The 230,686-nt window shown below is 47.6% G+C and carries 201 protein-coding genes and 1 pseudogene (1 of these 202 cut by a window edge); 113 read left to right on the top strand and 89 right to left on the bottom strand.

Annotation, left to right across the window (positions count from 1 at the left end):
* On the bottom strand, positions 1-1,512 hold the 5' portion of the coding sequence (locus ACQY6I_RS10835) for a GGDEF domain-containing protein (RefSeq protein ID WP_428241504.1). 3 nt of this gene lie to the left of the window's left edge; 1,512 of the gene's 1,515 nt are visible here — the first part of the coding sequence; the start codon lies at positions 1,510-1,512; its stop codon lies off the left edge, out of view.
* Positions 1,513-1,611: 99 nt separating this feature from the next.
* The gene (locus ACQY6I_RS10830; RefSeq protein ID WP_428241503.1) at positions 1,612-1,998 is read right to left on the bottom strand and encodes a RidA family protein; all 387 of its coding nucleotides are present in this window, start codon (positions 1,996-1,998) and stop codon (positions 1,612-1,614) included.
* 209 nt (positions 1,999-2,207) lie between these two features.
* Here ACQY6I_RS10830 and speA point away from each other — a divergent pair, with 209 nt between their 5' ends.
* A complete protein-coding gene (gene speA, locus ACQY6I_RS10825; protein WP_428241502.1) occupies positions 2,208-4,094 on the top strand; it encodes a biosynthetic arginine decarboxylase in 1,887 nt (628 codons plus the stop codon).
* A gap of 41 nt (positions 4,095-4,135) precedes the next feature.
* On the opposite strand, the gene ACQY6I_RS10820 is transcribed toward speA, so the two are convergent.
* The 4 genes from ACQY6I_RS10820 to rd form a co-directional block, all read right to left on the bottom strand.
* A complete protein-coding gene (locus tag ACQY6I_RS10820; protein ID WP_428241501.1) occupies positions 4,136-7,879 on the bottom strand; it encodes a glycosyl hydrolase in 3,744 nt (1,247 codons plus the stop codon).
* Positions 7,880-8,544: 665 nt separating this feature from the next.
* Positions 8,545-8,817, bottom strand: coding sequence for an HU family DNA-binding protein (locus ACQY6I_RS10815; protein ID WP_044615889.1), 273 nt, complete (start codon positions 8,815-8,817; stop codon positions 8,545-8,547).
* Positions 8,818-8,886: 69 nt separating this feature from the next.
* A complete protein-coding gene (locus ACQY6I_RS10810; protein ID WP_428241500.1) occupies positions 8,887-10,035 on the bottom strand; it encodes an FAD-dependent oxidoreductase in 1,149 nt (382 codons plus the stop codon).
* A gap of 9 nt (positions 10,036-10,044) precedes the next feature.
* Positions 10,045-10,209 (bottom strand): rubredoxin, encoded by a 165-nt coding sequence (rd, locus tag ACQY6I_RS10805; RefSeq protein WP_044615891.1) that lies wholly within the window; start codon positions 10,207-10,209, stop codon positions 10,045-10,047.
* 199 nt (positions 10,210-10,408) lie between these two features.
* On the opposite strand from rd, the gene ubiA reads away from it, so the two are divergent.
* From ubiA to phoR, 3 genes are all read left to right on the top strand, one after another.
* The gene (gene ubiA, locus ACQY6I_RS10800; RefSeq protein WP_428241499.1) at positions 10,409-11,272 is read left to right on the top strand and encodes a 4-hydroxybenzoate octaprenyltransferase; all 864 of its coding nucleotides are present in this window, start codon (positions 10,409-10,411) and stop codon (positions 11,270-11,272) included.
* Between the two features lie 102 nt (positions 11,273-11,374).
* A complete protein-coding gene (phoB, locus tag ACQY6I_RS10795; RefSeq protein WP_428241498.1) occupies positions 11,375-12,067 on the top strand; it encodes a phosphate regulon transcriptional regulator PhoB in 693 nt (230 codons plus the stop codon).
* A gap of 30 nt (positions 12,068-12,097) precedes the next feature.
* Positions 12,098-13,423, top strand: coding sequence for a phosphate regulon sensor histidine kinase PhoR (gene phoR, locus ACQY6I_RS10790; protein WP_428241497.1), 1,326 nt, complete (start codon positions 12,098-12,100; stop codon positions 13,421-13,423).
* A 16-nt stretch (positions 13,424-13,439) separates the two neighbouring features.
* Here phoR and ACQY6I_RS10785 read toward each other — a convergent pair whose 3' ends face one another.
* The 11 genes from ACQY6I_RS10785 to ACQY6I_RS10735 all read right to left on the bottom strand — a co-directional run bounded on the left by ACQY6I_RS10785 (position 13,440) and on the right by ACQY6I_RS10735 (position 24,752).
* Positions 13,440-14,378 carry a response regulator gene (locus ACQY6I_RS10785; RefSeq protein ID WP_428241496.1) on the bottom strand — a complete coding sequence of 313 codons (939 nt, stop codon included), beginning with the start codon at positions 14,376-14,378 and terminating at the stop codon, positions 13,440-13,442.
* Between the two features lie 24 nt (positions 14,379-14,402).
* Positions 14,403-15,191, bottom strand: a complete 789-nt coding sequence (cysZ, locus tag ACQY6I_RS10780; protein ID WP_428241495.1) for a sulfate transporter CysZ — start codon at positions 15,189-15,191, stop codon at positions 14,403-14,405.
* Between the two features lie 90 nt (positions 15,192-15,281).
* The gene (locus ACQY6I_RS10775) at positions 15,282-15,863 is read right to left on the bottom strand and encodes a hypothetical protein (RefSeq protein ID WP_428241494.1); all 582 of its coding nucleotides are present in this window, start codon (positions 15,861-15,863) and stop codon (positions 15,282-15,284) included.
* A 935-nt stretch (positions 15,864-16,798) separates the two neighbouring features.
* A complete protein-coding gene (locus ACQY6I_RS10770) occupies positions 16,799-17,737 on the bottom strand; it encodes a TIGR01212 family radical SAM protein (protein ID WP_428241493.1) in 939 nt (312 codons plus the stop codon).
* A 71-nt stretch (positions 17,738-17,808) separates the two neighbouring features.
* Positions 17,809-18,612, bottom strand: coding sequence for a sulfite exporter TauE/SafE family protein (locus ACQY6I_RS10765; RefSeq protein ID WP_428241492.1), 804 nt, complete (start codon positions 18,610-18,612; stop codon positions 17,809-17,811).
* Between the two features lie 59 nt (positions 18,613-18,671).
* Positions 18,672-20,894: a hypothetical protein gene (locus tag ACQY6I_RS10760; protein ID WP_428241491.1), complete on the bottom strand. Its 2,223-nt coding sequence runs from the start codon at positions 20,892-20,894 to the stop codon at positions 18,672-18,674.
* Positions 20,878-21,498, bottom strand: a complete 621-nt coding sequence (locus tag ACQY6I_RS10755; protein ID WP_428241490.1) for a hypothetical protein — start codon at positions 21,496-21,498, stop codon at positions 20,878-20,880. The genes ACQY6I_RS10760 and ACQY6I_RS10755 overlap by 17 nt, the downstream gene beginning before the upstream one ends.
* Before the next feature lie 108 nt (positions 21,499-21,606).
* Entirely contained in the window at positions 21,607-21,981 is a 375-nt protein-coding gene (locus ACQY6I_RS10750; RefSeq protein WP_428241489.1) for a hypothetical protein, read from the bottom strand.
* 29 nt (positions 21,982-22,010) lie between these two features.
* Positions 22,011-22,943 (bottom strand): glycoside hydrolase family 16 protein, encoded by a 933-nt coding sequence (locus ACQY6I_RS10745; RefSeq protein ID WP_428241488.1) that lies wholly within the window; start codon positions 22,941-22,943, stop codon positions 22,011-22,013.
* Between the two features lie 162 nt (positions 22,944-23,105).
* A complete protein-coding gene (locus tag ACQY6I_RS10740; protein ID WP_428241487.1) occupies positions 23,106-23,807 on the bottom strand; it encodes a glycine-rich domain-containing protein in 702 nt (233 codons plus the stop codon).
* Between the two features lie 60 nt (positions 23,808-23,867).
* A complete protein-coding gene (locus ACQY6I_RS10735) occupies positions 23,868-24,752 on the bottom strand; it encodes an aspartoacylase (RefSeq protein WP_428241486.1) in 885 nt (294 codons plus the stop codon).
* A gap of 280 nt (positions 24,753-25,032) precedes the next feature.
* Between ACQY6I_RS10735 and ACQY6I_RS10730 the strand changes: the two genes are divergently transcribed.
* The 4 genes from ACQY6I_RS10730 to ACQY6I_RS10715 all read left to right on the top strand — a co-directional run bounded on the left by ACQY6I_RS10730 (position 25,033) and on the right by ACQY6I_RS10715 (position 29,394).
* Entirely contained in the window at positions 25,033-26,028 is a 996-nt protein-coding gene (locus ACQY6I_RS10730) for a TRAP transporter substrate-binding protein (RefSeq protein WP_428241485.1), read from the top strand.
* 114 nt (positions 26,029-26,142) lie between these two features.
* Positions 26,143-26,820, top strand: a complete 678-nt coding sequence (locus ACQY6I_RS10725; protein WP_428241554.1) for a TRAP transporter small permease — start codon at positions 26,143-26,145, stop codon at positions 26,818-26,820.
* Positions 26,821-26,824: 4 nt separating this feature from the next.
* A complete protein-coding gene (locus ACQY6I_RS10720; RefSeq protein WP_428241484.1) occupies positions 26,825-28,441 on the top strand; it encodes a TRAP transporter large permease in 1,617 nt (538 codons plus the stop codon).
* A 167-nt stretch (positions 28,442-28,608) separates the two neighbouring features.
* A complete protein-coding gene (locus ACQY6I_RS10715; protein WP_428241483.1) occupies positions 28,609-29,394 on the top strand; it encodes an aminoglycoside phosphotransferase family protein in 786 nt (261 codons plus the stop codon).
* Here ACQY6I_RS10715 and ACQY6I_RS10710 read toward each other — a convergent pair whose 3' ends face one another.
* Positions 29,395-29,778, bottom strand: a complete 384-nt coding sequence (locus tag ACQY6I_RS10710; RefSeq protein ID WP_428241482.1) for a DUF3224 domain-containing protein — start codon at positions 29,776-29,778, stop codon at positions 29,395-29,397.
* A 103-nt stretch (positions 29,779-29,881) separates the two neighbouring features.
* Between ACQY6I_RS10710 and ACQY6I_RS10705 the strand changes: the two genes are divergently transcribed.
* Positions 29,882-30,646, top strand: coding sequence for a DUF6597 domain-containing transcriptional factor (locus ACQY6I_RS10705; RefSeq protein WP_428241481.1), 765 nt, complete (start codon positions 29,882-29,884; stop codon positions 30,644-30,646).
* Positions 30,647-30,792: 146 nt separating this feature from the next.
* Here the strand turns inward: ACQY6I_RS10705 and yjeH are convergent, their stop codons facing one another.
* Positions 30,793-32,034 carry an L-methionine/branched-chain amino acid transporter gene (yjeH, locus tag ACQY6I_RS10700; RefSeq protein ID WP_428241480.1) on the bottom strand — a complete coding sequence of 414 codons (1,242 nt, stop codon included), beginning with the start codon at positions 32,032-32,034 and terminating at the stop codon, positions 30,793-30,795.
* 111 nt (positions 32,035-32,145) lie between these two features.
* Here yjeH and ACQY6I_RS10695 point away from each other — a divergent pair, with 111 nt between their 5' ends.
* On the top strand, positions 32,146-32,577 hold the full coding sequence (locus ACQY6I_RS10695; RefSeq protein ID WP_428241479.1) for an Lrp/AsnC family transcriptional regulator: 432 nt from the start codon (positions 32,146-32,148) through the stop codon (positions 32,575-32,577).
* Between the two features lie 160 nt (positions 32,578-32,737).
* Positions 32,738-33,187 (top strand): hypothetical protein, encoded by a 450-nt coding sequence (locus tag ACQY6I_RS10690; protein WP_428241478.1) that lies wholly within the window; start codon positions 32,738-32,740, stop codon positions 33,185-33,187.
* A gap of 90 nt (positions 33,188-33,277) precedes the next feature.
* Here ACQY6I_RS10690 and ACQY6I_RS10685 read toward each other — a convergent pair whose 3' ends face one another.
* A complete protein-coding gene (locus tag ACQY6I_RS10685; protein ID WP_428241477.1) occupies positions 33,278-33,838 on the bottom strand; it encodes a DUF4879 domain-containing protein in 561 nt (186 codons plus the stop codon).
* A gap of 666 nt (positions 33,839-34,504) precedes the next feature.
* Between ACQY6I_RS10685 and ACQY6I_RS10680 the strand changes: the two genes are divergently transcribed.
* The 4 genes from ACQY6I_RS10680 to ACQY6I_RS10665 are packed head-to-tail and all read left to right on the top strand — an operon-like array spanning position 34,505 to position 39,706.
* A complete protein-coding gene (locus tag ACQY6I_RS10680; protein WP_428241476.1) occupies positions 34,505-35,968 on the top strand; it encodes a tetrathionate reductase family octaheme c-type cytochrome in 1,464 nt (487 codons plus the stop codon).
* The gene (locus ACQY6I_RS10675; RefSeq protein ID WP_428241475.1) at positions 35,965-37,923 is read left to right on the top strand and encodes a cytochrome b/b6 domain-containing protein; all 1,959 of its coding nucleotides are present in this window, start codon (positions 35,965-35,967) and stop codon (positions 37,921-37,923) included. The genes ACQY6I_RS10680 and ACQY6I_RS10675 overlap by 4 nt, the downstream gene beginning before the upstream one ends.
* Positions 37,920-38,480 carry a YeeE/YedE thiosulfate transporter family protein gene (locus ACQY6I_RS10670; protein ID WP_428241474.1) on the top strand — a complete coding sequence of 187 codons (561 nt, stop codon included), beginning with the start codon at positions 37,920-37,922 and terminating at the stop codon, positions 38,478-38,480. The genes ACQY6I_RS10675 and ACQY6I_RS10670 overlap by 4 nt, the downstream gene beginning before the upstream one ends.
* A complete protein-coding gene (locus ACQY6I_RS10665) occupies positions 38,477-39,706 on the top strand; it encodes a rhodanese-like domain-containing protein (RefSeq protein ID WP_428241473.1) in 1,230 nt (409 codons plus the stop codon). Before ACQY6I_RS10670 ends, ACQY6I_RS10665 begins: the two co-directional genes overlap by 4 nt.
* A gap of 157 nt (positions 39,707-39,863) precedes the next feature.
* Here the strand turns inward: ACQY6I_RS10665 and ACQY6I_RS10660 are convergent, their stop codons facing one another.
* The gene (locus tag ACQY6I_RS10660) at positions 39,864-40,292 is read right to left on the bottom strand and encodes a hypothetical protein (RefSeq protein ID WP_428241472.1); all 429 of its coding nucleotides are present in this window, start codon (positions 40,290-40,292) and stop codon (positions 39,864-39,866) included.
* 448 nt (positions 40,293-40,740) lie between these two features.
* On the bottom strand, positions 40,741-41,112 hold the full coding sequence (locus tag ACQY6I_RS10655; RefSeq protein WP_428241471.1) for a DUF4404 family protein: 372 nt from the start codon (positions 41,110-41,112) through the stop codon (positions 40,741-40,743).
* Between the two features lie 206 nt (positions 41,113-41,318).
* Here ACQY6I_RS10655 and ACQY6I_RS10650 point away from each other — a divergent pair, with 206 nt between their 5' ends.
* From ACQY6I_RS10650 to rapA, 7 genes are all read left to right on the top strand, one after another.
* On the top strand, positions 41,319-43,475 hold the full coding sequence (locus ACQY6I_RS10650) for a YgiQ family radical SAM protein (RefSeq protein WP_428241470.1): 2,157 nt from the start codon (positions 41,319-41,321) through the stop codon (positions 43,473-43,475).
* Between the two features lie 305 nt (positions 43,476-43,780).
* Positions 43,781-44,944: a GGDEF domain-containing protein gene (locus ACQY6I_RS10645; protein ID WP_428241469.1), complete on the top strand. Its 1,164-nt coding sequence runs from the start codon at positions 43,781-43,783 to the stop codon at positions 44,942-44,944.
* Positions 44,919-45,467 carry a YaeQ family protein gene (locus ACQY6I_RS10640; RefSeq protein WP_428241468.1) on the top strand — a complete coding sequence of 183 codons (549 nt, stop codon included), beginning with the start codon at positions 44,919-44,921 and terminating at the stop codon, positions 45,465-45,467. Before ACQY6I_RS10645 ends, ACQY6I_RS10640 begins: the two co-directional genes overlap by 26 nt.
* Positions 45,468-45,538: 71 nt before the next feature.
* Positions 45,539-45,853: a YbjQ family protein gene (locus ACQY6I_RS10635; RefSeq protein WP_428241467.1), complete on the top strand. Its 315-nt coding sequence runs from the start codon at positions 45,539-45,541 to the stop codon at positions 45,851-45,853.
* A 12-nt stretch (positions 45,854-45,865) separates the two neighbouring features.
* Entirely contained in the window at positions 45,866-46,324 is a 459-nt protein-coding gene (locus tag ACQY6I_RS10630; protein ID WP_428241553.1) for a YbjQ family protein, read from the top strand.
* Entirely contained in the window at positions 46,325-47,152 is an 828-nt protein-coding gene (locus ACQY6I_RS10625) for a M48 family metallopeptidase (RefSeq protein ID WP_428241466.1), read from the top strand.
* 79 nt (positions 47,153-47,231) lie between these two features.
* On the top strand, positions 47,232-50,042 hold the full coding sequence (gene rapA / locus ACQY6I_RS10620; protein ID WP_428241465.1) for an RNA polymerase-associated protein RapA: 2,811 nt from the start codon (positions 47,232-47,234) through the stop codon (positions 50,040-50,042).
* 53 nt (positions 50,043-50,095) lie between these two features.
* On the opposite strand, the gene ACQY6I_RS10615 is transcribed toward rapA, so the two are convergent.
* Together ACQY6I_RS10615 and ACQY6I_RS10610 are read right to left on the bottom strand one after the other, a co-directional pair.
* Entirely contained in the window at positions 50,096-50,326 is a 231-nt protein-coding gene (locus ACQY6I_RS10615; RefSeq protein ID WP_428241464.1) for a hypothetical protein, read from the bottom strand.
* Between the two features lie 268 nt (positions 50,327-50,594).
* On the bottom strand, positions 50,595-51,494 hold the full coding sequence (locus ACQY6I_RS10610; protein ID WP_428241463.1) for a pirin family protein: 900 nt from the start codon (positions 51,492-51,494) through the stop codon (positions 50,595-50,597).
* 270 nt (positions 51,495-51,764) lie between these two features.
* Between ACQY6I_RS10610 and ACQY6I_RS10605 the strand changes: the two genes are divergently transcribed.
* Positions 51,765-52,133 carry a VOC family protein gene (locus ACQY6I_RS10605; protein ID WP_428241462.1) on the top strand — a complete coding sequence of 123 codons (369 nt, stop codon included), beginning with the start codon at positions 51,765-51,767 and terminating at the stop codon, positions 52,131-52,133.
* 172 nt (positions 52,134-52,305) lie between these two features.
* Here the strand turns inward: ACQY6I_RS10605 and ACQY6I_RS10600 are convergent, their stop codons facing one another.
* The 3 genes from ACQY6I_RS10600 to ACQY6I_RS10590 are packed head-to-tail and all read right to left on the bottom strand — an operon-like array spanning position 52,306 to position 54,654.
* On the bottom strand, positions 52,306-52,548 hold the full coding sequence (locus ACQY6I_RS10600; RefSeq protein WP_428241461.1) for a hypothetical protein: 243 nt from the start codon (positions 52,546-52,548) through the stop codon (positions 52,306-52,308).
* Positions 52,545-53,957, bottom strand: coding sequence for a radical SAM protein (locus tag ACQY6I_RS10595; RefSeq protein WP_428241460.1), 1,413 nt, complete (start codon positions 53,955-53,957; stop codon positions 52,545-52,547). Before ACQY6I_RS10595 ends, ACQY6I_RS10600 begins: the two co-directional genes overlap by 4 nt.
* A complete protein-coding gene (locus ACQY6I_RS10590; RefSeq protein ID WP_428241459.1) occupies positions 53,938-54,654 on the bottom strand; it encodes a prolipoprotein diacylglyceryl transferase family protein in 717 nt (238 codons plus the stop codon). The genes ACQY6I_RS10595 and ACQY6I_RS10590 overlap by 20 nt, the downstream gene beginning before the upstream one ends.
* A gap of 283 nt (positions 54,655-54,937) precedes the next feature.
* Between ACQY6I_RS10590 and ACQY6I_RS10585 the strand changes: the two genes are divergently transcribed.
* From ACQY6I_RS10585 to ACQY6I_RS10515, 15 genes are all read left to right on the top strand, one after another.
* Complete coding sequence (locus ACQY6I_RS10585; RefSeq protein WP_428241458.1) at positions 54,938-55,825, top strand: Dyp-type peroxidase; 888 nt, start codon at positions 54,938-54,940, stop codon at positions 55,823-55,825.
* A gap of 52 nt (positions 55,826-55,877) precedes the next feature.
* Complete coding sequence (locus ACQY6I_RS10580; RefSeq protein ID WP_428241457.1) at positions 55,878-56,639, top strand: ABC transporter permease; 762 nt, start codon at positions 55,878-55,880, stop codon at positions 56,637-56,639.
* Positions 56,640-56,655: 16 nt separating this feature from the next.
* Entirely contained in the window at positions 56,656-57,204 is a 549-nt protein-coding gene (locus ACQY6I_RS10575; RefSeq protein ID WP_428241456.1) for a GNAT family N-acetyltransferase, read from the top strand.
* An 803-nt stretch (positions 57,205-58,007) separates the two neighbouring features.
* Positions 58,008-59,318 (top strand): nucleotide sugar dehydrogenase, encoded by a 1,311-nt coding sequence (locus ACQY6I_RS10570; RefSeq protein ID WP_428241455.1) that lies wholly within the window; start codon positions 58,008-58,010, stop codon positions 59,316-59,318.
* A 24-nt stretch (positions 59,319-59,342) separates the two neighbouring features.
* Positions 59,343-60,842, top strand: a complete 1,500-nt coding sequence (locus ACQY6I_RS10565; RefSeq protein ID WP_428241454.1) for a glycosyltransferase family 2 protein — start codon at positions 59,343-59,345, stop codon at positions 60,840-60,842.
* Positions 60,843-60,873: 31 nt separating this feature from the next.
* Positions 60,874-62,046: an alginate biosynthesis protein Alg44 gene (locus ACQY6I_RS10560; protein ID WP_428241453.1), complete on the top strand. Its 1,173-nt coding sequence runs from the start codon at positions 60,874-60,876 to the stop codon at positions 62,044-62,046.
* 17 nt (positions 62,047-62,063) lie between these two features.
* Positions 62,064-63,431, top strand: coding sequence for a hypothetical protein (locus tag ACQY6I_RS10555; protein ID WP_428241452.1), 1,368 nt, complete (start codon positions 62,064-62,066; stop codon positions 63,429-63,431).
* Between the two features lie 5 nt (positions 63,432-63,436).
* Positions 63,437-64,729, top strand: a complete 1,293-nt coding sequence (locus ACQY6I_RS10550; protein WP_428241451.1) for an alginate export family protein — start codon at positions 63,437-63,439, stop codon at positions 64,727-64,729.
* Positions 64,723-66,255 carry a right-handed parallel beta-helix repeat-containing protein gene (locus ACQY6I_RS10545; RefSeq protein ID WP_428241450.1) on the top strand — a complete coding sequence of 511 codons (1,533 nt, stop codon included), beginning with the start codon at positions 64,723-64,725 and terminating at the stop codon, positions 66,253-66,255. Before ACQY6I_RS10550 ends, ACQY6I_RS10545 begins: the two co-directional genes overlap by 7 nt.
* A gap of 1 nt (position 66,256) precedes the next feature.
* Positions 66,257-67,675, top strand: coding sequence for an MBOAT family O-acyltransferase (locus ACQY6I_RS10540; protein ID WP_428241449.1), 1,419 nt, complete (start codon positions 66,257-66,259; stop codon positions 67,673-67,675).
* Between the two features lie 9 nt (positions 67,676-67,684).
* Complete coding sequence (locus tag ACQY6I_RS10535; protein ID WP_428241448.1) at positions 67,685-68,782, top strand: alginate O-acetyltransferase; 1,098 nt, start codon at positions 67,685-67,687, stop codon at positions 68,780-68,782.
* Between the two features lie 4 nt (positions 68,783-68,786).
* The gene (locus tag ACQY6I_RS10530) at positions 68,787-69,440 is read left to right on the top strand and encodes an alginate O-acetyltransferase AlgF (protein WP_428241447.1); all 654 of its coding nucleotides are present in this window, start codon (positions 68,787-68,789) and stop codon (positions 69,438-69,440) included.
* Positions 69,441-69,478: 38 nt separating this feature from the next.
* Entirely contained in the window at positions 69,479-70,891 is a 1,413-nt protein-coding gene (locus ACQY6I_RS10525; protein ID WP_428241446.1) for an alginate O-acetyltransferase AlgX-related protein, read from the top strand.
* Positions 70,888-72,009 (top strand): alginate lyase family protein, encoded by a 1,122-nt coding sequence (locus ACQY6I_RS10520; protein ID WP_428241445.1) that lies wholly within the window; start codon positions 70,888-70,890, stop codon positions 72,007-72,009. Before ACQY6I_RS10525 ends, ACQY6I_RS10520 begins: the two co-directional genes overlap by 4 nt.
* A 185-nt stretch (positions 72,010-72,194) precedes the next feature.
* Positions 72,195-73,634 carry a mannose-1-phosphate guanylyltransferase/mannose-6-phosphate isomerase gene (locus ACQY6I_RS10515; RefSeq protein ID WP_428241444.1) on the top strand — a complete coding sequence of 480 codons (1,440 nt, stop codon included), beginning with the start codon at positions 72,195-72,197 and terminating at the stop codon, positions 73,632-73,634.
* A 92-nt stretch (positions 73,635-73,726) separates the two neighbouring features.
* Here ACQY6I_RS10515 and cyaB read toward each other — a convergent pair whose 3' ends face one another.
* Both cyaB and ACQY6I_RS10505 read right to left on the bottom strand, forming a co-directional pair.
* A complete protein-coding gene (gene cyaB, locus ACQY6I_RS10510; protein WP_428241443.1) occupies positions 73,727-74,272 on the bottom strand; it encodes a class IV adenylate cyclase in 546 nt (181 codons plus the stop codon).
* 631 nt (positions 74,273-74,903) lie between these two features.
* On the bottom strand, positions 74,904-76,364 hold the full coding sequence (locus tag ACQY6I_RS10505) for a TrkH family potassium uptake protein (RefSeq protein WP_428241442.1): 1,461 nt from the start codon (positions 76,362-76,364) through the stop codon (positions 74,904-74,906).
* 341 nt (positions 76,365-76,705) lie between these two features.
* Here ACQY6I_RS10505 and ACQY6I_RS10500 point away from each other — a divergent pair, with 341 nt between their 5' ends.
* The 3 genes from ACQY6I_RS10500 (at position 76,706) to gloA (ending at position 80,939) form a co-directional block, all read left to right on the top strand.
* On the top strand, positions 76,706-77,704 hold the full coding sequence (locus ACQY6I_RS10500) for a CobW family GTP-binding protein (protein WP_428241441.1): 999 nt from the start codon (positions 76,706-76,708) through the stop codon (positions 77,702-77,704).
* Positions 77,705-77,898: 194 nt separating this feature from the next.
* Positions 77,899-80,247 carry a putative bifunctional diguanylate cyclase/phosphodiesterase gene (locus ACQY6I_RS10495; RefSeq protein WP_428241440.1) on the top strand — a complete coding sequence of 783 codons (2,349 nt, stop codon included), beginning with the start codon at positions 77,899-77,901 and terminating at the stop codon, positions 80,245-80,247.
* Between the two features lie 284 nt (positions 80,248-80,531).
* Positions 80,532-80,939, top strand: coding sequence for a lactoylglutathione lyase (gene gloA / locus ACQY6I_RS10490; protein WP_428241439.1), 408 nt, complete (start codon positions 80,532-80,534; stop codon positions 80,937-80,939).
* A gap of 59 nt (positions 80,940-80,998) precedes the next feature.
* Here the strand turns inward: gloA and ACQY6I_RS10485 are convergent, their stop codons facing one another.
* Positions 80,999-81,253: a DUF2164 domain-containing protein gene (locus ACQY6I_RS10485; protein WP_428241438.1), complete on the bottom strand. Its 255-nt coding sequence runs from the start codon at positions 81,251-81,253 to the stop codon at positions 80,999-81,001.
* 93 nt (positions 81,254-81,346) lie between these two features.
* Between ACQY6I_RS10485 and ACQY6I_RS10480 the strand changes: the two genes are divergently transcribed.
* Together ACQY6I_RS10480 and ACQY6I_RS10475 are read left to right on the top strand one after the other, a co-directional pair.
* The gene (locus tag ACQY6I_RS10480) at positions 81,347-81,652 is read left to right on the top strand and encodes a 4a-hydroxytetrahydrobiopterin dehydratase (protein ID WP_428241437.1); all 306 of its coding nucleotides are present in this window, start codon (positions 81,347-81,349) and stop codon (positions 81,650-81,652) included.
* A 2-nt stretch (positions 81,653-81,654) separates the two neighbouring features.
* A complete protein-coding gene (locus ACQY6I_RS10475) occupies positions 81,655-82,086 on the top strand; it encodes a GNAT family N-acetyltransferase (RefSeq protein ID WP_428241436.1) in 432 nt (143 codons plus the stop codon).
* On the opposite strand, the gene ACQY6I_RS10470 is transcribed toward ACQY6I_RS10475, so the two are convergent.
* Positions 82,083-83,168: an acyltransferase family protein gene (locus tag ACQY6I_RS10470; protein ID WP_428241435.1), complete on the bottom strand. Its 1,086-nt coding sequence runs from the start codon at positions 83,166-83,168 to the stop codon at positions 82,083-82,085. The two genes, ACQY6I_RS10475 and ACQY6I_RS10470, sit on opposite strands and share 4 nt — an antisense overlap.
* A 190-nt stretch (positions 83,169-83,358) precedes the next feature.
* On the opposite strand from ACQY6I_RS10470, the gene ACQY6I_RS10465 reads away from it, so the two are divergent.
* From ACQY6I_RS10465 to ACQY6I_RS10435, 7 genes and pseudogenes are all read left to right on the top strand, one after another.
* Positions 83,359-84,288: a VanZ family protein gene (locus ACQY6I_RS10465; protein ID WP_428241434.1), complete on the top strand. Its 930-nt coding sequence runs from the start codon at positions 83,359-83,361 to the stop codon at positions 84,286-84,288.
* Between the two features lie 41 nt (positions 84,289-84,329).
* A pseudogene (locus tag ACQY6I_RS10460) lies at positions 84,330-84,728 on the top strand (ATP-dependent zinc protease family protein); the annotation flags it as partial.
* Between the two features lie 87 nt (positions 84,729-84,815).
* Entirely contained in the window at positions 84,816-85,742 is a 927-nt protein-coding gene (rimK, locus tag ACQY6I_RS10455) for a 30S ribosomal protein S6--L-glutamate ligase (RefSeq protein ID WP_428241552.1), read from the top strand.
* Complete coding sequence (locus tag ACQY6I_RS10450; RefSeq protein WP_428241433.1) at positions 85,735-85,920, top strand: hypothetical protein; 186 nt, start codon at positions 85,735-85,737, stop codon at positions 85,918-85,920. The genes rimK and ACQY6I_RS10450 overlap by 8 nt, the downstream gene beginning before the upstream one ends.
* 255 nt (positions 85,921-86,175) lie before the next feature.
* Entirely contained in the window at positions 86,176-86,991 is an 816-nt protein-coding gene (locus ACQY6I_RS10445) for a WYL domain-containing protein (protein WP_428241432.1), read from the top strand.
* A gap of 99 nt (positions 86,992-87,090) precedes the next feature.
* Positions 87,091-88,002: a recombination-associated protein RdgC gene (locus tag ACQY6I_RS10440; RefSeq protein ID WP_428241431.1), complete on the top strand. Its 912-nt coding sequence runs from the start codon at positions 87,091-87,093 to the stop codon at positions 88,000-88,002.
* A 43-nt stretch (positions 88,003-88,045) separates the two neighbouring features.
* Complete coding sequence (locus ACQY6I_RS10435; protein WP_428241430.1) at positions 88,046-89,068, top strand: helix-turn-helix domain-containing protein; 1,023 nt, start codon at positions 88,046-88,048, stop codon at positions 89,066-89,068.
* A 69-nt stretch (positions 89,069-89,137) separates the two neighbouring features.
* On the opposite strand, the gene ACQY6I_RS10430 is transcribed toward ACQY6I_RS10435, so the two are convergent.
* Complete coding sequence (locus ACQY6I_RS10430; RefSeq protein WP_428241429.1) at positions 89,138-89,680, bottom strand: hypothetical protein; 543 nt, start codon at positions 89,678-89,680, stop codon at positions 89,138-89,140.
* Between the two features lie 215 nt (positions 89,681-89,895).
* On the opposite strand from ACQY6I_RS10430, the gene ACQY6I_RS10425 reads away from it, so the two are divergent.
* A complete protein-coding gene (locus ACQY6I_RS10425; protein ID WP_428241428.1) occupies positions 89,896-91,509 on the top strand; it encodes a vWA domain-containing protein in 1,614 nt (537 codons plus the stop codon).
* A 14-nt stretch (positions 91,510-91,523) separates the two neighbouring features.
* On the opposite strand, the gene ACQY6I_RS10420 is transcribed toward ACQY6I_RS10425, so the two are convergent.
* Positions 91,524-92,981: an ATP-binding protein gene (locus tag ACQY6I_RS10420; RefSeq protein ID WP_428241427.1), complete on the bottom strand. Its 1,458-nt coding sequence runs from the start codon at positions 92,979-92,981 to the stop codon at positions 91,524-91,526.
* 75 nt (positions 92,982-93,056) lie between these two features.
* A complete protein-coding gene (locus ACQY6I_RS10415; protein WP_428241426.1) occupies positions 93,057-93,785 on the bottom strand; it encodes a response regulator in 729 nt (242 codons plus the stop codon).
* Between the two features lie 208 nt (positions 93,786-93,993).
* Between ACQY6I_RS10415 and ACQY6I_RS10410 the strand changes: the two genes are divergently transcribed.
* The 11 genes from ACQY6I_RS10410 (at position 93,994) to mtgA (ending at position 108,777) form a co-directional block, all read left to right on the top strand.
* Positions 93,994-96,867 (top strand): class I adenylate cyclase, encoded by a 2,874-nt coding sequence (locus ACQY6I_RS10410; protein WP_428241425.1) that lies wholly within the window; start codon positions 93,994-93,996, stop codon positions 96,865-96,867.
* Between the two features lie 201 nt (positions 96,868-97,068).
* Positions 97,069-99,231: a DUF1631 family protein gene (locus tag ACQY6I_RS10405; protein ID WP_428241424.1), complete on the top strand. Its 2,163-nt coding sequence runs from the start codon at positions 97,069-97,071 to the stop codon at positions 99,229-99,231.
* Between the two features lie 511 nt (positions 99,232-99,742).
* The gene (gene deoC / locus ACQY6I_RS10400; protein WP_428241423.1) at positions 99,743-100,504 is read left to right on the top strand and encodes a deoxyribose-phosphate aldolase; all 762 of its coding nucleotides are present in this window, start codon (positions 99,743-99,745) and stop codon (positions 100,502-100,504) included.
* Between the two features lies 1 nt (position 100,505).
* On the top strand, positions 100,506-101,819 hold the full coding sequence (gene deoA / locus ACQY6I_RS10395) for a thymidine phosphorylase (RefSeq protein ID WP_428241422.1): 1,314 nt from the start codon (positions 100,506-100,508) through the stop codon (positions 101,817-101,819).
* An 11-nt stretch (positions 101,820-101,830) separates the two neighbouring features.
* Positions 101,831-103,057 carry a phosphopentomutase gene (locus ACQY6I_RS10390; protein WP_428241421.1) on the top strand — a complete coding sequence of 409 codons (1,227 nt, stop codon included), beginning with the start codon at positions 101,831-101,833 and terminating at the stop codon, positions 103,055-103,057.
* A gap of 11 nt (positions 103,058-103,068) precedes the next feature.
* Positions 103,069-103,794: a purine-nucleoside phosphorylase gene (gene deoD / locus ACQY6I_RS10385; protein ID WP_428241420.1), complete on the top strand. Its 726-nt coding sequence runs from the start codon at positions 103,069-103,071 to the stop codon at positions 103,792-103,794.
* Positions 103,791-104,189 carry a cytidine deaminase gene (gene cdd / locus ACQY6I_RS10380; protein WP_428241419.1) on the top strand — a complete coding sequence of 133 codons (399 nt, stop codon included), beginning with the start codon at positions 103,791-103,793 and terminating at the stop codon, positions 104,187-104,189. Before deoD ends, cdd begins: the two co-directional genes overlap by 4 nt.
* Positions 104,190-104,370: 181 nt before the next feature.
* Positions 104,371-106,455, top strand: a complete 2,085-nt coding sequence (locus tag ACQY6I_RS10375; RefSeq protein ID WP_428241418.1) for a hypothetical protein — start codon at positions 104,371-104,373, stop codon at positions 106,453-106,455.
* Between the two features lie 234 nt (positions 106,456-106,689).
* Positions 106,690-107,229 carry a hypothetical protein gene (locus tag ACQY6I_RS10370; RefSeq protein ID WP_428241417.1) on the top strand — a complete coding sequence of 180 codons (540 nt, stop codon included), beginning with the start codon at positions 106,690-106,692 and terminating at the stop codon, positions 107,227-107,229.
* Between the two features lie 46 nt (positions 107,230-107,275).
* The gene (locus ACQY6I_RS10365; RefSeq protein ID WP_428241416.1) at positions 107,276-108,067 is read left to right on the top strand and encodes a sulfite exporter TauE/SafE family protein; all 792 of its coding nucleotides are present in this window, start codon (positions 107,276-107,278) and stop codon (positions 108,065-108,067) included.
* A 5-nt stretch (positions 108,068-108,072) separates the two neighbouring features.
* Entirely contained in the window at positions 108,073-108,777 is a 705-nt protein-coding gene (gene mtgA, locus ACQY6I_RS10360; RefSeq protein WP_428241415.1) for a monofunctional biosynthetic peptidoglycan transglycosylase, read from the top strand.
* Here mtgA and ACQY6I_RS10355 read toward each other — a convergent pair.
* Positions 108,758-109,168: a rhodanese-like domain-containing protein gene (locus ACQY6I_RS10355; protein WP_428241414.1), complete on the bottom strand. Its 411-nt coding sequence runs from the start codon at positions 109,166-109,168 to the stop codon at positions 108,758-108,760. The two genes, mtgA and ACQY6I_RS10355, sit on opposite strands and share 20 nt — an antisense overlap.
* A gap of 120 nt (positions 109,169-109,288) precedes the next feature.
* On the opposite strand from ACQY6I_RS10355, the gene ACQY6I_RS10350 reads away from it, so the two are divergent.
* Entirely contained in the window at positions 109,289-110,236 is a 948-nt protein-coding gene (locus ACQY6I_RS10350) for a GlxA family transcriptional regulator (RefSeq protein ID WP_428241413.1), read from the top strand.
* Between the two features lie 117 nt (positions 110,237-110,353).
* The gene (locus ACQY6I_RS10345) at positions 110,354-112,069 is read left to right on the top strand and encodes an MFS transporter (protein ID WP_428241412.1); all 1,716 of its coding nucleotides are present in this window, start codon (positions 110,354-110,356) and stop codon (positions 112,067-112,069) included.
* Between the two features lie 522 nt (positions 112,070-112,591).
* Here the strand turns inward: ACQY6I_RS10345 and ACQY6I_RS10340 are convergent.
* The 3 genes from ACQY6I_RS10340 to ACQY6I_RS10330 all read right to left on the bottom strand — a co-directional run bounded on the left by ACQY6I_RS10340 (position 112,592) and on the right by ACQY6I_RS10330 (position 115,107).
* Entirely contained in the window at positions 112,592-113,413 is an 822-nt protein-coding gene (locus ACQY6I_RS10340) for a S1/P1 nuclease (protein ID WP_428241411.1), read from the bottom strand.
* 53 nt (positions 113,414-113,466) lie between these two features.
* Positions 113,467-113,802: a DUF3392 family protein gene (locus ACQY6I_RS10335; protein WP_428241410.1), complete on the bottom strand. Its 336-nt coding sequence runs from the start codon at positions 113,800-113,802 to the stop codon at positions 113,467-113,469.
* Between the two features lie 405 nt (positions 113,803-114,207).
* A complete protein-coding gene (locus tag ACQY6I_RS10330; protein WP_428241409.1) occupies positions 114,208-115,107 on the bottom strand; it encodes a LysR substrate-binding domain-containing protein in 900 nt (299 codons plus the stop codon).
* Positions 115,108-115,211: 104 nt separating this feature from the next.
* On the opposite strand from ACQY6I_RS10330, the gene ACQY6I_RS10325 reads away from it, so the two are divergent.
* The 6 genes from ACQY6I_RS10325 to ACQY6I_RS10300 all read left to right on the top strand — a co-directional run bounded on the left by ACQY6I_RS10325 (position 115,212) and on the right by ACQY6I_RS10300 (position 121,195).
* Positions 115,212-116,693, top strand: coding sequence for a carboxylesterase/lipase family protein (locus ACQY6I_RS10325; protein WP_428241408.1), 1,482 nt, complete (start codon positions 115,212-115,214; stop codon positions 116,691-116,693).
* A gap of 499 nt (positions 116,694-117,192) precedes the next feature.
* On the top strand, positions 117,193-118,002 hold the full coding sequence (locus tag ACQY6I_RS10320; protein WP_428241407.1) for a TOBE domain-containing protein: 810 nt from the start codon (positions 117,193-117,195) through the stop codon (positions 118,000-118,002).
* A 34-nt stretch (positions 118,003-118,036) separates the two neighbouring features.
* Positions 118,037-118,786, top strand: coding sequence for a molybdate ABC transporter substrate-binding protein (gene modA, locus ACQY6I_RS10315; protein ID WP_428241406.1), 750 nt, complete (start codon positions 118,037-118,039; stop codon positions 118,784-118,786).
* 6 nt (positions 118,787-118,792) lie between these two features.
* A complete protein-coding gene (gene modB, locus ACQY6I_RS10310) occupies positions 118,793-119,458 on the top strand; it encodes a molybdate ABC transporter permease subunit (protein WP_428241405.1) in 666 nt (221 codons plus the stop codon).
* On the top strand, positions 119,455-120,528 hold the full coding sequence (gene modC / locus ACQY6I_RS10305) for a molybdenum ABC transporter ATP-binding protein (protein ID WP_428241404.1): 1,074 nt from the start codon (positions 119,455-119,457) through the stop codon (positions 120,526-120,528). Before modB ends, modC begins: the two co-directional genes overlap by 4 nt.
* Positions 120,529-120,694: 166 nt before the next feature.
* Entirely contained in the window at positions 120,695-121,195 is a 501-nt protein-coding gene (locus ACQY6I_RS10300) for a hypothetical protein (RefSeq protein WP_428241403.1), read from the top strand.
* Between the two features lie 463 nt (positions 121,196-121,658).
* Here ACQY6I_RS10300 and ACQY6I_RS10295 read toward each other — a convergent pair whose 3' ends face one another.
* From ACQY6I_RS10295 to ACQY6I_RS10230, 14 genes are all read right to left on the bottom strand, one after another.
* Positions 121,659-122,645, bottom strand: a complete 987-nt coding sequence (locus ACQY6I_RS10295; RefSeq protein ID WP_428241402.1) for a carbon-nitrogen hydrolase family protein — start codon at positions 122,643-122,645, stop codon at positions 121,659-121,661.
* Between the two features lie 80 nt (positions 122,646-122,725).
* Entirely contained in the window at positions 122,726-123,325 is a 600-nt protein-coding gene (locus tag ACQY6I_RS10290) for a 6-carboxytetrahydropterin synthase (RefSeq protein WP_428241401.1), read from the bottom strand.
* Between the two features lie 19 nt (positions 123,326-123,344).
* Positions 123,345-124,217: a hypothetical protein gene (locus ACQY6I_RS10285; protein ID WP_428241400.1), complete on the bottom strand. Its 873-nt coding sequence runs from the start codon at positions 124,215-124,217 to the stop codon at positions 123,345-123,347.
* A 26-nt stretch (positions 124,218-124,243) separates the two neighbouring features.
* Positions 124,244-124,861 carry a GTP cyclohydrolase I FolE gene (gene folE, locus ACQY6I_RS10280; RefSeq protein ID WP_428241399.1) on the bottom strand — a complete coding sequence of 206 codons (618 nt, stop codon included), beginning with the start codon at positions 124,859-124,861 and terminating at the stop codon, positions 124,244-124,246.
* A gap of 45 nt (positions 124,862-124,906) precedes the next feature.
* Positions 124,907-126,061, bottom strand: a complete 1,155-nt coding sequence (gene guaB / locus ACQY6I_RS10275; protein WP_428241398.1) for an IMP dehydrogenase — start codon at positions 126,059-126,061, stop codon at positions 124,907-124,909.
* A gap of 105 nt (positions 126,062-126,166) precedes the next feature.
* Positions 126,167-126,847: an HAD family hydrolase gene (locus ACQY6I_RS10270; protein WP_428241397.1), complete on the bottom strand. Its 681-nt coding sequence runs from the start codon at positions 126,845-126,847 to the stop codon at positions 126,167-126,169.
* 27 nt (positions 126,848-126,874) lie between these two features.
* Positions 126,875-127,396, bottom strand: a complete 522-nt coding sequence (locus ACQY6I_RS10265; RefSeq protein ID WP_428241396.1) for a phosphoribosyltransferase — start codon at positions 127,394-127,396, stop codon at positions 126,875-126,877.
* 9 nt (positions 127,397-127,405) lie between these two features.
* Positions 127,406-128,398 (bottom strand): adenylosuccinate synthetase, encoded by a 993-nt coding sequence (locus ACQY6I_RS10260; RefSeq protein ID WP_428241395.1) that lies wholly within the window; start codon positions 128,396-128,398, stop codon positions 127,406-127,408.
* A gap of 128 nt (positions 128,399-128,526) precedes the next feature.
* The gene (purB, locus tag ACQY6I_RS10255; RefSeq protein ID WP_428241394.1) at positions 128,527-129,879 is read right to left on the bottom strand and encodes an adenylosuccinate lyase; all 1,353 of its coding nucleotides are present in this window, start codon (positions 129,877-129,879) and stop codon (positions 128,527-128,529) included.
* Between the two features lie 50 nt (positions 129,880-129,929).
* The gene (queC, locus tag ACQY6I_RS10250; RefSeq protein ID WP_428241393.1) at positions 129,930-130,613 is read right to left on the bottom strand and encodes a 7-cyano-7-deazaguanine synthase QueC; all 684 of its coding nucleotides are present in this window, start codon (positions 130,611-130,613) and stop codon (positions 129,930-129,932) included.
* Positions 130,614-131,710: 1,097 nt separating this feature from the next.
* Positions 131,711-133,039, bottom strand: coding sequence for an ATP-dependent protease ATPase subunit HslU (gene hslU / locus ACQY6I_RS10245; RefSeq protein ID WP_428241392.1), 1,329 nt, complete (start codon positions 133,037-133,039; stop codon positions 131,711-131,713).
* Positions 133,040-133,070: 31 nt separating this feature from the next.
* The gene (hslV, locus tag ACQY6I_RS10240) at positions 133,071-133,589 is read right to left on the bottom strand and encodes an ATP-dependent protease subunit HslV (RefSeq protein WP_428241391.1); all 519 of its coding nucleotides are present in this window, start codon (positions 133,587-133,589) and stop codon (positions 133,071-133,073) included.
* A gap of 66 nt (positions 133,590-133,655) precedes the next feature.
* Positions 133,656-134,213: an SPOR domain-containing protein gene (locus tag ACQY6I_RS10235; protein ID WP_428241390.1), complete on the bottom strand. Its 558-nt coding sequence runs from the start codon at positions 134,211-134,213 to the stop codon at positions 133,656-133,658.
* Positions 134,214-134,390: 177 nt separating this feature from the next.
* Positions 134,391-136,745: a primosomal protein N' gene (locus tag ACQY6I_RS10230; protein ID WP_428241389.1), complete on the bottom strand. Its 2,355-nt coding sequence runs from the start codon at positions 136,743-136,745 to the stop codon at positions 134,391-134,393.
* A 69-nt stretch (positions 136,746-136,814) separates the two neighbouring features.
* Here ACQY6I_RS10230 and rpmE point away from each other — a divergent pair, with 69 nt between their 5' ends.
* Both rpmE and mdh read left to right on the top strand, forming a co-directional pair.
* Positions 136,815-137,033: a 50S ribosomal protein L31 gene (rpmE, locus tag ACQY6I_RS10225; protein ID WP_044615990.1), complete on the top strand. Its 219-nt coding sequence runs from the start codon at positions 136,815-136,817 to the stop codon at positions 137,031-137,033.
* 195 nt (positions 137,034-137,228) lie between these two features.
* The gene (gene mdh / locus ACQY6I_RS10220; RefSeq protein WP_428241388.1) at positions 137,229-138,170 is read left to right on the top strand and encodes a malate dehydrogenase; all 942 of its coding nucleotides are present in this window, start codon (positions 137,229-137,231) and stop codon (positions 138,168-138,170) included.
* 44 nt (positions 138,171-138,214) lie between these two features.
* Here the strand turns inward: mdh and ACQY6I_RS10215 are convergent, their stop codons facing one another.
* Positions 138,215-138,829 (bottom strand): TetR/AcrR family transcriptional regulator, encoded by a 615-nt coding sequence (locus ACQY6I_RS10215; protein WP_428241387.1) that lies wholly within the window; start codon positions 138,827-138,829, stop codon positions 138,215-138,217.
* 103 nt (positions 138,830-138,932) lie between these two features.
* Between ACQY6I_RS10215 and ACQY6I_RS10210 the strand changes: the two genes are divergently transcribed.
* Both ACQY6I_RS10210 and ACQY6I_RS10205 read left to right on the top strand, forming a co-directional pair.
* Entirely contained in the window at positions 138,933-140,024 is a 1,092-nt protein-coding gene (locus ACQY6I_RS10210; protein WP_428241386.1) for an efflux RND transporter periplasmic adaptor subunit, read from the top strand.
* Positions 140,024-143,086 (top strand): efflux RND transporter permease subunit, encoded by a 3,063-nt coding sequence (locus tag ACQY6I_RS10205; protein WP_428241385.1) that lies wholly within the window; start codon positions 140,024-140,026, stop codon positions 143,084-143,086. Before ACQY6I_RS10210 ends, ACQY6I_RS10205 begins: the two co-directional genes overlap by 1 nt.
* A gap of 25 nt (positions 143,087-143,111) precedes the next feature.
* On the opposite strand, the gene ACQY6I_RS10200 is transcribed toward ACQY6I_RS10205, so the two are convergent.
* The gene (locus ACQY6I_RS10200; protein WP_428241384.1) at positions 143,112-143,996 is read right to left on the bottom strand and encodes a LysR family transcriptional regulator; all 885 of its coding nucleotides are present in this window, start codon (positions 143,994-143,996) and stop codon (positions 143,112-143,114) included.
* A 101-nt stretch (positions 143,997-144,097) separates the two neighbouring features.
* On the opposite strand from ACQY6I_RS10200, the gene trxA reads away from it, so the two are divergent.
* The gene (gene trxA / locus ACQY6I_RS10195; RefSeq protein WP_428241383.1) at positions 144,098-144,439 is read left to right on the top strand and encodes a thioredoxin; all 342 of its coding nucleotides are present in this window, start codon (positions 144,098-144,100) and stop codon (positions 144,437-144,439) included.
* Here the strand turns inward: trxA and ACQY6I_RS10190 are convergent.
* Positions 144,436-146,967, bottom strand: coding sequence for a penicillin-binding protein 1A (locus tag ACQY6I_RS10190; RefSeq protein ID WP_428241382.1), 2,532 nt, complete (start codon positions 146,965-146,967; stop codon positions 144,436-144,438). The genes trxA and ACQY6I_RS10190 overlap by 4 nt on opposite strands.
* Positions 146,968-147,141: 174 nt before the next feature.
* Between ACQY6I_RS10190 and ACQY6I_RS10185 the strand changes: the two genes are divergently transcribed.
* The 14 genes from ACQY6I_RS10185 (at position 147,142) to ACQY6I_RS10120 (ending at position 167,273) form a co-directional block, all read left to right on the top strand.
* Positions 147,142-148,200, top strand: coding sequence for a pilus assembly protein PilM (locus tag ACQY6I_RS10185; RefSeq protein WP_428241381.1), 1,059 nt, complete (start codon positions 147,142-147,144; stop codon positions 148,198-148,200).
* 2 nt (positions 148,201-148,202) lie between these two features.
* Positions 148,203-148,778 carry a PilN domain-containing protein gene (locus ACQY6I_RS10180; protein WP_428241380.1) on the top strand — a complete coding sequence of 192 codons (576 nt, stop codon included), beginning with the start codon at positions 148,203-148,205 and terminating at the stop codon, positions 148,776-148,778.
* Positions 148,778-149,422: a type 4a pilus biogenesis protein PilO gene (locus ACQY6I_RS10175; protein ID WP_428241379.1), complete on the top strand. Its 645-nt coding sequence runs from the start codon at positions 148,778-148,780 to the stop codon at positions 149,420-149,422. Before ACQY6I_RS10180 ends, ACQY6I_RS10175 begins: the two co-directional genes overlap by 1 nt.
* Positions 149,419-149,946 (top strand): pilus assembly protein PilP, encoded by a 528-nt coding sequence (locus ACQY6I_RS10170; RefSeq protein ID WP_428241378.1) that lies wholly within the window; start codon positions 149,419-149,421, stop codon positions 149,944-149,946. Before ACQY6I_RS10175 ends, ACQY6I_RS10170 begins: the two co-directional genes overlap by 4 nt.
* Positions 149,947-149,983: 37 nt before the next feature.
* Positions 149,984-152,218 carry a type IV pilus secretin PilQ gene (gene pilQ, locus ACQY6I_RS10165; RefSeq protein WP_428241377.1) on the top strand — a complete coding sequence of 745 codons (2,235 nt, stop codon included), beginning with the start codon at positions 149,984-149,986 and terminating at the stop codon, positions 152,216-152,218.
* Complete coding sequence (aroK, locus tag ACQY6I_RS10160; protein WP_428241376.1) at positions 152,218-152,751, top strand: shikimate kinase AroK; 534 nt, start codon at positions 152,218-152,220, stop codon at positions 152,749-152,751. Before pilQ ends, aroK begins: the two co-directional genes overlap by 1 nt.
* The gene (aroB, locus tag ACQY6I_RS10155) at positions 152,736-153,848 is read left to right on the top strand and encodes a 3-dehydroquinate synthase (protein WP_428241375.1); all 1,113 of its coding nucleotides are present in this window, start codon (positions 152,736-152,738) and stop codon (positions 153,846-153,848) included. The genes aroK and aroB overlap by 16 nt, the downstream gene beginning before the upstream one ends.
* A gap of 57 nt (positions 153,849-153,905) precedes the next feature.
* On the top strand, positions 153,906-155,366 hold the full coding sequence (locus ACQY6I_RS10150; protein ID WP_428241374.1) for an SPOR domain-containing protein: 1,461 nt from the start codon (positions 153,906-153,908) through the stop codon (positions 155,364-155,366).
* A 380-nt stretch (positions 155,367-155,746) separates the two neighbouring features.
* Positions 155,747-160,201, top strand: a complete 4,455-nt coding sequence (gltB, locus tag ACQY6I_RS10145) for a glutamate synthase large subunit (RefSeq protein WP_428241373.1) — start codon at positions 155,747-155,749, stop codon at positions 160,199-160,201.
* A gap of 28 nt (positions 160,202-160,229) precedes the next feature.
* Positions 160,230-161,651 (top strand): FAD-dependent oxidoreductase, encoded by a 1,422-nt coding sequence (locus ACQY6I_RS10140; RefSeq protein WP_428241372.1) that lies wholly within the window; start codon positions 160,230-160,232, stop codon positions 161,649-161,651.
* 153 nt (positions 161,652-161,804) lie between these two features.
* A complete protein-coding gene (locus ACQY6I_RS10135; RefSeq protein ID WP_428241371.1) occupies positions 161,805-163,403 on the top strand; it encodes an RICIN domain-containing protein in 1,599 nt (532 codons plus the stop codon).
* A 356-nt stretch (positions 163,404-163,759) separates the two neighbouring features.
* Positions 163,760-165,403: a hypothetical protein gene (locus tag ACQY6I_RS10130; protein ID WP_428241370.1), complete on the top strand. Its 1,644-nt coding sequence runs from the start codon at positions 163,760-163,762 to the stop codon at positions 165,401-165,403.
* A gap of 214 nt (positions 165,404-165,617) precedes the next feature.
* Complete coding sequence (hemE, locus tag ACQY6I_RS10125; protein WP_428241369.1) at positions 165,618-166,682, top strand: uroporphyrinogen decarboxylase; 1,065 nt, start codon at positions 165,618-165,620, stop codon at positions 166,680-166,682.
* Positions 166,683-167,042: 360 nt separating this feature from the next.
* Complete coding sequence (locus tag ACQY6I_RS10120; RefSeq protein WP_428241368.1) at positions 167,043-167,273, top strand: hypothetical protein; 231 nt, start codon at positions 167,043-167,045, stop codon at positions 167,271-167,273.
* Between the two features lie 35 nt (positions 167,274-167,308).
* Here the strand turns inward: ACQY6I_RS10120 and tatC are convergent, their stop codons facing one another.
* The 8 genes from tatC to ubiE are packed head-to-tail and all read right to left on the bottom strand — an operon-like array spanning position 167,309 to position 172,341.
* The gene (tatC, locus tag ACQY6I_RS10115) at positions 167,309-168,076 is read right to left on the bottom strand and encodes a twin-arginine translocase subunit TatC (protein ID WP_428241367.1); all 768 of its coding nucleotides are present in this window, start codon (positions 168,074-168,076) and stop codon (positions 167,309-167,311) included.
* Positions 168,069-168,398 (bottom strand): Sec-independent protein translocase protein TatB, encoded by a 330-nt coding sequence (gene tatB / locus ACQY6I_RS10110; RefSeq protein WP_428241366.1) that lies wholly within the window; start codon positions 168,396-168,398, stop codon positions 168,069-168,071. The genes tatC and tatB overlap by 8 nt, the downstream gene beginning before the upstream one ends.
* A 3-nt stretch (positions 168,399-168,401) precedes the next feature.
* Positions 168,402-168,647 (bottom strand): Sec-independent protein translocase subunit TatA, encoded by a 246-nt coding sequence (gene tatA, locus ACQY6I_RS10105; protein ID WP_428241365.1) that lies wholly within the window; start codon positions 168,645-168,647, stop codon positions 168,402-168,404.
* A 20-nt stretch (positions 168,648-168,667) separates the two neighbouring features.
* Positions 168,668-169,012 (bottom strand): histidine triad nucleotide-binding protein, encoded by a 345-nt coding sequence (locus tag ACQY6I_RS10100; RefSeq protein WP_428241364.1) that lies wholly within the window; start codon positions 169,010-169,012, stop codon positions 168,668-168,670.
* Positions 169,009-169,347, bottom strand: coding sequence for a phosphoribosyl-ATP diphosphatase (locus ACQY6I_RS10095; RefSeq protein WP_428241363.1), 339 nt, complete (start codon positions 169,345-169,347; stop codon positions 169,009-169,011). Before ACQY6I_RS10095 ends, ACQY6I_RS10100 begins: the two co-directional genes overlap by 4 nt.
* Entirely contained in the window at positions 169,340-170,971 is a 1,632-nt protein-coding gene (gene ubiB / locus ACQY6I_RS10090; RefSeq protein WP_428241362.1) for a ubiquinone biosynthesis regulatory protein kinase UbiB, read from the bottom strand. The genes ACQY6I_RS10095 and ubiB overlap by 8 nt, the downstream gene beginning before the upstream one ends.
* Positions 170,968-171,591 (bottom strand): ubiquinone biosynthesis accessory factor UbiJ, encoded by a 624-nt coding sequence (locus ACQY6I_RS10085; RefSeq protein WP_428241361.1) that lies wholly within the window; start codon positions 171,589-171,591, stop codon positions 170,968-170,970. The genes ubiB and ACQY6I_RS10085 overlap by 4 nt, the downstream gene beginning before the upstream one ends.
* Complete coding sequence (gene ubiE / locus ACQY6I_RS10080; protein WP_428241360.1) at positions 171,592-172,341, bottom strand: bifunctional demethylmenaquinone methyltransferase/2-methoxy-6-polyprenyl-1,4-benzoquinol methylase UbiE; 750 nt, start codon at positions 172,339-172,341, stop codon at positions 171,592-171,594. It abuts the gene before it with no gap.
* Positions 172,342-172,648: 307 nt separating this feature from the next.
* Between ubiE and ACQY6I_RS10075 the strand changes: the two genes are divergently transcribed.
* From ACQY6I_RS10075 to ACQY6I_RS10060, 4 genes are all read left to right on the top strand, one after another.
* Complete coding sequence (locus tag ACQY6I_RS10075) at positions 172,649-173,902, top strand: ABC transporter substrate-binding protein (protein ID WP_428241359.1); 1,254 nt, start codon at positions 172,649-172,651, stop codon at positions 173,900-173,902.
* Positions 173,903-174,009: 107 nt separating this feature from the next.
* Positions 174,010-174,915 carry a carbohydrate ABC transporter permease gene (locus ACQY6I_RS10070; RefSeq protein WP_428241358.1) on the top strand — a complete coding sequence of 302 codons (906 nt, stop codon included), beginning with the start codon at positions 174,010-174,012 and terminating at the stop codon, positions 174,913-174,915.
* Positions 174,908-175,792: a carbohydrate ABC transporter permease gene (locus tag ACQY6I_RS10065; protein ID WP_428241357.1), complete on the top strand. Its 885-nt coding sequence runs from the start codon at positions 174,908-174,910 to the stop codon at positions 175,790-175,792. Before ACQY6I_RS10070 ends, ACQY6I_RS10065 begins: the two co-directional genes overlap by 8 nt.
* A 49-nt stretch (positions 175,793-175,841) precedes the next feature.
* Positions 175,842-176,951, top strand: coding sequence for an ABC transporter ATP-binding protein (locus ACQY6I_RS10060; protein ID WP_428241356.1), 1,110 nt, complete (start codon positions 175,842-175,844; stop codon positions 176,949-176,951).
* Between the two features lie 39 nt (positions 176,952-176,990).
* Here the strand turns inward: ACQY6I_RS10060 and ACQY6I_RS10055 are convergent, their stop codons facing one another.
* Positions 176,991-179,204, bottom strand: a complete 2,214-nt coding sequence (locus ACQY6I_RS10055) for a bifunctional diguanylate cyclase/phosphodiesterase (protein ID WP_428241355.1) — start codon at positions 179,202-179,204, stop codon at positions 176,991-176,993.
* A gap of 237 nt (positions 179,205-179,441) precedes the next feature.
* Here ACQY6I_RS10055 and ACQY6I_RS10050 point away from each other — a divergent pair, with 237 nt between their 5' ends.
* On the top strand, positions 179,442-179,669 hold the full coding sequence (locus ACQY6I_RS10050; protein ID WP_428241354.1) for a hypothetical protein: 228 nt from the start codon (positions 179,442-179,444) through the stop codon (positions 179,667-179,669).
* 183 nt (positions 179,670-179,852) lie between these two features.
* Here the strand turns inward: ACQY6I_RS10050 and ACQY6I_RS10045 are convergent, their stop codons facing one another.
* The 3 genes from ACQY6I_RS10045 to ACQY6I_RS10035 form a co-directional block, all read right to left on the bottom strand.
* Entirely contained in the window at positions 179,853-180,767 is a 915-nt protein-coding gene (locus ACQY6I_RS10045; protein ID WP_428241353.1) for a pseudouridine-5'-phosphate glycosidase, read from the bottom strand.
* Positions 180,752-181,843 carry a carbohydrate kinase gene (locus tag ACQY6I_RS10040; protein WP_428241352.1) on the bottom strand — a complete coding sequence of 364 codons (1,092 nt, stop codon included), beginning with the start codon at positions 181,841-181,843 and terminating at the stop codon, positions 180,752-180,754. Before ACQY6I_RS10040 ends, ACQY6I_RS10045 begins: the two co-directional genes overlap by 16 nt.
* A gap of 91 nt (positions 181,844-181,934) precedes the next feature.
* Complete coding sequence (locus tag ACQY6I_RS10035) at positions 181,935-182,696, bottom strand: exodeoxyribonuclease III (RefSeq protein ID WP_428241351.1); 762 nt, start codon at positions 182,694-182,696, stop codon at positions 181,935-181,937.
* A gap of 333 nt (positions 182,697-183,029) precedes the next feature.
* Here ACQY6I_RS10035 and pyrE point away from each other — a divergent pair, with 333 nt between their 5' ends.
* Together pyrE and ACQY6I_RS10025 are read left to right on the top strand one after the other, a co-directional pair.
* On the top strand, positions 183,030-183,680 hold the full coding sequence (gene pyrE, locus ACQY6I_RS10030; RefSeq protein WP_428241350.1) for an orotate phosphoribosyltransferase: 651 nt from the start codon (positions 183,030-183,032) through the stop codon (positions 183,678-183,680).
* A 258-nt stretch (positions 183,681-183,938) separates the two neighbouring features.
* The gene (locus tag ACQY6I_RS10025; protein WP_428241349.1) at positions 183,939-184,538 is read left to right on the top strand and encodes a hypothetical protein; all 600 of its coding nucleotides are present in this window, start codon (positions 183,939-183,941) and stop codon (positions 184,536-184,538) included.
* A gap of 91 nt (positions 184,539-184,629) precedes the next feature.
* Here ACQY6I_RS10025 and slmA read toward each other — a convergent pair whose 3' ends face one another.
* Genes slmA through coaBC form a run of 5 tightly spaced genes read right to left on the bottom strand, consistent with a single transcriptional unit; the run spans position 184,630 to position 190,470 of the window.
* Positions 184,630-185,229 (bottom strand): nucleoid occlusion factor SlmA, encoded by a 600-nt coding sequence (gene slmA, locus ACQY6I_RS10020; RefSeq protein ID WP_428241348.1) that lies wholly within the window; start codon positions 185,227-185,229, stop codon positions 184,630-184,632.
* The gene (gene argB / locus ACQY6I_RS10015; RefSeq protein ID WP_428241347.1) at positions 185,226-186,137 is read right to left on the bottom strand and encodes an acetylglutamate kinase; all 912 of its coding nucleotides are present in this window, start codon (positions 186,135-186,137) and stop codon (positions 185,226-185,228) included. The genes slmA and argB overlap by 4 nt, the downstream gene beginning before the upstream one ends.
* Before the next feature lie 40 nt (positions 186,138-186,177).
* Positions 186,178-188,733, bottom strand: a complete 2,556-nt coding sequence (locus ACQY6I_RS10010; protein WP_428241346.1) for a phosphomannomutase/phosphoglucomutase — start codon at positions 188,731-188,733, stop codon at positions 186,178-186,180.
* Positions 188,734-188,780: 47 nt separating this feature from the next.
* A complete protein-coding gene (gene dut / locus ACQY6I_RS10005) occupies positions 188,781-189,236 on the bottom strand; it encodes a dUTP diphosphatase (protein ID WP_428241345.1) in 456 nt (151 codons plus the stop codon).
* On the bottom strand, positions 189,217-190,470 hold the full coding sequence (gene coaBC / locus ACQY6I_RS10000) for a bifunctional phosphopantothenoylcysteine decarboxylase/phosphopantothenate--cysteine ligase CoaBC (protein ID WP_428241344.1): 1,254 nt from the start codon (positions 190,468-190,470) through the stop codon (positions 189,217-189,219). Before coaBC ends, dut begins: the two co-directional genes overlap by 20 nt.
* 172 nt (positions 190,471-190,642) lie before the next feature.
* Here coaBC and ACQY6I_RS09995 point away from each other — a divergent pair, with 172 nt between their 5' ends.
* From ACQY6I_RS09995 to ACQY6I_RS09970, 6 genes are all read left to right on the top strand, one after another.
* On the top strand, positions 190,643-191,839 hold the full coding sequence (locus ACQY6I_RS09995; protein ID WP_428241343.1) for an ROK family protein: 1,197 nt from the start codon (positions 190,643-190,645) through the stop codon (positions 191,837-191,839).
* A gap of 78 nt (positions 191,840-191,917) precedes the next feature.
* Complete coding sequence (gene radC, locus ACQY6I_RS09990; RefSeq protein WP_428241342.1) at positions 191,918-192,592, top strand: RadC family protein; 675 nt, start codon at positions 191,918-191,920, stop codon at positions 192,590-192,592.
* A gap of 155 nt (positions 192,593-192,747) precedes the next feature.
* Positions 192,748-192,984, top strand: coding sequence for a 50S ribosomal protein L28 (gene rpmB, locus ACQY6I_RS09985; protein WP_044616030.1), 237 nt, complete (start codon positions 192,748-192,750; stop codon positions 192,982-192,984).
* An 11-nt stretch (positions 192,985-192,995) separates the two neighbouring features.
* Entirely contained in the window at positions 192,996-193,154 is a 159-nt protein-coding gene (gene rpmG / locus ACQY6I_RS09980; protein ID WP_044616031.1) for a 50S ribosomal protein L33, read from the top strand.
* A 131-nt stretch (positions 193,155-193,285) separates the two neighbouring features.
* Positions 193,286-194,101: a bifunctional DNA-formamidopyrimidine glycosylase/DNA-(apurinic or apyrimidinic site) lyase gene (gene mutM, locus ACQY6I_RS09975; RefSeq protein ID WP_428241341.1), complete on the top strand. Its 816-nt coding sequence runs from the start codon at positions 193,286-193,288 to the stop codon at positions 194,099-194,101.
* Between the two features lie 101 nt (positions 194,102-194,202).
* Entirely contained in the window at positions 194,203-194,667 is a 465-nt protein-coding gene (locus tag ACQY6I_RS09970) for a protease complex subunit PrcB family protein (RefSeq protein ID WP_428241340.1), read from the top strand.
* Positions 194,668-194,717: 50 nt separating this feature from the next.
* Here the strand turns inward: ACQY6I_RS09970 and ACQY6I_RS09965 are convergent, their stop codons facing one another.
* From ACQY6I_RS09965 to lptM, 5 genes are all read right to left on the bottom strand, one after another.
* Positions 194,718-196,055, bottom strand: coding sequence for an anaerobic C4-dicarboxylate transporter (locus tag ACQY6I_RS09965; RefSeq protein ID WP_428241339.1), 1,338 nt, complete (start codon positions 196,053-196,055; stop codon positions 194,718-194,720).
* 173 nt (positions 196,056-196,228) lie between these two features.
* Positions 196,229-196,903: a DUF484 family protein gene (locus ACQY6I_RS09960; RefSeq protein WP_428241338.1), complete on the bottom strand. Its 675-nt coding sequence runs from the start codon at positions 196,901-196,903 to the stop codon at positions 196,229-196,231.
* Positions 196,879-197,766 (bottom strand): diaminopimelate epimerase, encoded by an 888-nt coding sequence (gene dapF, locus ACQY6I_RS09955; RefSeq protein ID WP_428241337.1) that lies wholly within the window; start codon positions 197,764-197,766, stop codon positions 196,879-196,881. Before dapF ends, ACQY6I_RS09960 begins: the two co-directional genes overlap by 25 nt.
* Positions 197,767-197,773: 7 nt before the next feature.
* A complete protein-coding gene (lysA, locus tag ACQY6I_RS09950) occupies positions 197,774-199,018 on the bottom strand; it encodes a diaminopimelate decarboxylase (protein ID WP_428241336.1) in 1,245 nt (414 codons plus the stop codon).
* A gap of 10 nt (positions 199,019-199,028) precedes the next feature.
* Positions 199,029-199,160 (bottom strand): LPS translocon maturation chaperone LptM, encoded by a 132-nt coding sequence (gene lptM / locus ACQY6I_RS09945; RefSeq protein ID WP_428241335.1) that lies wholly within the window; start codon positions 199,158-199,160, stop codon positions 199,029-199,031.
* A gap of 170 nt (positions 199,161-199,330) precedes the next feature.
* Here lptM and ACQY6I_RS09940 point away from each other — a divergent pair, with 170 nt between their 5' ends.
* Together ACQY6I_RS09940 and ACQY6I_RS09935 are read left to right on the top strand one after the other, a co-directional pair.
* Positions 199,331-201,961, top strand: a complete 2,631-nt coding sequence (locus ACQY6I_RS09940) for a DUF2339 domain-containing protein (protein ID WP_428241334.1) — start codon at positions 199,331-199,333, stop codon at positions 201,959-201,961.
* 88 nt (positions 201,962-202,049) lie between these two features.
* Positions 202,050-202,574, top strand: coding sequence for a hypothetical protein (locus ACQY6I_RS09935; protein WP_428241333.1), 525 nt, complete (start codon positions 202,050-202,052; stop codon positions 202,572-202,574).
* Between the two features lies 1 nt (position 202,575).
* Here the strand turns inward: ACQY6I_RS09935 and ACQY6I_RS09930 are convergent, their stop codons facing one another.
* Together ACQY6I_RS09930 and ACQY6I_RS09925 are read right to left on the bottom strand one after the other, a co-directional pair.
* The gene (locus ACQY6I_RS09930; RefSeq protein WP_428241332.1) at positions 202,576-203,358 is read right to left on the bottom strand and encodes an alpha/beta fold hydrolase; all 783 of its coding nucleotides are present in this window, start codon (positions 203,356-203,358) and stop codon (positions 202,576-202,578) included.
* Positions 203,359-203,404: 46 nt separating this feature from the next.
* Positions 203,405-204,319, bottom strand: coding sequence for a homoserine kinase (locus tag ACQY6I_RS09925; RefSeq protein ID WP_428241331.1), 915 nt, complete (start codon positions 204,317-204,319; stop codon positions 203,405-203,407).
* Positions 204,320-204,367: 48 nt separating this feature from the next.
* Between ACQY6I_RS09925 and polA the strand changes: the two genes are divergently transcribed.
* A complete protein-coding gene (gene polA / locus ACQY6I_RS09920) occupies positions 204,368-207,187 on the top strand; it encodes a DNA polymerase I (RefSeq protein ID WP_428241330.1) in 2,820 nt (939 codons plus the stop codon).
* A 76-nt stretch (positions 207,188-207,263) separates the two neighbouring features.
* Here polA and ACQY6I_RS09915 read toward each other — a convergent pair whose 3' ends face one another.
* The 9 genes from ACQY6I_RS09915 to bluB all read right to left on the bottom strand — a co-directional run bounded on the left by ACQY6I_RS09915 (position 207,264) and on the right by bluB (position 215,822).
* Positions 207,264-207,614 carry an H-type lectin domain-containing protein gene (locus ACQY6I_RS09915; RefSeq protein ID WP_428241329.1) on the bottom strand — a complete coding sequence of 117 codons (351 nt, stop codon included), beginning with the start codon at positions 207,612-207,614 and terminating at the stop codon, positions 207,264-207,266.
* A gap of 279 nt (positions 207,615-207,893) precedes the next feature.
* Positions 207,894-209,048: a Gfo/Idh/MocA family protein gene (locus ACQY6I_RS09910; RefSeq protein ID WP_428241328.1), complete on the bottom strand. Its 1,155-nt coding sequence runs from the start codon at positions 209,046-209,048 to the stop codon at positions 207,894-207,896.
* Positions 209,049-209,050: 2 nt separating this feature from the next.
* On the bottom strand, positions 209,051-210,112 hold the full coding sequence (locus ACQY6I_RS09905; protein ID WP_428241327.1) for a sugar phosphate isomerase/epimerase family protein: 1,062 nt from the start codon (positions 210,110-210,112) through the stop codon (positions 209,051-209,053).
* Between the two features lie 159 nt (positions 210,113-210,271).
* On the bottom strand, positions 210,272-211,408 hold the full coding sequence (locus ACQY6I_RS09900) for a Gfo/Idh/MocA family protein (protein ID WP_428241326.1): 1,137 nt from the start codon (positions 211,406-211,408) through the stop codon (positions 210,272-210,274).
* Positions 211,405-212,172, bottom strand: coding sequence for a sugar phosphate isomerase/epimerase family protein (locus ACQY6I_RS09895; RefSeq protein WP_428241325.1), 768 nt, complete (start codon positions 212,170-212,172; stop codon positions 211,405-211,407). The genes ACQY6I_RS09900 and ACQY6I_RS09895 overlap by 4 nt, the downstream gene beginning before the upstream one ends.
* Before the next feature lie 199 nt (positions 212,173-212,371).
* Positions 212,372-212,728 (bottom strand): hypothetical protein, encoded by a 357-nt coding sequence (locus ACQY6I_RS09890; RefSeq protein ID WP_428241324.1) that lies wholly within the window; start codon positions 212,726-212,728, stop codon positions 212,372-212,374.
* Positions 212,725-213,432, bottom strand: a complete 708-nt coding sequence (locus ACQY6I_RS09885) for an extracellular solute-binding protein (RefSeq protein WP_428241323.1) — start codon at positions 213,430-213,432, stop codon at positions 212,725-212,727. The genes ACQY6I_RS09890 and ACQY6I_RS09885 overlap by 4 nt, the downstream gene beginning before the upstream one ends.
* A 527-nt stretch (positions 213,433-213,959) precedes the next feature.
* A complete protein-coding gene (locus tag ACQY6I_RS09880) occupies positions 213,960-214,937 on the bottom strand; it encodes a LacI family DNA-binding transcriptional regulator (RefSeq protein WP_428241322.1) in 978 nt (325 codons plus the stop codon).
* Between the two features lie 219 nt (positions 214,938-215,156).
* Positions 215,157-215,822 carry a 5,6-dimethylbenzimidazole synthase gene (gene bluB / locus ACQY6I_RS09875; protein ID WP_428241321.1) on the bottom strand — a complete coding sequence of 222 codons (666 nt, stop codon included), beginning with the start codon at positions 215,820-215,822 and terminating at the stop codon, positions 215,157-215,159.
* Between the two features lie 382 nt (positions 215,823-216,204).
* Between bluB and ACQY6I_RS09870 the strand changes: the two genes are divergently transcribed.
* Positions 216,205-217,152 carry a 5'-nucleotidase gene (locus ACQY6I_RS09870; protein ID WP_428241320.1) on the top strand — a complete coding sequence of 316 codons (948 nt, stop codon included), beginning with the start codon at positions 216,205-216,207 and terminating at the stop codon, positions 217,150-217,152.
* A complete protein-coding gene (locus ACQY6I_RS09865; protein WP_428241319.1) occupies positions 217,149-217,820 on the top strand; it encodes a nucleotidyltransferase domain-containing protein in 672 nt (223 codons plus the stop codon). The genes ACQY6I_RS09870 and ACQY6I_RS09865 overlap by 4 nt, the downstream gene beginning before the upstream one ends.
* 502 nt (positions 217,821-218,322) lie before the next feature.
* Here the strand turns inward: ACQY6I_RS09865 and ACQY6I_RS09860 are convergent.
* Positions 218,323-219,318: a sulfotransferase gene (locus ACQY6I_RS09860; protein ID WP_428241318.1), complete on the bottom strand. Its 996-nt coding sequence runs from the start codon at positions 219,316-219,318 to the stop codon at positions 218,323-218,325.
* Between the two features lie 674 nt (positions 219,319-219,992).
* On the opposite strand from ACQY6I_RS09860, the gene ACQY6I_RS09855 reads away from it, so the two are divergent.
* The 6 genes from ACQY6I_RS09855 to ACQY6I_RS09830 all read left to right on the top strand — a co-directional run bounded on the left by ACQY6I_RS09855 (position 219,993) and on the right by ACQY6I_RS09830 (position 230,537).
* Positions 219,993-223,967 (top strand): amino acid adenylation domain-containing protein, encoded by a 3,975-nt coding sequence (locus ACQY6I_RS09855; protein WP_428241317.1) that lies wholly within the window; start codon positions 219,993-219,995, stop codon positions 223,965-223,967.
* A gap of 40 nt (positions 223,968-224,007) precedes the next feature.
* The gene (locus tag ACQY6I_RS09850) at positions 224,008-225,282 is read left to right on the top strand and encodes a glycosyltransferase (RefSeq protein WP_428241316.1); all 1,275 of its coding nucleotides are present in this window, start codon (positions 224,008-224,010) and stop codon (positions 225,280-225,282) included.
* A 307-nt stretch (positions 225,283-225,589) separates the two neighbouring features.
* Positions 225,590-226,000, top strand: coding sequence for a GNAT family N-acetyltransferase (locus ACQY6I_RS09845; RefSeq protein WP_428241315.1), 411 nt, complete (start codon positions 225,590-225,592; stop codon positions 225,998-226,000).
* A gap of 171 nt (positions 226,001-226,171) precedes the next feature.
* Positions 226,172-227,206 carry an MBL fold metallo-hydrolase gene (locus tag ACQY6I_RS09840; RefSeq protein ID WP_428241314.1) on the top strand — a complete coding sequence of 345 codons (1,035 nt, stop codon included), beginning with the start codon at positions 226,172-226,174 and terminating at the stop codon, positions 227,204-227,206.
* Between the two features lie 149 nt (positions 227,207-227,355).
* The gene (locus tag ACQY6I_RS09835) at positions 227,356-229,872 is read left to right on the top strand and encodes a T6SS phospholipase effector Tle1-like catalytic domain-containing protein (protein ID WP_428241313.1); all 2,517 of its coding nucleotides are present in this window, start codon (positions 227,356-227,358) and stop codon (positions 229,870-229,872) included.
* The gene (locus ACQY6I_RS09830; RefSeq protein ID WP_428241312.1) at positions 229,869-230,537 is read left to right on the top strand and encodes a DUF2931 family protein; all 669 of its coding nucleotides are present in this window, start codon (positions 229,869-229,871) and stop codon (positions 230,535-230,537) included. Before ACQY6I_RS09835 ends, ACQY6I_RS09830 begins: the two co-directional genes overlap by 4 nt.
* The last annotated feature ends 149 nt before the right edge of the window (positions 230,538-230,686 follow it).

Here is a 230,686-nt window from a genome sequence, read left to right as displayed (position 1 = left end):
GTTGGATGGCTCAACCCGGTTACGGCCCTTTTGTTTTGCCATGTAGAGTGCCTTATCGGCCTTTTCAAAAGCACTTTTTTTAGTATCTTTTTTGTTTACTTTGGCTATGCCGAAAGAAACAGTGATCTGAACGGGCTCGCCTTTGAAATGAAAATGTGAATGCGCGATTTTTTCGCGGACGTTATTGGCTGCAATATAAGCCTCTTCAAGTTTGGTTTCGGGCATTAGGATGACAAACTCCTCGCCGCCATAACGAGCTATAAAATCACTCTGACGAAAATGCCGGCGCATCTGTGATGCCAGTATTTTCAGAACCTTGTCGCCAGTCAGGTGACCATAGCTGTCGTTGATTCTTTTAAAGTGATCAACATCTGCCACCAGAATGCTTAACTCTGTGCCATATCGCTTCACTCGGTCACATTCCTCGGTGATGCGACTTTCCCAGGCACCGCGGTTAGGCAACCCTGTCAGAGTGTCTGTCATAGCCCGACTGCGCTGTTGTTCCAGTGCCTGCACAGCTGCCTCATGGTTGGCCTCGATGTGACGCATTTGTCTGGACAGCGCGTCCAGTTGTTCGCGCAGACTCTGTTCGATAATCAGGTGTTCGGTTTTGAACTCAGTAACGGCCTGTTCAATCGACTGCAGTTGTTGTTGCACTGAATGTTTGAGCGAGCCGATTTCCCGCTGTTCACGTAACTGTTGTTGAATATGGCTGAACCCCTGATCCAGTTTTTCATGCAACCGGGTTTCCAGATGGCTTTGCTGATTCTGGGAATCGCGGGCGGACAGTAGTTGCTGACCAAGTTCCTTGAGTTGTGAGGAAAGGCTGATCAGGTAATTTTCGAACGACTGTTGTTCCTCGCCAACAATGCTGAGAATCAACTCTGTCAGGTCGCGAAAAATATCCTCTATCTCTTGCCATTGAATGGGACGTTGTAGTTTCTGAGATAACTTATTGGCAGCTGCTTCAAACTTTTCTGCAACCGGCAGTTGATTCAGTAGATCTGTGAGATAAGCAAGAATCACCCCAGTCATTTGCTCGGTCGATGCCGGCTCATGGCTGAGGTCGGCGAGTTCATGATCATTTGAAGAGGAATGATTTGGATGAATTTGCAGCAGTAGTATCAGCAGTTCGGGTAACTGCAACAGTTTGAGATCATCCGTATGTGGGAAAGATGTAGTAACTTGCTCTGGTGGTAGCAGCTCAATCAGCCGTTGCGAATATTGTCTAAGCGCCTGCAAAGAGGAGTTTTTGAGCTGGTCGACCCGTTCAATTTCCTGATCGATACGAATCAGTGCCTCAGAAATGGATTCGGTCGGACAGTTTTTATCGCGAAGCAGGTCGCGCAATTGATCGGACTGATGGTCAAGCTGGTTGTCCAGACCATCCGCTGCCAGGCTGACCTGTACCAGTCCCCGTCGCAGAATTTCAAGCCGCTGCTGATAAACAGTTTGATCGTTATCATGCTGTTCAACCAGCTGAAAATATTTCTCTTTCCAGTCTTCTGCCATGAACTCATACAAATAAGGGTATTTATAGAAAGTGTAGCTGGTCTGGCGTATTTCGGCAGAGATGTCGCACCAGCGCCGCTACACTCTAAGAGCGATGGATTATTTGAGGACCAGCACGGCGTCCATTTCCACTTGTACGCCTTTTGGCAAGGCCGACACTTCCACGGCGGCTCTGGCTGGATAAGGCTGCTTGACGAACTCGGCCATAACTTCATTCAGAACTGCAAAGTTGCTCAGGTCGGTCATGAAAATATTGAGTTTGACCAGGTCAGTCAGAGAACCACCCGCAGCTTCAGCCACTGCCTGCAGGTTTTTAAAAACCTGGGTCGTTTGAGCCCTAAAATCTTCAGAAACCACTTCCATCGTGGTTGGATCCAGTGGAATTTGACCAGACATATAAACGGTTTCACCGGCTTTGACTGCCTGCGAATAGGTTCCAATGGCGGCAGGTGCGTTCTCAGTACTGATCACTTGTTTATTACTCACGGTCATTCCTCTTCTGACTGGGTGAAAGATCGGTGTTGATTAAAGCCGGAATTCTGCCACTTTAACCGGGATGTTTCATTAAACATTGCAACACAATGTACTAATGAGTGTCTTCAGCATTGGTAAGGCAAAGGCTGAAGACAAACTGGTTTGGCTATGTTTACGGGTAACGTTAAACTCACCGCCGTTTATCATTATCGGACAAGCGCATGAGCACTGAAGGTATTGCAGAAATCTATAATATTGCCCACTGGGGTGATGGTTATTTTGATATTTCGGCACAAGGACAAGTCAGAGTATTGGATCATGAGCGTCGGCATCAGGTCGTGTTGCAGGATATCGTCAATCATGCTCAGCAGCAGGGGCTGCAATTACCTCTGCTAGTACGCTTTCCGCATATTCTGCATGATCGCGTGAAGCGTTTGCACCAGGCATTTGCTGATGCTATTCACGAGTTGGACTATCAGGGTGAATACACCCCCGTTTATCCGGTAAAAGTCAATCAGCAGCGCCGGGTGATAGAGGAGATTATTCAGGGCCAATTAAAAAGCCTGCAACCGGCTCGTCTTGGACTGGAAGCCGGTACCAAGCCCGAGCTGCTGGCCGTTATGACGGAAGCGCACCTGGCGCCTGCTACCATCATCTGTAATGGCTATAAAGACGAAAGCTATATTGAACTTGCGCTGATTGCCGAGAAGCTGGGTCATCAGACTTTTATTGTGATTGAGAAGTCCGGTGAACTGGAACTGGTGTTAAAGGTGGCGGAACGGCTGCAAATCAGCCCACGTATCGGTTTTCGTTCCCGTCTTGCATCTGTTGGCAAGGGTTATTGGCAGAATACGGGGGGCGAAAAGTCTAAATTCGGTCTTACCGCCCAGGAAATTGTTAATCTGGTCAATAAGTTACAGGCCAGTGGGCAGTTGTCATGTCTGCAGTTGTTGCACTTTCATCTGGGCTCGCAGATTGCCAATATCGCTGATATTCAGCGAGGATTGCAGGAATGCAGTCATTTTTATACTGAACTGATGGCCATGGGAGCCAATATACAGTGGGTGGATGTTGGTGGTGGTTTGGGGGTGGATTATGAAGGCACCCGTTCACGCAGTTTGTGTTCGATCAACTACAGTCTTAAGGAATATGCCCGTGCTGTGGTACAGGCCTTCGCTGCCGCCAGTCGTGAGATGGAGTTGCCCTGTCCGAATATTGTCACCGAATCTGGTCGGGCAGTAACGGCTCATCATGCGGTACTGATCACCAATACTGTGGATCAGGAAAATAAGGTCCGTATGACCCCGGTGCCGGTCAACAGTGAGCATGCGTTAATCGATGAGTTGCTGAGCTGTCAGGCGGATCTTGATTCGCGTAAGCGTTCACTGACTGAAATCTATCATCAGATTATTCAGGTACAGGATCAGGCCAAGCAACTGTTCTGTATCGGGCAGTTGCGATTACAGGAACGGGCTGATGTTGAAAACCTGAGTGGTCAGTTATTGGCAGAGTTGAAGAAGCGATTGGATGTGGGAAAACGTAACCATGCAGAGATTTTCAACCACTTGAATGAGGTTTTGGCAGACAAGCTGTTTGTGAATTTCTCGGTGTTTCAATCTTTGCCGGATGTGTGGGGATTGGAGCAGATTTTCCCAATTATGCCCCTCAATTATCTCAATCGCCCGATTATCCAGCGGGCTGTGATTCAGGATATCACCTGCGACAGTGATGGCCGGATCGATTTATATGTCGATGGCGAAGGGGTGGAATCCACTCTGCCAATGCCGCAAACCTCTGCCGATGAGGAGATTCTGCTGGGATTCTTTATGGTGGGAGCCTATCAGGAAATTTTGGGTGACATGCATAATCTGTTCGGAGATACCGATTCTGTTGATGCTTACTTCGATGACCAGGGTGCATTGCAACTGAAACACGGACGTAAGGGCGATACCATGGCCGCGGTGCTGAAGTATGTGGATTTTGATCCCGAGGTCATGATGCGTAACTTTGCGGCTCAGGTTAAACGCAGTAGTCTGAGCGATGAACAGCAGCAGGATTTTCTGACACTGGTACAGGAGAGCTTTGAAGGCCGCACCTACCTCAGTTGAAAAGGTGCGGTATATACGCCCTTCCTTGGGCGGTAGAGGGGTTATGATCTGCGTCTTCTGCCCAACAACCAGAGCGGAATCATCAGCCATAGTAGTGAGCCAGCCCCTCCCGCGCTTGCAGAAATGTCGGTTGCTGGCTCAGACGTATTGTCAGCCTGGTCATCCTGCTTGGCGTCTGCATCGTCAGCGGTAATAGGGGGTGTTGCGACGGCGGACCGAAAGGTATAGCGACTCCAGTCTGTGTCGTAAGCAAGCCCATTAATAACTGTAAAGAAGTAATCGACCGTGTCGTTGGCGCGTAGATTTGGAATTTCGTAACTGAAGTCGCCGTTGCCTTTTATCATGGGCACATTCATCTGAACGCCATCGTTGACGATATAGTGCAGGTCGATTTTGGTGGCCTCCACGGCAGCGGTGACCATCAGGGAACTGCCCTTTTCATTCAGACAAAAATCCTGACAATTGTTCTGATCGCCGCCGCTGGAACCGGACCCAAACACATACTGGGACCAGTCTGTGTCATATGCCAGGCCATCAATCACTGTGAAGAAGTAGTCCACAACATCATTGCTGAGCAAGCCTGAGATCCGATATTGAAAGACGCCATCGTTTTTGCTCATGGCCACATTCAATTGGGTGCCGCCATTAACTTTGTAGTGGAAATCAATCAGTGATGCATCCACGGCTGCAGTGACGATCAGCGTATCGCCTTGCTCTTCAAAGCAGAAAGTCTGACAGGTTGTCTGACCATCGTTTTTGGTGGTTAAGCCTACGGTGGTTGCAGATGAACTCTGACCCACTGTATCGAAGGCCTGCACGGATATCAGGTACTCCGTGCCAGCAGACAGTCCGGTCAGTGTCATGCTGGTAGTCGCAAGCTCATGAGTTTGCAAAACCGAACCCTGCTGGCTTACCGTAACCTGATAATGATCGATACCATAGTCGTCAGTCGCTGCGACCCAGTTGATACTGGCACCGCTACTGGTGATATTGCTTGTCGTCAGTTGGCTTGGTGCCGTTGGTGCTGTATCTCCGCTGGAAGGATAGTCAGTTGTGAATGTGGCTGTCGTCGCGGTGGACTGATTGCCGCTGGCATCACGGGCAATAATGCTCACGGTATAGTTGGTGGAAGCCATCAGGCCGCTCAGGTTCAAATGAGTATCTTTCACGGTATAGCGATTGTCTCCAGGAGTAACCGTTACCAGATAGTCAGCCACTCCGACATTATCGGTGGCGGGCAGCCAGCTTAACCGGGCACTGGTCGCCATAATTTGCGCCACAGTAATGGTACCTGCCGGATAAGGAGCTTCTGTATCGCTTTGCTGAGAATCGGGCATATCACCGGTCACTTTGCGACCAAAACTGTTGGCGGCCACCAATACGGCCATTCCATCAGAGAAAGTAACCAGTTTGGGAGTGTCGCTGTAGTTGTAAGCCAAGTACGTCAACTGACCGTTTTTCTCAAATACCATGGCTGCCGGATAGTCAGATGTTATGGTGCCATCACCGGATTTAAGGTGTCCCAGCTGGCGCCAGGAGTTGATCCAGTGGTAGGTATGAGCCATCGATTCTCCTGCCTCCACGGTATAGTTGAAATTCCGACTGTTGAAGTCAGCAACCGAGGCATCGGCATCTGTCATGGCCAGGATATTCCACCAGATGTCTGACCACTCACCGCTGGCGAGTCCAGAGGGTTTGCCGTTGGATGATTCCTTCAAGCCGAGGGTGACATAGTCAGCGAGATAATCCGGATGCTGGCCGATATGCATGACCAGTGGATTCAATGGCAATCCCTGAATACCCAGAATGTGAGCATAGGCACCACTGAACCAGGTGGAAAAGACCATGCCATTGCCCCAGATGATGGAGGTAGTCATTTTGTCGTATGCAGCCGGGAAGTTATCGTAGTCACTGCCAAGCCCGCGATAACGATCGATATTGTTCCAGTATTCCCAATAAGATGCGGCCGAGGACGCATGCAGATACATGCCCCGGCGGGTTAGTTCATCGTTACCGGTAATCAGGCCGTAGAGTACAATTGCCCCATAAGCGTTGGCGGCTTCGGAGGTGGACTCATTGTTATTGCCCAGGACGAAATTGGCGTGCCCTGAAGCCCAGGAAAAGCCGTTGGCTGGATCGAAATTACGGGTATAAGGGAACATGGGATCATTACGACCGGCTGCATAATCACGAATCAGCAGTTCCACCATACCGCCCCAGGCATCTGGTGCGCACCAGCTTTTGTCGGTCCGACAGATTTCTGCGGCGGCCCGGACAAAATAGCCGTAATGGAAATGGTGGTCGTTCAGTTGTTGTTGTGACCCAAAACTTTCAGAAAAGCCCAACAGCGTGTTCCACTGGTCGTCGTAGGCGAAGTATTTAGTGGCATCAGGTTGACCATCGTGAGTGGCGGTAAACCAGTCTTCCAATTCAGCCTTCAGCCAGTTAATCAGCCGATCATGTTCGTTGGTCATGCCATGTTGCTGTGCAAGAGCAGCCAGTTCAGCGACCTTGCCGTAGTTTTTTCCGGCCCAATAGGTATCGGTGGCAGTGTTCCAGGATGATTCGCCGCGATTGACGAATTCAGTTATCAGACTTTTGAGCTTACCAACATCGTACCCGGCCGTATTACTGGCAGGCAGGGACGGTAACACGCCAATAAACGGTAGTTCATAGCTGAACTGTGAGAGGGGATGAAAGCGGACAATACCTCTGGAGCTACGGACTTTATAGCCGGAGGTGGATGCATTCTGATCGTTTTTCCACTGCAGCGGCATCTGACCGGCCATTGTGGTGACTTCCTGGTTCTGAAACAGATAATGTTGCTGAATGCGGACGCTGTTATCAGCCAAATCAACATTGTAATCGATACGGACTTCATCCACCCGGTTCAGGGCCAGGGCCGCAAAATCATCGATCATGGCCTGGGAGGGCAGCCCATCATTGACAGGCAGCCATACTGCCGTGAAATGGCCACTGTTGTTGCTGGCGGTGACGCTGGCGGCGTTGACGTTGCTATACTGAGTATCACCTTCACCAACTATCAAAAAGCTGTTGCGGTTGCTGGCAACATCGGTCCAGATGCCCAGTTTATTGCTGTTCTGGTAGAACAACCCCCGTTCCGGGCCATCGGCCCCACGAGTATTTATCTTTAACTGCCCGCTGAGGACATCAATGAACACATACGGGGAGCCATACACAAATGTCGCCCGCATAACAGCCGTGCCGCCATCACGCCATTCGACGGTGACACTTCCGTCGCTGTAATCATAAAGAGTGGCATCGAGGTTACTGTGTGCGGTGTTGGCAAAGGCAATGCCGTCAAATACTTCACTGAACGGATCTGGGATGGAGTACTGCCAGGCATTATTGCCATCGTATTTCAAGCCATTGGGTATGCCCATCATACGGAAACCCAGGTTGGTAACCCGGGCAGTAATGGGGTCGGGGGTAATATAGCTGGTTTTACTACTGTCGCCGACAGGCATTTCCCCATAAAAAGAAACTGAGCCCCACCAGCGGTGAGTGGCTGTTGGTTCGCTGGAGGCCGGTCCGCTTAGCTGTGGGATTAATGGTTTCGGTGCGCCAATAATGCCTGAAGGAGGGTTACAGCCCTCGATACCAGGTTCCACTATACCGGCATTTTGAATCCAGTAACCATGGTCGATGGAGCATGTATATCCTTCCGGGTTGGCTTGGCTGCTGATGCTGCCCGACCCTACAGAGGTAATGGCTGCATGTGCCGATGTGCAGAAAGTACCTATAACCACACTGCTGATCAGCATAGTTGTTTGACACCGGTGCCAGATGTTTTTCTTACTGCGTTGCATAAGTTATTGTCCGCATAGTCCCATGTTATTGGTTACAACGAATATATTTCCAGCCTGGAAAACTCAAATGATTTCGAAAGTGCTTTGAAATATTGCTAGAGTGGTCACGCATGTCATGAGACATTCACACAGTAAGTAAAGGTTTGTTACGGATAGTCGAATGTTGATATAGATGTTAGAGGCTGATGCAATGTGCTGATCTTCGATGGAGCTGAGCTAACTTAAGAGGCCTTTGAAAAATAGCAATAGTTTGATGCTGGCGAGGAAGCACCCACTCGCAACACCGCAGTTTACTGGCGTAAATGAGGATGTGAGACTGGGGCTGACAACGTCCTGCGCGAAATTAGGCCATTTTTCAGAGGTTCCTTAATTCCAGTGTAGACCCATGAATGCAACGTTACAGTGTCCGTTTTGCAGTCGTAAACAGGATAATCCAGTCATAAAGTTGGCGGGCAGTCACCGTTGGCACTGTATGCACTGTCGACGCATGTTTTTGATTGTGGTCAGGAAGTCGTGGTGGGGGTGGCGCTATCAGACGCACATTATCTGAGCAGTTTTCCGGGGCAGAATCTATTGGCACAAAAAAACGGGCATGTGCCCGTTTTCCGCTATGAAACGTCTCAGTTTACAGCGTCTTTCAGTGCTTTACCGGCTTTGAATGCAACGGTATTGCTGGCTGGAATCTGAATGCTCTCACCGGTCTGTGGGTTTTTACCCGTCCGGGCGGCACGACTTCTTTTTTCAAAGGTGCCAAAACCAATCAGAGTGACAGAATCCCCTTTGCCAACTGCACCGGTAATTTCATCAAGAATCACATTTAGTACGTCAGCAGCTTTTTCTTTTGAGATATCCGCTTTTTCAGCAATCGCAGCAGCCAATTCTGGTTTACGCATAGATTTTCCCTCGTGTCATTATCATTATAGGCCCCAACAAAATTGGGGTAGTTAATTGAACCGGTTTGCTCATAGGAGTCCTGGAACCTGCTTGGTCAAAGCCATACGTTCCTTGACATACTCCCGGGTTAAAGCAAAGCCGAGTAATTGGTCGCCCTTGGTGTAGAGAGCTTTAATCCCGGATTCATTCTCTTCCACTGACCATTGACCTTGTTGGCCAGGAATGGGAGCCTGTATCACTATCGGACATGCTGGTGTTTTGACGACAACAGGCATAGCAGGGTAATGGACTTCCATGGGCGTACCATTGAGAGTGGCGGCCAAAGCCCTGGCAGCGCTCATCAATGGCAAGACATACAATAAAACATGACCTTCAACCTCGGCACAATCCCCTAACGCGAAAATGTGCGAGAAATTTGTCTCAAGATAACGATTTACTTTGATGCCATGGCCGGTAACCAGACCTGCTTCCTGTGCCAGGGTAATATTGGGACGCAAACCAATGGCAGAGAGTACGATATCCGATTCCAGCTCCTGACCATTTGTCAGCCAAGTCCTGATACCGGTTTCAGTTTTCATCATTCGATTGACCAGTGGTCCGAGATAAAACTGGACACCCAATTCTTCAAGGGATTGTTGCAGCTGTTGGGAAACCGGTGTTGGTAACAACCGCTCCATCAGCTGATTGCCTGGAGAAACCAGTTGTACTTGAAAACCAGCCGCTGCCAAGTCATTGGCAAACTCGCAACCAATCAGTCCTCCACCGAGCACTAATACTCGCTTCTTGCCGCTGAGATGCTCTTGAAAATGGGCAAACTGCTGTAGGCTGTTAACCGTAAAAACATGATCCCCGGCATCACCGGGAATCTCCTGGTTGTTGGGGGTCGCGCCGGTTGCAAGTACCAACCGATCAAAGGCAATGGTTTCTGAACCTATAAAAATCAGTCTGTTGTGGGGGTCGATATCCGTGACTTCGGTATTTATTCGAATGGTGGCATCAAGAATTTCCGACATTTTTCCTGGATCCGCCATGGTCAGGGTATTGGCGGTTTTTTCCTGGCTGATGGCATTGGACAACATGGGTTTGGAATAATTTCGACCATCGTCAGATGAAATGATGATCAGTTCCTGCTGCTTGTTGAGCTTGCGAAACTCCCTCGCCAGGCTGTACCCCGCGAGACCAGAGCCGATAATAATGATGGGTTTTGAGTTCGACATATCAACTCCTTACAGCTCGATCATTTCGAAGTCCTCTTTGCCAACTCCACAATCAGGGCAAGCCCAATCTTCTGGAATATCGCTCCAGGCGGTTCCAGGTTCAATCCCTTCTTCCGGTAAACCTTCGGCTTCATCATAAATGAAACCACAGACTATACATTGCCATTTTCTCATCACTTAACCCCCTATCGATTCTGCGGCCAAAGCTACTGAGCCTGTTTTGCAAAAGCAATAGCAGGGCTGTATTTCTCTACTAATTTCCTGGTATCGGTCACGCAAATTATCAACAAGTATAAGCATCAGATGATTCTGTTTCTGATAAACTGCGCAGCCATCATCAGTGTCCCAAGTTTGCGGTTTTGATCCCAATATTATGAATCAGGCTCTTAAATTACGGATTAATGCGTATATTGCGCTGACCCGTCTCAATCGTCCCATAGGAACATTTCTCGTTTTGTGGCCCACTTTATGGGCTTTGTGGCTGGCTGGTGGAGGGTTGCCGAAGATCTCCAATCTGCTGATTTTCATCACCGGTGTGGTGCTGATGCGCAGTGCCGGGTGTGCCATTAATGATTTCGCGGATCGAAATATTGATGGTCATGTTCAACGCACCCAGGCAAGGCCTCTTGCTTTAGGCATTATCAGGCATCATGAAGCTGTGATTCTGTTTGTGGTGTTGTGTCTGATTTCATTCGCTCTGGTGTTGATGACTAACCGGCAGACCGTCTACCTGTCGTTTGCAGGAGCAGCATTGGCATTCGCTTATCCATTTATGAAGCGCTACACCTATTTACCCCAGGTGGTGCTGGGGGCGGCTTTCAGTTGGTCGATTCCAATGGCATTTATGGCTGAAGCCGGGGAGCTGACATCAATTACCTGGCTGCTGTATACCGCCAATCTGCTATGGACAGTGGCGTATGACACTCTATATGCAATGGTTGACCGTGAGGACGATTTAAAAATTGGCGTGAAATCGACTGCTATTCTATTTGCCGAAGCCGATATTTTCGCAGTGGCAACTTTGCAGGGGCTGGCCTGGTTGACCTGGATACTGGTCGGTGTTCAGGCGGGGCTGGGACTATTCTACTACTTGGGCCTGTTGGTTGCTGGTGCTATGTTCTTCTGGCAGATCTGGAGTGTTCGCAATCGTGACCGCGACGCCTGTTTTAAAGCGTTTTTGCACAACAATTGGGTTGGAGCGGTTATTTTTGTGGGTATATTTCTGAACTTTCTATGACAGTCTATGAGTACCCATATTTGACACTGAGATGACAATTGTCACTAATTTGTCATAAAGGGGCAGTTTAATTTTGCCTGAGTCAAATTGAGTGAGATAGCTATGTCTGGAAAAACCATACTGGTCGTTGATGATGAGACCCCCATCCGAGAAATGATTGCCGCAGCGCTGGAAATGGCGGGTTATCACTGTATTGAGGCAGGTGATGCACAGGAAGCGATGTCAGTGGTAGTGGATCAGAAACCGGACCTGTTATTACTGGATTGGATGTTGCCTGGTTCCAGTGGCGTGGAAATCTGCCGGCGGTTAAAACGGGACCACCTGACAGCCGAAATACCGGTGATCATGTTGACGGCCAAAGGGGAAGAGGACCATAAAATTCAGGGGTTGGAGGCCGGTGCCGATGATTATATCACCAAGCCGTTTTCTCCCCGTGAATTGGTGGCGCGACTGAAAGCGGTATTACGCCGGGCTACCCCGCCTGGTGTGGAGGAGGCGATTGAAGTGAATGGCCTGAGGCTTGATCCAGGCAGTCATCGGGTCAGCTCAAATGGACAGGAAATTGAAATGGGCCCTACAGAGTTCAGGCTGCTACAATTCTTCATGAGTCATCAGGAACGTGCCTACACACGGGCACAGTTATTGGATCAGGTCTGGGGAGGAAATGTTTATGTGGATGAACGTACGGTCGATGTACATATTCGCCGCCTGCGCAAAGCCCTTGGTGACCAGTTGATGACCATGATTCAAACCGTACGTGGAACTGGCTACCGTTTTTCTGCAAAAATCAGCTGACTCCCAATTAGAATTGGATAACACTTTTCAATGATTAAAGATTATCGACGGCAGCATCTGACTTCTGTTGTTGCCATGGCTTTGGCCGTGATGTTGATTGGCGCCATTCTGGGCTATCCACTCATTGCCCTGCTGTTGTATCTGATCGGTTATGTCGCTTGGTCCATGTGGCAGCAGAACAAGCTGATCGAGTGGCTAAAACAAAAAGACACCACCGCAGAAAGTTTGCCGGACACCGACGGGCCGATGGGGATGGTATTTGATTATCTCTACGGATTATTACGTCGGCATCGTCTCGAAGTACACCGTCTCAATACCGTTATCAACCGATTCCAGACCTCCACATCTGCTCTTGAGGATGGGATTGTGATTGTGAATCAGGATGGCACATTGGAGTGGTGGAACGAAGCGGCTGGTGACTTGTTGAGTTTTCAGCCGCAGGACCGTGGCCAGCTGATTAACAACCTGATTCGCAGCCCTAAATTTCAAAAGTTTTTCCGCAATGCCGTTCCCCGTACCAAAGTGAATATTCCTGCTCCGAGACGCGAACATCTGACATTGCAGATTGCCATTACCATATATGGTGAAAACGAACGATTGCTATGGGTGCGTGATATCTCCCGACTGCGGCAACTGGAACAGATGCGCAAGGATTTTGTTTCCAATGCCAGCCACGAACTGCGTACACCATTGACGGTGCTGCAGGGGTATCTGGAAACATTTATTGATATGGGTGACGTGTTGCCAGAACGTATGCATCGGCCATTGCAGCAAATGCAGGCGCAGACCCGGCGCATGACCAATCTGGTCAATGATTTGATGCTATTGACCCGCCTTGATGGTGATGATGATCGTCGCGGAGACATGCAGGTACATGTAAGGCAGTTACTGGAAAGTATTGTTGAGGATGCGCAAGCCCTCAGTGGAGATAAACACCATCAGATAGAGCTCGATATCGAAACTGAAGCTGACCTGATGGGAGATCCGAATTCATTACGCTCCGCGTTTTCCAACCTAGTGTTCAATGCTGTGCACTATACTCCGGAAACCGGCCATATTCTCGTTTCATGGCGTCAGGATGAACGGTTTGCTTATATGAGCGTCAAAGACAGCGGTATTGGTATCGAAGCTCGTCACATTCCGCGTCTGACGGAACGTTTTTACCGGGTTAATGTTAGCCATTCTACAGCGACAGGAGGAACTGGCCTGGGGTTGGCAATCGTCAAGCATGCGCTGCAAATCCACGACGGTACATTGGATATTAGCAGTGAGGTTGGTAAAGGCAGCACATTTACCTGTCGCTTTCCTGTGAAGAATCTCTATCAACAACAGGAAGAGCAGCTGGCTGAGGAATAGTGGCTGGCTGTACTACTTAACGTACGGCTGCAATATATTTGGATAAAAACCCGAGTTTGTCCGGATCATCATCGACATATTTCAGTGATACCAGTAACTGGTCACAGGACATGTCTTTTTCCATCGCCGATATAGACACAATAAAACAGTTCATGCGTGCCACTTCTTCCGATTGGTCCGGCAGCTGAATATCGACGACAGCCTGATCAAAGACAATGGGAACCAGCTCTGCTCTGGGGATCTGCAGTAAGATTTCGACCAGATTGATATCGCGAATCACCGCAGTCACTGAATTGTGAGCTACTCGCAATTGTGCGGCACCTTTATTCCCCGACCGGCTTCTTGCCTTCACCGCAGCCTGTTTGCGCACCAGTTTTTCGGTGGCTGAATGGACTGCCAGAACACTGGCAGAGCCAGTGTTAGTTGAAGGTTTAGGAGGAGTAATTGAGGCTGCACCGAGCAGGTTCTGAGCCGAATCCTTGAACAACCCTTTAGGGTCATTACTCTGAGGCGCTGCTGTTGCGCTTTTTCCGCCGCCATTGAGTAATTCCTGGATATAATCCTTATGATTACGACTCAGGGCTTTGAGGATTTTTTTGAGTAATTGATCGTTGCTGAAGGGCTTGCCAATGTAATCACTGACACCGGCTTCTACTGCCTGTACAACGTTTTCTTTGTCACCACGGCTGGTAACCATGATGAATGGGGTTTTCTGCAGGTTATCCCGGTCCTCATATTCACGCAGCCAGGTTAACAATTGCAGGCCGTTCATTTCCGGCATTTCCCAATCGCATAAGATCAGGTCATAGGCATTTTTGGCAATCAGGTTTTGAGCTTTTTTGCCGTTGATTGCTTCATCAAGGCCAAGATCCGGAAAGAATCCGCGTAAAGTACGTTTTATCAGATCTCGTATAAATGCGGCATCGTCGATGCTCAGAATATTGATTCGGGCCACTCGATATTCCTGTGATTGTTTGGACTACTCTTCATCAGCATAGCAGCGATTTTGCTCAATTGCTGAATATCGATCGATCCAAAGATGTGTTGCTGCGACCACTGTCACGGGAATCACGAGAAAATTCAGTACGGGTACCAGAGTGGCTATTAACACCACAGAACCAAATCCCAGTGAGCGCAGTTTTTGCTGCCACAGCAGTTGTCGTGTGTCTTCGAATGAATGGCCGAGAATGTCCGCTGGATAATCAAGATATTGCAGGGCGGCCATCCAGGCAGAAAATAGCAACCACAAGAACGGAGCAGCAAGATTAAAACCCGGAATGAATGTGAAGATCAGTAATACCAAGGCGCGCGGCAGATAGTAGGCCAGTTTGGAAAATTCTCTGGCCACAGTTTTTGCCATCAAGGGCAACCAGTTTTTCCAATGTGCGAGATTTGAGTTTGTATTGATATTCGCCTGATCGATAATTTTTTCTGCCAGCAGACCACTGAACGGCGATGCTAACAAGGTTCCAAATATTGCGAATCCGAGTAGCCATAAGGGCAACAGGAAAACAATCAGCGAACCAATGAGCAGATTTTCAAGCCATTTTCTTGCTCCACCCAGCCAATCTGGCAGCCAGGATATCAGTGGCAGCAACAGGTGATCATCAATCATCTGCGTGAAGTACCAGACCAGTACACAGATAGACAGTGTGTTGATCAGCAGAGGAATGATCCAGAAGCGCTTCAGTCCGGGTGTCATTAACCAGCGAAAGCCGGCAAGCCAGTAGTGGACAGAATCAATAAAAGGAGTGTGTTTCAGAGCCATGGTAAAGCAGAGTGAATCCATCAAAGAGGCAGGAGACTAATCAAGATTATCTTAATTAGCAAAACAAAACCGCGGCTCAGAAACTCTCTGTTAATTGTCCAACAGCTGTACTCGTAATTTGAGTTTGTCCGGGTGCAATACCATACGAGCATAACGCAGACTTTTATAGCGCATATCCAACACCAGGGATTTGCGTAACTCCGCAATATCACTCTCTGGACACCGGGCACCAAACACCACATTAGTGAGTGTGTTTCTGGTTAATGTGAGTCCTTTGGCCTGAAACTGTAGTGGTTTAAGCAGCCGCCATTCCTGTTCGGACTGCATTTCGGGAGGCAGAGACAGACATCCGGGAAATGGCGTATCAGTAGTGGCGGTAATGTGACGATCCTGCTCATAAACAACAGGCCTAAGCATGACTGGTTCAGATTGTTTCGACGCAAAGGCAGAACTCTGACTGTTTAACTGTAGTGCCAGGCCGAGATGGTGATTACCCCGATACTGCCACAGACCAAAATGCTCGAGTGGCTGAAAAAGTGATAGCGTAGCCAGCTTTTTCCATTGCTCCGGATATTTTTTGGGAGGGTTGTTTGCGACTGATTTACGTTTGAGAGCGGATTCGATATCTGTTCGTTTTGTCTCAGATTGCTGGCAAAAATAGTCAAAACTCACTGCGCTCTGCAAAAGCTCTGGCAACTGTGTGTATTGTCTGTATAGCTCCTGCCGATAGTGTTCTTCGGAAACTGTTTGCTGAGGATCGTCAAATGGGTGATTTTGTAAGAAAGGATTCTGGTTTAAGGTTTCTGTTTCTAATGGTATAGACCCTTTCCTGAGTATCGCCAGGCCGGCGTCAAAGCTACAAAAAAATGTCAAAACCTCAGGCATTTGTTTCATAAGTGTATTCGTCTCGTTCGTTTGTAGGATATATCTTACAAAACTGTCAGTGATTGCTGTTTGTGTACGTTGTTTTCAAGACAAATGATGACAGCTTGAGTACCGCCCCCCCATGAATACTGGCTTTACCAGAATAGTAGAGATTTCAGGTCACCTGTACCCGGTTTTTGTAACCCCCTGAACCCGAATGCTTTTGGTATAGTTTCTCTCGTTGACGGGACAGCAACAAAGGACAAGCACACCATTGACGGAGTGCTCTGCAACGGAAGGCACCACATTGGAAGTATAGCGGCAGGAGCTGCACACCAGGGAGGTGTGATTTCGGGATGAATGAAAAGGACTCGGGTTTGGCAGGAGCCACAACTTAAGGATGAGTGTTTAGGAAGGATTCGACAGGACAAGGATCAGGAACGGCAGGAGCCAGCATTCAGGATGAATGGTTAGGAAGGATTCGACAGGACAAGGATCAGGAACGGCAGGAGCCAGCATTCAGGATGAATGGTTAGGAAGGATTCGACAGGACAAGGATTAGGAACGGCAGGAGCCGACATTCAGGATGAATGGTTAGGAAGGATTCGATAGGACAAGGATCAGGAATGGCAGGAGCCAGATTAAGGGACCGTAGTACTAAAGGACATTGGATTGCAAAGGATCAGCGATAGGACGTCAATTGCTAATGACTCGCTCTGGGGCGGTATGCCGACCGCCCCTTCTCATTTCCCTTCGTGAACATCTTCGTAGTTTTGCATTGACTTAGAGCCCTGCCTTCCCGATAAGGCCAGTTTACGGGTGATCTCAACTATGGCAGACCACTTATCGTCACACCATTCCGGGGCTAGCAAGCTGTCGGACCTGGCTTTGGCGCTGACCCGATGATAAACGATATGTTCTGGTGTTCTCTGGATTAGGTCGACGGCAGCATTAACATATTCCGGTAAAGTTAATGTTTTTAATCGACCTGATCGCCAAGTCCGTGCCATGGCGCTTCCCTTTACCACATGCAGTGGATGTAGTTTCAATCCATCAACACCGGTTGCGATGACTTGAGATAGGGTTTGTCGATAATCGTTCTGATTTTCTCCGGGTAAACCCACAATCAAATGGCAACAAATTTTCAGGTTGTGCTCTCGGGCGCGCGCTGTTGTCTGCTGATAGCACTGAAAATCATGGCCTCGGTTGATTCGTTTAAGTGTCTGATCGTGAGCGCTTTGCAGCCCCAGTTCCAGCCAGACCTCCTTCCCCTGCCGCTGATAATCTGCCAGCATTTTGATGACCTCATCACTGACACAATCAGGACGTGTACCGACACAAATACCAACGACATCTTCACTGGCGAGGGCTTGTTGATACATGCGTTTCAGGTAGGCTGTTTCGGCATAAGTGTTACTGTATGCCTGAAAATAGGCTAGGTAGCGAATATTACGATGTTTGAGTTCCTGCTTTCGCAACGTCAGTTGTTCGGCAATCGACAAATGCTGTTGCTGTGCGGCAACAAATGAGTCGACATTGCAAAAGGTACATCCGCCACGGCCAATGGTGCCGTCACGGTTGGGACAGGTGACGTTGGCATCGATCGTCAGCTTTCTGATCTTACTGCCAAAACGCGTTTTAAGATCACGTCCCAGGGTATTTACGTATTGGTCGAGCTGCATGGCCTGGCTCACAACAAAAGTCATGCAGTATAAAGTGATGGCAAGGTTGATCGCGTGAGTAATATCAGGATTTATAGCACCGAGGCGACCATCTTTATACTCAGTGCAATGAGCAGCACTGAAAATATCTTCTTCAGGGTGCCAACGGGCAGACGGTGAGTAAGACTGACACCTATTGGTGCTGTAAAAAAGCTCATGATTGAGATAATCAAGACAGCAGGGATATAAATAAAACCAATGGTCAGATGCTCTGCCGATGTGTTTGACCAGCCATTGATCAGATAGCCAATCGTACCCGCAATAGAAATCGGTAGACCAATGGCCGCGGATGTTCCGATGGCGTTTTTCAACGGAATATTGCACCAGGTTAAATAGGGAACTGTCAGCGATCCGCCGCCAATAGAAACCAATGCGGAAACGCCACCGATAACGCCCCCAGCTGACAGCACTCCTGCCGTGCCAGGCAGTTCGCGATGTTCCTTGGGTTTGATATTCAAAAACATTTGCACCGAAATATAGGCCATGAACACGCTGAAGAAAATTGCCAGTGGCTTGGAGCTTAAATGGGAAGCCAGAAATGTAGCGGCAAATGTGCCAAGAATAATGCCCGGAGTAATGGTTTTAACAATATCCCACCGAACACTGCCTTTAGCATGGTGCGCCCTCAGGCTGGACAAGGATGTGATTATGATGGCTGCCATCGATGTTCCCAATGCCAGATGTACCACTTCATCCACCGCCACTCCTTGATATAAGAATAGCGTTGTGAGTGCCGGAACCATAATACCACCACCACCAATTCCGAGTAATCCGGCCATAATACCGACAATAGCACCCAGCAATAACAATGCAACAATGACATTTAGAGTGATCAAACATATTCTCCTGAAAACGGCGAATGGATAGGATTCTTTAGCTTTGAAGTATCAGAGTATCACTCTGCTTTGGAGGCTGCCATGGGTGAAAGTACGAGGGTGACAGCCAGACCAATGGCTATGGAGAGACCGAAACTGGCGACGGCTGGGGTATGGCTGCAGGCCAGTATTGTAAACACTGCAGCAGAGGATCCGGCCGACAACAGGACCGACTGTTGAACTTCGTGCGTGAGTCCTTTGTCTGCATAAAAAACCACACAATCAATTCCCAGTGCCAGAATCAGTAACTGTGAAATCAAATGAAAAGTGTTCAGCTCTCCATAAATTAAAGCAGTGCAGATGGAAGAAATCGCCATTGCCAGCAATATCGGGGTTAGAGTCCAGGCTACCCGGCGATAACCATAACGAAGCCACAAAATCACAGCGACCAATAACACGGATATCCCTGTCAGGGTTAGCAGGTGCTGCCGATATTGACCCAGCTTGGCTGAAATTTGAGCCGGAATATCGACGTAAACCAGCCCCAGTTGATTACTGATCTGTTTAATCTCCTGCAGATTGTCGTCGGTCTTGAAACGAACACTGAATCCTGTACCTGAATGGTTGGTGACGTAAAGGCTGCTGGATAATTCCGGCAGGGCCGCCAGCTGGTCCTGAATAGAGGCTGCTTTTTCTTCGAATGTCGGCAATTTAAGGCCGTAGTCGTCACGGATAAAGTTCAGGAAACCCGCTGTTTTAGCGGCCAGCATTAAAGCTGTTGCTTCCTGCTGCTGTTGGGTATTTCTCAGTAATGGCTGTAGCGACAGCGTCTGGATACCGTCATGTTCAAGAGTATTGACAAAATGATCCAGAGCTTCGCTGGCGCGTTCGGCTTCGGGAGAGTCGATAAAGACATACTGATGGCTGTAGTTCTCACGCCAGTGCTGAATGATTTTTGCTTCGTTGGCCAGCGTAGTGGATTTGGAATAAAGCAATTGCATGTCATCGTCAAATGCTGGACGCCCCATCCATACTGCAGCGGCTGTAAGCATCAGTATCAGGGAGACACTGACCAATAACCGGAACGAATAGACGGCATTGTTCAGAGAGCGTAACAGCGGGTGGCGTTCATGGGCAGGTGTTCGGCGATGGATATTTTGAATGATCTGCTTGGCACTGACTGTTACCGTTAGGAATGCACCCAGTAGGCCGGTAATCATAAATATTCCAACCTGATGCAGTAGTGCAATCGGCGTAAATTGAAATGTCAGATAACCGATAATGGTCGTCAACAGGCCAAGCATCAGAGGAGCCTTGATCCTATTCAGCCAAAGCCGGTGGTGACGGGCAGTACTCATGGCATGGAAACCATAATCTCCGGCGATTCCAAGCAGCGATACAGCAAATACCAGACTGAGCAGGTGTACTTGTTGAAAGAATATCAATAAGCCCAAAAGGCTAGCCAAAACAGCATTAGTCAGCACCAGTAGTGAGATAACTGCCGGCCAGGCAGAGCGATACACCACAACAATCAGGATGGTAATCGCCAGTAATGAAAGTCCAATGGAGAAAGAAATTTCTTTTTTGGCCTGGGCTGTGGTGAACAATGCATGAAAGATGGAACCGGATTTGTAGATCGATATGTCTGGAAATCGGGTTTTAAGCTGCCCCAGGGTATTCTCTAGCTCGTCAATCAGCGGCTGGGCTTGAGCTGTGTCCAGGCTGGTTTTCAGCTGCAATGTAAATAACGCTGCATAGTCATGTCGGTCGTGCCGGAGTCGCCATGCTCTGGACTGAAAATCAAATGCATTGGCGGCTGAGTTCAAAAATGCAGCACTGGCCAGCGTGCTGTCCTGATCGATGCTGCGGGCCAGCCACGGAGAAAAGTTACGGTTCAGCTCTGTTTCAAATAGCAGATGAATTTGTTCAGGGTCCTGAGCGGTCAGTGCCTGTAGGTATTCAGGCGTTAGAAATGCACCGGGATGACTGGTAATCATGTTAACCCAGGGTTCAAACGATCCCTCGGTGGGTTCGGCCAAATCCAGCTCCCGTAAAAACTGTTGAAGTACATTGGCAGCCTGACTGACGGTCTCCAGGTTATCGGCTAATAATAACAGGTTGATCGTGCGGGCCTGGGTCTGGGAAATGTTTTCCTGCATGGCCTGCTGCAATGTGGATGAATACTCCTGTGGCAGCAGAGAAAGCAGATCAGTCTGTAGAGTTAACGGCTTTACTCCCCAAAGAAGCGCCAGCAAAATAAGGCTGACAAGGGGTTGAAGCCACCAGTTATTGAGTCGCTGCATCAAGTTTTAACGTATCCTGTTCAGAGAGCTGGTCCGATATAAACGTCAAGTTGATGATGGTTGACGCTCCTCTGGCTTGAAATAACGTTACTTCCTTAGGATGAATATCACCGCAGATTTTCACTGCTTCCAGCACTGATTGTGCCTGAGAGGATTTGGTTTTCAGGCCTACGCACCAGGATTGTCGGTCACCTTTAAAGAACATTTCAAAATATCGACTCAACGGAGTCCAGTTGTTGAATATTGTGGCTTTCAATAACGCCCCTATTTGTTCACCTGCAGGAATTATCTGATAAACGCCATCGTTCTGAAGCTCATAGACACCGGTTTCAGTGACCAGTGTTGATGATGATCTCGGTTGTTCAGAAATCCATAACAGCCCTTGCGGTTGTCGGTAAATGAAATATCCGCTGGACAGTATTGGTTTATTCAACGCCGGAATTGTTCTGGCTTCTGTGAACCTTCCCTTGCCCGTTGTGGTGACCTGTAAGTCCGTTATTGCTGGGATCTCCTGAGGATCTATAGGAGTGAAATCACTGAAATCAGCTGCCGACCAAGCCGGTGACGCCAGGAACAAAATAATCAGTGACAGCCAGATGCGCATTTCTTACAGGTACCTCGTACTTCCTAAACCATGTTTGGTAAGGACAATCGTGTTTTGGCTGGTATTGATGACGCCAGCAGGGTGGCTATCTTGCCAGACCGTTCCCATTCATTCCAGGCTGAGCTTAACATTGCCGGAAAAGCGCAACTGTCCGGATGAAAAAATCGTGGCACCCTGGTGATATGTGAAGTGAATATGATTAGTGGGCCTGTGTTCCAGTGTCAGCCAGATGGTCTGACCGGCCGGTATGGCAGTCAGATAGTGCAGAGTTTCAACCACGTTGGCATTGCATTCATGTAATGGAAAATAAATGTTTGCATAGTGGATGACCCACTGTAATTGCAGTATTCCTGGCAATGTAGTAACCGTAGTTGCAGCTTTGGCGAGATACCTTAGGGTTGCCGGTATAAACATCTGCAGAGTCACCATGTCTGGCTGCTGCTGGACCTCCCTGATTTCAGGGTATTCATCATAGTGGGTCAATGCCCCGGCTCCGGTTAGGACAATCAGGCTCAGTCAAACGGCTGATAATTGAACCAGTCAACTTTCAGCGTGCTGTTATTGTCCGGGTAATTGCCAGCTTCGCCGGTGGACCAATGTGTTGCGGCGTGCCAGACGTTTAGCATGAAGTTTGCTGCATGTTGCGGAACCATAGTTTGGTCCGTCATATCCCAGAGTGTGATTTCCTGGTCATCCATAACCATAAACCAGCGTACATGATCTTCGTACCATTCGAACCCGAGATGATAGTAAGTTTGTGCTGCGGGAAAATCAGCCAAACGTATACTTGTCAGATTGCCGGCGTATTCAGTGTCGTAATTGTCTTCACCGCCATCGGGAGTCTGATACATTTCTCCGGTACTCATGTTAATGCTACGGGTCTTTTTACGAAAACCACTGTTGTCGTCGTCAGTCCAGGTGGTCAACCACAGTAGATTTGGCTCGCCGCACAAATATTCGATATCTATTTCAGAATTGTCCTCAAGTCCGTTTTGGTTCAGGTCTTCGCCATTGTGGTAATAGGTGAAGATGCCGCTGACAACCTCCTCGTCATTGGCACACTGGGCAAACTGGACGTTCATTTCATAGCGGCCATAATGCAAGGTCTGCTGAGTCCAGACTTCTGTGGCAAATGCAGGTGAGGTGCGATCTGTGCTTCCCAGGGACGGATTGCCGGGAAACACCAGTGACAGGATATGACCGTCCTCCGCATGGCTGTCGGTGTCACCAAAAATTATGCTGGCACCCTTCTGCATACGGGAATCCCAGAGCGATGAATCCGTACCAAAATTGTCAGTTCTTACAATGGTTTCATGTTTGTCTGTAGTGATGGGCCCGTCAACGACATCGTCTTTGTCTGTAGTGGTGGGCTCGTCAAAGCCACCGTCGGTCTTGCAGCCTGACAGACTGATAATGGCAAAAAGAATGATATGGAGTCGATACATAATGACCTGCGTGAAAATTTGTTGAAACGGAAACCGTTAATATTAAAAGCTTCGCATCAGAATAATGTTGATACATGACTATAAGTCATGGTCGATGCATTCGCACTTCTTCGATAAATAATTTTGCTGTTCATTCAATGATGCAGAAACAAATACTGGATCTCAGTCGCCACCGCCTCCACAGCCACCCCCGCAACTGCTACCGCAGCCACTGCCGCCGGAATCACCAAAACTGTCAAAGAAACCACCATGACCAGAGGAACTCCCCGAGTCACCTACACATCCTGACGAACAACCGATGTCGCCGGCACAGAAGCCGACGCCATAATTGGGAGACAATGGATTACTGCAGTTCAGAGAATATTTAAAGCCATCGTCAATCTGAAGCTGGCTATCTATTGCAAACAATAGTGGGAGTCGGCTTGGTTTATCCGGTCTGATTCTGGCTTTATGACAAGCCAGGCGCCAAGTGCGCTTAATGCCTTCCTGTGCGTGAACGGGGGTATTCATCGCTTCTGTGGGGGTGTGGTGTAGAAAATATCCGAAGGCCTTCTGACAGAACAGTTCATAGGCCCGGGTTGTAAGAATAAATTCATGCCAGAGTACATCCACTACTTGTGAAGGCATGGCCACCATTTTGCGTTTAGCCTGATGGCAAATGTAAAAATAATCACGCATAGCACGGAATACCAATTCTATCTGATCATTATTAAGGTGGGGGTAGACCTTACGTAGTTTTTTTTCCAGCCCGGGATGGAACTGGTAGTTTTCGATATATTGAAGACGGCTGCTTCTACGCTGACGTAAGAACCAGAAAACCAGCAGGGCGATAACCGTAGATAGAATGATGATGTTGATTTCCATATGGGTAAATCTCCTTCATTGAAGGATGCCTGAAACACCAGTCAGGCATCCGGATAACTTTTAGACTTCAAACTCTATACGCTTAAGAAGGCTCAGACCATGGTGTTGGTCGTAGTATGCGGCCTCGTTAACAAACGCCGGACATAAGCCGGGCTCATCCTGATAAAACACGGTATCCCCGTTTTGCAGTAAAAACAGTGGGTCACCGGGATTCAGAGGCTGAAAATCCTTATCCTGTACATTGGGGTGAATCATGCCGATGAGGTTGCCCTGTTCATCTTCAGGCATTTTGACCTTCTTCACAAACTGGAATCCACTGGCTGTTTCAGGCAACTCGGGCGCTTTGCCGATGTTGGTCAAATGCAGATAATCCAGAACTGCATGGGTGGCTAATCTGCTGGCTTCAAAGATATCCGCCCGCAGACAGCCTTGTGCGACCGGACCGACTTCAATGATCAGTCCACCGATGCGAGCGATGGAAATCATGAAGTTATCTTCCATACGATCCACTTCCTGATAAAACAGCGTTACGTTAGGCACGGTCTTCTGCACCTGTACGGCAGCGCGTCTGACAATCGGGTTCAGACTGTTGATCACAATGGTAATACCCATGTTAGCCGTAGTGGTATGCAGATCAATAATAAAATCACGAGCCGGATCCTGTTTAGGGCCAATCAACTGATTGATCGCTTTGGCCCGGTTCTGTTCATAGCCGGGTAACGTTGGATTGGCTAGATCCTGGATAGCGAATTGGCGGTTCAGGTCCTGGTCGATATAACGACAGTTCATGGCATGGGCGCGGGGATTGGCGAGTAGTGTTTCAGTAACAAAACTGCCGCGATTAATTTCCTGTGGTTTTTGTTCCCATCGTCTGAGCAGATGGATACCTGTTAATTCATTACCATGGGTACCGCCGACAATGACAACAGATTTGATTGAGTCCATAACCGTTTCCTGAAACATTTGGAATGATTGGGTAATCATACCGTAATCAGATTGAAAGTATTTGGGTGATTCTCGGTACATTTATTTTAATAAATGGGTGGATTTTCACCCAAATTAATGAAGAGTCTTTTTCGGTTTTCGTTGCTAAACGACAGGATAGCTGGGTTAAGTCATGGAAATGATGATTTGGCACCCATTCTGCATTGTGATTCACTCGCTCTATTAAATCAGTTGTTTCTGATTAAATAAAAATAACAACTACCAGGTTGGAGAAGATGTAATGAATAAATTCTGTATGGCAGTGTCTGCCTTGGCTGTGTCTGTATCTGCAACATTCGCGAGTGCTTCTGATGGCTGTGACAGTGGCGAAATCGTCGCTAAGTTGAGTCATGTAACCGGCGGCACGACTCACCCGAAAGTGGTTGCCTCGAACAAGTTTGCAGAACGGATCAACAAAGAACTTGATGGTAAAATGTGTGTCGAGGTTTATCCAAACTCCACGTTGTTTGGTGATAGTAAAGAGCTTGAAGCGCTGTTATTGGGAGATGTGCAGATACTGGCGCCATCTCTGGCCAAGTTTGGTTCTTATACCCCTAAATATGGCGTGTTTGATCTGCCATTTATTTTCAAGGATATGGATCAGGCAATTCGTTTCACCAAAACCAAAGATGGGCAACAACTGCTCCATGAAATGGAAGATGTTGGTTTTGTGGGATTGGGTTACTGGATGTCCGGTATGAAGTACTTTTCCGCCAACAAGCCGTTGCTCGTACCTAGCGATGCTAATGGTTTGAAATTCCGGGTTCAGACTTCCGATGTCGCCAAAGCTATGATCTCTGCAATGGGAGCATCACCGCAGCCAATGGCGTTTTCTGAAGTATATGGTGCGTTGCAGACTGGTGTTGTCGATGGGCAGGAAAATACCTGGTCTAACATTTACACCAAAAAATTCTTCGAAGTTCAGGACAGCATTACTGAAACCAACCATCAGTTATTAGCCTATCTGTTCATGACATCCACTGAATTCCTGGATAGTCTGGATGATGATACCCGTGCCAAATTCCTGCAGATTGCCGATGAAGTGACTCAGCAGGCGAACCAGGACGTGAAAGTAGCGGAAGCCACCAACCGTGCAAACATCCTGAAAGCGGGCGGTAAAATTAATGTTCTGACCGATGCTCAGAGACAGCAGTGGGTTGATGCTATGAAGCCTGTCTGGAAGAAATTTGAAAAAGACATCGGTAAAAATCTGATTAACGCAGCCGCTGGCGCGTGATCATTTAAACAATCCTGTAATGTCAATGTGACCTGTCCGATGGCTATTGCCATCGGACGTTAGTTCTATACCCAGGGTCAGGGTCTTCTCCTGCTGTTAGAGGTAAACGTGATGATGGCGTATTGGCCACATATCTATTTATTGATTTTCATTCTGTTGTTGTGGGGACTGGAAAAACTATTTCCCAACTTTATGGCCAGGCTGGAGGAGAACCTGCTGGTACTGGTGATTTCTTCGATTATGTGTGTTTCCTTTGGTCAGGTAATTGCCCGTTACGGATTTAATGCCGGTTGGTCGGCGGCGCTGGAATTTAACACGATCGCCTTTTCATGGTTGATTTTGCTGGGTATGAGTTATGGTATTAAGACCGGTATTCATTTGGGTGTCGATATTGTCCTTAACAGGGTGCCCCGGCCCGCTGCAAAGGCTTTGTCTTTATTGGGGGCACTGGCTGCCATGATGTACGGTCTCATTCTGCTAGACTCCGCCTGGGTTGCTGCCATGGGGGTTGATGTGAAGGGTGGAGCCATTGAGTACTGGGCTAAAATGTACAAGATTAATATTGGTGCCGAAGAATTGCGTTATCCGGAATACATTCAGCAGATGTTTGATGTCAAACCGCGGGTACAGCGCTGGTTATTGCTGGTGATTTTACCGATCGGACTGTCGCTGCTGGTTTATCGTTCCTGGCAGGCTTTTCTGGCCATTCTGTTTAACAAGCGCAGCATGCTGATCAGTGCTCACGAAGCACAGGACCTGGTGGAAGAAAACAAAGGCGTACTGAAGGACTGATATTATGGAAGCACTAATTCTTTTTGCTATGGTATTGACGCTATTGTTCATCGGCCTTCCTGTCGGTATTGCACTGGGCCTGTCATCCATTTTGTTCATTACATTCGTATCGCACGAATCATTATCTTCTGTTGCGATTTCACTGTTTGGTGCAGGTCAGCATTACACCTTATTGGCGATTCCGTTTTTTATTCTGGCTTCTTCGTTTATGTCCACCGGTGGAGTGGCAAAGCGACTGATTAATTTTGCGATAGCCAGTGTCGGCCATTTTCGTGGTGGGTTGGCAATGGCATCAGTACTGGCCTGTATGATGTTTGCGGCTTTGTCCGGATCCTCCCCTGCTACGGTAGTTGCCATCGGTACCATTGCCATTGCTGGTATGCGACAGGTCGGTTATTCGAAAGAATTTGCCTCGGGGATTATCGCCAATGCAGGTACTCTCGGAATTCTGATTCCGCCATCTATCGTGATGGTGGTGTATGCCGCATCTACTGAGGTTTCGGTGGGACGGATGTTCCTGGCGGGTGTCATTCCCGGACTGATGGCTGGTTTGATGCTGATGATTGCCATTTATGTTGTTGCCCGGAAAAAGAATCTGCCAGCCGAGCCGTGGCGTGGTTTTCAGGAGTTGGTTCGTGGTGGAAAGGAAGCTGGCTGGGGCTTGTTCCTGGTGGTTATTATCATGGGTGGAATTTATGGCGGTGTGTTTACTCCGACGGAAGCGGCAGTGGTTGCGGCAGTATATTCCATGTTGATCGCTTTGTTCGTATACCGCGACATGGGCCCATTGAAGGAAACCACCTGGACATTGGAAAGTGATACTCAAGCGGCCCGTGTCGGATTTAACGGTACGGTTTATGGCGTGTCCTTTTTTCTGGTCTGGATGATCATGTCCTTTTTTGCCACGGCAGATTCCGAAACCATCAGTTCCGGTGATCGTGCTCTGTGGGGTGGAATCATCGCCATTGCAATTAGTATTTTCTATGTCTTCAAACGTAGTCAGGGGATCAATGATTCCATCGGTCATTGCTTGGTGTCGGGCTTGCCTGTTTGGAGACGTAACCTGTTGCTGATTGTACGTAAGTTCTTTCCGGCGTTATTTGGCAAAGAAACCCGGCAGGTCATGTTGGAAGGCACCAAAACCACTATCATGTTGATGTTTATTATTGCCAATGCATTGCTGTTTGCACATACACTGGCGGCTGAGCGCATTCCGCAAATGGTGACCGAATGGATGCTTGGTGTTGGTTTCAACTGGTTTACCTTCCTGATTGCTGTCAATATCCTGCTGCTGATTGGCGGGCAGTTCATGGAACCTTCCGGTTTGCTGGTCATCGTTGCTCCGGTGGTATTCCCAATCGCGATGCAGCTTGGAGTGGATCCTATTCATTTGGGCATCATCATGGTGGTGAACATGGAAATCGGCATGATTACTCCACCGATTGGATTGAATCTGTTTGTGACCTCGGGAATTACCGGAATGAGTCTGGCGAAGGTGGTACGGGCGGCCATGCCGTTTGTATTGGTGCTCATGCTGTTCCTGATTCTGGTGACTTATATTCCTTGGTTGTCGACATTGCTGCCATACTCGATCATGGGGCCGGAAATCGTCACTCACTGATCTGATCCCGGTATCTCTTCTACCCGACCATCGATCTGGTCGGGTCTTTCAATATGCAGTTATTTCAGTCGTGTCCGAAGGGTGTCATGATTGGCCGGTTGCGCTTTTTTGCCCTTTCGGGCTCTTTATGATTGTATCAACGCCAAAACATATGGCGAATGAGAAATATGAAGAGCAGGAATGACAAAGTTAAGATACTCGGTACGGATCGAGTGCAGCGGCCATCCAATGATTGGTCGGCTACTGTTCATCTGTTATTGGCACATATTCGTCGGCAGGGCTTCCGGAACGGTCCCGAACCTCTGGTTCTTGACGATGAATATGAAATACTCAGTCTGGTCCATGGTGATACTTTCAATTATCCACTGATCGGTGCGGTTGCCACGGAAACTGCACTGATTTCGGCTGCCCGGTTGCTGCGTGCATTTCACGACTGTTCAAAGGATTTTCTCGCAGCGCACAGAGAGTACAAGTTGACCTGGATGTTGCCGGAGCAGCACCCGGAAGAAGTGATCTGCCACGGCGATTTTGCACCTTATAATGTAGCTTTGTCGGATAATAATGTGGTTGGAGTGTTTGACTTTGATGCGGCTCATCCCGGACCGGTTATCTGGGATATTGCGTATGCGGTATATTGCTGGGCTCCATTTAAAACGGATCCGGTGGATGCGCTTGGCTCACTGGACCAACAGATTGAACGGGCTGGATTGTTTTGTCGTGTATACGGACTGTCGCCGTCAGCTTATCCGCAACTGGTCAAGACGATCGTAAAACGGCTTGAAGCGCTGGTGGCATTTATGGTTTCGCAAGCCGAACAGGGAGACCCGCAGTTTCAGGATAATCTTGATTGCGGGCACCACCTCGGTTATCTCAATGATATTGATTATCTTAATAACCATGAGCATCAGATCATAACCATGCTGATGAATTTGTCGACGAGGTCAGAAGCCTGATCAAGTCAGGGTCAATTCCAGATCGACGGCCTGAGAACTGGCTTCATAACGTGCCGTTCCATGCAGTCCTGACAGTTCACCATTGGCAATGATCAATTCACAATAACCGCTGGCAACGTTGGCGTGGTGGATGCCATGGTGCCGAAAGACGAGGCCACCGTGTTTGCCGTTTATCTCCGCATCAATGTATTCAAGACCAGTAAAGTGTGCATCCCCATCAGAGACGTAAATTAACTCCATATAGAGCCGGCTGTTGCCCTTGATGCCCTTGTTGTAACAGTAGCTGGCGTCCACTCTAGCCAGACGACAGTCATCCTCGGTCTGAAATATTTTGTTTTCCTGCCAGTCGATGACATTGAAGTGGCAGTGCAGAACTTCGCTCATGTTGTACCTCCTCTGTTTTGGTTGACACAGATAGAGTAGGCTGGTGGGACTTCCACCGATTGTAAAAACACGACAAATGCAACAGTCTCCTCCCAGCGGTTTATTGAGTCGATCAGATCGGCCATTCACTCTTCAACGACTATCACCGGCAGATAGTCTGGCAGAGTCTGTGGATTATTTTTGGGTGGTTGAATGGCAGTTACCGGCAGGGGAATCTTTTGTATCAGAAAACTTCCCACACCCATGTGTGCACATGGTGTATGAGCAGGGTCACACAGCTTTGTTTGGTCCGATCAAAGGACATTTCAGAAAAATCTTGATGGGTCAGGGCAGGGCGATTGGTTGTCGTTTCAAGTCTGGATTGTTTTATCCGTGGATTAAACGTCCGCTGGCTGAAATTGCTGATAGTCAGTTGGATGTTGGCACCGTGTTGTCTGTCAATAGTCAGGAACTTGAAGCACGGTTGGATGGTCAGCCGGATATCGAACAGGTGGTTAGGAAGTTTACTGAGTTATTAAACTCCGTATGGGTGACACTGCATCGTGAAGATCAGCAAGGCGTACGGGCACATACGATCGTGGCTGCCATGGAGCAGGATACCGAACTGCTTAAGGTGGAACAGGTCTGTGCGCGTTTTCAGGTATCGAGACGACAATTGGAACGGTTGTTTTTTAAGTATGTTGGTCTGTCACCAAAATGGGTGTTACGGGTATTTCGCCTGCAACAACTCGCCAATGAAATGATTAATCATCCGGCTCCTGACTGGACAGAACTAGCCCATCGGTTGGGGTACTTTGACCAGGCCCACTGTATTCGTGATTTCAAACAGATTACTGGTAAAACACCGTCAAGTTATCATCAAAACTAATCTGGCCATAAGGTCTGGCGGATAGGGTAACGCCGAATGATTTTATCGGCTCGCATTGATATTGAGCTAATGGAAATGCATCCCAGCATCAGATGATTAACCCCGCCAAATCAATTGCCGGGTTGATAATATTCACAAAATAACGGTTAACTACCCTTCAGTCGTACAGCCTGTCGATCTATGCGAAGACCGAATAGTTGCAACGCCCCCCAGAATAACAAGGCATAAAGCATGTATATACCCAGTGACCACGCAAACAGCAGGCAGACCAGTCCACCGGTCAGCACCAGCAGGCGATGTCTGGATAATAACCGCCAGGCTGAGATCATAGACATCAGATAAATTACGACAATGACGCCATTGGTGCATCTGATTAAAACATCATAGTGAAACTGTAGGATGCCGGACATCATCAATACCACGGCAATCACTACTGACTGGGCAATCAAGGCATTACCTGGAATTTTGTGGCGGTTGAGGTGTGATAACTGCACGGGTAGAACTCCTTGCTGGCTCAGGTTCCACATTAACCGGGATATGCTGGCGACATATACATTCACCGTGGCCAGGCCACTGAGTGTTCCGATGATGCCGATGATCCAGCGTCCACCAGAGCCAAAAACCTCATCCATTACCACACTCATAGTCAGATCAGCAGTGCCCGGCACACTCAATAGCAGCCAGGTACAACCGAGGTATATCAGCCCTACCAGCAGTAAACCGGTCATCATGGAAACCTGAAAATCACGATCAGGGTTTTTAAATTCGTTGACCAGATGGGTCATGGTTTCGATGCCGATGAAACTCCACATGGCCAGTCCAAACGCGCTCACCATGGCACCTAAGTGATCTGTTGATCTGCTCATGGGAAGTTCCCGAGTGACTGGATGATGAAAAATCAACAGAGCTATCACGATCGTCAGAATGATTAATGTCAGTGCGGTTTGCCAGACTCCGGAAGCACGAATACCCCGCCAGTTCAGTACCAGAATTCCGCCAACCAATAGTAATTCAACCATAAGGCGGTTGGCTGCCGTGATCGGTACCAGCAGGTTGACGAATTCCATCGTCAGCTCAATCGCGGCCGGTGCACCCATTGGTACAATCAACAGAAACAACAGACCAATGATTCGTCCCTGACGGGGGGAGAATGCCCGCTCGACGAATTGAGCTGGCCCACCAGCATGAGGATAGTGCTGACCCAGTATTGCGAACACGCGAGTAATTGGCAGCATGGCAATTACCAGTAGGCCCCAAGACCACATTGCCAGTGAGCCGGCCTGTTGTAAGGTTAGCTGTGGCAGAACGAAGACGCCGGTCCCCAGCATAGTGGTGACCAGAAGACCGATCCCCTGCCAGCGGCCGATACCGGTGCTTGATGGCTGCATTTACATTCACTCCGAAATGATTAAGCTTTGTGCTCATCATAATCAAGCTACGCGTGACAGAATGTCGGTGTTGACCGTCAAAGTGCGGGCTTTTGCCGTGGAAATGTCGTCTTGGATAAATTTGATCAACTGATTCTGCAGGAATTGATTGAAAATGCCCGCCAACCGGTGGCAAGAATTGCTGAACGGGTGAACTTATCCCGTTCATCGGTTTCTGAACGAATCAAAAAAATGGAAGACAGCGGTGTGATCAGCGGTTATCAGGTGGTGTTGAAACCGCCGGCGAATCAGCAAGTATCTGCCTTTTTTGAAATCTTTCACTCTGCTCTCAAATGCACGGATGTTATTCCGCTCATTAAAGTGTTCCCGGAAATCGTGCAGTGTCATGGTATCAGCGGGGAGACGGACCTGCTGGTATTGTGTCGGGCGGCGAGTATGGAGCGAATTACCGAAATTCGGAGTGTCATTGAGCAACGTCCCCACATTACCAAAGTCAAAACGCATGTTGTGATGACTGAGTGGTACAAGCCGGATGATTCGTAATACTCATCACCCGATTAAGCGGCGGCACATTTCAAAGTGTTCTGCTGGTGACCAGGGGGCGGGCGTTGGTCGACTCCACATAAAGCACGATCCGAAAGTGTTTCCTATGGCACCTGCTTTGCTCCGTGATCGATACACTTGAACACAAGAGGACAGGAACATGGCAATCAGCGCCGTTCAGTCAGGTTATAACCCACAAAATGTTTCAACCGTGAAAACTATTGCCGATCGCCCCGGCAATGTTGTTCCGGTCAGTCGTCAGCAAGACAGCGTTTCGATCAGTACGGTGGGTAAGGCGACCGAAATTATGTCGAGATATGATCTCACTCAGATCTCTGCAAACGATGCGGTGAGTTTAAGTGATGAGTTATATCAAAGCGGGGTCATTAGTTTTCAGCAACATTCATTTTTATCGTTTCAGCCAGAGCTGGGAAAAGCAGATAATGTTCCGGACGGCTGGGTCACTGGAAATGCCGATGCTCCCGGCAATCTGATCGCAGACTGGGAAAATGAATTAAGTCTGAAACAACGTTTTGGAGCTGATGAAAATTCTCTTAAGTCCACCCGGCAAGTGGTGGATTTACTGCACTATCTGGATTCTCTCGGTTAACCGACCATATCGCATTGTATATAAGATGGAAAGATAACGAACCCGATGATTTATCGGATTCGTTGGGTTGGAAGAAGCCTGCTGCGGTATTTATTTGATATAAATACTGTCTGACATGGTATTCCATGGCGAATTAATTGAAGTACTCTGATAGGTAAACTGACCTCCGTTGTAACCACTTGCATCCCACCATCGATACCACCCGACGATCACGTTCGAACTGTTAACAATATACTGACTTTGAACCTGGCTGAGGATGCTGCCGTTTATTTTGGCAATCCTGGTTTGGCCATATCCGTATTCGATTGTCACGATATACATCTCGGCACCACCATGATTCTGGACACTGGATATCTGGCTCTGGGAGAAATATTCCCAAGTTGGATAATCGGTGGAAATCACCGCATAAGCCTGCAGATAGGTCAAGGGGGGAGCAGGGGCAAATGTTGACATCGTGCTGGAGTCTGGTTGTTCATAACTCAGTTCTCCGTTACTCAGCGATTGCCAGAAAGGGCTCATGCTCTCGGCAAGCTGTAAGGTTCTGGCGTCTTCGATCAGCGGTACATCCAATAGGCGAGTACTGCCGGCGGCCAGACTGTGGCTTGATATAAGTACGGATAAGGCGATGATATAAAAGATGATTTTATTCATGTTAGCATCCTACATTGATATTGTTGTTACTGCTGGAAAGTCTCTCAAAAGAGGAATAAATACTGCGATTGACTGAATGGAAATTCAATTTTCTTAATCGTTATTTTCGATAATTCACTCTAAAGCACGAGTGGGTCGAAAATGTCCGCTGTCATTTTATCGTTTATGTAAAAGACTGATTGAGTGGTGTTCGGTGAAATTGACGCTTTTTTAAATATTTGGATCGGAAATAAAACAGTGTCATTGACGGATATCAAATCAGGTACAGAGGTGGCATTGGCAATGGAAAACCGAATATGGGCTACTTAGCGAGGGGTGTCTTAAGAATGTTGTTTTTATGTTAACCAGTTAAGATGAGCGGTTGATATGTTTTGGCTATCGTGCAGATGTCTGTCTGAACCGGCGATTAAGTTTAACGTTATTGGGCTAAATAATTATGAAAGCCTGAACCAATAATGACCAGTGTATTTCGAGTAGAAAGTACTCGTCTGGCACAAACGGTTATTGCATCTCTGAATCCCAAATGTTGAACACCCCCAATCTGGCCTATTGAGTGCGATTGAACAGCCTGTCACGGAAAAAAAGTACCTGACCATGACAGAAATCAATATTAGATTGTCAAAATATTTTAAATTAGAAAAATCTAATTTAAAAAGGAGCTGATATATGGCTCGTTCTCCTTTTCAGTGGATTTGGCTGCCGGTATTCATTGTGGTGATTCTGGCGGTACCGATATTGATTTTCTTACCGGATGGCGGGCGTAAGGTCGCTGATGCCCGCGAGTTTCTGCCACAACACAAGGAGCATGTGGACCATTCTGCATTGATAACCGGCCCGTTTGCCACCGCGCAGCAGGTGACTGCCCGTTGTCTTGAGTGCCATGAAGACGCCAGAGATCAGGTGATGCATTCCTCGCACTGGACCTGGGAGAGTGAGCCCGTGATGGTGGAAGGGCGGGATGAGCCCGTAGTGGGTGGCAAAAAGAACCTGTTGAATAATTTTTGTATCGGTATCACCGGTAACTGGAAAGGCTGCTCGAGTTGCCATGCCGGTTATGGCTGGGAAGACCAGAACTTTGATTTCAGTAACGGTGATAACATTGATTGCCTGGCCTGCCATGAGCAGACCGGTACCTATGTCAAAGGTCCGGCCGGCATTCCGGTCGCCGCTGTGGATCTGGTCTCCGTGGCTCAGAGTGTTGGTTATTCCAGCCGTGCCAACTGTGGTAGTTGTCACTTTAAAGGTGGCGGTGGCGATGCTGTAAAACACGGTGATCTCGATTCCAGTCTGTATTTTCCGCCACCGGATGTGGATGTGCATATGGGCAAGTACGACATGGTTTGTGCTGACTGTCATCAGACCCAGAATCATCAGATCAGTGGTCGTTCCATCAGTGTCAGCCTGGATAACAAAAACCAGATAGCCTGCACCGATTGCCATGACAACCAGTTGCATTTGGATGACCGTATTAACCAACATACCGACACAGTTGCCTGCCAAACCTGTCATATTCCGGAAGTGGCCACCCGGGTGGCCACAAAAACCCATTGGGACTGGAGCAAGGCAGGAGATCCTAATCGTGAAGAAAACATCCATGAATACCTGAAGATCAAAGGCGAGTTTGAATACACGGCAAATCTGCGTCCAACCTATCTGTGGTACAGCGGTACGGCAGAGCGCTATCTGCTTGGGGATAAAATCAACGAGACCGCACCCACGGACATGAACCTGCCCAAAGGCAGTATTGATGATCCGGTGGCGAAGATTTTCCCATTTAAGGTACATGATGCTATTCAGGTATTCGACACCGACTATCGCTATTTGTTGCAGCCCAAAACTGTTGGTGAAACCGGCTATTGGACCACGTTCGATTGGGACAGTGCCTTACGCCAGGGATCAGAGCTCGTCGGCCTGCCGTACAGCGGTCATTATGGTTTTACTGAGACGCTAATGTACTGGCCGCAGACGCACATGGTGCAGCCGGCCGCCAATGCTCTGCAATGTCGGGATTGTCATAATGAAAATGCCAGCGATCAGGTCGGCCGCATGGACTGGCAGGCACTGGGCTACCCAGGCGATCCAATCCGCTGGGGGGGACGAGGTCACGAACAGCAGGAGGGGCAGCCATGAAAAGCATCGTTATGATGACTGTGATGTTGCTGGCAACCTTGTCACAGGCCAATACCTTTCACCCGGATATTCCATTACTCAGTGATAATGGTCAGCCCTGGCAGGCCGGTGAAACGGTATCCCAGGCGCAAAGTTGCGGTCAATGTCATGACCAGTCCTTTATTCATCACACCATGGATCGGCCACATGTCCTCAAAATGACCGAACAGCAGCGTTTTGCCTGGCGGTTGGGGGCTCATCCAGAAGTGCCTGAGCGTACAGAGACTCAATGTCTGTTGTGTCATGCTCCCGAACAGATGCAGCAGTTGGGGACTCTGGCCGATTCCGAGGGCATGGTTAAAGCGGCGGATCTGTCTCTCGGCAGTCCTACCAGTGAAGCCTGTGGGCGTTGTCACAGTGCAGTTCAGACGGATGTTTCCAGACCGTTTGTGCTACCGGAATTGAACCTGGACAACCATGCTGCGTTTACTGGGGAAATGTACGTTGCCCAACGTATCAACCGGTCAGCGCTTAATATCGCCGACAAACAGACTCTAAACTTCAGTTTTGATATCCATGCCGAGCGGGTATTAAGTTGTGCTGATTGTCATGCGGCGGCCAACAATCCCACAGCACCCCAGGGACTGTCGGCCGACAGCAAGACCGTCAAATATGATCCGCGTGGGTTGTCTGCTCATGACTTTTTGAAGCAGCCCGATCATAGTTTTACCGCAGCCCTGCCATGTCGAGAATGTCATGATGCCGGCCAAAGCCATCAGTGGTTGCCGTATCAGGACCAACATTTCAGTCGGCTCAGTTGCGAAAGCTGTCACAGCAGTTGGATTGCCGGGCCAGCACTGGCTGCGGTGAATCTGGACAGAGACCCTGCCGAACTTCAGTGGCGTGGTATAACGGCAGGGTTGGTGACCGGCTATCAAGCCTGGTTGTTGCCGGATGAACATGGACGGCTGGCGCCTTTCAATCTCATTGCGGTCACTGAAAACGGCGCTACGCATACCATTGCCAAAGCCATTCATCACAACGTCAATACACAAACGGCGGTGCGTGCCTGTCAGGACTGTCATTCTGACGCCGATCAATCCAAATTGCTGCAACCTATTGCCCAGGCCCCGGTCAACCTGACACTGCCTGTTGGGTTTGTGATTGCCGGCGCCGTTCCGGATCTGACCACTGCGGGTATTTATCTGCTTGGCAGTAATGCGGTACCGGTGGCCGACTGGCTTGGATTGGCATTGCTGGTGGCTACGGTTGCCGGTGTTTTTGCCCATGGTTTGGGGCGTTATTTGGCCTGGCGGCGTCTCGGTGCACATCATGAATCTCGTCGGCGGGTGTACATGTACAGTCGTTATGAACGACTCTGGCATTGGTTGCAGGCGGCGGCGATTTTGCTACTACTGATGACCGGTGCGGTGATCCATAAGCCCTATTTATTTGCCTGGATCAGCTTCCCCTACATGGTCCAGATTCACAATGTGCTTGGTTTCATTCTGCTTGTGAATGCCGTATTGGCGCTGTTCTATCACCTGGCCAGTGGTGAGATCCGACAGTTTATACCGATGCCGGCAGATCTGTTTGTGCGCATGTTTGAACAGATTCGTTTTTATACCAGTGGCATTTTCAAAGGCGCTCCACACCCGTTTGAGAAAACCCCGGACCAAAAGTTGAATCCGTTGCAAAAAATCGCTTATTTCGGCCTTTTGAATGCATTGTTGCCGGCGCAGATGCTGACCGGCCTATTGATCTGGGGTGCACAACGGTGGCCGGAACTGGCCATGACATTCGGTGGACTGGTCTGGCTCGGACCGGCGCATACCTTCCTGGCCTGGGCATTTGTCGCCTTTCTGGTCATGCATATTTATCTCACCACCACTTCCGGTCCAAAGCTTACATCCGGCATGAAAGCCATGGTCGAAGGCTGGGAAGAGGTGGAAGTGACAGAGGAGCATACATCATGAAGCGTTCTATCTATCCCGTTGCACCGAGCAGCGGCAAGCCATACTGGAATCCTTATGCCGCCGGTATTCTGCTGGGAGTGGTGCTGTTTCTGGCCTTTCTGATCAGCGGTAACGGCCTGGGTGCCTCTGGTGGCTTAAATCGACTGGTGGTCTGGGTGCAGGATGCCCTGTTTCCGGACCACGTGGATAACACCCCATTTCTGTTACATATGGCGGGTGGTGATCTGAACCCGTTGACTAACTGGGTGGTGTTTATGGTGATCGGTGCGCTTATCGGCGGCTTTGTGTCCGGCTGGTTGCGTGGAAGAGTCCGATTGGAAACCAATAAAGGGCCGCAGATTACTCCGAAAACCCGCTGGGCGCTGGCATTTGTGGGCGGGGCATTAATGGGCTACGGTGCCCGGCTGGCGCGCGGCTGTACCTCCGGGCAGGCACTGAGTGGTGGTGCGGTTTTGTCCGTTGGCAGCTGGGCCTTCATGTTTGCTGTGTTTGCCGGTGCGTATCTGTTTGCCTGGACATTCCGCAAAGCCTGGAATCCCGGAGGTGAACAATCATGACCGTTTTTCCTCTGAATCTCGTGGCCGAATACGGTGCTGGAGTTGCTTATCTGATCTACATACTGCTTGGTTTCGGTTTTGGGTTTGTGTTGGAAAGCGCTGGTTTCGGCAACTCCCGTAAGCTGGCGGCACAGTTCTATTTTAAAGAGCTCACGGTGTTTAAAGTGATGTTCACGGCCATTATTGTTGCCATGGTGCTTATTTTTCTGGCAACAGCTTTAGGGTGGCTGGACTATCGTCTTATCTGGGTGAATCCAACCTACTTATGGCCAGGAATTCTAGGTGGCCTGATCATGGGGGGCGGTTTTATTATAGGGGGCTTTTGTCCGGGTACCTCGTTGGTGGCATTGGCAACATTGAAACTGGATGGATTGTTTTTTGTTCTGGGGGTGTTATTTGGAATCTTCGTCTTTGGTGAGACAGTTGATTTCTATAATGTCTTCTTTAACTCCAGTTACATGGGGCGTTTTACTCTGCCAGAATTATTTCATATGAGTTATGGCAGTGTGGTGTTAATCGTCGTGGTTGCGGCGCTGTTGTTGCTGTGGGGGGCTGAATGGGTGGAAGGCCGGTCATCCGGAATAACCATGCCCAGACTCAACTGGCGTGCAGCTGCAGCCAGTGTGTTGGTTTTGCTGGCGGGTATAACCGCAGCGATTGGACAGCCGGATTTTCAGCGCCGTTGGAACAGCATGGCTGCAATAGAGCAGCCACGTATCGATCAGCGTCAGATTTATGCTTCGCCCGTGGAGGTATTGCACTTGCAGAATGATCGCCAGATTGTGGTGAAGCTGCTCGATATTCGTTCGCAATCTGACTTCAACTATTTTCATATCCGTGATGCCCAGAGGGTGAACCCCGGTGAACTGGAGAAGCTGGCGCAAACTTTAATCGCTGAGCCGGCCAATACGGTCTTCATTCTAATGGGTAACGATGAGCAATTGGCGACGGATGTATGGAAACAGCTTCGTGGTGCCAGTGTGCCGAGTCTTTATGTACTCGAAGGTGGTATTAATCTGTGGATAGAACAGTTTGCCGATAATGATTTTCTACGCGAAGCCAGAGTAACTGAAATTCGAAGTGATCAGTTGGGATTTCGTTTTGCCCAAGCTTTGGGAGATCAATATCCTATGGCCAGCCCTAATCCTGAAGCCTATGAAAAGACTTTTGATGCCAAGGTGAAACTGGAGCTGAAAAGAGCGCCGACCGGGGGTGGATGTGGCTGACAAAAAAAGGGGGGATTGATCCCCCTAACTCGCTCTTTGGTCGCTTAATTTGAAATGCCTGCCCGAGATTTTCAGGTAACGGGCAGTAAAAAATGTTTTTCCATCATGGCCTGCCCACAGGAATCGCATTGCGGAAGGCCATGGATATCAGTGACTGTTATATGAAAGACGCTTCGGTTACGAATTTGCCTTCATCGTAGTAACGGCCAATATTCAGTGTTTTAGAAAACACGGTGCTGCCAGTGTCAGAAATTTTCACGGTTCCTGACAGTGCCTGTGGGCCGTAATCCAAACGTTTTACCTTGTTACCCAGTCCTGGATATACCCTGTATGCCCAGCTGTTAACAGTGTATTCACCAGCAGGAATATCTTTGACAGTAACAGAGTCAGAACCTGCTGTAGGTGTTAATGTATAGGTATCAGTTATGCCGTTTTGATCCGTCATGCTGAGCACGTAATAGAAGTCCTGTGCACGCCCTTGGGCATGGTCCCAGGAAACTGGAACATTCAGGCTGCCTGCTGTTGCAAAACCGCTTAAGCCAAGTACAACTGCGCCGGATACCATTACTGATTTGAGTGCTTTCATTTTTAAATTCCTCGTGTTTCGTCAATGTGCCCATTAGACGATCCTGAACTGTTTTAATGTAGACGAAATAGTGTAAACGCAGGTAAAGGTTATCGTCATTACTGACACATTTATGACAAAGCTCGCTACATAATTTTTGTACGACATATTCAAACAAAATTAACTAACTGCGTTAGTGCTCTGTGAGCGATTCATTTTCCAAAGATATGTATCGAAACACGAGTGAGTGTGGGATGGTTTTGGTTTTTTCAATGTCTATGCACTGAATGAATTGCGAATTTACACTTGAATAAGTGTTTGACGTTTTACTGACAATAATATTCAGGATTGATAAATACGATTTGGAATAACGCGTGATGAAGTTGAAATAAAAAATATAACTGCGAGACATGATCACCGAACTTTTTTCAAAGTCACGGTGAAGATGTGTTCATGTCTGACAAACAGATCAGATACCCATGCCAGATAATGTGTCCAGTAGTTTTTTAACGACCAGTGTCGCTTTCGGATGATCGGCCTCAAGTTCTGTGATCAGCATTTCCAGAATATCGATGATTCCGGGTTCATCAGGATCCGGCTCTTCCTGGTTGTGAATATGATATTCCACCTTATCCATCAGATATTTTTGCTGCTCACTGATTTCGTCATTGCCAACGGTGTCTCTGAGCTTTTCGTACAGGCTGATCAGTTGATTCTCGCTCATGGCTTGCTCCTGATTATCGTTATGTTGTTGTGCTGTCCACAGAATAGCATCAAACGCTGCACTATAAGTGTCGCTGGTCACGATAAATTCTGCCAGTCGCCAGAGCCTGAACCACATGGCTTTTCCGCAGTTTTTCGAATTGTTTCAACATATTATGCAAAATGGGTCTGTGGTACCCGCGCCTGTTGTGCAGGTGGTTTCCAGTAGGCATTGTGATGAATCGTGAAAACCTGTGTTATTCCGAGTGCCATGCTTGGCTATAATTCAGTCAATGAGTACAATGCGCGGCCCCGAATTTCCCGCGACAGCTGAGTGGTCCTGTAATGACTGAACAACCCAAAGCCATATATTCCTACCGTAAATACTGGGCAGAGTGCTTCGGTGTTGCGCCATTCCTGCCGATGACCCGGGCCGAGATGGATCAATTGGGCTGGGACAGTTGCGATATCATCGTAGTGACGGGGGATGCATATGTAGATCATCCCAGTTTTGGCATGGCGGTGATTGGTCGGGTACTCGAAGCGCAGGGTTTTCGGGTGGGTATTCTGGCCCAACCGGACTGGACCGATAAAGCGTCGTTTCAGGCCTTGGGAAAGCCCAATCTGTTTTTCGGCGTCACGGCTGGAAACATGGATAGCATGATCAATCGCTATACGGCTGACAAACGCTATCGTCATGATGATGCTTATACTGCGGGCAACGTGTCTGGCAAACGGCCGGATCGTGCGGTGACTGTATACACGCAAAAGTGCAAAGAGGCCTATAGCGATGTTCCGGTGGTGATCGGCGGTATTGAGGCGAGTCTTCGGCGGCTGGCGCACTACGATTACTGGAGCGACAGTCTGCGTCGTTCGGTCCTGTCAGACAGCACTGCGGATATTCTGTTGTTCGGTAATGCTGAGCGTGCACTGATTGATATCGCTCACCGGGCGGCGGAAGGTGAATCCATCCGTGACATGACTGATATCCGGGGCACGGCCTTCCTGCGCAAACAAATGCCACAGGATTGGGAGGAAATCGATTCCACCCGTTTGGATGTGCCTGGACGGCTGATCAAAAAACCAAATCCGTATGCCATGGCTGATGAAACTGATAAGTCTGAGGTGGCTGAGAGCATTCAACGTAATCAAGGGGCAGAAGCAATTACTCTGATTCCCGACCTGAAAGCCCGTAAGAGTGATCCGCAGCGCAGTTATATTCGTCTGCCGGCATACGAGCAGGTTAAAAAAGACATGGCGTTGTATGCGCATCAGGATCGGATATTTCACAAGGAAACCAACCCAGGCAACGCCCGTGCACTGGTTCAGCGTCATGGTCGCAATGATATCTGGGTCAACCCGCCGCCAATTCCATTGACCACAGAAGAACTCGACTGGGTGTTTGAGATGCCTTATCAGCGGGTACCGCATCCCTGTTATGGTGATGCGAACATTCCTGCGTACGAGATGATTCGTTTCTCAGTCAACATCATGCGAGGTTGTTTTGGTGGTTGTACCTTCTGTTCGATCACCGAACATGAAGGGCGAATGATTCAGAGTCGTTCAGAGCAGTCCATTCTGACCGAGATTGAGAATATACGTGATAAAACCCCCGGCTTTACCGGCATGATTTCTGACTTGGGTGGACCGACAGCCAACATGTATCGGCTGAACTGCAAGAGTAAGGAGGTTGAAGAAAATTGCCGGCGTCTGAGCTGCGTGTATCCGACCATCTGCAGCAATCTGAACACGGACCACAGCCATACCACTCAGCTGTATCGAAAGGCGCGGGCGATTTCCGGCGTGAAAAAGATCGCCATCGCTTCTGGCCTGCGTTATGACTTGGCCGTGGAGGATCCAGAATATGTGCGTGAGCTGGTGACGCATCATGTCGGTGGATACCTGAAGATTGCTCCGGAGCATTCAGAAACCGGGCCTTTGAGTAAAATGATGAAGCCCGGCATGGGTACCTATGATCGTTTTAAGGCGATGTTTGAACGGTTCTCCAGAGAGGCTGGTAAAGAGCAGTATCTGATTCCGTATTTTATTTCTGCACATCCGGGCTCGACGGATGAAGACATGATGAATCTGGCTCTGTGGCTGAAACAAAACAAGTTTCGGGTGGATCAGGTACAGAACTTTTATCCATCACCAATGGCCACAGCCAGTACTATGTACATTACTGAAATGAATCCGCTTAAGCCGGTCAAGTCTGCTGGCAATGAGTTTGTATTCAGTGCCAAAACCAAGGAACAGCGACGTTTGCACAAAGCTTTTCTACGCTATCATGATCCGGATAACTGGCCGGTTTTACGTCAGGCGCTTAAGCGGATGGGCAAAGCTCATTTGATTGGTCGTGGCAAAATGCATCTGGTTCCTCCAGAATCCGGCCGGGAAAAAGATCGCCTGCGTCAGCAAACAAAAAGAACCGGTTATCAGCATGCTCGAACCCAACATACTGGGTTACCGCGTAACCCAAAATCCCGCCAAAGCCGACATTAATGACAACGAAGGTTGCCAAATTGGTATCAACCTGAAATTATTATCTTGATAATTAAATGGGCCGTATTGAGCCACGGAGCTGTCGCCTGTCAAATTTCGAGAATTTTGGGTTGATTGGTTTGTTTCGATCTTCTTAAAGCTCTGAAATGATTTGACCTTGTGACAGCGACTATATTGACTGGTCGTTGTTGTTGATTCGTTCAGGCAGGCATTATTTCTGCTAGCCCGATGCTAATCGTTCGGACCGCGGTCATTGGGATTGACTCGTTTTATTGATCCCGATATGGATGGGGATGCTATTGAGCATGGCATTTAGTCAGTTATTTAAGGAACGATCAGATCAGGATTTCGTGCAGCGGACCAGAGCAGGTGTGCTGATTTATGTTGTTGCGTATCCGTTACTGGTTTTCTCTACTGATGTTTATTATCAGAATATCTATTTTTGCGTCACATTATTTATTCTGATGGTCAGTATTTCGGTCGTCAGACTATCGTTGGCGCAGCTCCTGTCAAAACCTTTTTATCATCAACGCCAACAGTTTTGGAGATATCTGATACTGGGTTTTGCTCTTTCCCACGCGATCTGTTGGAGCGTTGTTTTTGTTAAGTTTGTGGCTGATCCACGTTTTGAGAGCGTCAGCTTTACCATGTTATTGGGGCTGGTTGCCATTGTCAGTGGATCAACCAATACGTTGATTCCCAAGGGAAACTTTTTTCATCTCTATGTTGCAATATTAATGGCACCGATGCTGTTGATGTTGTTGATCCGAGATTTCCATCTCAGTCTGATATTGATCATGTTGTGTTTCTGGATATACAGCTATTTTCTGGGCAATCAGATTTATCGTGAGTATGTAAATTCATTCAAATCAGAATATGAAGCCAGTAAAAACAAGGAAGCTTTGGAGGCGCTCAGCAAAACAGACTCGTTGACAGGTATTTTTAATCGACATCATTTCAACGAAAGTGTTGAGCAGCAATGGCGCGTGTGTATGCGCAACCGTTATCCGCTCTCATTGATCATGATGGATGTCGATCACTTCAAGCGAATTAATGACACTCATGGGCACATTCTGGGAGACGATTGTTTGGTACATGTGGCTGGTATCGTCAAACACGTGGTTAAGCGCAGTACTGATATTGTTACCCGTTATGGCGGAGAGGAATTTGCCATCATTCTGCCAGGCGCTTCGATTTTACATGCGTGTGAAATTGCCGAAAAAATCCGTCAGGAAGTGGAAAATACTCCGTTTGTGTCAAATCAGCATATTCTCCCGGTAACTGTCAGTTGTGGCGTCAGTTCCCATGTTCCAGACAAAACTTCCAGTGTCCTGGAGCTGCTGGCCAATGCCGATACAGCATTGTATCTGGCTAAAAATACTGGCCGTAACCGAGTAGAATCTCATAACAATCATTACCCCGGGATGGATGACGGAAATACACATGGCACTCAACGCGACGATTTATAAAGTTAATTTGAATATTGCAGATCTTGACCGGCAATATTTTGCCGATCATGCATTGACTCTGGCTCAGCACCCTTCTGAAACCGACCTGCGATTGATGGTCCGGATTCTGGCATATGGTTTTGAGGCAGAAGAACACTTGAGCTTTGGTCGTGGGATCAGCACTGCAGACGAACCGGATATGTGGCAGAAGAGTCTGACCGGAGACATAGAGCATTGGATCGATGTCGGACTGCCATCACTGGAACGACTCAAGAAAGCCTGTGGGCGAAGCCGGCGGGTGACGGTTTATGCATACGGTGACCGTCAGGCGCCAATATGGTTTGAGCAGATTAAAAACGAATTACCGCGATTTGATACGCTAACGGTTTATTCATTTTCAAATCAGTCGGTACAATCATTGCTGCCTTCACTGTCTCGGGTGACTCAGTTGCAAATGACCATTCAGGATCAGGAAGCATTAGTTAGCTCGGAAAAAGTATCGGTGACTGTGATCAGGGACATATTATTTGCATCAGACAGATAGTGTGGAATTGGCAGTCCTGAACATCCGCCGTATATTGGCGATGCCAATTTCATTCAATCAGGAAGATTCTTATGTTGCTCAGTAATATCGAAATCATTCCCGGACGCAGGGTGCTCAAACATCTTGGTCTGGTGCAAGGCAGTACCGTCAGAGCCAAGCATGTTGGTCGGGACATAATGGCCAGTGTCAAAAATGTCTTTGGTGGTGAACTTAAGGGATACACTGAACTACTCGAAGACAGTCGAAATGAAGCCATCGAGCGCATGACGCAACAGGCCCAGGCAATTGGTGCCAATGCAATACTCAATATTCGTTTCTCCACCTCATCGGTGGCACAGGGCGCAGCTGAACTGTTTGTCTATGGTACAGCCGTTGTGCTTGAGTAGCGTGCCATGGAAATGCTATTGAACATACTGGTCCTACTGACGCTACTCATACTCGGCTATGGTTTTGGACGTTACGCCGAACGCAAACATTATCGTCATATCATTGCGAAGGAACAGGAACTTGCCCATATCCTGGTGTTTCCCGAGCGCATTCCACCCCCTCAGCTTGCAGGTAACCATAGTGCACTGGTTACCGGAAGTGTGGTGATTTCAGTGGATTACTTTAAACGTTTTATCGCTGTACTGAGGATGCTGATTGGTGGTCGTTTGAGCAGCTATGAATCATTGCTGGACCGTGGACGGCGTGAAGCCATTATTCGGGTAAAACAGCAGGCGGCGGATATGAATGCCAAGGCGGTATTCAATCTGAAACTGGAAACAGCCTCGATCAGCAAAGGGCAGGGAAATACCATCGGTTCAGTTGAGATATTGGCGTATGGAACGGCAATGATTGATCAAATCTCGTCATAAATGAGCTACGAAAACCCGAAAATACCAGAAGGTATTAACGTCAGTAAGCAACAACCGTTGTTGGAATTTGTGCAACTGACCGTCATGGTGTTTGGAGGGATTGCGCTGGTGCTGGCATTGTTGATGGTCAGCGCCGGTTACCTGGCCAAGTTTCTGCCATTTTCCTGGGAAGTCCGGCTGGCTCATAATCTTCGTTTGGAGCAGTTGTCAGACAGCGATGAGCACTACCCGCTGCGACAGCAGGCATTGCAGCAGCTGAGCGATACATTGACGGCTGCTATGGATTTCAACGATACCCTGAGTGTTTCGCCCCACTGGCTTGAATCCGAACAGATGAATGCGTTTGCGACTCTGGGCGGACAGGTTTTTCTCTTCTCCGAACTGGTCAAAAAGCTGGATTCTGAACAGGCTCTGGCCATGGTGCTGGCGCATGAAATAGCCCATGTTCGGTTACGTCATCCGATTCGTAATCTGGCCGGCGGAGCTACTGTGCAACTGGCGCTGGCGCTATTGGGGAATCAGCAGGGGTTGAACTCAGTCGGGGCTCTGGGGGTCATGGGTTACAGTCGCCGTCAGGAACAGGAAGCAGACATTCTGGCTCTGACGACGGTGCAACGGGTATATGGTAATGTCAGTGGAGCGCTGGATTTTTACCAACAGATGACGGTATTGCACGCAGAACCGCCAGAATGGCTATCGACCCATCCGGCGACAGCCGATAGAATCAAAATTCTTACTGAGTTGATCAGAGAGCGTCATTGGCTGGTTGAGAATGAACTCAAGTTGCCGATGCCCGACGTTTATTTTTCTGAGTCAACGAGAAAATAATCATTAAACAAGGTAGAATCCGCGCCCGCTTTTAGTTGGCGAACAACAAGCCACCAAGAATACAGCTTGAGGAATACCTATGAATTTTTCAGTTGGTCAGCGCTGGGCCAGTAATACTGAACCCCAGTTAGGCCTGGGTCTCATCACTGATGTATCCGGACGTCGAATTACCGTTCGCTTTCCGGCCGCCGAAGAAGAACGCACCTACGCAGCTGACACAGCCCCGCTTAGTCGCATTCAATATTCCCCTGGAGATCAGATCAGCAATCAGGATGGCGAAACCTTTACCGTCATTGAGGTAAATGAGTTGCGCGGTATTCTGATTTATCTCGCAGTGGATGGTAGTGGCGAAGAGATACAGATCCCAGAACTCGATTTGAATGCCTTTGTACAGTTTACTCATCCACACCAGCGGTTTTTTGGTGGCCAGTTGGATCGTAATAAGGAATATGAACTGCGGGTGGATACGCTGAATCATCAGCACCGGCTGCAGCAGTCGCCGGTTCGTGGTTTGATGGGCAGCCGTACCAGTCTGTTACCCCACCAGGTTTACATTGCCAGTGAAGTGGCCAGCCGTTATGCCCCCAGAGTATTGCTGGCCGATGAAGTCGGGCTCGGAAAAACCATTGAAGCCGGTATGATCATTCATCAGCAGCTTCACACCGGGTTGGCCAGTCGGGTGTTGATCCTGCTGCCCACGAGTCTCGTGCATCAGTGGCTGGTAGAGATGCTGCGGCGTTTCAATATGAGTTTCGCGGTGTTCAATCAGGAACGCATGGAAGCAATGGAGGAAACTGCCAGCGGTAATCCATTTGAAACCGAGCAGCGAATTATTGTCGATATTGATTTCTTCCAGCAGAGCATGGTTGCCCGACAACTGGCGCTGGATGCCGAATGGGATCTGGTGGTCGTTGATGAAGCACACCATCTGGCTTGGAGTGAGACTGAAGTCAGCCCTGAATACCTGTTTGTGGAACAGCTGGCGCAGCAGAGTAAAGGCCTGTTGCTGTTAACGGCCACCCCAGAGCAGATTGGTATCGAAGGCCATTTTGCCCGTCTGCGGTTGCTCGATCCGGCACGTTTCCACAGCCTGGACGCCTTCCGGCAGGAAGCTGATCGTTATGGTCAGCTCAATGAACTGGTGAAACAGGTGGTGGCAGCAGAAACTCCGAATGAGGAGTTGCGTATCCAGCTGCGGGAGTATCTTGGAGATGAAATGGATGCTGATACCTTTGACAGTGATCAGGTCATCCGCCATCTGTTGGATCGCCATGGTACCGGCCGGGTGCTGTTCCGTAACACCAGGGCCGCAATCAAAGGTTTCCCTCAGCGTTGCCTGAATGCCTATCCTCTGCCACAGCCAGACATCTATAAGGGTATTGACGGGCAGTTGGCGTTGTATCCCGAAACGCTGGTAGAAGAAGAGCAATGGATTGATGATGATCCCAGAGTCGAATGGCTGGTTGAGCATTTGAAAGCCCTTAAAGGCCATAAAGTACTGGTGATCTGCCACAATGCTGCCACTGCACTGGCACTGGACAAATATCTCACGTTACGGGTCGGTATCCGGTCGGCATCTTTTTATGAAGGACTATCGATTATCGAGCGTGACCGTGCGGCAGCCTATTTTGCCGATCAGGACCAGGGTGCCCAAACGCTCATCTGTTCTGAAATCGGTAGTGAAGGTCGCAACTTCCAGTTTGCTCATCATCTGGTGTTGTTCGATTTGCCGTTGAATCCCGATCTGTTGGAACAGCGCATCGGGCGGTTGGATCGTATTGGTCAGCAGCATGATATTCAGATTCATGTACCGTATTTGCTTGAAACCGCTCAGGAGAGTCTGTATCGCTGGTTCCACGAAGGTATCAACCTGTTTCAGCAAAGCTGCTCAGCCGGCTACATGATTTTCCAGAAATTTCAGCAGCCGCTGGAGGCGTTGTTGTTGTCTGGTAATCAGGCCAATCTGGATCATTTGATTCAGGATACCCGCACTTTTACCGAAGCTACGCTTGAGGAATTACACAACGGACGCGACCAGCTGTTGGAACGTAACAGTTGCGATATGAGCGTGGCCAATGATTTGATCGAGCGAATTCAGCAGGAAGAACAAAGCGATACTTTGTTTGAGTATATGGAATCCCTGTTTGATAACTTTGGCCTGGATGTTGAGGACCACTCTGAACATGCGTTGGTGATTACTCCCAGCGACAACATGCGTACCCAACATTTTCCCGGACTGAAAGATGAAGGCAATACCGTGACCTTTGATCGGCAACGGGCTCTGAGTCGTGAGGATATGGACTATCTGACTTGGGAACATCCCATGGTCTATGAAAATATGGACGTTATCATTTCCTCCGAACTCGGTAATGCCAACCTGGCGCAGATGAGTCTGGCGGCATTACCCGCAGGTACGTTGTTGTTGGAAGCCTGGTATTGCATGCACTCTGCAGCACCGGGTTATTTGCAGTTGGAGCGTTATCTGCCGCTGAGTCCGACCCGGTACCTGATCGATCCTTCCGGTAAAAACCTCAGTGCAGCGGTGGGCTATGAGAAACTGGCGGAGTTGTGTGAACCGATCCGTAAACAGATGGCCTTGCAGGTGATTCCTCAGATTAGAGGACAGGTCGAACAAATGTTGCAACATGCCCAGCATTTTGCGGCTGAATACCAGCAGCTGCTACAGCAGCAGGCTCTGGAGCAGATGAGCAGTGGTCTGGAGGAAGAGCGTAACCGGTTGGTTGCGTTGCGGGAGGTCAATCCCAATATTCGCCAGGATGAAATTGATCATCTGATGCACAGAATGGCTGAAAGCAAAGTCTATATTGAGAAGTCAGTGCTTGAGCTACAGGCTCTCAGGGTGGTTATTAATAGCGGTGGTAAAAAATAACACGCAATAAAAAAGGGGCATCCTGCCCCTTTTTTAACCTGATGAATCAGGTCTTAAGCTTTTTTCTTCTCGCGAAGAACCAACAAGATGCCGCCCATCAGCGCAACCACGGCAGCAGCACCACCCAGGTTTATTTCGGGCACAGAAATGGTGTCGCCGGCACCTGGGCTCTGGTTGTCACCAGACTGTTGATCATCATTGTCATGAAAATGGAACCACAAAGACCCCATCGCCATCGAAGTTGATGACATTGTCATCATCCCTAATACAACTGCAAATGCCATACAAAGTTTTTTCATGATTTCATTCACTCTAAAAGTAGTGTCAGACTGTTAAAAATTCGTCGAACTACAATATCTGTAAGATAGTAGTCTCTACTCCTTTAGTATGAGCAGAAAATGTGCCATTTTGAGAAATATCAATAAAATCAATAAGTTACTAAAAACACAAATATTGACTGTATGATTTTTCGACACATTTTTTTTCGTTATTGAGATTTATGTCACATTTTTGTTCGAAAATCGCTCGAAATCAATCAAAAAAAACAAAGATCTATTTTTCTTCTATCTGGCCATTTGCATGTTTGGCAAACCGGCCCTGATGACCATGGGTGTGTTCATGGTCAGGCCAGGGCCAGCCGCCAAATTGAGTTTGCTGATATTCTTGAAAGGTTTGACGAATTTCAGCTTCAGTATTCATCACAAATGGGCCATATTGAACGACAGGTTCGGCAATGGGTTTGCCTTGTAACAATACCAGACGAGCCTCACCATCACCGTTTTTCAAAGTAACCGGCTGATCTGATGCCAAGTGTATGCCATGCTCTGCATCTATATTCTGACCTGCCAGACTCATATCTACCCCCTGATAGAAATAAAGTATCCGGTTAAGACCGGCTTCATCGGCCGGTAGCACCCACTCAGCGCCTGGAGCCAGCTTAATGGTCCAGACCGCTATACGGCTGGAGCTGTCATAAGCCCAGCTTTCCGGTGGCGGGGCAACGGCACTGACTCCGTCGTAACCACCTGCAATAATATCTATGCTAATGAGGCGACCCTGATCATCAGTCACTTCAACCTTGGGGATCTCTTCGCGCCATAACATTTTGAAATGAGGTTCACACATTTTGCTGCGCGCTGGCAGGTTTAGCCAGATCTGGAATAATTCCAAAGGGTTGGGTTTGTTGGCATAAACACACGGGAACATTTCTGAATGTTGAACGCCTTTACCTGCAGTCATCCATTGGGTGTCACCGCCGCCGTAACGGCCAGCTGCCCCCATAGAATCAGAGTGATCCACCAGTCCTTCCGTGACGACTGTAATGGTTTCGAAACCACGGTGGGGGTGGGCGGGAAAGCCGGCAACCTGCTGCCCGTGGTACATGCGCCAGCCATCTTTAAGGGTAAAATCCTGACCGATATTCCGGCCTTTCAAAGATGCATCCGGGCCCATCTGTGAGTTGCCTGCAGGGTATTGGTCTTTATGGTGTGCGCAAAATAAAAAAGGGTCTAACGTAGGCCACTGGAAGTCTAAAGGAAAAATCTGTTTGATTGCAGATGACATCACTGCTACCTCTTATTGAACAATTGTTGTGAATCATATCATTAATATACATCCGTAACTAAGCGTCGACTGAGTGGACTGCTGACAGTTTCTGACAATTTACTTTTCTAAACTGTAGTCTGTCTTCAGATGTTTATCAGTCAGAAATAGGAGAGGATCATGATTATCGACCATATAGGCGTATCCATTTCAAATTACCAGAAAAGCAAAACCTTTTATTGCCAGTGTCTGGCACCTCTGAATATTGAAAAAGTTATGGAAGTGCAGGGCTGGTGTGGTCTTGGTACGAATGGTAAGCCGGAATTCTGGTTTGGCGAAGGTGAGCAGCCCAATGCTCCCATGCACATTGCTTTCACTGCTGAAAACCGTAAGGCTGTCGACGAATTTTACAATGCGGCGCTGGCGGCCGGAGGTAAAGATAATGGCGCTCCAGGAATTCGGGAAATATATCATCCTAACTATTATGGTGCGTTTGTGATTGATCCGGATGGTCACAATATCGAAGCGGTATGTCATAAACCCGAATAAATGCTGTAACTGAGACCGCACATGTTTCCGGTTGTTTTTAGAAGCGTGCGGTGTTCAGACGAATATTCGTATCTATCAACATTATTTTGAATAACAGCGTAAACGATATGATTTTGATAATCATGAAAACTATTTGATTGTCGTTCTGATGTGGCCTGGCTGAATCAATGGTTTATGAGTTAGGCGGTTCATTGGAGTGACTGCGCTTGGAAATATATCTACTGATTATGATCAGCAGTACACACCCGATAAATGGCACACCGCCAACCAGCAAAAACAATGACACATAACGTTGAGATTCCGGGCCGCCGGATAAACCTTCAAATACAAAAAATAGTGTACAGCCTCCGGTAAAAACGGCCCCCAACCAACCCACTGTCAGCATGAGTCCCAACAAAAAAGTTCGTAATGTCATGATGGCCTCCTGAGCTGCCTGCGTAATCTGTCGACTTGACCGTTACGGTACAGCGTATTGTATGTATCAAACGGAATGATCTGACCATCACGAGTGACAAAATGAATACAGGATCGTTTTACATTGCCTACACAAAAATTGTAGCGGTCCAGAAACTGTACGATGGTGATGCGAAAAATATTTTCATAACTCAGATTCTCTAATGCCGGAATTTTGGGTAGACAGCATAACAGTGACTCCATTCGTTCACTGGTATTGAGTTCACCGCTGGAGAGAGAGAACAACTCGATGACTTTTGCTTTTAACAGGCTGTTTTTTTCGAAGGATACGGCATTGGGCACATCCTGGATCAGATCCTCTTTGGGAAACAATGACGTTACCGGAGTAATACGCTGTTGGTCACGTATGGCATACGCAATAGAAATGGATTCCGGATTGCAGGGCAGTGGAATGATATCCCCGGGCTCAAAATGATGTGATTGCTGGTATATCGCACGGCGGATATCCGAGAGTAGAAAACGGTCTTTGTTTTTATCAAAATTGTCATTGCGCCCGCTGTCCTGAATCGGCTGAAAGGTGATTCCGCGAATACATTTAAACTGCAGGGCATAATCGATGATGGCGCCGATTTCCTCATCATTGACGCCCTTCTTGACGGTGACGACCAGAGTGGTGGAAATATTGAATTTTTCGAGATTTTCCAGTGCCTGTTGCCGGCATGAGCGCAGATCGACACCGCGCAGGTTTTGCAGCGCGGTTTTTTGCAACGAATCAAATTGCAGATACACTTCAAAACCCGGTTTGAAATCCGCCAGTGCGGCAACGAATTCCAGGTCGTTGGCAATGCGAACGCCATTGGTATTGATCATCAAATGTCGAATGGGTTTGCGTTTGGCCAATGCCAGGATATCCAGAATCTGTGGATGGATGGTGGGCTCGCCACCACTAATCTGCAGCACATCCGGTTCACCTTCACTGGCGACCAGCGTATCCATCATGAATTCGATATCACTCAGCGGCAAATGACGTTTGCGTGCCGGGGATGAATCAGCAAAACAGACTGGGCAGTTCAGATTGCATTCCTCATTGATTTCGATCAGCGCCAGACAGCTGTGTTGTTCATGGTCCGGACACAGACCGCAATCCAGTGGGCAGCCATATTCCGTGCGGGATTGGAACTGCAATGGTCGGTCGCCGGGTTTGATGTAATCCTTGCATTGTTTGAAGTACGCAACATCTGTGGACACCTTGGTTTTCTGCACGCCATGTTCCGGACACCGTTTTTGATAGAAGACATTCTCGCCCTCTAGCAGAATTTTGGCAGGCACCAGGGTCAGGCATTGTTCGCACAGGGATAACGTCTGGCCATAAAAAAGATACGGTGTTTGTTTACGTTGTTCGATAGCCATTTCTAACCCTCAGACTCATGATGACACTATAGATGATCAATAACAGGCAGACGATGTGAAAGAGATTCAGATTGCCAAGAACAGCGGCATACGGCTTGAGAAATTCCCACAAAAACCGTTGGCCGCCATAAAATCCGACACACATATAATAGCCGTAATGGATGATCAACTGTGATCGGACCTTAAGCATCAATACAACAAACAGCAGCAACATCAGCATAGACAGGCTTTCATAGAGCTGGACCGGATGGCGCTGCATGCCATCACCAAAATCGACGCCCCATGGCAGAGTGGTTGGAGTGCCGTAGGTGTGATCTTCAAGGCCGGAAAAAAAACATCCCAGGCGACCCACGATGACCAGGATACAAAAAGGAATGACATACATGTATCCGGTCGATCCCCGAGTTCCACGTTGGATCTTGTAAAGCTCGACCGTCAGAGTGGCCCCTAGCAATGCGCCTACAATGCTGCGGCCAACACTTGATACTCCGGAGAGATACAGATTAGCGCTGCCCAGCACAAATGAGCCAGTCATACTTCCCAGACTCAGAGCTACGAAGTAACCCGCACCGACAGTTGCTGCCGTCTTGGTCATCGGGGATTTTAACTTCCAGCGCATGCTGGCAAAACCGGCGCCAATGGCCAGTACCAGAGCCAGGCAGTCAAACACAAAGTGGGGTGAGAGTAGTTGAAGCATAGATGTGTCGCGGTTCCTTATTATTCACTCGGCTGCAATAGATCGTCCGGATCTCTTTGGTGGACACCCCCCGAAATTGGGATGGGTTGCCAATAGTACCCCTTATTGAAGCATGATTGAGGTGACTGACAAAGATGCTGATCAAAAGCAGAGGATCGTCGTGGTACGGAACAACCCGCCAGTTGATTTGGCGCAGCTGACTATCGGTAAGGTGTTTGCCGGGCTGACGTCGGTAAAGTGGCTGTGTTTTAATAGGCACTATTGTTGAGACACAGGAATATAGATGATGACCACTCCTTTTCAGCCTGGCATCCTGGAGGAAATTCCCGCAGCGGGCTGTTTCCTGTTTGCTGATCTGCTTGATGTCCAGCAGTGGGACAAACTCCGATCGGCACTTGAGCAGCTGATTGACGGGCACGGTATAGTTCTGGGAGTAGGCTCCAAACTGCTGAAAGCCCTGGGAAAAGCACCGGAAGGCATGCAGGAGTTCCCTGATTTTCAGCATCCGGCTGCCAAGCGCAGGGACTATGATCTTTGGTTCTGGTTGCGGGCAGAAGATCCGGGAGCGCTCCATCATTTGCTCAGAATGTTGCTCAATGCAACCGAGGAATTTATCACCGTCAAAGTACAGTATCAGGCTTTCCGGTATCAGGACGGGCGCGATCTCAGTGGATATCTGGATGGTACCGAAAATCCAACCGGTGCTGACGCTGAGGCGGCTGCATTTGTGACCTCATCGGATCAGACTCAGAATGGTGCCAGTCTGGTGACTGTGCAGCCCTGGGTCCATGAGCTGGACTACTTCAAGTCGCTGCCGCAGAACGAACAGGATGATACCTTTGGCCGCCGTCTCGCGGACAATGAAGAGTTCGAGGACAGCCCGGCTTCCGCTCATGTCAAACGCACTGCCCAGGAAAGCTTTGACCCGGAATCCTTTATGCTGCGACGCTCAATGCCGTGGACAGATCACTGTAATGAGGCTGGCCTGGTGTTCGTCTCGTTTGTCGATGACTTCGCCAAGTTCAATCGCATGTTTGAGCGTATGTTGGGACTGGACGATGGTATCGAAGACGGCCTGTTTAGTTTTTCCATGCCACTATTCGGGATTAACTTCTGGTGTCCGCCCGTCACTGAAAATGGTCGCATCAACCTGCAGTTTTTGCGAGACTGATCCCTCAATAAAGTCCGGCTGTTGATCGGACATTGGATTTGAGGGGAAGCACATGAATTTCTATTCCATCCGCGCCATTTATAAATTCGAAATGGCGCGTACCTGGCGTACTGTATTACAGAGTATCGCCACTCCGGTGATTTCCACATCGTTGTATTTTGTAGTGTTTGGTTCGGCTATTGGGTCCAGAATGGTGGAGATTGAAGGTGTCAGCTATGGTGCCTTTATTATTCCGGGGCTGGTGATGCTGACGTTGTTGATGCAAAGTATTTCCAATGCCTCCTTCGGTATCTACATGCCGAAATTTTCGGGCACCATCTACGAGGTGTTGTCTGCCCCAATTTCCTATATAGAGATTATCATTGGCTACGTCGGTGCCGCTGCCTCCAAGTCCGTCATTCTTGGGTCCATCATCTTGCTGACCGCCCGGTTGTTTGTGGATTACCACATTGAGCATCCCATTTGGATGCTTACCTTTCTGGTACTGACTGCTATCACTTTCAGTTTTCTCGGATTCATTATTGGCATATGGGCTGATGGCTTCGAAAAACTGCAAATTGTGCCGATGATGATTGTGACACCACTGACTTTTTTGGGTGGAACCTTTTATTCGATTGATATGCTGCCTCCGTTTTGGCAAAAAGTGACTCTGTTAAATCCGGTGGTGTATCTGGTCAGCGGTTTTCGCTGGAGTTTTTACGGCCTCGCTGATGTCAACGTTGGCATCAGTCTGATGATGGTATCCGTCTTCCTGCTACTGTTCCTTACTATCATCTGGTGGATATTCAAAACCGGTTACAAGCTGAAAAACTGATACAGAGGTAGACAATATGTTATTTGCTATGAACAAGGATGTATCGATACAACCCGCCAGTCTGGAGTTCGCCCGAGCTCTTTATGAGTTGATCGATGCTGACCGGGCGTATCTGGGACAATGGATGAGCTGGGTGGAGATGACCCAGCGGATCGAAGATACCATCAGCTATATTCAACTGGGGATGGAACAGCATCGCAAAGGCATTGGTGCCCTGTATATGGTGTTTTGTCGTCAGCATCTGTGTGGGATGATTTCGTTTAATCGTATTGAAAAAAACAATTGTTTTGGGCTGGCTGGTTATTGGCTGGCTGAAGAATTTTGTGGTAAAGGCATCATGACCACTGCGCTCAGGCAGTTGATTGGAATCGGTTTTGATGAGTTTAAATTGAATAAAATCGAAGTGCGTTGTGCGGTCGGGAATGACCGCAGTCAGGCGATTCCGGAACGATTGGGGTTTCATTTCGATGGTATTTTGCGGGAAAACGAATATTTGAACGGTGTTTTCGTTGATCACAAGGTGTATTCAATATTGCGTCGGGAATACCCTTCTTCTCATTCTTAAAGCTGATCTCCTTTCCCTCACACATCTTCGCGCGGAAAAATCACGTTAATTATCTGCTCGAATGTGTGATGCGATTCACCCGGTTTCCTAGGCACACTTACCAATTATCGCAATTTTCTGTCTATAAAAAGACATCAAAGTGAAAAGGGTGGCAGATGTGTCTGGTATTGGCGACAGTATTTTTCAGAAAGCCAGGAAAAATCACCTATATATTGCACGGAAATGATCGTAGCTCGTTGTTTTAACTAGGATGATCCTCATTTTTCAATTCTGTCGTTAAATGGCGACAGCTGATTTTTACCAGAGAAGCGGCTCGACTTCATTCATGTGACGCAGTTGTGAAAGTGGCCGGTATTGTGTCTGCTATGAACAGTGCTTATGTTTTTCCGCTATTCATGAATTTTTGTTAATTGAATTGGTATATATGGTAACCGTTTACCGGTAGATGTTTTCTAGGTTGCTTGCAGAGTGAAAAAACCTGCTTTTTAAGTAAATAAAGTATCTTAAATGTCCTTTTTTTTAATAATAGTATGATGATAATTATTTTGATTTGTCGATATTCTTAACATGTTGTTAAATGCACCGTTATGTGTACTTGTAAATAAATAATTGTATCTTTTATGTCCTGTTTTGGTTGTTGTTTTGATACGTGTCTCATTGAAACAAATTAACCTGTCACAAATTTTCTATCCAAACTGAAAAACTTCATGGCATGGTTGATGCCTTGTCCTACTGCTGGAACATGCTGGCATCAATTGGCAGTCATGTACTGACGCCCGTATTTGGAAGTGTAGGAGAATCACATGCATATCAGTATTTTTGGTTTGGGCTATGTAGGAGCTGTGTGTACTGCTGCACTCGCTTCACGCGGTCACAAAGTAGTTGGTGTAGATGTATCAAAGGACAAAATCGCACTGATCAATCAGGGCAAGTCGCCAATTGTCGAACCTGGGCTTGAAGCGCTGCTGGCGGCAGGTGTCAACAATGGTCTGATTCAGGGGACCACCGATGTGGCGGCGGCCATCGCTGATACTTCTGTTAGCATGATTTGCGTGGGTACACCGAGCAAGCGCAATGGCGATCTGGAATTGAATTACATCGAATCCGTGTGCCGTGATATTGGTATCGCATTACGTGATAAACAAGAACGCCATGTGGTAGTGGTTCGTAGCACAGTATTACCGGGAACGGTCATGAATGTCGTCAAACCAATTCTGGAAGACTGTTCAGGCAAGCAGGCAGGCGTAGATTTCGGTCTGGCCACCAATCCGGAATTTCTCCGTGAAAGTACGGCTATTCACGATTATGACTATCCTCCGATGACAGTAATTGGGGAGCTCGACAGCGCTTCTGGCGATGTCCTTGATGAAATTTACCGGGATCTGCCGGCACCAGTTATTCGCAAACCGATTGAAGTGGCTGAAATGATCAAATACAGCTGCAATGTCTGGCATGCGACCAAAGTCAGTTTTGCCAACGAAATCGGCAATATCGCCAAGGCACTTGGTGTTGATGGCCGTGATGTTATGGATGTTGTGTGTCAGGACAGCAAACTGAATATTTCCAAATACTACATGCGTCCCGGTTTTGCCTTTGGTGGTTCCTGTTTGCCCAAAGATGTCCGTGCTCTGACGTATCGGGCTGCCCAGATGGATGTTAAAAATCCGTTATTGTCCTCCATCATGGAAAGTAATGCTTATCAGGTTAACCATGCCTACAATCTGATCAATTCCTATGATAAACGCAAAGTACTGATGCTGGGATTGAGTTTCAAGGCTGGTACAGATGACCTGCGCGAAAGCCCTCTGGTAGAACTTGCGGAAGTATTGATCGGCAAAGGCTATCAGCTCAAGATCTTTGACCGCAATGTCGAATATGCCCGTATGCACGGTGCCAACAAAGAGTATATCAATCACCACATCCCCCATGTGTCTTCACTGCTGACTGCAGATCTTGACGAAGCGATCGCTGAAGCAGAAGTGATCGTGATCGGTAACTCCGATGATGTCTTTCAACAAGTACTGGCACGCGTCCCGGAACAAAAAAATGTGTTGGATCTGGTGGGCTTTATGTCCAGCAAATCCAGCGCCAACCTGGAAGGAATCTGTTGGTAAATAATCCAATGACGGAGACATACCATGCAGCATGATGCTGTAGAACAGAAATCAATGGGCCAGGCGATCAGAGAGCTTTCTTATTGGCTGCTGTATCTCAGTGGCCTGGGATTGCTTGCCACTCTGGTGCCCGCAGATATCTTTAATCCCGGTTCAGCGCATTTTATTTTTCTGATCGGTGCGGTTGGTGTCTGGCGTTATGGGGTTGGGTTTACCCATTTTATCCGTGGAATGATTTTCCTGTATTGGCTCTATCCGCGCTGTCGTAAACGCGCCGCCGCGCTGGGAAAAGAAGCGGCACCCTCCCATGTGTATCTGATGGTCACCAGCTTCAGAATAGACGCCAAAACCACGGCGATGGTATACGACTCCGTCATCCGTGAAGCCATTGCCACCGGATGGCCGACGACGGTGGTGTGCTCGATTGTTGAAGTATCCGATGAAATGCTGGTTAGAGCATTGTGGAAAAAACACATGCCGCCAGCAAGAGTGCATCTTAAGTTTGTTCGTATTCCTGGTACTGGCAAGCGTGACGGACTGGCCTACGGTTTCCGTGCTATTTCCCGTTCGCTGCCGGATGCCGATGCCATTGTTGCTGTGGTGGACGGTGATACGGTTCTTGCGCCAGGCGTGGTGGCGACGGTTGCACCGTATTTCCGGCTGTTTCCGAATATGGGGGCGCTGACCACCAATGAATTTTGTGAGGTTCAGGGCAGCTATGTCATGTCTGAGTGGCATAAGCTGCGTTTTGCCCAGCGCCACATCAATATGTGTTCAATGGCTCTTTCCAATAGGGTGTTAACTTTGACTGGCCGTATGTCGGTGTTCAGAGCCGGAGTAGTGACGTCAAAGGAGTTTATTGAAGATGTTGAGCAGGACCACCTGAAACACTGGCGACTGGGAACCTTTAAGTTTCTGACCGGTGATGACAAGTCCAGCTGGTTCAGCCTGATGCGTATGGGATATGACACCTGGTACGTTCCCGATGCCGTCATCAACACAGTTGAGCATCCACCCGATCCGCGTTTCCTGGTGGCCAGTCGCAAATTGATGTATCGGTGGTATGGCAACAATCTGCGGCAGAACAGTCGTGCCACCCGTCTTGGGCCAAGCCGGCTGGGTTGGTTTACCTATTACGTGGTGTGGGATCAGCGGATCTCCATGTGGACCAGCATACTGGGTTTGTCCGCAGCAATAGTTGCCAGTCTGAAGTTATCCATCAGTTATCTCATGGTGTATCTGCTGTGGATCGGTCTGACCCGTTTGGTGCTGACGTTTATGTTGACAGCTTCACGACATCACGTAGGTCCGTTATACCCGCTGATTCTCTATTACAACCAGATCGTGGGATCGTTGATGAAAATATACGTTGTATTTCGTCTCGATCAACAAAGCTGGACCCGCCAGCCAACCAAATCGGGTCACGTTAATAATTTCCATGGCTGGTTCAATCAATGGTCCACCCGACTCGTGACTTTTTCATCGGTCAGTATTTTTCTGGCCATTGTATTTGCGCTGGTCTGAAAGCAAACAGAATTACCTAAAGGAAGTGATTATGACAACGGCAGAGAACCTGAATATCGTCCATGAATCTGAGGCGCAACGGCAATATGCCCGTGTGCGGATGCCAGTGGAACTAGAGATGATTGCCGCAGTTCAGGGCAAAAACAACCAATTTTCCATGCGTCGATTCAAAGTACAGGATATTTCCGCCGGTGGATTCAGTATTCGTTGTCAGCCTCACGAGTTTGCAAATGGCCGATTGTTTAAAGGCACTCTCAAGATCAATGTCGATGGTTTTATGCTCAGCCTGAATGCCAGCTTTATGGTACGTAGTGTGCAGGAACAGAGTGGCCGAATCGGTTTTGAGTTTCAGGAACTTGGACCCAAGGAAATTTCTGCATTGCGTTACCTGATTACCGCCTACCTCAGTGGCGATCTGGTCAATACCGGTGACATGTTGAATACGCTGTCCCGTGAAAACTTCACTAAAGCACGAAAAAATTCCGTTCAAAAGATATCTATTGGAAACAAGGTTAAGGCCATTAGCGGCACTCTGGTCATTCTTATGGCTGGCCTGGGTGCCGCTATTTTTGTCGCTGTACAGTTATACAACACCTTCTTTGTGACGACTTCTCAGGCTGCTGAACTGGTGGCTGAGACTTATCACGTAAATATGCCTAAAGACGGCATGGTTAAACCGTTGATCGACTCTGAAAGTGTCGTCAAGCGTGGACAGCCCATCGCCACATTCGAGACCCCGGTACTGGACTTTATGAACAGTGAGCTGGGTGGTGCCATCGATTCGGAACGGCTGGCCAGTCTGACTGGATCCTCGGTTAAAGGAACCTTAATGAGTCCTTGCGACTGTGTGCTGGCAAAATCCTATATTGCCGATGGTCAGTATCTTCCCAAAGGTGCTGAAGTGTTTGAATTAAGTGTCGAAAATGCCCGTCCATTTGTCAGTGCGCAATTTGCATTTGCAGACAGTGACGATCTGGCACCTGGAGATCAGGTACAAGTCCGTATTGGCGGTAATCAGCACGTGTACGATGGTGTTATTCGTCAGATCAGTGTTCGGCAGGCGAATGGTGTGTCCGAGGCGCTGATTGATGCTCAAATCGAGCTTCAACAGGCTCCCGGTTATGAGGACATTGGTCGTCCGGTCACAGTGACCAAGGGAGCTTTGATGTCATTTCTGACCGTTAGTCAGCAAACGGAATCCTGAACGGGAAGATGGTTAAGATGAGCGAACGATCATTGCGTAGTCTGACCGGCCTGGTTGCCCTGGTGTTGTTACTGGGAGGCTGTGCCAATGTCGCTGACATGGAAATGGCGGATCGGGCCATGGCTGCCGGAAGTGCAGACGAAGCTGCCAAACATTATCGTACACTGGCGAAATTCGGAGTGCCGGAAGCACAGATCAAACTGGCTGACTATCTGGTGGAACGAGGCCAATGGCAAGCGGCCGAACAATGGTACCTGGCAGCCGAAAAGTCGGGCGATAACCGTGCCTGGGGCCGTTTGGGACAGTTATATCAGCGTCACGCACAAGGGCGTTTGACGGTGGCGGAGGCCGCAGCGCGTCAGTTTGAACAGGCGGCTGCCCTCGGCGATGACTCTGTTGCCGATAATCTGCTGGAGCTGTATCTGGACTTTCCGTCATTGCCCCGTTATGCCGGTCTGGGACCGTTAATAGAGCAACGAATGAACCGCGGGGATGCTGGCAGCCGTTACCTGTTGGTTCGCTATTATCAGTTTAATGGTCAGGAGCAGGCGCGCAGGAAAGATATTGTCCGGTTATGCCGTGAAGCACTGGATGTGGTCTACGATTGTTATCCACTACTGGCTGATTTATTTGAGCGTTATCCGGATCTGGGCCAACCGGCGGACTTGCAGCAACATATGCAGGCCCGTTGGCAGCAGCAACAGCTCGAGGCATCTGATGCATGGAAATTTGCCCGCTGGTTTATTGCTTCCGAGCGTACTACGCCGCAACCGCAAATCAGTATGCAGCTACTGAAGATGATCGATCAGGAATATCCACGAGCTTTGTCTCTGGAAGCGGATTTGATGCGGAAGAACCCTGCGTTGGGCAATACAGCAGAACTGTTGTCTGTTCTTCAGCGTGGGCGTGAACAAGGGTCTGCCGAAGCAGAATATATGACCGGGCTGATCTATTTCGAAGGTCGGCTGGTGGCTGCGGATCCCAAAATGGCGGAGCAGCATCTGCTGGAAGCCAGCGATGAAGTCCCTCAGGCACATTTTTATCTTGGCCGTATGTATCGACTGGGCTATCTCGGTCGTGCCAACCCCCAGAAGGCTGTTCAGCATTATCTGCTGGCTGGCCGTCGTGGTTCGGCCAAAGCGTATTTTGAACTTTCCCGTTATTTTTTGGATGGCGTCGGTATTGGCCGAAACATGACCTATGCCTACGGCTTCGCACAACTATCGTCAGAAGCCGGATATCAACGGGCAACCACATTGTTGCATGAGATCAGTGGCGGTATTTCCGGAGACATTGTGGTGGAAGGCCAGAAAGTTGCCGAACGTGAAAAGCAGGCCATGCAGACATCCGTGCTGTTGCAAACCGCCAACGGCGGACAGGAGTAACAATCATGTTCTGGATAACTCGTAGTACTTCAATCATCGCGTTGACATTTCTCTGTTTTAGCTTGGCGATGCAGTCTTCTTCAACCACTGCGCAATTCCAGCTGACGTTGAATCCCTACTATTTGTACGATGATAACCGTGATCTTGATAACAGCCTTGGCACACACGAAGCGGGGATGATTGTAAAACCCAAGGTGGATTTGAATTTCAACGCCAATTGGCGCGGGTATTTTTATGGTTACGGCATATATGCGACCAGCCATGAAACTATTGATGATAGCAGCGGTGGTGATGAAGCTTATGTCGGGCTGCGGGAACTATGGCTGGATTGGAGCGGGTTAACCGATTATCCGGGTGAATCCATTCGTGTCGGTCGTGAGCGCCTGAAAGACGACGATGGTCTCTGGACTGATAGTGATATTTCCCTGTTACGCTGGCGTTGGGATACCACTTTATGGAAAGGCACGGCAGGTATCGCCCGAAAAATTGATGACTTTGAAAATGACGGTTCACCGCTACCAAAGGATGAACGGGATCTGTTACGTTTTTTTGCCAGTCATCGGCTGCAATACAGTTACCACAATTACCTTGAAATGAGGGCGATGTATGTGCGCGGTGATGATCAGTCATTGTATCAACCGCGTTTGACCTGGCTGAGTTTGGGGGTGGATAACGACTACTTTTCGGCCACCAGTGATGAGGCGCTTAATTATCGTCTGGCGTTGCTTGGAATGATCGGTAGCGATGTCCCTCAACGAAAACGCCGGGATGTTAACGGCTGGGCCGCCGATGTGGGCCTGCGCTGGCGGCCATCTTCGATACCGCTACTGGCAGTGGGGGCTCAGTATGTTTATGCCTCTGCCGATGGTGATGGTGGTTTCCGGGCTACCGGACTGGAAAGCAACCGCGCCCGTTTTACCGGCACCCAGGCAAGTTTTTATCGTTTTAATGAGGCCCTGAGGGCAGAGCTGAGTAACCTTCAGGCGATAGCCGTATATACCAGTCTGAGCATTCATAAACACTGGGATCTCAGTCTGGTGGCGCAACAATTTTGGCTGACTGACAAAGATGCTGACTTTTATGCGGCCGGACTCGGTGTGAATCCGGAGGGCAATGGTCGCCGGATTGGCGAGGGATTGGATCTGGTCGGGTCGTGGTATTGGAATGCCGGAAACCGTTGGCCATTCGATTCCTATCTGCGGACCCGTGCTTCGGTATTCTTACCAGGTACTGCTTTTGCCAAAGATCAGAACAGCCTGCGTGCCCGTTACAGCCTGGACTGGGTGAATACATGGTAAGGAGTATCCACTGTTCCGCCATTATGCTGATGGTGCTACACGTATTCATCAGCACAACTGCGCCAGCTGCTTCCGCGATCCAGTATCGGGTGGAAGCAGAAGACGGTGCGACGCTGGCGTTATCTGAACCGCAACTGCCGGACATCTCCGGCTATAACGAGGCGGCTGTTAATGAGTATGTGAAACGTGCCAGACAGGCGGCTCCCCGGGCGGCTGTAGTACAGGTTCGACGTATCTTCGGAGAGGTGACCATGGATGATTTCACCATCGGTCAACGAGCACGCGAATGGGCTGCCCGACAATATTCGAACCCTCAGGCGATTTTTCTCAAATCCGGCTTTTTTACCATGACGCAGTTGTGGCAACAGCTTGATCGTCATGAGTATCTCGAACGACTGGCAGATGGTACTTATATTGCCCGTTTACCCGTGGTGGTTGAAGCGGGCGCAACTCTGTTGATGGATGCCGACGAAAGTCTCTATTTATCACAGCAGCGAGGTTCGTTTCTGGTGGTTTCCGGAACCTTGATTACCCGTTCGGCAAAAGTCGTTGGTTGGGATGAAAAACAAAATACCCCGGCCCGCTATCAGAGTGCTTCTCAGTTCCGGCCGTTTCTGGTGTCCTGGGGCGGCAGCGAAATATATCTACTGAACTCGGAATTTGTCAGTCTGGGTTATGAGCAAAGTAAATCCTATGGAATCACCGTCAGCCAATACCGTCATGAACTGAATCAGACGTTAAAGCAACCAAGTCCGAAAGCCTGGATTATTGGTTCTACATTTGAGGATATCTATTACGGTTTCTACTGCTATGAAACCGATGGTGCGGTCATTCTGAATAATCGTTATGTGGACAATGTTGTCTATGGTATTGATCCTCACGATCGTTCCCGAGGGCTGATCATTGGTTACAATGAGGTTTATGGTACCCATAAAAAGCACGGCATTATTGTGTCGCGCGAAGTCAACGACAGCTGGATTTTCAATAACAACAGTCATCACAATAAATTGTCAGGTTTCGTTCTTGACCGCTCAAGTGTTGGTAATGTAGTCGCCAATAACGTCGCTCATCACAACCTCAGTGATGGTATTACCCTGTATGAAAGTTCCGACAATCTGCTCTGGGCAAATCGGGTATATGCGAACGATAAGCATGGTATCCGGATGCGCAACAGCAAAAACATTAAGTTGTATTACAACAATATCGCCGGCAATCAAGGGTTTGGCGTATATGGTGATATCCAGGACCTATCCGATACTGATCGTGACAGTCACATGGATCCTTATGAAGCCAGGGTATCCATGATTTTATATGGAGGGGCCTTGGTGGCCAACGAACGTGGGCCATTCTCCATGGAACACCCTGAGTTCATGAAGATATTTAACGTCGATATCCGTTTTGGCAGTGAACCGCTGAATCCGGATAATGATGGCATCTTTGCCCGTTTTCACTCGGAAATCCTTGATATTCTGTTGCGCCAGAAACAAGCGGTGTCGGTGACTCCGATACCACAGGAGAACAGTTAGTATGGTGTTTTCCTCGAGCATCTTTCTATTTCTGTTTTTGCCGATGTTTCTGCTCGTCTATTACCTGACACCCGGACGCTGGAAATCTCTGACCATTTTGTTGGGAAGCTATGCATTTTATGCCTGGTGGCGAGTGGATTTTCTATTGTTGTTTGTGGCCGTTACCGGTTGGAATTATCAGATTGGTATTCAGATCGCCCGGGCTCTGAGTCAGCAGCAGAACCAGCGTGCTCGACGCTGGTTGGTGCTGGGTATCAGCGGCGATCTCGCGACTCTGGGTTATTTTAAATATGCCAATTTTGGGATCGACAGTTTGAATGTACTGCTGACCAACGCAGGCATTGAGCCATTCACCGTCACTCAGATCGTACTACCCATTGGTATTTCCTTTTATATCTTCCAGGCAATCAGTTACGTGATCGATGTATATCGGCGCGATGTTGAAGCCACGCAGGGATTCATCGATTTCGCGGCATTCATTGCATTGTTTCCACAGCTGATTGCCGGACCAGTGTTGCGTTATAAGGATCTGGCCGATCAGTTTCGGTATCGACAACACAGCTTCGCATTATTCTCAGAAGGCATCAGCCGGTTTATGCGTGGCTTCATTAAAAAAGTGTTCATCGCCGATGCCATCGCTCCCCTGGCAGATCAGTTATTCCTGTTGGATCAACCAACTGGCGCCGATGCCTGGTTGGGTGCTTTAGCGTATACCGCGCAACTGTATTTTGACTTTTCCGGTTATAGCGATATGGCGATTGGCCTGGGTTTAATGATGGGCTTTCGGTTTGTTGAAAATTTTAATCAGCCTTACATCAGTCAGAGCATTACCGAATTCTGGCGGCGCTGGCATATCAGTCTGTCCACCTGGTTAAGAGACTATCTGTATATCCCTTTGGGAGGTAACCGTCATGGAACTTTCCGAACCTATCGCAACCTGTTTTTAACTATGTTGCTGGGTGGTCTCTGGCATGGTGCGAACTGGACTTTTGTCATCTGGGGTGGTTGGCATGGTATGTGGCTGGCCATTGAAAGAGCCACCGGTTTAGGACGGTTCACTAAACAGTTTAGTCTGTTTCGATGGAGTTTCACACTTGTCCTGGTGCTGCTGGGGTGGGTGATGTTTCGGGCGACCTCTGTCAGCGAGGCGTGGCGAGTTTATAGCGCGATGCTCAGTATGGACTGGCACTTCAGCGATTGGTACCAACAACAGATCAGCCAGTTACAGATCACCATGCTGATACTGGCCTGGATTCTGATTCTGCTAAACGGATTCCGAGCGGGTGGCAGGATGGTCGCGTTGGCCAGTGCTGGTTGGAGCCGCTATATGGCGACTGGACTGCTGGTACCGGTTTTTGCATTAGCCGTTCTGAAGCTGGTAGCTGACAGTTATTCTCCATTTCTGTATTTCCAGTTTTAGGTGATAAGCATGGTGACAACTTTACAGCGTTTGGGGGTTATCGGATTTTTACTGGTTATGTCAGGGCTGGGTATTTGGAGTGTGTCGAAAATGACCGTTATTGCCACGCCTGGGAGCGGTCGGTTTGTGGATGGCCAATGGCGCCAGCAGTTTGAAGACCAATATACGGAAACCTTTCCGGTACGTCCGTTTGCCACCAGTTTGTGGGCGGCTATCCAATACACCTTGTTTTCTGAAGGTCGTCAGGGAGTCGTCGTCGGGTCATCGGATTGGCTGTTCAGTCAGGAGGAGTTCAGCGCTTATGCAGACTTCGACCATCGTCTGCAGCAGCAGTATCAGCGCATTATCGCGGTACGTGATCATTTCCGGGCCAATGACATCGATCTCGCAATATTGATCATTCCGGCCAAGGCCAGAGTGTATTCAGAATACCTTGGTAAACATAAACCGTCTGATCAACAACAGGCGCTTTATCCACAGGTGCATGAGTTTCTCGCCGCGCAGTCAATCGTTGCTCCTGAGCTGCTGTCAGTCTTTATTCAACAGAAAGTCTCGCAGCAGCTCTTTTTTAAGACGGATACACATTGGACGCCAGCTGGTGCGGATCTGGCTGCCACCTTCATGGCAACCACGGCTGCAAAGCGTTTTCCCGATATCCAGTCGGGCTCGCAACAGTTTCAAACTGAATTCAAAGAACTATTGGAACATCGTGGCGATTTGCTCAATTTTATTCCCCTGAGTCCTTACTTTACGGCGTTGGGTCCTGATCCTGAGTTGTTACAACAGCAACAAACTGTGGCACTGACCAGCGATATCGGTTTGTTCTCTGATCAACGTGTCGAGGTCGCGTTGGTCGGTACCAGTTACAGCGCCAACGAATTATGGAATTTTGCAGGTTATCTGAAACAGCATTTGGGTGTCGATCTGGTGAACTATGCCGAGGAGGGTCATGGTCCCATGCTACCCATGATCAACTATTTGCAATCCGACGATTTTATGGATGCGCCTCCCAGACTGGTAATTTGGGAATTTCCGGAGCGCTATCTGTCGATGCCGGACGATTTGTCCGGTCACCGGCTGCCTTTTTTAATGACCACAGGAGAATAAATTTATGAAGGTTATGACATCTATTCGGCAAGCACTTTCCGGTTGGTTACTGTTGATGCTGATCAGCGCACCGGCCTTTGCGGATGAGTCCGCATTGTATGCCGGTGATGCTCCTGATGGTTCCGCCTTTGTCCGTCTTTTTAATGCATCGCCGAAAAATGTAGAGGATATCGACCTGGGTGGCAAAGAGGTAGGAGATGCTGAGCCGATGGACAGTACGCAATATGTATATCTGCCACCAGGGAATTATGCTTTGAACAGTTCTGTCGGTCAGCTGGAAGCAACACTGGAAGCGGATCAGTATTACACGATAGTGGTGGTTCCAGACCAGGGCTTGACACTGATCAAAGACCAGCCGCTAGGCAGTCAGCGTAAAGCGCTGCTGAGCTTCTATAACCTGCTGGATCAAAATGATCTGAGTCTGAAAACCACTGATGGGTCGACAACGGTGTTTTCAGCAACGGGTTTTTTGCACTCTGACAGTGTTGAGGTCAATGCAATTAAGGTATCGCTGACAGCTTATTTGAATGACGCACCTCTGTTGGAGGCCGAGCCGTTGAGTTTGCAGCGTGGGCGGGCTTTCAGTCTGTTTGCCGTGGGAACCGCAAGTCAGCCAAGATTGGTGTGGGTGGAAAATGAAGTCAACGCGGATCTATAGAGCGTCCTGGAATTATGCCGGCAAGGAAACATGAAACGATGAATGTGGTGTTGAGATATTTGCTGAGTGGATGGATTCTCGGGTCTCTGGCAACGTTTGGATGGAGTCTTGAGTATCGGGTGGAACCCTGTTGCCGGCCATGTCCGCAATTGGGTGATCCGGCCAGTTATGATACTTCCTTTTTGAAGATGTTCCGGACACTGGTCAGTGGCCAGGATGACTGGTTGTTTCGTAGTGACGTTGAACTGGCCACCCAGTTTGGTCCTGATGGACAGGGCTACGCGGATTTCGGACGACTGGTGCAGGCTTTTGCCCGTCACGATGTACAGTTGGCATTGATCTATCAGCCAACCCGCGGGCTAATGCATGCAGATAAACTCAATCCTACCGACAAACAACGCTTTGCCTATGACGTGGCAGCGGGTAATTACGCTCAGGCACTGGCTCAGTTTCGTGCCCGTGGTGCGATAGTGCCTGATTTTACAGCATTGTTTGGCGAGACAGCCGATCCGAACAAAGATTTCTTTTTTCGCCGCGATCATCACTGGACACCTTATGGTGCCGAAACGGCTGCAAAAGTCGTCGCTGATGCCGTGAAGTCGACAACGTTGTACCGGCAATTGCCGAAACAGGAGTTTTCGACCCGTCGCAGTGGCCTGATTGGCAAACGCGGTACGCTGCAGATGGCGTTCAGTCGTATGTGTGGTGTTGAATTTGCGGATCAATATGTCGATGAATACACCACTGAACCTACCGCTTCCAGCAGTGATGCCGGTGGTCTGTTTGGTGATGATGCTTTACCGGAGGTCACTCTGGTTGGAACCAGTAACAGCCGAAGTGCTGTGCAATTGAATTTTGATGGTTTCCTGAAACAGTACCTGCAAACCGATATTCTGAATGTGGCAAAAGCCGGCGCCGGACTGGATGGTGCGATGCTGGAATATTTACCCAGTGATGAATTCCAGCAATCACCACCAAAACTGTTGCTATGGGAAGTACCGTCTTATTACAGCCTGCAGGATGAAATGTTTTATCGCGAAGCGATTCCGCTGATTGATAACGGTTGTGTTGGCAAGCCAACAGAGTTTTCTGCGCAAAAAAAGACTCTGCAGCCTGGAAGCACTGAAATACTGTTTAACGGTGGTGGTCAGTTTAGAGAATTGAGCAGTGCCGGACTGGTCGCAGACATTCAATTCAGTGACCCCAATATTCGTGAACTGGTGGCTAATGTCTGGTACATCAACGGTCGTAAGGAAAGAGTACACCTTGAACGACCGGCCAAGGTTTCCACTCAGGGGCGTTTTTTGTTTGAGCTGAAATCTGACCCGCAATGGCGGCATTTCAAGTTTCTATCGCTGGAGGTTGAAATGCCGCCGGATTACCACGGATCGATGACCGTATCCGCACAATTATGCCGGAAAAATGCCGCAAACCAAGGGGGAATGTCATGACACTTCGACAATATTTTCTATACGGCCTGCTGTTATTTTCACCGGTGTCTTATGTGCATTCAGAGGGGACCATGTTACAGGTTCCCGCAGAGTATTATCGCCGGATATCCATCGTAGCGATGGATAAAAAAATGACCTGTTCGGACAACATTGCGCCTTACGTGTCAACGCTGGCCCTGACCAGCAAATATGAAGGCAGCGATGATTCGCGTTCGGATATCAATGACGATGCAGAGGCAGAGTATCTGGAGTCAGTGGCAACCATACGGGCCATGGAAAAATTGGCTGCGGTGGCCTCAGATAAATATATCAAAAACGGAGACCTGACCATGGCGCATTGTTTTTTGAATAATCTGTCTACCTGGGCTAAGGCGGGTGCGTTGCTGAATGACGATGTCAATGAAGTGGGGCAGGCGGTACGCAAATGGTTTCTGGCTGCAACCGGCATTGCTTATCTGAAGATTCAGTCGATTCGTGGCAACAATGGCGGAATGACTCAAAACGCGCAGGTTGATCAGTGGTTTGGGCAGCTGGCCAGAGCTGTCATGGATTTTTATTCCGACCGGCCCATCGAAAAGGTCAACAATCATGATTATTGGGCGGCCTGGGCTGTGATGGTTGCGGCGGTAAATCTGCAGGATCACAACATGTATCGCTGGGCATTGGCAAAATTTGATCAGGCACTTACTCAAGTGGATGGTGATGGTTATCTGGAAAACGAACTGGCCAGGGAAAACAAAGCGCTGGAATACCACAATTTTGCCTTGCAGCCACTGGCAATGCTGGCGGTGTTTACTGCGGCAAATGGCGACAACCTGTTTGACAGCCATGATCGCGCATTGTCGAGATTGACGACGCGGGTGGTGGAAGGGTTGCAGAATCCGAAGGCTTTTGCACATCGCACTGGTTATACCCAGGACACCAAAGGTCTCTATACTGCTTATTCGTTAGCCTGGTTAGTGCCTTTCCATAAGTATTTTGCCATGCAGTGGCCATCAGATCTGGGCCTGGACACTTTTTCCAAACTTGCCAACTCCCGTCTCGGTGGCGATCTGAGCTGGCAATTTAATGTCAATCTGCCAGCCAGACCCAGTGATGAAACGGCAGAGGCTCACTAGGGCCTGTTTACACTCATCCAAACACACTGGTGATGCACGGATGCGTCACTATGGACAACAAGCCCGAGCGAGTCTTTTCAGGCACGCGGCGGGATTATAGATATCCGTTGGATATTAAAAGTTGATATTCAAATGGATCAGGATGATCTGTTTGAATGCCAGGTTAATCGTCAGGAGATAAACAAATGATTCCAGTGATTCTTTCAGGTGGTAGTGGGTCTCGGTTATGGCCGCTTTCGCGGAAGCTTTACCCTAAACAGTTTTTGTCATTGACCGGTTCCCAAACCATGTTTCAGCAAACTCTGGAGCGGTTACCGGTTGAAGCAGACCCTGCCATTGTTATTTGTAATGAGGATCATCGTTTTATTGTCGCTGAGCAGTTACAGCAGATCGGTTATCAGGCTGGTGCCATTATGCTTGAGCCCATAGGTAAAAATACTGCACCGGCGGTGGCAATTGCAGCGATGGAAATACTACAACGGGGGCAGGATGAATTAATGCTGGTATTGCCAGCGGATCATCATATTGCCGATATCGACAAATTCTGGAGCGCCTTGACCAGAGCCGAGCATGCTGCCAGGGACGGCAACCTTGTGTTGTTTGGCATTGAACCGGATGGACCGGAAACCGGGTATGGTTATGTTCATAAGGGCGCGACTATCTCTGAATCGGTTTTCAAAGTGGCCTCGTTCGCCGAAAAGCCCGATGTTGCAACGGCACAAGGTTATCTGGATAGCGGTGAATATCTTTGGAACAGTGGTATGTTCGTGATGAGCGCAACTATTTATCTGGAACAGTTGCAGCGCTATGAGCCGGACATCTATGAAGCTTGTCGAAATGTGTTTGAAAACAGTGTAAGCGATCTGGATTTTAAACGGCTGCCTGAGGCGGAATTTTGTCGTTGTCCAGACAACTCCATTGACTATGCCGTTATGGAACGCACTGACAGAGCAGTGGTTGTGCCATTGCAGGCTGGTTGGAGCGATGTCGGAGCCTGGTCATCTCTGCGGGAGGTGCATGATAAGGACGCACAGGATAATGTGCTGCTCGGCGATGTCGTCACCCATGAAGCCCGTGGTTGTCTGGTTCGCGGGCACGATAAACTGGTCGCACTGGTAGGGGTTGAGGATCTTATGGTGATTGATACCCAGGATGCTCTCATGGTGGTGCATCGTGACAACGTGCAGGCCGTCAAAACGCTGGTCAATACGTTGACAGCACAGCAGCGCAGTGAAACTCTGATGCATCGTGAAGTGTTTCGGCCCTGGGGCAGTTATGATTCGGTGGATATGGGGGAGCGTTTCCAGGTTAAACGGATCAAAGTCAAACCCGGTGCCAGTCTGTCATTGCAAAAGCACCATCATCGGGCTGAACACTGGATTGTGGTACAGGGAACTGCTCAGGTGACTTGTGGTCAGGAAACTTTTCTGTTGGCAGAAAACGAATCCACATATATCCCGGTCGGCGAGGTTCATCGCCTGGTCAATCCGGGCAAGATCATGCTCGAACTGATCGAGGTTCAATCTGGCAGTTATCTGGGTGAAGACGACATCGTTCGTTTACAGGATAACTATGGACGCCTCGCCACGGTCGACGATGCCGAACCACAGGTTGCCAACGCCTGATGGTCGGGGCAGGCTTACGAGTCTGCCCTGTTTTTCAGATTTTTGGCAATCTTATTTTTGATCCAGGTGGCAATCGAGCTACCTTGATCAACTCAGCCGACCTGGACCATATCGCGATAGGAGCGAGTCTCCAGGTTGGCATCCGTGAGGCCAAAACGAGCGGCCACTTCCTTTAGTTCATCTTTGTAGCGTTCCAGTAACGATGAGTCGTCAGTCATGATGGCGAACTCGGCAAAATCCCCCAGACCATCCAGATGATCCAGAGTGACATGATATTCACCGAGAAAATAAATACTGCGGGTTTTGGTCATCGTTTGTATGACGTCATACCCCATGGTCTTGAGCATGCTGGCGGCTTTGTGTGTGTCAGTAATGTTGACGGCTTCGCAGCGATCAGGTTCAGGCCCTTTAACGATCCACAGACATATATCTGAGGGGCGCATTTGCCGGATACACAGACTTTTGTGGTGGCGGGTGAGTTCTCTGTTCGGTGTATCAAAGTAGAGATCCTGCTCGATGTTGTTTTCCAGCATAGTCTCGTATGACATGGATGTGAGCGTTTGCCAAAATAATGCTTTTGATGGCAGGCGGTATTTAAATTCGACCTCATATTGGCCGATAAAATGCTGGTTATTCAAATAACTGTTCCTCTGACATGATTATGATGAATCTAACCACACCTGCGATCAAATACCTATCGTGGTTTTCTTGCCGATATTATTTTGAGATTCTTTATAAATACGGAAAAAATTATTGCGATATCAATCGTAAAGTGTGCGCCATAACTGTCTGATTGTTGCAAATGACCTGTGTAGAAAGCGATCCGTTCGATTCGAAGCTGGTCATCCACCAAAATCATTCCTCGTTTTCGCTGCCTTGGCAACAATCGTTAATCATCTTTTCGGTACGGATGGGTTCTGAATTTCAACGTTTATTTCTGCTCTCGTAACATGATTTTAAAGGTATCATTTATGCCACAATAGCTTTAGGGAATCCAAAAGTTGAATCATCGTTATTGAGTCAACGATTATGTCATCACGTGTTCATAGGTTTCAATGATGAAGATCAGATGCCCGATTGGCAGGCGAGGTCTGGTCAACCATCTGATGGAGCATCTAAGGAATCTCTGAAAAATGGCCTATTTTCGTGCAGGACATTGTCAGCTCTGTGCGAGCGCCGTTGCCATCTGGCAACGGAATTGACTGTGTTGATGCGTGATATCCATGACCCCAAAAGTCGCACGTCACTGTCGAACCGACTCATAGCTGATCAGAAACGCCAGAATGTACGGGAGAAAACGATCAGGATCGGGAAAATTTCCAGCCGGCCGAAGATCATCGCGATGCACATCAGCCATTTGCCGGATGTCTTTAAAGGACCGAACCCTGCGGCGGTATCACCGTATCCAACACCCATGTTATTGATGCAGGCAGCTACGGTCCCAAACGCGGTCGCAAAATCGTGGCCGATGATCATCAACCCCCACACAAACGTACAGCTGAAGAAGATATACAGAAAAAACAATGCCCAGACTGAACGAATCACCCGGTCCGATACCGAGTGCCGACCCACTTTGGTACGGAAGACTGCGTCAGGGTGAATGAGCTGTTCGATTTCCTGACTGCTCAGGCGATACAACAATAAGAAGCGCATGGCCTTGATACCTCCGGCAGTCGAGCCGACACAACCACCAAAAAAACTCGCCCCCAGTAGCAGTATGACCATGTGCGCCGGCCAGTCTGGATAGTGGGCAGCACCCAGACCGTTATCCGTCATGATGGACGCGGTCTGAAAAAAGCCATGCACAAGTGCTTCTGGCAGAGCGAACGTTTGGGTACGCACGAGCTCCACACACACCAGAGTGATTACCAGACTGATGATCAGCATGAAAAAACGTGCCTCGGAATTTTGAAATATTGGTCGCAGACTGCGGCGGTGCAGAGCCAGAAAGTAGAGTGAGAAGTTCAGTGCAGCAATGATTGAGTAAGCGCCACCGACCAGTTCAATGGCAGGATTCTGATAATACCCGAGGCTATCGGCATGGGTTGAAAAACCCCCCAGGGAAACCGTTGACAGGCTGTGACACACCGCATCGAACCAGTTCATGCCTGCCAGGCGATAGGCAACCACGCCACAGGCAGCCAGGCCGGCATAAATCATCCATAGGTCGCGGGCGGTGTCGGCTAGCCGGGGAGTAAATTTCTCTTCCTTCATGGGGCTCGGCATTTCAGATTGATACAGTTTGGCGCCGCCGATATCCAGAAATGGCATCACTGCAATGGCCAGAACAATGATGCCCAGACCGCCCAGAAAGTTAAGTTGGGCGCGATAAAAAAGAATGGATTTGGGCAGGTGGTCGATATCATTCAGCACCGAGGCACCGGTGGTGGTAATACCGGAGACACCCTCAAAAATGGCATCAGTCAGGGATAATCCCAAACGACTGTCGAGGTATAAGGGCATGGTACTGATGGCCGAAAAAATCACCCAGAACAGCACTGCGACCAGGAAGCCGTCACGGGTTTTCAGGTTCATCTCATCGCGGCTGGTCAAGTGCCAGCCCAGCAGGCCGGTAATGAATGCAAAGGCAAAGGTCATTAGAAAACCATGCAGATGGTGTTCACCGAACAATAACCCGACGAAAACAGGAATAGGCATGGACAGACTGTAGAGCAACACCAGGAAGCTGCAGATACGCAGAATCGTGATCAGACGAGAGCGGTTTTGCATTCCGGAGGTCACAGCTGAAAAATGGGAATCAGGCATACTAATTGTCAGGGCTGTACGGTATCCAGTCTGTACCATGATTCAGCTATTAAATAAAACGTAAAATATCTGGACATGGTCGCGCAGTCGCGGCTGTTGGCTGTTTGGGATAATGATTTGTCGAATCCGGCCGATATCAGAGCCCACTGATAAACTTTGCTGTCTGAATATTCACTTGATGTCGCGACTGTGCCGTTATACAGAAAATAAAGATGTTTTTATGCTGAAGGTCTTCTATAGTCGGCCGCCATTGCTGGTGGAGGCACTGTCAATAACCTCTGCATTTATCGATAGGAGCTGCCCTGATGAGTAAGTTGATTCCCACCAATGTGATTACCGGTTTTCTGGGGGCAGGTAAAACCACTACGATTCTTGAGTTGCTGAAAAACCGGCCTGCAGGTGAACGTTGGGCGGTATTGATCAATGAATTTGGTGAAATCGGCATTGATGCCGGTATTGTGCAGAGCCTTGCTACAGACTCCAATCAACTGCATATTCGTGAGGTTCCCGGTGGCTGTATGTGTTGTACCGCTGGCCTGCCCATGCAGGTGGCGTTGAACCAGCTGATTCGTCAGGCCCGACCCGACCGGTTATTGATAGAACCCACCGGCCTGGGCCATCCACGGGAAATTCTGGCGACTTTGCAAGGCCGGCATTACACCGATGTGTTGGATATTCGGGCCACGCTGACCCTTGTAGATGCCCGACGAATTGCAGACAGCCGCTATACTTCCCATGAAATTTTCCGACAACAACTGGAAGTGGCTGATGTGGTTGTGGCCAGCAAAGCCGACCTTTATGCAGATGGTGACCTGGCTCGCCTCAAAACCTTTCTTCAGTCATTGCAGCAGACATCCATAGAACCGGTGCCTGTCAGCCATGGTGTATTGCCACAACACTGGCTGGAACGACCGCATGCGTTGCTCTCCCACACTCATCATCACCATCATCATGAAGATGACGTGTTCGCCGTATCTGCAGACCTGCCGGACAACGGCATACTGGTGCGCCGCAATCGTGGCAGTGGTTATCACAGTGTTGGCTGGGTATTTGATCAGCGCTATCAGTTTGATCAGGAGGCGCTGGCCTCTTTGTTTATGGCGCTGGATATTGAACGCCTGAAAGCTGTGGTACGGACAGACCTTGGCGGTTTTACCTACAACCTGAGTGAGGGTGTGTTGAGTATGAACCCCGTTGTAAATGAGCTGGAAGATAGTCGTATCGAATGCCTGGCGGAAGAAGAAGATGGTTTCACCACCTTGCAGCAGCAACTGGAGAGTTGCCTGAAGAATGGGTCTGAATGACAAATTGTCTGGTGGATCTGCCGGCAACGCTTTTTCGACTACACTTAACGATGGTTGACGTGTGTGCGATATGACAAAGTTTCTGACTGGATGGGGATCTGTATTTGGCAGGTTCGATGGTTGAGCTGTCGTTCTGCCTGATATCTCCATAGGCTGACGATGGGCGGGGTGTTGTTTTTGGAATTAAAAAAAACATGAAATTAAGAGTCCGGTTTCTGATCAACCTGAGTACTGTTGCGTTATTGTTGGTTGTGGTGTTTGGTTTTCTGGTCAAGCACATGATTGATGATCGTATCAGCAAGGAGCTTGACGAGAGTCTTCGCAGTTATTTCTCACAAAGCCATGCCATCGTTCAGAACACCATGAACACCATGGCCAATCACCTCAATCTGATTGCCTCTGACGATTTGATTCTGGATTTCTTTGCGCTTCCTGGTGAATACCGTAATCCAGCGTATCAGAACGGTTTGTCGCGGGAACTGCAGCGCTATATCACCTACAACCCAAGTTATCTGTCGGTAGCAGTGTTAATGTTGGATGGCCGGGAAATAATACAGCGTAATCGTAAGGACCATCTGGCCGAGGGTATCGATTCCTATGTACAGGTACTGGTGGATGAGTTTGGTAAGGAAATCCCAACCCAGTTTCATCTGTTTGTTTCCAAGCAATATAACATGAGTGTTTTGTCTGCTTACTATCCCATTTTCATTGGTACACCGGAGGATCTGACTCTCTCAGGTATGGTCAGAATTACGGTTGGAATGGAGTCAATTTTCAATGAACTGCGCTCCCCTCGTCATGAAGCGTTTTTCATTACTGAGCATCAAGCCATTTACGATCCGTTGTCCAGCAATGCCGAACTGTTACGGACAGTGACCGCTATTGATCAGTTGGTGGAGCACCCATTTGAGGTACTGACAGGGCTCATGAGTGGCGGCATCGAACTGGTGGTGATGACATCCCGGGCCGCATGGTTGGTAGAAGGATGGGAAGTATCGATTCGCTCCACCTCGCTGGTTGTGTTGGCCACCGCTGCACTGATGCTGCTGTTTTTTGTGCTCCTGAGTCGACAGGTTCTTACCCCGATCGAGAAATTCAGTCGAGTGTTACTGAAAGCTGATCCCATTGTTGAAGTGCCGGATTTTTTACCGGATCGGAGCGATGAAATTGGGCTGATGCAAAGCCGCTTTCAGGAACTTATGCGGCGTTTGAACCGTTCTTCAAGAGTGCTGGAGCAACAGGCCTATACTGATAGTCTGACCGGGTTGCCTAATCGTGCGGCGCTATACAAATTGTTGGAATATCATCTAAACCGACCGCATGAGGCATCTTTTGCAGTAATGTTTCTTGATCTCGATGGTTTTAAAAAGATCAACGATTTCTATGGTCACAAATTTGGCGACATGTTTCTGCGCCGGGTTACGGAACGTTTGCGTGGGTTGATTGCTCCTGATCAGCAGTTCAATGTTCGTGATCTGTCGCTGCAGGAAAATTATTTGTTCCGGCTTGGAGGCGATGAGTTCACTGTGATTCTCAGTGATGCCCAGCAGGTTGCCATCGTGGCAGACAAAATCATCAAAAGTTTTCAGAATGGTTTCAGTGTTAATGATCAATTGGTGTACGCCGGTACCAGTGTCGGCATTGCCATATGCCCTCAACATTCCATTGAAACCTCCCGACTGCTTCAACAGGCTGATCTGGCCATGTATTCCGCTAAACGTCAGGGCAAGATGCGGTACCAGTTGTTTAATGATGAACTCGAGGAGATTGAATCGCGGCGGTTATATGTGGAGTATCGTGTGCGGCAGGCGATTGATCAGAAATTATTTCATGCACAATTTCAGGCTAAGGTGGATACTGACACCCAAGAAATTATCGGTTTCGAGGCACTGGCGAGACTGACCGACGATGAGGGGGTGGCTATTCCGCCGAATGATTTCATCACCATTGCTCAGGAGCAGGGAGTGCTGGATCTGGTGACTTTTTCAGTACTGGAACAATCCTGTCAGTTGTTACAGCAATTAGAGCAGTCCAATCTGGTTGCCGCGATTAATATTTGTCCTCACCAGCTTAATGACATCCGATTTCTTTCGGCGATGCGCTATATTCTGTGGCGCTATCAGGTACTGCCACATCAGATTGAACTCGAGCTGACGGAAGATCAGATCATTGAAAACAGTGGTGAAATTGCCCGCAATCTGAATCTGGTCCGGGGGTTCGGATTTAGAACCGCACTGGATGATTTTGGTGTGGGTTATTCGTCTATGGGGCACCTTAAACGGTTCCGTTTCAATACTCTCAAACTCGACCGGATTTTTGTCAGTGAAGAGGATTTTAACAGTGATACCGCCCGCGCCATTATCAATGCCATTCGAATGATTGCCAGCATACTGGATATGGAAATTGTCGCTGAAGGTGTTGAAAACGGGATGCAGCTGGAGTTTCTACGACGAGCGGGTATTCCCAGTGCTCAGGGTTATTATATTTCCCCGCCGTTGGATCAGGAACCATTTGTGGAGTTCTTTAAGGCTGGGCTTAACTAATTCTGCTGCCATTTGCTGAAACAAATTTGTCATCATTAAACGGCATTTACGAATGGAAAAGAAGCCATGAAGACCCGCCGTAAATATATGCCTATAGATTCGAATGCAGTCTCCACGCTGCAAGCGCCCTGAAAACAAGTTGGTACTCGTTCCCAATACCTCATTATTGAAGTTATCGTTGTATGGCTTATGTCCGTTTTGAAATTGTATGGTAGCGGAGAGGTGCATATTCGCGGTTATTCAGGTATAACGCTTTGTCAGAGTGCAACGAGAGGAGTTTGGTTATGCGGTTACTACATACTATGATTCGAGTGGGCAATCTGCAGCGTTCGATCGATTTTTATACCAATGTGCTGGGCATGAAACTGTTGCGTCAGTCCGACAATGAGGCGTACAAGTATTCTCTGGCGTTTCTGGGATATGGCGAGGAGTCTGACACGACGGTTATCGAGCTGACCTATAACTGGGGCGTCGAAAGCTATGACATGGGGAACGCTTTTGGCCATCTGGCCATTGAAGTGAACGATGTCTATAGTGCTTGCGATCAGATCAAGGCTGCTGGTGGCCAGGTCACCCGTGAGCCGGGCCCGGTCAAAGGTGGCACTACCGAGATTGCTTTTGTACGTGACCCCGATGGATATGCCATCGAGCTGATCGCTGCCAAAGGTGCCGGTAAAGGCCTGGAAGGTTAAATGCCAGCATGCCAGGCCAGGCTGCCAAGGGCAGTTATGGCCTGGCTCATAGATATGGATTAGCGGCGGAAGGGCGTCGGCTTTTCGAGTTCATAAATAGCCTCATTGATGCTTTCCAGCCGTTGTTCCAGAATGGCCTGTGCATCATATAGACCGCGATTATAAAAAAACGCGCCGATTTCCTCGGAAAAAAAATCCAGTAAAAACTCCGCTTCAAACTGGCCAATATCCTGTTCCAGTTCATCCCGAAAATATAGTTTGATTTTGTTGACGATGATGGCTTTTTCTTCATTGGAGAATTCGATCATTGACATGTCAGCGGCTCCTGTCCTCAATAAAGGCTACTGTATCATTGCTGATGACGTCATAGAATGTAACAACTACGTAAAACAGGAGGAGGTTCCGTTATGACCATCCAGCCCGTTTCGGACCAACATTTGCAAGCATTTTTAAATACTCACCCCCACTGGACTGTGCAGAATCGAAAACTGCATTGTCAGTGGGTATTTGAAAACTTTGTCCAGGCATTTGCATTTATGACCGCCGTGGCGCTGACGGCCGAAGCAGCTAATCATCATCCTGACTGGTCCAATCAATACAAGCGGGTCACTATCGACCTGACCACTCATGAAGCTGGAGGCATCAGTCCGCGGGATTTTGAACTGGCAGAGCAGATTGATCATATTGCTGATCGCTTTCAGCAGGAGAAATAACCATGTTCCGTGTGGAAAGTTGTCCTCCGAATCACCCAGAGTTGCGGATATTGATGGATGAGTTGTCACAGACATTGCAACGATTGACCGGAGATGATGGTCGAGGTTCATTTGTGGCCGAAGATCTGGCGCAACAAGGGTATTTGCTAAAAACTCAAGAGCAGGCTGTAGGGTGCTGCGTGGTGCGCCCCCATGCGCCAGGGATAGCCGAGTTAAAACGTATGTATTCCAGGATTTCCGGCGGTGGCCGGGCGTTACTGGTATCAGTTGAACAGGCAGCTCTTCAGGATGGTTATCAGAAGTTGATACTGGCCACCCGACAGGTCAATCACAAAGCAATCAGTTTTTATCACAAGATGGGTTATCGTCATTGTGAACCCTATGGTAAATACCGGAGCAGTAATGTTTCTGTATGTATGGAAAAAATACTCTAAACACCGATCAATATCCTCGAACGGCGGCCTAGCAACAAGCGAACAATTTTGCTGATAGCAATGCTCAACGCAATGCTGGCTGTCAGTACCAGTAATCCGCTTAAGGCCAGTGTCAACCAATCCTGATGCTGAGACATCAGTTTGGCAAGTCCTCTGGCAACAAGGTAGGTGAATGCCAGATGCAGAAAATATATGGCGAATGCGTATGTCCCCAGCAGGTTCAGAAATCCTGGTAATACGGCTTCGTGTTTGGAAAAGTAATGCAGAATCAGGCAGATCAGTGCCGTCTTTTGCAGATAGACAAGAGTCTGATCCCAGGCAGTCAGGTTATTGGACTCATAATGCTGCAGAACCAGCAGTGTCAATGCCAGCGAGCCGGCAATTGCGATGCACCATAACCAGGCACGATAACGACTGATGACTGCCAGTGTTTGGTTGTAATCCTTCCCGACCCACATGCCAAATATGTAAGCGCCGGAAAAATAAATCAGCGTCTGCAGGCTTAAAAATGCAGGGATAGTGGTTCTGGAGATGATCAAAGGTGCCACGATAAGGGCAAAAATGATCCATTTGCAACGAGGCTGATGTAGTAGGTATTGAAATAGTGGGGTTAATAAAAAAATAACAAGCAGTACTGGAATATACCAGAAATGCGGTAAAACCCGGCCAAAAAAAAGGCCATCAAGAAGAGCAGGAATAAATTCTGTAGGTCGCCCTTTGTCTGCTGCGCTTTGCAGATACCAGCTCCAGAATGTGGTAAGAAAAAATAAACTTAAGACGAAATAAGGCGCCATGACATTCATGAGTTTGTTTTTGAAAAATGATTTCCAGCCTTTGTTTTTTAAGACTTTGCTGAACAACAAACCTGAAATAAAAGCAAAGTAGAGTGTGGAACCATGAAATGCCATTTTGGTTGTGGCGTAGAGTAGATTCATATGTTTGAGGATATCTGATCCCCAGATCAGATACATCAGCGTGGACCAGGAATGTGCCCCGACGACGTTAATGATGGCAAAGCCTCTGAAGGCATGAATATGAGAAAGAAAACTACCCGTATTGGGGGAAGGAGTATTGGTCATCATTGTTTGTTCCGGACAGAAAAGTCCGGATGCAAGCCATTCGGACAAGTGAATCAAAGTTCCGAATTCATTACCTGGATACGTTTAGTTGGCATTCTATGTAAGAATAGGTGGTAGCTAACTCCTTCTTTCTAACTATTCAGGGATTGAGTGGGTCACTTATCTGTTTCATGTTTGTATCTGATGGTTATTCATGCGCTTTATTGATGTTCCTCTGCGTTATCGTATTTTGGTGCTGCTGTTGATCCTGGCGCTGTGTCCGTTTTTCTTCATCGGTGGCATTTACAGTTTGCCTTATCCTTTGTTGAAGATGTTGCGTGACGGTGGTCATTTTGTTTTTTTTGGCCTGCTGACATTTTTTGTTTTGACCACCATTAAGCCGGTCCGGCGACTCAAGCCTATGTCGTTGTTGTTGTGGATGAGTCTTGTGGCCCTGGTGATCGGTGGCGGGATTGAATGGCTTCAGGGAGGGTTTGGACGTGATTCTGATCTGGGGGATGTCCGGCGTGATCTCATGGGGGTATGGTTAGTCCTCTTTCTCCTTTGTCGCTTTGAACATCCGTTGCGGCGCTGGGTATTCGGTATTCCATTGCTGCTGGCGTTGCTTTATGAAGTGGTACCGGCCTGGCAGGTCTGGGAGGAAGAACAGCGGATCCAGCACAGTTTGCCGGTTCTCGTTGCGGTGGAGCATGACGCCGATCTGGATCAGATGTACGGTATCCGGCAGCTGACCCGTGAACAAGCCTATCGGGGAGATTACAGTGCCAGGGTACATTTCGATGCGGATCTGCATAAGGGGTTAATGGTTTATCGGTTTGCGCACGATTGGCGGGGATACCAGCACTTTGTTTTTCATGCCTATAATCCAGCAGCCACTCAATTTCGCTTGTATGTGGCAATCTCTGACCTGGATAATATCCGCTATCATCGTGACCTCACAGATCGTTATGAACGTTCAGTGATACTTGATCCGGGATGGAATACGGTGACGATAGATCTGGAGTCCATTGAACAGGCTCCACATACGCGGTCTATGGATATGGCCAACATCACTCGGATAAATCTGTTTATCTGGCAACAACCGCCGGGTGATCTTTTTATTGATGATATGCGACTGGAATAATATTGCCGTCGCTGATGACTATTTATGTTTGGAGCCTGTAAATGCCTGAGAATAAATTAATTGTAGGCAGTGAAGAGTGGTGTTGTTTTTCCAGTTTGGGCATCCCTGCAATTAAGGCGCGGGTGGATTCCGGAGCAAAGACCTCGTCCATCCACGCATTCAATATTACTTCGTTTAAGCGTGCCGGTACCACCTGGGTCAGCTTTGAAGTACACCCGCTCCAGAAAGACCGTCGCACAGTGGTGCGTTGTGAAGCGCCTGTCATGGACCGTCGGGTGGTCAAGTCCTCCAGTGGCGACAGCGAGCGCCGTTATGTGATTAAAACCCTGTTGTCGATCGGTGGTAACGAATGGGAGATCGAGTTGACTCTGGCCAATCGGGATTCCATGGGTTATCGCATGCTGTTGGGGCGTGAAGCCATGAATGGCCGTATGCTGGTGGATCCGGAGGCCAGGCTCAATTTGGGGAATTTTACTGAAGCCGATTTGATTGGTTATTACGGCACTCCTGAGTCCAATCAGAGTGGCCTGAAAATAGCTTTGTTGGCCAGTAACCCGGACCTTTACAGCAACCAACGACTGATCGAAGCCGGCGAAGAGCGCGGTCATGACATGACGTTTCTGAATATGCGCTACTGTTATATGCGCATCGATGCCACCAATCCTGAAGTGCATTATCGTGGTGGTACTAACATCAGTGAGTTTGATGCAGTGCTGACTCGTATCAAACCGAGTATGACGTTTTATGGCTGCGCTCTGACCCGCCAGTTTGAGAGTATGAATATTGCAACCATCAATAGCTCCACTGCGATTGCCCAGTCACGGGATAAACTTTATTCCCTGCAACTGCTGTTGAAAAGTGGCATCGATATTCCGACCACCGGGTTTGCCAATTCACCTATGGATACCAGTGATCTCATCGATATGGTGGGGGGTGCTCCATTAGTGGTCAAATTGTTGGAAGGGGCTCAGGGGCGTGGTGTCTTTTTAGCGGAAACCCGTAAGGCTGGAGAGAGTGTCATAAATGCCTTTAAGTCTTTGCATGCAAACTTGTTGGTTCAGGAGTTTGTCAAAGAGGCGGAGGGTAAGGATCTACGTTGTTTCGTGATTGACGGTAAAGTTGTGGCATCGATTGAACGTAAGGCAGCACCCGGAGAATTTCGTGCGAATTTACATCAGGGTGGTAGCGCTTCTGTTGCCAAAATCACGCCTGAGGAAAAACGCTTGGCAATCAAAGCTGCGAAAACATTGGGACTGTCAGTTGCCGGGGTCGATATAATCCGCTCATCCAAGGGGCCGTTATTACTGGAAGTCAATTCCTCTCCCGGACTGGAGGGGGTTGAGTCTGCCACCGGTAAGGATATTGCCGGTATGATTATCACCTCAGTTGAGAAAAGACTTGGCTGGCGACGTGAATTGGGTCGTAATCCTGAAGTTGATGGTGCTCATGAGTAATGTAATTGCCTTTAAAAAGCCATCATTGAAGCAAAAAGCACAGGGTAAAACCTTGTGCAAAAACGGTTTTCACAAATGGGAAATCTGGCAGAAAAAACAGTTTGATGTCAAAAGTGGCAAACTTGTCACTGTGATGCAATGTAAGCGTTGCGGCATAAAAGAAACCCGGCTGACCTGATGGGGTGTTTGAGTTTCCGTTGTGCATCCTGTAAAACAGACAGTCTGGAATATTTGTTTTTTGTTATGATGGAAATAATTTTGATTGTAGTTTGGTTGTTGTGTTAATAAATGAGTGAAGGCATGTGTCACTGTCCGAATGCTACAAGCGTCATAAATGCCGTACTAATGGATGAAGGTCTCGGTATTGCTGTCCAACAGACAATTGATTATTTTCGCTTCCATGGACGTTTCTATTTGTTAAAAGGATGTCTCTATGAATTATGCCAGATTTTGGTTCATCGAATTACTGGCCTATTGGGAAGGGAAAGTAAATACTCTTCCAATTCAGCACCAATTTGGCCTTAGCCGTCAGACCAGTAGTAATCTGCTTAAACAATATCGTATCGAAAACCCTGAAAACCTGGAATACGATACGCACGATAAGGCCTATGTCGCCACGCCGGATTTCAAACCACAATATATCGATCAATCTGTCGATGAGTATTTTGACTGGTTAACCAACCGGACTTTTCCGAGCCATCCTGAAACACCATTCGGCATTACCCAGTTAAAACCACCACGGCGTTATGTATCGCCACTGATTACTCGCAAACTGATACCAGCAATGCGTGAAAAACAGCGATTGGAAATTGATTATCTCTCCATTAGCAGTAATGATCCGGAGGGCAGGATCATTTCGCCTCATAGTCTGGTGAAAACCGCAACCCGCTGGCATGTGCGGGCGTGGTGTGAGAAAAGACAGCGTTTTCTCGATTTTGTCTTGAGTCGTTTTAAAGGTGAACCACAGGTTGAAGGTCCAGCGGTATATGGTGAAGCACATGATGAAGACTGGAATGCCTGGGTGGATATTATCGTTGCGCCGGATTCCCGATTAAGCGCCGGGCAAAAACAGGTGGTTGAGAGTGACTACGGTATGCAGAATGGTTGCTTGACCCTGACTGTCCGGGCGGCATTGGTGAAATACACCATTGATGATCTGCAAATCAAAACCAAGATGATCGAACTTCGTCCGGAAGCCCAGCAGCTTATCTGTCTCAATTTTGATGATATTCAGCGCTGGCTCTACTGACACCAGTAACGATACTGACAATGTTAGTCGTGTGGCGGTTGATATTTTGATGACCGCTGCTAACCTTGCCGGCCTCTCTGTTTTTGTTAGGCGTAGTTCATGCTTTGGTTTAAAAATGCTCAGGTATATACCTTGTCAGACTCCTTTGAATTCGATGAAACAACGGCGGAGGAGCAGCTGCAGCAATATTTGTTCGGGCCCTGTCAGAAACAGCAGACAGTCAGTCTCGGCTGGGTTCCAGCGATTCCGGATACTGATGCTCTGATCCACCGCAGCGGCAATAACTATCTGCTGTGCGTGAAACGACAGGAGCGGTTGTTGCCAGGCGCTGTTGTGAATGAGGTTCTGGCTGAGAAGGTTGAAGCCATTCAGTTGAATGAAGACCGCCGTGTGGGCTCCAAAGAACGTCAGACGCTCAAAGATGAAGTCATTTTTGAGCTGCTGCCACAGGCGTTCCTGCGCAGTACCCTGAACTATGTGTTTCTGAACCCGGTGAAGAAACTGCTGATCGTGAATGTGGCATCGGATAAACGGTCCGATGAAGTGACAGCATTCATGCGTGATTCTTTAGGTTCTTTGCCGGTGAAAATGCTGTCGTCTGATTGTCAGCCGGCCCCGGTTCTGACCAGTTGGCTGGAAAATCCGGAAAGTGCGCCTGAACAGGTGTTACTGCTGCCTGACCTGGAATTGAGTTACAGCCATAATCCGGATATCAAGGTTCGTCTGAAAAATCTTGAACTGGAATCCGATGAGTTGCAGATGCATTTGTCAGAAGGAGCCCTGGTACAGCAGATTGCCTTGTCTTGGCAGGAGCGCATCGATTGTGTAATCAACCATAAGGTGCAGATCAAACGATTGCGCTTTGCTGATTTATTGACTGAACAGGCTTTGAATGATGCTGGAGATGATAAAGCCAGCCAGTTTGATGCCTCGTTTACCATCATGGCGGAGATGCTGGTACAACTGGTTGAAGATATCAGACACTGGTTTCAGACCCGTCAGCCATCCTGAGTCGCATTGATCATTCACTGCGTTTTCCTGGGAGCCTGAGAATTTGTCTATACCTGTTAGCTGGCTGGTAACGGCACTGATGGTCATTGCTGCGGTTGCTCTGGCGCAGAGCCCGCGGGTACCAGTCACCGCACGCGTTTGTTTGTGTGGCTTTTTAGTGGCACTGGCGATATCTGGTGTCTTGCTGGGAATGCGTTTGTCTCTGGGGATAGACGGGGTTGCTCATTTTCAGCCGTTGGTGGCAGTGGTGATCCCCGTGTTCGCCTATCTTGGTTTCTTCAGTCTGACCCGCGAAAACGCGGCACTTCCAACGGCGATGATTATTCGGACGGTCTTTTTGGTCGTAATTGCCCATTTGGCCATACTGATCTGGTGGCCGATTTCGGTGGACCTGATAGTGGTTTCAGTGACGATCTTTTATGTGTCTCGCATGGCCTTGCTATTGCGGCTACAGGATGACGACTTCGTGCACGTTCCGCCTCATGCGTTGAAACTGTTACGAACTGCGTTGATTATTACTCTGACGCTACTGAGTCTGATGATCATGACTGACGGGCTGGTGATGGTCGTCGGTATGGTTGCGGATAATGGCCTGGTGTTGCGATTATTGAGTGGTATTTCCGGGCTGTCAGTAGCATTCGTGTTCGTAACGATGCTGATTGGTTTGCCGATGGCATTACGGGGAGCGGTCGGTCGTCATAGTGAAGCGGTTACCGGGAGTCCGGAGACGGTGACGGCTGCAGATCATGAACTGTTGACCAGACTGGATGCGCTGATGTTGGGGCAACAGCTATATCGCGATAACAATCTGACCGTGGCCCGGTTGGGTCGACGTCTGGGGGTGCCTGCGCGCGAGGTGACCCATGCTACCAACCGTGTTGCCGGCAGTAACTTTTCCCGCTTTGTAAATGGGTACCGGATCCGGCATGCTCAGCAACTGTTACGAGAAACAGATCTTCCTGTCACTGAAATCATGCTGGAATCCGGCTTTTCCAGTAAATCGAGTTTTAACACCGAATTTCGTCGTTTAACTGGCCAGACCCCGTCTCAGTATCGCAAAACATAACGTATGCATGCATCGCTGCGGATTTCTGTTCCAGGTTAAGTCGCAGTCACGGCAATATCAGATGCCGGTTCAGGTGTTAACTGTGCAGTCAACACGTTGGTGCCGAGCGCCCAAGATTTCGGCCATGAATGAGAGTCCGGGGTTTAATACGAATCCCTGAGACATGGCCAGACCCGAGAGAACAACAATGTCAGCAGATGAGTCTGTGCCGATGCGGTACTGGTCACTGACGATATCTTTGTCGTCTGCCAGTATTTCTGCAGCTTGGGCACTACGGATTTCGAGTAACACCGGTTTGGCCTGATGAGTGCCAATGCCTCTGCCACCAAAATCGCCGGCGGCAAAACGGATGGGTATTTTCAGACATTTTTCATGCTGACTGTCTTTCAGTATGACGTCCCCTGTGCCGGCCATTCCTCTCAGTTGTAATAACGTGGCTTCACGTGGATGCCGGATGATTGCAATACCCTGTGCTCCGTCAGGAATGACATAACCGGACTCTGTTTGCAGTAACAGGGAAGGTTGTTGTTTGTATGACTCACAAGCCGTCATCATAAAGCTGATCAGTGCCAGCCCTACCAGACGGATAGCTGTTAATTGTTTTGTTAACATAATAATTCCTTGATCAATTGGAAGGAGTAATCACAGTCTGGCTGTGTCAGGAGGCACTTTATGAAGGTGTGGCTGCTGAAGCGCCCGGAATCCAGTATTCGAACGTTCGGAATCATGATTTAGAACGTTATGGCTGATTTTCAGGATGCTTATTCAGTCGCTATTCACCTCAAAAGCTTATGTTCGAATCTCTATCTTAGAAACGGACAGTCTTCATGCTTCAAAAACAAAAACTACCAATGTTCGCGCTATGTTTTCTGTGCTCGGGAATGGTGCTGCTGGGCGGTTGTGCCTCCAAACAAGAATCTGATGCCTCTCTACAAGAGGAAGGCGCAAATCTTCAAAAGATGGACGCAAAGATGGCCTATACGATGGCCGCACCCGAGATGGTAGATATGATCGGCATGCCGATGCCGGAAAGTTCTGACTCCTTTACCCATGCCGATATCAATCCAGTCAAACTGGTCAGTGCTGAACCGGTGTCGACGTTTTCAGCTGATGTTGATACAGCTTCCTACAGTTATATTCGTCGCTCTCTCAATAATGGTCGATTGCCTGACAAGGATTCGGTACGGCTTGAAGAGATGGTGAATTATTTTGATTATCAGTACCCATTGCCCAAACATCCTAATAAGCCTTTCAGTGTCAGTACCTATGTACAGGATTCCCCCTGGGCCGAAGGTCGCCAGTTGATTCATATTGGCGTGCAGGGTTATGAACTCCCAGAAACCGCTAAACCTCATGCCAATCTGGTGTTTCTGCTGGATGTCAGCGGCTCCATGAATGAGCCTGATAAGCTACCGTTGTTGAAAAAATCCATGCAGCTATTGCTAAGTCAGCTACAGGATGATGATACCGTGGCCATCGTCGTATATGCCGGTGCCGCCGGAGTTGTGTTGCCGCCCACGTCGGCAGACCAGAAAGTCGCTATTAACCAGGCTCTTAAAAACCTGAGTGCAGGTGGCAGTACTGCCGGGGCTGAAGGTATTGAACTGGCCTATCAATTGGCTGAAGAGCATTTCGATAAGGACGGTGTGAACCGTATTATTCTGGCGACTGACGGCGACTTTAACGTAGGCCTTCAGAGTACCCAGGCGCTTAAGAGTTATATTGAGCGTAAACGTGATCGTGGCATCTACCTTTCTATTTTGGGTTTTGGTCGCGGTAACTACCGCGATGACCTAATGCAGACACTGGCGCAAAATGGTAATGGCATTGCGGCCTATATCGATACCTTGAGTGAGGCTCGTAAAGTGTTGGTGCAGGAGGCCAGTTCCACCCTGTTTCCCATCGCCACTGATTTGAAGCTGCAAATTGAATTCAATCCGGCGCAGGTGCGTGAATACCGGCTGCTCGGTTATGAGACCCGCATGCTGAACCGTGAAGATTTCAATAATGACAAAGTGGATGCCGGCGACATCGGTTCAGGTCATAGTGTGACCGCTATTTACGAAATCACACCAGTCGGCTCCAAAGCGGCTATGCTGGATGATCTGCGTTATACCCCTTCGGCACCAATAAGCAGTGACTCAGGCAGTGATGAGCTGGCGTTTATCAAGCTGCGTTATAAGCTACCAGGTGAAGATCATTCCCGGCTGATTGAAAAAGCGGTCAAAGTGAACAGCAATGACGACATTGCGACCGATGCCAAGTTTGCGGCCAGTGTCGCAGGCTTTGCTCAATTGTTGAAGGATCCCCGCTATCTACAGCAGTGGAACTTTGAGGATGCCATCAAGCTGGCTCTAAAAAACAGAGGTGATGATCCCTACGGTTATCGTAGTGAGTTTGTGCAGTTGATTCGGGCAGCCAGCACAGCCGCCCCGATGTAACCTGAGGGGGTGGCTTATCGATGCGGCAGGAGGACTGTAACGGTTAGTCCTCCTGCCGGATTGTTCTGTAATTCCAGACGGCCGCCATGCGCATGAGCAATGTTACGGGCAATGCTCAAACCCAGCCCAGAACCGCCGGTATTACGACTGCGCGACGTTTCCAACCGGACATACGGCTCGAAGACGGCTTCCAGTTGGTTTTCAGGAATCCCGCTGCCGGAATCAGTGATCACGATACACAGCTGGGTTTCACTGTCTTCCACCGTCACAGTGGCAGTGTTGCCATAAAAAACAGCATTGTGGATCAGGTTTGACAGGCAGCGTTTGATGGCCAGGGATTTTCCCTCGAACAACCGTTCCGTATGGCCGTGTATGTCCATCTCTCCACCGGTCAGTGTCACTTCCTCACGAATATCGTTCAACAGCTCCATCACATCGATGGTTTCCAGAGATTCGTGTACATCTGTGCTGCGGGAGAACTCCAGTGCGCCTTTGACCAGTTCGTCCAGTTCCAGCAAGTCATGGATAATTCTCGCCCGGGCATCATCGTGCTCCAGCATTTCCGCGCGTAATCGTAATCGGGTGATCGGTGTTTTAAGGTCATGGGAGATGGCGGAAAACAATCGTTCGCGGTCCTCGATAAAGCGCATTAATCGCTCCTGCATGGCATTAAACGCCCTTGCTGTTTCCAGAATCTCAGTGGTACCGGAGATCGGAACCTGAACTTTGTGCAACGGATCCTTACCCAGTTGACGGGCTGCCTGGGCCAGCAGGTTCAATGGATTGGTCAGCCAGCGTACCAGCAACCAGGAGATCAGCATCAGAATCGATACCAACAGACTGACAAAAATCACCTGATCCAGTTTCAGCAATACCGATCGTTGCAGAAAATACGGGTCGGGCAGCAAGGCCGCCAGGTAAAGCCATTCGTCATTGCTGAACTCCACTTGAGCTACCAGCAATGGTGGGCGATTGGGCAGAATCAGCGAGTTTTGTACCCAACGTTCCGGCAGTTCATTGAACATGATGTCGTTGTTAAAGACTTTTAGATATTCCGGTCGGGCAAATTCTACCTGGATATTTTTGGCTTTCTGGCCCAGGTTCTGGCGCATGGTATCGGTGTAAACGCGGATGATTCTGTTGGCAATAGCATCGGCTTCAATGGCTTTTATATCGATTAGCTGTTCATTTACTGAGACAAAAAAGCGCGCTCCCCCCATGTTACGGAGCTGGCTTAGAATGACATGACGATAATCCCTTGGCAGAGTGCCAAAAAAAGAAACCGTTGAAGCCATACTGTTGGCCAGTTCTATGGCAGCGCTATCGGCTTCCTGGAGGCGTCGCTGTTCGTAATACCTGACCCAGACAGCATTGGATATCATCAAGGCACTGATGACTCCCAGAAACAGGATCAAAAACAAGCGACTGAACAAGGAGTTGAACAGGTTGGAAAAAAAACGTGTGAGTTTCACAGTGTAAGTGCCTGGCTACCGGTTAGTATTGCTGCTCTGTCGCTGTCAGCCCTGAAGGCCAGCTTTTATAATGACTCAGGACAGTACCTCAACATGGGATGTCAGAATATAACCTGCTCCGCGAACGGTTTTGATCAGTTGTGGTGATTTACCATCATCGCCAAGGCGTTGCCGTAAACGACTGATCTGAACATCGATTGCGCGATCAAAGGGGCTGCTTTCACGGCCGCGGGTCAGGTTGGACAATTCATCGCGGCTCAACACCTGTCCCGCTTTATTCAGAAACAGTTGCAGTAGGTTATAATCTGCGCCGTTCAGCGGGTAGGTCGTACCTTCGAGGTCAATGAGCTCGCGGTTGGCTTCATCCAGAATCCATTGACCAAATTGAATTCTGCGTTTCTGAGTTTTACGCTGGGGATTCTGATCGTCCATTCGTCGTAATACCGCCTTGATTCGTGCCAGTAGCTCACGCGGATTGAATGGTTTTACCATATAATCGTCCGCGCCAAGTTCCAGGCCAATAATGCGGTCAGTTTCGTCGGATCCTGCGGTCAGCATGATGATCGGGATGTTCGACTCTGTGCGAATTTTTTTGCATAGGATGAAGCCGTCGTCGCCAGGCATCATTACATCCAGTACGATCAAATCGTAGTGATGGATGGCCAGTTGATTGAACATCTGTTCGCCATTCAGTGCGGTGTGAACGGTGAATGCGTTTTGTTGAAGATACTGGGTCAGAAGTTCACAAATTTCCTGGTCATCATCAACGACCAGAATGGTTTTATATTTGGGACCGTGAGTCATGTAAGGGCTTTTTCTCTTATTTTTGATCAGTGCCGGCTTATCTGCTGTTCAAAGGGCACCGGGCTAATATTCATGAGTTCCGTCAAGGTGTCAAATTCTCCATGTATTCAGGTTGTTTAACCATAACGCGGATCAATATCAAAGCTGTTGATACCGCCGTTCATTCACTTTTTTCTGTCGGCCAAACAGCAATGCCTATACTGAGATTATGCAAGCATACAATATCGTAAAGAAAATTGCCGATGGTGGTCTGGATTACCCCTCGATGACAGAGCTGGGTAAGCGTTTTCGTGCCGTCAATGAGGGTCGGCTGGAGCGCTTGCGCAGCGGTATGCAAAATACCCAGCAGCAGTTTCTGGAACTGCTGCCAATGTTGTTCCATGTCAATCACCATATGCTGCCTGGCTGGATTGAAGATGATGTTCCCAAGGGGGTGTCCTTTTACTATCCGGATCGTGCAGTGTTGTCATCTCTGGGTCAGATTAGCCGCAGTTACCGTTACAAACAGCCCAATCAGTTGAATAGTGATATTTCCAGTATTTTTCTGATGGGGTCGACCGGAACGATCGGGCAAAGCAGCCAAAGTGATTTGGATATCTGGATATGTCATGTTGCCGGTCTGTCGGCGGAAAAAATATATCTGCTGGAGCAAAAGGCCGAACTGATTTCCGAATGGGCTATGGGTATGAATCTGGAGGTGCATTTCTTTGTCATGGATGCCCATGCCTTCAAGGTTGGCAGTAAAGGCAGGCTGACCTCTGAAAATGCCGGATCCACTCAGCATTATCTTTTACTCGATGAGTTCTATCGTTCCCATATCTTGATTGCAGGTGCCGAGCCGGCCTGGTGGCTGGTGCCGCCTTATGAGGAGCATCTCTACAATCAGCATGTCAGGCATAATATCGACAGTGGGTTTCTGAATTACGGTGCCATTATCGATTTTGGCGGAGTGCCCAGGATTCCTGTGGACGAGTTTGTCGGTGCCGGTATGTGGCATCTGTACAAAGGCATTGATGCGCCCTATAAATCATTGTTGAAACTGATGCTGCTCGAACTTTATGCATTCAGTTTCCCCAAGGCCCAGTGCCTGTGTCTGGATTTCAAACAGGCGGTTTATGATTTCAAGCTGAACCTGGATGAGCTTGACCCTTATGTCATGTTGTACCGGCGGCTGGAACGTTATCTACTGAGTCGTAAACAGACGGTGCGACTTGAGCTGGTCAGACGGGCGTTTTATTTCAAAATCGGTATCTCCCTGTCACGTAAATCCAGGTCACCCAGCTGGCGTCGGATCCTGATTGATCGTCTTGCCATTGAATGGGGATGGACAGCAGAACATATCGCCCATCTCGACAACAAAGAGCAATGGGGAATAGATGATGTTATCCGGGAGCAGAAAGTACTGATTGCTGAATTGACTCACAGTTATCGCTTCCTGACTCAGATTGCCCAAAAGATCAAAGCTGCCAGTAAACTCAGAAAACAGGAAATGTTGATACTTGGCCGTAAGTTATCAGCAGCGTTTGATCGCAAACCCGGCAAGATTGAAATCATCAATTCTACCGTCAGTGCTGATCTGAGTCGGGAAAAACTGACTGTACATCAGTTGCAGAGCGAACATCCTGAGCAATCACTTTGGGGAGCTTACTGTAATCAATTAACCCGGATGGGCAGCCATCCGCCGCAGCCACTAAAACATTCAAGCAGTCTTATTGAAGTCATGATCTGGAGTTATTTTAATGGCTTGCTCGATGCGCATATCAATATACCGGTATTCACGTTGTTGGAAGATGACAGCATCACACTGACAGATTATGAGCTGAAAGAGATCATCAACAGTTTCCGTTATCACTTCCATAAACCGTTGAAAGCTGTTCCGCAGGAAGCCTTCGTTTACAAGTCTTGCCTGGTTAAAACCATTCTTTATGTCAATGTCGCGCGGGACCCCATGGCTCATTTGAGTGCCCGGGGCCTGCAAAAGATCAGTAACCGAACGGATTCATTGGACTTCAGCTCGTTGCGGGAAAACCTGGTGCAGACGCTTGATCTGGTTGTACTCAATAGTTGGAACGAAGTACATGTGTCCCGCTTTGACTTGCATGACGATACGTTGGTTCAGTGCCTGCTTTTTTTATTAAACAGCATCGCAACAAGTGGTTCGAAGCAAATGCCAGAGTTTGAAGCGCTATGTTTCAGCGTGACTCGTCCGGCGGCGATTGCCAATCGCGTGCAGCAGCTTTTTCGCGATGTCATGCGATACTTTTTTCTGGATCACCAGAATGTGCCGGGTCGTTATGTATTTGGTTATGAAGATAAAATCAGCGTGATCAGTTTTGATCGCAATAAATTCACGTCAATACAAGTGGATACCCAGCAGGAATTTATAGAAATGTTAACTCAGGAGCGCCTGGAATTTGCACCGATAAGGCTGGACCGATATGCACTGGCCGAGAATCGCGAGTTGCGCATGATACTGAGCAATAGTTATCTTAGGGGGATTCAGGTGTATTTTCGCCGGTTGTCTGGGCAGCGAGCGAAAATCTATGTGGTGGATGAATATGGCTCACTGTTTTCCTATCAAGTACCGTTTCTAAATGTAAGGACGTTAATTAAGCCGTTATACCGTTTTTTAAGAATCATTGAATATCGAAAAAATACAGATGGGGATTCCGAGGCACCTCTGGTCCAGGAAATATTCTTCTATGAGTATCTGGAAAACACTCAGGACCGGACCGCCAGGCTGATACGGCGCAGAACCGAGTCGGATATTACGGATTCGGATTTTTACAATATCCGGGCATTGGTCAGAAAAGAGCATGACGGTAATATTCATTACACAGTACTGGTGGGAGAGCGGGAGTTTGATTCGTTGACGCTTGGGCAGCAGTTCTATGTAACCGTTGCGAAAGCATTGTCAGAGATGAATCAGCTGCATGAAACACAGGTTTGCTATGTAACCGATCTGGAGCTGGCTGATGAAATCAAAGCCGATCTGCCATTCGGCAGAGCGCAGACGATTCATTATTTTCAGTATAAATATCGACTTGAATCACGGATTAATTCGGTGCTGAAAGGTTTGTAAATTCGTAGTTACAAAGATTAGATTTGTGCCAAAAAAATATCACATGTTTAGGTTTTCGAACGTCATATTTATGCTTTATCAGATTGATTGTTCATTATTGCTAAAAGGCATGACGTGTCTCTCAGTTTGATGATTTATATCCAAAAAAAATACCTATTTGCACTAATATAATGGTATTTCCAATTCCGTAGAGTGTATCCAATGAGTAGTAATGTCGACACCAACATCGTCATGCTGAAAACAGCTCATAAGCTCGATAAGATACCGGAGGCTCGCATCACGCCTGCAGCAAAATTGATTCAGGATTATTTACTGGAGCAAATGCAGCTTTGCCTAAAGGACTTATTTGAGAATGCAGATGATTTGTTGTTTGAGATTGCTGAAAAAGCAGGTTCCGGAAGCGAGCAAGCGCGCTATTTTGATGCAATGCGTGGATTAAGAGTTCGCCGCAAGATTATCGATGCCCAGTTTACGAGCAAAGTTCGTGAACAGGTATCTGATTGCCTGGATAAAGTTTTGAATGATGCCGCAGGTCTGAAAGAACGTACTGTCGAGTTAGGTATCGTTGATAACGATCAAATGGAACGGGCTGTTGCGATTGAATCAATGGCTGCCAAAGCAATCGATGCCTCGGGCGATGCCTGGTTATCTTTTCGTGAACGCTTAAATCAGGTATTGCCGGTTAAATCCTACAGCAAAAGCGAGTGCCCTCTGAGTCCGTATCAATTTGGCGATAGTTTCTTTAGCGCGATCGACTTCGATGACTGGGATATGAAGGTCAAACTGATTCTATTTAAGCTGTATGACCATCATATAGGTAAGCAGTTACCGGAGATGTACTTCGAAGCCAATGAAAAACTGCGCGATCAGGGTATTTTACCGGATCTTGATATCAGTCATTTGCGCAGTCGAGCTCGTCGTCCGGCTATCAACGCCAATTATCTGCAGAATCTGATGGCTGCAAGTCGCGGTGAAGACAGTGCGGATATGGAACACAGTGGCCAGCAGAATGGCTGGCAGAGTAATTCCATGCCGGTTGCAGGTGGGGCTGGCTTTCAGGCGGGCTACCTGATGCCAAACCTGAATCAGCTGCAGCAGAATGTTGTTTCCGCTTCATCAAATATACCTGTGGCAACCGCTGAGCTAAAACAGTGGTCTCAGAGTATCACTCAGCAAGTACTGGAAAGTGCGAAGTCGCCGATTGATTCCGATATCATTAATCTGGTGGCTATGCTGTTCGAGTTTATTCTCGAAGAGCGGGACCTGTTGCCGCAAATGAAGCAGCTCATGGCACGTATGCAGATCCCTATTATTAAGGTGGCATTGCTTGAGCGTTCTTTCTTCGATGACAACCAACATGTTGCGCGTCGATTGCTGAACATTATGACTCGATCAGCGGTTGGCTGGCAGGCTGATGAAAGAATCGATGAAGATCCCATGCTGGCGTATATGGAAGATATTGTGACTCGCCTTACCAAGGAGTTTGACGATGATCTCAGGATTTTTCATGAAGAATTGCAGAAATTTGAAAACTTCCTCGATGAATATCAGCATAAACGGGTAATTTTTGAGGCCCGTTTGACGACTGCAGAAGAGCAGCGTTATGAAGAGGAAAAACAGCGGGACTGGGCTCGTGAGTTTTTGAATGAGATTTTGGATGTGGCAGTGATTCCTGAGGCCATCCAGGAGCTATTATCGATTCATTGGTATAAAGTGCTGCACCACACATATACCCGACATGGCGAGGGTGATCAGTGGCGCAATGCCAAGCGGGTGGTGACAGAACTGGTTTGGAGTCTGCAGCCCGGTGTAACGACTCATTCCCGCGAACGATTTTTTGCGGTTACCCCCAAAATCCTATTGGCGTTGCGGAAAGGTTTGACAGCCTTGAAGCTGGACAGTGGTGACATTTCCCGTTGGATGAGCATGATTGATGATCTGCATCTGCAGGAGATTTCCAAACATGAAACGCCAAAACCGGAAGCGACCAAACAGTTTCAGAAAGTTCAGCACGAGCTGAAGCAGGTGCAGATCAAACCTGCCAGCAGTTTTGAGCCTGAGCCTGAACCTGTGGTGCCGGAGTCTGTCGATTTTATGGCGCGTGCCCGCTCATTGCAGCAGGGGTTGTGGTATGAGTTGTTGCAGATGGATGGTAAATGGTTGCGTTGCCACCTGTTAACCGTTCTTGGTGATGGCGAGCGTTTTATTTTCACCGATAGAACTGGTGAAAAAGTGGCAGACCGTTCACTGTATGGTTTGGCAACCGCAATGGCCAACGGCAAGTTCCGGCAGATTGATGATCAGCCGATCATTGATCGGGCTCTGGACACTGTCATTGATCAGTTGAGCTCACAAGTGGTCTGAGCTGCAGAAGGGGAATACTTCGGGGCCTGAGCCGAAGTTTCCCGCGCTGGAACTCCGTTTGCCGGAGTAGGTGGCGATAACCGCAGCAACTTCTTTTCATCTACAGCATAAATGGTGCTGTTCACGATTTTTCAGTAGTTTGTTCCCCGTCAATTGCTACCCCTGCATAATTCTTATAGTTATCCTTTATCTTGGTTATAGTGGCGTTTATATCAACGTTTGATTGATTAATAGACTAAACTTTTGACCAAGCGGTCAAAAGATGTCGATTTTCTTGTTGCCATCAGTAGAATCACGGTGCCAAACCGTGCTGGATTATTGAGGTTGCGGCAAAATGTTCCGGTTAATGATGAGCAGTAGAAAAGCGTTTTCATGGCGGAAAGTTCTGACAAACTTCTGAAATGCCTGAAACAGATGGTTTTGCGTGGTTTTTCAGAGATGGAAGCACAAATGGGTCAAGCAGATCTGTCTGTGCATCAGTTGAATAGTCAAATTTGAAGGCGAACAAACAATGAGTGATATACAACAGGTAGCGAGAACTGCTATTTCCTTGATGGATTTAACCTCTCTGAATGATAACGATACAGATGACGTCATTGTCCATCTGTGCCGTGCATCCAGAACACCCGCTGGCAATGTTGCGGCAGTTTGCGTGTACCCTGCATTTGTCAAAACAGCACGGCAGGAACTGATGGGTAGTAACGTCAAAATTGCCACAGTCACGAATTTCCCCCATGGTAGTAACAATATTGAAGCTTCAGTCCAAGAGACGCTACAGGCCGTGGCTGATGGCGCGGATGAAATAGATATTGTATTCCCTTATCAAAGCCTGATGGCTGGTGATGCAGGAATAGGTGCCGAACTGGTAAAAGCGCATCGTGAGGCTTGCGCAGATCAAGCAGCGCTCAAAGTGATTATCGAAAGCGGTGTGCTGGAAAAGGCTGAGTTGATCCGTAGAGCCAGTGAAATCAGTATCGAAGCAGGTGCTGACTTTATTAAGACATCGACTGGAAAAGTTAGTGTCAATGCCACTCCGGAAGCCGCCAGAATCATGCTGGAATGTATACGTGCGTCTGGGCGTGATGTCGGGTTCAAGGCAGCTGGAGGTGTCAGAACTGTTGAAGAAGCAAAGATTTATCTAGACAGTGCTGCGGAAATTATGGGAGAAAACTGGATATCTGCCAGACACTTTCGGTTTGGTGCCAGCAGTTTACTGAATAATTTATTGCAGACATTGGGTTTGCAGACAAACAATCAGGGTGGAAGTTACTAGTATGTTTATCCCGCAGGAATTTATTCGCGCGAAACGCGATCAACAGGCACTGGTCAAAGCGGATATTGATGCATTTGTACAAGGGATTACTGATGGCACCGTTACCGAAGCGCAAATCGCGGCATTTGCTATGGCGGTATATTTTAATGGTCTGAGTCTGGAAGAGACTGCCAATCTGACTCTTGCTATGCGGGATTCCGGAGATACGATGCAGTGGGATTTGCCCGGCCCTGTACTGGATAAACACTCTACCGGTGGTGTCGGCGATATGGTCAGCCTCATGTTAGGCCCGATTGTCGCTGCCTGTGGTGCCTACGTGCCAATGATTACCGGGCGCGGTCTTGGTCACAGTGGTGGAACGTTGGATAAACTGGAAAGTATTCCAGGTTTTAATGCCAAGCCGGACAATGACCTGTTCCGCAAATGTGTATCCGAGCTGGGAGTTTGTATTATCGGTCAGACCCAGCGCCTGGCACCTGCAGATCAGCGTTTCTATGCCACGCGTGATGTAACCGCTACGGTGGAATCAGTTCGTTTGATTACTGCGTCCATTTTGTCGAAGAAGCTCTCAGAAGGCCTTGATGGGCTGGTTATGGATGTTAAATATGGAAATGGTGCGTTCATGTCCGATATTGGTCAGGGCATGGAACTGGCTGAGAGCATCGTTGCCGTTGCTCGTAAGGCTGGAGTGAAAACTCATGCCGTGCTAACGGATATGAGCAGTCCCCTGGCGTGGACAGCAGGTAATGCGGTTGAGATTCGGGAAACCATTGATTTTCTGCGTAATGAAAATGTGAATCAGGGATTAAAACAGGTCACTATGACACTGGCGGCAGAAATGCTGTTGGCAGGCAATCTGGTGCAAAATCGCGAAGAAGGGTTTGCCAAGGCTGAGCAGGCGTTAACTTCTGGTAAGGCACTGGAGCTGTTTGCCAGAATGATATCGTTGCTGGGCGGACCGGCGGATTTCATCGAAAAACGGGAAAATTATTTGCCGCAGGCGGCTGTCGTAAAACCCGTTCTGGCTGAGCAGGCTGGCGTCGTCAGTGCTTATGATACCCGTGCTGTCGGTATGGGGGTTGTCGCTCTGGGCGGGGGGCGGGTTCGTTCTCAGGATCCGATCGACCATTCAGTAGGTTATGCGGACATTCTGGAAATAGGTACAACGGTTAACGCTGGTGACCCTCTGGTAACCATTCTGGCCAGTGATGAGGCAAGCTGGGAAGATGCGAAAAGAAGATTTCTGGCTGCACTCACGTTGACTCAGGAAAGCGGTATTGAACGGGTGGACCGAATTAATACAATTATTGATTAGCGGGTGCGAATATGAGCAGAGCAATTATTCTGGTGTTGGACAGTTTTGGCATTGGAGCGACTGAAGATGCCGAAACATTCGGTGATCAAGGTGCCAATACGCTGCTGCACATTGCTGAGCAATGTGCCATGGGAAAATGTGAAAGTGGTCGCAACGGCAAGCTGACATTGCCCAACCTGAGTCGTTTGGGGCTTGGTAAAGCGGCAAAGGAAAGTAGCGGTTTTTTTCCTCAGGGATTGGATCCTGATGCCGACATCGTCGGTGCTTACGGGTATGCGAAAGAGCTGAGTTCTGGTAAAGACACCCCGTCAGGACACTGGGAAATTGCTGGAGTACCGGTACTTTTCGAATGGGGCTATTTCGCCGACAAAGACGCGTCATTCCCACAGGAGTTGCTAGAGGCTTTGGTCGAAAAGGCAGAATTACCCGGTATTCTGGGAAATTGTCACGCTTCCGGTACAGAAATCCTTGCCCGGCTCGGTGAAGAGCATATGAAGACCGGCCGGCCAATCTGTTATACCAGCGCTGATTCAGTTTTCCAGATTGCAGCTCATGAAGAAACCTTTGGTCTTGACCGTTTATATGAGTTGTGTGAAATCGCCCGTGAGTTGGTGGACCCATACAATATCGGGCGGGTGATTGCGCGTCCTTTTATTGGTACGGATGCCGGTAATTTTGAACGTACCGGTAATCGCCGTGATCTGGCGGTGCCACCACCTGCTCCCACCGTATTGGATTATTTACACAACTCCGGCGGAGAAGTTATTTCCATCGGCAAGATTGCTGATATCTATGCTCATCAGGGGATTACTAAAAAATTCAAAGCCAACGGTTTGGATGCGTTAGTCCAGGAAACTCTGCGACAAATGCAGCAACCCACGAACGAGAAAGGCTCAATCATATTCACCAACCTGGTGGATTTTGACATGTTGTATGGCCATCGTCGTGATGCTAACGGATATGCCAGAGCTCTGGAGCAGTTCGATGCAATGTTGCCGGACATAATGGCAGCCATGCGTTCAGACGATATTTTGATTCTTACCGCGGATCATGGTTGTGATCCGACCTGGCCAGGTTCCGATCATACCCGTGAGCATATTCCGGTGCTGGTATACGGACAGCAGATAGAAACCGGAAGCTTAGGCAAAAGAGAATCCTTTGCTGATATTGGCCAATCACTGGCATCCTATTTCAATTTACCCGCCATGGAATATGGCACGTCATTCATCAATCACTAACGGGAACTACTATGTCAACACCTCATATTGCAGCTCAACCTGGCGACTTTGCTGAAACCGTATTGATGCCTGGCGATCCACTGCGCGCCAAATATATTGCTGAAACTTTTTTCACTGAAATTCAACAGGTGAATGAAGTCAGAAATATGTTTGGCTATACCGGTCTGTATAAAGGCCACCGGATATCAGTGATGGGATCCGGTATGGGTGTGCCTTCGATTTCAATATATGCCCATGAGTTGTACAGCCAGTTTGGTGTAAAAAACATTATTCGCGTTGGTACCTGTGGCGGTCTGCATGAAGACGTTAAAATCCGTGACGTGGTGATTGGTCAATCTGCCAGTACTGATTCCAATGTTAACCGAACCCGGTTTAGAGGCTATGATTTTTCTGCCGCAGCCAGTTATAGCCTGCTTGAGCCGGCAGTCCAGGCGGCCCGCCAACATGGTGCGCGGGTGCATGTAGGTGGCGTATTTACTGCGGATCTTTTTTATTCTCCTGACAATGAGATTCTCGGGCTGGCCGCCAGTAAAGGACACTACGGTGTAGAGATGGAAGCAGCCGGACTTTATGGTGTTGCTGCTGACAATGGTTGTAATGCATTGGCTATTTGTACCGTCAGTGATCACATCATTACAGGTGAGAAAACATCACCAGAAGAACGTCAAAGTACCTTCAATGATATGATCGAAATTGCCCTGGATTCTGTATTGATTCGTGAGAAAGGTGATGTATGAATGCTGCACTGATGAAGCTGCGCGAAGCTGCCAAGGAGGCAGCTGTTCATGCCTATGTTCCATATAGCAGCTTTCCCGTGGGGGCTGCTATTGAGCTGACAGAAAATGGTCAGTATTTGCAGGGGTGTAACGTCGAAAATTCTGCCTATTCCATGGCCATCTGCGCCGAACGTAATGCGTTGGTGCAGTCTATTGCTAAAGGTGTTCCACCGGGAACTTTGAAAACCATGGGTATTTATATGCCTGGTGAGACTCTGTATTCGCCATGTGGTGCCTGTCGTCAGATGATCCATGAACTGATGGCGGAAGATGCTGTGATCTACGCATTCTGTGATAGTGCGGAGTTTAAACAATGGACTAAATTTGAGCTATTGCCTGACGGGTTCGCAATGTAGCTCTTCTGAATGGGATATGTGATCCTGCGGACAAGTTGAATTGTTCCGCAGATCATTATTCTGTAACGAAAACATCCCTGATTCCTTCTCTCCTTGTGATAAAATTTGCCGCCGTTGGGTGGTAACTGGGGTAAATCCTGATGATTTACCTTCGCCCGTTATCTACAAGGACCTTTATAAGATGAAATTGAAACTGTATCTCTGTCTTCTGGCTACTATGACTTGGTCACAAGCCGGCTATGCTTTCAGCCTGTTTAATTTTGGTGGTAAGCCTGCTGACCATTTTCAGGCTAATGCGCCAGCCGACACTGTGCTCTATTTTGATGGCAGGCTGAGCACTGGTAATAATACATATGCCTCCGAGGCCGGCTTGGCTCAATGGCAACAAACTTACCAGGAACTGGTTGATGCCATTGCTGGGGATAGTGATCAGGCCAGATTCTTTCTGGCATTACTGGATGATTTTGTAGAGACCGCTGCCCAGGGCGATAACGCCATGATTGAACGTTATGGTCTGAACTCGCATATGGATATGGCAATTTATATGGATGGACTGCTGCCGGTCTTTCAGTTTGCGGTCAAAAAACCACAGAGCTTTATGAACGCCCTGCAGGAACTCGAAGCGCAAACCGGTTATAAGCATGCGGTGCAGGACTTAAATGGGCACACCATCTGGGTATGGGAAGTGGACAGCAAAGATCCAGGCTTCCATTTCGCCGTATCGGCAGAAAAGAAATATGTGACTGCCAGTTTTCTATTTGGTAGTGACAGCGACACCCGCAAAATGCAACGGTTGGCGCTGGTGGAAGATTCTAAGACTCTGAAAGACAGCAAACAAATTGCTGAAATGAAGAAGAAATACGGTTTTGGTGATCAGCTGTCTGGTTTCATCAATCTAGTGGAAGTGGCCAGAACGATCTTGAAACCTGAACAAAACAGTGCGGGCAAAGACCTGTTGGTGGCTTTGGGTGATGATTATGAACCACTGGTCTCAGCTGTCTGTGCAGATGAGATGATTGGTATGGTGCAGGGAGCTCCTCGCTTTGTTGCAGGATACCGTGACTTTAAAACCTCAAAAGACAGTATTAAGTTTGATCTGGCAACTGTGCTGGAGGTTACGGATGAACAAGCTGTCACCGATCTGCAGAAACTAAATGGTCATTTGTCACCGGCAGCATCTGTAGACAATGGTCAAATCGCCAGCCTGGCCGTAGGTCTGGATGTCGCTAATCTGACTCCAGTGATTTCCAATTTCTGGAATCGTTTTGTAACAGCTGAATTCAACTGTGATGTTCTCCAGGAGGCTCAGCAAGAAGCCAAAAGCGCCAACCCTGCAACATTATCGATTTTTACTGCAATGGTTCAGGGACTCAAAGGTGCATCGGTACAGTTGTTTGATTTGCAGTTTGATGAGACCAATCAGACTCTGGGCAGTATCGATGCGTTGGTTGCCTTGAGCAGTACCAACCCTTCTACGTTGGTTGGCTTGCTGGCAAATGCTCCTTACCTGCAGGATGTTCATATTCCAGAGGATGGTACTGTTATTGATCTGGACATTCCCTACCTGCCTGAAAGCGTCAAACTTAAAGCGGCTATGAAAGGTAACAACCTGACCGTGTTCTCAGGGGATATGGCTGGTAAAGCTGCTGCCGATCTTAGTAAGGAAAAGTTGAACTCCGATGGGCTGTATAGTTTAGCTGTGGACTATGCCAAACTGTCGTCTCTGGTCGAAGATATTGTTCCGGTCATCGGTCATCAGGCCGATATGGAGCCTAGTAGCTGTGCGGACGTTTATATGTCTTTGAGTGGTCTCAAGTCAGTCGACATGAAGTTGATGATGAAACAGAGTATTAATCAGTATGGGGTCTTTTCCGACATCCAGGCCAATGCTAAAACCCGCAAAAATGGGATATCCGGTCATTTCTCACCAGGCAAATACCATGTTTCAATATTGGATTGGGGATGCGAATGGCTTGAGTTTGGTCAGGAAGAGATTCGTAAGGATGGTACCGGGTTTTATGCCACTCAAGATGATGGTCAGCAATGTGATGTATTCAAGGCTGATTATCAGTGGGAGAAAAACGGTAATGTTCTGACATTCACAGAAACCAAGAATGTTAGTCGTGACTCATGTGATGAATCTTTTGAAGAAGTAGAGCCGGATGGATATGAATGTACCATCGTTCACTCTTCAGACAATGGATTCGATTGCCTGTTTGACTACGGTGATGGTGAGAAGGCAGTGTATCGCTATAGCCTTCGTTAAGGTATTCAGGCCTCCTCCAAGGGGGCCTTTTTTATATCAATACCCGTATGCCTGTTCTAAGTTGAACGTTTCAGATATAAGGGGTTGATGAATGATAAATGGAAAAACACGTTGTCTTGTCTGATACGGTGTTACGCAGGGATAGAAATCGATCGATAATTGTTTGAAACTGTTTTTCAAGCCGGTTTCGAACCATAACCGCAACAAAGTTCCCATTGCTTCTCTGGATTATCCATGCTGCAAAAATTAAAAAAAATCAATCCCACCGCTGCCATAATGCTGGTACTGACTATTGCTTTTATCTGGGTTCAGTGGCCCACCCATGTCACCAGTTCATTACCGGAAAAATATCTTCAATGGTCGCCTGAAGGTCTGGGGTTCACGGTTAAATTTGAAGCTGAACCAAAGTCAGAATCCATCTCCAAAGGGGATAATCATGTGCAGTTGTTTACCCTAAAACGCAAGGGTATTAACTTTATGGTTCAGGTGATTAATCGCGGTAACCTGCCTGAACGTGAATGGTTAAAGATTTCCAGAAAAAATGATGAGAAAGCTTTTGCCGGGGGAAATACTCTGGTTCAAAATAAATTTGAAAAAGCAGGTCATACCATTCATGAGTTTTTTATGAGCAATGACAATCATTTTGTCAACATGAGCAGAGTGGTGTTCACCGAACAGTATATCTATAAATGGACTGTTGCTTTTAAAGAAAAAGAAAGTGATGAGCAAACCAATCGAGTATTAACCTTCCTGGATTCATTTACGTTGCAATAACTTTTGCTGCCAGTTTCTGATGATTTGAAACGGAATATTTTCTGCAATGGAATATTTTCACGGATATCAATACGTATTGATATTTTTGATATTTGTCTGGAGTGGTTTTGTCCGATCCGGACTGGGGTTTGGAGGTGCAGCGCTATCTTTGCCATTTTTGTTACTGGTCGATAACCAACCGCTTGTCTATTTGCCGATCATTGCCATACAGTTGTTGTTCTTTTCATCATTGACCATGATTTCCAGTCATCGTCGGGTACGTCATCAGCTGGCTGATGGTCAGAATTCCAGTGGTACCATTGATTGGCGTTATCTGAAATATGCCATTGCTATTATGATTGTCCCGAAGCTGGTTGGTGTGTTTGGTCTGGTGGTGCTGCCCAACGACCTGATGAGTGCGGTGATATTTATTATTGTTGGTTTTTACGCTTGTTCTTATTTGTTCGGATTTTCGTTCTCCAACAATAGCCGTTGGGGAGGAATTGTTCTATTGATACTAGGTGGTTACATGAGTGGCACTTCTTTGATTGGTGCGCCATTGATTATCGCAGTTGTGGCCAACCAGGTATCACGGGAACAATTGCGGGATACCTTATTTGCCATTTGGTTTATTTTGGTTTCTATCAAACTGAGTGCATTCTTGTATTTTAATATTGACCTGCAGTTGCGGCATCAGTTGTGGTTATTACCTGCTGCGGGCATTGGTCACTATCTGGGGCTGAAAGTGCATGAATATCTGCTGAAGTCCAGTTCCCGGCGGTTTTATCGTGTTATGGGTGGTGTGTTGTTGTTCGTTAGTTTAACGGGATTTTTCCGTAACGTCTGGGCATGGGTGTAAGATCGTTGTTACGTCGTAGCAGAAAAACAAAGCGTACTTCATGGGTAGCCAGAGCTGTCCGCTGGATTTTAATTATCGCAGTATCTTTCTGTCTTCTGACAATCGCCATGGTGTTGTTTTTGCGTTGGATAAACCCTCCGACCACGTCCATGGTGATACGGGACCCGTTAGTCTCCGATAAGTGGCTGGGAGGACGATGGGCCGACCTTGACGATATTAACAGGCAGTTACCACTGGCAGTGATTTCTTCAGAAGATCAGAAATTCCCCTACCATATGGGATTTGACTTTGAGGCTATTGCGGATGCTCTGGAGGAGCAACGCACACGCCCCAGGGGAGCCAGCACCATTACCCAACAACTCGCCAAAAACCTGTTTTTATGGCCAGGACGCAGTTATATCCGAAAAGGTCTGGAGGCTTGGTTTACGCTGTGGATGGAATGGTTATGGCCAAAACAGAGAATCATGGAAGTTTATCTGAATGTCATTGAATATGGGCCCGGTGTTTATGGAGTGACAATGGCCAGTGAGCGTTTTTTTCATAAGTCGCCGGCCCGATTGAGCCGAACTGAGGCCAGTCTGCTGGCAGCAGTACTGCCAAATCCAAAGCGTATGTCAGCCAGTGAACCCTCAGGGTATGTCTGGTCGCGATCTTATGAAATTCGGCAGGCCATGCGCTCCCTGGGGGGTATCAGTTATCTACCTTGGTAGTGCTGATTAATGAAAAACCTTCATCCAGCCATCCGGTGATACCCCCAATCATTTTTTTCACGCTATGGTTCAATTGTGCGAGTTTAACTGCAGCCTTATCGGCACCGTTGCAATGAGGACCAGCGCAATAAACCACGAACAGAGTGTCTGCGGAATATTTGTTCAAGGATTCAGATGATATACGGGAATGAGGCAGACAAACCGCATTAGGCAGATGACCTTGGTGATACAGGGTTTCTCCACGTACATCCAATAATACGAAGTCCTGGCGCTGGTTGCTGATGGCATGGTGTACATCCCAGCAATCGGTTTCAAAACGCAGAAGATGGCTAAAGTGCGCAAGTGCTTCGATACTGCTAGCGGCGGCGGGTCTGGCGACGGCTGAAGGCATAACTGTTTTCCTGGTGAATGATTAATAACAAGGTGTTGCTATCCTAGGAGCTCCTGTGGATACTCGAAATTGTCCTAAAAGACATCTATCGATAAAAACCAGCCATATCAGGGTAAAGTAATGACTCGTGTCGCTATATTGGTCAATCAACAGCCAGCCATGTTTGAGCTGGGGTGTGCGCTGGAATTGTTTGCCTTGCCGAGACAGGAATATTCCCACTGGTATCAGGCGGAAGTCGTGACCTTTCACCCATCTCCCCTGGCAGGGCTGGGAAAGATTTCTCTTCAGGTTACTCAGACAGATTGTCTTCAGGCTTATGACATGCTGGTTGTGCCGGCCTGGTCGATAATACCTTCAGAGCTTCCCCATATGCTGAAAGAGGAATTGCAGGCACTGGTACATCGCGGTGGCCGGATTATTTCCTTTTGCTCCGGAGCTTTTTTGCTGGCTGAGGTTGGTGTTTTGGGTCATCGTCCGGCGTGTACTCATTGGCGATATCAGGCACAGTTCAGAGAGCGCTTTCCGGATATAGAATTGTTGAATCAAGTACTTTACTGCTTTGATGGTCGGATTGGCTGTTCAGCCGGCAGTGCTGCCGGACTGGATTTGGGGCTCGAGGTGATACGTCAGGATTATGGCCAACAAGTGGCCAATCAGGTTGCCCGGCGACTGGTTATTTCGCCCCATCGCAGCGGTGGCCAGTCTCAGTATGTGGAAACACCGATGCCTGAATTACACAGTCACTTTTCTGCCACGCTGGATTGGGTTTGTGCTCGCCTCAATCAACCTATTGATATCGATGATATGGCCAGTCAGGCAAAGATGTCGCGTCGGAACTTTGATCGTCGTTTTCGTCTTGCTACAAATATGAGTCCTAAGGAATGGTTGAACCGCCGGCGTGTTGAACGGGCCAGAGCTTTACTGGAGCAGCCGGATTGGCGTTCTTTAGAATGGATTGCCGATCAATGTGGCTTTGCCAGTGCATTAAATCTTCGACTGAATTTCCAAAAATACATGACGGTCAGTCCCAGTGAGTATCGCGAGCGTTTTGCTGAGAGAGCTCGCTGAGGACTAAGTCATACTCCGTCGGATTCTGCCGCGAACCTGTGTGCCGTAACGGATAGTCCGCCCGACACAAAATGTCGCCCTTTACCAATCGGCGCTAGTAAATAACATGAGGTTGCTATGACAAATGATCCACGCTTAATGCCGTTGGCGCAGAAACGGTTAATCCTGTTGGGAGCATTAGTTTCGTTGTTTTTGGCAGCACTGGATCAGACTATTGTTTCCACGGCGACGCCTGCCATTGTTAGGGACTTGGCTTTTCCGACCAGTTGGATTACCTGGCTGACCACGGCATTTCTGGTCATGAGCACTGCGACTTTACCGATTTGGGGAAAACTATCAGATCTGTATGGGCGCAAGAACATATTGATCACGGGGTTATTGTTATTCTGTTTTGCCAGTGTCTTGTGTGCCCTGGCATTTTCGCCGTTATCCATGGTGTTGTTCCGAGCACTTCAGGGTATTGGCAGTGCCGCGATCTTTTCGACTGTGTTTGCCTTGGTCAGTGACATATTCACACCTCAAGAGAGACCCCGATATCAGGGATTGTTTGGATCAGTATTTGCTGTCAGTTCCGTTGTTGGTCCTTGGGTGGGCGGTATGTTGACCGATATGGTCAGCTGGCACTGGGTTTTTCTGGTGAATGTGCCAATCCTGGCAATGGTATTGCCATTTATATTAAAAAAGATGCCACCACTCAGGCATCGCAATAGTGGCAGCATCGATTTCGCTGGAGCTGTGATGCTACTGGCAACCGTGATTCCGCTGTTATTGATCTTCGCCGTTGCACCTGCCCGTTATGCCTGGATTTCTGCTCCGGTATTGAGCATGGCTATGATCGTGATACTGGCATTTATAGCGTTTATGGTTCATGAGCGCCGGGTTGGTGAACCCATTATTGATCTGGGGTTGTTTGCAGACAAAAGCTTCCTATTGATGGCTTTAGGTGCATTTTTCACCGGAGGTGCGTTCCTGTGCGCCATTGTGTTTATTCCCCTGTACATGGTGAATGTGTATGACTTCAGTGCCACTCGTGCAGGTGTGACAGTAATGCCGTTAACATTTGGACTGGTCAGTGCCAACATTGCCTCCGGGCGTCTGGCCAGTCATATCGGTAGTTATAAACCGGTGCTGGTGCCTGCCCTTATCTTTGCCGTCGCGGCATTGCTGACCTGTTCTATGACTCTTAACGTCGGTCAGTCGCAATGGTCTATCAGCATCAGGCTGTTCCTGGTGGGAGTGGGACTGGGTCCCAGTATCCCTATGTTGACCCAAATGATGATCAACAGTGTCACCCGTCAGAAAATTGGCATGGTCAGCAGCACCGCAGCTTTTGTCCGGCAACTTGGAAATACTGTGGGGCTGGCCGTTTTTGGAACCATCCTCACTGCTATTCTGACGGCCGGGATGAGTATTGGCGGCGCTTCTGTTATGACGCAGACTGACAAAGGACATCTGTCGCTGGAAACGGGTGTTTCAGTTACCAGTCATTTTGATGCAGACAAGATGATTGCTACAGCTAAAAGCCGGTATGCCCGGCTATCCAGTCGGATACAGAACCGTCAGACTCTGACCACAGAGGATCTCCAGCTACTCGGGCTTGAACTGGATGCGCTGGCCACTATGGATGCTGCTGCCTTGAATGCACAGGTTCACCTGAGGCAGAAACAGACAGAAACCCGGATTTTTGAGTTCGCGCAGACATTCAAAGCTACCTGGACCAAAGCTGTGAAAACTATTTTCATGACGGCTATGGCCATGGTGCTATGTGGTTTGGTTTCGGTAGTACTCATTCCGGAGATTCCATTCAAAGAATTGGAACGGCGTCATGGGTGACGAATAGCAAATCTCTGAGTGGCTTGTAAGATATTTCTTACATGGCTGTCAGCCAAGGTGGTTATTTTCTGTGGTTTTGTATCCTTTTGTATGTCTTCTTGTTGCAGGTGTCCGCATTCCGTCAGCTATTTCGGCAGGTGGCTGATAAATGAGCAGTGAAGTGACACATTTATGTAACCCACAGCTTCTGATTCCTTTGCTATAGTTCTCCCCATCGACGGAGCGAATACAAGGACGACTTCAAGGCGGAAATAAGTGTTAAGGATGACGCTACGAAGGAATGTATAAGGACTAAGGAAAAGGAAGAGCAGGGACTGCAAAAGGAATGGACGAAAACGGATTTTCAAGGACGCCAATGAGCGGGATGCTCCAAAAAGGAACTATATAACTCAAGGGATCAGGGATGACCGGATAAAGGATAGTCCGGAATTTCAAGGAAGCAGTGACACGGGAAGTGATGCTAATGACTCGCTCTGGGGCGGTACCTGATGGTACCGCCCTTATCATTTGTGGCACAGAAAATTATTGTGCCGCAGTATTATCCTTAAACAGATCATTGAGCAGATATGCCAGCCTTACTGCCGCTTTTTTCAGTTGCTCTTCGTATGTTGGCCATGCGTTTTTGTAGTATCCCATATCCCACTTTTTCTTATCCAATGCCGACTGGTAGGCAACATTCCGGGCGACCTGATGGCATTCCCAAGCCCAGTGCTGCGGGTCCATATCCGCTGTCCAGGCAGCGGTTTGTTCCGGAGTAATCTGTTTGGCGAATTCGCCGGCCAGTGTTGACCACTTTTTACCTGCCAGTTGAATAATTCCAGCATCCCAGACCCAATGCAGGTTAACTTTCTTATCACCACTTTCGAGCAGTATCTTCCGACCGTTATCGTCTCTCTTAAATCCACAGTTAGTCGGTTGATGGATATCACCAACATAATTCAGCAGAAACTTAACGGCATGGCGTTGCTGGACCAGAGTAAATTTAGCCCGTTCCTTAAGCACTTTTTCCGATTCAAGAATGGCTGCTACCACGCATTTGTTATCCGGACAGTCTTTGGTCGGGGAGAACGCGGTTGCGTCATTATCGAACTGAACTTCATGAAGACTCTGCATCCATTCATTGCCGGGTCTTTGGGAGAGCTCAGTTGCCCAATAGGATGATCCAACCCATTCCAGACGGTATTGGCTCCCCATTAAAGAGCTGAGTGCCTTATGGGAGTCATCGCTGAGCATAGTGAATGCCAGGCCGGCAATCACCTCATGACCTTCTCGGCTAAAAGCCATAGTCCGTGTACTGACACACAACAGTGCTGTTAACAAAATTGCAGAAACTTTAAATCTCATGGCTGCTCGAATTTTCAAGACTATGAATTTGAGTGTAGCAGTTGTGGTCCGGTTTACTGGTAATTGTGTTTTTGTGCCAGCATGCCGATCACAATGAAAATCAGTACGATCACCAGGCCATACCATTGCGCTCCAAAACTAAACAGTAGTTTTAGCAGCAAAGGCGCCAACAGGACGGTGGCCATGCCATAGCCAACAGCACAAAGTAGCACAAAGACCGCAGTACGAATGATGAAATGGGAGCCCTGAACCAGCTGTTTGACAGCCCGGTTTATATTATTGCCGTAAATGACCAGCAATGATGCAATCACTGCCATGCATAGTTGTGGCATCCAGGGACGCAGCCAGTGGCTGAAATCGATCATAAGATTGGTGAGGAATGCAGGCATGAATGCTCCATATGGACAAGATAATTTGAGTGCTAGAGTTTAATCACTCAGGCTCGGGAGTAAATGGGCTTGGGGGCGTTGGAAGCTGATCCGTTACAACTATTCAAGTAAATGTCTGTGATATGAAGCGATTCCTGCTGCCAATCTTTTAACCGGGGGGTGTGGCTTTCCTTGCTCTGGTGCATCTGGCTTTGACATCCGACAGGTCGAAATATGGAGGCGACCTGTCGAGCCAGTGACGAAGGCGTAGCGCATTTTGTTAATCTATTATGCCAGCCGATGTCGCTACAGAATTGGTTTTGCCCGAAGCTTTAGCGATTGTTCGGAGCATTGGTTGAAGACAAGTGTGTTGGTGGCTTTACCGTGTTTTTGTTTTTACCTGTCACGACAGCCAATGAAAAAATATTATGACGGAAGGTCTTCAGACAAACGCTCTATTAACAGGTCAAGAAATTGCCGTGCGGCAACGGTTAAGCTGTTGCTGCTTGGGTATATTGCGAATAGCTGACCGGGTTGTGGTATCCATTGCTCCAAAATTTTAACCAGCTGTCCGTTGGCGATATCGTTTGTACACAAACTACTGGGTAGCGACGCAACCCCTAGCCCCTGGCGAGCCGCTTCCAAAAGTGCAATCGGAGTTGTCGTTGTAAAAACCGGGACAAAATGATGTTCTGCCACCTTTATGCCATTGCTCAAACGCCATAGCCAATGGTTTTTTCGGTTACCTAAACCGACACACCGAACGGCTTTTAAATCACTGGGTTCCTGAAGTGTTTTTTCTGTCAGCAGACTAGGACTGGCAACCAGAGTGTATTCGATATCCATCAATTTGCGTGCAATAACGGAGCTATCCGGTAATGGGATGAAGCTCGGGAAAATGATCAGGTCTGCCTGGGTTTTCCGTGGATCGACTTCATCCATTGTGACTTCCAGGTGGAGGCGGACCTCCGGCACCCTGGCAGCAAATTCAACGGCCAGCGTGTTAACGATCGCCGCGCTGAATATTGGTGGGCTGATAATGTGCAGTTCCCCGGCAGGTTGGTTTCTAACTCGTTCTGCCAGTGCAAAAATCTGTTCGGTTTCTGCGGTTATTTTCAGACATTGCTGATAACAGTCGTTACCGAAATTAGTTAACCGGAAACGGCGAACATGACGATGATACAACTGCATACCCAGCTGCTTTTCCAGTTCGCTTATTCGCCGGGCCAGAGTTGATTTTGCGATACCAAGTCTGCGTGAAGCAGCTGAAAGCCCACCGCTCTCAACCACATGTTTAAACAGGTGTAAATTATCCAGGCTATTCATTAAGGATTCAAAATTGGGACGATAGATGTTTGTAATTAGAACAAACTGCAGTCTTAAAAAAAATATAATGGGGTAAAGTCCGGTTAGAAGTTTGAGGAGTATTTATGGCAGTAAGTTCCAGCATTATCGTCGAAACATCATTTGGCAGGCTAAAGGGCAAAAATGTTAACGATGTTTGCTGCTTTAGTAAGGTGCCATATGCGGAACCTGCCATCGGCTCCAATCGTTTTAAATTGCCGCAGAGTCCTGATTGTTGGAATGGTATTTATGATGCGACAGGAGTTGGTTCAGTCCCACCTCAGCCGCCATCTGGAACGAGTGCGGTTATGGGGGCTTATCCCATGCCTCAGGATGAAAATTGCCTGCATTTGGATATCTGGTCACCCGGTACCATCAATGTGCCCAAGCCTGTACTGGTGTTTATCCATGGTGGTGCATTCATGACCGGTGGTGGTTCTCTATCTTGCTATGATGGTCATATGTTGGCACGAAACACTGGTATGGTGGTGGTGAATATATCTTATCGCCTGGGGCCATTAGGGTTTCTGGCGCAGCCGGATCTAGCCCCTCCAAACCTGGGTATCCATGACCAGATCGCGGCACTGAAATGGATACAGCATACGATTGGCAGTTTTGGTGGTGACCCGGACAATATCACTGTTGCCGGGCAATCTGCAGGGGCTTATTGTGTGGCTGTCATGCTGGCAAATACATCATGTCGGGGATTGTTTCATAGAGCGATACTCATGAGCCCTCCTTTAGGAATGAAGCTATCCCGAGCGGAGCAGGCAAAGCCGTTAGCGGCGGCCATGTTGCGAGTTTTGGGTTTTGATTCCAAGGAAATTAACAGGTTACAAGAACTGCCTGTTGATCAACTGATGAAAGCGCTGAAACTTTTGCAGGCACAACCAGCGACATCGACGATTCCCGGTGAGTTCTCCTTGCCATTCACGCCGGTACTGGATGATGAGTTGATTGCCTGTGACCCCCTCGATGCAATTAAAGACGGGGCTGGCGCGTGGTGCGATACGCTCATCGGGGCAGCGAGAGAAGAGTTTAATGCTTTTTCATTCCAGAACCCGGTATTTATGCAGCTGACCGAAGCGCAATTACAGCAGGAATTTGAGCGTAGCTACGGTGAAAAAGGGCCATACAAACTTGCTGCAGCCCATGCTGCTCGTGTGCCATCTACTCCTGGCCAATTACTCAGTGACTTAAGAGGCGACGATATATTCAATCAGCCGGTCATGGAATTTGCCGACGCTCAGGGGAAGCATGGTTCGAAATCTTATTTGTACCAGTTTGACTGGCAATCGCCAGTTCAGGGTATAGGAGCCTGTCACTGCATTGATCTGCCATTTTTATTTGGTCGGTGGGATATTTGGCAGGCGGCACCAATGCTCAATGGTGCAAACGAACAGGAATTACAGGATCTATCAGATTTGTTTCAGGGTGCATTAACCGAGTTTGCCCGTACTGGAAATCCAAACAACAAAGGGTTACCTGTATGGCCGGAATATGGTGGTGAGAGAGTGCGGTTGCATTTTGATCGTCGGATTCAGTTTCAAATGTGTTCTTTCTCTTGAAGGCTTATTTTCACATCCCCAGCCCGAAGGGTTATGGCTAAAAAGGCTGCACTTTGCGTTGGTCAACGTGCGCTTAGAATGACTAAGCATCACTACAGTCTGAGAAAATTTATTGTGGGATATACCACAATAACTTTCAATTTCGATCTTGGCTGCAAAAAAACTCGCTGTTTTGAATAAGCCGGGTTACGACCTGAGCGCTTTAGTGATTGACCTGTTAGCCAATAACCGTTTATTTGAGTTTTCAGCCACATTTATTTCAGTGATGGGCCTCCTTTTCATCAGTGTCATTTAGATATTGTTATCGCACCGGCCAGGTAGGGTTTACGACGAAAAGTGTGTTGAAGTTATGACACTGGTGCTGATTTCTACATCGGTCAGAACATCTAACTTATTGATATTAAAAACAAAAGTTCTGGGCCTGGGTTTTGCTCTAAATATTGAGGTATGATGCTGCAAAGCATTATGCAAATGAATTGCATAACGGATGGAGAATACTATGCCTGACACAGTCGTTAAGCCGGTTTTGGCCTTCCTGGGACAACAGGGGCAACGAGTCGGGGAGGATCGGTTTCACTTGCTGGAGGCCATTGACCAGCATGGGTCAATTTCAGCCGCCGCCAAAGCGATTGGAGTGAGCTATCGGGGAGCCTGGGATGCAGTCAATGCCTTGAATAATCTGTTTCCGCAAGCACTGGTACGAGCCCGGCCGGGGGGACGTTATGGTGGTAATGCTGAGGTGACGCCAGAAGGCAAAAGAGCGATTGCAATGCATCGATTGCTGAGTGAAAAGCTTGCCAATGTACTGGCTGAACTGGATCTGTCACTGTCGGAACATACACAGGATTTACCACCTCTATCTTCTTCTCTATGGAGTCTGGCCATGAAAACAAGTGCCCGGAATGTCTTTCACGGTGTGATCAGTGAAGTGAACTGCGGTGCCGTCAATGCTGAGGTTTTATTACAGGTTTCTGCCACCACGACCTTGGTTGTCATCATGACCATCAAAAGTGCACTGGCTTTGGGAATCCATCCTGGTCGTGAGGCATTCGCGATGATCAAGGCCAGCAGTCCAATCCTAATGCCGGATAATGATCATATCCGTACTTCCGCCCGCAATCGTCTACCGGGTACGGTCGTGTCCGTTGAATCCGGGGCGATTAATTCGGAAGTGGTGATGGATATTGGCAACGGAAAAACGTTGGTCACCATCATCACCAATGACAGTGCTGAATCAATGGAATTTAAACCGGGAGAGCGGGTTTGCGCACTGGTCAAGTCGTCACAGATTATTCTGGGTGTTGAATAACTTTTCCAGCAACTTTTGCTATGAGGAAAGATACATGAAGTTTTTGTGGTTAAGAGTTTTGGTATTTATTGTTTCGTATTTGTCTGCAGCTACCTGGGCGGCGGAAACCAAAGTGGCTGTTGCTGCTAATTTTACTGAAGCGGCCAAAGAAATAGCCGCTGCTTTTAGCCGTGAGACCGGACATGTATCGGTGTTGAGCTTTGGTTCAACTGGCAAGTTGTACGCACAGATTGCCAATGGTGCACCTTTTGAAGTATTTCTTGCTGCTGATGATGCTCGACCGGCAAAGGCTGAGGAGGAAGGGCTGGCAGTGAAGGGCACGCGCTTCACCTATGCCAAAGGTAAAATTGTGTTATACAGTGCTGATGCTTCACTGATTGATCGCGATGGCAAAGTGCTTGGGCAACCTGAAAAATTTAATAAGCTTGCCATTGCCAATCCAAAAACCGCGCCCTACGGTGCCGCAGCGGTGGCAACGATGAATACTATGGGCATTTATGATCTGATTTCAGCCAAGCTGGTTCGGGGTGACAGTATTGCCCAGACTTATCAGTTTGTCGCTACCAAAAATGCTGAATTGGGTTTTGTCGCATTGTCTCAGGTGGTGGATCAGGATGGCGGTTCCCGCTGGGTAGTGCCGGATAATTTCTATCGCCCCATTCGACAAGATGCAGTGCTACTAAGTAACGCGGTTGACAGCGAGGCAGCAAACGCATTTCTGCAATTTCTAAAAAGTAATACTGCCCGAAATATCATCGAATCATACGGTTACGGTCTGGAATAACCGCTTATGTGGGAACCCATTTATCTGACAATTAAACTGGCCAGTATCGTTACGCTGATCTTAATGGTTATCGGCACGGCTATCGCATGGTGGCTGGCCAGGTCCCAGGTCTGGTGGAAGGAGATTGTTGGCGCCACGGTGTCTCTGCCATTGGTATTACCACCAACGGTGCTTGGTTTTTATCTATTACTGCTGATGGGGCCGGAAGGGCCTGTTGGACGAGTCGTAAAAGGAGTGTTTGGTCATAGTCTGCCATTCACTTTTGGAGGACTGGTCATTGGTTCGGTCATTTACTCGTTACCATTTGTCGTGCAGCCCATTCGTAATGCATTTGAAGCCATGGGTGACCGTCCTCTTGAAGTGGCGGCAACGCTTCGGGCTTCGCCTTGGGATAGTTTTTTTTCCGTTGCCCTGCCTTTGGCAAGGCCGGGATTATTAACCGGTGCCATACTTGGTTTTGCCCATACTGTTGGCGAATTTGGTGTGGTGCTGATGATAGGTGGCAATATTCCGGGTGAGACTAAAGTTCTTTCCATTGCTATATATGATTATGTCGAAACCCTGGAATGGCAAAAAGCGCACTGGCTGGCTGGCGGTATGCTGGTGTTTTCATTTTTGGTGATCTTATCAATGATGTTGGTTGAAAAACGGTTGCGGAAGCGTTTGATATGACGATACAGGCGAGTTTTTCGGGAACACAAGGGCACTTCATCCTGGACGCCGCATTTGAATTTCCTGGTCGTGGAGTAACAGCATTATTTGGTCCGTCCGGTTGTGGCAAAACGACATTGTTACGCTGCATGGCCGGACTTAATCATCTTCCTCAGGGACGTTTTACTATCGCAGGCGAAGTATGGCAGGACGAACAGATTTTTTTGGAACCGTATCAGCGTTCTGTTGGTTATGTCTTTCAGGAAGCAAGCCTGTTTCCGCATCTGTCAGTCAGAGCGAATCTGTTATATGGCGCCAGGCGCTGTCAAACAACTACCCAGCATCCCATCGACTTTGATGAGTTGGTATCGCTACTGGGTATCTTACCCTTATTGGATCGATCTCCTGCCAGGCTATCTGGAGGCGAACGGCAGCGCATTGCCATTGGTCGGGCATTGTTAACACAGCCTCGAATTCTGTTAATGGATGAACCATTGTCAGCTTTGGATCATCAGAGTAAGCAAGATATTTTGCCGTATCTGGAACGTTTGCATGAGCGGTTGTCGATACCGATTGTGTATGTGACTCATGCAATTGAGGAAGTAGCCCGGCTGGCTGATCACATTGTCCTGTTGGAACAGGGAAAGGTGCAGGCTGCCGGAAACATTACTGAGATATTATCCCGACTGGATTTCAATATCCGTCAGGATGAACATGCTGCGGTCGTTTTACCGGCAACGATTGTGGAACAGGACAAACGTTGGCATTTGGCCCGGGCAGAATTTTCCGGTGGCAGTCTATGGGTTCGCGGTCATGGTTTGCAACTGAATCAGTCCATACGCCTGCGCGTGCTGGCTCGAGATGTCAGTATTGGTTTGCAACCTATTGATCGTGTCAGTATTCAGAACCGATTGCCGGCAACGATAATGGAGTTAGCCGTTCATGATGATCCTGCCGTAATGTTGTTACGCCTGGATCTGGGTGGAAGTCCGCTACTGGCCAGACTAACGGCTCGATCAGCTTATGAATTAAAGCTGGAAGCTGGCCAAAGCGTTTGGGCTCAAATCAAGTCTGTCGCTGTGTTGGAGTAATTTTTACTCCGGCCATCAAATCGATTGTCACGGTCTCTTTGGTTGTGGGGTGAATATTAACGTTAATACGGCCTAAACATGATTTCAGATAAAGTTGCAGTGCCAATCGTTATTGGTTAGCTTGCCACGTTTTCAGGTCATGCTGTTGCGCTATCAGGAGTCATCCATGAAATCACTTAAACCATTGTTACTGCTCGTTGCTGTGTTCAGTATAGGCGGATATGCGCAAGCATCCGGTCAGTTAAAACCATTTGGTGAGTTTGGTTTTATCGGCCCTTACGGCGTGGCTATCGGCGCTGGCGCGTTTTACGATAAGCCGGAGATGATTCAGTACATTAAAGGTTTTTGGGGTGGCGCAGCATTATTGTTAGATGATGAGTCTGATGATGGCTATGGTAACTACACTGAAAGTGTGCTGGATTTTCATGGCGGTATCTCCTTTGATAGCCGTGAAATTCCCGGTTTGAATCAAGTAGAAAAATTAACATTGTTTGCCGGCCTGTCTGTGGCTTTTCGTGATTATGAGCACCAAGGTGAAAATCGGAGCCGGACAATGTTTGGACCAGTTGTTGGTGCCGTATATGACGTATCGCAGCATTGGACTTTGGGTGGTATGTTGTCTACCACGACGAATGACCCCCGATTAATATTCAGTTATTCTTTCTAAGGACACTCTAAATAACTACTTCAGTTGCCAATGCCGCGTTAAAAATCTGTTCAAACCAGTCAATTATGCCTTACGAACCCCTGTTGTGGGTTGGACACATCCTGTGCCCCGGTCATTGAGTAATGGATATTCCTAAGGGGCTTCTGAAAAACAGGAATAGTTTTGATGCAGGTGAGGAAGCACCACTCACAACACCGCAATTCTCACAACACCGCAATTTACTGGCGTAAATGAGGGTGTGAGACTTGGGCTGACAACGTCCTGCGTGAAAATAGGCCATTTTTCAGAGATTTCCTAAATCCGCTCCTGGCGAACAGATTGTATATTTTGCTCTCTGACATTATTCAATGATTCCCTGATATCTGAACACGACTCCTCACCGTTTGGAAGGTTAGATTAGAGCTGGATCATTTTTGTCTGACTCGGCAGAACTTGTCTCGATTGCAAACGCCAATGTTTCCTATCATTCAGGTAGAACGCAGAGTTGTTCTGATGCTGTATTGATATCCAATATTGATCTACGGGGACTTCGGTTGATATGGAGTTGTAATACATCCGGTCTTGAGTAGTGTCCAGCGACATCAAACAATGCTTTAAATGGTGTTATAGCATCCAGTGAAATATCGACCTGTAGTATGTTGTCTTCACTATCGTTTAATTGTGCGATTACTTCTCCATCAGGGCCGATTACGCAGCTTCCTCCTTCCCCCGGCGCAAATCTCCAACCATCTATCAGTGTATGATATTCATCTGGAAGGTCTGAGTGCTGTAGTAGACTGGCGGATGCAATGACAAAGCATCGGCCCTGAATGGCGAATGCTTTGGCCATGGCTAGCCCCTTGGCTGGGTGGCCATCGGAAATAAAATCAGGAAATGGCCAGGCAGAAATGTGAATCTGAGTACCTTGGGACATCAACGCATATGAAGGTAACACCATATTGTGTTCTCCACATGACAGGCCACTGATACGACCATAGGGTCGCTCGAAGGCTGTCAGTCCTACTCCGTCGCCATCTCCCCATACCATCCGTTCTTCAAATGTTGGTTTGAGCTTACGATGTCGACCGATGATTTTGCCTTCATGACTGATGTAAAGCAGAGTGCAATAGATCGTACCTTTGGTTTGTCCATCAAGCTCTGCAATGCCAATCACTACATCTGTGCAAGCATCCTGAGCAGCTTTACAGATTTTATCTGTCGTCTTGCCAGGTACTTCTATCGCATTTTCCAAATACATTTTCATGGAGGTTTGCCATATACTGGAAAATGGTGGAGCGTGGGTGAAAAATGGATAGCCTGGTAACCAGGATTCTCCAAATACAACAATCTTTGCGCCTTTTTTTCCTGACTCCTTTATCAGTCGACAGGCTTTCTCTGTGGAAGCATCTTTATCGAAATAAACAGGAGCAGTTTGTACAATGGCGACATTCAGTGTATGTCCATGACTCATATGGAAATCCTCAGTGTTATTGTTGTTGGTCAAACGTTCGGGCCGGATCAGTAAAAATATTTAAAATACTACTTGTTGCATCAGGCAGGTCTGTAATAGGTTGATCGGGATTTAGGCGTTTCAAACCAATCTACCTGCGAAACTTTAATGCCGAGTTTTTCCATCCGGATGGTGGCAATATCAAATATCCATTTGCTTAAGTTTTCTGAAGTTGGCACAAAATCCACAATCACAAAGCTCTGATAGAATTCACGCTCCAGAGGCGAGTCCAGAACGTCGGTATTAAGACGATAGGCAACAATATCGTCACTGCCCGGTATGGTGATTTTTTGAAAAGACAGCTGGTGATCATCCACTGTGATGAATGACTGGCTAGTTGTGCTAATTGGATATGCAGTATTCATGATTTTCTGAAAATTTGGATCATGCCGATCAATAATAAATTTGTGATCCAATGAGTCATCCAGAAAAGTCTTGAGCCATCCAAGATGTTTGAAATCAGTAACCATTCCCCTGGTTAGGTTTTCGCCTTCCAGGAAGATATGCACCAGTCCTTCATGACCGTGCAAATGCCTGCACTTACATTGATCGTCGAAGTTTTCGCAATATTCGGAGTGAAGCTCCTGACTCCAGACTCTATGTCCGTAGCAAAGCGAAAACTGTTTATCTATTCTCCACATATGTTTTCCTTCAGTTCGATTATTTGCCGATGGCATTTTCGAAGACGGTATTTTGAATTCTATGGCAGTAGATGAACCCGTAATCCAGGCATTTCATGGCGACATCCTGCATCACACTTTTTTGCTGCTGTTCGGTACATGCCATAGGCATGATGTAGACTTCTACATTTCTGGGGACACCGGCACGGTAATATTGTTCCATAACGTACTGGACTTCTTGAAAGTCATCATCATTACAGCAGACAAATTTGAAATACTGGGTACAGTGTTTCGGGGTTATTTTTCGTTGCATTAAAGCGATTTCGGGTTTGATTGCTTTGTCAAAAGGCTCTCCGCTTGCTTTGAGTTTGGGACTGTTTGACCAGGTAATACGGCCATTTCGATTTTGGGCCCAGTCATCCAGTGCAGTGATAAATGTTTCGGACAAGGGAACACTACAGTTGGTTTCAATCAGTACATGTTTTATCTGATCAAATTCTGGTGTTGATAACAGGTGGGGAATGCTTTTGGCATGTAAGGTAGGCTCACCACCTGTGAGGCTTAATATCACTTCCTGGCCGGTGTTGGATTTCCAGCCATAAGAAGGAAGCACTTTGGTAACTTCTGCCGCCAGAACATGCTCGTCACCCTGATGCCAGAGGTGCTGGAAATCTTTGTGCCAGGAATAGATGCTGTCACAACCAACGGAGATTTCTGGTATTTCAGAAATGGTGTTAATGAGCTGCGGAGAAAACCCTAGTGCACGTTCGGAAGCAGGCTCAATATTGTCTGGATTGTTAAACCCCTTGCAGGAAAAATTACAACGGGTAAAGCGGATGTAGACGGTTGGGTGGCCAGACCATTTGGCCTCGCCCTCAATCGATAAAAAAACTTCAGACCACTGGTATTTCATACAATTCATGCCTGCCGGGTTTGTCGTTAGCTAACGCTACTGTTAAAAAATTTAAACAGTGTCTCGTTGCATTTCTGATCGTCTTTGAGTTCGCCTCTGGCAACGGTGGTCAGTGTTTTAGAGCCAATCTTCTGAACGCCACGCATAGACATGCACATGTGTGCTGCTTCGATGGAAACGATAACACCTTTAGGTTCCAGGATGTCCTCTATAGCATCTGCAATTTGTTCGTTTAACTGCTCCTGAATCTGCAAACGTCTGGCAAATACTTCGACAACACGGGCAAATTTTGACAACCCCAATACTTTACCGCTTGGGATGTAGGCAATATGAACTTTTCCATGAAACGGCAGTATGTGGTGTTCACACATACTAAAAAAATCGATATCTTTTACGACCACGACTCCCGTGGAACTGGAACTGAAGAGAGCTCCATTGATAACTTCATTGAGGTCAGCTTTATAGCCTTGAGTGAGATACATCATGGCTTTGGCATAGCGTTTCGGGGTATCCAGCAGTCCCTCGCGTTCGATATTCTCCCCTAGATTGTTTAGCATGCATTTGCACGCATCTTCGATACTTGCCTGGCTTGTATGATGACTCTCTTGAGTTTCTGTACGGCTGATATAGTTGGTATTTGTCATTTTAATATTCCTGATACATGTTGCTTGGCTGTTTGGTTTTTTCTCTTATTGAATATTTCGATAGATACCATCTTTGTAATCCGACTTCTGGTATGTATTGAAATGACGATCATAAATGTGTGGCTTACTTTCCTGATATCCGGAAGGGGTAATTTCTATAAACTCCGCCCGGCTATGAAATTCAGACAGACTGCGAGCACCGGAATAACTGAAGGCGGACCTTAGTGCGGCAGAAGCTTCGTTTATCAAAGGCGTTACATCTCCGATATATGGCGTGACCATTTCGATACCTTCAGAAGCGTAGTTATCCGGTTTTTTCCTGTCCGCCTGAACATTGGATTTTACTTCGCGATAGTGCTTCATACCCAAAGTGGAAAAGCCGTCAGATACTTTGAATTTTTGTCCATTTTTTTCAACTAAAGAGGCTGCGCTTTCGGTGGTTCCGGCCAGCATTCCGCCGAGCATGACCGTGTCTGCGCCAGCAGCAATAGCTTTCGCAATATCTCCCCAGGTTTTGATGCCTCCATCCGCAATTGTCGGGATACCATAAGGTCTTGCTGCAGCGGCACACTCGTGAATAGCCGTCACTTGAGGGACGCCTGCGCCGGTTACGATTCGGGTTGTACATACAGATCCGGGGCCGATTCCAACTTTGATGGCATCTGCACCTGCCTCAATCAGTTCTCTGGTGGCGTCCGCAGTTGCAACATTGCCGGCAATAAACTGTATGTCAGGAAAACGCTGTTTGAGCTCCTTGAGAACGTCAATTGCCTGTTGGGAGTGGCCGTGCGCAATATCGATAACCAGAATGTCTGCTCCTGCTTCTACCAAGCTGACAGATCTTTCTGCGTAATCATGATTGGTACCGATGGCCGCAGCGACTAGTAGTCTGCCTCTTTTATCCCGCAACGAGTTCTCGGTACTCACGGTTTTATTGTTTTTAACTTTACGAATTTCTTCACTCTGGTATGAAATTGAACACATACGATGAATAACCCCTAAGCCGCCAGCGGCGGCCATGGCAGTTGCCATAGCGCTTTCTGTACACCAAGTGGTATTGGCAGACAGGATTGGGGTATTAATCGTTACGCCGCGAACCAGCATCGATTCTATGCTGACTTCAGACCTTGATGTTACGTAAGTTTTTTTGGGAACAAGTAATACGTCGTCAAACGCAAAACCTTTTTTAGTTGGAATCATCTTATCCTTCTCCCGATATTACCTGAGCAAATATCTTTATGGTTTTTATCTATTAACAGTTATATATGCGTCAATTGAAGAATTTCATAAAATTTTTTCTGTCTTTTAGATAAATTTTAATATTTCTGAAAATCGATCAATTGTATAAGTGGCATTTTTCTTAAGTTGGTCATGCGCTTGATAAGCAAAAGAAACAGAGACTTCTTTTGCTATTTGCACATCATTTTTTCCATCGCCAATAAAAGCACATTCTGTCAGTGAGAGTTTATATTCTCTGGATAGTAGTTTTACGTAATCCACTTTTCCCTCGAAGTCAGATGGAAAAATGTTCCAGTGAGATGGTTTTCCTTGATCATCCCAAAATATTTCGACGGCAGAGCAGGCGTGGTTTATTTTTAGGTCTACCTGTGCTCGCTTGGTTTGATGAGCAAAGCCGCCAGAAATGATCGCGGTCTTGATGCCACGTCGATGTACTTCGGAGATTGTCTCTTTCACCTCTGGGTTATAGTCAATGCTGTACATTATTTCATGGAAAAGTTCTTTATTAAGGCCATGTCTGGCGAGATTGCGAACACTTTCGTCACACCATTCCAGGTAGCTCTTGTATACGCCGTTTTCCCATTTCTCGATGGTTTTTTCGTTATCGTTAATCGCATCCTCACCCAACTCTTTCATTAATCTAGACCAAAGACTATTGTGGTCGCTGATCTCTCCATCAGACATCCGGACGTGTTGTTTGGCATATATTGTTCCTTCCATATCTAGAAAGAGCAGTTTTATTGACATGTGAATTTCCCATTAAATAATTGAGTATTAAATGATATTGGTGGTTGGGGTCTGTTCATTTTCATTTAACAGTTCCCATGGAAATACAACCCAGTCATCAACTTCAGTTGCAAAATAGTCAGGATCTATACTGCACCCTTTGTTTTTGACAATAACGCAGGTTGTGACAGATGCGGCGCCCAGCTTTATCAGATATTCTGCTGCTGCTTTCAGCGTTCCACCATCCCCAGCTATGTCATCTGCAATGATGACGGACTTGTTACTAACGATGTCGGTAGACAAACCCCATTTAAAAAAAGGCTGGCCTCGTTGACTGTATTTGGTTTCTGAAGTATTTCTGAAAATCCCGATGCAGTAACACTCCTTTGTGTCCAGGGTATGCGCGAGACATTGTGCTAATATCAGCCCGCCTCTGGATATTCCAATGACTACTTCAGGTAGATCGTCACGGGTTCTTACCTGCTCAGAGAGATGTTGTATTTTCTCTCCCAAGACAGGCCAGCTGACCTTCAATAGCTGCTGTCTCTTCCAGATAGGTTCTGGTTTCATATGCTCACCTTATTGAGTTCGATCTATAATGTCAGTGGTTTTAGGGCCAGTGCCAATGAGAGTTACAGGGACATTTGTCATTGACTCCAGCTGATCAATGAAAGATCTTGCTTCACCGTTAAGTTGCTCAAATGCTTTTCCTGTGCAGTTCGGATCGATACGGTCCATGAAACAGAGCGCTATCTGAGTGGCAGAATTTATACGTACTGCCTGAAGCGCTGCATCCATATCGAAGCGTCCCACTCGTCGTTTTCTACCTGTTACGGTTCCGAATTCCTGGATGTTATGTTCGTTATCATTCAGTTCATGAGGAAATGGTCCATGACCGACTCTGGTTGGAAAGGTTTTGAATACCAGGACAACGTCGTTAATCCGAGTAGGCCCGACCCCAATATCTGCAGCAAAAGTGCTGGCTGTTGAATCTTTGCTTACGGTATATGGATAGGTTCCGTATAAGACTGATAATTGGAACCCATTTGTTCCTTCGACGTGAACACAATGATTACGTTCCAGGGCGGCATTGACCTCTGTTGCGACATCAGCAGTCAAAGGTTGTAAGGCACTCACCTGTGAAACCACCCTGGCAGTTCTTAAGGCTCTATCCATTAAACAGGGACCATGGCCGCTGCCAGTACTTTGGATGACTTTGGTAAGGTGGTCCTGTTGAGTATCCTGTTCGATGTGCTTCTGTTCGATCACAGAGGCACGGCTATCAACTCTTAGTCGATCACTCAGAGAGTATTTTTCAATTTCACCCAGTAAGACTTCAGGATTTATGAGCGCTCCTGCACCGATCAATAATTTTGCATCGCAGTTCATAAAACCGCTTGGAATCTGTCTGAGTTTATAAGTGTTTCCATTGTGTTCTACCGTGTGGCCGGCACCAGGGCCAAGTCCTGCACGGCACAGTATCTGTGGTTGGTCTCTGAGAGCCAGGTAGCTGGCAATCTTACCCTTACCCTCATCACCCCATTGCCCACCCGATATAATTGTGCATGGCATAAATTTTTCCTTTCAAATAATATTTATATATATGACATTTGCATTTGGCTAAATTTTTTTTCTCAAGTTGTTTTTATCGTAGACGGCCTTTAAACATAACCAATCGTGTTTGAACTATAATTTTTGTATCAACCCTTTTTGATTTCGTTCAACACATTTTGAGCCACTAAGGTTGCCTTTTCTGCGCAGTGACCAGTATAGTTTTCAGGCTTTAATAGCTTTTCAATTATTGATCCCGATAATGTTTGGGTTATCAGTACATTATTTTTAACAAGCATCTCGAATTCATCGCTATTTTTAAGATGAGAAAGGGATCTAAGTTCGTTGTAGGCAACTTGCCGGTCAATTCCATGTTTTATTAATTCGATCATAACCGCCTCTGCCATGTATTTCTGACCGAACTCACGTAGGTTTTGGTCGATACTGTCTCTATTGATACTAATGTCTTTAAAGATAAGCACAGCTTTTCGTATGGCCTCTTCCAATAGTACGCAGGCCTGTGGAATGATGAACCGTTCGTTGGCTGAGTTGGCAAGATCACGTTCATGCCAGCTGACCATGTTTTCCATTGCGGGGATGACCATGCCTCTAAGTAGTCTCGCCAAACTGCAAATGTTTTCACAGAGTACCGGATTTCGTTTGTGTGGCATCGTAGAACTACCAACCTGGTGTTCCAGCCCAAATGGCTCGCGCAGCTCATTGATTTCCGTTCGCTGGAGATTTCTGATTTCTGTGGCAATGTTATCCAGTGAGCTGGCAAGTAGAGCTGCGAAACAAATAAACTCTGCGATTCGGTCTCTGTGAACTATCTGAGTGGAGATATTACCGGCTGTGATTCCGAGTCTTTGCATTACTTTGTTTTCAATACTTATATCATCGGTCTCAATAGCTGCAGACGCGCCAACTGCACCAGCCAGTTTGCCAACAAATAATCTGTCCTTGAGTTGTCTAAAACGAATTAAGTGTCTGCACAGTTCATCTGCCCAATTGGCAAATTTAAAGCCCAGTGTAATTGGCAGTGCCTGCTGGCCGTGAGTACGGCCCATCATGATCAAGTCTTTCTGTTCGAATGCATGGCTACATGCCAGCTCACATAGCTCGGTGAGTAGACTTTCAAGTATGGTGCTGGCCTTCTTCAGCTGTATCGCTGTGGTGGTATCAAGAATGTCACTGCTGGTTGCTCCGAAATGGACATACTTACCGGCTTCACCACAGAGAGCGGAAAAATGTTTTATGACAGCAGCCACTTCGTGGCGGGTAGAAGATTCAATGTCGCTGATTGCTTTTAAGTCAGGATCATATCGTTCCGCCTCATGAATGATGATATCAACATCATGCTTGGCAACTTCCCCTGCCTCGAACAGTGCAATCACAAGTTCTTTCTCGATTTCAATATAGGTTTTGTATTTAAACTCTTTGCTGAAAAGTCGTCTCATTTCCAGACTGCCATAGCGACCTTCATCTATTGGGTTTATATTCATTTGAGCACCTGAGGTATGGTTGTAGTTGAATGATGTTGATAGTTTTTGTCTCAGCTTACTCTGCGATATATGGGGTCTGTCTCACCTGCTTGTTCAAAGCCTCTAAGTCTAAGCAGGCATGAATGACACTTTCCGCAAGGAGGAAATACACCGTTATAGCAAGTGTGTGAATATGAAAGAGCATCCATGCAGCCTGAAAACTCTTTGGCCATCTCAACCGTTTGTTTTTTGTTTAGGTTAATAAGGGGTGTTGCGATTTTTATGTTTTTGTCCAGAGCAAGTTCAATCGCTTTTTCCATTTGCTCAATATATTCACTACGACAGTCTGGGTAACCACCGTAGTCTTCCTGGCTTACACCGATAACGATTGTGTCGCATTCGTGTACATAAGCACGATTGGCCGCGACGGTTAAAAACATCATGTTTCGACCTGGTACAAATGTATTTTCAAGGCCACCTGGTAACGTGTCTGCGGATTCATATTGTTCAACTGATTTTGTTTTGTCCGTCAAAGGACTGATGCCTTTGAATATTTCGCCCATTCTAATAACTTCCTGATCAACTCCTGCGATGTCAGATATTTTTTTTGCGCAGTCGAGCTCGATTGAATGTCTCTGGTTGTAGTCAAAGGTAATACACATAACTTCATCAAAATTTTCTTTTGCCCAGTAGAGGCAGGTGGTGCTGTCTTGTCCTCCAGAGAGAACAACCAAAGCTTTTGATTTTTCTTTCATCTTGGATCCTTGTTTGTAATTCGGAATTTATTGTTAACGCATTTTTATAATCGGATAATTTTTTCTTAAAGACATTCGTACTTTTGTAGTAAATATTCCGGTTATTTATTTTTAGAATTAGATGGTAAGAATTTTTCTTTCTTTTTGTTAATGGATGGAAAATTTCACAGCTCATAAATTTTGATGAGTTTTTGATTGGGTGAGAGGGAGATGTATTGATCAGAAATTTACATTTTCAGTTGTTACATTTTTTTCCGTATATGGTTTTTTTAAATCTACGGAACTCTGGAAACAGAAGCGATTTTGAAGAGAGCGAGAAAGAGGGTCCAGGAGAACTGTAGTTTATTGGCAAAAAATGAAGAGTTAGGAGGTTGATGCTCTGGGCGAAGCTAAAAACGACGAGTGTTAAAATAGTCCATTTTTCAGAGATTCTCTAAAGCAATTGTTCGTTCACTTTGCTGACACAATGTTGCCAATTGGTTTGAAGCGCTGGCCGGTATTTGTTTTTTTTACAAAGTCGTAAAGTAAATTTTGTATGAAGTTTTATGGTTTTCGTTAAAAAACTAAGGTGTGGTTTTTTACTTTTTCTTGAATGAAAGGGATAAAATATGCGCTAGGAATCTTTTAGCATGTTGGGCGGAAGTGAGTTTTTTATCCAACAAACGAATGAGTTTGATTTTTGATCGTCATCCGTTTGTTGGATAAATTTTTCTGAAATATACGGTTGGCCAAAAAATCTATACATGCAATGCACTGATGTAACCGAAGTCTTAAAAGTTTCAGCTAAGGCGCCATTGTTTGTGATGTGGTCATAGCGGCGGTGATAGATTGTAAGCAAGAATAATTAATTTCTTGGGCGTGTATATCGGACGAGGATATCAAATCGGGAAGCCAGTCGTTACTTGCGTTGGTGGTTTTCTACATAAGTTGAAAGTATCTGTTTGTGCAGTAAGGCACTGTCATAGAGAGAGGTTTTTGTCTTTGATAGATTTGCGAGGGTGTTCGGGGAGTATGGCTGCATTCAAGCGAGGTCAGGATGAATGCCGCCCATTTTATAGTTGGCCGGCACTCAATACAATTTATGAGATTGTAGATGTTTACAGAATAAAGCGGCTTAAATCTTCGTCTTGAGTCAGTTCGCCAAGGACCTTCTCTACATATGCCTCGTCAATGCTGACTGATTCACCTGACATATCTGTGGCCTTAAAGCTGACGTCCTCCAACAATCTTTCCATAAGTGTATGGAGACGTCGTGCACCAATATTTTCTGTGTTTTCATTGACCTTGTAAGCCATTTGGGCAATCTGGTTAATACCATCCGCAGAAAAATCGAGGGTGACACCTTCGGCCCGTAACAACGCTTTATATTGTTCGGTCAGCGAGTACTCAGTCTCTGTCAGGATGCGTTTGAAGTCTTCAGGTGTCAGTGCTTCCAGTTCAACCCGAATAGGCAGACGCCCCTGGAGTTCGGGAATCAGATCTGAAGGTTTGCTTAGATGGAACGCACCGGAACAGATAAACAGAATATGATCGGTTTTAATCATGCCATATTTGGTGTTGACGGTGGAACCTTCGATCAGAGGTAGGAGATCACGCTGAACTCCTTCGCGACTGACATCGCCACCACTGCGTCCCTCGCTTTTAGCGACTTTATCGATTTCATCAATAAAAACGATGCCGTTCTGTTCAACCGCTTTCAGAGCAGTTTGTTTCAATTCTTCTTCGTTGATGAGTTTGGCGGCTTCTTCTTCTTTCAGAATCTTTAACGCATCTTTGATTTTCATTTTGCGTTTCTTTTTCTTTTGCGGTGCCATGTTGGAAAACATGCTCTGCAGTTGCGAAGTCATTTCTTCCATTCCGGGAGGTGCCATGATTTCCACGCCGAGTTTGATTTCGGCCACATCAATATCCACTTCCTTGTCATCCAGCTCACCTTCGCGCAGTTTTTTGCGGAAGATTTGCCGGGTTGAGGAGTCCTGCTTTTCCTCTCCAATACCTTCGTCCACACGGGCTGGCGGCAATAACGCATCCAATATGCGTTCTTCGGCAAGATCCAGGGCACGGTGTGAGACTTTTTCCATTTCCTGCTCACGGAATATTTTGATTCCGGTTTCCACCAGATCACGAACAATGGATTCTACGTCTTTGCCAACATAACCCACTTCGGTGAATTTGGTGGCTTCTACTTTGACGAATGGAGCATTGGCCAGTCTTGCCAGTCGTCTGGCGATCTCTGTTTTACCAACACCGGTTGGACCGATCATCAGAATATTTTTGGGAGTGACTTCCTCGCGCATGTCTTCGTCGAGTTGCATGCGGCGCCAGCGGTTACGTAGGGCAATGGCGACAGAACGTTTGGCTTTGTCCTGGCCAATAATGTGGCGATCGAGTTCAGATACGATTTCACGTGGAGTCATCTGTGACATGGGGTTTCTCTTAAGCTTGAATTCAGTGGGGTTAAAGTTCTTCAATCACTTGATTGTGATTGGTGAACACGCAAATATCGGCAGCTATATCAAGGGCCTTTTGGGTGATCTCACGAGCATTCATTTCAGTGTTATCGTATAGCGCGCGAGCTGCTGCGAGAGCATAGTTGCCACCAGAACCAATGGCGATGATGCCATATTCCGGCTCGACCACATCGCCATTGCCGGAGATAATCAGTGATGCTTCTTTATTGGCAACTACCAACATGGCCTCAAGACGGCGTAATGCACGGTCACTGCGCCACTCTTTGGCCAGTTCCACTGCTGCTCGTGTCAGTTGGCCGGAATGTTTGTTCAGGTAGCCTTCAAACTTCTCGAACAATGTAAACGCATCAGCGGTCGAACCCGCAAACCCTGCAATGACTTCATTGTTGTATAAACGGCGGACTTTCCGCGCGTTGCCTTTCATGACGGTATTGCCAAGAGAAACCTGCCCGTCTCCTCCAAGTACAACATCGTTATCACGACGAACTGAAACTATAGTGGTCATTCTTTTTCCCGATTGTTTGGATTTTTCCCTAAGTGGGGACAAAAACCGGGAAAAAAAGCTCTGCTATTATTTTGGCGTGACTCTGCGTTCCAGTGGTGAGAGTCTGGCCTCAGTTAAAATATCCTTGGCTTTATTCATTTTTGATCGATCCTTAATCGGGCCGACCATTACCCTATAAAAGGTCCCTTTGCTTGCAACGTCAATTTCTTCGACATAGGTATCAGTGAGTCCTCGGAGCACCAGATCGGCCCGTAGCTCGTTGGCATCAGCGACACTGCGGAATGAAGCAGCTTGCAGTATCCAGGCCTGATTTTTGGAAGGGGCACCGGTCTGCTGGTGTTTGCTTGGCTCGGGTGGAGTGACTTTGATTTTCTCCGGCTCCGAAAGAATTTTGTAAAACTCCAGTGCTTTGTTGGCCTGTTCCAGAAGTTCTTCTTCGCTGGGGCCTTTTACATTATTTTCAGCGTCCGGTTTTTTCTGTAAGACCTGTTTGATGGACGGTTTATTATTGGAATCAATCTGATCTGATCCCTGGACCTGAGTTAAGCCAAACAGAAACGCAGTAAATGCGCCTGCCAGTACCAGGGTCAGTAACCATACCCAACCGGGTATGCGACTTTGCATGACGGGTTCCTCTTTCTTGCGTTTAGAACGGGTGGCTGAATCCCTGGTCAAAAGTTTTTTTCTCCAGTCTTGAATATTAATGGTTGGGCGAACGATGTTTTTAGCATCAATCGAGCTTTTAGCGTATTGCCACAGATGTATTCCGGGGCGCTTATTATCGTTACTGGATGACAGGGATCAACTCAAATCATGCGGATCAACATCAATACCCCAGCTGATACCGGATGCCCAGCGTTGTTGTTCGATCACCTCGGCCAGGCAGTTCAGATAATGTTGCAACTGACGCCGGCTGGGGTGTTGTACGGTTAGCCAGAATCGGAACATGCCGGCGCGCCGGCTTAATGGTGCTGGCAGAGGGCCGGTAATGTGTAAGAAGCTGCCCAGATACTGACTGACTTTGGCTAGAAAGATCTGGGCATGCTCTTCTTTGCGGCTGTCAGCCCGGATCATTGCCATGGGTTGGAACGGTGGTAAACCGGCCAATTGTCTTTGCGGTAATAACTGCTCGCGGGCGTAATAGCCATAGCCCCCTAATAATAAGCTTTCAAACAAAGGGTGCTGAGGGTGCCAGGTTTGTATCAGTACCTGACCGGGTAGTTCGGCCCTGCCGGCGCGGCCGGCAACCTGAGTCAACATTTGCGCCATTTTCTCCGCTGCCCGAAAATCGCTGGCGAACAGCCCGGCATCTGCATCCAGTACCGCCACCAGAGTCACTTTTGGCAGGTGATGCCCTTTTGCCAGCATTTGAGTACCGATCAGAATCATGGCATCACTGTTATGTATTTGTTCAAGCTTGGTTTCGAAGCTGTTTTTCTGACTGGTACTGTCGCGGTCTATCCGTACCACAGGAGTATTAGCAAACAGTTGCTGCAGTCGTTCTTCGGTTCGGGCAGTGCCAAGCCCGAGAGGTTGTAGTTGCCGGCTCTGGCAGGATGGGCAGATGTGGGGAATCGGCTGCTGGTGATTACAGTGGTGGCATAGCAGGCGTGCGGGCTGCCGATGCAGGGTCATATGAGCATCGCAGTGGTCGCAGTTAGCTATCCAGCCACATTGTTCGCACATCAGTGTAGGGGCATACCCGCGACGGTTCAGGAATAGCAACACCTGGTGGCCGTTTTCCAGATGCTGACGCATTCTAAGCAGTAGAGATTCACTGATGCCGCCATCGACATTTTCCTTTCGTAAATCAATCAACTGGATATCCGGCCGTACTGCATTGCCGGCGCGAACCGACAGTGAGAGGTGTTGATAGCGCTTGTTATCCAGATTGTTCAGGGTTTCCAGTGATGGAGTGGCGCTGCCGAGTATGACAGGAAGATTTTGTAGCTGGGCTCTTTTGACGGCCAGATCCCGGGCATGGTAGCGAAAACCATCCTGTTGTTTGAATGAGCTGTCGTGTTCTTCATCCACAATGATCAGACCCAGTTCGGGCATAGAGGTAAATACCGCCGAGCGAGTGCCGATGACGACTCTGGCTCTTCCAGATTGTGCATCCAGCCAGGTATCCAGCCTTTCTTTATCGCTGAGTCCGCTGTGCAGGATGGCAACTGGTTGGTTCACGCTGCGACGAACGCGCTCTACAGTCTGAGGAGTCAGACCGATTTCAGGTACCAACAACAGAGCTTGTTGTCCCTGATCCAGGGCTTGTTGGATGGCTGCAATGTACACTTCTGTTTTGCCGGACCCTGTCACCCCTTCCAGTACCAGGGCGGCAAAGTTGCCCAGGCTCTGATGAATGGTATTAACAGCTTGCTGTTGCTGTTCGTTGAGTACATGACCGGGGATTGCTTTGGTGGTCGTGGTAGTTAACTCCGGCAACTGTTCGCTAAGTTCTACAAGTTGCTTGGATTCCAGGCCTTTAAGGATGGCTGGGCTGAAAGAGGAGGCTTTCAGTTCGGCTGTAGACAGCGCGCCGAGTTCTTGTAACAGCGCCAGGAGTTCAGCCTGTTTGGGAGATCTTTTCTGTAATTGCGAGGGTGATACGGTTCTGCCTTTGTGGGTACATAGCCAGTATTTCTGCATGCTTCTGTGTGCTGGTTGACCTTTGCGCAAGGTTGTTGGCAATGCCAGCATCAAGGCTTCGCCCAGACTGTGTTGATAATATTGGGCGGCCCATTGACATAATGAATGAACCGCCGGGTCGAGCAATGGGCTTTGGTCCAGGACTTCGCTGACGGGTTTGATTTTATCCAGCGCCTGTTGTGCAGGGGTAGTGGTTATCTGGGTAATCAGCCCGGTTTGGGTGCGCGAACCGAATGGTACCCTGACACGACAGCCAACCAGCTGAGCCTCAGGTTGACTGCTGCTGGGAAGGCGATAGGTAAAGGTCTGACGCATGGGTAATGCCAGGGCAACTTCGACAAAGCAGGCCTGTGGGGGGGGTTTTTCAGTTGTATCTGTTATGGACTCTGGTATGATTCGCGCTCCCAAAATCGGGCTGTAAACTGGTTGGGCAAGGCTATAGAGCCTGAGCGCTGTTGGCAACCCGATATAAACGAGTGCGGTACTTCGCTGGTTACGAAGTGGCGGCACATAAAACAGCCGGACCTGCTAACCATATATCCACAGGCAGTCGTCCTCACCTGATAAGAGATCAAGATTATGAGACAGGGCATCCATCCCGAATATCACAATGTGAAAGCCGTTTGTTCCTGCGGCAATGAAATGAGCATTAACACTACCAAAAAAACTGAAGTGCTGAACCTGGACGTATGTTCTCAGTGTCACCCTTTCTATACCGGCAAACAGAAAGTTCTGGATACCGGTGGTCGTATTGACCGTTTCAAACAGCGCTTTGGTAATCGCAAAGTCAGCAAATAAGAATTCAGATTCAGAAAAGGCGTCAACTATGACGCCTTTTTACTTTATATGGTCTGTTGAGTGCGCCTGATGGGAAATATTTTCACGACCATAACGTTTATTGACTAACGGAGCATTGAGGCGGACGCTCTACAGTTTACAATTGATCCTCGTAATTTCTTCTCAACTCACAATTAATTAGAAGGAAATTGAGAAATGGCCAGAAAAAAAATATCACTCGTAGGTGCCGGTCAGATCGGTGGAACAATGGCTCTTGTACTGGCTCAAAAGCAGCTGGGCGATGTCATGATGTTGGATATTGCTGAAGGGATGCCGCAGGGTAAGGCTTTAGATATCCAGGAAGGGCGCTCTGTCATTCCTACTGCTGCCAATCTGAGTGGCTCCAACGATTATGCTGATCTTGCAGGCTCTGATGTTGTTATCGTAACTGCTGGGTTGCCTCGTAAGCCTGGCATGAGTCGCGATGATTTGCTGGATGTTAATTTCGGTATTATCGAAAAAGTAGGTCTGGCCATTAAAGAGCATGCTCCTGAAGCTCTGGTCATTGTGGTTACTAACCCATTGGATGCTATGGTCTATGCCATGCAGAAAGTGACCGGCTTTCCTGCCAATCGTGTGGTTGGTATGGCGGGTGTGTTGGATAGTTCCCGTCTGGCCTGCTTCATTGCTGATGAGTTGGGCGTATCTGCGGAAGATGTACGTGCACTGGTTTTGGGCGGTCATGGCGATACGATGGTCTCTGTTTACGGTTCGGCATCTGTAGCTGGTATTCCTTTGTCTCAATTAATGAGCAAAGAAAAATTTGACGAGCTGGCTGCACGTACGGCTAAAGCCGGTGGTGAGATTGTTGCTTTGCTGAAAACCGGGTCTGCTTTTTATTCTCCTGGTCTGTCTGCTATCCACATGGCTGAAGCATATCTGCTCGATAAGAAGAGCGTGTTAACTGCCGCTGCTCAGTTGAATGGCGAGTATGGTGTTGAAGGTGGTTTGTACTGCGGTGTGCCGGTTGTGATGGGTGCCGGTGGTATTGAAAAAGTCATCGAAGTTGAGCTGAACGAAGAAGAGCGTAAAGCCTTTGATGTTTCAGTTGATGCGGTAAAAGACCTGGTTTCCTGGGTTGAGAATAAAATGGCTTGATAGACATCGTCTAACAGCTTAAAAAGCAGCTTCGGCTGCTTTTTTTATGGCTGATTGTTTAGCCTTTTCGCCAATGTGCTAATGGTTGTAGTGGCGATGTGAGATAGTTCTTCCGGCGTTTCTTTTTTGCCTTCAGTCACCCATTTAACAAGGATGGAAGATAAAAATCCGCTTAACATCACTGTAATATAACCTGCTGCTCTGCTGTCTGCGAGAATGGCATGGGATGATGCCTGAGGATGGTAAGGTATTCTGGGATCAGTAATACGGCCTTCAAAAACAAACTCCAGTGCTTTTTGGTCCTTGCATAACAATTCCTCCAATATATCCATCCGGTTGGCATTGATCAGACAAGCCAGCAATGAGCTTCTTTGCATCCATGATTTGAGGAAGAACAGGGGTAAGTCAGCAAATGGTTGGTTTTGAATTGCCATGAACTCATAAGACAGAGCTTTGTCTTCATAATCGAGACGCCATTTTAGAATATCTTCCAGATTGTTAAAATGTCGATAAAAAGAAGCCCTTCCAATTTTGGCAATTTTCGTTACCTCAATAACACTTATGGCATGCAGCGGTTTGCGTTCCAGTAATTGTTGCAGAGCATCAAACAACTTTAGCCTGGTACGAATGACCCGTTTATCGATAGTTTCTTGATACATATTAAAGATATTCGTCTCGTTAATAAAAATGCTACTTGACCCGTTGTGGTAAGGATTCTAGCCTTCTTTCCATTCCTTCCTAAATCATTTTCCTGGAGCAGTTATGCATCAGTTTAAATTGCTGCTTTTTGCGGCATTGTTGTGTTCCTTTTGTTCTTTCGCTACGGCGGAAGGTGAGGTAACAGCCTCAAATCAGACTCGTAAGGTCAAGCTGTATCGTGTTGAACAAAATGGCGTCGCAGGTATCAGAACATTTCCAGCTGATATCGTTTCTGAAAACAGTGCCAATTTATCGTTTAAAGTACCTGGTCAGATTAAATCCTTGAGCATTAAAAAGGGTGAAATGGTTAGAAAAGGTCAGGTATTGGCGACGCTTGATGATACAGATTACCGTGTTCAGATGGATAGTGCCAACGCCAGTTATTCGCTGGCGAGTGCTCAGTATGAACGTATACGTGAAAGCGCCCTAAAGGCGGTTACGACTGCAGCACAGCTCGATGAGGCAAGAGCCTCTCTTGAGCAGGCTAAAGCTGCATTGGATAACGCAACCAATCAACTTGCATATACAGTGATTAAAGCGCCGTTTGATGGGATGGTGGCTGATACTTATCAGGACCAGGAAGAATACGTTGGTGCGGCAACCCCTGTTCTGACCTTGATTCAAGTAGAGCCCCTGAATGTAGCGTTTGATGCCCCCGCGAGTTTATTGGCGAGGTTGTCCGACCATGTCAAAGCTAAAGAATATCATCCTGCGGTTATATTCGATCAGCTGCCAGGCCGGACATTTACTTCAACTTTTAAAGAAATGACAACCATTCCTGATGCTGGAACCCGTAGTTATAGTATTGTTCTCTCACTACCAAAGCCGGCGGAAATCAACGGTATTGTTCTTCCGGGAATGACTGCCAAGGTTTTGGTGGATATCGGTGAACTGCTTGATAATGGAAAAATAGGTGTATTGGCACCGGTCGAATCTGTTTTCTATCGTCCTGGCTCTGAAAACAAATATGTCTGGTTATATGACGAGAGTACCCACACCATCTCTGCCAGGGCGGTTCAGGGCGATGAACTATTAGGTAACAGCATCGTTATTACCGAGGGTTTAAACAAAGGCGATCAAATTGTTGCTGCCGGTACCTATCTGCTTTATGAAGGACAGACTATTACTCCCTGGACTTCCATGGGGGATAAATAGTGAATATCGGTGAGTATTTTATCAGCCATAAAGTCACCAGTTGGATGATTACGCTGGTTTTGATTGTGGGGGGGAGTATCGCCTTCCTGTCTTTAGGGCAGCTCGAAGATCCTGAGTTCACCATTAAACAAATGAATGTTATCACTCAGTATCCCGGTGCCTCAGCTGAACAGGTTGAAGAGGAAGTTACCTTCCAGCTGGAAACAGAAATCCAGCAACTTCCGTATATTGATAAGATCACCTCCTATAGTCAGCCTGGCATGTCGGTTTTAGAAGTTGAATTTCAGGATACTTTGCGTTCTAAAGAAGTTAATCAGGCCTTTGACGAGGTGAGAAAAAAAATCCGTGATTTAGCGCCGTCTCTTCCCGGCGATGCGGATACTCCGATCATTGTTGACGATTTTGCAGATGTTTATGGAGCGTCGTACGCGCTTTACGGCGACGGTTTTACCGTGAGGGAGCTTAGTGATGTTGCTGATTATCTGAATCGGGAGCTTTCTATTGTCGATGGTGTTGCCAAGGTTGAAATTGCGGGTGAACAGATTGATCAGGTGGCAATTGAGTTATCTTACTCTGAGTTGAGTGCATTAGGGTTATCTACAGATACTATTGCCGGTTTGCTGGCTCAGTATAATGTGGTTTCTAACGCCGGATATGCCAATAGCGGTACGGAGAGGATTCGAATACGTCCTACCGGGGAGTTGTCTACCATTGCTTCGCTGGGAGAGTTAACCCTGGTGGGTAGTAAGGGGAATTCCGTCAAGCTAAAGGATATTGCTACGATTCGCCGCGTTGTCAAAGACCCTTCCAATCAGATTATTACCTATAACGGACATCCTGCCATCAATATAGGTGTTTCATTCGTGTCTGGTTCCAATGTGGTAGACGTGGGTGAGGCGATTCAGACCCGCTTGAAGCAATTGTCTGTAGAGCTGCCGGCCGGGATCACAATTGACCCTATATATGAGCAACCCAAGGAAGTTTCCAATTCTGTCAAAGGCTTTTTGGTCAATCTGTTAGAAGCTGTGGGCATTGTGATCGTCGTGCTACTGCTGTTTGTAGGAATACGATCCGGTGTTCTGATTGGTCTTATTCTATTATTGACCATTCTCGGCACATTTATTTTTATGATGTATTTTGGCATTAGTCTGCAAAGGGTTTCGCTTGGTGGATTGATTATTGCGCTAGGTATGCTGGTGGATAATGCCATTGTTGTATCGGATGGTATTCTGGTGGAACTCAAGCTGGGAAAATCGAAGCTTGAGGCTGCGGGCAAAGTTGTTAAACAGAACTTCTGGCCTCTGCTTGGTGCAACGGTCATTGCTATTATGGCTTTCGCGCCAATAGGTCTTTCTCCGGATAAAGTGGGTGAGTATGTTGGCTCGCTGTTTTATGTATTGCTGATTTCTTTGTTTCTGAGTTGGGTAACGGCAATTACGCTGACACCGTTTTTTTGTGATCTGTTCATGAAGGAAGAATTGGATACAGGTAATGGTGCTCCGCGTGAAGACCCTTACAAAGGGGTGTTGTTTTCGGTATATAGATTGGTCCTTAAGCATGCCATGCATCATAAATGGTTAACCTCTTTGGTGCTCGTTGTGATGCTGGCTCTAGCTGTTTTCAATGCGACTTCTATTAAGCAGTCGTTCTTTCCTGACTCGGCAACTCCGCTGTTTTATGTGGAACTCCGTTATCCTCAGGGAACATCCATTAATGTCAGTGAGAAGCAGGCAATGGCTCTCGAAAGTTATCTTAAGCAGGATGATTCAATTGCCTACATAGCAACGACAGCTAACCAGGGGTTTTTGAGATTTATGCTGACTTACACGGCAATGGAAATGAGTCCCAGCAATGTTCAGATGGTGATTAGAACAAAAACGATTGAACAGATTGAGCCGTTATTGGAGAAAATCGATAGCTATCTTAAGGCGTCTCAGCCGGAAGTATCGTTTGTTTTGAGGCGGCTGGCCTTAGGGCCATCAAAAGGTGCAAAAATTGAAGCAAAAATTGTGGGGCAGGACTCAGATGTGTTACGCGGAATTGCTGAAAAATATAAAGCAAAATTCCGTGAGTTTGATGAGTTGGTTGGTATTCGTGATACCTGGAAACAAAAATCCAAGGTTTATCAACCCATTTTTGATGAGGCAAAAGCAGCTGACCTGGGAATTACCAAAGAAAAACTGGATCAGGCTCTACTGACCAATCTTGAGGGTCGTACTGTCGGTGTTTATCGTGATGGAACGGATCTTCTGCCAATTATTATTACTGTGCCGAAGCAGGAGCGAGGCAGTATTGAACAGATCAATGATATACAGGTTTACGCACCATACACCGGCAAATATGTATCCTTCTCGGAATTGGTGACGGACTATCAGTTGATTTGGGAAGATGCCCGAATTGTACGAGAGAACAAACGTAGGACACTGACAGTTCAGGCAGATTTGAGTCTATATACGGATAAAACTGCGGATCAGGTGTTTAAGGAAATTCGTCCAGTGATTGAAGCTGTTGATCTGCCTGATGGATATTCACTGGAATGGGGGGGCGAATATGAAAGTTCTGGAGATGCTCAGAAGAATGTTATGGCCAGTGTGCCGTTGGGATATCTATTCATGTTCATTATCACCGTATTGTTGTTCAACTCGATACGGGAGTCCGTTATTGTCTGGTTATGTGTGCCGTTAACAATTGTGGGTATTGTCGTTGGTATGTTGTCATTAAATATTCCATTCGGCTTTATGAGCCTGCTGGGCTTTTTAAGCTTGTCGGGTATGGTGGTAAAAAACGGTATTGTGCTTATCGAACAGATTAATCACGAGTTGGCTGATGGGGTGGAGCCGTATCATGCTGTGTTTGACTCGGCTGTCAGTCGTGTTCGTCCGGTGATGATGGCTGCTGCAACCACTATTCTTGGGTTGCTACCATTGTTGTTTGATCCGTTTTTTCAGGGAATGTCAGTTGTTATTGCATTTGGGCTGGGATTCGCAACGATCTTAACCCTGTTAGCTATTCCTGCATTTTACCTGATCCTGTTCAGGGTCAAGGTTCCTGCCGATATGTGATTTCGCGGGCCATGGATGGCCTGTTTTACAGTCGCGATTGCATACGACCAATAAAATTCTGCACGAATTCAATGAACACCTGAACCTTACGTGGTGGCTGGCGGTGCTTATATAGCAGAGTCACGGTTTCAGCCCATACCGGCATTGACGTGCTGACTTTAATGAGTGACCCATGTTTCACTGCATGCTGAACCAGATAATCCGGAAGTTTGGTGATACCCATTCCTCTGATGGCTGCAATAATGCGCATTTCCGGACTGTTCAAGATCAGGCGTCCATTGACCGGGATGCTGAGCCGATTATTTTGCTCCCTGAAATACCAGTATTGTTCGCCTGGTTGAGTAATCAGTTGTTGTTTAGGCAGAGATTCAAAGTCTATTTCGGATGCCCCTTGGGCACAGTGAGGACTGCAATAAAGGCTTTGCGGAATGCTCATTAGCGGCCGGGCAATCAAGTCATTGAAGGCCAGCTGGAAGTCGTGGTTGACGATTGTAATATCCATATCATCCGGACTTGGAATAGCTCCGGTGTATTGGTTCAGACACAGCTGAATCTTAGGATAGATTTGTGCAAACTCTACCGCCAGCTGGGCTATCTCGTCGGACATAAATTCTGAGGGGGTCTGTACTCGTAACGTTCCAGAAGGTTGAGTAATCAGATGAGCAATATTGTCTTCGACCTCGTCTAACCCCAGGATCAAGTCTTGAGATTGGTTAAACAGCAGTGCACCGGCTTCTGTTAGTTCCAGCTGCCTGTTGCCACGAATCATCAATTTAGTATGGAGTTCCTGTTCCAGTAAGTTCATTTGCCTGGATAACGATGACTTTGGTACTCCCAGTTTCTGGGAGGCTGATGTCAGTGAGCCGGAGTTGACTATATAGACAAAACGTTTGACGTGATCTAAGTTCATGTTTCATTTTTCGAACGAAAGGTTGTATTTAAGGTGACTGGTTGTTCAAAGGCTAACATATAAAATGTCTTCATTCATTCAAGACATGAGGAGAATAATCAATGGCTAAAGTCGAAATTTTGAAAACAGGTACATTCTCAAACATCGTGGAACAGAGCCAAGGACTGACTCTGGTCGATTTTTATGCGGATTGGTGTGGACCTTGTAAGATGGTTGCACCGGTGCTTGATGCTCTGAAAGAAGACTACGAAGGTCAGATCAATATTGTCAAAGTCAATGCTGATAATGAGCCGGAAATACTGAATCGTTTTGGCGTGAGAGGTATTCCGACTCTGATGATGTTTCGAGATGGGCAGCCGGTTGATGTTACTGTCGGCGCCCAGCCGGCCAAGGCTCTGCGGTCAATGATTGATAAGCACATTGCCGCAGAGGTGAATGTTTAAAACAGCAATTCAGGCGCAGTAATTTGCGATTGATCCGATTGAGGGTCGCCTTGGCCCTCAATTGCCTGCTGTAATTCTTCTTCAGTAGGTTCTCTTTCTACGGTTATATTTACTTTTTCCGATGCCTGCTCGGTTGGCACTCTGTCTTTTGGAAAAATCTCAAAAATGGCATCTTTTTGACCGGGGCGGGCCAGTAATCCGGATTTAGGATCGATTCTGACAGTTACGATACCCGGAGGCTGTGGCAGGATTTTCTCCGGTTTTCCTTCCAGTGCTACTTGCATAAAATCTAACCATATCGGCAGAGCTGTCAGGCCACCCCATTCGACGCCACCAAGTGGTTGAGGCTGGTCGAAACCAACCCACGCGGTAGCGACTATGTCTGGATTGAATCCAGAGAACCATGCATCGACACCGTTGTTGGTGGTACCTGTCTTACCGGCAATATCGGATCTGCCCAGTGCCAGCGCTCTTCTGCCGGTACCTTTCTTAATTACGTCGCGAAGAATGGAATTCATGATGTACATGGTGTTTTCATCGATGATTCGCGGTGCTACCGGGTTATCTATAGGTTGTGACGATGGTTTGTTGACCAGCGTGCCATCGGAATTGAGAGGTTCCACGGATACGGGTGGCGGCTCGGTTACGGCAGGTTGACTACAGCTTCGGCACACGGTTGCCGGGTGGTTTTCAAATAAAATATTACCAGAAACGTCTTCTATTCTTTGTATAACGTATGGCGTGACCTTATAGCCACCGTTTGCTATGACGCTGTAACCTTCCATGATTTTCATGGGGGTGATCGATGCGCTTCCCAGTGCCAGAGTTAGGTTGTTTGGTAATTTGCCGGGGTCGAATCCAAATTTGCTAATGTAGTTAATGGCATAATTGATTCCGATATTTTGGAGTATCCGGATGCTGACCACATTTTTGGATCGATACAACGCTTCTCTCAGACGAATTGGGCCATCAAATACATAACCTGAGTTTTTGGGTCTCCAGGTGGTTTCCAATACCGGATCTACAATCGTGATCGGAGAGTCATTCATAATGGTTGCAGGTGTAAAACCTTTTGCCAGAGCTGCGGAATATAGAAAAGGTTTAATGTTTGAACCAGGTTGTCGTTCAGCCTGTATGACCCGATTATATTTGTTTTGTCTGAAATCAAAACCACCCACCAGGGCCTGAATCGCACCATTGTTTGGGTTTGTGGCGACAAATGCTCCCTGGACTGCTGGGATCTGTGCGAGTAGCCATTGATTGTCGCGCCTCTCAAGCCAGATCATGTCACCTGTGTCCGCAACGTCGGAAGCTTTCTTGACCGTAGCGCCTTTGAGGCTGTGATTGAGGTATCGCCGTGCCCATTTTAACTCCGCCAGCGGAAGGTCGATGGTGTTTCCGTCTGCCAGTAACGCAGTCAACTGGTTGTCTTCGGCTTTGGTCACAATTGCCGGGCTGAGGCCGCCAAAATCGGGTTCATTTGAAAGAATATCCTCCCACTTTTCCCATTGTTCGGCTTGAGGTATTGATGCGTCTGCGGGAATTTTTCGATAGGCGCCACGGAAACCATGACGGCGATCATAGTCAAGCAAACCTCTTTGCACGGCCAGGTTGGCAGCATTCTGCAGTTTTGAGTTTATGGTTGTATAGACTCGAAAGCCTGCGCTGTAACTGTCATCTCCGTAACGTTTCAGCATTTCCTCGCGAACCATTTCCGCAACCCACGGGGCGATAAAATCACGTTTTTCAGTGTTTTGTTGGTTGCCGGCAGTTAATGGAGCCTTGCTTGCCCGCTGATAAGATGGATCAGTGATATAGCCGAGCTCCAGCATGTCAGAAAGCACTTTATTTCGCCGTTTAAGTGCCGCATCAGGGTAGCTAAGAGGATTTGCTCGTGAAGGTCGTTGAGGTAAACCTGCAATCATGGCAATTTCTGCTAAGGTTAAATCATTGATGTCTTTGTCGTAATAAACCTGGGCTGCGGCCTGTATTCCGTAAGCCCGGTGACCAAAGAACATCTTGTTGGCATAGAGTTCAAAGATTTCACGTTTGGTTAGTATGCGCTCCATTTGTAGCGCTAACAGAATCTCCCGGAACTTGCGTGTGAATTGTTTTTTGTTACTGAAGAAAAAGTTTTTGGCAACCTGCTGAGTCAGGGTGCTGCCGCCACCACCTTTTTCGCCAGAAGAAACAAATTCCAGTACAGCCCGGATGAAACCTTTGGCATCCACTCCAACATGGGTTTCGAAGGATCGGTCTTCGACAGATATGAGAGCTTGAACAAATCTCGGAGGAATTTCCTCATATGTGAGAGGTGTTCGTCTTAGCTCACCAAACTCTTCAATGAGTTTGTTATCTGCCGAATAAATACGCAGAGGAGTCTGTAGTTGAACGGTCTTGAGTGATTCAACTGAAGGTAGGCTGGGACCTAGATAAAGGTAGATAGCAGAGCAAATGAGAACGATTGCACAAATTAAGGCAATAAAGCCCCAAAATATAATACGAAGCGAGCCGGCCAGAAATTTCATATTTTTCCTAATAAATGAATGAGTTAGCGGTTTTTCGGTCGGAAAAGCGGCATATTATAGATAGATTTGTGTATGAGAACACATTGCGGATTTGACAGCTCTGGTATCTAATACCTAAAGTAATTACCAATGAATCGTTCGTAAGTATCGGTTTCAGATAGGAAAATAAGTGTCGTGAGTCTCTTCAAGAAAAAGGACAACATTGTTTTGGGTCTGGACATCAGTTCCACTTCTGTGAAGTTGTTGGAGTTGAGTCGTAATAACGATGGGTATCGGGTAGAAAACTATTCTGTCGAACCATTACCTGAAAACGCTGTTGTTGAGAAGAACATTAATGATGTTGAAGGTGTCGGCCAGGCAATCGCCAAACTTGTGGCTAAAACAAAAACCCGTCGCAAGAAGGCCGCTGTCGCTGTCGCTGGTTCTGCTGTCATCACTAAAACCATCGAAATGAATGCTGGTCTTACCGATGATGAGATGGAAACACAGATTAATGTTGAGGCAGATCAATATATCCCGTACCCCCTAGATGAAGTTGCCATAGACTTTGAAGTAATTGGGTCATCTCCAAATACTGATAGCATGGTGGAGGTTTTACTGGCAGCCTGCCGGCGGGAGAATGTCGAGTTTCGGGAAGATGCCCTGGAAATTGGCGGACTGGAAAGCGCCATCGTGGATGTTGAAGCATTCGCACTGGAGCGCTCATTCCAATTGCTTGTTCCTCAGTTTGAGTCAGCCGATGAGGACATGACTGTTGCTGTTGTCGATGTTGGCCATTCGATGACCACGCTAAGCGTATTGAACAATGGTAAGACTATATATACCCGTGAACAGCTCTTTGGTGGTAAGCAATTGACTGAAGAAATCATGCGGCGGTATGGACTGACGGTTCAGGAAGCCGGGTTGGCAAAAAAACAGGGTGGCTTATCTGATGATTATGCAACAGAAGTTCTTGAGCCTTTTAAAGAAGCAGTGGTCCAACAAGTAACCCGGTCTCTGCAATTTTTCTTCGCTGCCAGCCAGTATAATGATGTGGACTACATCGTATTGGCGGGTGGTACCGCTTCTATTCCCGGATTGGCCCAGTTAATTCAGGACAAAATCGGCACTGCAACCATCGTTGCCAATCCATTTGCCAATATGACACTGGCGAATCGGGTGAATGCTGCCAATCTGACCAATGATGCTCCAGCACTAATGATTTGCTGTGGTTTAGCGATGAGGAGCTTCTGATCATGGCCAATATTAACTTAAGACCTTGGCGTGCCGAGTTACGCAAAGAGCGTCAGCAACAGTTTGTTCTGGTGTTGGTATTTGTTTGTGTGGCTGCCGCTGCCGCAGTGTACAGCTGGAACAAGTACGTTGATGAACTGATATCAGTACAAAAAAATCGTAACAACTTTTTAACCGAGCAGATCAATATTCAAAAGAAAAAGATTGATGAGATCAAAACGCTGCAGGAAGAACGCACCAAGCTCGTAGAGCGGATGAACGTGATTCAGGCGTTGCAGGGTGACCGGCCGGTGATTGTCAGAGTGTTTGATGAACTCGTTCGGACTTTGCCGGATGGGGTTTATTATGAGGAAGTCAGTAAAAAAGGTGACACCATTTCTTTAAATGGTGTGGCTGATAAGCCCAGTAGTATATCGGATCTGCTCAGGAATCTGGATGCTTCGCAATGGTTTGATAATGCATTCCTGAAAGACATAAAAGCTGTCAAAGATGAGTCTGGTGAGCAGACCGGCAACAGTTTCAATATCGTTGTGAAGCAATCCTCCCCTCGTAAAGCGACTGAAACGGAGGGTCAGTGATGGCCAAGCAAGGATTCTTTGAAGGTTTCAAGAGTTTCGACTATAACAATCCTGATTTTGAAAACATGGGTTCCTGGCCTGCGGGCATCAAACTGGTGACGTGTATCTTGCTTGTGGGAATCATTGGTTTCGCTGGCTATTGGTTCATCGTAAAAGATCAATACCAGAGTCTCGCCAGAGAAGAAGGGAAGGAAGTATCCCTTAAAGACCAGTTTTCCAAGAATGCATTTAAGGTCTCCAACTTGGAGGCGTTTAAAACGCAGTTGGCAGAAATGCGGGAAACGTTTGGTGCGTTGCTTGAACAGTTGCCGAATGAGACTGAAATATCCGGCCTGTTGGATGATATTACTTTCACTGGTGTCCAGAGTGGTCTGGAATTCGATTCCCTCGAATTGAGTGGTGATGTACCCAAAGAGTTTTATATTGAAACCCCGATTGCAATTGCAGTTCGCGGCGAATATCACGAGATGGGTACATTTATCAGCGGAATATCTGCTCTGCCACGTATCGTGACCCTTCATGACTTCACGATTACCAGCAGTAAAGACAGAAAAGCGCAGGAAAATGATGGTTCCCGCACATCACCGCTGGTTATGAAAATTGAGGCAAAGACTTATCGATATAACCCAGGAGAAGACCAATGAGAATACTTCTACTGGTTTTGGTATGTTTGGGGTTATTTGGTTGTAGTACCAATGATAGCAATGCTGATTTGCGTCAGTTTGTTCAGGAAGTAGAACGTAATGCCAAGGGCAGAATTCCTCCTCCTCCTGAATTTCAGCCTTATGAGTTTTTCACCTACAGTGCGGCTGGCTTGCGAGCTCCTTTTGAGATTCCAATGGAAATAGAAGCGCAGGTTCAGGAGCGTCCACGTAGTGATGTGAAGCCTGACCTCGATCGGCCGCGCGAAATTCTGGAAGATTTCCGTGTAGAGTCATTGGTTATGGTGGGTACTATTGCTATGAGTGACGGTGAACTCTGGGCTTTGATAAGAGATCCGGAAAACGATATTCATAGAGTGCATGTTGGCAATTACATGGGCAAAAACAACGGTAAAGTGCTGAATATTGCCGCGACACAGATAGATATGATGGAGATTGTGCCAGATGGTCAGGGTGGCTGGCTGGAGCGCCCCAGAACAATCATGTTGAATGGTTTTGAGCCTTAATAGAATTGGCAGCAATTAAGCGATTTGGGATAAAAAAATGCGAGTTTTAAACAGATTAATCAAAGTGTTATTACTGTTGGTACCAGCGACTGGTGCATTGGCTGTCAATGTAACGAATATTGAATTCTCATCATTGGCTGGTGATAGGACGGAAGTTCGGTTGACCTTTGATGGAAGCTTTCAAAGTCCGAAGTCATATTCGGTAGAACAACCGGCGAGAATATCCATTGACCTGCCGAATGTAGCTTCGTCGCTGCAAAAATATTATCAGGTCAGTTCTGGTAATACTCGCAGTGCCACTGTTCTTAGCGCTGGTGATAGAACTCGTGTTGTGCTGAATTTGACCAAGCTTGTTCCGTATACGTTGGCGAAAACTGGTAATCAGCTGGTTATTTTAATTGGCGAACAAAGTGGCAGTGCGGCTGAAGTTGCGCAGCTTGTTTCAGATTCACCGATAGAGCTCTTAGGGGATAATCAGGAAATTTCATTGCTAGGTGATGAAGAGACCGAAGTTATTGATATTGCCAATACCAATACTCAGAGAGCTGCTTCTCAGACCAGCAAGCCAATAGTCTCTGGATCCAAAAGTGTTCAGCAAGTTGATTTCAGACGCGGAGAAGAAGCGGATGGTCAAGTAATCATTGCTTTTTCTGACTCTACTGCCAATGCTGATATTCATGAAGAAAGTGGCAACATTGTTGTACGTGTGCCGGGCTTTACGCTCCCGGAAACCCTGCAGCGTCGCCTGGATGTTGTCGATTTTGCAACAGCGGTCCGTTATATCAATGCCTATAACGAAGGAAAGGATGCTGTTTTCGTGATTGAACCTGGTAGTAATTATGACTACCTGGCTTATCAAACCAATAAGGTTTTGACAATTGATGTCAAAGAAGTCACTCAGGAAGAGCAGGAGAAGCGTTTAAAAGAAAAATTCCCATATAATGGGGAGCGCCTGTCTCTTAATTTCCAAGATATTGCTGTCCGCTCTGTTCTGCAGTTGATTGCAGACTTTACGGAATTGAATCTTGTTGCAAGTGATACAATTCAAGGGAATATCACATTGCGGCTTAAGAATGTGCCATGGGATCAGGCGCTTGATTTAGTGCTAAAAACCAAAGGGCTTGATAAGCGCCAAATCGGTAATGTTTTGCTGGTCGCGCCAGCTGAAGAAATTGCAGCGAGAGAAAAACTGGAGCTTGAAGCTCAGGCTCAAATAGAGAAGCTGGCACCGCTATCAACAGAGTTCATTCAGATCAACTATGCCAAGGCTGTAGATATTGTCGATATTATACAGAAGCAGTCTAAGGCTGAGATCGCTGCTGATGCCGCTGTTGGTCAGGTTACGGGGGGCGACAATGGCTCTTCTGTGGCAAGCTCTACCTTATTATCTGCTCGTGGCACAATAGCTGTTGATGAGCGTACCAACAAAATCATGGTTCGTGACACTGCGAGTAATCTGGAAAAAATCCGTCAGGCAATTGCGGTATTTGATGTTCCTGTTCGGCAGGTGTTGATCGAGGCTCGTATAGTCGTTGCTAACTCAACCGTTGGTAAAGAGTTGGGTGTTCGTTGGGGCGGCGGTGGAGATTCTATCAATGCCGGTGATAGCAGTGGGTTTATTGGCTCGGGTTCAATCGACTCGAATACCGAAATCAACAATTTTCTGGCTGGAACAGAGGATGATTATTTAACCTATCCTAATGCGCTGGCGGTCAATCTACCGGCACAGAGTTCAGAAGCCTCTTCGTTTACTATTGGATTTAGAACTGCAGACTTGTTGCTGGATCTAGAGCTATCTGCTCTTGAATCCAATGGTAAAGCAGAGATTATCTCTCAACCGAAGATTATGACTGCAGACGGCCGGGAGTCGAAGATCCTGTCAGGTACTGAAATTCCGTACGTTACTGGTGATACACTGTCCGTTCGTAATGCTGAGCTGTCTTTGTCTGTGTTGCCGCATATCACGCCGGATGATCGTTTTGTAATTGATTTGACAGTGACTCAGGATCAGGTGGGCGATATTGTCAGTGGTCTGGTAACCATTGATCGTAACCAGTTGGACACTCAAGTGTTGGTAGATAATGGTCAGACAGTTGTTCTGGGTGGTATATTCCAGAGTTCAGACGTGCAGAGTGTATATAAGACTCCATTGTTGGGTGATTTACCTTTCATTGGCGCTCTTTTCCGTCGTACAACGAATTCCCAGGAAAAAAACGAGCTGTTGATATTTATTACACCTAAGCTTGTTGAGGATCAGCTTACGAGCCATTAATGTCCAAAATTCCAAATATATATTTAATTGGCCCGATGGGAGCTGGTAAGAGCACCATCGGGCGTTTGCTTTCTGAAGAGTTTAATCTTCCCTTTATTGATTCCGATAAAATTATCGAAGAGCGCGCCGGCGCCGATATCCCCTGGATTTTTGATCTTGAGGGAGAGGAGGGGTTTCGTCGGCGTGAGCTATCGGTGATTGAGGATCTCACTCAATTAGAATCTGTTATTCTCGCAACGGGTGGTGGGGCTATTCTGAAAGAGGAAAACCGCAGAAATTTACGTAGTCGTGGTGTAGTGATCTATTTGAAGGCGTCGGTCAGACAACAAATAGAAAGAACAGAAAAAGACAGAAACCGCCCATTGTTGCAAACCGATAATCGTGAGGAAGTATTGAGAAAGTTGGTGACTGCTCGGTCTCCACTATATGATGAGACTGCCGATATCGTGGTAGACACTGACCACAAATTGCCTAAGAATGTGATTAAAGAGATCATTGAACAATTATCGAGTCGGGAATGGGTAAAGTCTTAGCATGTATTGAATTGGAACTGGGTGACCGAGGTTATCCTATTGTCATTGGATCGGGTCTGCTGGATGATGTGGACACCATCAAAACCTACCTTCGCGACAAACTTGCTTATCAGCAGGTTTGTATTGTCACCAACGAAACGATAGCTCCTATCTATCTGGAGCGTTTGCTCTCTTCTCTGACCGGTTTGCAGGTGGAAACCTGTATCCTTCCCGACGGTGAAAAATATAAAAACCTGGATACTTTAAACCAGATTTTTACCTGCTTATTGCAGGCCAGATTTAATCGAAAAGCCTGTTTGATTGCTCTTGGTGGTGGCGTGGTGGGTGATATGACCGGGTTTGCTGCTGCCTGTTATCAGCGTGGCATTGACTTCATTCAGATTCCAACCACATTGTTGTCTCAGGTGGATTCTTCGGTTGGTGGTAAAACTGGTGTTAACCATCTGCTCGGTAAAAATATGATCGGCGCGTTTAAGCAACCAAAGTCGGTTGTGATTGACATTGATGTTTTATCAACATTGCCAGCGATTGAATTTGCTGCCGGAATGGCGGAAGTTATCAAATATGGTTTGATATGGGATCAGGCTTTTTTTGCTTGGCTCGAACAAAACGCAGAGGCTCTGAAAGCGCTTGAGTCAGAGGCTTTGGCCTTTGCCATTCAAAAATCATGTGAGATTAAAGCCAGTGTCGTCGCAGAGGACGAAACTGAGCAGGGATTGAGGGCAATTCTCAATCTTGGGCATACTTTTGGGCATGCCATAGAGACACATTCCGGTTACGGCTCATGGTTGCATGGACAGGCTGTGGCTGTTGGTATGAGAATGGCAGTCAGGATGAGCAGCTGGTTAGATGAGAATTTCGGAGAAGAGCTAGAGGCTCGTTTGGTGCGATTGTTGGAGGTGTTTGAATTGCCTGTTTATCCACCCGATGGAATGAATAGGAATGACTTTTTAACCCATATGGCCGTCGATAAAAAGAACCTGAATGCAGATATTCGTTTAGTGTTGCTGGATCGGCTTGGTCAGGCCAAGATCACTTCGGAGTATCCCGTGTCTACTTTGAACCGTTTGATTGACAGCTTTATTGGACAAAGTTAATGCAGCTTAGTTAATCTTTCCTATTAACAAGGGGAGGATTCTAAGGAGCCGGTTATCATGAACCCCGCTTATGAGCCTGATTACCTCGAATTCTATGGGTTGAGCAAAGATCCGTTTGCAGCTGACACTGATGTATTTTGTGCAGTGGGTAAACGCCATGATGTGCTCGAACAGCTCATTCATCTCAATCAGTTTTCCCACCTTGCCTTGATTGTCCTGGCCCCGGATGGCTATGGGAAAACGACGCTTTTCAATGTCCTGAAAAAACAGCTTCTGCAGTTGGGCGTTGTGAGAATAGTATCTTTCACAGCGGGTCCTGATTGGACAACCGAGACTATACTTCAGCAGATTGCTGGCAGTTGGGATATTGAAATTGAAACTGGTGATATTGACCAAGCTCTGAGGGTAATCCGTAGCCACCATCTCTCGCAGTCGATTATGGGGATTCGCCATTGTATCTTGATCGATGACGCTGATCAGTTGGATGAAGAGGCACTCGAAAGCTTGTATCAATTGGTTGCGGGGCTGCCTGAAGACCAGTCAATTGGGCTGACGTTGTTTGCAACAGAGGGTGTGGTGGATTTTCGGGCTTATTTCAAACCCGCAAATATGATTCATAGTATTCATCTGGCTGCTTTGTCTAATAAAGAAGTGTTTGCATTTCTGCAGGATCATTTTGAGTTTGTTGGGCACAAGCGTGGTGTCCCCTTTTCGCCCGATGTGGTTGAGAAAATATACCTCTCCACAGAAGGTATTCCTCTTCATATCAAGCGTGTAGCTGCAGAGTATATGAGTCAGCAGGCACGCTCTCATGTAACAGAAAAAAGTACTATTCCTGTTGCCCACTTTATTGCGATTGGTGCTCTGGTGGTGTTGGTTGGTATCGCGTTTCTGTATCAACGCTGGCAAGCTGAACCGAAACCGGTTGTGGTTCAACAAAAGGCCCCTCATGATGAAGGCTTGAGTGAACGCTTGCAGCAAGCTGTTGCAAAAGTGGAAGCACGACAACAGTCGAAAACACCAGAGCCTGCTGTTGAAGCACCAAAACCAGAAATTCATACTCCAGCTGCTGAGCCTGAGCCTGAGCCTGAGCCTGAGCCTGAGCCTGAGCCTGAGGCGAGTCATGTGGCAGTTGTTCCAGTACCCCCTGAGCCGGTGTCGACAAAGAGCGGGGGGGTGCCGGTGAAAACTGAACCGAAGGTACCAGAAGTTAAAAAAGCAGTGGTTTCAGCAGGCAAATGGTTTGCATCGGCCAAAGATGATGCGTTTACCATACAGTTGCTTGGTGTGCGTACAGAGGCTGCAATTAAAGAATTTATTGCAGGGCAAAACCATTCTGAGCGTTTTGCCTACTACAAGACCACTTTCCAGGAAAAAGACTGGTATGTTGCAGTTACAGGTGAATACGGCAGCCGAAAAGACGCGCTGTCAGCGGTGGAAAAACTACCCAAGTCTCTAAAAAAACTGAAACCCTGGGTGCGTCCCATTGCGGATATTCGACTGCTAATGGAACCTTAGAATGTGTATTTTGCTGGGATGCATCCGCTCTCATAAATAAACAGTTCGAGTCGTGAGTGCCTTTTGAAGGTCTATAACTGTTTATTCTTCAATATATTCCTATTTGGAATCCAGTTTTTATTATTTCAAAAATTGTGTTATAAGTTTGAGTGTCCCTGGCCAGATGTGTATGATTGTCGGCCCTTTGTCTGATGGGCGTCCTCGGTCGAAAGCTCTTTCGATGTCGATATAAAAGTATTAGTCAGGTAGTTACCGGGTAACATTTTACCATCGGAACGCTTGGAGCTTCTGAAGGCAAAAAGGGCATAAATACCTGAATATAGCGGGTTTCTATCCGCCTCTTCTGGTCTGTTTCAATTCAGCGCATGAGAGTCAAGTTTATGCATGCAGGTCTATTTAATCCTCAGGAATTTCGAGATAACTGTGGTTTTGGTTTACTAGCCCATATGCAGGGGCAGGCCAGTCACGAGTTATTACAAACAGCTATAGAATCATTAACATGTATGACCCATCGTGGTGGTATTGCCGCAGATGGTAAAACAGGTGACGGTTGCGGCCTATTGATTCAGCGGCCTGATGCCTTTCTGCGCTCGGAAGCCAAAGCTCTGTTCAATATTGAATTAGGGGAACGCTATGCTGTAGGTATGGTGTTCATGCATCCGGATATCGCTATCCACAGTAAGGGCAAAGCGGCTTTGGCACGAGCTCTGACTGATCAAGGGCTTGAGGTGGTGGGTTGGCGTGAAGTACCTGTTAATCCAGATTGTCTGGGGCCAATGGCTTTGGCCTGTATGCCGAAAATCGAACAGGTATTTGTGGCTGGTAGTGGTCTGACAGAGCAGCAGTTTGCTGTTAAGTTGTTTACTGCTCGCCGCAAAGCAGAAATCGCTGTCGAAGAAAATTCAGATCATTTTTATATTTGTTCTCTGGCTGAACAGGTACTTTCGTATAAAGGGTTGATGATGCCCGTGGATTTGCCCAGTTTCTATCCTGATCTGGGGAATCCCATGGTTGAAACCGCGATTGTGGTATTCCACCAGCGTTTTTCGACCAATACCATGCCGCGCTGGCCGTTGGCCCAGCCGTTCCGGTTCCTCGCTCATAACGGTGAAATCAATACGATTCAGGGCAACCGTAACTGGGCCAGAGCCCGTGCTCCGAAATTCCAAACTGACCTGTTGCCAAATCTTGAAGAGCTGCAGCCAGTCGTCAATATTACCGGCTCAGATTCATCATCAATGGATAATATGCTGGATCTGCTATTGACTGGTGGCATGGATGTATTCCGTGCCGTAAGAACCATGATTCCTCCTGCCTGGCAGAACGTCGAACATATTGATTCGGACCTAAAAGCGTTTTATGAGCTTAACTCCATGCATATGGAGCCATGGGATGGGCCTGCAGGTGTGGTGTTGACGGATGGTCGTTATGCCATTTGTTTATTGGATCGAAATGGACTGCGTCCGGCTCGCTGGATGATACATAAAAACGGATACATCACTCTGGCCTCCGAAATCGGTGTCTGGAATTACAAACCGGAAGATGTTATTTCCAAAGGTCGGGTAGGGCCTGGCCGGATTATGGCAGTTGATACTCACACGGGTGAGTTTTTGGAAACTGAGGAAATCGATAACCGTTTGAAGTCACGCTATCCATATAAGCAGTGGCTCAAAAAACATGCCGTACGGCTACGCTCAAACCTGCAGCATTCAGAAGAGGCAGAAGGTGCATCTTTGTCTGCAGAGCAATTGAGCCTTCACCAGAAAATGTTCCAGGTGACTCGCGAAGAACGTGAGCAGGTATTGCGCTCACTGGCAGAAACCGGGCAAGAAGCAGTGGGGTCTATGGGCGATGATGCGCCTATGGCCGTATTGTCGACCCGGGTTCGACCTATGACAGACTATTTCCGTCAACAGTTTGCCCAGGTTACCAATCCGCCGATTGACCCGATTCGGGAATCCATTGTTATGTCTTTGGAAACCTGTCTTGGCCCAGAACGCAATTTGTTCAATGTGACAGAAGATTGTGCTCGCCGATTTATTCTGAGTTCGCCAGTGTTGTCGCCAATGAAGTATAAGGCGTTACTGCATATTGATCGGGAAGAGTTTAGTCATCGTCTCATCGATATTACTTATGATGCCAGTCAGGAAGGTCTGAAAGATGCTGTGACCCGGGTTGCTGACCTGGCTGAACAGGCATCCAGAGAAGGCGTTGCCATTGTCATCCTTTCTGATCGCAACATCGAAGCTGGTCGCTTGCCAGTGCCTGCGGCAATGGCGACGGGAGCTGCTCACCATCGCCTGGTGGATAAGGGGTTGCGGTGCAATACCAATGTTGTGCTTGATACCGGTGCAATCAGAGATCCTCATCAGTTTGCGGTGGTGATTGGCTTTGGTGCCACAGCGGTATATCCGTATCTGGCCTATGAAGTGCTCGATAACATGATCAAAGCCGGGGATCTAATTGGTAACCCGACGGCCTTATACAAGAATTATCGTAAGGGCATCGATAAAGGATTGTTCAAAATCATGTCGAAGATGGGCATTTCGACTGTGGCCTCTTATCGCGGTGCTCAACTGTTTGAGGCTGTAGGATTAAGCTCAGAGGTTGTGAGTATTTGTTTTAAAGGGGTTACCAGTCGTATCGAAGGCGCCCGGTTTGAACATTTTGAGCAGGACCTCAAATTACTGACCAAAGAGGCTTTTAAGGCGCGCAAGCCTATCGGCACTGGCGGACTTCTGAAGTATGTACACGATGGCGAGTACCATGCGTTTAACCCGGATGTCGTCAAGGCGATCCAGGATGCTGTACAAAATAATGATGCCGGTCGGTATCGGGATTTTGCGGCGCTGGTCAATGAACGCCAGCCCGCGACTGTCAGGGATTTATTTGCATTAAGTCCTCAAAAACGTATTCCGGTTTCAGAGGTGGAATCCGCTGAAAGTCTGTTTAAACGTTTCGATACTGCGGCTATGTCTTTAGGGGCTTTATCTCCTGAGGCTCACGAGGCACTGGCTGTTGCCATGAATGAAATGGGTGGCCGTTCAAATTCAGGAGAGGGTGGTGAGGACCCGGCTCGTCACGGCACTATTAAGCGTTCCAAGATCAAGCAGGTGGCTTCAGGACGCTTTGGTGTGACCGCTGAGTATCTGGTCAATGCCGAAGTTATTCAGATCAAAGTAGCCCAGGGTGCCAAACCTGGAGAGGGGGGGCAGCTGCCGGGCGGTAAAGTGAATACGCTAATTGCAACGCTGCGCTTTGCTGTACCGGGTGTTACTTTGATTTCACCACCGCCACATCATGATATTTATTCTATTGAAGACCTGGCACAGCTGATCTTTGATTTGAAACAGGTCAATCCTGAAGCGTTGATTTCAGTAAAACTGGTCTCAGAGCCCGGTGTTGGAACTGTGGCTGCCGGTGTAGCCAAAGCGTATGCTGATTTGATCACCATCTCAGGTTATGACGGTGGGACGGCGGCCAGTCCGTTGACGTCCATCAAGCATGCAGGGTCACCTTGGGAACTGGGGTTGAGTGAAGCTCATCAGACTCTTCGAGGTAATGATCTTCGCGATAAAGTACGGTTGCAGACGGATGGCGGTTTGAAAACCGGAATGGATGTTATAAAAGCCGCTATTCTCGGTGCTGAAAGCTTTGGTTTTGGCACTATTCCCATGGTAGCGCTTGGTTGTAAGTATCTGCGGATTTGTCACTTGAATAACTGCGCTACAGGTGTGGCGACTCAGGATGATGCGTTGCGGACCAATCACTTCCGTGGAACTGTTCAGATGGTTAAAAACTATTTCCATTTTGTAGCAGAAGAAGTCAGGGAGCTGCTGGCGGAATTAGGTTTCAGAACACTTGAGGAAATTATCGGTCATACTGAATTGCTGACGGCTAAAAAAGGCGTTACGGATCGTCAGGCTTGTCTGGACCTGAGCCCGATCTTGTTTAGTGATCCGGCTATGAATCAGAAACCACATACTGTACAGGTTCATCGCAACCAACCATTTGATCAGGGTGAAAAAGCCGAACAAATGATTGCAGAAGTATTGCCTGCGATAGACAGTAAAAGTGGTGGCTCATTCAGTTTTGATGTCTGTAACTGTGATCGTTCAATCGGTGCCAGAGTGTCTGGTGAAATTGCCCGCCGTTATGGTAATCAAGGAATGGCGGGTCAGCCGATTACCCTGAATTTAACGGGGGTTGCCGGTCAGAGCTTTGGTGTCTGGAATGCCGGTGGGCTGAATATGATTCTGGATGGTGATGCTAATGACTATGTTGGTAAGGGAATGACCGGTGGCAAGTTGGTCATCCGGCCACCTAAAGGCAGTTCATTCAGTACACAAGAGACTTCCATTATAGGCAATACCTGTTTGTACGGTGCTACGGGTGGACGCCTTTATGCCGCTGGTACCGCAGGAGAGCGTTTTGCTGTCCGGAATTCTGGAGCACATGCGGTTGTAGAAGGCGCAGGAGATCACTGTTGCGAGTATATGACTGGTGGAATGGTGGCTGTACTGGGTAAAACCGGCGGAAACTTTGGTGCCGGTATGACTGGTGGTTTTGCTTTTGTACTGGATCTCGACAATCGCTTTCCTGATCGTTACAACCGGGAACTTGTGGATATTCATAGGGTCAGTTCTGAGGCTATGGAGGATTATCGCAAATACCTTTATGAAGTAGTGGCCCAGCATACTGAAGAGACACGCAGTGCTTGGGGGGCCGAACTGTTGGATAACTTCGATGACTATGTGTATCGCTTCTGGCTGGTAAAACCCAAAGCTGCCAGTCTGGAACAGTTGTTAAGCAACACCCGGGCGCGTCCGGAATAACTGATATCTGACTTAGAGGAACAGAATTATGTCTCAACCAAGACTCAATAATGTCTTTCAGTTTATCGATGTCGGTCGTCAGGATCCCACGAAAAAGGCGCTGAGAGTCCGTAAAAATGAATTCGTTGAAATCTATCAGCCTTTTCAACCGAAGCAGGTCTCGGCTCAGGCTCATCGTTGTCTGGATTGCGGTAACCCTTATTGTGAATGGAAATGTCCGGTTCATAACTACATTCCCAACTGGCTGGCGCTGGCGTCAGAAGGCAATATTCTCGAAGCGGTGGAATTAAGCCACCAAACCAATTCATTGCCTGAGGTGTGTGGGCGGGTGTGTCCACAGGACCGTTTATGCGAAGGTGCTTGTACCCTGAATGATGGGTTTGGTGCGGTCACTATCGGTTCAACAGAAAAATACATCACTGATACCGCTTTGGCGATGGGGTGGAAACCCGATATGTCCAAAGTGGTCTGGACTGATAAGAAAGTTGCCGTGATTGGTGCAGGACCGGCTGGAATTGGTTGTGCAGATGTGCTGGTGCGTAATGGTGTCAAGCCGGTTGTATTTGATCGATATCCGGAAATTGGTGGTCTGCTAACCTTTGGTATTCCAGAGTTTAAGCTCGAAAAGACAGTGATGTCGCGTCGCCGTGAAATATTCGCTGAAATGGGCATAGAGTTTCGCCTGAATACAGAAATCGGCAAAGATGTCAGTTTCGAATCCCTGTTAGAAGAATACGATGCAGTTTTTCTCGGGATGGGCACCTATAAATATATGAAAGGAGGTTTTCCGGGTGAAGATCTTCCGGGTGTTCACGAAGCGCTGCCTTATCTTATTTCCAATGTCAATCATTGTCGTGGCTGGGAACAAAGCCCGGACGATTTTGTTGATATGAAAGGAAAAAGAGTGGTTGTGTTGGGCGGTGGTGATACAGCGATGGACTGTAATCGCACAGCTGTTCGTCAAGGCGCCAAAACCGTTACCTGTGCTTACCGGCGTGACCAGGAAAATATGCCAGGTTCCAGACGTGAAGTTACAAATGCCCGCGAAGAAGGTGTGAAATTTCTGTTTAACCGGCAGCCGGTGGAAATTGTGGGTGACGGTAAGGTTGAAGGCATTAAGGTCATTACCACTGAGTTGGGCGAGCCGGATGAAAAAGGACGTCGCAGACCTCAACCTGTTCCGGGTAGTGAGGAGATTCTGCCAGCAGATGCCGTCATTATTGCTTTCGGTTTTCAACCTAATCCTCCTGAATGGTTGGTCGGTAATGATATTCGTCTGGATGACTGGCAGCGTGTGCAAGCTGCAGAAAAAACAGAGTTTTCGTTCCAGACGAGTAACCCAAAAGTGTTTGCTGGTGGGGATATGGTCAGAGGATCCGATCTGGTGGTGACAGCAATTTATGAAGGGCGCAAAGCTGCCGAAGGTATTCTGGATTATTTAGATATTTAGTTATCAAAAATTGTTATTCACCCTGAAAAAAACGCGACTATGTCGCGTTTTTTTATTTGTGCTCTGCTTGTTTGGTTAGCTGCTTTATATACTCGACGCGGACGGAAAAATGCGTACTTAAAATTGTTAAACAGTTAACAAAAAGGCAGAAGCATGAAAGTGGTATATAGGTTTACTTCAGTTCTGTATTTAGTTCTTACCTTACTCATTTCTGGTTGTAATGTTGATATAACATCTGGCGATCAGGGTGACTCTGGGAATGGTCAGAATACTTCTGATCAAGACGGTCATAACGGCAATAATGATGCTTCCAATGATCAAAGTGGTGATCTGGGAGATTCTACTGATAATGGATCTGCTGGTGATGGAAACAGTGAGGGTGGATCCGATGCCGGAAGTGAGAATGATGACAGTGGAAACGATTCTGGTACCGGTGATAACAATGATACTGGCGGTGATACGGGAAATAATAATGACTCCAGTGGGAGTGATGGCAGCGGTGGATCGTCAGAGGACACTAATGGTGATAGCTCTGAAACGCCGGATATGACCGGTCGGTATAACATCGTTTCATCCCTAAGTGGTTTATACATGGATGTTGCTGGAAAAAGTACCGATGATGGTGCCAACATCCTGCAATACAGTTATACAGGTGTTGATAATCAGAAATTCGATATCAAGCTAATGGATGATGGCAGTTACTCTATAAGAGCTGTTCATAGTGGTAAATCGCTTGATGTCTATAATTACTCCACCGAAGATGGGGCAGAATTACTGCAATGGACTTACAACGCAACAGAAAATCAGCGCTGGCATATTGATAATGTTGGTAACGATTTGTATTCAATTACTTCTGTCTTAAGCAACAAAGCGGTGTCTGTCTGGCAGAACAGTACCGAGGCCGGTGGTGATATTCGCCTGGATGCATGGCAGGGAAGAGACGGGCAGAAATGGTCGCTGGTTCCCGTTGCTACAGATGATGACTCATTTGAACCACCTGCCGGAACTGATGAATCGGCTGGATGTGGCGGTACGACCTCTTTGACTTCTGGCCGTCATTCCATGGATGTTAACGGTCAAAAGCGGGAATATATTCTTGATATTCCAAGTAATTATGATAGCAACAAACCCTATCGGCTTGTCTTTGGCTGGCATTGGTTGGGTGGCTCTGCTGGTAATGTTGCAAATGGTGCTTATTACGGATTGAAAGACCTGTCGAATGGTTCAGCGATATTTGTGGCGCCAGATCGATATGTGTCGCCTAACGGTGAAAATGATAACGGGTGGCCGAATACCAATGGCCGTGATATGAACTTTCTGCGAGCCATGTTGGATCAGTTCGAAAACGAACTCTGTGTTGATAAGAACCGTATTTTTTCCGTTGGCTGGAGTTACGGTGGCATGATGTCTTTTGCGGTTGGTCATGAAATGGCTGGCGTGTTTCGCGCTATTGCACCGATGTCCGGAGCGCTTTGGACACCGTATAGCGACAGTGGAAAACCGATGGCAGCATGGATTGCACACGGCATATATGACGGTGTGGTCGGTTACGACAATGGTGTGGCCGCCAAAGATAGTTATGTTGCTGCCAATCATTGCTCGAATACAACCTTGCCGGTTGAACCATCACCGTGTGTTGAGTATCAGGGGTGTGATGCTGGGTATCCGGTTGTGTGGTGTCCATGGTCTGGTGGACATTTGACCCCACCGTTCCATTCCTCGGCAATTTGGACGTTTTTTAGTCAGTTTTGATCTTTAATAAAACCGCAAGCAGGAGACAGGGAGGTCTTCTGTTAGTATCCTGCTATTCGCCAAAGCCAAATCGCGGCCTTCCTTTTATCTGTTTTTCGAATCATTAAACATATTCTGAATTTTCCCAACTTCATAACTCGTGTTGTGACGCAAGTGACATTTAAGGTCTAAGTCTGTCGTATTGAATAACGATTAACACTTTAACGTCGGTCATCTGATAAACCCAACAATAAAAAGTACGATTCAGTCTCATTTTTTTTGGAACCAGATGAGCATTTTTTGGCGGGTTTATAATTTTTATAGTATGTTGACGACTTCAGTCTTCATGGACGTATAACTTGATGAAGGGCAGGCTTATGCAACTCTTGTTTAAATTTTCTTCAGTCTTTTTCCTGGTAGCGACACTGTTTGTCTCTGGCTGTGGCGGTGACTCTATTTATGGTGATGACGGTACAACATCATCTGGTGGTGATGGTGGCAGCGGTGACGGTGGTGGTACTGATGGCGGCGGAACCGGTTCTGGAGCTGAAGGTGTCAGCTACCTGCCCTTGATGGTCTTGGAACGGCATAAAGAGTTTTCGGGATCAGATCAAGATGATCTTTTTCAAGGAGAAGGAACGGATCCTCATATATGGCATTACATGGTTAATCCAGTTGATGCAGCCACATTGGCACCTGTTTCTACGGCGACAGAGTCGGACTTCTTGACCACAGTATCTGCCGAAGGAGATGATCCAGAGTCTATCTCGTCAGAAAGCTATCCTATGTTGCAGAAAGTTGTAGGTAACCCTATTACGCTGAATACTGCTCTGGTCTTTGATCTATCAGGTAGTACAGATGGCTTAACAGCTAATGAGATTGATAAATTAATCGCTGAACTCAAAGACTATCTATCCAAAGCAAGGGCTAGCAGTAACTCCAGCATTAAGAATCAAACCTATACAGTTTGGACTTTTTCGGATACTGGTAATGAACTCACCAGTGGTTTTACTATCAATAACGGTACCAATATCGAAGCAATGCTGGACTCAGTGGCAACCTCCCTGAAAACAGAGTTTTCGTTAACCACTGATTTATATCGTGGTGTGATCGAAGCGATGGGACGATATCGTGACAGTGAAGACGATCCTATTTATAACTTCCGGGATGATGGTGACAATGACTTGGTTGATCGCATAACCGCTAATGGCATTAATCTGACTCAGCTGATTTTGTTTTCCACCGGTGAACATACACCACATCAGTCCACATTTAATAAAGAGTTGATTGTGGATGCGATTGAATCTCAGTCTCTGCTTAGATACCCAGGTACAACGGCTAAGAATTTAAGCATTGATGAAATGGATCTGCTAAAAAAACCCGTGTTTTATTACGTGCCTAAAGGACAGATCGCAGTCGCAGAACAAGATGCAACACTCGCAGAAAACTCCGAAGTGGTCAGAACAATCGATCTGGCACAAAGCACTGTGGATTTTGCAGATACACTGATACAGGATCAGATTCGGGCTATCACAGATCGCGTGACAGCGGAAAACCAGTACGTATATCGGTTTGCTTTCACCGGCCGGGACGGAGAATTTACGGTTGTCTTCTCATCAAATAGTGCGGGCAACAGCTACTCGTTGACCTCAAAAGTTTCAACGAAAAAGGATCCATCGGATCCAGAATACATCCCTCCACTGGGAACGCCTTATGAAGAACTGGCTACCGTTTTGGAAGTTACCGGAGCAAATGATGCCTATATCGCTAACGCAGATCCGGTTGCAGGGACAAATAGGGTCTCGATTTCGGATGTAAATCGGTTTTATCCGAAATTAAGGTGGGTAGATGGTATACAGAGTCCATCGTTTACCTGGGTTTCGAGACCCACCAGTTCCACGATAAACTCCGATGGATCAGTGACGGTTAATGCCATCAGTGGATCTTCGGAAACATTGACCTTGAGATACACTGGTGGAGGCATTTCTACAGGGGATCTGAGTATTACTTTGGTGCCTTAAGGTATCGTCGATTGTTTGCCTCCCAACCAAATACGAAATACAAGTTGGTTGGGAGGTAAATTTTCAGTTGGCTGTGAGTTTCTTGATCTCATTCTGATCATCCTTTTAACCCTGTTTAAGAATGTCTGCTTCATCTCAAAATGGCTTTTCGCTTTAGCTCTCCAGAGAATTTTCGTTACAATGCAGCGCGAAAATTCTATAAGAGCCTATCCTAATGTCAGAACTCAAAAATGACCGTTTCCTGAAAGCCCTTCTTCGTCAACCGGTGGACCGAACGCCTGTCTGGATGATGCGTCAGGCAGGACGCTATTTGCCAGAATACCGTGCCACGCGGGAACGGGCAGGGGATTTCCTGAGTCTGTGCAAAAATGCAGATTTGGCATGTGAAGTCACTTTACAACCGTTGGAGCGTTATGCTCTGGATGCCGCTATTTTGTTTTCGGACATTCTGACGATTCCTGATGCTCTGGGATTGGGGCTTTATTTTGAGACTGGAGAGGGTCCTAGGTTCAAAAAGGTTATCCGAACCGCTGCCGACGTTCAGTCGCTGAAAGTATTAAACACTGCTGCAGATCTGGATTACGTTCTCAATGCCGTCAGAACGATCCGTCGGGAACTGAATGGTGCAGTCCCTTTGATCGGATTCAGTGGCAGCCCCTGGACTCTGGCAACCTACATGATTGAAGGTGGTGGATCGAAGGAGTTTCGCTACAGCAAAGGGATGCTCTACAGTGATCCACAGACTCTTCATGCACTGCTCGATTTATTGGCTGACTCGGTCATTGATTACCTCAATGCTCAGATTCAGGCCGGGGCACAGGCGGTACAGATTTTTGATACCTGGGGTGGAGCGTTGGCTCACGATGCCTATCTGGAATTCTCTCTGCAATATATGCAGAAAATTGTCGCAGGCTTGATACGCAATCATGAGAACCGTGAGGTTCCAGTTATTTTATTTACCAAGGGTGCAGGTCAATGGCTGCCGGCCATGGCTGATACTGGGGCCAATGCGTTGGGACTTGACTGGACCACAGACCTGAGTCAGGCAAGGCAACAGGTAGGCCATAAAGTGGCGTTACAAGGGAATATGGATCCAGCTGTTCTGTATGGTTCCAAAGATAAAATTCGTCAGGAAGTAGGCAGAATTCTGGCATCGTATGGACATGGCAGTGGACACGTTTTCAATCTTGGTCATGGTATTCAACAGTTTGTGGATCCGGACCACGCGAAGGCATTTATCGATGCCGTTGTTGAATTGAGTCCGCAATATCATGCATAAACAGGAATATAAATATAACAAAAAGCTTGAACCGTTTTTTTTTCTGAATTATTCTGCACACACGATTCGCATTATTCGCCGGTGGAGGCATTCATGACCAATTTCCAGCTTAAAACAAGCGCAGCTGCATACGCTGGCTCTGTTGCTGGCATGGTGATGACATGTCGCCAAAGCTCTGCACTGAACCATAATCCTATTGCAGCCTTTCATATCCGCGAGTCGTTAATCTGAAATTAACTCAAACCGCGGAAATGACCGCGGTTTTGAGATCGATTTGTTATCTTCCTCAATTAAATAAGTCGTATCCGGCTATCCGTTGTCATTTCCCGGTGTGTTTATCTCAACCAGGAGAAATGAAAAATGTTTTTGAAATCTATCCGTGACCATATTGAATTACGTTTTGAACGTCATCGTCAGCTGAAAAAAATTGCTCGTATCAGATATCAAACTCAAGGGTTATCTGAGCATCTGCGCAATGATATCAACCTTGATGGTTATCTTGTTAAGTTGCATCAGGAGGCAAACTTCAAAGCGCCTAAGAGAAATGTAATTTATCTTGAAAGGGTGCATAAAAAACGAGCCAGTCCCTAATGGGTTGCGGAAGAAGGAAGGGGATCCTTCTTCCGCTAATTTTCAGCACTGGCGGTATTTGACGCTCTATTCTTAGCAGCAAATCGACTGAAGATCAGACCAATCTCAAACAGCAGCCACATGGGTACTGCCAGAATGGTTTGTGAAAATATGTCAGGGGGGGTCACCAGCATGCCTACAGCAAAACAGCCAACAAAAATATAGGGTCTCTTTTTTCGAAGACTCTCAATTTCAACAATGCCTGCCCACACCATGAGAAACGTAGCGATCGGTATTTCGAATGCAATTCCGAATGCGAAAAAGATTTTGAGGATGAAATCCAAAACATTGGATATGTCCGGTAGATAGGCAATACCCTCAATGGAGATGGCAGCAAAAAAACCGAAGATGATTGGAAGCACCACAAAATAGGCGAAAGCGATACCGCAATAAAACAACAATACACTGGAAATTAATAAAGGTACGGCAAACTTCTTTTCATGTTTATAAAGGGCTGGTGCGATAAAACCCCATGTCTGATGAAGAATGAATGGAATCGCAATGAAAACAGCAGTAACCAATGTCAGTTTTAGTGGTACCAGGAACGGAGACGTTACTCCGGTGGCGATGAGCCCAACATCAGCAATGTTTTCGGGCAACAAACGCTCAAGCGGTTTTGAAACGATGACATACAGATCATTGGCAAAATAATATAGAACAGCGAATACGGCGATTACGACGATAATCGTTTTGATCAGCCGGTCTCTTAATTCTTTTAAGTGCGCAACCAACGGCTGAGCTACATCATTAGGATTATCAGTCATGTTTGGGTTCTTTGGTTGAGTCACTAGACTCTGTATTAGGGTCTTCAGTCAGATGATGGGGATTGTGCGCCTGATTTTGATTGTTGTTTGTCAGATTATTGGCTTTTATCTCCAGATCCTTGGTTTCTGCCATAATCTTTTTATTGAGTTCTTCCAGCCGGATTTCCTGCTCGATCTGGTTCTGGATGGAATTGAAAAAGCGCCGCATTTTGCCAATCGTCTGGCCAACAGAACGCGCTGCACCCGGCAGGCGTTCAGGGCCAATAACAACCATTGCGATGATGGCGAGCAACAGGAGCTCTAAAAAACCAATGTCGAACATAACCTATGAATGACTCTTATCGGTTTTTTTGCTGGAATCCTGAGCATTGAAGTCCGCATCCTTCTGCTCAATTTTGCTTTGTTCGTTTTTTTCTTCAGGTTTGTTTTGCTCTTCATTCATTGCCGTTTTGAAACTCTTAATGGCTCCACCGAGATCACCACCAATGTTTTTTAGCTTCTTGGTGCCAAAAATAAGCACAACAATGACCAGAAGTATTGCCAGTTGCCAGATACTGATTCCACCCAACATAATTTTTCTCCGCTAAATATTTAAAAGCCTTTGTAGTCTTTTGAGCGCACATCACCAAGAATGTGCAAATGTAAATGCGGGACTTCCTGCCCACCACCCGGACCACTGTTGGTGATCAGACGATAACCCTGTTCCAATCCCTGTTGTTGTGCCACATCGGCGGTTTTCAACATTAATCTGGCCAACAGCTCTGAATGCTTTGGCTGAGCCTGTTCCAGACTTTCAATATGTTCCCTGGGCACCAATAAAATATGTACAGGTGCTTTCGGGGCAATATCCTTAAATGCGACCATATCCTGGTCTTCATAAACAATCGTTGCCGGAATATCACCATTGGTTATTTTGCAAAAAAGGCAATCGCTCATTTTGAATGACCTCTGCTCGCTTTTTCTTCGAGGCCCGAAATATCAAATCGTCGGGCCAGTTCTTGTAGTATATCATCGGCTGTGAGCCCCAAATGTGAAAGCATCACCAGCGAATGAAACCACAGATCGGCAGTCTCACTGATAACGTCTTTGGTTGCTCCAGAAGACTGAGCATCCTTGGCGGCAATAATGGTTTCGGTTGCCTCTTCTCCAACCTTCTCCAGAATTTTATTTAGGCCTTTGTGATGTAATGAGGCCACGTATGAGCTTTCTGGGGAGGCATTCTTACGCGCCTCCAGGGTTTCTGTCAGTGTTGTTAATACGTCATTAGCCATGTTTTTTTCGCCTAAAACTGATTAAGGCTGCAATCACTGCTGCCATTGCAGATATTGCGGTCAGTGGCTGATTACCAAAGCCAAACCAAGCAACACCAGCACCGATCAGCAGGATATTTGCCAGCCATCGCCATTGTTGGGCAAAGTTACGATAATTCATCTCTGCCTTGAGTTCGATGATTTGTTGCTGATAGTTGCCCTGCTGATTAAGAGATAACTGGCCTGAGTTTAGTACATGGTAAATCATGTCAGGCATTTGTGGAGCTTTTTCTAGCCAGGATGGGGCTCGTTGCATGATTTCGCGTAGTGCTCTTTTTGGGCTATAGCGATCACGCAGCCATTTTTCCAGGAATGGTTTGGCGGTTTCCCACAAATTCAGTTCTGGATACAGCTCTCGTCCCAGGCCTTCAATATTGAGCAGGGTTTTCTGCAGCAATACCAGTTGTGGTTGCACTTCCATATTAAATTGGCGCGCGGTTTGAAACAGACGGATCAGCACCACTCCAAAGGAAATCTCAGATAATGGTTTTTCAAAGATGGGTTCACAGACGGTTCTGATGGCCCCTTCAAATTCGTGGACCCGCGTGGTTTCAGGTACCCAGCCAGAGTCGACATAGAGTTGTGCGACAGCGCGGTAGTCGCGGCGAAAGAATGCCAACAGCGTCAGAGCCAGATAGTTCAGGTCCGCCTCTGACAAGCTGCCGACAATTCCACAATCTATGCCAATGAACTGAGGGCTATCCGGGTGTTCACGGGATACGAAGACGTTGCCGGGATGCATATCCGCGTGAAAAAAGCTGTCACGGAACACTTGGGTAAAAAAGATTTCCACTCCGCGTTCAGCCAGTAACTTCATATTGGTGTTTTGAGCTTTCAGCTCGTCGATACCAGATACCGGAATACCGTAAATACGCTCCATCGTCAGTACCGATGTGCGACTGAAATCCCAGTATATTTCGGGTACGTACAGCATCGCTGAATCCTGGAAGTTACGTCTGAGTGTGGCTGCATTGGCACCTTCTGCCAGTAGGTCCAGTTCTCCGAGAATGGTTTTGCGGTATTCTTCCACGACTTCCACAGGACGCAGGCGCCTGCCATCTGGAATTAGTTGGATCAACTGAGCCAGAATTCGCAGCAAGGCGAGGTCTTTTTCAATGATCCTGTCGATGCCTGGCCGGATTACTTTCACGACCACTTTCTGACCATTCTTCAATTGTGCCGGATGAACTTGAGCGACCGAAGCCGAAGCCAGTGGTTTACGGTCAAAGTTGTCATAAACCTGCTCAATCGGTTTGCCCAGAGATTTTTCAATGATTGCCTGTGCCAGTTCTCCTGAGAATGGAGGGACCTGGTCCTGTAACCTGGCCAGTTCATTGGCAATATTGAGTGGCAGCAGATCCCGGCGAGTGGACAGCATCTGGCCGAATTTAACGAATACCGGTCCGAGGTCTTCAAGTGCAAGCCTCAATCCGGTTGCCGGGTCTTTGGGGGGGCGAATGAAATGGCGCCAGAAATTAGGCCATAGCAACATGCGAATTTTGAGGGGCAGGCGCTTGGGCAGAAATCTGTCCAGACGGTAACGGTCAATCACCCATAGCACCTGTAGCAGGCGTAACAGCCTCATTTAACATCCTCGGTGTGATTCAACAACTGGCGGACTCTTGCTTCCAGGCGGTCAGTATCGAATCGAAGACGACTGACCTGTTCAGAAAATTGTGCGAAATCGGTGGGATTTACCAGCAATTGATTTTCTTCGCGGATATAGTTTTCTCCGGAACGCTTAAAATGCTGCCACGCATTGTTGAACAGCGAACCGGTAAAGCGTATTCCATCGGCCATCAGATGTCCTGGCAAATCGCCGATGCGATCGGCCAGAGCGGCTTCCCAGTCAATGTGCAGATCAATCAGCAGATGCTGCAGCCGGGTCAATTGCTGGCTATTACCGCTGACCCGAATGTTGTGCTCCATCAGAGCCTTGGTTTTGTCTGTTTCTCTGGCCAGATGAATGAAGCTGCGTAGTGGACCTTCCATGCTGGCATCCACTTCATCTTCCCACGTGGTCAGCAGCATAATCTCGCCATCCAGGAGGCGGATATATAAGCGGAAGGCCGGTTCTGTGGTTTTGATGGAAAAAATGAAATCACCGAGAGCCGTCATTTTATCCAATGTGGCGGGATCATATTTCAGAGCCTGATTAACGATTTTTTCCATGCTGCTGAGCATGGCGAGCGTAACAGTCTTCATTCAGGGTTTAATCCCCCGATGCAGAGCGACAATACCGCCTGTCAAATTGTGATATTTAACCTGCTCATAGCCTGCTTCTGTCATCATGCCGGCAAGTGTTTGCTGATCTGGATGCATGCGAATGGATTCCGCCAGATAACGATAAGAATTAGCGTCCTGCGTAACAATACGGCCCATAAAGGGGAGGGCGGAAAATGAGTATTGGTCGTACAATTTGCTCAGCAGCGGATTAGTTGGTTTGGAAAACTCCAGTACCAGCAGGCGACCACCGGGTTTCAGGACTCTGAGCATGCTTTCGAGTGCCGCCTGTTTATCGGTAACATTGCGCAGACCGAACGCAATGCTGACGCAGTCAAAGTGATTATCCGGAAAAGGCAGGCATTCGGCATTGGCTTGAACAAACTCAATATTATCGGCCACGCCGCGATCCAGCAGGCGGTCGCGACCGACCTGAAGCATGGAGGCGTTGATATCCGCCAATACAACGTGGCCTTGAGGGCCGACCAGTTTGGAGAACAAAGTCGTGAGATCGCCGGTACCGCCCGCAATATCCAGTACGGAGTGTCCTTTACGCACGCCGCTCAGTTCAATAGTGAAACGTTTCCAGAGCCGGTGAATGCCCATGGACATCAGGTCATTCATCAAATCATACCTGGCGGCAACAGAATGAAAGACTTCTGCCACTCTTTGTTGTTTCTCGGTGACAGGTACTTTCTGGTAGCCAAAGTCGATAGTGTCTTCTATGGTCATGTAGTCCGGCTCTGAATGGTGTTGTTAAAAGCGGCAATTCTAACCGTTTGGCGGTTTGGAATATAGCATCAGCTGGACCCGAAGAACGTAGCTGTGAAGAGGAAATTATTAGGGTCAACGGCATGTAACACTAAGTTACACTAGGTTTACTTAAATTACGTCTTTATTGTCAGTCTCAACCTAAACTGCTGGGAATGAGTCAAGATCATCAAAAAGTATGAAGCTTTTTGACTGTTGGCTCGGTTTTCGCCGATAACAGGTGATTGCTCGCTATACAAATAAAATAACAACGCGAAGGATGAACATAATGAAATTCTCCAAATCGATTTTAGGCTTGGCAATAGCTGGAGCCATGTCTGTTTCTGCTGCCCAGGCAGGTGAAGTTGAAGTGCTGCATTGGTGGACTTCCGGTAGTGAAGCCCGCTCTATCGCTGTGTTAAAGCAGATGGTAGAGGCGGAAGGTCATACCTGGAAAGACTTCGCGGTTGCCGGTGGCGCAGGTGAAAATGCCTATACGGTTCTGCGTTCTCGTGCGGTTTCCGGTAATCCCCCAGCCTCTGCTCAGATTAAAGGTCTGGAAATTCAGGAGTGGGGTGATCTGGGGTTCCTGGCGAACCTGGATGATGTCGCGGCAGCCAATCATTGGGATGACATTCTCCCTCCAGTCGTTGCTAAGGTCATGAAAAATGATGGCCATTATGTAGCAGCCCCTGTCAACGTTCACAGGGTCAACTGGTTATGGGCCAACCCTGAAGTGTTTAAGAAGGCCGGAGCCAAGGTTCCGACCTCACTTGATGAGCTGTGGGTTGCTGCTGACAAAATTAAAGCTGCTGGATATACCGCTATCGCTCACGGTGGACAGCCATGGCAGGATGCGACTACATTCGAATCGATCGTATTGGCTGTTGGTGGTTCCGATTTCTTTGACAAGGTTTTTGTCAAACTGGACCAGAAAGCATTGAGCAGCGATACCATGAAGGAGTCATTTGATCAGTTCCGGAAAGTTAAAGAGTATATCGACGCCGGATCTCCAGGGCGTGACTGGAACGTTGCCACGGCAATGGTGATCAAAGGTGAAGCAGGTATGCAGTTTATGGGTGACTGGGCTAAAGGTGAATTCACCGCAGCCAACAAAGCCCCTGGTAAGGATTTTATCTGCGCGCCATTCCCGGGTACAGATGGTGAGTTCACTTTCAACATCGACTCTCTGGCAATGTTCAAACAGAAAAATGCCGATAACGCAGAAGCTCAGAAAGTCATGGCCAAGCTGATACTGTCACCGAAATTCCAGGAGACATTCAACCTGAACAAAGGCTCTATCCCGGTTCGTATCGATCAGGATATGTCGCCGTTTGACAGTTGTGCCAAGGCATCTATGAAAACCTTCATTGCCACTTCAAAAGCAGGTAAAGGTCTGGAGCCATCCATGGCTCACGGTATGTCAGCCACATCCACCGTTCAAGGTGCGATGTACGACGTGATTACTGAGTTCTTCAACAGTGATATGTCTTCAGAAGACGCTGTGAAAAAACTCACACGTTCAGTCAAAGCCGCCATGTAAACCTGATTTACACTGGTGTCCAAAATGGCCGGGGCATAACCCCGGCCGGCATTTGAATCATTGCATGCTTTCTTTGTAAATGGCGTTCATGCAGGGTAATAATCATTATGTCCCAACCAATCAAAATGAAGCCTCGTCTGGTGGACAAAATTGAGTACTGGCTGCCAAAGGTGGTTATGTCTCCAACTGTCTTTTTGACGATGGTGTTTATCTATGGATTTATTATCTGGACAAGTGTGTTGTCCTTTACCAAATCCAGAATTTTACCGGTTTATGATTTTGTCGGCTTTCAGCAGTATGTGAAGTTATTCATGAATGATCGCTGGATGCTGGCGCTTAAGAATCTGGCAATATTCGGAATCTTATTTATTGTCATATGCCTGTTTGTCGGTCTGTTACTGGCGATTCTGCTGGATCAAAAGATTCGTGCCGAAGGTTTTATACGGACGGTCTATCTGTATCCGATGGCTCTATCATTCATTGTGACCGGAACGGTCTGGAAATGGTTGTTGAATCCTACTGTCGGGCTTGAACGTTTTGTTCAGTCGCTTGGATTCGAAAGTTTCAGTTTCGACTGGCTGGTCAATCCTGATATGGCGATCTATACCATCGTGATTGCTGGAGTCTGGCAGTCATCCGGTTTCGTCATGGCATTATTTTTGGCCGGATTGCGGGGGGTGGATAACTCCATCATTAAGGCTGCTCAGATCGACGGTGCCGGCATGGTGACGATCTATACCCGCATTATCATTCCCAGTCTGAGGCCGGTATTTTTCTCGGCGATTATTATGCTGGCTCATATTGCCATCAAATCATTCGATCTGATTGTTGCGCTGACAGGTGGTGGTCCGGGCAATTCCACAGATGTGCCGGCAATATTCATGTATCAGTTTTCTTTTACCCGCAGTCAGATGGGGGTGGGGGCAGCCAGTGCAGTGGTTATGCTGATGGGGATTATTGCAATCCTGATTCCGTTTTTATATTCAGAATTGAGGGCCACCAAAAATGCCTAGTAAATCTCTGACAGATAAGCGTTATGCTGCGATCACTGGTCGGACGATTGTCTATTCAGTTCTGATTATTGTCGCGATCTATTATCTGGTACCTCTGCTGTTAATGGTGTTGACCTCTTTCCGCTCCATGAATGAGATTCGTCTTGGACAGTTGATCGAGTGGCCAAAGTCATTTTCCTCTGAAGCCTGGAGTGAGGCTTGGAGTCAGGCGCAGATTGGTGCCAGAGATGAAAAAGGTTTACGCCCTTACTTTATTAATTCGATCCTGATCGTTATCCCGGCAGTGAGTATTTCCACAATATTGGGAGCTTTGAACGGTTACATTCTGAGTTTCTGGCGTTTTCGTGGCAGCGATGCTTTTTTCGCTATGCTGTTGTTTGGTTGTTTTCTGCCATTTCAGGCGATTCTGTTGCCCATGTCTCAGGCCTTGGGATGGCTGGGGATTTCCGGAACGGTGGGAGGACTGATCTTTGTTCATGTGATTTACGGTATTCCGTTTACGACACTGTTTTTCCGCAACTACTACATAAACATTCCAGGTGAATTGATTAAGGCTGCCAAGCTTGATGGTGCCGGATTCTTCACCATTTTCTGGCGCATTATCCTTCCGGTCAGTACGCCCATTATTGTCGTCTCAGTGATCTGGCAGTTTACTCAGATATGGAATGACTTTTTGTTTGGTGTGGTATTCAGTGATCCGGATTCTCAGCCCGTGACCGTTGGGCTCAATAATCTGGTAAACAGCTCCACTGGTGAAAAACGTTATAACGTTGATATGGCCGGTGCCATTATTGCCGCATTACCAACGATCATTGTATATGTCGTGGCCGGCAAATATTTCGTCAGAGGATTAACGGCGGGTTCCGTTAAAGGCTAGCTAAATTTAATGCAGTCGTTGTCTGGATGGCTGTTTGAGGTGAAATTACATGGCAACATTAACAATTAATAATGTGCAAAAATCATTTGCGGATACTCATATTCTCAAGGGTATCAATTTGGATATTCAGGATGGTGAGTTTGTTATTTTAGTTGGTCCATCCGGTTGTGGTAAATCGACACTATTGAACTGTATTGCCGGTTTGGAAGATGTGACCTCCGGTAGTATTGCCATTGGTGAATATGATGTCACGAATGTCACGCCTAAGGACAGGGACATCGCAATGGTATTTCAGAGTTATGCGTTATACCCGAATATGACTGTACGGAAAAATATTGCCTTTGGACTGGAGATTCGCAAGTTTCCTAAAGAGGATATAGAGGCTGAAGTGCAGCGTGTTGCTGAATTGTTGCAGATTACCCATCTGTTGGACCGTAAGCCGTCGCAACTGTCCGGTGGTCAGAGACAGCGGGTGGCTATGGGGCGGGCTCTTTCCAGGAAACCCAAGATCTATTTATTTGATGAACCGCTTTCCAACCTTGATGCTAAGCTGCGAGTGGAAATGCGGACTGAAATCAAGAAGTTGCATCAGCGTTTAAATACCACAATTGTCTATGTGACCCACGATCAGATTGAGGCGATGACTCTGGCGGATCGTATTGCGGTGATGAAAGATGGATATCTGCAGCAGTTTGGCAGCCCCCAGGAGGTGTATGACAATCCGGCCAATATTTTTGTTGCTGGATTTATGGGATCGCCGTCGATGAACTTTATTCATGCCACTCTGGTTGATCATCATGGACGGTTGTCTGCTGAAGTACATTCAAATGGGCAAAAACAATACCTTCCTGTGCCTGAGAGCATGACTACGGTTTCGGCTTATCTAAACAAAGAAGTGATTCTGGGGATACGTCCAGAGCAAATCACCCAGCAATTACCTCATCAGGTCGATGGTGACAATATCGTCTCTTTTGAGTGTCACATTGAAGTTACTGAGCCCACCGGAGCGGATACGCTGGTGTTGGTTCGGTTGAGCGACCAGGAGGTGAATTGTCGGGTGCACCCGGCAGAGGCCGGTCGTCCAGGGGAGAATATGGTATTGATGTTCAATATGGACAAAGCCGTATTCTTTGATCCGGTGACAGAAGACCGTATATAGACTGCGTCAGGCAGTCTTTTCAGGAATGTTTAATTCTTATCAGGGATGATTTGTCTGTTTCAGCCACTTACAGATGTTTTCTAATGAGCACGGTTTGCAGAAATAGTATCCTTGTGCGTAGTTGCAGCCGATATTTTTCAGTGCGACAACCTGTTCGGCTGTTTCCACGCCTTCAGCAACAGACTCAAAGTTGAAATGATTGGCGATGGATATGATGACGCTGGACAGGAATGTGCCGTTATTTGATTGGGTCATGTTATCGATAAAGGATTTATCAATTTTGATCTGGGTAATTGGCAGGTCATGCAGATACGTCAGCGAATTATATCCTGTGCCAAAATCATCTATGGAAAAGTGAATACCAAAGCTCCGGTATTGATTTAGTCGCTTATTAATTAATTTATGATTGCGGATCATGATCGATTCGGTCAACTCAATCATGAGTTGTTCCGGCCGGACGTTATATTCTTTTAAAGTGTCTTTGACATATTCAAAAAAGTCCTCACTTTCAACCACTGGCACAGATACATTTATGGCAATGACTGTATCGGGACAAATTTTCTCTATTTCCTTAAGGTCCTGACAGGTTTGACGAATTAAGAATCTCTCCAGTTCAAAGATTAACCCGGATGATTCGGCAACAGAAATAAAGTCCTGTGGTGGGATAAATCCATCGTCTGTGGGCCATCGCATGAGCGCTTCCAATCCATTCGCCTGTCCACTGACCAAGGAAACTTTGGGCTGGTAATACAAACACAGCCCATTGTTGCGAATGGCATTTTTCAGCTTGTTGAGCAGTTTGAGACGGGCGCTGACAATTTCATCCAGATGATCTGCATAGGTAACCAGTTCGCCGCGTTGAAAAGCCTTAGCCTGACTAAGTGCCATAGTGGCTTTACGCATGGCATCGGAAGGGCTGCTGCATTGAGACAGATCTGCTACTTTGCCGATGGACACAATAATACGAAGATCTGAGTCAGCAACTTGAATAGGGCTGTCAAACAGCTCAAATAGTTTTTCCGTGGACAGGAAGTTACATGGTGACAGTATGGCGAACGTGTCTCCGGATATTCGGAATATCATGCCGATATCGGTCATGAGTGAATTAAGCCGATGACTGAGTTGAATCAGCACATGATCTCCAACTTCCTGGCCAAGACCGCTATTGATATTTGAAAACTCATCGATGTCCAGCAGGTAGAGATCGTAATTAACCGGTGACTGTACAGTGGAAGCCAGGATTGTCATCAGTCTGGCACGGTTTGGTATGCCACAAAGGCTGTCTTCCCATGCCTGGGTTTTCAGGTTTTCCAACAGTAGTTGGTTTTCCAGGCTGGAAGTGAGAGTCAGCAGCATAAGCCGCAGAGTTTCTACATGATGCCACTCCGGTTTAAAGTGTTTGTCCATGATCAGAACGAATTGACGCTCTTGCGTGTGACCAATCGTTAAGCTTGTTTGTAATTGATTGTCGAACCACTGTTCACAGTCAACTGCCTGATTGAGCCGGTCGAACAGTGGGTGTTGGACATCGATAATGCTGCCTTCCAGGCATTGGAAGTGTTCATCAGCTGCCAGTACATGCCATGCCTGTGTTGAGGACTCCAGGTCTTTCCAGCACAAAGCGGCCGGAGCCTCAACATCCAGCAGGGAGCGGATCTGTTCAATCATTTGCATGCCAAAACTGGGGAGAGAGCCAGTATGCATCATCAGATTGGCGGTGCTAACAATTTTGGCCATATCCCGCTGAGTATTATGCAGAGTAACAATTTGTTGAAATGAGCGTAACGCAGATGTGAGTGAAGTAATCAGGTGGGTGCGGGTCAGTTCTGTTTTGGCGCGATAATCATTGATATCGTAATTGGCAACAGCTTTTGACTCCGGTGCCATGCCAGGTTGCCCTGTACGCAGAATAATGCGAATTTCGTCATTTTTCAGGGTTCTGCGGATAAATTCCACCAGCTTCAGTCCGGTGTCATCTGATTCCATGACAACATCCAACAGGACGACTGCAAAGTGTTGATTGGCTTTCAACAGCTGTTCTGCCTGTGCCCCGGAGTATGCATGATGTAACGCCAGTTCACGCCCCAATATCCGTACAGAGCGTAGACTAAGCATCGTGACCTGATGCACATCCGGTTCATCGTCGACAATTAGTATGTTCCAGGCGCCACTGTGGGGTGGTTTTTGTTCGGTTTCTGTTGGTTCATTTGCAAACACTAACCGTTCATCAGAGGCCGTCGTAGATAATGCCACACTATAACTCCAACATATTGTGCATGGTTGCCAGCATCAAAATATTTAGATTTAGCGTAGTTGAAATTAGCCCCTTCAGCCAATGGAAGCCAATAATTTCTGACTCACATAAACGACTGAACGGGCGTATGATTTGTATTTTTCTTATGAGTGAACATGAGAGAGAGCCTGATAACGGCTTTAAACCACTGCGTAAATTGAACGTCTAACGGACTATTCTGGGTTTTGGAGTTGCTAATGTTTCAAATTACTGTGTTTGAGATGGTGGTGTTGATCGTATTGATTTCCACGATAGGACAACTTATCAGACAACGAATGCGCACACAGAAAATCAGTCGTGAGCAATTAAAAGAACTGGAGCAGAAGATTCGCCGTATCGATGAGCTGGAGGAACGGATCAGAGTGCTGGAAAGGATCGTTACCGACCCAAAAGAAAACCTGCGCAGGGATATTGGGGCTTTGTAAATGACGGTTAGGGGACAATTCTTTGTATGGCAACGACCTGCACCCTTGGTTGATTGCAAAAACCGATGATGTTGTGTGGCTGGAGCATTACTGAAGTCTAAAGAACCGGTAGGTAAGAACGACACTATCCAATGCAGACGTAAGCCAGCATGGGATAGTGTTTTTGAGAAGTGTGCCGCTGTACTAAAGCTGGCTTAGCTCTGTCGCAATTCCTGCTGCCAGCCGCGCATTGTTTAATACCAACTGAATGTTGCTTTCGAGACTGTTTCCACCAGTCAGTTGTGCCACTCGCTCCAGCAGGAACGGAGTAGACTCTTTCCCACCGACTTGTTTCTGCATGGCTTCCTCCAGTGCTTGTTCAATCGCAGCATTAATCTGGGCCTTGTCCATGGCGTATTGTTTTGGGATCGGGTTGGCGATGACGACACCGCCGTTCAATTGCAGACTCCATTTGGCTCTCAGAAATGTAGCAATTTGTTGCGCATCATCCAGTCGGTAGTCCACGCTCTGGTCACTGTCACGGGTATAAAAAGCCGGCAGCTGCTCAGTTTGATGGCCGATAACCGGTACACCATGGGTTTCCAGGTATTCACGCGTCAATGCCAGGTCCAGAATCGATTTGGCACCAGAACATACGACGGCGACGCTGGTCTGCGCCAGTTCCTGCAGATCTGCCGAAATATCAAATGTCTGTTGTGCTCCCCGGTGTACTCCACCAATTCCGCCGGTGGCAAATACTTTAATACCGGCCATAGCGGCAATAATCATTGTTGCTGCAACAGTTGTTGCGCCATGTTTGCCGGTTGCGACAACATAAGGCAGGTCCCGTCGGGAACATTTAATGACGGAATGGCCAGCTTTGGCCAGGGTGTTGATTTCGTCGCGACTGAGTCCTGCTTTCAACCGTCCATCTATAACTGCTATGGTGGCAGGTATTGCACCGTTTTCCCGGATAACTTGTTCTACTTTAAATGCGGTCTCAGCATTATTGGGCCAGGGCATGCCATGGGAGATGATTGTGCTTTCCAGTGCCACCACGGGTTTGTTATCTGCCAGAGCTTGTTGTACTTCGGTGCTGATGTCTAAATGTTTGTGCATGAGTTTTCCATCCAAAGTTGAATCTTTTCGTAACTGAGATCGGGGTTGACGGCGAGTGTGGACTTGAGCGTAAACGTAGCGCAGGCCAGGGCTAGCTGAAGCTGCTGTTGCAGAGTGTGCTCCTGCAACTCCGAATACATCACTGCTGCCATCAATGCATCGCCCGCACCGGTATCGCTGATCATCTGATCCGTTTTAGGTGGAGCGGCTTGTATCCGCTGTTCGCTGTTCGCCAATATGGCGCCCTCTGCACCAAGGCTTAATAGTACTTTTTTAATACCTTTTTCCAGTAGCGCGTCCAGAATCTCATCATTGGATAATGAAGATTGCTGCAGAATCGCCAGTGCCTCTGCCCGATTGGTTTTCAGAATGCTGAGTTTGGGCAGTAGAGCTGCTAATCGTGGCGCTTTGGTTTCAGACACTGCATCTGCGGAAATCGGGCTGGAGAATTGTTGTTCGGCAAGCCATTGGATTAATTCTTCGGAACAATTGGCTTCCACCAGAATCTGATTGGCGGCCTGTAATGTGGGTAATCTGCTGATCAGGTCATCCGGGCCAAATTTATCCATAATGCTCATATCTGCAACGGCGCCCTGGAGAAAACCGCTGGAATCATTCAAAGCGATGTAAGTGCCGGTGGAGAGCCCGGGTTTTACCATGCAGTGCTCGGTGCTGATCTGGCAACGAACCAGATCATCCAGCAGCCAGCGTCCTCTTGGGTCATTGCCAATGACCGAAACCAGTTGTACCTGTGTCCCGAGGCGGGCAAGGTTTTCAGCAATGTTACGGGCAACTCCACCCGCCGTCTGGCTGATGCTGCCTGGATTGGAATCTGCCGGCAGAAAGCTATGGAAGCTGGAACCAATGAGGTCAACATTGGCTCCCCCAATCACCACAATGCTTTTTGGGGGTGGAAAAATATACCCTTTCCCAATGATTTTGCCTTTACGTGTCAGGCGCATAATGTGGCCGGCGACAGATTCGCGCGAGAGTCCCAGTTGATTTGCAATTTCCTGTTGGCTAGCCATAGGGTTATGGCGCAAAGCCTGGAGGACTTTAAGTTCTTGAGGAGTCATAGTTCTAACAAAAGTTTGGCTTGTTTAACTCATGTTAGGTCTTTGTTAGAAGTAGTGCAAATGAATTGTGCAATTGAAACACTGGAATGGATTACAGTTCCAGGTCGTAATCCACTTCCAACATGCAATGAGGAGACAGGCGGGGGTCAGTAATAATTCTCGCAGTGTCGATATAAGGGGCCAGCTCCGGCGTGATAATCTGATAATCAATCCGCATACCAAAGCGCTGGGCTTCGTCAAATGGCCACCAAGTATGTTGCAGTTCGCGTTTGTTGATTTGTCTGAATGCGTCAACGTATCCCAATGGTCCTACTATCTGATCCATCCAGGCGCGCTCTTCGGGTAGGAACCCAGGATTGCGTTGATGGTTTTCCCAATTGCCAAGATCAATGGTTCTGTGAGCCATGTGAAAGGTACCCACGAAGATATACTCGCGGCGTTTGCGACGGGTTTTTTTCAGATGTGCCTTAAACTGTTCCATGAACTGGAACTTCAGCTCTTGCTCTTCATCATCGCTGGCATAGGGAAACAAAACAGAACAGATACTGAAATTATCAAAGTCGGCCTGTATGAACCGGCCCTCAATATCACATTGGGGGAATCCCAGTCCACGAATGACGGCCTTCGGCATTTTGCGGCAATAGATCCCGACACCACTGAAATCATCCTCTTCGGCATCTGCGAAAAAAGCCTCGAAACCCGGCACTTCAAGAACATGCTGAGGTATCTGATACTCTTTACAACGCAGATTCTGAACACAAACGATATCCGCATCACAGTTTTTCAGCCACTCGCTGAAACCTCTTTCCTCTGCGTTTTCGACACCATTTAAATTCAAGGTGATGATTTTCATCTGTTCCTATTTCCGATTAATCGTGCGCATAAGCGCAGATATGAATACAAGTCGACCATCCTGTTTGGAGGCATTTCATTGATATTTAGTGCTGGAGGAGCTTAGAAAAATTTTCATATTTCAGTTTAGCTCAGTTTTCCTGTTTGTAGACTGAAAAACAGATTGAACCAGGAACCCCCAGGATTATCCACACGTTTGGAGTCAGGTAATATACACATTTTGACACATCTTTTTAATCTCTTTTTAGGTGCCCATCCGTATGGCAGGATTTGAGTCGGTTGCTCAGATATAATGGCATAATCCGTATCTTGAAACTGGAACCGTAAAAAGATTATGAAACCTTTTCAGTCAGAATTTATTGAGTTTGTACTTGCCCAGAAAGTCTTGCAGTTTGGCCATTTTACTTTGAAATCCGGACGGCAAAGCCCGTATTTTTTCAATGCCGGATTACTGAAAGATGGTGCTGCATTATCCCAGTTGGGGAAGTTCTATGCCCAGGCAATCATAGAATCGGATCTTTCTTTCGATCTTCTGTTTGGGCCTGCTTACAAAGGTATTCCCCTGGCGGTGTCAACTGCTGTAGCGCTGCAGCGTGATTATCAAATAAACACGCCATATGTTTTTAATCGCAAGGAAAAAAAGGACCATGGTGAAGGAGGCTCGCTGGTCGGTGCTGAGTTGCAGGGGCAGGTGCTCATCGTAGATGATGTGATCACGGCGGGTACTGCGATACGGGAGGTGATGGATATTATCAGTCGCTATCCGGCCTCTGTACCTGCAGGTGTTCTGGTAATGATTGATCGGCAGGAGAAAGGTCGATCCGATCTGTCGGCTGTTCAGGAAGTGGAGCGTGACTTTGGCATTCCGGTCATCAGTATCATCTCCCTTGATAACATTGTGGAATATCTGCGCGAGCGTCCGGATATGAAGACTGAGCTGGAAAGTATTTATGCTTACCGGGAGCAATTTGGAGTGACCCGATAAATACTGGTGACCGGCGGCTGTCTAAGCTTGTGATTGACCTTGACAGACTCTCCTCCTTGTCCGATGGTTGCTATGTTTAAGAATCAGGAAAACCACAATAAACGAACCGCTTCCGTACTGGCTGTAGTAAGGCTTCTGTTTTTCTGCAAAGAAAATAGTGATCTCTCTGACAGCATTGTCATATTGTTAATGAAGCGATTGGGTAATTTCGGGTTGTCCTGAAATATTTATCAAGTATCTTAATATTGGGAATCGAGTATGAAATCGGGCAAACAGTTTGTTTGCATTGTAGTGTTCATGACCGCCGGTTGGACTGCTGCAGCGAACCTTTATCGTTATACCGACCAAAACGGCACCCTGGTGCTGGAAAGCATGATACCCCCTGAGTTTGTCTCTAAAGGATATGAAATTTTAAATGAACAGGGACAGGTGCTTAAAGTGGTTCCTCCTGCGCCATCTGCCGAAGAGTTGGCCAAAATGAAAGCCGAGAAAGAAAGGCAGGAGATGCAGAGTGCCAGAGACGAAGAGTTAATGAAGTTATATCGTTTTCCAGAAGATGTTGATCGGGCGAAAGCTTCCTGGATGAGTCGACTGGATGTTGAGATCAAGCTTAAGCGTAATCAATTGACCATCCGGCAGACTGAGTTGGACGAACTGCGCTCTCAGGCTGCAGCGTTGGAGCGTGTCAATAAACCCGTCCCCGAGACTTTGTTGCAGCAAATGCAGGAGGTACAGGCGCTGATGGAGACCATTAATGTTGATATTCAGAAAGTTGAAGCCCGTAAAGTTGAGGATGACAAACAGTTTGAACTGGATAAACAACGGGTTGCAGAATTGGTCAAGAACAAACAAAAGTAAGGTGTTGTTTTTGCGGTAACAGCTTTTTTGATAAAGGCTGACTGAACAGATGATGGGTCATGACTGCTAGTCAGCGTTTTGGATTGAGGATCTAAAAGATAAACAGTGCGTGCGCAAGGGCAGCCCACTGTTCTTTCCAGTAAAGAGTAGGAGAGTGTGCAAATTCAGTTCGAACGAACTCACCAATGCGCCCTTGTACAACGGCAAGTGCCAGATTGGAGCTAGCATTGACTGGTAGCCGCAGTTGCGCGTCTTCTCGAATTTCTGTTTCCCGAAATACTTGCTTAAGTTGTGTATCAAGGCGATCAAACAACTGAGCCACCCGTTGTCGTAGACGATCGGTTTCTCCAGCTAGAGCATCACCATTCAATATTCTGCACATGCCAGGATTTTTTTCTGCAAATGTCAAAATAAGTGTCAGTATGGCATTACATCTGATTTCTGTTTGTTTCTCTTCCTGAAGAATGCGGTTGATACGACTAAACAGTGTCTCCTCAATAAAACTTATGAGTCCTTCAAACATCTTGGCCTTAGAGGGAAAATGTCGATACAGAGCGGCCTCAGAAACGCCTACGGCATTGGCCAGTTTAGCGGTGGTAATTGGGCTGCCTGGCTGGTTTTCCAACATCTGTGCCAGTGACTGAAGTATTTGTTCTCTTCGGTTTATTTTTTTTTGTACAGCTTGGATCATGACTCAGCTTGCTTATGATTAGTAATCAAAGTGCCTACCCCTTCATTGGAAAACACTTCCAGTAATGTGGCATGGGATACCCGGCCATCTATTATGTGAGAGCTGGTAACGCCGTTGTTGACGGCATCCAGTGCACAACGGATTTTTGGTAGCATGCCACCATAAATGGTTCCATCTTCAATTAATGCATCTACCTCACCGGTTGAAAGCCCGGTCAGGACATTACCTTGCTTGTCTTGTAATCCTGATATATTGGTCAGCAGGATAAGTTTTTCTGCCTGCAGGCATTCGGCGATTTTGCCAGCCACAAGATCTGCATTGATGTTATAACTGGCACCATCATGTCCTACACCAATAGGAGCAACAACCGGAATAATGTCTCCCTTGATGAGCATTTGTAAAACATTGGGATCTACTTTTTCGACTTCACCAACGTGGCCGATATCGACGATTTCTGATTTTTGAAGATCCGGGCTTATGGTTTTAATCTTCATTTTTTTTGCGTGAATCAGGCGCCCGTCTTTACCGGTCAGGCCGACAGCTTTACCACCATGTTGATTGATCAAGGTTACGATTTCCTTGTTAACCAAACCGCCCAGAACCATTTCCACAACATCCATGGTTTCAGAGGTGGTAACCCGCATACCATTTATAAACTCGGATTTGATGTTGAGTTTTTCCAGCAGATTACCTATTTGAGGGCCTCCACCATGTACCACTACCGGATTAATGCCAACGGTTTTGAGCAATACAATATCTCTGGCGAAACTGGATTTCAGATTTTCCTCGGTCATGGCATTGCCACCGTACTTGATCACGATGGTCTTTCCCTGAAACTGCTGGATATAAGGTAGGGCTTCACTAAGGACTTGTGCAAAGTTTAACGCACTGTTTATATCAAGTGGCATTTACGTAACCCTTGGATTTCTTGTTGAGTAGTTTCACATATTAGAACGGAAATTGTAATGAGCTGTCTATGGACAACAGCTGCTGCTTAAAGCTTTCCTGTATTCTGGCCATGGCTGCGGCATTGGTTGCTTCAAACCGACAAATCAGATTGGAACTGGTGTTTGATGCTCTTACTACCCCCCAGCCGTCATTAAACTCAACTCTGACGCCATCAATCGTGCTCATTTTTCCACCGCTGAACACTGCATTTCGTGCCATTCTCTCCATGATTCTGAATTTCGAGCTTTCATCCACAGAGACAGGTATTTCCGGTGTACTGATGTCATTGGGCAAAGTGTTAGTCAGCTCATCAACCGTCTGACCTGTTTTTTGCAGTATTTCCAATAATCTGGCGGCGCTGTACAAGCCATCATCGAATCCATACCAGCGCTCTTTGAAAAATATGTGGCCACTCAGTTCACCGCCAAGAAGAGCATTGGTTTCACGCATTTTCTTCTTGATCAGTGAATGCCCGCTCTTCCACATGACTGGCTGGCCTCCATAGCCGCTGATCATGTCGTGCAGGTGACGACTGCATTTCACATCGTAAATAACGGTTGCGTTGTTGTTTCGAGTCAGCAAATCTCTGACAAACAGCATCAGCAGACGATCAGCGAAAATAATCTTTCCAGATGGGCTGACAACTCCCAGGCGATCGCCATCACCGTCAAAAGCGATACCTATGTCTGCCTGTGTTTCTGTGACAGCATTGATCAGTTGTTGCAGATTAGCCGGATCGCTTGGATCGGGATGGTGGTTAGGGAAGCGGCCATCTACATCACAATTGATGGGGTGCACCGCGCATCCTAAAGCCCCAAATAGCGAAGGCGCAACTTTGCCGGCAATGCCATTGCCTGCATCTATCACCACTTTAAACTGTCGATTTCCCAGACGGATTTCGCCGGCGACTCGATTGATGTAATTGCCAACGATTTCATTGTGTGTCACAGACCCGGAACCTTTAAGAAAGTTCTGGTTGTTAATTCGGTGATATAGTCCTTTTATTTCCTGGCCGGAGAGTGTCTGGCCTGAGAGTACAATCTTGAATCCATTATGGTTTCCAGGGTTATGACTTCCGGTCACCATGACACCGGATGTGATCCCCAGTACTTCTGTGGCGTAGTACATCAGTGGTGTTGGCACGGCACCAAGATCAATGACGTCTCGACCGGTTTCTGTCAATCCGGTAACGAGATTTCTAGCCAGTTCAGGGCTGGATAAACGACCATCCCGGGCAACAATGACCGTTTGTTCGCCCCGTTCATAGGCTTCACTGCCAATCGCTTTGCCGATTTTGCGAGCGACGGTGTTATCCAGTGTTTCACCGATGACGCCTCGAATGTCGTAGGCGCGAAAGATGGTTTCTTCCACCTGCATGCTGATCACAGGTTCGGCTTCGGGGGCATCAATACCGAGTATGTCCTGATCCTCGTCGATCATATCGATATCAAGAATTTCGTCTTGTGGAGCCAGAGGCTGATTATCCTGTGCGACCGGCTCCTGATCTAATTGGCCGACAGGTAAACTAAAAGGGCTCGTCACCTCATTGGGACTGGGCGGTCGTTGTTTAACCCTCACTCTCGCTAGGCTCTTGGCCATAGACAGAAACAGGCTGAGTTTGAAACTGGGCAGATCGATGTTATGACCTGACAGTAATTTCTGGGTATAGCGAGTGAAATCGCCGGCATCGTTGCGGACCGTTTTCTGTAGGCTGTAACCAGAAATTGCCATGACAACAAGCAGCGCTGCGCCAAATGCCGCGAGGGGGATGAGAATGATGTTGGGGTTGATGATATCAGATCGATACAATCGGTCTGATGGTTGAAACGTCAGTTGCCAGTTCGGGTTGTCGGTTCGTATCGTCAGAGTGGGGTTAGCGTTTTTGGTGCCATATTGCATCAGGGTCTGTTTGGGACCATTGTTGAACTTTTGTTCCAGAGAGACACTTCCGGCGGCCACATCAAAGCTTCCGAGTCCGTCTTTCAGCGCGCTAAGATTCATGCTGACGGAAATGGTGCCGATGATTACATCGTTGCTGCGGACAGCCTCGACGATTTGCAAATAAGGGCGGCTTTCGTGTTGCAGAGCCTCGACCGGCACCTGCTGACCCTGTTCCGCGCGGCGGATCATGTCAAGCTGGGCAAAACTAACCGGCGGAACGGTATTTGGCATCACATCCGCCTGATCCGTTGCAAAGATATGTGTTGCCAGAGCGCCAGTCATTTGGGAATTGAGTGCCGTTGACAGATTTTCCAGCAACAGGAGGTTTCCTGCTCTCACTGCTCGGACAACCTGATCGGAGCCCGCTACCTGACGGACCCGCTCATGCAGTAGCTTGAGCGTGTTGGTAAAGTAGGTTTCATATTGCTGCGTATATATGCCGGTCAGTTCCTGTCGATGCTTTTCATTCGCCGGCTTGACGACAAAATCGATCAACCAGTAACCAAGCAGTGCCAGGAGAACCAGGCAGACCGACACGCCACTGAAAATATATCTCATCAACCCACGTGATGACTGTTCAGCTTTATTCGGTTGTTTTTTTGTACGTCGTTTCACGATAGAGCCCTTATTTTTATTACGCTCTGAGCATGTTTCAGATCTGGTTAGTGTTTACCAGTAGAGCCGAAACCGCCAGCGCCACGATCAGAATCATCAAAGTCAGTCACAATTTCAAACTCTGTCTGTACCACCGGTACGATAATTAACTGCGCAATTCTTTCGCCAACTACCATTTCAAATGCCTTGTTACCGCGATTCCAGCAACTGACCATGAGTTCTCCCTGATAATCAGAATCGATCAGGCCGACCAGATTTCCCAGCACAATACCATGTTTATGGCCTAGTCCGGAGCGTGGCAATATCATGGCAGCATAGCCAGGATCGGCAATGTGAATAGCCAGACCGGTAGGAATCAGGATCGTTTCGCCAGGTTGAATGACTTGATCATGTTGTAGCGCTGCTCTCAGGTCCAGCCCGGCAGAACCGCTGGTTGCATAGTGGGGGAGCGGAATTTCACCACCTATACGCTGGTCGAGTACTTTAACTTGTAGAGACTTCATTGTTTTCCTTTAAGTCAGATGAATTAAGCTGCCAGTGTTCAGCCATAAAAGCAATCAGTTGCCGGGCAATGTCGGTTTTCAGGCTGGGGCCGATTTCAGTACGTGACTCCCCGGTCAGTATAGTCACTTTATTATAGTTACTGCCAAAACCAAGGCCGGCGACAGAAATATCATTAATAACGATCATGTCGAGTTGCTTGCGAGTTCTTTTTTCCGCACCGTATTTTTCGGCATCCCGGCTTTCAGCTGCGAATCCGACCACTTTTGCCGGACGGTCGTTACCCAGAGCAGCAACTTGAGCGACAATGTCCGGATTCTGTACCAGGTGTAAATCCAGGGCTGCCGATGTTGAGGTTTTTTTGAGTTTGTGCGGATGAACAGTGTCCGGACGAAAGTCTGCGACAGCTGCAGTGGCAATGAAAATGTCCGCATGAGAGCAATGCTCCAGAGCTGCATTGGCCATCTCAATTGCGGTAGTCACATTGACCAGTCGGGCACCAGCCGGTGGCTGCAGGGCAACCGGGCCGGAAATCAGCGTGACCTCGGCACCGGCGGAAAGGGCGGCGGCGGCAATGGCATAACCCATTTTGCCCGAACTATGATTGGAGATATAACGTACAGGATCAACGGGCTCTTGTGTTGGGCCAGCGGTGATCACGACTTTTTTCCCCGCCAGCATAGCAGGGGGAGAATCATTTATCCGGCTTACAATCTCTGCCGGTTCCAGCATTCTTCCCGGGCCGGTATCACCACATGCCTGCTCACCACTGGCTGGTCCCAAAATGGTCACTTCCAGTCGCAAGTCCAACAGTGTTTGCAGGTTTTTCTGGGTCATTGGATTGCTGTACATGGCCTGGTTCATTGCCGGGGCCAGGAAAACCGGACCTTTGAACGCCAGCATAACCGTTGAAAGCAGATCATTGGCCATACCGGTGGCCATACGAGCAATGAAGTCTGCGCTTGCAGGTGCCACAATCACACAAGTGGCCCAACGGGCCAATTCGATATGGCCCATACCCAGCTCAGCCTGTTCATCCAATAGGGACGTTCTGACGGCTTTGCCGGATAATGCTTGTAACGTCAGTGGTGTGATAAAGGCTTCTGCTGCTGGAGTCATCACCACTTGAACATCAGCACCATGCTTAATTAGCAGGCGTACCAGTTCGGCTGACTTATAAGCAGCAATGCCACCGGTAATACCAACCAGTATTCGTTCATTCGCGAGAGAGTTCATGGGTTCGATCATCTGATGCAGATTTTCCGGAAGGTTAACTTAACCGTGCGTACGTGTCATGGTTATCCATATGAACAGTCGTGCTATTCTTTTCATAAGTTTGAAGTTTATGCTTCTTGGCTATGCTTTCCAGGAGATTCTAATATTGACGCTAGAGGTTTGATACCAGCGCATGAGTACAAAAATATCCAACACTGAGAAAATCAGGCAGGTCAATCGGAACGATATCATTAATGCTTTGCGCCAGGCCGGACCAATGGCCCGCATCGATCTTGGTAATTATCTTGGTTTGAGTCCTTCCACTGTCACGACCATCACCGCCCAGTTGCAACAGTCCGGTCTTATTTATGAATTGGCTGATCAGGACAAGGACTCCGGAGTCAGAGGCCGCCCGAGAGTAGCCATTGATCTGACCCCGAAGGCAGCCTGTGTGATTGCTATAAAACTCTCTATCAATGAGTTGCAGTTTGAGTTGGGAGATTATAAGGGCAATATACATTTTCAGCGGACCCGGCATCTTAATACACGTAAACTTTCCGGTGATATGCTGGTTGACATTCTGAAAACCGAAGTAACTGCCATTATTGATACTCATGGCCACGAATATGAACAATTTCGGGCCATCGGTATTGCGGTACAGGGGTTTGTTGACAGTAACAGTGGAACCGTAGTCTGGAGCCCGGCACTGGGCTTTCGCCACATGGATCTGGCAACACCATTGTCGGACGCTTTTTCCGTTCCTGTCGTTGTCGCCAATGATACCGATTGTATCGGTGTTGCTGTGCAGCGGAGCCCGCAATACAAAGACGTGAAAAGTATGGCTGTCATTATGATCAACTACGGCGTGGGTATGTGTCTGATCATGAATGGAGGTCTTTACCTTGGGGGTGTTGGCGCCGTTGCTGAGTTTGGACACACGAAATTTTCTCATGAAGGACCTCAGTGTCGATGCGGTAAACGTGGTTGCATCGAAGCTTATGTCAGCGATTATGCCATTTATCGGGATGCCTGCCTGATGATGGAGTTACCTGAGACCGATGTTATGCATCCTTCTGAACAGCAAATGCAGGATCTGGCCGACCGGGCGCGTCAGGGTGACGAGAAATTACGGCGTTTATATGCGGATGCCGGTAGAGTGCTCGGAGTTGGGATTGGAAATCTGCTTGCACTGCTGGGACCAGAAAAAATCATTCTGACCGGTTCGGGTATCAGAAACTATGATTTGATGGAGTCCGGAATTTTTGCAGGGGTCCGGGATTCATTTGTTGAAGACCTGATTGCTGGTACTGCGATAGAAACCCTGCCCTGGCAGGAGGATCTGACCAGCAAGGGAGTGGTCATCCAGGCATTGTCACATTCAGAGACCTGACAGACATATGGTTTTTTCTTGATACTGTTTTTATATACAGTATATTATTGCAAAAAACCTTGTAACAGGGAGAGTTGAGTGACCATTCGTGATTGGCCTGAAAATGAACGTCCGCGGGAGAAATTACTGGCCCGTGGAGCCGCAGCGTTATCTGATGCAGAATTGCTGGCCATATTTCTGCGTACCGGGGTTAAAGGCTTGTCCGCAGTGGACTTGTCCCGACAGTTGCTAAGCGGATTTGGTGGTCTGCGGGTGTTGATGGGGGCTGATCAGCAGCAGTTCTGTTCGCATAAGGGGCTGGGGCAGGCCAAGTACGTGCAGTTGCAGGCAGTACTGGAAATGGCCCGCAGGCATGCCGGAGAGATGTTGCAGAGGGAGGATGTATTCGATTCCACCGATGCCACCCGGGCATATCTTCTGCATCACCTGAGGGACACTCCCCATGAGGAATTCCACGTATTGTTTCTGGACAATCAACATCGGCTACTGAAGCATCAGTGTTTGTTTACCGGAACCCTTGATGGGGCCAGTGTTTACCCGCGTGAAGTTGTGAAACGGGTATTGTCCCACAATGCAGCCGCAGTGATTTTCGCTCATAATCATCCCTCAGGCGTTGCAGAACCCAGTCCAGCGGACATCGCTATTACCCGTCGTCTGAAAGAGGCTTTAGCATTAGTGGACGTGAGAGTGTTGGATCACCAGATCATTGGTGATGGGTATATAACCTCGCTGGCTCAGAAGGGGTTGTTGTAATGCTGGTGTGGCATTGTCTAAAAAAATAACAGTTTCTAAGTAATTACGCTTGCCGGCACTACGGTGTTCTGGTATAAATCCGCACCCTAATTTCGGGCGCCCGGCAGATTCAAATCTGACGAGTGCTGAATATTTTCATCGGAGGCGATAGAAAGATGTCACGAGTTTGTCAAGTTACAGGTAAGCGTCCAGCTGTCGGTAACAACGTATCTCATTCAAACATCAAGACAAAGCGTCGCTTTCTACCTAATTTGCATACACATCGCTTCTGGGTAGAAAGTGAGAATCGTTTTGTAAAACTGCGGGTTTCATCAAAAGGCATGCGCATTATCGATAAGAAAGGTATCGATGCTGTGCTGGCTGATGTACGTGCCCGTGGCGACAAAATTTAAGGAGCTGAAATATGCCACGCGATAAGATTAAACTGGTTTCCAGTGCTGGCACTGGCTACTTTTATACTACAGATAAAAACAAGCGTACTACACCAGACAAACTGGTTTTCAAAAAGTACGATCCTGTAGTTCGTAAGCATGTTGAATTCAAAGAAGCCAAAATCAAGTAATTGATTCAATGGCATAAAAACCCGGTTCGCCGGGTTTTTTTTCGTCTGTTGAAAACACTTGGACATCATTTTCTACGTCGCTAACATGGCTTCTAACAAGTATCGTTTTTGTCTATTGAAAATCAGTTCCCATGCCTGAATTACCCGAAGTTGAAACCACTCGTCGCGGATTAGAACCGCATATTGTTGGGCAGCAGGTTCTAGCCGTTGTCATACGTAACGCAGCATTGCGCTGGCCTGTTCCAGCGGAATTACCGTCCTGGTTACAAGGACAGAGGCTGTTGAGGATAGAGCGAAGAGCTAAATATCTACTGTTTCGCTTTGAACAGGGAACAGTTCTGGCTCATCTTGGTATGTCCGGATCCATGCGGATTCTGAATCAGCCGATGCCACCCGAAACGCATGATCATGTGGAACTGAGTTTTGGTAACGGTACTGTACTTCGCTACAACGATCCTCGTAGGTTTGGTGCCTGGCTTTATTATCAAGAATCTGACGAAGAACATTTTTTGTTAAACCGATTAGGGCCCGAACCTCTGTCAGAAGAGTTTGATGGTGATCGATTGTTTGCTCTGTCACGTAAGAAAAAGCAGGCGGTCAAACTGTTTTTAATGGACAACCATGTAGTGGTTGGAGTTGGTAATATTTACGCGAATGAGGCGCTATTCAATGCGGGAATTCGGCCGGCAGTCGCGGCCGGGCGAATTACCAGAGCTAGATATCATCTGCTTGCGCAAGCGGTGAAGGCTGTTCTACAGCAAGCCATCCGCAGTGGTGGTACCACCCTGAAAGATTTTGTGAACTCTGATGGCAAACCAGGTTACTTTGCACAACAACTGAATGTTTATGGGCGTGGGTCTTTGCCGTGCAAACAATGTTCTGGGCCACTAAAGGAAATTCGTCTGGGGGGAAGAACCAGTGTTTATTGTCCTCAATGTCAACAGTAGAGCGATGCTTCAAGCCTGACTAACAGCTCTAAAAGATGATGGTTAAGGATAGCTGTTGTTTATATTCTTCTACGCCCCACACAAACATTAAAGGAATAGATATGAAAGCAATAATTGCTCTGGCCCTGACATTAGGGGTCTCCATAATGGTCTCCAGCTGTGATGCTGAAGCAGACACGCTGAAGGGTAATGTCGAAGTGCTTCACCAGGGAACATATATCAATAGTGGTGTGTACACTTCTAAAACACTCAGGGTATTCGAAGACCAGGCAAGTTATGAAGCTGCCTTGCTGGGTTATACAGATGCGGATGCACAGCTGATCGATTTTACGACTCACAAAGTGGTCTTGGTTGATATCGGTCAGAAAAATACGGGAGGTTACGGTGTTAATGTGGCTGATACTGAATCGGAAGATGGTTATCTTACAGTAACTGCCGTCACATCAGTGCCTGGCAAAGGCTGTGGGGTAACAGATGCATTAACCAATCCATACGTTTTCGTGTCAATTAACACGACTCAGGATATTTTGTTTTCTGAGACACTGAAAGTCGAAGAGTGCGAGTGATATACAGGGTGGCAGGACAAGGCTTTGGCCTTGTCCTGAATTGTGCATAATCAGGCGCCAACAATGACTTTGGCCCAGAAGTAACCAAATGTGCAGGACGTGATTACCGAAATCAGCCCCGGTGCCATAAAGCTGTGATTCAATAAGTATTTACCGATTTTGGTCGTGCCGGAGCGATCAAAGTTCATCGATGCAATATCTGATGGGTAGTTCGGGATGAAAAAATAACCATAAACAGATGGCAGGATGCCCACCAGAACGGTGACCGGAATACCAAGAGAGAAGCCGAGCGGCATGACTGCCAGTACGGTACCGCCTTGAGTGTTAATCAACACAGATACTCCAAACAATGCAAATGCAAATGCCCATGGTGCTCCCTGTACCATCGTGTTGATACCGCTTTTCATAGAGCTTATGTGGGTGCTGAAATAGGTATCAGACAGCCAGGCGATCCCGTAGATGGCTACCACAGCGACCATTCCGGCCTGCCATACGGAGCCGGAAACAATGTCTTTGGGTTTGATTTTACAAACCAGCAGGATCAGGCCGCCAGTACAGAGCATGACAATCTGAATAACCAGACTCATTGATAACGGTTTGGCCTTTTCTCCAAACTTAGGCAGTAATTCAGGGAAGCTTGCGAGTAAGCCGATAACCACCAGTGCAGCGAAGAACATTAATACAGAGGTTTTGGCTGACTTAGGAAGTTCTTTGTTCATCAAAGTCGCAGTTTCACCAAACATATAATGTTTTAACTCAGGATCCTGAAGGCGTTTCTGGTATTCCGGGTCTTTATCGAGGTCCAGGCCACGACGATTGGAGTAAAGAGCGGCAAAGAACAGACCGAGCATGCAGGATGGAATCGTAACAGACAGGATTTGCAGGATAGAGATGCTAAAACCGTTATCCGCAGTCATGGTTGCGAACGAGACGACTGCAGCGGCAATGGGTGAACAGGTAATCCCGACCTGAGAAGCAATCGAGGAAACTGCAACTGGACGCTCCGGGCGGATGCCTTTTTTCAGAGCAATATCAGCGATGATTGGAGTCAGTGTGTATACCACATGTCCGGTGCCGCACAAGACTGTTAGGAAAAAAGTGCAATAAGGTGCCAAAAATGTGATCCGATTAGGATGTTTGCGCAACAGTTTTTCTGCGATTTGAATTAAGAAATCCATCCCGCCGGAAGCCTGGAGAATCCCTGCTGTCGTGACTGCTGCAATAATAATGTATATGACCGTTGTTGGCGGTGTTCCCGGTTTCATTTGAAAACCGAACACCAGAATTGCCAGGCCAATACCGCTGATGACGCCAAGGGCGATACCACCGTAGCGGGCACCTACATATAAGCAGGTTAGGACGATAAACAGTTCAATCCATGGGATCATAAATACCTCTCAAGGCAATGCTGTAAGAACAAGGGATGTACAGGTAAAACAGATAAGTAATAAATCCGCTTATCGTCATTGTCGAATGAGTTGGTATTAGAAAAGTTGATATAACTCATTCTAACCCCAACCACATGACAAGTTCGTGGTTGGGGTTGATGAATATCAATTCATTATTGATTGCTCAGATGTGCAAGGACACGGGCAGTAACATCGCTAAGATAAGTCAGGAATAAAGTATCCATGCTATTACGGAAGTAATCCTTCTGTATGCTGCCAAGTACTAATAAGCCATAACACTGATCATAGTGCATCGAGGCCATGGCCAGGCTTTGACTCTGAGTGTCGGGGCCAAGTAGTAACTGGCTTAACTGTTGGTCAAACGCACCGCATACGGCTTTTGCCTGGCTTAGCAGGTCATTATGGGGCTCTAGGGCATCAGCTTCCGGTAGAGGGGCGATCCATGGTGCATGAGTGGTTCCCGGAGCGGATAACAATAGTCTGACCTCATCGACATTGAAGTGGCGGGTCAGATGCAGGTGCAGTTGCTCTGCCAATTGAGATAGCGAGCTAACTACCATAAGATCCAGTACCAGACTTCGCAGACGGTTGAACAGTCGGTCATTCTCATGAGCGTGACTGATTAAGGTCTCCAGTCGCTGATTAAGTTCCGCAATGTCCTCTCTGAGTAGTGCATTTTGCCGTTCAAGTAATGAGACTGCTTTACCGGACACATGAGGAATGCGCATGCTACGAAGCAGCTTTTCACGTCCGTGAAAAAAGCGGGGATTTAAGCTTAAGAAGCGTTCAACATCTTCTTCAGTCAATTGTGTGTTGGGTTGTTCCAAGGGATATAACCTTCAAATACCTTTGTCGCTGGACCAGTCATTAGGACAGAGCCGTCGCCGGACCAGGAGATTTCCAGATCGCCACCTAGCAAGTGCAGAGTGACATTTGTATCAAACAATCCTCGCAGGCGTCCGGCAACCATTGCCGCACAAGCACCGGTACCACAGGCCAGCGTTTCGCCCACGCCTCTTTCGAATACCCGTAGACGACCTTCATGACGGTTTAATATCTGCAAAAAACCAACGTTACAACGTTTTGGAAATGCATCGTGGTTTTCTACCAGTGGACCAAGCACCTGAACCGGAGCCTTGTCCAAGTCATTGACCAGTATGACACAATGAGGGTTACCCATTGAGATTGCTGATATTTCCAGTGCCGGTTCATGCTCACTGATCAGCAGTGGATAGACTGATTGCTGTTTCTCGGCAATAAAGGGTATGTCCTGCGGCTGTAGCTGCGGTTTGCCCATATCCACGGTTACCGTATTATCGTCATGGACGTGTAGTTCCAGCATGCCCTTTTGAATTGCCACCCGGATGACACGCTTGTGGGTAAGACCTTGATCCAGAACGAAACGGGCAAAACATCTGGCGCCATTACCACAGTGTTCCACCTCGTCACCATCAGCATTAAAAATACGGTAACGGAAATCGACGTTGGGTTCGGCAGGCGGTTCCACTAATAACAGCTGATCGAAGCCTATGCCAAAATTACGATCAGCCCAGCGTTGAATCTGCGCTGCAGTCAGGTGCACATCCTGAGTAACACCATCAATGACCATAAAGTCATTGCCAAGGCCATGCATTTTGGTAAATCGCAGGGTTTTGTTGTCTGCTCTGCTGCTGTCGGGAGCCAAAATCATATTTTCCTTATTCGATCAGATATTCATGGGCAATCAGGTCAGCAAAAATTTCGCGGCGGCGAACAACATGCGTTTGCTGGCCATCGACCAGTATTTCCGCCACCCGAGGGCGGGAATTATAATTGGATGCCATGGTAAAACCATAGGCGCCGGAGTCCATAATTGCCAGAATATCACCCTGCTCTATGGCCAGCTGACGACCTTTTGCAAGAAAATCGGTGGTCTCACAGATAGGACCGACGATATCCCAGGTATGGCTGGCACCGGTGCGCAACTGCAACGGTTTAACATCCTGCCAGGCCTGATAAAGGGATGGTCGGATCAGGTCATTCATAGCGCCATCCACAATGGCAAAATTGTGCTCATCGTTCTGTTTAAGGTACTCGACCCGGGTCAGCAGCACTCCGGCACTGGCAACAATGGAACGTCCTGGCTCCATGATCAGCGTCAGAGGTCGCGCTCCAATACGGGAGACAATTTGCTCTACATAATCAGTCAGTGAGACAACCGGTTCATCCTGTTGATACTGCACACCGATACCGCCGCCGAGATCCAGGTGTTTGATCTGAATGCCTTTGCCGGCCAGCCGGTCAATCAGCGCCAGCAGCCGGTCAAGTGCATCCAGAAAAGGAGTAACATCGGTAATCTGTGAACCAATGTGACAGTCCACCCCAATGACATTGATGTTGGCCAGGCTTGCCGCCAGAGCATACACCTGCTCTGCCGAGTTGATGTCTATACCGAACTTGTTTTGCTTCAGCCCGGTTGAAATATAAGGATGGGTTTTGGCATCCACATCAGGGTTTACCCGGATCGAAATCGGTGCCTGCACAGCCATGGTGCCGGCGACTTCGTTGATGCGCTGTAATTCGGCTACTGATTCAACGTTGAAGCAGTGAATACCCACTTCCAGTGCGCGGCGAATCTCATCGATCTGCTTGCCGACACCGGAAAATACGATTTTGGATGGATCACCTCCGGCGGTCAGCACTCTCTCAAGCTCACCGACGCTGACAATATCAAAGCCGGATCCCAGACGGGCCAGCAGATTCAGAATTCCGATATTGGAATTGGCTTTGACTGCATAACAAACCATGCCGTGATCTTTCAATGCATCTGCATAATCATGCCATGCAGTTTCAATGGCCTGACGGGAATACACATATAAAGGTGTGCCATGTTGACCGGCAACCTCAGTGAGCGGCAGTTCTTCGATATACAGTTGATTATCTCGGTATTGAAATGGATTCATTGAGCGTCGTTCACTTTTGTCCAGTATCGGTTGATTCAGGGTTCGGGTCCGGAAGATACAGCGGACCTTTCTGCCCGCAGGCAGTCAACAGAAACAGACTGAGCAGGCATAGTGCGAATAGATATTTGGTCCGTGTGATCATAAAGATTTCTCTTGCCAGTGTTAATGCAAACACGCGTTTACGGTTTTTGGTTAATTATCTGGTTAAGCCGGAAAAGGCATTCTAACTGAACAACCGGCATCGATGTAGGTTACTTGGAAATTCCGGTTAATAATATATGCTGACAGACAGTTTGATGATGGGAGAGATTCATGGAAGTACTGGGTATCCTGGGAGTGTTGATCGCGTTATTTTTGCTCATAGGGGCTGTACTTGGCTGGGTGGCACTGCTGAAAGTTAACTCAGCCACTTACCGGATACGGGTATTGGAACAACGTCTGGCGGAACTGATGGGTCAGCAGGTGGTAACTCCGCAGTCTACTGTCAGGAGTGAGCCTGAGGCTCAGAGGGTGGAAGCAGCACCGCTTATTGATACCCCTGAGTATTATCCGGAATCTCAACCCGAGACGTCATCAGAGCCCTTATCCCAAACGGTTGTCAGTCATGGGGCTCCGGTGGATGTTGGGCCTGCCGCCCAGCCCGCCTGGCTGGAAAAAGCCAAGTCCATGTGGATGGTTTGGCTCGGTGGTGCCAGTATCGGTCTGGCCGGAATTTTCCTGGTAAAGTATTCGATTGATCAGGGTTTGCTGGGGCCATTGGCACGGGTCATCGTGGCCTTGGTTTCAGGGATAGGATTGCACCTGGCGGCTGAGTTCTGGCGCCGCAAAGCATCCCGGCATTATGCGTCGATACCGGCGTTGGCAGGAGGTGCCAGTATTACCCTTTTTGCCGCCTTGTTGGCGGCATTGCATCTTTATCAGCTATGGCCTCCTATGGTGGTATTTACCGGCCTGGTGATTGTTTCGATGGCAACCATGTTGTTGGCATTGGTACAAGGACCGGTGTTGGCGATTATCGGTATTCTGGGGGCTTTTGCCGTACCTGTACTGGTCAGTACGGGTAGTCACAATGTTAATGGTGCCTTAATCTACAGCTTGATAGTCACAGCATCGGCGTTTGCATTGATGCACTGGATTTATCGCCCCTGGTTATGGTTGGGTACGTTGGCCGGAGCAGGGTTCTGGTTTGTTGCCGGACTGCTGCCGCAGATGCAGAATCCTGGCTGGTTGGGCATTTACCTCTCGATCTTTGCCTACCTGATGGCGGCTCTGAAAGATCATAATTTTCTGTTACAACGCAAGCTGCAACCTTTGTTGATTGAGACCTCAGATACTCTTCTCAAACGTCTCGATATCCGTGTAATGACCTTGCTGTTATTGCTGATCGGTCAGAGTGTTGCATTGGTATTGCAGCCAGACTGGGCCTATGGCTGGTTCAACTGGTTGCCTCTGCTGGTGATTCTATTTGTGCTGACGCGGAATAATCCCGGTTTCAGTTGGCTGCCATGGCTGGCGTTATTGACTCAGGCGGCTGCCTTTTTGGTCGCGATCTGGATGCGTGCTCTCTGGTATGAATCCAACCAATATCTGCATACTGCTCCTCCCGGTTATCTGATCATGATACTGCTCGAAGCGTTGGTGTTTTTCCTCTTTTCCCTATGGAATCAAACACGAGCTGTGCATATGGGCCGATCGGCGTCATTGACCTGGTTATCGCCAGTGATTTGGATGGCAGTTTGCTATGCCACGGTGTTCGAGATTCATGGCAGTTGGGGGTGGTTTGTCATGGCGCTGCTGTTGGGGCTGCTATTCATGGGGTATGTCGGATTGCGGGTCAGATCAGGTGATGTTGGGGTGAATACGGCATGGCTGGTGATTGCCGCTCATGCCGCTTATTCCGTTGCCGTCGTAATTTTGTTTTCCCAGGCATCTTTAACTCTGGCGCTGGCGTTGCAGGTGTTATCACTGGTGTGGATCAGTCGGCGCTATTCACTGGAAAATATCGACTATGTCGTCAAGGGCCTACTGGCTGTTGTGGTTATCAGGTTAACGATGAATCCGTGGTTGCTGAGTTATCCGGATCATGTGCACTGGTCACTATGGACATATGGTGGGTCTTTTGCTGTGATTGCCGCTGCCGCCTGGCTGTGTCAGAGTGGTCAGAACATAAAGCCCTGGCTGACAGCCGTTGCACTGCATTTACTGGTACTGTTTTTGAGTACAGAGATACGCTACTGGTTGTACGATGGCGTGATTTTCCAACAGCAATATTCCTTTACTGAAGCGGCCATCAATACCAGTCTCTGGGGCGCAATGGCAATGATCTATTTTTATCGCAGCCAATTTTCCGTACGACTTGCCAGAATCTATTTGATCGGTGCGAAGGTGCTTATGCTGATGGCCGTTGTCAATTTTGGTGCACTGCTAACATTTTATAATCCGTTGTTTTCGAGCCAGCCAGTGGGAGCCACTCCGGTTTTTAGTTTGTTGATCATTGCCTATGGTTTGCCCGCTTTAATCGCCTGGCTGGCCTCACGATATTTTTTTCCGGCAGTGCGCCAGTACTGTTTGTTGTTTGCCGGATTCACTGGTTGGTTCTATATTTCATTAGAGATTCGTCACATTTGGCAATCGGGAGAACAACTGGTGTTCTGGCGGTATACATCGAATGCAGAACTCTATACCTATTCTCTTGTGTGGCTGATGATGGCCGGACTGGCATTGATTCTGGGTATAATTCGGGAAAATAAAAATATATACCGTATCGGATTGGCATTACTTGGTCTGGTTGTTGCTAAAATTTTTCTGGTTGATATGTCCGGATTGACCGGTTTACTTCGGGTCCTGTCTTTTATGGGACTTGGATTGTGTTTGTTGGGACTGGCGTTTTTGCATCAGTTTTTATCAGCACGAAGACAAGAATCTGTGGCGGAAAAAATATAAATATTGCAGTGATGCTTATGCATGCTGCAAAAAAAGGAAGGCTGGTAACTGTTTTATCAGACCATTCCGGTGAAAAGGTTTGTCAGTTATGCATTTATATGGCGGAACTCATCCTCCTGTTATTCTCGATATAGAAGCATCCGCGATGGGCAGTCGAGGATTTCCAATTGAGATTGGCTACTATCATTCGGAAGGGCATTGCTATTGTGCCTTGATTCAACCACATGCCGACTGGCACTACTGGTCGCTGGAGGCGCAGGCTGTGCACGGTATTGAATATTCCCGTTTGTTGCAGGCTGGGAAGCCGCCATTGGAAGTAGCTCTGGAGCTTAATCAGGCTTTGGCTGGAAAAACGGTATACAGCGATGGCTGGGTCGTGGATTACCCATGGTTTCGGGCATTGTACGAAGCAGCTGGCATCGATCCCTCATTTCGTTTGTCAGCGCTGGAAATGATCATGAGTGAAGAACAGATCATGATCTGGGACCAGGTCAAGGCTCGTGTCATCCGGCAACTGGGAGTTGCGCGTCATCGCGCTTCAGCAGATGCAAGGATTGTACAGAAGACCTGGTTAGAAACATTTTTACTGACAGGGCACGAGCTGGTGTCCTGATTTACAACTCATCTTTCATGGCCATCAGCCATTCCTGTATCAGCGCGGTAATAATGGCGTTTTTTTCCTCCAGCCAGTGACCCGCGCGGTCCAGAGCTGCGAATGTGGCTCTGGGGTATCGGTTGCATAATTGTCCGGCCTGCTGATAGCCGACTACATGGTCCTGTTTACCGGCGATGCATAATATGGGGCGGGTATATTGTTCCGCGTTTTTGTCGGGATCGAATGATACACGGTAATTTTCTGGCAAAAACAGTTTATCGAGTAGCCGGATATTGGCTTCGTTGAACGTGGGTGATGGTGCGGCTCTTAAAAACTGCAGCAACGAATGGGTTCGCATGGGGGTTTCCATGTACATGCTTTCCAGCGGTGACAGGGGTTCCTGCTGTAATTCATCTTTGAGGGTAATCAGCTCCGGTAGTATCCGTTGTTCATACGGTAGTGTGATGACCGGTGCCAGCATGGCAAAACCCATGGACTGTTGCTGCAGTTCCATTGACAGGCAGCGTACCATGAACCCACCCATGGAAAAGCCCATGGCTGCGAATGGCTTGCCATCTGTCAGTTTTTTGATTTTTTCCAACATGATCTGGAAATACTGATCAATATTTTCCAGATTGTGATAACCGGTGGTGCCACCGTGTCCTGGCGGGTCGAGATAAATACGTTGAAAACCGGAATCCTTTAATATTGTCTCGTAACAATAAGCCATGAATGCTGAATCACCGGTCCAGCCGGGAATAATGATCAATGGCTGACCTTTGCCTTTGATGATGGTATGCATAGGGTGTCCTGTTATGGCCGGGACCGGTATTCCGGTATTGGCAGACTTATAGGGTTTTCAACAAGCTCTTCATTTCATTGGGTGATTTTACTGTCACCTGCCCAAGTTGCCGGTCTTTCAGATCATTCCAGGCCAGCGTGCGTGATAACCAGAAACGGCAGACTGCCAATTTCCGCATCAGCACCATGGCCCGGCTTTCATCCTCCGTCAACCGGCGTTTGCTCTGATAGCTGTGAATCATGGCATCGATCCGGTTCTCATCGAATGTCAGTCCATGCCGGCACCAGTCATTGATCATTATGGCGAGATCCAGCAGCAGGTAATCGTTGCAAGCAAAATACCAGTCTATGACGCCACTCAGGTGATCATCTTTAAACAGTGCATTGTCATGGAACAGATCCGCGTGAATGATACCCGTTGGCAGGTCCATGTTGTTGAGCTGTTCAAGTTGATCGAGGGTTTCGTTAAACAATTCGTGGTCTTCGGTGTCCATCCAGTGCTGATATTGGCGGTGTGCCATTAGCCAATTGAGCCCGAACGGATTACAGCGCTCAATGCTCATTTCCTGAACCGCATTGTGGAACTCACCCATGGCGCGACCCATTTGTGAACAATGGTCCTGACTTGGCACCACGACGTGGCGACCCGCCAGTTTTTCAAACAGGACCGCCGGTTTATCTGCCAGCACCTGAAGTGCATCACCGGCTTTATCATGCATGGGTTGGGCGATTTTGCAGTTTCTGGCCTTGAGGTGATCGCCGAGGTTCAGAAAAAAGGGAAGCTCCCGATCAGTCAGGTTTTCAAATAAAGTCAGTACATACTCACCGTGTGTGGTGGTAACGAAAAAGTTGGAATTATCTGTGCCGGCCTCGATACCACTGAAACTGATCAACTGACCCAGCGGATAACGAAACAGAAACTCATGTAACTGAGCTTCAGTAATTGGGGTGAATACACTCATTAGGTTAAGATTCTCATCTGAATCATCAAAAAATGGCAACAATAGCACATGACATCAGCAAACCCATCTGTCCCCGTCATTCTGATTGACGGTTCTTCCTATCTGTTCCGGGCCTTCCACGCCATGCCTCCACTCACCAACTCTAAAGGTCAACCGACCGGAGCCGTGAAGGGAGTGATCAATATGGTACGCTCGATGGTATTGGAATATCCAGATAGCATCATTGTGGTTGTGTTTGACGCCAAGGGTCCTACCTTCCGCCACGAGCAGTACGCAGACTACAAAGCCAACCGGCCACCGATGCCGGATGAGCTGCGAATTCAGATCGAACCGATTCACGCCATTATCAAAGCCATGGGATTACCGCTGTTATGTGTTGAAGGCGTAGAGGCTGATGATGTCATCGGCACACTGGCCAGGCAGGCCACTGAGCAGGGCCGGGAATGTATCATTTCCACCGGCGACAAAGACATGGCGCAATTGGTCTCCAAACATGTCCGGTTAGTGAATACCATGAAAAACGAAGTGCTGGATGTTCAGGGCGTTAACGACAAATATGGTTTTGGACCGGAGTACATGATCGATTATCTCGCGCTGATGGGGGATAAGGTCGATAACATACCCGGCGTACCTGGGGTCGGAGAGAAAACCGCGCAAGCGCTGATTGCCGGAATCGGTGGTTTGGATGACCTTTATAACAACCTTGAAAAAATTGCCGGGTTGACGTTTCGTGGCGCCAAAACCATGGCTAAAAAACTCGAAGCCAATAAAGAGCTTGCTTATCTCTCACATCAATTGGCCACGATCAAATGCGATGTCGAACTGGATTATGCGGTGGATACGCTTCGTCATGAGGCACCCGACAAGGACGCGCTGCTGAATCTGTATCTCGAACAGGAGTTCAAAAGCTGGGTTAACGAGTTGGGTGGTGATATGCCGGCCAAGCCGGCTGCGGGTGGTCGCCCGGCGGAATCAGTTTTATCGCAGCAGGCCGAGGCGGTTGAGGCAGAATTGGGCTTTCCACCGACGACGCAGTCTAAGTGCGTCGTGACACGGGAAGGGCTAAAACAGCTGATCGACGAGATTCGGACCGCCGGGCAGCTGGCGTTGGTACCGGTCAGAGAAAAAGGTCATTATCTGCGGACGCGGCTGACCGGTCTGGCGTTCTGTATGGCGCCTGGAACGGCATATTACCTGCCTTTCAGTTGTCAGGCCGAAGATACGCCGGTGTTGTTGGACGACCATCTGGCACTGGAGCTATTGAAACCGGTTCTGGAAAGCTATGACGTGACTAAAGTTGCGCATGATATCAAGGCACTGCGTCATGCCTTCAAACCTTATGGTATCAAGCTGTCCAATTGCCGGCAGGACACTATGCTCAAAGCGTTTGTGGCAGATAGCACCGTTCGGCGGGTCAGTGAACTCAGCGCTCACTTCGGCCATCTAAGCATCGATAATCTGGTCCGTCGCTACCTTAACTGGAGTCCCCAGACCCTCGAAGAGGTTGCTGGTGCTACGGGTGTCAAACAGAAAACCATCGACAGTCTGCCATTGAATGAGAGTACGCATTACCTGGCTGAACAAGCCGATGCTGTCATGCGCATGAATATTTGGTTGGATGCCCGGTTAACCGGCACTGGTGAGTTGGAAAAAGTCTATACCGGCATCGAGCAACCGTTGATTCCGGTATTGACCAAAGTGGAGGACGCGGGTGCCATGCTCAATGTCGAATATCTGCACGAACTGACGAGCAAGTTCCGCGAACGTATGGGGGTGTTGGAGCGTGAAGCCCACGAAGAGGCCGGAGAAGCTTTCAATTTAAGTTCCCCTAAACAGATCGGTGTCATTTTGTTTGAGAAACAAGGGTTGCCGGTGTTGCAGAAAACTGCCACTGGTCAGCCTTCCACCAATGAGGAAGTGCTCAGTGAACTGGCACTGACCTATGATCTGCCCAAGCGCATACTGGAGTATCGCCATCTGAATAAACTGGTGGGTACCTATACCGAACCTTTGCCAGGGTTGGTAAACCCGGACACTGGCAGAGTGCATACCAGTTACAATCAGGCAGGCGCTGCGACCGGACGTTTTTCCTCCAATGATCCGAACCTGCAGAATATTCCTGTGCGCAGTGAAGAAGGCAGAGCTATTCGGCAGGCGTTTATCGCTCCGCAGGGCTATAAAATTGTCGCTGCCGATTATTCCCAGATTGAACTGCGCATCATGACGCACCTGAGTCAGGATCAGAACCTGATCAAAGCGTTCCGTGAGGGCCGTGATATTCACCGCGCGACAGCAGCAGAAGTAATGGGGGTGGCCGAAGATCAAGTCAGTAGTGAACAGCGCCGCAATGCCAAGGCCATTAACTTCGGTTTGATCTACGGGATGAGCGCTTTTGGCCTGGCAAAACAATTAGGCATCGGTCGCAAAGAAGCACAGGAATACGTGGATACCTATTTTGCCCGTTATCCTGGTGTTCGTCGCTATATGGATGAAACCCGGGCAGAAGCATCCGAGACCGGTTATGTCGAAACCATTTTCGGCCGTCGGTTGTATCTTCCTGACATCAAAGCCAGTAAACAGATGCTGCGTAAGGCTGCCGAAAGAACGGCCATTAATGCACCTATGCAGGGGACGGCCGCTGACATCATCAAACGTGCGATGGTGGATGTGCAGGCATGGTTGGGGTCATCACGACTGGACGCCACTATGATCATGCAGGTACACGATGAATTGATCTTTGAAGTGCCGGAGCGCAACGTTGAAGAATTTATCCACGGTGTAAAACTGCGGATGCAACACGCGGCGGACATTGACGTACCGTTGGTCGTGGATGTTGGTGTGGGCGAAAACTGGGAACAGGCACATTAGTGCCTGTTCCACCGATAGATTCAGTCTTTTCCAGATATCCGGCGTAGGCCGTGTATCCGAATTATACTGAGTTGTATTATTGAGCAATGGCAATCCAGGAAACTGATTCGGTCGCATGACTACCGTCTGCCCGTCCCGCTGTGCCATTGGCTGTATTCTGTTCATCAAAGCGTATTTGGAAACCGGATTTGGTCACATTTTGTATGCGTAGGTTTGGATCATCACTACCGGCGTAAGTAACCGTCTGTGCCACAACATTTGGCACAACATTGAACGGCTCATCAAAGGTGACCAGCTGCCAGGTACCTTCGGCTCTGTCGCTATAGAGTAAAATAGTTCCCGATTGAATATTAAGTGATGCTGCGAAAATAAAAGAGGATGTGATGAGGGCAAAAACAACTGCCGACAGTGTCATTATTTGTTTCATAATTCCTGCCTTTGTATAGTCGATTTTTTTGAAACCGATTGGCCGAAATGTTATTGGATTTCAGTCTGCCATTCGGAGCTTTAAATATAACATTTTAATAAGCTTTTTATTGGCTATAGGTACTAAAGTGTGAACATAATATGGAAGGGTGACTTTACCATAAATTAGAATTCAGACGTTTTTAAACGGATGATGGCAGATGGAAACCTGTGATATTTTTTAAATGTTTATTATTATTACCAGGTTTCCATAATGCCTTTTTGGGTTTTTATATTGTGGTCATGGATTTGATTGTTGAGTGAATTCGTTTAGAGCAACCCACTTGTTTTCATTGTTGGCTGAACTGACTGCCGCACAGATAAACGCAACCCCCTGCATGCCATCGTAAAGCCCCGGTAATAGCGAGTCGTCCTGTTGCTGAGTCAGGTAGTCTGAAAACTCCCGATATAAATTTGCAAATGCTTCGAGGTAGCCTTCCGGATGCCCGCCTGGTGTACGAGTGACGCTCTTGGCCGAGTCAGAAAGATAACCGGCGCCACGGGTCAGCCTTTGGGTGGGTTCTCCAAACAAGGACAGCTCCAGTTCGTTCGGATTTTCCTGCTGCCAGCGTAACCCACCCTGATCACCATAAATTTCAATGGACAGATTGTTTTCATTACCAGGTGCCACCTGAGTAGCCCAAAGATGGCCTTTGGCGCCGTTGGCAAAGCGGATCAGTACATTGGCTTCATCATCCAGTTCACGCCCCTCTCCCCAGCAGGATAGATCGGCCAAAACCGTATCTGCCTGAGTGTTGACCATAAAGCAGGCCAGCTGATAAGCATGCGTCCCAATATCTCCCAGGCAACCGCCTATCCCTGCCTGGTGTTTGTCTGTACGCCAGCCGGCCTGTTTGTTGCCCTGGCGCTCCAGGTCTGCTGTCAGCCAGTCCTGTACATAGTTGACCTGCACCGAGCGTATTTTCCCCAGGCGTCCCTGGGCGATCAGATGTCGTGCTTCCCGCACCAGTGGATAAGCGGAATAATTATGAGTCAGCAGGAAGGCTGCCGAGCTGGACTCCGCCACCTGTTTTAACTGTAACGCCTGTTCCATGGTGGCCGTCATGGGCTTGTCACAGATAACGTGAATACCCTGACGAAGAAAAGCAATGGCGATATCGGCATGCAGGTGATTGGGTGTGACAATGGAAACCACCTGAATGCCATCCTCGCGTTCACTTTCCTGCTGTGCCATTTGTTGATAATCGTCATACAAACGGGCTATGTGAAGTGGTACTCCAGAGCGCCGGTTACGTTCCGGGTCGGAAGAGAGCGCTGCTGCCACCAGCTGATAGTGACCATCCAGGCGAGCGGCCCAACGATGCACTTCGCCGATAAACGCGCCTTCACCGCCGCCGACCATGCCCCACCTTAGGGGTTGAGATAATGTATGCATGATTACTTTTTCTCCAGTCCCAAAAGTTTGCGATTGGTCGCCTGATCAATGCCGGAACCGGCAAAATCATCAAACGCCTTATCTGTGACCCGAATAATGAAATCGCGAATATGCTGGGCTCCTTCACGGGCACCATCTTCCGGATGCTTTAAGCAACATTCCCATTCCAGTACTGCCCAACCGGAAAAGTCGTAGGCGGTCAGTTTTGAGAAGATGGCTTTGAAGTCCACCTGACCATCGCCAATGGAGCGGAAGCGTCCGGGACGGTCGACCCATGATTGATAACCCCCATAGACACCACTGCGACCATTCGGTATCAGTTCGGCATCCTTCACATGAAACATTTTGATGCGGTCGTGGTAGTGGTCGATAAATGCCAGATAATCCAGATGCTGTAATACAAAATGGCTCGGGTCATAAAGGATGTTGGCGCGGGGGTGAAAATTGACTTCCTGGAGAAAACGTTCAAACGTTGCACCGTCATGTAAGTCTTCGCCGGGATGAATTTCGAAACACAGGTCAACACCTGCTTCATCAAATGCATCCAGAATCGGTTTCCAGCGTCGCCCCAGTTCCTCAAAGGCCTGTTCAATGAGGCCGGCCGGACGTTGTGGCCAGGGATATAAATAGGGCCAGGCCAGGGCACCGGAAAATGTCGCGTGGGCCTTCAGCCCGAGGCGGGCGGAGGCTTTGGCAGCCATATGCATCTGTTCTGTGGCCCACTGCTGACGGGCTTTAGGATTGCCCCGGACATGTTCGTCGGCAAAACCGTCAAAGGCGTCATCATACGCTGGGTGGACCGCAACCAACTGGCCCTGCAGGTGGGTGGACAGCTCAGAAATCTGAATACCATGTTTGGCTGCAGTGGCATTCAGATCATCACAATAACTTTGGCTTTCCGCGGCCAGGGGCAGATCCATAAGACGGGAATCCCGGGTGGGTACCTGCACCGCTTTATAACCTAACGATGCGGCCCATTGGCAGATACTGTCGAATGAGTTGAAAGGTGCTTCGTCACTGGCGAACTGGGCCAGAAAAATCGCAGGTCCTTGAATGGTGTTCATATCCTGTCTCCTACATGAGAGTGGGGTTATCAGGCAACACTTGAAGGTGTTACCTGTTACTGTACGGTATTTATAAATCCCTTAATTTCATGCTGTTGGGTTGGCTCTGGCAGCCTGAAATTAAGGCACAATAATAAAAATATCAGCAGACATTTCTGACTAGTGGTTCAAGAGTAACTCTGCTGATTCAGGATCCAGGGCCCTGGGTCGTTCGCAGGTTGTTGTCATCCTAACGGTGGTATCGTTCTCGCCTGATTGAATAATCCCCAGTAATACCTCTACACCGTGCAAGGCGCGATCCAGTGAACACATATGGTCCCGTTCATGGTGGATGGACATCACCATCTCTGCCAATCCGGCAGTGCGATAGTTGGCCAGCGCCTGGTCACCAATAATTTGATTAGCCACACCGAAAGGATGTTCCCAAGGGGTTGTCAGGTGCAATTCGCGCTTACCCTCAGTAGCCGTTATCTTGCCGCCAAAAAAATTTGGATCCGGTAGATATAGCGAGCCTTTGGAGCCGTACAGTTCCATGGGAGTGTGGCTGTGGGCCTGAACATCCCAGCTGGCGCTCAGGGTAATCAGCGCGCCTTGCTCAAATTCCAGAATAGCATGTAGAGTGGTGGGGGTTTCGACCTGGATAACCTCACCAAAATGGGGCTGGCTGGTGATAGTGCGTTGGGGAAAAGGCGTGCTTGAACGGGCAGTGACACTCTTGACCGGTCCCAGAAGTTGAATAAGATTGGCGATATAGTAAGGGCCCATATCCAATACCGGACCGCCTCCGGTTTTAAAAAAGAACTCCGGATTTGGATGCCACATTTCCACTCCCCGGCCCATGACATGACAGCTGCCGGAAACAATAGTTCCCACGGTCCCATCATCAATCAGTTTGCGAGCTAATTGATGTGCACCACCCAGAAACGTATCGGGTGCACTGCCAACCCGAAGCCCGTTTGTCTGAGCCAGGGCCTGCATTTTCAGTCCATCAGCAAGGTTCAGGCACAGCGGTTTTTCCGTGTATACATGTTTACCAGCCAATAGTGCCTGCAGGCTGATATCTGCATGGGCGGACGGAATGGTCAGGTTGACAACGATATCGATATCATCATCGGCCAGCAGTGCGTCAGTGGACATGGCCTGCAGTCCATATTGATTCGCGGTTTGCAGGGCCAGGTCGGTATTGAGATCGGCACAGGCAGTAAACCTGAAACCTTTGAATAGAGGTGCCAGCTGGAGATAGCTGTTTGATATGTTGCCGCAACCGATAACGCCGACGTTGAGAAGGGAGTTCATGCGACCTCCCCAGCTAGCTTTCTGGCACCATCGATGGCCCGTTTAGCAAAGCGCGTTATATCACTGGGGTTATCATGTTCCATAATAAACTGTGTCGCCGGTGTGGCACGAATAACCGGCCACCATTGAGACCATGGCAAAACACCGGTAGTGAAGTCAGCCCAGCCATCTTCATCCAGACATTCTCCTTCGGGTGCAATATCTTTTAAGTGAACACTGCAAATTCGATTTTGATATCGGCTTAACCATTCGAGAGGATCCTGCTTGCCTTTCGCAATCCAGGCCAGATCCATTTCCCAGCGAAGGGTTGGTGCACCAGTTAGGATGGCTTCCATTGGTAATGACCCATCCTCCAGAGGATGGAATTCGAAATCATGATTATGCCAGCCGAAATCATAACCTTCGGCGCGGACCTGGCTGGCTATGCGCTCCAGTCTGTGCCCCAGTTCCAACCAACCTTGGACCGACTGCGATTGAGGGCGTAGTTCAGGCTTGATAAATGGGCAGATCATCGTCCGCATGTTCAGACGCTCGGCAATAATCAGCGCCTGATCGATATTGGACTCCAGCATTGTTAAGTCGAAATGACCGGTTGGCATGGCAAGTTCATGTTTGTCCAGTAGAGTGGTTAACTCGTCAATGTTGGAATAGAGACTGCCATAGCCTTCTACCTGACGATAACCGTGCTGTTTGAGCATGGCAAAAACCGCATCCAGGGATGGTGCCTGTCGGGCACTGAAAAGCTGAAATGAAAAAACTGTCATGATGAATCCTCATGGTTGAGTGAATGGATAGCACGGTACTGCTGCGATTATTTTTGTTAGGGAACCTTTGAAAATGGCCTATTTTCGCGCAAGACGTTGTCAGCCCCCGTCTCACATCCTCATTGCGCCCGTAAATTGCGGTGTTGCGAGTGGTGCTTCCTCGTCTGTATCAAAACTACTGCTATTTTTCAGAGGCCCCTTAGAGCTTGTCCTTCGTTTCCTGGGAAAACAGATGCACTTTTCCAGGATTGATAAACATGTTGATGCGATCACCAGTGTGATAATGATGATCGCCATATACCTTGATCGGCCGTCGGTCATTCAGCAGCTCAAACCAGAAAATACGTTCACCACCCATGGGTTCTGTCAAATCGACTGTGACGGTAGATAAATGGAAGTTTTCCGGTTGTTCTTCAATGCACAGGTGTTCTGGATGGATACCCAAAAATACGGCCATGTCGTTTGTAATATGCTCAGGTTCATATGCACGTAGATCAATGCCGCAATCCGGCTGACTGCAGTAGCCCTCGCGACAGTAGCCGGTCGGGATGTTCATGCCTGGAGCCTATAAAGCATGCTACGAGAAGATTGCAGAGTAGGTGATACATGTCGCCTGCCCTTCCCAGCTGCTGCTCTGGCATCCTTATCTCGCCAGATTTGATACCAGAAAGCGGCATCGGTCATGCCAATGATGACGTCATCAAATAAATTGCGATCCTGCCGGGACTGGCCACCATGGCTGAGTGGAGTGAGTCTCGTTTCAGCCGTCTTTAAAAGCTCTTTCCAGGTTCGGGGCTTTATAGCGCCAGCCTGGGCAAATACTTTTTTATGAGTCCACAACCACCGGACAATATTGAGTGGAATACAATACAGCCGGCCATCTTTGAGACAGGGGGCCTCAGGACGGATGAATTCAAACCAGCCCTCTTGTGCCGTCACCGGTGTCAGATCTAGCAATAAATCCTTCCTGCTCAATTCTTCGACTTGCTGCGATGTATTGAGCTGTGCTGCACCGGGAACATTTCTTCCAAGGGTGCACTGTCCGGTAACAGGTCGGGCATGTTTGCCGAGTATGTTAACCGCATGTTGCTCACTGCCAGACATCCAACAGTGGATGGCTTCTAATGTTGCCGCTTGAACTGAAGCGCTGATTGCACTTACACCGCAGGTAAGTGCGAAGATATTTTTACCCAACATATTATTTTTATCCTCATGGGTCTGCTCCCTGTTCCCTTCTGTAACCGGTGTCCAGGTCGTCACAAAAACGCTCGTTCTAAATGAAAGCGCTTTCATTTTGGGATGATAGGCAGCATGTTTTTAAAAAGTCAAGCCATTTGAATTCAGTTCTGAGAACAGGAATACGTTGTCAAGAAGGTACTTAAACTACGTCTATGATGGAAAATATCTGTTATATCAATGACCTGTGGAGCGAACTTCTGTCATAATTTTTTTATATTTTTTTTTTCATATTCGGGAATTTATTAAACGACTTCCTGAAAACCTACAACAGACTAAAATGGAAAATCGTCTGCATAACGATGCAAGGTAACGTGATCATATTTGGGTAAATGTCCCTTTGTGGCTCGAAAGACTATTATAGGGGCTCCGAATAACTACCTGTGCTGCCAACTCAGTAGTGAAAGTCTAGTCAGATCGGTCATTTGTGCCTTATAGACTCTTTTTTAGCTTGGTACATCCTGTGTATTGACTGCAGATCAGCAGGGCTGGGAATATCAGTTTTTACCTTGGTTTTCTCGACGAAACTATATAGATGCCAAAAATAAAATTCAGGCTGATTCGCGAATGATCAGAGATGGCTGAAACTGTCGTTTGGGTTTGTGCTCGGTACCGTAAACCCGATTCAATACTAATAAGGCTGTTGCTTCTGCCATCTCATACAGTGGCATGTGTATAGTGCTCAGGCCCGGGATAAAATTCTTTGAATGTTCCCAGTTGTCATATCCCATAATGGCCATATCCTCCGGTACCCGTATGCCCTGGTCATGGCAAACTCGTAGCGCGCCGATTGCCATCATATCATTGGCAAAAAAAACGGCGCTTGGTTTTTTTTTGAGTTGCAGAATAGTTTTCATGTGGCTGGCACCATCGGCAACACCAAAACTACCTTCGACCTGCCAATGCACTTTCAGACGAGATTCCTTCATTGCCTGAATGCTGCCCAGATAGCGCTGGTCAGCGTCACGTTTCCATCGTGGACCGGACACTATGGCAATTTTCGTATGTCCTTTTGACAGCAGATACTGAATAGCCATCCGCCCGCCTGCAAAATTGTCGTAGTCAATGTTCTGTTGCCGGTCACCGGGAAAATGTTGATTCATAACAAATACCGGGCAGCGTTTATTTATTCGGGCGATTTCTTTTCCCGGTAAAAAATTCGTGACCAGTACCAGAGCATCAACCTGCCGTTTTATCAGGAAGTCGACGGCATCCCTTTCGCCTTCGGGTGAATTTTGACCACTGGCAATGATGACATGGCGATCATGATTACGAAGAGTTGTCTCAATACCGCTGGCAGCCGGACCATAATAGGGTGTATTGATGTTTGTGGTTACCAGACCAACAGTATAGGTTTTGTTGGAGGCCAGTGATCGCGCTGCCTGGCTCGGGCTATAATTCAGCTGCTCAATGGCTGACATAACCTGTACCCTGGTTTTTTCCCTGACAGGCGCTGAACCACTCAAAACCCTGGATACTGTAGCTTTGGAAACGCCTGCAAGATTGGCGACTTCGTCAATCGTACTCATGTGTTGTTGATTCCCAAATATATTGAAAGCTATCGCATAATGATTCTATTGGAAATGTTTTTTTCTGCCTGTCTATCAATGTGTGTAATATGGTTGTTGTAATAATTACTGGTTGCCTATTTTAGCTTTCATGGTTTTTGCCGTTTATGAGCGTACTTAACAATATGGTTTGGGATATGTTCCGATAGCCGTTTCGAGTATGTTGTAATATCGGTTTGACTAATGGTCATATGCTGTTTCGTAGTCTTCTGAAAATTGATTGTGAACAATTGAGGAATAAAGAGACTTCCTGCATTTCCAGTTTAATTTTTCCAGTTCAGGAATATCATAAAACTCCTTAACATAGCCAATACACAGGTAGGCGATCAATTTGTTGCCTGACGGTGCTTTTAGAATGGAGTCAACAACGGATGGATTAAGAATGCTGACCCAACCCATACCAATATTCATCGCCCTGGCCATTAGCCACATATTTTGAATGGCGCATACAACACTGTACTCACCGACTTCGGGGATAGTGTTGTTGCCAATGATAGGAGTTTTGGGTGGGGTGTAATATACGGCAATGTTGACCGGTGCCTCGATGATGCCATCCAGTTTCAATTGCCGGTATTGTTGCTGTGCTTGCGCAGAAAACTTTTGTTGAGCCCGGTGAGTTTCCAATTCAAAGTTTCTATATATCATCTGTCTGATCTGATGGTCTCGAATAACCACAAACTTCCATGGTTGTGATAATCCGACAGATGGAGCGGTTGTGGCCGCCATCAGAATTTTTTCAATTTCTTGTTCGGTGAGTTCCTGGCTGAGAAAATTATTACCTCTGATATCCCTTCGATGCAGCATTAACTGCATCAACCTGTCTTCGTCTTTATCAGTAAATTGCATAAGTGTTTATCCATCCGGCGACTCTTCAGGTGGAAATGCTGTGTCGCTGTGACAGTGAGTATTCTTGGTATCTATCCTGTGAGCGACGCATTGAACTATAAAATTAGCCCCATTAATAGCCAGATGCTGATCAGCTTTCGCGAAGGTGCTATGAACGATGAACGGTTCTTACAGACCACTTTCAAGCGCTCTAAATTCATCACTGTTTCATACCCATAGTGGATATACTCCGATAAGTTCAAATGCATTAAGTTCTGGTGAATGGGTTCTGAAACAAAAGGTACTCATTTCAAATACCTCATCAGTATATTTGCCCGAATACAGACATTATGAAATTTGTGGTTTTCCGGTTATGCTCTGGATCAGACTTTAGAATGAATGAGTGATCGTATCTGATATGCCATACGAACTGAAAAATCGCCTGGTGATAGGTGTTGCCTCAAGCGCAGTATTTGATTTAGCCGAATCAGATGAAGTATTCCGGCAAAAGGGTGAAGAAGAATATCGAAAGTTTCAACAGGAAAAGCTTAACGACCCTTTACCCAAAGGTATTGCTTTTCCGTTTATCAAACGGCTGTTGTCTTTAAATGACTTGCATGATGACCCCGAAGATCCGTTAGTGGAAGTAGTATTGTTATCACGCAACGATCCTGATACCGGCCTGAGAGTGATGAAAACGATTGAACATTATGGTCTGGGAATGACGCGGGCTATCTTCATGCAGGGGCGATCTCCCTATGAATATATTCCGGCGTTGAACATCGCGTTGTTCTTATCCCGAAATAAGCTCGATGTCGATGCTGCGATTCACGCTGGTTACCCGGCTGGTCAGGTATTGGAGTCCCATTTTGACGATGACGAACATGATCCGACATTGCGTATTGCTTTTGACTTTGATGGTGTACTTGCGGGCGATGAGTCGGAGGTGGTCATGCAGTCTTCGGGCTTGCCGGAGTTTCATGCTCACGAGGTGCGTAATGTCACCCAACCTCACAACCCGGGACCGCTAAAAGAGCTGCTGGTGAGAATTTCCAAAATTCAGTCCGTCGAAGAGCAATATAAACAAGCACATCCGGACTACCAGAACCGTATTCGGGTTTCTATCGTCACCGCACGAAATGCGCCTTCGCATGAGCGTGCCTTAATGACATTAAAGAGCTGGGGAGTGATGGCTAATGATGCGTTCTTTCTGGGTGGCATTGAAAAAGGTAAAGTGTTGGGGGTTCTGAAACCCCATATCTTTTTTGACGACCAACCAGGCCATCTACGATCCACCAGTACTGTCGTGCCATCAGTGCATATTCCTTTTGGAGTGACCAACCAGTCATGAGTGATAATATCGATCTACAGATGCTCATGAGGCAAAAAGCTGTCCGTGCTGTTCAGATGCTCGCGCGCAGACACCAGCCACGACTGATCATTTTATATGGCTCTGTTGCTCGTGGTGATGTGACGGAAAACAGTGATATTGATATCGCCTGTTTCTGTCACAGCCCGTTGGTATCCAAAGATATCGGAGTATTCGAAGGCAGCCGACTGGACGCCTGGATTTATGACATTACAGACCTTGATCCACAGCGTGATGACTTTTTGCGTTTCGGTGGTGGGGAGGTGCTGTTGGAGGATGGTATTGATGGCGTTGATTTTTTAGCCCGAATTCAGGCTCGTATTAATCAAGGACCCGGAGAATTACAGGAAGATTCCCACCTTCATTTGATCGAATGGATCAACAACATGCTACAGCGGGCCGCCGGTGATACTGTAGAGGCGCATTTTCGCCGTTGCTGGTTGCCTTGTGAACTATTGGAAATTTATTTCCAGTTACGTTGCAGGTGGTATTTGGGGTCAAAGCAGAGTTTTGAATGGTTGCGGGTACATGATCGGGAAAGCTTTGACTTGTTTCAGCAATGCTATTGTTTCCCTGGCGAGATGGAATTGATTAAACAGCTTGTGAAGAGGGTAACAGCGGTTGATTCAAAACATGACGGTTGCTCATGAACTGGTGTCTCCCATAACACCTCAACAGATTTCATATAGGAATCTCTGGGTGATGTCATGAGGAAGTCAGGGCAAGACCAAAACCTGTAACCAGGCTGTGGGGGAATTGCCAGAGGTTCCCTAGCGTAGCATCTCAAATAAAACGCATATTTGAATGGGCCGCCGAATTCACTTCGCAATTCTACGTTAGTTCAGCAAACGGGCCCCCAGTCTTCAAGAAGCCCTCAAGACGCCCACCACTTCATTCCGGCTCTTGACAAGGGAATAACCATTGCCTGCGAGCTGCGCCTTGCTGTGAACATCTTGAGGTGCTTTGTTAATGTAGGTTTTATTCAAGACACTACACTATTGCAGCCGATGTGCCTTGTCCTCGTCCTCCCGGTGACAAAAGCCAGCAGCTTGCAAATGAATGAACGGTAGCTAAGAAAGCCGGAAATATCCGGCATATTACTGACTGGTCGTATGATGCTTATCTGCATACTCAATATTTTATTGTAACCACTCAGGCCTGTACGGCTTTAGCGATCAGACGATCCAGAGTTTCCTGGTATTCATTCAATACCGGATTCAGATTTTTCCGTTGCTTCACTTTGATTTTGGCTTCCAGATCTCCCGTCAATGGGAGGTTAAGCAATGTTTGTAACCGTTTCATTGTGGCGACAGGATCCTGAACCAGTTCGTCATAATTCAATTCAATAGCCTGTTCTGATGATAATTGCCGGACTTCTGCCTGATAAGCTGCAATCTGCCGAGCCACAGTTCTTGCCAGTAATGGCCGGGCGATTAGCGCAATTGTTTTGCCTCCCAATAATTTGTAGATCTTTCTCAGTATCCACCAGACAGCATAACCAGCGCGGTAGCCACGTCGGGAACCATCAACACTCAACAGCATTTCAAGATAAGCCTGAGGTTGTTCGAGATAAGCGACCAGGGCATTCAACATACTGTTAAGTACTGCCATCGGTTCTCGCGAAATATAAATGAATCTTGCGAGTGGGAACTGTTCAGCAATCCACTGGGCATTACCGGTATCCCAGGGATTCTTCAACAGCACTGCCTGGGTATCCTTTTGTACCACTAATAATTTGCGACATATTTCTTTAAAGAAATTGACATTATTGTCTGTTAATTTAAAGGATTGGGTATGCCGCCTTAATAAAAAGCCATATTCCTCAACGGTATGGTCGTGAATCGACGTGTGATCAATGCTGCGGTCTTGAATGCCGAGTTGCTTAAAACATTGATTTAAAAAACTTCTCTCGTCCTGCTCACGCCCAAGATGATAACTGCTTAACAATTTCGGATAATAAAACAGATGATAAAGAGTCAGATGTGCCAGTGGAAAAGATTTGGCGACAGCATCATATAAAAACGTAGTGCCCGAACGATGTAGCCCCATAATAAAAACGGGTTTTACTGGAATATCTGCCAGTTCGTCTAATCGGTCGAAGTCTTCATCATGACAAGTGATAGATTTTAATGGGGTAGGTTTTTTCATAGGAAGCCATGTCGTGTTTGGGGGTTTAAGGGAGACTGAAAATATTTGACAGACTACTCTTCGTCAGTACAACCGATGAAAATATTTCAGCGTTTTTCTTTTTTTTAGACAAAAGAAAGAATACTCTGGGTGTTAATTTATTTTTTGTTGGAGTATAGTTCTCTCCATGTAATCGATTACAACATATATAAAAACAATAAATCACGTACATTTTCCAGAATATATACTCATGAACGGCAAAAACGACACCTTGATAAAAAAATATTAAATAGTCATTCATACTATTTATTTTTAATACTTTAGTATGAAGTGACAAATATTTTTAGAAACTGTCATTTTTTTTAACTTTTTATCAGTTTGTTGACAATATCAATTGTGACGCAGTTCTCGATATAAAACATAACTTATCCTCTCAAAAAAATTTAATAAAAACGATTTCACTATTTATCCCAAACTTAAAAATCAATTAAAAATTAGATAGTTATAAGGTTTATGGATAAATTGTCTCGGTTTAAAAAATCAGAAAACTCTCCTTTTTTTTAGCTCTTACCATAATGAATTTTTAGTGGCAACCGTTTACAAAGATTGGTGCTCGTTTAAATTTATCTGAACAAATCCACTCTACCGACTGTGCCGGTTTTATACTACTGACATCATTGCGGGAGGACGCAGATATGATCGAAACCGAGGGCAAATACCCTAAGTTAATTAAGAATGAGATTCAGCCTTTTCTCTTGCCCTTGTCTACCCCCCAGCGTGGTCAATGGATGGGTCAGAAAATTGGCCCCAAGAATGCTACCTACAATCTATCAGAGTACGTTGAAATAAATGGTAGCATCGATATTGAGTTATTTTCCGCTGCAAGCAGACAATTAATTTTGGAGGCAGATACAACTCGTTGCTTCATCGTGGAGCAGGGAGATGAGGTCTTCCAAAAAATTGAACAAAATTGTGACAATCATTATGCGTTTGTTGATTTCAGTACCTCTGATGATGCACATGAAGCAGCATTGGAATGGATGAGAGAAGATATTCACCGTCCCTTGGATCCAACGCGTGATCCATTATGGTTCAGTGCGCTGATAAAAATTAATTCTGATCGCTATTATTGGTATCAAAGATGCCATCATGTTTCATATGATGGCTTCAGTGGTGGCATGTTGGCACGCAGACTTTCGCAAATATATTCAGAGATGGTTGCTGGCCAGGAAGTTTCACCAAGCCCGTTTGGGCCGTTGTCGATGTTGGTTGAAAGTGAACAGGAATATCGGCAGTCCAGCCGTTTTCAGCGTGATCGCGAATATTGGATGGAAACCTTAAGTCATTTACCGGATGCGGTATCGTTAGCACAACGTTTGGCTCCTTCCAATGGTGGACTGTTACGGAAAACCTTATATCTGTCTCAGGCGCTGACTGAAAAAATAAAGGCGGTTGGTCAACAAGCAGGTGGCTCATTACCACAAACGCTGATTTCACTGGTTGCAGCATATTACTATCGGGCAACTGGTGTTGATGACCTCGTGTTCGGTATGCCGGTTACTGCACGTACCAGCAAAGAATTACGCAGCGTGCCTGGCATGATGGCTAATGCAGTACCGATTCGTCTGGCAATGGGTTCTGACATCACTCTCGAACAGTTGATCCAACAGGTTGGTAAAGTGATGCGTAGTGCCTTACGGCATCAGCGGTATCGCTACGAAGATTTACGCAGAGACCTGGGACTGATGGCAAATGGACGGCAAATTTCCTGGTTGGGGATCAATATAGAGCCGTTTGACTATGATCTGCGCTTTGGCGAATGTAGCACTTCATTGCATAACATGTGCAACGGTGCCATTGAAGATCTGACAATATTTGTATATGACCGTAATGATGGTCAGGGGCTTCGGGTAGACCTGGACGCCAACCCAGCACGCTATTCCGAATCAGAATTGATTACACACATGCAACGGCTTGAGCGTTTGGTGCTGGCAATCATTAAAGAGCCACAACAGTCATTAAGTAAAGCGAGTCTGCTGAGTGCAGCAGAGCGCCATCAAATATTGCATGACTGGAATAAATCAACCTGGCCGGTTCCCAAACTTTCGGTGGTTGATCTGTTTGATGCTCAGGTCATGTGTAGTCCATGGGAAGTGGCTGTCACGACTGATGAAGAGTCACTGACCTATATGCAACTGAACCGGCTTGCTAATGCCTGGGCCCGGACATTGATCGAAACCAATGTTCTTCCAGGAGATTTGGTGGCGGTTGCCTGTAATCGCGATACCAATATGTTGGTTGCGCTATTGGCCGTGCTTAAAGCTGGAGCAGCATATCTACCACTTGATCCGGATTTCCCGGAAGAACGATTGAAGATTATTCTGGAAGATGCCCAGCCCAAACTGCTGTTAAGTAGCGAGGATCTCGTCGACAGTTTGCCCACGGTTGAAATACCGACGTTGTGGTTGAATAACCCTGATTTCGATCCAGCTGCTCCAGAGCACGGTGTAAATCCTGTGGTTCCCTTCATTGAGGGGGATAGTCCGGCATACGTCATCTATACATCCGGTTCCACCGGGCGTCCGAAAGGGGTGGAAATCCCCCATCGTGCGTTTACCAATTTCCTTTGTGCCATGCAGGGAGAACTGAAGCTGACGCCAGATGACTGTTTCTTGGCCGTCACTACAATTTCCTTCGACATCGCAGCATTAGAGTTATTCCTGCCGATCGTTGTCGGCGCATCTGTTTTGATTGCAGAACGTAAAGTGGTACGGAATCCTGAAGCACTGGTTGATATGGTGACGCGTCATGGTGCGACGGTTATGCAGGCTACACCTTCATTGTGGCAGGCTCTGTTGCCGGATTACAGTAAAGCGCTTCATGGCATTAGAACTCTGGTTGGTGGGGAAGCTCTGTCAGGGCCATTGGCAAGAATGATGGCTGGACTCGGGCATCCTGTTATAAATGTATATGGACCCACGGAGACCACGATCTGGTCGACGATCATGACATTGTCCAATCCTGCTGATATCGATTACCCGCCTATTGGTCGGCCAATCTGGAACACCCAGGTATATGTTCTGGACCAGACTTTGGAGCCCGTACCTGTAGGTGTAACTGGAGATCTATATATTGCCGGAGATGGTTTGGCCCTGGGATATTACCGCCGGCCCGATCTCACCAATGAACGCTTTGTTTCCAATCCATTCGGTCAACCCGGCAGTCGTATGTACTTCACCGGCGACAAGGCTCGCTGGCGTGACGATGGTGTATTGGAATATCAGGGACGCAGCGACCATCAGGTTAAAATACGGGGTTTCCGTATTGAAATCGGCGAAATAGAAACCCGACTTTTGGCCTGCCGCGAAGTGAATCGTTGTGTGGTCGTTGCCCAGACTGCACCTCAAGGCAGTCAGCAGTTGGTTGCGTATGTTGTACCTGTGGATGAAAAACTGAATACCGATGACCTGCGCAGACAATTGTTGTCCAACCTTCCGGACTACATGATTCCGACGCACTTTATGTTGATGGAGCAATTACCTTTAACACCTAACGGCAAAATTGACCGTAAGGCTTTACCATTACCGGTATGGCATGCTGCCCGTTCATATGTACCACCACGTACTCCAGCAGAGGAAATGGTTGCGTCTATTTGGGCAGAAACTCTGGGGCTGGAAAAAGTCGGTATATACGATAACTTTTTTGAAATCGGCGGAGATTCCATTTCGGCTACCAAGATCCTGAATCGGATTAATGAGACCATGGCTATCGATGTACCCTTAAGCGCCATGTTTACTTCTGCGACCATCGCGGATTTGACAGATCAATTGCGGCGCGACGATTCCTGGGATCCATTGGGAGTGGTTTTACCTATCAAAACAGATGGCACAGCAGCACCCTTGTTCTGTATCCATCCGGCCATTGGGCTATCCTGGGCTTATGCCGGTATGCAGCGACACCTCCCAGTCAACACGCCATTATATGGACTTCAGTCTCAGGGGTTGCGGCACGCTGTCCGTCTGCCTAAGTCCATTGAAGAAATGGCAGAGGACTATCTGGAGCATATTCGCCGCGTTCAACCAAAAGGTCCTTATCGTCTGTTGGGTTGGTCTTTTGGAGGTATGGTTGCACATGCATTAGCGCAGCGATTACAAACTTTGGGTGAAGAGGTTTCGTTTCTGTGCATGCTTGACACTTACCCTTATCTATTTGGTCCTGACATCAAAAAAGACAGTGAATCCATGGTGAAGGCCGCTCTGGCATTCCTTGGGTATAATCCGGCTACACTGTCGGAGCAACCGAAAGATATGACAGAACTGGCGGCATTTCTGGTGCGTGAATACGATATTCCTTCCATGCCGATGGTCCAGGAAATGCAGAAAAACAATGCTGACATTATCGATCATGTGTTGTCAGTGATTCAGAACAATCTCGATCTGGCGCGTCGTTTCCGGCCCGGTTATGTAGAGAGTGACCTGCTGTTTTTTGTCGCGGAAGAAAGTATGCATGATTCGATGAAAGATATTTTGGATCATCGTGCTGAAGCCTGGAAAAGCAGCATCACGGGAGAACTGAAAATACATTCCATTAAATGCATGCATCAGGAAATAATGGATGTTGAAGTGTTGAATGAAGTGGGGCCGATTATTGCCGAGCATCTCGGTCAATAATCCAGGATAGCGAGATTGTCCAAGCTAATAAGAGGTCAATGTGAGAATCACATTATTTTCCATCGGTACGCAGGGAGATGTAAGACCTTTGGTTGCTCTGGGCACTGGTCTTAGACGCGCCGGCCATGAAGTGCGGCTGGCCTGCAACCACAGTTTCAGAGAGCTGGTTCAGTCTGCCGGACTTGAGTTTGCACCGATCAATGCAGACTTTCTAGAGCTTATGGCAACAGAACCGGAAGCTGTCAAAAAAGGCAAAAACATCTTTAAATTTTTAAGCGCAGGTCGTAAAGGCCTGCTTAACATGGCTTCACAATGGGCTGAGCAGGGAAAAGCTGCTGCTAAAGATGCTGATTTGCTATTAGGCAACGGTATGACCGTCCCATTGGTAGCATCGTTGGCTGAAGTATTTAAAAAGCCATTTGTTCAAACGCATTTGCAACCGGTAACGCCCACCCGTGCCATTCCGCCCATGGGCCTGCCACTACCCCAAAAAAACCGACCGGGGCTGGTCAATCTGGCCTCCTATCATATCCTCCGGTTTTTCGTCTGGCAGGCGTTACGACCCGCTATTAATGGTGTTCTGCGCAAACAGCTCGGGTTGGTATCTTACCCATGGTATGGGCCTTATTATAAGACAGAGGTTAAAAACCAGCCTTTGATATATGGCTACAGTCAGCACCTCATCCCGAAACCAAAGGACTGGACAACTCGCATTGAGATTTCCGGATTCTGGTTTTACGATCAGGCCGAATCATGGGAACCACCGCCACATTTACAGGCTTTTCTGGAAGAGGGTCCTAAACCGATTTATGTTGGTTTTGGCAGTATGTTGACGGGTCGTGATTCAGAGGAGCTGACCATTAAAGTCATAAAAGCCATTCGTCTCAGCGGCTATCGGGCAATACTGGCCACGGGTTGGGGAGGGATGTCAGCAGAATTGGCAGATGGCATGGAAAAACACATCTGTGTGATTAAGCATGCTCCTCATGACTGGTTATTTCCGCGGGTGGAATTGGCAGTACATCATGGTGGTGCAGGTACTACCGCTGCAACGGTGCGTGCCGGAATTCCATCTGTGGTTCTGCCGTTTCTTGGGGATCAGCCATTCTGGGCATGGAATCTGAAACGCCTGAACGTATCACCAGGTGCATTGAATTTGGAAAGCCTGACTGCCGAGCAACTGGCACATAATATCCAATTGGCTGGTTCTGAACTGACCAAAGAAAATGCCGCTTCGCTGGGTCACAAAATACGTTCCGAGGATGGTGTTGAAAATGCGGTTATTGCAATGAGGCGGCTGGGGTATATCGAATAACGGTGATCCGAGGCTTGTATTGGGAAGCAGGTGGACGCGAGTGTCGTGTCTCAAATAAAACGCATATTGTAATCGACCGCCGAATTCACTTCGCAACTCTACGTTAAGTTCAGCAAGCGGCGTCCCTGTTTGCGAGAAGCCTTCAAGACGTCCACCGCTTCGTTCCAGCTCTTGACAAGGGAATGACCATTGCCTGCGAGTTGCGCCTCGCTGTGAATATCTTGAGGTGCTTTTTTATATAGGTTTATTCAACACACTACACTAGAATTCAGGGCTCCTAACGAAAGTAGCCCATGGATACCGCTCTATGAAATATACCCTGAAAGCAGAAACGCCTTCAGTCGAACACTATATCACCATTCGTCTGGCTGCCGGCCTGTCCCGTAAATCGGAAGAGGCTGCAACCATCGGTCTTAAAAACAGCCTTTACAGCGTCGTGGTGTATCAGCAGTCAAGCCCGATCGGAATTGGCCGGGTCATTGGCGATGGTGGATGTTTTTTTGAGATTACCGATATGGCCGTATTGCCGGAACATCAGGGAAAGGGAGTCGGGGCAATGATCATGACAGCACTGGTTGACTGGCTGCACCAGAATGCCCCCAGTACTGCCTATGTCAGCCTTATGGCCGATCATCACACGCCGGATTTTTACCAAAAATTCGGCTTTACCAAAGCTGAGTTACCGAAGTCGTCAGGCATGTTTCTACGTATTCCCTGAAGCAGAACCTCTACAAAACCAGCGTGATTGCCATGAAAGCGTAAAGCACGCTTGCCTAAAACGGCGAGACTCCCAATGATGTTGGGCTATGCATTTTCACTCAACTGAGTAATATTGACGGGACTGCGCTGGCATTTGCGCCGGATGCGTCACTTCAGCATTGGGGGCACCATGACGACATCCCTGCTTAAACCGGTTGCCACACCAGCGGCAGCCCGCAAAGAAACATCCAGCCGGTACCACAACGGCCGCTTTTACAATCTGGATCCGGCTGAAAAAGTGCCGCATCAGCTGTGGAAAATGTTCAAGGCTTTATTGTTTGGGAACTATCCCCGCCGGGTGCCGGACAAAAGCATCCCTATTCAGACATTGACCGCGGCCATGCTGGATAACCTTGCGGAAGATGCGGCAGTGGTCTATCGCTTAGGGCACTCCTCGCTATTGTTGAAACTCGATGGCCATTTCTGGCTGACCGATCCAGTCTTTTCAGAACGAGCGTCACCGGTACAGTTTTTGGGTTCCAGACGTTTTCATCAACCGCCGATCAGTGTTTCTGAACTGCCCTCTATTAAAGCGATCATCCTTTCTCACAATCATTACGACCATCTCGACAAACACACCATTCGCCAACTTGCCGATAAAGTTGAGTACTTTGTTACACCCGTTGGTGTTGGTCTGGACCTGCAAAAATGGGGGATTGATCCAGCCTGTATTATCGAATGCGACTGGTGGCAATCGATCAAAATTGGCGAAACCGAATTCGCAGCGACACCCGCACAGCATTTTTCCGGTCGCAGTCTGGGTGATCGCGACAGTACGCTGTGGTGTTCATGGGTCATTAAAGGGCAACAGAAAAAGCTGTTTTTCAGCGGTGACAGCGGTTACTTCTCCGGCTTCAAACATATCGGTCAGGAATACGGCCCGTTCGATATCACCTTTATTGAAACCGGCGCCTACAGTGACATCTGGCCCGATGTCCATATGACACCGGAACAATCCGTACAGGCCCATATCGACCTGCGGGGAAAAGGCATGGTACCCATCCACAACGGTACATTCAGTCTCTCGTTTCACCCCTGGGATGAACCATTTGAGCGGGTGTCCAAAGCGGCGCAGGCACAACAGGTCACCTTACATACCCCCCTGATCGGTGCGCAATTGGATCTTGATGAACCTGGCGAAACCGAAGCGTGGTGGCGACAGTAATAGTCGCCTCCGATAAAGCCACCTGACAGAAAATCTGCCAACAACTTCAAACATTTCAATACTGCCTTTGACAGCATCAGAGAATACTGACATAAGACTTTTGGATTTTTAGATATAACAGAGTGATCAATAACAAGGATTGTTACTTCATGAGCCAGACTCAGCTACAAGACGTTTCTGCCCTGCCGCAAATTATCAAAGACTTCATTCTCCGCCAGGGTTACTCCCTTAACCCACTATGCTGGCAGGCCACTTATCGGTATCCGGAGGATGCCAACGCATTTGAACCTCAACAACAGCCACTGCATTTTTTTATCTTGCAGAATGGCGGACAGCTTTCCTTATTAACCCGCCATCAACCCAGACAGTGTGGCATCGTCTACGAACTCAAAGCCCGCTCGGGACATGGTGCCACCAAACCGGCTGCACCGCGACAGAACCTTGACCGGCCTGCACCCGTATATGTCGAAGATGATCCTTTGCCGGTTGGCACGCCGGGTGTCGATTCCGTCGATCAGCCAGACTATTTCGCCGAACTTGACTATCGTTATCCGGACGATAAAAGCGGAGTCGTCTGTCATTACCAAATCAGCACTGCAGATCAACGATATCGAGGTCAACTGTTGGGGAGTACCGGTAAACTGGCTCTGCCGGCCCCCGGTACCGTGCACTATGAAATCGGCACCGCGGTTACTGGTGAGCAGTGGCAGGCCAGCTATGATGCTCTCGTTCAGCACTGTCACGAATTAAGCGAACATTTAAAAACTGCCGCTCCCATACAGACATGGCCCAAACAGGTACAAACACTGCACCTGATCCATACCGAAGTTCTCCATCCCGGTGATCCGGCCAATATGGCCCCGTCACTGTTCGAAAACGGCCAGCCACTGCAAAACCTGTTTGAAACCGCCTCCGACATCTGGCAGCGACAGATCCAGCGACCCAGTGACTTCGCCACCCGGTTCAGTCGTTGGCAGACCATTGACAAACTGCTGTTGCCCGACCATTTGGGGCAGAGTTTCGGGGTAACCGGACTGTTGACGCCGGTCATCGGTGAACGCCTGTGTGATCTGATCTACCTGCTCGCCGGGGATATCAAATTAACGGCATTGCGTGCCGTTGCCGAACAACGCCAATATCCGGACCCGGACAACTGGCTCAAAGAAGCCGCTCTGACGGCACTGATCCACTGCAACGCCAGACCCAGGCCGAACACCTCGGCTGGCAACCAATCTCCCTATTTTCAAACCCTGAAACAGATTGGCCAGCAGTTAAATAGTCTGGCAGAACTACAGCGTCAGCAAGACAAAGTTCTCTCCCTCAGTGAAGCAAATAACCGACCGGTCAAACGCCTGCTCAACGTACCGGAGATTGATGCCAACTGGTGCTATCAACCCTCCAAAAACCTCTCCCAACCCAAACGGATTCTGCGGCTGGGGGTGTTTTTTGATGGTACCGACCAAAACCGCTACAACGATGCCCAACTGCCGGATCGGGATATTTCCAACATCGCCAAGCTGGATGATTTGTATATGGAAACCCATATCGATCAGGGCATGGAAATCACCTATACCGACCACATTTATATCAAAGGTGTTGGTACTACCGACGGCAAACAGACCAACAATGGATTTGTGGTTGAGGAGAGTAACCTGGGTCTCGGCTTTGGGCTTGGGCCGGAAGGGGGACAGGCCCGGATTGCGGAAGCGTTTGAGCGTTTAAAGGTCAAATTACAAACGAACGATTATGACGAAATTGTCTTCGATGTTTTTGGTTTTAGCCGGGGCGCGGCATTAGCCCGATTTTTTATTAATCTGGTCAATCAATGGCCTGAATATTATAACCCTTACGATCATAATGATCCGGTCCCAGAAAATGATTTATATACTGTTCGGGCATTTCCACAACACATAACCGGGCGGGTGGCTTTTGCTGGTCTGTTTGATACGGTCGGCAGCTTTTATATGCCAGGTAATCATAATGAAGGGGAAATCAACCTGAACCTGAATGAGCAGAGCGCTGAACGGGTCGTGCATTTTGTCGCTGCCCACGAGGTCCGGCAGAATTTCCCTTCGACCCGCATCAGCACCGAAACCGGCTATTTGCCTTCCAATTTTACCGAGATTGTCTATCCCGGAGTACATGCAGATCTTGGTGGTGGTTATGAAAATCCCACGGGTCGTGGCACCGAAAACTGGGAACTCTTGACTACCCATATTTTTGCCCTGCCACGGGAGAACAAAGCCCAAACCATGGCTTTTCTCAAACAACAATACGATAAACCCGGACAGCATCAGTTTGTGCAGCGGCGATTGAACTACGTCTATGTTCAACAAAACAAACCAACCCGTAAGGAATTATCGATTTATTATCTGCACCTGATGTATCAGCATGCCAAGTCTGCGGGAGTGCCTTTAAGAAACATGGATATGAATAAGAAGGCTTATATCATTCCAAATGATTTGCATCAGCAGTTAAATCAATGGAAAGCCTCGGGAGGGATGGCCGAGACGGCTAAAAATTATCTCGATAATTATATTCATACATCGGAACGAATTGATGAATCCTTTCCACAAGTGAATAAACCCCGTGAAAAACACCAACAATATGAGCGTGCTGTGTTTTATAACCATCCGAATCGAGCTATGAGGAAAGAGATAAAATGATCAATCATCTAAAGAAAGTATTGTTAATACTGATCAGTATTTCGCTGCTTCTCGGCTGTCAGGAAAAAACCTATGACTATGGGTTTAGCGAAGGTGGTATCGGTGGTGAAGGTTGGCCAGTTTGGGGTGAGTATCTGATCGTCAATGAAACCTGGCAGGTGCCGGTGGGAAATTTATCTGGAGGTTCTCCTGATAATATCCCGGACACGTCTCAATCCGTTTTGGGTGAGAAGCCGATACCTCATACGTTACGGGCGCGCTGGTTTTCCTATCGTAATCAGACATTTTATGAAGTGACCGTAAGAGTCTCAAAGGACCAGCAGGAGCACGTCAAAAACTGGTTTCATCACTATCCACGACCCGAATACCTGCATACATTATCTGTGGGGTTTTCAGGACAGGGTGAGCTACAGGCCTGGTGGACAGTTGTATGTGTCAGAAAAGCCTGTGCTGAAGACGTACCTGGAAGAGACCACTTCGAACTCACCCCAAGAACCAAAGCCACGGTGGCCGAGGGTGATCCGAATCAATACTACAATACAACGCGCGAGTTGATCGGTGAGGGTAGCATTCCTGCAAGTGTATTGGATCTTGTGCCCGTATTGGAAAATCCACCCGATGAACACCAGTATGATGACATACTCGATATCGTCCCTAAGGAATAAAAACGACTGAACCTGATGAGAAAAATAGTTTTATCGTTAACCATCATTCTGCTGTTCTCCGGCTGCCAGGAAAAAACCTATGACTATGGGTTTAGCGAAGGTGGTATCGGTGGTGAAGGTTGGCCAGTTTGGGGTGAGTATCTGATCGT

Source organism: Gynuella sp. (assembly GCF_050297175.1).
Taxonomy (GTDB): domain Bacteria; phylum Pseudomonadota; class Gammaproteobacteria; order Pseudomonadales; family Natronospirillaceae; genus Gynuella.
Note: the sequence above shows the minus strand (reverse complement) of the source record. Positions and strands in the feature narration are given on the sequence as shown.

Bases quoted from the DNA above. Each gene is read 5' to 3' on its own strand.
- speA (WP_428241502.1), top strand. From the start codon at position 2,208: ATGAGCACTGAAGGTATTGCAGAAATCTATAATATTGCCCACTGGGGT.
- ACQY6I_RS10820 (WP_428241501.1), bottom strand. From the start codon at position 7,879: ATGCTGATCAGCAGTGTGGTTATAGGTACTTTCTGCACATCGGCACAT.
- ACQY6I_RS10815 (WP_044615889.1), bottom strand. From the start codon at position 8,817: ATGCGTAAACCAGAATTGGCTGCTGCGATTGCTGAAAAAGCGGATATC.
- ACQY6I_RS10810 (WP_428241500.1), bottom strand. From the start codon at position 10,035: ATGTCGAACTCAAAACCCATCATTATTATCGGCTCTGGTCTCGCGGGG.
- rd (WP_044615891.1), bottom strand. From the start codon at position 10,209: ATGAGAAAATGGCAATGTATAGTCTGTGGTTTCATTTATGATGAAGCC.
- ubiA (WP_428241499.1), top strand. From the start codon at position 10,409: ATGAATCAGGCTCTTAAATTACGGATTAATGCGTATATTGCGCTGACC.
- phoB (WP_428241498.1), top strand. From the start codon at position 11,375: ATGTCTGGAAAAACCATACTGGTCGTTGATGATGAGACCCCCATCCGA.
- phoR (WP_428241497.1), top strand. From the start codon at position 12,098: ATGATTAAAGATTATCGACGGCAGCATCTGACTTCTGTTGTTGCCATG.
- cysZ (WP_428241495.1), bottom strand. From the start codon at position 15,191: ATGGCTCTGAAACACACTCCTTTTATTGATTCTGTCCACTACTGGCTT.
- ACQY6I_RS10770 (WP_428241493.1), bottom strand. From the start codon at position 17,737: ATGCAGCTCGACCAATACGTAAATACCCTGGGACGTGATCTTAAAACG.
- ACQY6I_RS10760 (WP_428241491.1), bottom strand. From the start codon at position 20,894: ATGCAGCGACTCAATAACTGGTGGCTTCAACCCCTTGTCAGCCTTATT.
- ACQY6I_RS10755 (WP_428241490.1), bottom strand. From the start codon at position 21,498: ATGCGCATCTGGCTGTCACTGATTATTTTGTTCCTGGCGTCACCGGCT.
- ACQY6I_RS10745 (WP_428241488.1), bottom strand. From the start codon at position 22,943: ATGTATCGACTCCATATCATTCTTTTTGCCATTATCAGTCTGTCAGGC.
- ACQY6I_RS10740 (WP_428241487.1), bottom strand. From the start codon at position 23,807: ATGGAAATCAACATCATCATTCTATCTACGGTTATCGCCCTGCTGGTT.
- ACQY6I_RS10735 (WP_428241486.1), bottom strand. From the start codon at position 24,752: ATGGACTCAATCAAATCTGTTGTCATTGTCGGCGGTACCCATGGTAAT.
- ACQY6I_RS10730 (WP_428241485.1), top strand. From the start codon at position 25,033: ATGAATAAATTCTGTATGGCAGTGTCTGCCTTGGCTGTGTCTGTATCT.
- ACQY6I_RS10725 (WP_428241554.1), top strand. From the start codon at position 26,143: ATGGCGTATTGGCCACATATCTATTTATTGATTTTCATTCTGTTGTTG.
- ACQY6I_RS10720 (WP_428241484.1), top strand. From the start codon at position 26,825: ATGGAAGCACTAATTCTTTTTGCTATGGTATTGACGCTATTGTTCATC.
- ACQY6I_RS10715 (WP_428241483.1), top strand. From the start codon at position 28,609: ATGAAGAGCAGGAATGACAAAGTTAAGATACTCGGTACGGATCGAGTG.
- ACQY6I_RS10710 (WP_428241482.1), bottom strand. From the start codon at position 29,778: ATGAGCGAAGTTCTGCACTGCCACTTCAATGTCATCGACTGGCAGGAA.
- yjeH (WP_428241480.1), bottom strand. From the start codon at position 32,034: ATGCAGCCATCAAGCACCGGTATCGGCCGCTGGCAGGGGATCGGTCTT.
- ACQY6I_RS10690 (WP_428241478.1), top strand. From the start codon at position 32,738: ATGGCAATCAGCGCCGTTCAGTCAGGTTATAACCCACAAAATGTTTCA.
- ACQY6I_RS10685 (WP_428241477.1), bottom strand. From the start codon at position 33,838: ATGAATAAAATCATCTTTTATATCATCGCCTTATCCGTACTTATATCA.
- ACQY6I_RS10680 (WP_428241476.1), top strand. From the start codon at position 34,505: ATGGCTCGTTCTCCTTTTCAGTGGATTTGGCTGCCGGTATTCATTGTG.
- ACQY6I_RS10675 (WP_428241475.1), top strand. From the start codon at position 35,965: ATGAAAAGCATCGTTATGATGACTGTGATGTTGCTGGCAACCTTGTCA.
- ACQY6I_RS10670 (WP_428241474.1), top strand. From the start codon at position 37,920: ATGAAGCGTTCTATCTATCCCGTTGCACCGAGCAGCGGCAAGCCATAC.
- ACQY6I_RS10665 (WP_428241473.1), top strand. From the start codon at position 38,477: ATGACCGTTTTTCCTCTGAATCTCGTGGCCGAATACGGTGCTGGAGTT.
- ACQY6I_RS10660 (WP_428241472.1), bottom strand. From the start codon at position 40,292: ATGAAAGCACTCAAATCAGTAATGGTATCCGGCGCAGTTGTACTTGGC.
- ACQY6I_RS10655 (WP_428241471.1), bottom strand. From the start codon at position 41,112: ATGTGGTTCAGGCTCTGGCGACTGGCAGAATTTATCGTGACCAGCGAC.
- ACQY6I_RS10650 (WP_428241470.1), top strand. From the start codon at position 41,319: ATGACTGAACAACCCAAAGCCATATATTCCTACCGTAAATACTGGGCA.
- ACQY6I_RS10645 (WP_428241469.1), top strand. From the start codon at position 43,781: ATGGCATTTAGTCAGTTATTTAAGGAACGATCAGATCAGGATTTCGTG.
- ACQY6I_RS10640 (WP_428241468.1), top strand. From the start codon at position 44,919: ATGGCACTCAACGCGACGATTTATAAAGTTAATTTGAATATTGCAGAT.
- ACQY6I_RS10635 (WP_428241467.1), top strand. From the start codon at position 45,539: ATGTTGCTCAGTAATATCGAAATCATTCCCGGACGCAGGGTGCTCAAA.
- ACQY6I_RS10630 (WP_428241553.1), top strand. From the start codon at position 45,866: ATGCTATTGAACATACTGGTCCTACTGACGCTACTCATACTCGGCTAT.
- ACQY6I_RS10625 (WP_428241466.1), top strand. From the start codon at position 46,325: ATGAGCTACGAAAACCCGAAAATACCAGAAGGTATTAACGTCAGTAAG.
- rapA (WP_428241465.1), top strand. From the start codon at position 47,232: ATGAATTTTTCAGTTGGTCAGCGCTGGGCCAGTAATACTGAACCCCAG.
- ACQY6I_RS10615 (WP_428241464.1), bottom strand. From the start codon at position 50,326: ATGGCATTTGCAGTTGTATTAGGGATGATGACAATGTCATCAACTTCG.
- ACQY6I_RS10610 (WP_428241463.1), bottom strand. From the start codon at position 51,494: ATGGGCCCGGATGCATCTTTGAAAGGCCGGAATATCGGTCAGGATTTT.
- ACQY6I_RS10605 (WP_428241462.1), top strand. From the start codon at position 51,765: ATGATTATCGACCATATAGGCGTATCCATTTCAAATTACCAGAAAAGC.
- ACQY6I_RS10600 (WP_428241461.1), bottom strand. From the start codon at position 52,548: ATGACATTACGAACTTTTTTGTTGGGACTCATGCTGACAGTGGGTTGG.
- ACQY6I_RS10595 (WP_428241460.1), bottom strand. From the start codon at position 53,957: ATGGCTATCGAACAACGTAAACAAACACCGTATCTTTTTTATGGCCAG.
- ACQY6I_RS10590 (WP_428241459.1), bottom strand. From the start codon at position 54,654: ATGCTTCAACTACTCTCACCCCACTTTGTGTTTGACTGCCTGGCTCTG.
- ACQY6I_RS10585 (WP_428241458.1), top strand. From the start codon at position 54,938: ATGATGACCACTCCTTTTCAGCCTGGCATCCTGGAGGAAATTCCCGCA.
- ACQY6I_RS10580 (WP_428241457.1), top strand. From the start codon at position 55,878: ATGAATTTCTATTCCATCCGCGCCATTTATAAATTCGAAATGGCGCGT.
- ACQY6I_RS10575 (WP_428241456.1), top strand. From the start codon at position 56,656: ATGTTATTTGCTATGAACAAGGATGTATCGATACAACCCGCCAGTCTG.
- ACQY6I_RS10570 (WP_428241455.1), top strand. From the start codon at position 58,008: ATGCATATCAGTATTTTTGGTTTGGGCTATGTAGGAGCTGTGTGTACT.
- ACQY6I_RS10565 (WP_428241454.1), top strand. From the start codon at position 59,343: ATGCAGCATGATGCTGTAGAACAGAAATCAATGGGCCAGGCGATCAGA.
- ACQY6I_RS10560 (WP_428241453.1), top strand. From the start codon at position 60,874: ATGACAACGGCAGAGAACCTGAATATCGTCCATGAATCTGAGGCGCAA.
- ACQY6I_RS10555 (WP_428241452.1), top strand. From the start codon at position 62,064: ATGAGCGAACGATCATTGCGTAGTCTGACCGGCCTGGTTGCCCTGGTG.
- ACQY6I_RS10550 (WP_428241451.1), top strand. From the start codon at position 63,437: ATGTTCTGGATAACTCGTAGTACTTCAATCATCGCGTTGACATTTCTC.
- ACQY6I_RS10545 (WP_428241450.1), top strand. From the start codon at position 64,723: ATGGTAAGGAGTATCCACTGTTCCGCCATTATGCTGATGGTGCTACAC.
- ACQY6I_RS10540 (WP_428241449.1), top strand. From the start codon at position 66,257: ATGGTGTTTTCCTCGAGCATCTTTCTATTTCTGTTTTTGCCGATGTTT.
- ACQY6I_RS10535 (WP_428241448.1), top strand. From the start codon at position 67,685: ATGGTGACAACTTTACAGCGTTTGGGGGTTATCGGATTTTTACTGGTT.
- ACQY6I_RS10530 (WP_428241447.1), top strand. From the start codon at position 68,787: ATGAAGGTTATGACATCTATTCGGCAAGCACTTTCCGGTTGGTTACTG.
- ACQY6I_RS10525 (WP_428241446.1), top strand. From the start codon at position 69,479: ATGAATGTGGTGTTGAGATATTTGCTGAGTGGATGGATTCTCGGGTCT.
- ACQY6I_RS10520 (WP_428241445.1), top strand. From the start codon at position 70,888: ATGACACTTCGACAATATTTTCTATACGGCCTGCTGTTATTTTCACCG.
- ACQY6I_RS10515 (WP_428241444.1), top strand. From the start codon at position 72,195: ATGATTCCAGTGATTCTTTCAGGTGGTAGTGGGTCTCGGTTATGGCCG.
- ACQY6I_RS10505 (WP_428241442.1), bottom strand. From the start codon at position 76,364: ATGCAAAACCGCTCTCGTCTGATCACGATTCTGCGTATCTGCAGCTTC.
- ACQY6I_RS10500 (WP_428241441.1), top strand. From the start codon at position 76,706: ATGAGTAAGTTGATTCCCACCAATGTGATTACCGGTTTTCTGGGGGCA.
- ACQY6I_RS10495 (WP_428241440.1), top strand. From the start codon at position 77,899: ATGAAATTAAGAGTCCGGTTTCTGATCAACCTGAGTACTGTTGCGTTA.
- gloA (WP_428241439.1), top strand. From the start codon at position 80,532: ATGCGGTTACTACATACTATGATTCGAGTGGGCAATCTGCAGCGTTCG.
- ACQY6I_RS10485 (WP_428241438.1), bottom strand. From the start codon at position 81,253: ATGTCAATGATCGAATTCTCCAATGAAGAAAAAGCCATCATCGTCAAC.
- ACQY6I_RS10480 (WP_428241437.1), top strand. From the start codon at position 81,347: ATGACCATCCAGCCCGTTTCGGACCAACATTTGCAAGCATTTTTAAAT.
- ACQY6I_RS10475 (WP_428241436.1), top strand. From the start codon at position 81,655: ATGTTCCGTGTGGAAAGTTGTCCTCCGAATCACCCAGAGTTGCGGATA.
- ACQY6I_RS10470 (WP_428241435.1), bottom strand. From the start codon at position 83,168: ATGATGACCAATACTCCTTCCCCCAATACGGGTAGTTTTCTTTCTCAT.
- ACQY6I_RS10465 (WP_428241434.1), top strand. From the start codon at position 83,359: ATGCGCTTTATTGATGTTCCTCTGCGTTATCGTATTTTGGTGCTGCTG.
- ACQY6I_RS10450 (WP_428241433.1), top strand. From the start codon at position 85,735: ATGAGTAATGTAATTGCCTTTAAAAAGCCATCATTGAAGCAAAAAGCA.
- ACQY6I_RS10445 (WP_428241432.1), top strand. From the start codon at position 86,176: ATGAATTATGCCAGATTTTGGTTCATCGAATTACTGGCCTATTGGGAA.
- ACQY6I_RS10440 (WP_428241431.1), top strand. From the start codon at position 87,091: ATGCTTTGGTTTAAAAATGCTCAGGTATATACCTTGTCAGACTCCTTT.
- ACQY6I_RS10430 (WP_428241429.1), bottom strand. From the start codon at position 89,680: ATGTTAACAAAACAATTAACAGCTATCCGTCTGGTAGGGCTGGCACTG.
- ACQY6I_RS10425 (WP_428241428.1), top strand. From the start codon at position 89,896: ATGCTTCAAAAACAAAAACTACCAATGTTCGCGCTATGTTTTCTGTGC.
- ACQY6I_RS10415 (WP_428241426.1), bottom strand. From the start codon at position 93,785: ATGACTCACGGTCCCAAATATAAAACCATTCTGGTCGTTGATGATGAC.
- ACQY6I_RS10410 (WP_428241425.1), top strand. From the start codon at position 93,994: ATGCAAGCATACAATATCGTAAAGAAAATTGCCGATGGTGGTCTGGAT.
- ACQY6I_RS10405 (WP_428241424.1), top strand. From the start codon at position 97,069: ATGAGTAGTAATGTCGACACCAACATCGTCATGCTGAAAACAGCTCAT.
- deoC (WP_428241423.1), top strand. From the start codon at position 99,743: ATGAGTGATATACAACAGGTAGCGAGAACTGCTATTTCCTTGATGGAT.
- deoA (WP_428241422.1), top strand. From the start codon at position 100,506: ATGTTTATCCCGCAGGAATTTATTCGCGCGAAACGCGATCAACAGGCA.
- ACQY6I_RS10390 (WP_428241421.1), top strand. From the start codon at position 101,831: ATGAGCAGAGCAATTATTCTGGTGTTGGACAGTTTTGGCATTGGAGCG.
- deoD (WP_428241420.1), top strand. From the start codon at position 103,069: ATGTCAACACCTCATATTGCAGCTCAACCTGGCGACTTTGCTGAAACC.
- cdd (WP_428241419.1), top strand. From the start codon at position 103,791: ATGAATGCTGCACTGATGAAGCTGCGCGAAGCTGCCAAGGAGGCAGCT.
- ACQY6I_RS10375 (WP_428241418.1), top strand. From the start codon at position 104,371: ATGAAATTGAAACTGTATCTCTGTCTTCTGGCTACTATGACTTGGTCA.
- ACQY6I_RS10370 (WP_428241417.1), top strand. From the start codon at position 106,690: ATGCTGCAAAAATTAAAAAAAATCAATCCCACCGCTGCCATAATGCTG.
- ACQY6I_RS10365 (WP_428241416.1), top strand. From the start codon at position 107,276: ATGGAATATTTTCACGGATATCAATACGTATTGATATTTTTGATATTT.
- ACQY6I_RS10355 (WP_428241414.1), bottom strand. From the start codon at position 109,168: ATGCCTTCAGCCGTCGCCAGACCCGCCGCCGCTAGCAGTATCGAAGCA.
- ACQY6I_RS10350 (WP_428241413.1), top strand. From the start codon at position 109,289: ATGACTCGTGTCGCTATATTGGTCAATCAACAGCCAGCCATGTTTGAG.
- ACQY6I_RS10345 (WP_428241412.1), top strand. From the start codon at position 110,354: ATGACAAATGATCCACGCTTAATGCCGTTGGCGCAGAAACGGTTAATC.
- ACQY6I_RS10340 (WP_428241411.1), bottom strand. From the start codon at position 113,413: ATGAGATTTAAAGTTTCTGCAATTTTGTTAACAGCACTGTTGTGTGTC.
- ACQY6I_RS10335 (WP_428241410.1), bottom strand. From the start codon at position 113,802: ATGCCTGCATTCCTCACCAATCTTATGATCGATTTCAGCCACTGGCTG.
- ACQY6I_RS10330 (WP_428241409.1), bottom strand. From the start codon at position 115,107: ATGAATAGCCTGGATAATTTACACCTGTTTAAACATGTGGTTGAGAGC.
- ACQY6I_RS10325 (WP_428241408.1), top strand. From the start codon at position 115,212: ATGGCAGTAAGTTCCAGCATTATCGTCGAAACATCATTTGGCAGGCTA.
- ACQY6I_RS10320 (WP_428241407.1), top strand. From the start codon at position 117,193: ATGCCTGACACAGTCGTTAAGCCGGTTTTGGCCTTCCTGGGACAACAG.
- modA (WP_428241406.1), top strand. From the start codon at position 118,037: ATGAAGTTTTTGTGGTTAAGAGTTTTGGTATTTATTGTTTCGTATTTG.
- modB (WP_428241405.1), top strand. From the start codon at position 118,793: ATGTGGGAACCCATTTATCTGACAATTAAACTGGCCAGTATCGTTACG.
- modC (WP_428241404.1), top strand. From the start codon at position 119,455: ATGACGATACAGGCGAGTTTTTCGGGAACACAAGGGCACTTCATCCTG.
- ACQY6I_RS10300 (WP_428241403.1), top strand. From the start codon at position 120,695: ATGAAATCACTTAAACCATTGTTACTGCTCGTTGCTGTGTTCAGTATA.
- ACQY6I_RS10295 (WP_428241402.1), bottom strand. From the start codon at position 122,645: ATGAGTCATGGACATACACTGAATGTCGCCATTGTACAAACTGCTCCT.
- ACQY6I_RS10290 (WP_428241401.1), bottom strand. From the start codon at position 123,325: ATGTGGAGAATAGATAAACAGTTTTCGCTTTGCTACGGACATAGAGTC.
- ACQY6I_RS10285 (WP_428241400.1), bottom strand. From the start codon at position 124,217: ATGAAATACCAGTGGTCTGAAGTTTTTTTATCGATTGAGGGCGAGGCC.
- folE (WP_428241399.1), bottom strand. From the start codon at position 124,861: ATGACAAATACCAACTATATCAGCCGTACAGAAACTCAAGAGAGTCAT.
- guaB (WP_428241398.1), bottom strand. From the start codon at position 126,061: ATGATTCCAACTAAAAAAGGTTTTGCGTTTGACGACGTATTACTTGTT.
- ACQY6I_RS10270 (WP_428241397.1), bottom strand. From the start codon at position 126,847: ATGTCAATAAAACTGCTCTTTCTAGATATGGAAGGAACAATATATGCC.
- ACQY6I_RS10265 (WP_428241396.1), bottom strand. From the start codon at position 127,396: ATGAAACCAGAACCTATCTGGAAGAGACAGCAGCTATTGAAGGTCAGC.
- ACQY6I_RS10260 (WP_428241395.1), bottom strand. From the start codon at position 128,398: ATGCCATGCACAATTATATCGGGTGGGCAATGGGGTGATGAGGGTAAG.
- purB (WP_428241394.1), bottom strand. From the start codon at position 129,879: ATGAATATAAACCCAATAGATGAAGGTCGCTATGGCAGTCTGGAAATG.
- queC (WP_428241393.1), bottom strand. From the start codon at position 130,613: ATGAAAGAAAAATCAAAAGCTTTGGTTGTTCTCTCTGGAGGACAAGAC.
- hslU (WP_428241392.1), bottom strand. From the start codon at position 133,039: ATGTCACAGATGACTCCACGTGAAATCGTATCTGAACTCGATCGCCAC.
- hslV (WP_428241391.1), bottom strand. From the start codon at position 133,589: ATGACCACTATAGTTTCAGTTCGTCGTGATAACGATGTTGTACTTGGA.
- ACQY6I_RS10235 (WP_428241390.1), bottom strand. From the start codon at position 134,213: ATGCAAAGTCGCATACCCGGTTGGGTATGGTTACTGACCCTGGTACTG.
- rpmE (WP_044615990.1), top strand. From the start codon at position 136,815: ATGAGACAGGGCATCCATCCCGAATATCACAATGTGAAAGCCGTTTGT.
- mdh (WP_428241388.1), top strand. From the start codon at position 137,229: ATGGCCAGAAAAAAAATATCACTCGTAGGTGCCGGTCAGATCGGTGGA.
- ACQY6I_RS10215 (WP_428241387.1), bottom strand. From the start codon at position 138,829: ATGTATCAAGAAACTATCGATAAACGGGTCATTCGTACCAGGCTAAAG.
- ACQY6I_RS10210 (WP_428241386.1), top strand. From the start codon at position 138,933: ATGCATCAGTTTAAATTGCTGCTTTTTGCGGCATTGTTGTGTTCCTTT.
- ACQY6I_RS10200 (WP_428241384.1), bottom strand. From the start codon at position 143,996: ATGAACTTAGATCACGTCAAACGTTTTGTCTATATAGTCAACTCCGGC.
- trxA (WP_428241383.1), top strand. From the start codon at position 144,098: ATGGCTAAAGTCGAAATTTTGAAAACAGGTACATTCTCAAACATCGTG.
- ACQY6I_RS10190 (WP_428241382.1), bottom strand. From the start codon at position 146,967: ATGAAATTTCTGGCCGGCTCGCTTCGTATTATATTTTGGGGCTTTATT.
- ACQY6I_RS10180 (WP_428241380.1), top strand. From the start codon at position 148,203: ATGGCCAATATTAACTTAAGACCTTGGCGTGCCGAGTTACGCAAAGAG.
- ACQY6I_RS10175 (WP_428241379.1), top strand. From the start codon at position 148,778: ATGGCCAAGCAAGGATTCTTTGAAGGTTTCAAGAGTTTCGACTATAAC.
- ACQY6I_RS10170 (WP_428241378.1), top strand. From the start codon at position 149,419: ATGAGAATACTTCTACTGGTTTTGGTATGTTTGGGGTTATTTGGTTGT.
- pilQ (WP_428241377.1), top strand. From the start codon at position 149,984: ATGCGAGTTTTAAACAGATTAATCAAAGTGTTATTACTGTTGGTACCA.
- aroK (WP_428241376.1), top strand. From the start codon at position 152,218: ATGTCCAAAATTCCAAATATATATTTAATTGGCCCGATGGGAGCTGGT.
- aroB (WP_428241375.1), top strand. From the start codon at position 152,736: ATGGGTAAAGTCTTAGCATGTATTGAATTGGAACTGGGTGACCGAGGT.
- ACQY6I_RS10150 (WP_428241374.1), top strand. From the start codon at position 153,906: ATGAACCCCGCTTATGAGCCTGATTACCTCGAATTCTATGGGTTGAGC.
- gltB (WP_428241373.1), top strand. From the start codon at position 155,747: ATGCATGCAGGTCTATTTAATCCTCAGGAATTTCGAGATAACTGTGGT.
- ACQY6I_RS10140 (WP_428241372.1), top strand. From the start codon at position 160,230: ATGTCTCAACCAAGACTCAATAATGTCTTTCAGTTTATCGATGTCGGT.
- ACQY6I_RS10135 (WP_428241371.1), top strand. From the start codon at position 161,805: ATGAAAGTGGTATATAGGTTTACTTCAGTTCTGTATTTAGTTCTTACC.
- ACQY6I_RS10130 (WP_428241370.1), top strand. From the start codon at position 163,760: ATGCAACTCTTGTTTAAATTTTCTTCAGTCTTTTTCCTGGTAGCGACA.
- hemE (WP_428241369.1), top strand. From the start codon at position 165,618: ATGTCAGAACTCAAAAATGACCGTTTCCTGAAAGCCCTTCTTCGTCAA.
- ACQY6I_RS10120 (WP_428241368.1), top strand. From the start codon at position 167,043: ATGTTTTTGAAATCTATCCGTGACCATATTGAATTACGTTTTGAACGT.
- tatC (WP_428241367.1), bottom strand. From the start codon at position 168,076: ATGACTGATAATCCTAATGATGTAGCTCAGCCGTTGGTTGCGCACTTA.
- tatB (WP_428241366.1), bottom strand. From the start codon at position 168,398: ATGTTCGACATTGGTTTTTTAGAGCTCCTGTTGCTCGCCATCATCGCA.
- tatA (WP_428241365.1), bottom strand. From the start codon at position 168,647: ATGTTGGGTGGAATCAGTATCTGGCAACTGGCAATACTTCTGGTCATT.
- ACQY6I_RS10100 (WP_428241364.1), bottom strand. From the start codon at position 169,012: ATGAGCGATTGCCTTTTTTGCAAAATAACCAATGGTGATATTCCGGCA.
- ACQY6I_RS10095 (WP_428241363.1), bottom strand. From the start codon at position 169,347: ATGGCTAATGACGTATTAACAACACTGACAGAAACCCTGGAGGCGCGT.
- ubiB (WP_428241362.1), bottom strand. From the start codon at position 170,971: ATGAGGCTGTTACGCCTGCTACAGGTGCTATGGGTGATTGACCGTTAC.
- ACQY6I_RS10085 (WP_428241361.1), bottom strand. From the start codon at position 171,591: ATGAAGACTGTTACGCTCGCCATGCTCAGCAGCATGGAAAAAATCGTT.
- ubiE (WP_428241360.1), bottom strand. From the start codon at position 172,341: ATGACCATAGAAGACACTATCGACTTTGGCTACCAGAAAGTACCTGTC.
- ACQY6I_RS10075 (WP_428241359.1), top strand. From the start codon at position 172,649: ATGAAATTCTCCAAATCGATTTTAGGCTTGGCAATAGCTGGAGCCATG.
- ACQY6I_RS10070 (WP_428241358.1), top strand. From the start codon at position 174,010: ATGTCCCAACCAATCAAAATGAAGCCTCGTCTGGTGGACAAAATTGAG.
- ACQY6I_RS10065 (WP_428241357.1), top strand. From the start codon at position 174,908: ATGCCTAGTAAATCTCTGACAGATAAGCGTTATGCTGCGATCACTGGT.
- ACQY6I_RS10060 (WP_428241356.1), top strand. From the start codon at position 175,842: ATGGCAACATTAACAATTAATAATGTGCAAAAATCATTTGCGGATACT.
- ACQY6I_RS10050 (WP_428241354.1), top strand. From the start codon at position 179,442: ATGTTTCAAATTACTGTGTTTGAGATGGTGGTGTTGATCGTATTGATT.
- ACQY6I_RS10045 (WP_428241353.1), bottom strand. From the start codon at position 180,767: ATGCACAAACATTTAGACATCAGCACCGAAGTACAACAAGCTCTGGCA.
- ACQY6I_RS10040 (WP_428241352.1), bottom strand. From the start codon at position 181,843: ATGACTCCTCAAGAACTTAAAGTCCTCCAGGCTTTGCGCCATAACCCT.
- ACQY6I_RS10035 (WP_428241351.1), bottom strand. From the start codon at position 182,696: ATGAAAATCATCACCTTGAATTTAAATGGTGTCGAAAACGCAGAGGAA.
- pyrE (WP_428241350.1), top strand. From the start codon at position 183,030: ATGAAACCTTTTCAGTCAGAATTTATTGAGTTTGTACTTGCCCAGAAA.
- ACQY6I_RS10025 (WP_428241349.1), top strand. From the start codon at position 183,939: ATGAAATCGGGCAAACAGTTTGTTTGCATTGTAGTGTTCATGACCGCC.
- slmA (WP_428241348.1), bottom strand. From the start codon at position 185,229: ATGATCCAAGCTGTACAAAAAAAAATAAACCGAAGAGAACAAATACTT.
- argB (WP_428241347.1), bottom strand. From the start codon at position 186,137: ATGCCACTTGATATAAACAGTGCGTTAAACTTTGCACAAGTCCTTAGT.
- dut (WP_428241345.1), bottom strand. From the start codon at position 189,236: ATGAAGTCTCTACAAGTTAAAGTACTCGACCAGCGTATAGGTGGTGAA.
- coaBC (WP_428241344.1), bottom strand. From the start codon at position 190,470: ATGAACTCTCTCGCGAATGAACGAATACTGGTTGGTATTACCGGTGGC.
- ACQY6I_RS09995 (WP_428241343.1), top strand. From the start codon at position 190,643: ATGAGTACAAAAATATCCAACACTGAGAAAATCAGGCAGGTCAATCGG.
- rpmB (WP_044616030.1), top strand. From the start codon at position 192,748: ATGTCACGAGTTTGTCAAGTTACAGGTAAGCGTCCAGCTGTCGGTAAC.
- rpmG (WP_044616031.1), top strand. From the start codon at position 192,996: ATGCCACGCGATAAGATTAAACTGGTTTCCAGTGCTGGCACTGGCTAC.
- mutM (WP_428241341.1), top strand. From the start codon at position 193,286: ATGCCTGAATTACCCGAAGTTGAAACCACTCGTCGCGGATTAGAACCG.
- ACQY6I_RS09970 (WP_428241340.1), top strand. From the start codon at position 194,203: ATGAAAGCAATAATTGCTCTGGCCCTGACATTAGGGGTCTCCATAATG.
- ACQY6I_RS09965 (WP_428241339.1), bottom strand. From the start codon at position 196,055: ATGATCCCATGGATTGAACTGTTTATCGTCCTAACCTGCTTATATGTA.
- dapF (WP_428241337.1), bottom strand. From the start codon at position 197,766: ATGATTTTGGCTCCCGACAGCAGCAGAGCAGACAACAAAACCCTGCGA.
- lysA (WP_428241336.1), bottom strand. From the start codon at position 199,018: ATGAATCCATTTCAATACCGAGATAATCAACTGTATATCGAAGAACTG.
- lptM (WP_428241335.1), bottom strand. From the start codon at position 199,160: ATGATCACACGGACCAAATATCTATTCGCACTATGCCTGCTCAGTCTG.
- ACQY6I_RS09940 (WP_428241334.1), top strand. From the start codon at position 199,331: ATGGAAGTACTGGGTATCCTGGGAGTGTTGATCGCGTTATTTTTGCTC.
- ACQY6I_RS09935 (WP_428241333.1), top strand. From the start codon at position 202,050: ATGCATTTATATGGCGGAACTCATCCTCCTGTTATTCTCGATATAGAA.
- ACQY6I_RS09930 (WP_428241332.1), bottom strand. From the start codon at position 203,358: ATGCATACCATCATCAAAGGCAAAGGTCAGCCATTGATCATTATTCCC.
- ACQY6I_RS09925 (WP_428241331.1), bottom strand. From the start codon at position 204,319: ATGAGTGTATTCACCCCAATTACTGAAGCTCAGTTACATGAGTTTCTG.
- polA (WP_428241330.1), top strand. From the start codon at position 204,368: ATGACATCAGCAAACCCATCTGTCCCCGTCATTCTGATTGACGGTTCT.
- ACQY6I_RS09915 (WP_428241329.1), bottom strand. From the start codon at position 207,614: ATGAAACAAATAATGACACTGTCGGCAGTTGTTTTTGCCCTCATCACA.
- ACQY6I_RS09910 (WP_428241328.1), bottom strand. From the start codon at position 209,048: ATGCATACATTATCTCAACCCCTAAGGTGGGGCATGGTCGGCGGCGGT.
- ACQY6I_RS09905 (WP_428241327.1), bottom strand. From the start codon at position 210,112: ATGAACACCATTCAAGGACCTGCGATTTTTCTGGCCCAGTTCGCCAGT.
- ACQY6I_RS09900 (WP_428241326.1), bottom strand. From the start codon at position 211,408: ATGAACTCCCTTCTCAACGTCGGCGTTATCGGTTGCGGCAACATATCA.
- ACQY6I_RS09895 (WP_428241325.1), bottom strand. From the start codon at position 212,172: ATGACAGTTTTTTCATTTCAGCTTTTCAGTGCCCGACAGGCACCATCC.
- ACQY6I_RS09890 (WP_428241324.1), bottom strand. From the start codon at position 212,728: ATGAACATCCCGACCGGCTACTGTCGCGAGGGCTACTGCAGTCAGCCG.
- ACQY6I_RS09880 (WP_428241322.1), bottom strand. From the start codon at position 214,937: ATGAGTACGATTGACGAAGTCGCCAATCTTGCAGGCGTTTCCAAAGCT.
- bluB (WP_428241321.1), bottom strand. From the start codon at position 215,822: ATGCAATTTACTGATAAAGACGAAGACAGGTTGATGCAGTTAATGCTG.
- ACQY6I_RS09865 (WP_428241319.1), top strand. From the start codon at position 217,149: ATGAGTGATAATATCGATCTACAGATGCTCATGAGGCAAAAAGCTGTC.
- ACQY6I_RS09860 (WP_428241318.1), bottom strand. From the start codon at position 219,318: ATGAAAAAACCTACCCCATTAAAATCTATCACTTGTCATGATGAAGAC.
- ACQY6I_RS09855 (WP_428241317.1), top strand. From the start codon at position 219,993: ATGATCGAAACCGAGGGCAAATACCCTAAGTTAATTAAGAATGAGATT.
- ACQY6I_RS09845 (WP_428241315.1), top strand. From the start codon at position 225,590: ATGAAATATACCCTGAAAGCAGAAACGCCTTCAGTCGAACACTATATC.
- ACQY6I_RS09840 (WP_428241314.1), top strand. From the start codon at position 226,172: ATGACGACATCCCTGCTTAAACCGGTTGCCACACCAGCGGCAGCCCGC.
- ACQY6I_RS09835 (WP_428241313.1), top strand. From the start codon at position 227,356: ATGAGCCAGACTCAGCTACAAGACGTTTCTGCCCTGCCGCAAATTATC.
- ACQY6I_RS09830 (WP_428241312.1), top strand. From the start codon at position 229,869: ATGATCAATCATCTAAAGAAAGTATTGTTAATACTGATCAGTATTTCG.